228 protein-coding genes, 2 tRNA genes, 1 riboswitch and 2 other annotated features (2 of these 233 cut by a window edge) are annotated in these 230686 nt (G+C 48.4%); of the genes, 50 read left to right on the top strand and 180 right to left on the bottom strand.

Going from position 1 to position 230686, the window contains the following annotated elements:
* From KNP87_RS06955 to KNP87_RS06925, 7 genes are all read right to left on the bottom strand, one after another.
* Window positions 1–569 carry the beginning of an FUSC family protein gene (locus KNP87_RS06955; RefSeq protein ID WP_026833418.1) on the bottom strand. Its footprint begins 577 nt before the window's first position, so 569 of the gene's 1146 nt are visible here — the first part of the coding sequence; the start codon lies at window positions 567–569; its stop codon lies off the left edge, out of view.
* 117 nt (window positions 570–686) lie between these two features.
* Window positions 687–2621 (bottom strand): PTS fructose transporter subunit IIABC, encoded by a 1935-nt coding sequence (locus tag KNP87_RS06950; protein WP_026833419.1) that lies wholly within the window; start codon window positions 2619–2621, stop codon window positions 687–689.
* Window positions 2622–2638: 17 nt separating this feature from the next.
* Window positions 2639–3559: a 1-phosphofructokinase gene (gene pfkB, locus KNP87_RS06945; RefSeq protein WP_214721205.1), complete on the bottom strand. Its 921-nt coding sequence runs from the start codon at window positions 3557–3559 to the stop codon at window positions 2639–2641.
* Window positions 3556–4302 carry a DeoR/GlpR family DNA-binding transcription regulator gene (locus tag KNP87_RS06940; RefSeq protein WP_014970033.1) on the bottom strand — a complete coding sequence of 249 codons (747 nt, stop codon included), beginning with the start codon at window positions 4300–4302 and terminating at the stop codon, window positions 3556–3558. The genes pfkB and KNP87_RS06940 overlap by 4 nt, the downstream gene beginning before the upstream one ends.
* 231 nt (window positions 4303–4533) lie before the next feature.
* The gene (locus KNP87_RS06935; RefSeq protein WP_214721204.1) at window positions 4534–5361 is read right to left on the bottom strand and encodes a fumarylacetoacetate hydrolase family protein; all 828 of its coding nucleotides are present in this window, start codon (window positions 5359–5361) and stop codon (window positions 4534–4536) included.
* A 137-nt stretch (window positions 5362–5498) separates the two neighbouring features.
* Window positions 5499–6944: a SulP family inorganic anion transporter gene (locus KNP87_RS06930; RefSeq protein WP_026833422.1), complete on the bottom strand. Its 1446-nt coding sequence runs from the start codon at window positions 6942–6944 to the stop codon at window positions 5499–5501.
* 74 nt (window positions 6945–7018) lie between these two features.
* Window positions 7019–7927 carry a TetR/AcrR family transcriptional regulator gene (locus tag KNP87_RS06925; protein WP_119922563.1) on the bottom strand — a complete coding sequence of 303 codons (909 nt, stop codon included), beginning with the start codon at window positions 7925–7927 and terminating at the stop codon, window positions 7019–7021.
* Between the two features lie 166 nt (window positions 7928–8093).
* Between KNP87_RS06925 and KNP87_RS06920 the strand changes: the two genes are divergently transcribed.
* Window positions 8094–9569: a DHA2 family efflux MFS transporter permease subunit gene (locus tag KNP87_RS06920; protein ID WP_026833424.1), complete on the top strand. Its 1476-nt coding sequence runs from the start codon at window positions 8094–8096 to the stop codon at window positions 9567–9569.
* A gap of 53 nt (window positions 9570–9622) precedes the next feature.
* On the opposite strand, the gene nrdG is transcribed toward KNP87_RS06920, so the two are convergent.
* From nrdG to KNP87_RS06850, 14 genes are all read right to left on the bottom strand, one after another.
* Window positions 9623–10081, bottom strand: coding sequence for an anaerobic ribonucleoside-triphosphate reductase activating protein (gene nrdG / locus KNP87_RS06915; protein WP_119922562.1), 459 nt, complete (start codon window positions 10079–10081; stop codon window positions 9623–9625).
* Window positions 10056–11897 carry an anaerobic ribonucleoside triphosphate reductase gene (locus KNP87_RS06910; protein ID WP_214721203.1) on the bottom strand — a complete coding sequence of 614 codons (1842 nt, stop codon included), beginning with the start codon at window positions 11895–11897 and terminating at the stop codon, window positions 10056–10058. The genes nrdG and KNP87_RS06910 overlap by 26 nt, the downstream gene beginning before the upstream one ends.
* Before the next feature lie 275 nt (window positions 11898–12172).
* Complete coding sequence (locus KNP87_RS06905; RefSeq protein WP_026833427.1) at window positions 12173–14212, bottom strand: ATP-binding protein; 2040 nt, start codon at window positions 14210–14212, stop codon at window positions 12173–12175.
* A gap of 118 nt (window positions 14213–14330) precedes the next feature.
* On the bottom strand, window positions 14331–14858 hold the full coding sequence (locus KNP87_RS06900; protein ID WP_214721202.1) for an AAA family ATPase: 528 nt from the start codon (window positions 14856–14858) through the stop codon (window positions 14331–14333).
* A gap of 37 nt (window positions 14859–14895) precedes the next feature.
* Window positions 14896–15576 (bottom strand): LrgB family protein, encoded by a 681-nt coding sequence (locus KNP87_RS06895; protein WP_026833429.1) that lies wholly within the window; start codon window positions 15574–15576, stop codon window positions 14896–14898.
* The gene (locus KNP87_RS06890; protein WP_035387643.1) at window positions 15569–15958 is read right to left on the bottom strand and encodes a CidA/LrgA family protein; all 390 of its coding nucleotides are present in this window, start codon (window positions 15956–15958) and stop codon (window positions 15569–15571) included. Before KNP87_RS06890 ends, KNP87_RS06895 begins: the two co-directional genes overlap by 8 nt.
* A gap of 174 nt (window positions 15959–16132) precedes the next feature.
* Entirely contained in the window at window positions 16133–17956 is a 1824-nt protein-coding gene (gene mutL, locus KNP87_RS06885; RefSeq protein ID WP_214721201.1) for a DNA mismatch repair endonuclease MutL, read from the bottom strand.
* A 13-nt stretch (window positions 17957–17969) separates the two neighbouring features.
* The gene (mutS, locus tag KNP87_RS06880) at window positions 17970–20501 is read right to left on the bottom strand and encodes a DNA mismatch repair protein MutS (protein WP_214721200.1); all 2532 of its coding nucleotides are present in this window, start codon (window positions 20499–20501) and stop codon (window positions 17970–17972) included.
* A gap of 112 nt (window positions 20502–20613) precedes the next feature.
* On the bottom strand, window positions 20614–21051 hold the full coding sequence (locus tag KNP87_RS06875) for a YlbF/YmcA family competence regulator (RefSeq protein ID WP_026828786.1): 438 nt from the start codon (window positions 21049–21051) through the stop codon (window positions 20614–20616).
* A gap of 115 nt (window positions 21052–21166) precedes the next feature.
* Window positions 21167–21988, bottom strand: a complete 822-nt coding sequence (locus KNP87_RS06870) for a DNA-3-methyladenine glycosylase family protein (protein WP_214721199.1) — start codon at window positions 21986–21988, stop codon at window positions 21167–21169.
* An 11-nt stretch (window positions 21989–21999) separates the two neighbouring features.
* Window positions 22000–23271 (bottom strand): DUF445 domain-containing protein, encoded by a 1272-nt coding sequence (locus tag KNP87_RS06865; protein WP_028106666.1) that lies wholly within the window; start codon window positions 23269–23271, stop codon window positions 22000–22002.
* A gap of 115 nt (window positions 23272–23386) precedes the next feature.
* Window positions 23387–23674 (bottom strand): hypothetical protein, encoded by a 288-nt coding sequence (locus tag KNP87_RS06860; RefSeq protein ID WP_026833435.1) that lies wholly within the window; start codon window positions 23672–23674, stop codon window positions 23387–23389.
* Window positions 23675–23801: 127 nt separating this feature from the next.
* On the bottom strand, window positions 23802–25259 hold the full coding sequence (locus KNP87_RS06855; protein ID WP_214721198.1) for a phytoene desaturase family protein: 1458 nt from the start codon (window positions 25257–25259) through the stop codon (window positions 23802–23804).
* A complete protein-coding gene (locus KNP87_RS06850; protein ID WP_214721197.1) occupies window positions 25256–26893 on the bottom strand; it encodes a DUF3153 domain-containing protein in 1638 nt (545 codons plus the stop codon). The genes KNP87_RS06855 and KNP87_RS06850 overlap by 4 nt, the downstream gene beginning before the upstream one ends.
* A gap of 428 nt (window positions 26894–27321) precedes the next feature.
* Here KNP87_RS06850 and KNP87_RS06845 point away from each other — a divergent pair, with 428 nt between their 5' ends.
* Genes KNP87_RS06845 through KNP87_RS06830 form a run of 4 tightly spaced genes read left to right on the top strand, consistent with a single transcriptional unit; the run spans window position 27322 to window position 31153 of the window.
* Window positions 27322–28320, top strand: coding sequence for a siderophore ABC transporter substrate-binding protein (locus tag KNP87_RS06845; RefSeq protein ID WP_214721196.1), 999 nt, complete (start codon window positions 27322–27324; stop codon window positions 28318–28320).
* Window positions 28321–29340, top strand: coding sequence for an ABC transporter permease (locus KNP87_RS06840; RefSeq protein ID WP_214721195.1), 1020 nt, complete (start codon window positions 28321–28323; stop codon window positions 29338–29340).
* Window positions 29341–29348: 8 nt separating this feature from the next.
* Window positions 29349–30404, top strand: a complete 1056-nt coding sequence (locus KNP87_RS06835) for an iron chelate uptake ABC transporter family permease subunit (RefSeq protein ID WP_251135493.1) — start codon at window positions 29349–29351, stop codon at window positions 30402–30404.
* Entirely contained in the window at window positions 30401–31153 is a 753-nt protein-coding gene (locus KNP87_RS06830; protein ID WP_214721193.1) for an iron ABC transporter ATP-binding protein, read from the top strand. The genes KNP87_RS06835 and KNP87_RS06830 overlap by 4 nt, the downstream gene beginning before the upstream one ends.
* Before the next feature lie 82 nt (window positions 31154–31235).
* Here the strand turns inward: KNP87_RS06830 and KNP87_RS06825 are convergent, their stop codons facing one another.
* The 24 genes from KNP87_RS06825 to KNP87_RS06710 form a co-directional block, all read right to left on the bottom strand.
* Complete coding sequence (locus tag KNP87_RS06825; protein WP_026833442.1) at window positions 31236–32408, bottom strand: glycine C-acetyltransferase; 1173 nt, start codon at window positions 32406–32408, stop codon at window positions 31236–31238.
* Window positions 32408–33496 carry an L-threonine 3-dehydrogenase gene (gene tdh / locus KNP87_RS06820; protein WP_035414191.1) on the bottom strand — a complete coding sequence of 363 codons (1089 nt, stop codon included), beginning with the start codon at window positions 33494–33496 and terminating at the stop codon, window positions 32408–32410. The genes KNP87_RS06825 and tdh overlap by 1 nt, the downstream gene beginning before the upstream one ends.
* Window positions 33497–33594: 98 nt before the next feature.
* Window positions 33595–34461: a 2-oxoacid:ferredoxin oxidoreductase subunit beta gene (locus KNP87_RS06815; RefSeq protein WP_026833444.1), complete on the bottom strand. Its 867-nt coding sequence runs from the start codon at window positions 34459–34461 to the stop codon at window positions 33595–33597.
* A complete protein-coding gene (locus tag KNP87_RS06810; RefSeq protein ID WP_214721235.1) occupies window positions 34448–36199 on the bottom strand; it encodes a 2-oxoacid:acceptor oxidoreductase subunit alpha in 1752 nt (583 codons plus the stop codon). The genes KNP87_RS06815 and KNP87_RS06810 overlap by 14 nt, the downstream gene beginning before the upstream one ends.
* Window positions 36200–36380: 181 nt before the next feature.
* Complete coding sequence (locus tag KNP87_RS06805; protein WP_026833446.1) at window positions 36381–36641, bottom strand: stage V sporulation protein S; 261 nt, start codon at window positions 36639–36641, stop codon at window positions 36381–36383.
* Between the two features lie 29 nt (window positions 36642–36670).
* Window positions 36671–37465 (bottom strand): TIGR00282 family metallophosphoesterase, encoded by a 795-nt coding sequence (locus KNP87_RS06800; protein WP_012369931.1) that lies wholly within the window; start codon window positions 37463–37465, stop codon window positions 36671–36673.
* A gap of 50 nt (window positions 37466–37515) precedes the next feature.
* Window positions 37516–39078 carry a ribonuclease Y gene (rny, locus tag KNP87_RS06795; protein WP_026833447.1) on the bottom strand — a complete coding sequence of 521 codons (1563 nt, stop codon included), beginning with the start codon at window positions 39076–39078 and terminating at the stop codon, window positions 37516–37518.
* Between the two features lie 194 nt (window positions 39079–39272).
* Window positions 39273–40316, bottom strand: a complete 1044-nt coding sequence (gene recA / locus KNP87_RS06790; protein WP_214721192.1) for a recombinase RecA — start codon at window positions 40314–40316, stop codon at window positions 39273–39275.
* Between the two features lie 101 nt (window positions 40317–40417).
* Entirely contained in the window at window positions 40418–41662 is a 1245-nt protein-coding gene (locus KNP87_RS06785; RefSeq protein WP_214721191.1) for a competence/damage-inducible protein A, read from the bottom strand.
* Between the two features lie 70 nt (window positions 41663–41732).
* Window positions 41733–42311, bottom strand: a complete 579-nt coding sequence (gene pgsA, locus KNP87_RS06780) for a CDP-diacylglycerol--glycerol-3-phosphate 3-phosphatidyltransferase (protein WP_026833450.1) — start codon at window positions 42309–42311, stop codon at window positions 41733–41735.
* A gap of 61 nt (window positions 42312–42372) precedes the next feature.
* The gene (locus KNP87_RS06775; RefSeq protein WP_214721190.1) at window positions 42373–43263 is read right to left on the bottom strand and encodes a helix-turn-helix domain-containing protein; all 891 of its coding nucleotides are present in this window, start codon (window positions 43261–43263) and stop codon (window positions 42373–42375) included.
* 27 nt (window positions 43264–43290) lie between these two features.
* On the bottom strand, window positions 43291–44073 hold the full coding sequence (locus KNP87_RS06770; protein WP_026833452.1) for a DUF3388 domain-containing protein: 783 nt from the start codon (window positions 44071–44073) through the stop codon (window positions 43291–43293).
* A 92-nt stretch (window positions 44074–44165) separates the two neighbouring features.
* Window positions 44166–44870 (bottom strand): elongation factor P 5-aminopentanone reductase, encoded by a 705-nt coding sequence (gene ymfI / locus KNP87_RS06765; protein WP_214721189.1) that lies wholly within the window; start codon window positions 44868–44870, stop codon window positions 44166–44168.
* Between the two features lie 3 nt (window positions 44871–44873).
* On the bottom strand, window positions 44874–46142 hold the full coding sequence (gene yfmH, locus KNP87_RS06760) for an EF-P 5-aminopentanol modification-associated protein YfmH (protein ID WP_214721188.1): 1269 nt from the start codon (window positions 46140–46142) through the stop codon (window positions 44874–44876).
* Window positions 46142–47395, bottom strand: a complete 1254-nt coding sequence (gene yfmF, locus KNP87_RS06755) for an EF-P 5-aminopentanol modification-associated protein YfmF (protein WP_026833455.1) — start codon at window positions 47393–47395, stop codon at window positions 46142–46144. The genes yfmH and yfmF overlap by 1 nt, the downstream gene beginning before the upstream one ends.
* Window positions 47392–47943 (bottom strand): cob(I)yrinic acid a,c-diamide adenosyltransferase, encoded by a 552-nt coding sequence (locus tag KNP87_RS06750; protein WP_214721187.1) that lies wholly within the window; start codon window positions 47941–47943, stop codon window positions 47392–47394. Before KNP87_RS06750 ends, yfmF begins: the two co-directional genes overlap by 4 nt.
* A 36-nt stretch (window positions 47944–47979) precedes the next feature.
* Complete coding sequence (locus KNP87_RS06745) at window positions 47980–49707, bottom strand: sensor histidine kinase (protein WP_214721186.1); 1728 nt, start codon at window positions 49705–49707, stop codon at window positions 47980–47982.
* Window positions 49708–49709: 2 nt separating this feature from the next.
* Window positions 49710–50426 carry a response regulator transcription factor gene (locus KNP87_RS06740; protein WP_012369919.1) on the bottom strand — a complete coding sequence of 239 codons (717 nt, stop codon included), beginning with the start codon at window positions 50424–50426 and terminating at the stop codon, window positions 49710–49712.
* 185 nt (window positions 50427–50611) lie between these two features.
* The gene (gene ccsB, locus KNP87_RS06735; RefSeq protein ID WP_285801227.1) at window positions 50612–51778 is read right to left on the bottom strand and encodes a c-type cytochrome biogenesis protein CcsB; all 1167 of its coding nucleotides are present in this window, start codon (window positions 51776–51778) and stop codon (window positions 50612–50614) included.
* Window positions 51775–53316 (bottom strand): cytochrome c biogenesis protein ResB, encoded by a 1542-nt coding sequence (gene resB, locus KNP87_RS06730; RefSeq protein ID WP_233550614.1) that lies wholly within the window; start codon window positions 53314–53316, stop codon window positions 51775–51777. Before resB ends, ccsB begins: the two co-directional genes overlap by 4 nt.
* Before the next feature lie 21 nt (window positions 53317–53337).
* Window positions 53338–53928, bottom strand: a complete 591-nt coding sequence (locus KNP87_RS06725; protein ID WP_035387646.1) for a redoxin domain-containing protein — start codon at window positions 53926–53928, stop codon at window positions 53338–53340.
* Between the two features lie 126 nt (window positions 53929–54054).
* Window positions 54055–54816 carry a pseudouridine synthase gene (locus tag KNP87_RS06720; RefSeq protein WP_026833461.1) on the bottom strand — a complete coding sequence of 254 codons (762 nt, stop codon included), beginning with the start codon at window positions 54814–54816 and terminating at the stop codon, window positions 54055–54057.
* Window positions 54816–55388: an SMC-Scp complex subunit ScpB gene (scpB, locus tag KNP87_RS06715; protein WP_026833462.1), complete on the bottom strand. Its 573-nt coding sequence runs from the start codon at window positions 55386–55388 to the stop codon at window positions 54816–54818. The genes KNP87_RS06720 and scpB overlap by 1 nt, the downstream gene beginning before the upstream one ends.
* Entirely contained in the window at window positions 55378–56133 is a 756-nt protein-coding gene (locus KNP87_RS06710) for a segregation/condensation protein A (protein ID WP_026833463.1), read from the bottom strand. The genes scpB and KNP87_RS06710 overlap by 11 nt, the downstream gene beginning before the upstream one ends.
* Before the next feature lie 93 nt (window positions 56134–56226).
* Here KNP87_RS06710 and KNP87_RS06705 point away from each other — a divergent pair, with 93 nt between their 5' ends.
* Window positions 56227–56691, top strand: coding sequence for a DUF309 domain-containing protein (locus KNP87_RS06705; protein WP_119922545.1), 465 nt, complete (start codon window positions 56227–56229; stop codon window positions 56689–56691).
* Window positions 56692–56723: 32 nt separating this feature from the next.
* Here the strand turns inward: KNP87_RS06705 and KNP87_RS06700 are convergent, their stop codons facing one another.
* The 10 genes from KNP87_RS06700 to KNP87_RS06655 form a co-directional block, all read right to left on the bottom strand.
* Complete coding sequence (locus KNP87_RS06700) at window positions 56724–57071, bottom strand: GNAT family N-acetyltransferase (RefSeq protein WP_026833465.1); 348 nt, start codon at window positions 57069–57071, stop codon at window positions 56724–56726.
* Between the two features lie 201 nt (window positions 57072–57272).
* Window positions 57273–57800 (bottom strand): type 1 glutamine amidotransferase domain-containing protein, encoded by a 528-nt coding sequence (locus tag KNP87_RS06695; protein WP_026833466.1) that lies wholly within the window; start codon window positions 57798–57800, stop codon window positions 57273–57275.
* 99 nt (window positions 57801–57899) lie between these two features.
* Window positions 57900–58337, bottom strand: a complete 438-nt coding sequence (locus KNP87_RS06690; RefSeq protein ID WP_012369909.1) for a peptidylprolyl isomerase — start codon at window positions 58335–58337, stop codon at window positions 57900–57902.
* A 103-nt stretch (window positions 58338–58440) separates the two neighbouring features.
* Window positions 58441–59445 carry a S66 family peptidase gene (locus KNP87_RS06685; protein ID WP_119922544.1) on the bottom strand — a complete coding sequence of 335 codons (1005 nt, stop codon included), beginning with the start codon at window positions 59443–59445 and terminating at the stop codon, window positions 58441–58443.
* Window positions 59446–59531: 86 nt separating this feature from the next.
* Complete coding sequence (locus tag KNP87_RS06680) at window positions 59532–60833, bottom strand: pyrimidine-nucleoside phosphorylase (protein WP_026833468.1); 1302 nt, start codon at window positions 60831–60833, stop codon at window positions 59532–59534.
* A gap of 50 nt (window positions 60834–60883) precedes the next feature.
* Complete coding sequence (locus KNP87_RS06675) at window positions 60884–61696, bottom strand: purine-nucleoside phosphorylase (RefSeq protein WP_026833469.1); 813 nt, start codon at window positions 61694–61696, stop codon at window positions 60884–60886.
* 18 nt (window positions 61697–61714) lie between these two features.
* The gene (deoB, locus tag KNP87_RS06670) at window positions 61715–62887 is read right to left on the bottom strand and encodes a phosphopentomutase (protein WP_028106686.1); all 1173 of its coding nucleotides are present in this window, start codon (window positions 62885–62887) and stop codon (window positions 61715–61717) included.
* 122 nt (window positions 62888–63009) lie between these two features.
* Window positions 63010–63894: a site-specific tyrosine recombinase XerD gene (xerD, locus tag KNP87_RS06665; protein ID WP_026833471.1), complete on the bottom strand. Its 885-nt coding sequence runs from the start codon at window positions 63892–63894 to the stop codon at window positions 63010–63012.
* 125 nt (window positions 63895–64019) lie between these two features.
* Window positions 64020–64508, bottom strand: coding sequence for a ferric iron uptake transcriptional regulator (gene fur / locus KNP87_RS06660; RefSeq protein ID WP_026833472.1), 489 nt, complete (start codon window positions 64506–64508; stop codon window positions 64020–64022).
* Window positions 64509–64604: 96 nt separating this feature from the next.
* Window positions 64605–65141 carry an NUDIX domain-containing protein gene (locus KNP87_RS06655; protein WP_214721185.1) on the bottom strand — a complete coding sequence of 179 codons (537 nt, stop codon included), beginning with the start codon at window positions 65139–65141 and terminating at the stop codon, window positions 64605–64607.
* Between the two features lie 185 nt (window positions 65142–65326).
* On the opposite strand from KNP87_RS06655, the gene KNP87_RS06650 reads away from it, so the two are divergent.
* Window positions 65327–66181, top strand: coding sequence for an aldo/keto reductase (locus KNP87_RS06650; RefSeq protein WP_214721184.1), 855 nt, complete (start codon window positions 65327–65329; stop codon window positions 66179–66181).
* A 67-nt stretch (window positions 66182–66248) separates the two neighbouring features.
* Window positions 66249–66905, top strand: a complete 657-nt coding sequence (locus tag KNP87_RS06645; RefSeq protein ID WP_026833475.1) for a type 1 glutamine amidotransferase domain-containing protein — start codon at window positions 66249–66251, stop codon at window positions 66903–66905.
* Window positions 66906–67173: 268 nt separating this feature from the next.
* On the opposite strand, the gene KNP87_RS06640 is transcribed toward KNP87_RS06645, so the two are convergent.
* The 11 genes from KNP87_RS06640 to KNP87_RS06590 all read right to left on the bottom strand — a co-directional run bounded on the left by KNP87_RS06640 (window position 67174) and on the right by KNP87_RS06590 (window position 76693).
* Entirely contained in the window at window positions 67174–67794 is a 621-nt protein-coding gene (locus KNP87_RS06640; RefSeq protein WP_214721183.1) for a hypothetical protein, read from the bottom strand.
* 144 nt (window positions 67795–67938) lie between these two features.
* Complete coding sequence (locus tag KNP87_RS06635; RefSeq protein ID WP_026833477.1) at window positions 67939–68475, bottom strand: PadR family transcriptional regulator; 537 nt, start codon at window positions 68473–68475, stop codon at window positions 67939–67941.
* Window positions 68476–68615: 140 nt separating this feature from the next.
* Window positions 68616–69203: an NUDIX hydrolase gene (locus tag KNP87_RS06630; protein ID WP_214721182.1), complete on the bottom strand. Its 588-nt coding sequence runs from the start codon at window positions 69201–69203 to the stop codon at window positions 68616–68618.
* A complete protein-coding gene (locus KNP87_RS06625) occupies window positions 69200–69781 on the bottom strand; it encodes a CDP-alcohol phosphatidyltransferase family protein (protein ID WP_028106692.1) in 582 nt (193 codons plus the stop codon). Before KNP87_RS06625 ends, KNP87_RS06630 begins: the two co-directional genes overlap by 4 nt.
* Window position 69782: 1 nt before the next feature.
* The gene (locus KNP87_RS06620) at window positions 69783–70673 is read right to left on the bottom strand and encodes an ABC transporter ATP-binding protein (RefSeq protein WP_214721181.1); all 891 of its coding nucleotides are present in this window, start codon (window positions 70671–70673) and stop codon (window positions 69783–69785) included.
* Complete coding sequence (locus KNP87_RS06615; protein ID WP_214721180.1) at window positions 70609–71391, bottom strand: ABC transporter permease subunit; 783 nt, start codon at window positions 71389–71391, stop codon at window positions 70609–70611. Before KNP87_RS06615 ends, KNP87_RS06620 begins: the two co-directional genes overlap by 65 nt.
* Complete coding sequence (locus KNP87_RS06610) at window positions 71388–72152, bottom strand: ABC transporter permease (protein ID WP_214721179.1); 765 nt, start codon at window positions 72150–72152, stop codon at window positions 71388–71390. Before KNP87_RS06610 ends, KNP87_RS06615 begins: the two co-directional genes overlap by 4 nt.
* On the bottom strand, window positions 72139–73335 hold the full coding sequence (locus KNP87_RS06605; RefSeq protein ID WP_026833482.1) for an ABC transporter substrate-binding protein: 1197 nt from the start codon (window positions 73333–73335) through the stop codon (window positions 72139–72141). Before KNP87_RS06605 ends, KNP87_RS06610 begins: the two co-directional genes overlap by 14 nt.
* A 16-nt stretch (window positions 73336–73351) precedes the next feature.
* Window positions 73352–74110, bottom strand: coding sequence for an SDR family NAD(P)-dependent oxidoreductase (locus KNP87_RS06600; RefSeq protein ID WP_214721178.1), 759 nt, complete (start codon window positions 74108–74110; stop codon window positions 73352–73354).
* Entirely contained in the window at window positions 74107–75081 is a 975-nt protein-coding gene (locus KNP87_RS06595) for an MBL fold metallo-hydrolase (RefSeq protein ID WP_214721177.1), read from the bottom strand. The genes KNP87_RS06600 and KNP87_RS06595 overlap by 4 nt, the downstream gene beginning before the upstream one ends.
* Window positions 75082–75253: 172 nt before the next feature.
* Complete coding sequence (locus KNP87_RS06590; protein ID WP_119922537.1) at window positions 75254–76693, bottom strand: NADP-dependent glyceraldehyde-3-phosphate dehydrogenase; 1440 nt, start codon at window positions 76691–76693, stop codon at window positions 75254–75256.
* A gap of 215 nt (window positions 76694–76908) precedes the next feature.
* Here KNP87_RS06590 and KNP87_RS06585 point away from each other — a divergent pair, with 215 nt between their 5' ends.
* Window positions 76909–77787 carry a chemotaxis protein CheV gene (locus tag KNP87_RS06585; protein ID WP_026833486.1) on the top strand — a complete coding sequence of 293 codons (879 nt, stop codon included), beginning with the start codon at window positions 76909–76911 and terminating at the stop codon, window positions 77785–77787.
* 81 nt (window positions 77788–77868) lie between these two features.
* On the opposite strand, the gene KNP87_RS06580 is transcribed toward KNP87_RS06585, so the two are convergent.
* Window positions 77869–78237 (bottom strand): Hpt domain-containing protein, encoded by a 369-nt coding sequence (locus tag KNP87_RS06580; protein ID WP_026833487.1) that lies wholly within the window; start codon window positions 78235–78237, stop codon window positions 77869–77871.
* Window positions 78238–78358: 121 nt separating this feature from the next.
* Here KNP87_RS06580 and KNP87_RS06575 point away from each other — a divergent pair, with 121 nt between their 5' ends.
* The gene (locus KNP87_RS06575; RefSeq protein ID WP_026828838.1) at window positions 78359–79294 is read left to right on the top strand and encodes a magnesium transporter CorA family protein; all 936 of its coding nucleotides are present in this window, start codon (window positions 78359–78361) and stop codon (window positions 79292–79294) included.
* 118 nt (window positions 79295–79412) lie between these two features.
* Here the strand turns inward: KNP87_RS06575 and KNP87_RS06570 are convergent, their stop codons facing one another.
* Window positions 79413–80516 (bottom strand): PP2C family protein-serine/threonine phosphatase, encoded by a 1104-nt coding sequence (locus KNP87_RS06570; protein ID WP_026833488.1) that lies wholly within the window; start codon window positions 80514–80516, stop codon window positions 79413–79415.
* 125 nt (window positions 80517–80641) lie between these two features.
* On the opposite strand from KNP87_RS06570, the gene ytzI reads away from it, so the two are divergent.
* Together ytzI and KNP87_RS06560 are read left to right on the top strand one after the other, a co-directional pair.
* Entirely contained in the window at window positions 80642–80812 is a 171-nt protein-coding gene (gene ytzI, locus KNP87_RS06565) for a YtzI protein (RefSeq protein ID WP_114596274.1), read from the top strand.
* Between the two features lie 131 nt (window positions 80813–80943).
* On the top strand, window positions 80944–81486 hold the full coding sequence (locus KNP87_RS06560; RefSeq protein WP_214721176.1) for a hypothetical protein: 543 nt from the start codon (window positions 80944–80946) through the stop codon (window positions 81484–81486).
* A gap of 40 nt (window positions 81487–81526) precedes the next feature.
* Here the strand turns inward: KNP87_RS06560 and KNP87_RS06555 are convergent, their stop codons facing one another.
* Together KNP87_RS06555 and KNP87_RS06550 are read right to left on the bottom strand one after the other, a co-directional pair.
* Complete coding sequence (locus KNP87_RS06555) at window positions 81527–82081, bottom strand: YdcF family protein (RefSeq protein WP_251135471.1); 555 nt, start codon at window positions 82079–82081, stop codon at window positions 81527–81529.
* Window positions 82082–82299: 218 nt separating this feature from the next.
* Window positions 82300–83121 carry an endonuclease I family protein gene (locus KNP87_RS06550; RefSeq protein ID WP_026833491.1) on the bottom strand — a complete coding sequence of 274 codons (822 nt, stop codon included), beginning with the start codon at window positions 83119–83121 and terminating at the stop codon, window positions 82300–82302.
* A 332-nt stretch (window positions 83122–83453) separates the two neighbouring features.
* On the opposite strand from KNP87_RS06550, the gene amyS reads away from it, so the two are divergent.
* Entirely contained in the window at window positions 83454–84995 is a 1542-nt protein-coding gene (gene amyS, locus KNP87_RS06545) for an alpha-amylase (protein WP_214721175.1), read from the top strand.
* A gap of 73 nt (window positions 84996–85068) precedes the next feature.
* Here the strand turns inward: amyS and KNP87_RS06540 are convergent, their stop codons facing one another.
* Window positions 85069–85683 (bottom strand): NAD(P)-dependent oxidoreductase, encoded by a 615-nt coding sequence (locus KNP87_RS06540; RefSeq protein WP_214721174.1) that lies wholly within the window; start codon window positions 85681–85683, stop codon window positions 85069–85071.
* Between the two features lie 252 nt (window positions 85684–85935).
* On the opposite strand from KNP87_RS06540, the gene KNP87_RS06535 reads away from it, so the two are divergent.
* The 9 genes from KNP87_RS06535 to KNP87_RS06495 all read left to right on the top strand — a co-directional run bounded on the left by KNP87_RS06535 (window position 85936) and on the right by KNP87_RS06495 (window position 95051).
* A complete protein-coding gene (locus KNP87_RS06535; protein WP_026833494.1) occupies window positions 85936–86859 on the top strand; it encodes an AAA family ATPase in 924 nt (307 codons plus the stop codon).
* Between the two features lie 4 nt (window positions 86860–86863).
* Window positions 86864–87931, top strand: a complete 1068-nt coding sequence (locus KNP87_RS06530; protein ID WP_214721173.1) for a DUF58 domain-containing protein — start codon at window positions 86864–86866, stop codon at window positions 87929–87931.
* A gap of 25 nt (window positions 87932–87956) precedes the next feature.
* Window positions 87957–88823 (top strand): ABC transporter permease subunit, encoded by an 867-nt coding sequence (locus KNP87_RS06525; protein WP_214721172.1) that lies wholly within the window; start codon window positions 87957–87959, stop codon window positions 88821–88823.
* On the top strand, window positions 88820–89842 hold the full coding sequence (locus KNP87_RS06520; RefSeq protein ID WP_214721171.1) for an ABC transporter permease subunit: 1023 nt from the start codon (window positions 88820–88822) through the stop codon (window positions 89840–89842). The genes KNP87_RS06525 and KNP87_RS06520 overlap by 4 nt, the downstream gene beginning before the upstream one ends.
* 8 nt (window positions 89843–89850) lie before the next feature.
* Window positions 89851–91278, top strand: coding sequence for an FAD-binding oxidoreductase (locus KNP87_RS06515; RefSeq protein WP_214721170.1), 1428 nt, complete (start codon window positions 89851–89853; stop codon window positions 91276–91278).
* A 10-nt stretch (window positions 91279–91288) separates the two neighbouring features.
* Window positions 91289–91840 (top strand): MFS transporter, encoded by a 552-nt coding sequence (locus KNP87_RS06510; RefSeq protein ID WP_214721169.1) that lies wholly within the window; start codon window positions 91289–91291, stop codon window positions 91838–91840.
* Window positions 91841–91899: 59 nt separating this feature from the next.
* Entirely contained in the window at window positions 91900–92601 is a 702-nt protein-coding gene (locus tag KNP87_RS06505) for an ABC transporter ATP-binding protein (RefSeq protein ID WP_214721168.1), read from the top strand.
* Window positions 92601–93731 carry an ABC transporter permease gene (locus KNP87_RS06500; RefSeq protein WP_028106712.1) on the top strand — a complete coding sequence of 377 codons (1131 nt, stop codon included), beginning with the start codon at window positions 92601–92603 and terminating at the stop codon, window positions 93729–93731. The genes KNP87_RS06505 and KNP87_RS06500 overlap by 1 nt, the downstream gene beginning before the upstream one ends.
* Before the next feature lie 141 nt (window positions 93732–93872).
* The gene (locus tag KNP87_RS06495; protein ID WP_214721167.1) at window positions 93873–95051 is read left to right on the top strand and encodes an MFS transporter; all 1179 of its coding nucleotides are present in this window, start codon (window positions 93873–93875) and stop codon (window positions 95049–95051) included.
* 175 nt (window positions 95052–95226) lie between these two features.
* Here KNP87_RS06495 and KNP87_RS06490 read toward each other — a convergent pair whose 3' ends face one another.
* From KNP87_RS06490 to KNP87_RS06470, 5 genes are all read right to left on the bottom strand, one after another.
* Window positions 95227–96363: an MFS transporter gene (locus KNP87_RS06490; protein ID WP_251135470.1), complete on the bottom strand. Its 1137-nt coding sequence runs from the start codon at window positions 96361–96363 to the stop codon at window positions 95227–95229.
* A gap of 175 nt (window positions 96364–96538) precedes the next feature.
* Window positions 96539–99127 (bottom strand): HAMP domain-containing sensor histidine kinase, encoded by a 2589-nt coding sequence (locus KNP87_RS06485; RefSeq protein WP_214721166.1) that lies wholly within the window; start codon window positions 99125–99127, stop codon window positions 96539–96541.
* A gap of 232 nt (window positions 99128–99359) precedes the next feature.
* Window positions 99360–99809: a hypothetical protein gene (locus KNP87_RS06480; RefSeq protein ID WP_214721165.1), complete on the bottom strand. Its 450-nt coding sequence runs from the start codon at window positions 99807–99809 to the stop codon at window positions 99360–99362.
* A 161-nt stretch (window positions 99810–99970) separates the two neighbouring features.
* Window positions 99971–100387: a hypothetical protein gene (locus KNP87_RS06475; protein ID WP_214721164.1), complete on the bottom strand. Its 417-nt coding sequence runs from the start codon at window positions 100385–100387 to the stop codon at window positions 99971–99973.
* A complete protein-coding gene (locus KNP87_RS06470) occupies window positions 100387–102504 on the bottom strand; it encodes a DNA topoisomerase III (protein ID WP_214721163.1) in 2118 nt (705 codons plus the stop codon). Before KNP87_RS06470 ends, KNP87_RS06475 begins: the two co-directional genes overlap by 1 nt.
* Window positions 102505–102547: 43 nt before the next feature.
* On the opposite strand from KNP87_RS06470, the gene KNP87_RS06465 reads away from it, so the two are divergent.
* Window positions 102548–103450 carry a DMT family transporter gene (locus KNP87_RS06465; RefSeq protein ID WP_035414200.1) on the top strand — a complete coding sequence of 301 codons (903 nt, stop codon included), beginning with the start codon at window positions 102548–102550 and terminating at the stop codon, window positions 103448–103450.
* Window positions 103451–103497: 47 nt separating this feature from the next.
* Here the strand turns inward: KNP87_RS06465 and KNP87_RS06460 are convergent, their stop codons facing one another.
* Window positions 103498–104958: an MDR family MFS transporter gene (locus KNP87_RS06460; protein ID WP_119922524.1), complete on the bottom strand. Its 1461-nt coding sequence runs from the start codon at window positions 104956–104958 to the stop codon at window positions 103498–103500.
* A gap of 157 nt (window positions 104959–105115) precedes the next feature.
* Here KNP87_RS06460 and KNP87_RS06455 point away from each other — a divergent pair, with 157 nt between their 5' ends.
* Window positions 105116–105925 (top strand): SDR family NAD(P)-dependent oxidoreductase, encoded by an 810-nt coding sequence (locus KNP87_RS06455; RefSeq protein WP_035387651.1) that lies wholly within the window; start codon window positions 105116–105118, stop codon window positions 105923–105925.
* Between the two features lie 63 nt (window positions 105926–105988).
* Here KNP87_RS06455 and KNP87_RS06450 read toward each other — a convergent pair whose 3' ends face one another.
* Genes KNP87_RS06450 through rnz form a run of 7 tightly spaced genes read right to left on the bottom strand, consistent with a single transcriptional unit; the run spans window position 105989 to window position 110771 of the window.
* Window positions 105989–106366 carry a hypothetical protein gene (locus KNP87_RS06450; RefSeq protein ID WP_026833509.1) on the bottom strand — a complete coding sequence of 126 codons (378 nt, stop codon included), beginning with the start codon at window positions 106364–106366 and terminating at the stop codon, window positions 105989–105991.
* 31 nt (window positions 106367–106397) lie between these two features.
* Window positions 106398–106964 (bottom strand): ECF transporter S component, encoded by a 567-nt coding sequence (locus KNP87_RS06445; protein ID WP_214721162.1) that lies wholly within the window; start codon window positions 106962–106964, stop codon window positions 106398–106400.
* Window positions 106955–107920 carry an ATP-binding cassette domain-containing protein gene (locus KNP87_RS06440; protein ID WP_214721161.1) on the bottom strand — a complete coding sequence of 322 codons (966 nt, stop codon included), beginning with the start codon at window positions 107918–107920 and terminating at the stop codon, window positions 106955–106957. The genes KNP87_RS06445 and KNP87_RS06440 overlap by 10 nt, the downstream gene beginning before the upstream one ends.
* Complete coding sequence (locus KNP87_RS06435; RefSeq protein ID WP_214721160.1) at window positions 107883–108575, bottom strand: hypothetical protein; 693 nt, start codon at window positions 108573–108575, stop codon at window positions 107883–107885. Before KNP87_RS06435 ends, KNP87_RS06440 begins: the two co-directional genes overlap by 38 nt.
* On the bottom strand, window positions 108553–108966 hold the full coding sequence (locus KNP87_RS06430; protein ID WP_026833513.1) for a DUF4430 domain-containing protein: 414 nt from the start codon (window positions 108964–108966) through the stop codon (window positions 108553–108555). The genes KNP87_RS06435 and KNP87_RS06430 overlap by 23 nt, the downstream gene beginning before the upstream one ends.
* Window positions 108963–109859 (bottom strand): hypothetical protein, encoded by an 897-nt coding sequence (locus KNP87_RS06425; RefSeq protein ID WP_119922519.1) that lies wholly within the window; start codon window positions 109857–109859, stop codon window positions 108963–108965. The genes KNP87_RS06430 and KNP87_RS06425 overlap by 4 nt, the downstream gene beginning before the upstream one ends.
* A 6-nt stretch (window positions 109860–109865) precedes the next feature.
* On the bottom strand, window positions 109866–110771 hold the full coding sequence (gene rnz / locus KNP87_RS06420) for a ribonuclease Z (RefSeq protein ID WP_214721159.1): 906 nt from the start codon (window positions 110769–110771) through the stop codon (window positions 109866–109868).
* A gap of 107 nt (window positions 110772–110878) precedes the next feature.
* Between rnz and KNP87_RS06415 the strand changes: the two genes are divergently transcribed.
* Complete coding sequence (locus KNP87_RS06415) at window positions 110879–111058, top strand: hypothetical protein (RefSeq protein ID WP_026828866.1); 180 nt, start codon at window positions 110879–110881, stop codon at window positions 111056–111058.
* 58 nt (window positions 111059–111116) lie between these two features.
* Here the strand turns inward: KNP87_RS06415 and KNP87_RS06410 are convergent, their stop codons facing one another.
* Window positions 111117–112241 carry a M20/M25/M40 family metallo-hydrolase gene (locus KNP87_RS06410; RefSeq protein ID WP_026833516.1) on the bottom strand — a complete coding sequence of 375 codons (1125 nt, stop codon included), beginning with the start codon at window positions 112239–112241 and terminating at the stop codon, window positions 111117–111119.
* A 229-nt stretch (window positions 112242–112470) separates the two neighbouring features.
* On the bottom strand, window positions 112471–113424 hold the full coding sequence (locus tag KNP87_RS06405; RefSeq protein WP_026833517.1) for an aromatic acid exporter family protein: 954 nt from the start codon (window positions 113422–113424) through the stop codon (window positions 112471–112473).
* 78 nt (window positions 113425–113502) lie between these two features.
* Here KNP87_RS06405 and KNP87_RS06400 point away from each other — a divergent pair, with 78 nt between their 5' ends.
* The 4 genes from KNP87_RS06400 to KNP87_RS06385 all read left to right on the top strand — a co-directional run bounded on the left by KNP87_RS06400 (window position 113503) and on the right by KNP87_RS06385 (window position 117291).
* Complete coding sequence (locus tag KNP87_RS06400) at window positions 113503–114588, top strand: N-acetylglucosaminidase (protein WP_214721158.1); 1086 nt, start codon at window positions 113503–113505, stop codon at window positions 114586–114588.
* Window positions 114589–114644: 56 nt separating this feature from the next.
* Window positions 114645–115580: a manganese-dependent inorganic pyrophosphatase gene (locus KNP87_RS06395; protein ID WP_026833519.1), complete on the top strand. Its 936-nt coding sequence runs from the start codon at window positions 114645–114647 to the stop codon at window positions 115578–115580.
* Window positions 115581–115669: 89 nt separating this feature from the next.
* Window positions 115670–116434, top strand: coding sequence for a 2,4-dienoyl-CoA reductase (gene fadH, locus KNP87_RS06390; RefSeq protein WP_214721157.1), 765 nt, complete (start codon window positions 115670–115672; stop codon window positions 116432–116434).
* 143 nt (window positions 116435–116577) lie between these two features.
* Window positions 116578–117291, top strand: coding sequence for a ZIP family metal transporter (locus KNP87_RS06385; protein WP_026833521.1), 714 nt, complete (start codon window positions 116578–116580; stop codon window positions 117289–117291).
* An 88-nt stretch (window positions 117292–117379) separates the two neighbouring features.
* Here the strand turns inward: KNP87_RS06385 and KNP87_RS06380 are convergent, their stop codons facing one another.
* The 6 genes from KNP87_RS06380 to KNP87_RS06355 all read right to left on the bottom strand — a co-directional run bounded on the left by KNP87_RS06380 (window position 117380) and on the right by KNP87_RS06355 (window position 122242).
* Complete coding sequence (locus KNP87_RS06380; RefSeq protein ID WP_214721232.1) at window positions 117380–117994, bottom strand: HD domain-containing protein; 615 nt, start codon at window positions 117992–117994, stop codon at window positions 117380–117382.
* A 67-nt stretch (window positions 117995–118061) separates the two neighbouring features.
* The gene (locus KNP87_RS06375) at window positions 118062–118784 is read right to left on the bottom strand and encodes an amino acid ABC transporter ATP-binding protein (RefSeq protein WP_026833523.1); all 723 of its coding nucleotides are present in this window, start codon (window positions 118782–118784) and stop codon (window positions 118062–118064) included.
* Between the two features lie 13 nt (window positions 118785–118797).
* Window positions 118798–119454 carry an amino acid ABC transporter permease gene (locus KNP87_RS06370; protein ID WP_026833524.1) on the bottom strand — a complete coding sequence of 219 codons (657 nt, stop codon included), beginning with the start codon at window positions 119452–119454 and terminating at the stop codon, window positions 118798–118800.
* A gap of 60 nt (window positions 119455–119514) precedes the next feature.
* Window positions 119515–120288 carry a transporter substrate-binding domain-containing protein gene (locus tag KNP87_RS06365; protein WP_026833525.1) on the bottom strand — a complete coding sequence of 258 codons (774 nt, stop codon included), beginning with the start codon at window positions 120286–120288 and terminating at the stop codon, window positions 119515–119517.
* Between the two features lie 309 nt (window positions 120289–120597).
* Window positions 120598–121023, bottom strand: a complete 426-nt coding sequence (locus KNP87_RS06360) for a BrxA/BrxB family bacilliredoxin (RefSeq protein WP_026833526.1) — start codon at window positions 121021–121023, stop codon at window positions 120598–120600.
* Window positions 121024–121057: 34 nt separating this feature from the next.
* Window positions 121058–122242: a class I SAM-dependent methyltransferase gene (locus KNP87_RS06355; protein WP_214721156.1), complete on the bottom strand. Its 1185-nt coding sequence runs from the start codon at window positions 122240–122242 to the stop codon at window positions 121058–121060.
* Window positions 122243–122361: 119 nt separating this feature from the next.
* Between KNP87_RS06355 and KNP87_RS06350 the strand changes: the two genes are divergently transcribed.
* Window positions 122362–123135, top strand: coding sequence for a sporulation protein (locus tag KNP87_RS06350; protein WP_026833528.1), 774 nt, complete (start codon window positions 122362–122364; stop codon window positions 123133–123135).
* Window positions 123136–123209: 74 nt separating this feature from the next.
* On the opposite strand, the gene tenA is transcribed toward KNP87_RS06350, so the two are convergent.
* Window positions 123210–123905 carry a thiaminase II gene (gene tenA, locus KNP87_RS06345; RefSeq protein ID WP_119922515.1) on the bottom strand — a complete coding sequence of 232 codons (696 nt, stop codon included), beginning with the start codon at window positions 123903–123905 and terminating at the stop codon, window positions 123210–123212.
* A gap of 74 nt (window positions 123906–123979) precedes the next feature.
* Window positions 123980–124085: riboswitch (TPP riboswitch) on the bottom strand.
* A 189-nt stretch (window positions 124086–124274) separates the two neighbouring features.
* Between tenA and KNP87_RS06340 the strand changes: the two genes are divergently transcribed.
* The 6 genes from KNP87_RS06340 (at window position 124275) to KNP87_RS06315 (ending at window position 133153) form a co-directional block, all read left to right on the top strand.
* Window positions 124275–125156 (top strand): DUF1002 domain-containing protein, encoded by an 882-nt coding sequence (locus tag KNP87_RS06340; protein ID WP_026833530.1) that lies wholly within the window; start codon window positions 124275–124277, stop codon window positions 125154–125156.
* A gap of 278 nt (window positions 125157–125434) precedes the next feature.
* Window positions 125435–127294, top strand: a complete 1860-nt coding sequence (gene abc-f / locus KNP87_RS06335) for a ribosomal protection-like ABC-F family protein (protein WP_214721155.1) — start codon at window positions 125435–125437, stop codon at window positions 127292–127294.
* Window positions 127295–127514: 220 nt separating this feature from the next.
* On the top strand, window positions 127515–128990 hold the full coding sequence (locus tag KNP87_RS06330; protein ID WP_119922513.1) for an alanine/glycine:cation symporter family protein: 1476 nt from the start codon (window positions 127515–127517) through the stop codon (window positions 128988–128990).
* Between the two features lie 120 nt (window positions 128991–129110).
* The gene (locus KNP87_RS06325; RefSeq protein WP_026833533.1) at window positions 129111–130001 is read left to right on the top strand and encodes a diacylglycerol/lipid kinase family protein; all 891 of its coding nucleotides are present in this window, start codon (window positions 129111–129113) and stop codon (window positions 129999–130001) included.
* Between the two features lie 322 nt (window positions 130002–130323).
* Window positions 130324–131040, top strand: a complete 717-nt coding sequence (locus tag KNP87_RS06320) for a peptidoglycan DD-metalloendopeptidase family protein (RefSeq protein ID WP_026833534.1) — start codon at window positions 130324–130326, stop codon at window positions 131038–131040.
* Between the two features lie 124 nt (window positions 131041–131164).
* Window positions 131165–133153, top strand: coding sequence for a penicillin-binding transpeptidase domain-containing protein (locus tag KNP87_RS06315; RefSeq protein ID WP_214721154.1), 1989 nt, complete (start codon window positions 131165–131167; stop codon window positions 133151–133153).
* A 92-nt stretch (window positions 133154–133245) separates the two neighbouring features.
* On the opposite strand, the gene trpA is transcribed toward KNP87_RS06315, so the two are convergent.
* From trpA to KNP87_RS06240, 15 genes are all read right to left on the bottom strand, one after another.
* Window positions 133246–134025, bottom strand: a complete 780-nt coding sequence (gene trpA / locus KNP87_RS06310; RefSeq protein WP_214721153.1) for a tryptophan synthase subunit alpha — start codon at window positions 134023–134025, stop codon at window positions 133246–133248.
* Window positions 134025–135224 (bottom strand): tryptophan synthase subunit beta, encoded by a 1200-nt coding sequence (gene trpB, locus KNP87_RS06305; RefSeq protein WP_026833537.1) that lies wholly within the window; start codon window positions 135222–135224, stop codon window positions 134025–134027. Before trpB ends, trpA begins: the two co-directional genes overlap by 1 nt.
* Window positions 135221–135799, bottom strand: coding sequence for a phosphoribosylanthranilate isomerase (locus KNP87_RS06300; RefSeq protein ID WP_214721152.1), 579 nt, complete (start codon window positions 135797–135799; stop codon window positions 135221–135223). Before KNP87_RS06300 ends, trpB begins: the two co-directional genes overlap by 4 nt.
* On the bottom strand, window positions 135786–136562 hold the full coding sequence (trpC, locus tag KNP87_RS06295; protein WP_214721151.1) for an indole-3-glycerol phosphate synthase TrpC: 777 nt from the start codon (window positions 136560–136562) through the stop codon (window positions 135786–135788). The genes KNP87_RS06300 and trpC overlap by 14 nt, the downstream gene beginning before the upstream one ends.
* Window positions 136559–137578 (bottom strand): anthranilate phosphoribosyltransferase, encoded by a 1020-nt coding sequence (gene trpD, locus KNP87_RS06290; RefSeq protein WP_214721150.1) that lies wholly within the window; start codon window positions 137576–137578, stop codon window positions 136559–136561. Before trpD ends, trpC begins: the two co-directional genes overlap by 4 nt.
* Window positions 137579–137583: 5 nt before the next feature.
* Entirely contained in the window at window positions 137584–138150 is a 567-nt protein-coding gene (locus tag KNP87_RS06285) for an anthranilate synthase component II (RefSeq protein WP_119922507.1), read from the bottom strand.
* The gene (gene trpE, locus KNP87_RS06280) at window positions 138147–139541 is read right to left on the bottom strand and encodes an anthranilate synthase component I (RefSeq protein WP_214721149.1); all 1395 of its coding nucleotides are present in this window, start codon (window positions 139539–139541) and stop codon (window positions 138147–138149) included. Before trpE ends, KNP87_RS06285 begins: the two co-directional genes overlap by 4 nt.
* A 52-nt stretch (window positions 139542–139593) precedes the next feature.
* Window positions 139594–139838: a binding site (T-box leader), on the bottom strand.
* Window positions 139839–139885: 47 nt separating this feature from the next.
* Window positions 139886–140118, bottom strand: a binding site (T-box leader).
* 62 nt (window positions 140119–140180) lie between these two features.
* Window positions 140181–141473 (bottom strand): dihydrolipoamide acetyltransferase family protein, encoded by a 1293-nt coding sequence (locus tag KNP87_RS06275; protein ID WP_214721148.1) that lies wholly within the window; start codon window positions 141471–141473, stop codon window positions 140181–140183.
* Window positions 141474–141486: 13 nt separating this feature from the next.
* Window positions 141487–142470 (bottom strand): alpha-ketoacid dehydrogenase subunit beta, encoded by a 984-nt coding sequence (locus KNP87_RS06270; protein WP_026833544.1) that lies wholly within the window; start codon window positions 142468–142470, stop codon window positions 141487–141489.
* Window positions 142467–143480, bottom strand: coding sequence for a thiamine pyrophosphate-dependent dehydrogenase E1 component subunit alpha (locus KNP87_RS06265; RefSeq protein WP_026833545.1), 1014 nt, complete (start codon window positions 143478–143480; stop codon window positions 142467–142469). Before KNP87_RS06265 ends, KNP87_RS06270 begins: the two co-directional genes overlap by 4 nt.
* Before the next feature lie 13 nt (window positions 143481–143493).
* A complete protein-coding gene (gene lpdA / locus KNP87_RS06260) occupies window positions 143494–144915 on the bottom strand; it encodes a dihydrolipoyl dehydrogenase (RefSeq protein WP_214721147.1) in 1422 nt (473 codons plus the stop codon).
* Window positions 144885–145988 (bottom strand): butyrate kinase, encoded by a 1104-nt coding sequence (gene buk, locus KNP87_RS06255; RefSeq protein WP_214721146.1) that lies wholly within the window; start codon window positions 145986–145988, stop codon window positions 144885–144887. Before buk ends, lpdA begins: the two co-directional genes overlap by 31 nt.
* 13 nt (window positions 145989–146001) lie before the next feature.
* On the bottom strand, window positions 146002–147126 hold the full coding sequence (locus tag KNP87_RS06250) for a Glu/Leu/Phe/Val family dehydrogenase (protein ID WP_026833548.1): 1125 nt from the start codon (window positions 147124–147126) through the stop codon (window positions 146002–146004).
* Window positions 147127–147139: 13 nt separating this feature from the next.
* A complete protein-coding gene (yqiS, locus tag KNP87_RS06245; protein ID WP_285801218.1) occupies window positions 147140–148060 on the bottom strand; it encodes a phosphate butyryltransferase in 921 nt (306 codons plus the stop codon).
* Window positions 148061–148203: 143 nt separating this feature from the next.
* Window positions 148204–149859, bottom strand: a complete 1656-nt coding sequence (locus tag KNP87_RS06240) for a sigma-54-dependent Fis family transcriptional regulator (protein WP_026833550.1) — start codon at window positions 149857–149859, stop codon at window positions 148204–148206.
* Window positions 149860–149980: 121 nt separating this feature from the next.
* On the opposite strand from KNP87_RS06240, the gene KNP87_RS06235 reads away from it, so the two are divergent.
* A complete protein-coding gene (locus KNP87_RS06235; protein WP_081776042.1) occupies window positions 149981–150241 on the top strand; it encodes a DUF2627 family protein in 261 nt (86 codons plus the stop codon).
* A gap of 737 nt (window positions 150242–150978) precedes the next feature.
* Here the strand turns inward: KNP87_RS06235 and spo0A are convergent.
* From spo0A to aroQ, 15 genes are all read right to left on the bottom strand, one after another.
* A complete protein-coding gene (gene spo0A, locus KNP87_RS06230; protein ID WP_081776043.1) occupies window positions 150979–151692 on the bottom strand; it encodes a sporulation transcription factor Spo0A in 714 nt (237 codons plus the stop codon).
* A gap of 3 nt (window positions 151693–151695) precedes the next feature.
* On the bottom strand, window positions 151696–153402 hold the full coding sequence (gene recN, locus KNP87_RS06225) for a DNA repair protein RecN (RefSeq protein ID WP_214721145.1): 1707 nt from the start codon (window positions 153400–153402) through the stop codon (window positions 151696–151698).
* A gap of 12 nt (window positions 153403–153414) precedes the next feature.
* Window positions 153415–153864, bottom strand: coding sequence for a transcriptional regulator AhrC/ArgR (gene ahrC, locus KNP87_RS06220; RefSeq protein ID WP_026833554.1), 450 nt, complete (start codon window positions 153862–153864; stop codon window positions 153415–153417).
* Between the two features lie 140 nt (window positions 153865–154004).
* Window positions 154005–154811 carry a TlyA family RNA methyltransferase gene (locus KNP87_RS06215; protein WP_026833555.1) on the bottom strand — a complete coding sequence of 269 codons (807 nt, stop codon included), beginning with the start codon at window positions 154809–154811 and terminating at the stop codon, window positions 154005–154007.
* Window positions 154812–154817: 6 nt separating this feature from the next.
* Window positions 154818–156704 carry a 1-deoxy-D-xylulose-5-phosphate synthase gene (dxs, locus tag KNP87_RS06210; protein ID WP_119922502.1) on the bottom strand — a complete coding sequence of 629 codons (1887 nt, stop codon included), beginning with the start codon at window positions 156702–156704 and terminating at the stop codon, window positions 154818–154820.
* A 121-nt stretch (window positions 156705–156825) separates the two neighbouring features.
* Window positions 156826–157695 (bottom strand): polyprenyl synthetase family protein, encoded by an 870-nt coding sequence (locus KNP87_RS06205; RefSeq protein WP_026833557.1) that lies wholly within the window; start codon window positions 157693–157695, stop codon window positions 156826–156828.
* Window positions 157692–157913 (bottom strand): exodeoxyribonuclease VII small subunit, encoded by a 222-nt coding sequence (xseB, locus tag KNP87_RS06200; RefSeq protein WP_035387654.1) that lies wholly within the window; start codon window positions 157911–157913, stop codon window positions 157692–157694. The genes KNP87_RS06205 and xseB overlap by 4 nt, the downstream gene beginning before the upstream one ends.
* Window positions 157891–159237, bottom strand: a complete 1347-nt coding sequence (gene xseA, locus KNP87_RS06195) for an exodeoxyribonuclease VII large subunit (RefSeq protein ID WP_026833559.1) — start codon at window positions 159235–159237, stop codon at window positions 157891–157893. The genes xseB and xseA overlap by 23 nt, the downstream gene beginning before the upstream one ends.
* On the bottom strand, window positions 159234–160067 hold the full coding sequence (folD, locus tag KNP87_RS06190; protein ID WP_081776044.1) for a bifunctional methylenetetrahydrofolate dehydrogenase/methenyltetrahydrofolate cyclohydrolase FolD: 834 nt from the start codon (window positions 160065–160067) through the stop codon (window positions 159234–159236). Before folD ends, xseA begins: the two co-directional genes overlap by 4 nt.
* A gap of 66 nt (window positions 160068–160133) precedes the next feature.
* Window positions 160134–160559, bottom strand: coding sequence for a transcription antitermination factor NusB (nusB, locus tag KNP87_RS06185; protein ID WP_081776045.1), 426 nt, complete (start codon window positions 160557–160559; stop codon window positions 160134–160136).
* Between the two features lie 119 nt (window positions 160560–160678).
* Complete coding sequence (accC, locus tag KNP87_RS06180) at window positions 160679–162031, bottom strand: acetyl-CoA carboxylase biotin carboxylase subunit (protein WP_251135468.1); 1353 nt, start codon at window positions 162029–162031, stop codon at window positions 160679–160681.
* A gap of 14 nt (window positions 162032–162045) precedes the next feature.
* On the bottom strand, window positions 162046–162501 hold the full coding sequence (accB, locus tag KNP87_RS06175) for an acetyl-CoA carboxylase biotin carboxyl carrier protein (RefSeq protein ID WP_214721143.1): 456 nt from the start codon (window positions 162499–162501) through the stop codon (window positions 162046–162048).
* A gap of 181 nt (window positions 162502–162682) precedes the next feature.
* A complete protein-coding gene (efp, locus tag KNP87_RS06170) occupies window positions 162683–163249 on the bottom strand; it encodes an elongation factor P (RefSeq protein WP_026833564.1) in 567 nt (188 codons plus the stop codon).
* 32 nt (window positions 163250–163281) lie between these two features.
* A complete protein-coding gene (locus KNP87_RS06165; RefSeq protein WP_214721142.1) occupies window positions 163282–164346 on the bottom strand; it encodes a M24 family metallopeptidase in 1065 nt (354 codons plus the stop codon).
* 17 nt (window positions 164347–164363) lie between these two features.
* Entirely contained in the window at window positions 164364–164786 is a 423-nt protein-coding gene (aroQ, locus tag KNP87_RS06160; RefSeq protein ID WP_214721141.1) for a type II 3-dehydroquinate dehydratase, read from the bottom strand.
* Between the two features lie 156 nt (window positions 164787–164942).
* Here aroQ and KNP87_RS06155 point away from each other — a divergent pair, with 156 nt between their 5' ends.
* Window positions 164943–165875 carry a DUF1385 domain-containing protein gene (locus KNP87_RS06155; protein ID WP_214721140.1) on the top strand — a complete coding sequence of 311 codons (933 nt, stop codon included), beginning with the start codon at window positions 164943–164945 and terminating at the stop codon, window positions 165873–165875.
* A 20-nt stretch (window positions 165876–165895) separates the two neighbouring features.
* The gene (locus KNP87_RS06150) at window positions 165896–166297 is read left to right on the top strand and encodes an SA1362 family protein (protein ID WP_026833568.1); all 402 of its coding nucleotides are present in this window, start codon (window positions 165896–165898) and stop codon (window positions 166295–166297) included.
* Between the two features lie 55 nt (window positions 166298–166352).
* Here KNP87_RS06150 and hpt read toward each other — a convergent pair whose 3' ends face one another.
* The 3 genes from hpt to KNP87_RS06135 all read right to left on the bottom strand — a co-directional run bounded on the left by hpt (window position 166353) and on the right by KNP87_RS06135 (window position 168302).
* Entirely contained in the window at window positions 166353–166880 is a 528-nt protein-coding gene (gene hpt / locus KNP87_RS06145) for a hypoxanthine phosphoribosyltransferase (RefSeq protein WP_026833569.1), read from the bottom strand.
* 144 nt (window positions 166881–167024) lie between these two features.
* Window positions 167025–167447 carry a transcriptional regulator MntR gene (mntR, locus tag KNP87_RS06140; protein WP_214721139.1) on the bottom strand — a complete coding sequence of 141 codons (423 nt, stop codon included), beginning with the start codon at window positions 167445–167447 and terminating at the stop codon, window positions 167025–167027.
* Window positions 167448–167471: 24 nt separating this feature from the next.
* Window positions 167472–168302 carry a lipoate--protein ligase family protein gene (locus tag KNP87_RS06135; protein ID WP_214721138.1) on the bottom strand — a complete coding sequence of 277 codons (831 nt, stop codon included), beginning with the start codon at window positions 168300–168302 and terminating at the stop codon, window positions 167472–167474.
* A 140-nt stretch (window positions 168303–168442) separates the two neighbouring features.
* Between KNP87_RS06135 and KNP87_RS06130 the strand changes: the two genes are divergently transcribed.
* Entirely contained in the window at window positions 168443–168823 is a 381-nt protein-coding gene (locus KNP87_RS06130) for a rhodanese-like domain-containing protein (protein WP_026833572.1), read from the top strand.
* Window positions 168824–168877: 54 nt separating this feature from the next.
* Here KNP87_RS06130 and gcvPB read toward each other — a convergent pair whose 3' ends face one another.
* The 13 genes from gcvPB to KNP87_RS06065 all read right to left on the bottom strand — a co-directional run bounded on the left by gcvPB (window position 168878) and on the right by KNP87_RS06065 (window position 177709).
* Window positions 168878–170356: an aminomethyl-transferring glycine dehydrogenase subunit GcvPB gene (gcvPB, locus tag KNP87_RS06125; protein ID WP_214721137.1), complete on the bottom strand. Its 1479-nt coding sequence runs from the start codon at window positions 170354–170356 to the stop codon at window positions 168878–168880.
* Window positions 170349–171695 (bottom strand): aminomethyl-transferring glycine dehydrogenase subunit GcvPA, encoded by a 1347-nt coding sequence (gene gcvPA / locus KNP87_RS06120; RefSeq protein WP_214721136.1) that lies wholly within the window; start codon window positions 171693–171695, stop codon window positions 170349–170351. The genes gcvPB and gcvPA overlap by 8 nt, the downstream gene beginning before the upstream one ends.
* A 14-nt stretch (window positions 171696–171709) precedes the next feature.
* Window positions 171710–172792: a glycine cleavage system aminomethyltransferase GcvT gene (gcvT, locus tag KNP87_RS06115; RefSeq protein WP_214721135.1), complete on the bottom strand. Its 1083-nt coding sequence runs from the start codon at window positions 172790–172792 to the stop codon at window positions 171710–171712.
* A gap of 182 nt (window positions 172793–172974) precedes the next feature.
* Window positions 172975–173289: a hypothetical protein gene (locus KNP87_RS06110; RefSeq protein WP_028106761.1), complete on the bottom strand. Its 315-nt coding sequence runs from the start codon at window positions 173287–173289 to the stop codon at window positions 172975–172977.
* Complete coding sequence (locus KNP87_RS06105; protein ID WP_251135467.1) at window positions 173286–173741, bottom strand: shikimate kinase; 456 nt, start codon at window positions 173739–173741, stop codon at window positions 173286–173288. Before KNP87_RS06105 ends, KNP87_RS06110 begins: the two co-directional genes overlap by 4 nt.
* Window positions 173742–173760: 19 nt before the next feature.
* On the bottom strand, window positions 173761–174054 hold the full coding sequence (locus tag KNP87_RS06100) for a hypothetical protein (RefSeq protein ID WP_214721133.1): 294 nt from the start codon (window positions 174052–174054) through the stop codon (window positions 173761–173763).
* The gene (locus KNP87_RS06095; protein WP_251135466.1) at window positions 174030–174386 is read right to left on the bottom strand and encodes a hypothetical protein; all 357 of its coding nucleotides are present in this window, start codon (window positions 174384–174386) and stop codon (window positions 174030–174032) included. The genes KNP87_RS06100 and KNP87_RS06095 overlap by 25 nt, the downstream gene beginning before the upstream one ends.
* The gene (locus tag KNP87_RS06090) at window positions 174373–174693 is read right to left on the bottom strand and encodes a type II secretion system protein (protein WP_251135465.1); all 321 of its coding nucleotides are present in this window, start codon (window positions 174691–174693) and stop codon (window positions 174373–174375) included. Before KNP87_RS06090 ends, KNP87_RS06095 begins: the two co-directional genes overlap by 14 nt.
* Before the next feature lie 6 nt (window positions 174694–174699).
* The gene (locus KNP87_RS06085) at window positions 174700–175167 is read right to left on the bottom strand and encodes a type II secretion system protein (protein WP_214721132.1); all 468 of its coding nucleotides are present in this window, start codon (window positions 175165–175167) and stop codon (window positions 174700–174702) included.
* The gene (locus tag KNP87_RS06080; protein WP_026833582.1) at window positions 175130–175447 is read right to left on the bottom strand and encodes a competence type IV pilus major pilin ComGC; all 318 of its coding nucleotides are present in this window, start codon (window positions 175445–175447) and stop codon (window positions 175130–175132) included. The genes KNP87_RS06085 and KNP87_RS06080 overlap by 38 nt, the downstream gene beginning before the upstream one ends.
* Window positions 175448–175464: 17 nt before the next feature.
* Window positions 175465–176424 carry a type II secretion system F family protein gene (locus KNP87_RS06075; RefSeq protein WP_214721131.1) on the bottom strand — a complete coding sequence of 320 codons (960 nt, stop codon included), beginning with the start codon at window positions 176422–176424 and terminating at the stop codon, window positions 175465–175467.
* Entirely contained in the window at window positions 176421–177263 is an 843-nt protein-coding gene (locus KNP87_RS06070; RefSeq protein ID WP_214721130.1) for an ATPase, T2SS/T4P/T4SS family, read from the bottom strand. Before KNP87_RS06070 ends, KNP87_RS06075 begins: the two co-directional genes overlap by 4 nt.
* Window positions 177264–177322: 59 nt before the next feature.
* Entirely contained in the window at window positions 177323–177709 is a 387-nt protein-coding gene (locus tag KNP87_RS06065) for a Spx/MgsR family RNA polymerase-binding regulatory protein (protein WP_026833585.1), read from the bottom strand.
* A 225-nt stretch (window positions 177710–177934) separates the two neighbouring features.
* Here KNP87_RS06065 and KNP87_RS06060 point away from each other — a divergent pair, with 225 nt between their 5' ends.
* Complete coding sequence (locus KNP87_RS06060; protein WP_012369782.1) at window positions 177935–178198, top strand: DUF2626 family protein; 264 nt, start codon at window positions 177935–177937, stop codon at window positions 178196–178198.
* 49 nt (window positions 178199–178247) lie between these two features.
* Here KNP87_RS06060 and KNP87_RS06055 read toward each other — a convergent pair whose 3' ends face one another.
* Window positions 178248–178865 carry an MBL fold metallo-hydrolase gene (locus KNP87_RS06055; RefSeq protein WP_214721129.1) on the bottom strand — a complete coding sequence of 206 codons (618 nt, stop codon included), beginning with the start codon at window positions 178863–178865 and terminating at the stop codon, window positions 178248–178250.
* Window positions 178866–179033: 168 nt separating this feature from the next.
* Here KNP87_RS06055 and KNP87_RS06050 point away from each other — a divergent pair, with 168 nt between their 5' ends.
* A complete protein-coding gene (locus KNP87_RS06050) occupies window positions 179034–179213 on the top strand; it encodes a DUF2759 domain-containing protein (protein ID WP_014969856.1) in 180 nt (59 codons plus the stop codon).
* Between the two features lie 163 nt (window positions 179214–179376).
* Here KNP87_RS06050 and KNP87_RS06045 read toward each other — a convergent pair whose 3' ends face one another.
* The 22 genes from KNP87_RS06045 to KNP87_RS05940 form a co-directional block, all read right to left on the bottom strand.
* Window positions 179377–181302 carry an LTA synthase family protein gene (locus KNP87_RS06045; protein ID WP_214721128.1) on the bottom strand — a complete coding sequence of 642 codons (1926 nt, stop codon included), beginning with the start codon at window positions 181300–181302 and terminating at the stop codon, window positions 179377–179379.
* Window positions 181303–181522: 220 nt separating this feature from the next.
* The gene (locus KNP87_RS06040) at window positions 181523–182479 is read right to left on the bottom strand and encodes an ROK family glucokinase (protein WP_214721228.1); all 957 of its coding nucleotides are present in this window, start codon (window positions 182477–182479) and stop codon (window positions 181523–181525) included.
* A gap of 78 nt (window positions 182480–182557) precedes the next feature.
* Complete coding sequence (locus KNP87_RS06035; RefSeq protein WP_026833589.1) at window positions 182558–182755, bottom strand: YqgQ family protein; 198 nt, start codon at window positions 182753–182755, stop codon at window positions 182558–182560.
* On the bottom strand, window positions 182739–183776 hold the full coding sequence (locus KNP87_RS06030; protein ID WP_214721127.1) for a M42 family metallopeptidase: 1038 nt from the start codon (window positions 183774–183776) through the stop codon (window positions 182739–182741). Before KNP87_RS06030 ends, KNP87_RS06035 begins: the two co-directional genes overlap by 17 nt.
* Before the next feature lie 191 nt (window positions 183777–183967).
* Window positions 183968–184477 (bottom strand): GNAT family N-acetyltransferase, encoded by a 510-nt coding sequence (locus KNP87_RS06025; protein ID WP_028106771.1) that lies wholly within the window; start codon window positions 184475–184477, stop codon window positions 183968–183970.
* A gap of 172 nt (window positions 184478–184649) precedes the next feature.
* Window positions 184650–185603, bottom strand: a complete 954-nt coding sequence (locus KNP87_RS06020; protein ID WP_026833592.1) for an L-lactate dehydrogenase — start codon at window positions 185601–185603, stop codon at window positions 184650–184652.
* A gap of 166 nt (window positions 185604–185769) precedes the next feature.
* Window positions 185770–186540, bottom strand: coding sequence for a DUF92 domain-containing protein (locus tag KNP87_RS06015; protein ID WP_233550657.1), 771 nt, complete (start codon window positions 186538–186540; stop codon window positions 185770–185772).
* Window positions 186540–187088 carry a 5-formyltetrahydrofolate cyclo-ligase gene (locus KNP87_RS06010; RefSeq protein WP_119922490.1) on the bottom strand — a complete coding sequence of 183 codons (549 nt, stop codon included), beginning with the start codon at window positions 187086–187088 and terminating at the stop codon, window positions 186540–186542. Before KNP87_RS06010 ends, KNP87_RS06015 begins: the two co-directional genes overlap by 1 nt.
* Before the next feature lie 62 nt (window positions 187089–187150).
* Entirely contained in the window at window positions 187151–187300 is a 150-nt protein-coding gene (rpmG, locus tag KNP87_RS06005; protein ID WP_012369771.1) for a 50S ribosomal protein L33, read from the bottom strand.
* A 104-nt stretch (window positions 187301–187404) separates the two neighbouring features.
* Entirely contained in the window at window positions 187405–189588 is a 2184-nt protein-coding gene (locus KNP87_RS06000) for a 1,4-alpha-glucan branching protein domain-containing protein (protein WP_119922489.1), read from the bottom strand.
* A 37-nt stretch (window positions 189589–189625) separates the two neighbouring features.
* Complete coding sequence (locus KNP87_RS05995; protein WP_026833596.1) at window positions 189626–190363, bottom strand: DUF4912 domain-containing protein; 738 nt, start codon at window positions 190361–190363, stop codon at window positions 189626–189628.
* A 109-nt stretch (window positions 190364–190472) separates the two neighbouring features.
* On the bottom strand, window positions 190473–191135 hold the full coding sequence (gene phoU / locus KNP87_RS05990; protein ID WP_026833597.1) for a phosphate signaling complex protein PhoU: 663 nt from the start codon (window positions 191133–191135) through the stop codon (window positions 190473–190475).
* 16 nt (window positions 191136–191151) lie between these two features.
* The gene (gene pstB / locus KNP87_RS05985; protein ID WP_051524104.1) at window positions 191152–191928 is read right to left on the bottom strand and encodes a phosphate ABC transporter ATP-binding protein PstB; all 777 of its coding nucleotides are present in this window, start codon (window positions 191926–191928) and stop codon (window positions 191152–191154) included.
* 105 nt (window positions 191929–192033) lie between these two features.
* Entirely contained in the window at window positions 192034–192942 is a 909-nt protein-coding gene (gene pstA, locus KNP87_RS05980) for a phosphate ABC transporter permease PstA (RefSeq protein WP_026833599.1), read from the bottom strand.
* A gap of 1 nt (window position 192943) precedes the next feature.
* Window positions 192944–193885: a phosphate ABC transporter permease subunit PstC gene (gene pstC, locus KNP87_RS05975; RefSeq protein ID WP_119922488.1), complete on the bottom strand. Its 942-nt coding sequence runs from the start codon at window positions 193883–193885 to the stop codon at window positions 192944–192946.
* A gap of 93 nt (window positions 193886–193978) precedes the next feature.
* Complete coding sequence (locus KNP87_RS05970) at window positions 193979–194923, bottom strand: PstS family phosphate ABC transporter substrate-binding protein (protein ID WP_119922487.1); 945 nt, start codon at window positions 194921–194923, stop codon at window positions 193979–193981.
* A 223-nt stretch (window positions 194924–195146) separates the two neighbouring features.
* Window positions 195147–197219 carry a peptidoglycan D,D-transpeptidase FtsI family protein gene (locus KNP87_RS05965; protein ID WP_214721126.1) on the bottom strand — a complete coding sequence of 691 codons (2073 nt, stop codon included), beginning with the start codon at window positions 197217–197219 and terminating at the stop codon, window positions 195147–195149.
* A gap of 140 nt (window positions 197220–197359) precedes the next feature.
* Window positions 197360–197968 carry a superoxide dismutase gene (locus KNP87_RS05960; protein ID WP_026833603.1) on the bottom strand — a complete coding sequence of 203 codons (609 nt, stop codon included), beginning with the start codon at window positions 197966–197968 and terminating at the stop codon, window positions 197360–197362.
* 93 nt (window positions 197969–198061) lie between these two features.
* Window positions 198062–199522 carry an alpha-amylase gene (locus tag KNP87_RS05955; RefSeq protein ID WP_214721125.1) on the bottom strand — a complete coding sequence of 487 codons (1461 nt, stop codon included), beginning with the start codon at window positions 199520–199522 and terminating at the stop codon, window positions 198062–198064.
* 129 nt (window positions 199523–199651) lie between these two features.
* A tRNA-Ile gene (locus tag KNP87_RS05950) sits at window positions 199652–199725 on the bottom strand.
* An 11-nt stretch (window positions 199726–199736) separates the two neighbouring features.
* A tRNA-Met gene (locus KNP87_RS05945) sits at window positions 199737–199810 on the bottom strand.
* 125 nt (window positions 199811–199935) lie between these two features.
* Complete coding sequence (locus KNP87_RS05940; RefSeq protein ID WP_026833605.1) at window positions 199936–201576, bottom strand: Na/Pi cotransporter family protein; 1641 nt, start codon at window positions 201574–201576, stop codon at window positions 199936–199938.
* A gap of 296 nt (window positions 201577–201872) precedes the next feature.
* Here KNP87_RS05940 and KNP87_RS05935 point away from each other — a divergent pair, with 296 nt between their 5' ends.
* From KNP87_RS05935 to KNP87_RS05920, 4 genes are all read left to right on the top strand, one after another.
* Window positions 201873–202271 (top strand): hypothetical protein, encoded by a 399-nt coding sequence (locus KNP87_RS05935; RefSeq protein ID WP_119923077.1) that lies wholly within the window; start codon window positions 201873–201875, stop codon window positions 202269–202271.
* A 193-nt stretch (window positions 202272–202464) separates the two neighbouring features.
* Complete coding sequence (ispG, locus tag KNP87_RS05930; RefSeq protein ID WP_026833607.1) at window positions 202465–203574, top strand: flavodoxin-dependent (E)-4-hydroxy-3-methylbut-2-enyl-diphosphate synthase; 1110 nt, start codon at window positions 202465–202467, stop codon at window positions 203572–203574.
* 99 nt (window positions 203575–203673) lie between these two features.
* On the top strand, window positions 203674–204243 hold the full coding sequence (locus KNP87_RS05925; RefSeq protein ID WP_081776048.1) for a 5' nucleotidase, NT5C type: 570 nt from the start codon (window positions 203674–203676) through the stop codon (window positions 204241–204243).
* A 190-nt stretch (window positions 204244–204433) separates the two neighbouring features.
* Window positions 204434–205435 carry a GGDEF domain-containing protein gene (locus KNP87_RS05920; RefSeq protein ID WP_214721124.1) on the top strand — a complete coding sequence of 334 codons (1002 nt, stop codon included), beginning with the start codon at window positions 204434–204436 and terminating at the stop codon, window positions 205433–205435.
* A 13-nt stretch (window positions 205436–205448) separates the two neighbouring features.
* On the opposite strand, the gene KNP87_RS05915 is transcribed toward KNP87_RS05920, so the two are convergent.
* The 5 genes from KNP87_RS05915 to KNP87_RS05895 all read right to left on the bottom strand — a co-directional run bounded on the left by KNP87_RS05915 (window position 205449) and on the right by KNP87_RS05895 (window position 211016).
* Window positions 205449–207293 carry a GGDEF domain-containing phosphodiesterase gene (locus tag KNP87_RS05915; RefSeq protein WP_214721123.1) on the bottom strand — a complete coding sequence of 615 codons (1845 nt, stop codon included), beginning with the start codon at window positions 207291–207293 and terminating at the stop codon, window positions 205449–205451.
* Window positions 207294–207442: 149 nt separating this feature from the next.
* Complete coding sequence (locus KNP87_RS05910; RefSeq protein ID WP_214721122.1) at window positions 207443–208894, bottom strand: NAD(P)H-hydrate dehydratase; 1452 nt, start codon at window positions 208892–208894, stop codon at window positions 207443–207445.
* Between the two features lie 94 nt (window positions 208895–208988).
* Window positions 208989–209411 carry a Fur family transcriptional regulator gene (locus KNP87_RS05905; protein WP_214721121.1) on the bottom strand — a complete coding sequence of 141 codons (423 nt, stop codon included), beginning with the start codon at window positions 209409–209411 and terminating at the stop codon, window positions 208989–208991.
* Window positions 209383–210252 (bottom strand): metal ABC transporter permease, encoded by an 870-nt coding sequence (locus KNP87_RS05900; protein ID WP_026833613.1) that lies wholly within the window; start codon window positions 210250–210252, stop codon window positions 209383–209385. Before KNP87_RS05900 ends, KNP87_RS05905 begins: the two co-directional genes overlap by 29 nt.
* Entirely contained in the window at window positions 210249–211016 is a 768-nt protein-coding gene (locus tag KNP87_RS05895) for a metal ABC transporter ATP-binding protein (protein WP_026833614.1), read from the bottom strand. The genes KNP87_RS05900 and KNP87_RS05895 overlap by 4 nt, the downstream gene beginning before the upstream one ends.
* Before the next feature lie 222 nt (window positions 211017–211238).
* On the opposite strand from KNP87_RS05895, the gene KNP87_RS05890 reads away from it, so the two are divergent.
* The 3 genes from KNP87_RS05890 (at window position 211239) to KNP87_RS05880 (ending at window position 215188) form a co-directional block, all read left to right on the top strand.
* The gene (locus KNP87_RS05890) at window positions 211239–212783 is read left to right on the top strand and encodes a Ppx/GppA family phosphatase (RefSeq protein ID WP_214721120.1); all 1545 of its coding nucleotides are present in this window, start codon (window positions 211239–211241) and stop codon (window positions 212781–212783) included.
* Complete coding sequence (locus KNP87_RS05885) at window positions 212780–214939, top strand: RNA degradosome polyphosphate kinase (protein ID WP_214721119.1); 2160 nt, start codon at window positions 212780–212782, stop codon at window positions 214937–214939. The genes KNP87_RS05890 and KNP87_RS05885 overlap by 4 nt, the downstream gene beginning before the upstream one ends.
* 75 nt (window positions 214940–215014) lie before the next feature.
* Window positions 215015–215188, top strand: coding sequence for a XapX domain-containing protein (locus tag KNP87_RS05880; protein WP_035387657.1), 174 nt, complete (start codon window positions 215015–215017; stop codon window positions 215186–215188).
* A 126-nt stretch (window positions 215189–215314) separates the two neighbouring features.
* Here the strand turns inward: KNP87_RS05880 and KNP87_RS05875 are convergent, their stop codons facing one another.
* From KNP87_RS05875 to KNP87_RS05855, 5 genes are all read right to left on the bottom strand, one after another.
* Window positions 215315–215926 carry a hypothetical protein gene (locus KNP87_RS05875; RefSeq protein ID WP_214721118.1) on the bottom strand — a complete coding sequence of 204 codons (612 nt, stop codon included), beginning with the start codon at window positions 215924–215926 and terminating at the stop codon, window positions 215315–215317.
* Between the two features lie 20 nt (window positions 215927–215946).
* Window positions 215947–216846 carry a deoxyribonuclease IV gene (locus KNP87_RS05870; RefSeq protein ID WP_214721117.1) on the bottom strand — a complete coding sequence of 300 codons (900 nt, stop codon included), beginning with the start codon at window positions 216844–216846 and terminating at the stop codon, window positions 215947–215949.
* Between the two features lie 144 nt (window positions 216847–216990).
* A complete protein-coding gene (locus KNP87_RS05865) occupies window positions 216991–218343 on the bottom strand; it encodes a DEAD/DEAH box helicase (RefSeq protein WP_026833619.1) in 1353 nt (450 codons plus the stop codon).
* A gap of 68 nt (window positions 218344–218411) precedes the next feature.
* Entirely contained in the window at window positions 218412–219365 is a 954-nt protein-coding gene (locus KNP87_RS05860; RefSeq protein WP_214721116.1) for a sugar ABC transporter substrate-binding protein, read from the bottom strand.
* Entirely contained in the window at window positions 219362–221125 is a 1764-nt protein-coding gene (locus KNP87_RS05855; RefSeq protein ID WP_028106791.1) for a sensor histidine kinase, read from the bottom strand. The genes KNP87_RS05860 and KNP87_RS05855 overlap by 4 nt, the downstream gene beginning before the upstream one ends.
* A gap of 145 nt (window positions 221126–221270) precedes the next feature.
* Between KNP87_RS05855 and KNP87_RS05850 the strand changes: the two genes are divergently transcribed.
* Window positions 221271–222218 (top strand): 4-hydroxy-3-methylbut-2-enyl diphosphate reductase, encoded by a 948-nt coding sequence (locus tag KNP87_RS05850; protein WP_214721115.1) that lies wholly within the window; start codon window positions 221271–221273, stop codon window positions 222216–222218.
* Window positions 222219–222267: 49 nt separating this feature from the next.
* Here the strand turns inward: KNP87_RS05850 and KNP87_RS05845 are convergent, their stop codons facing one another.
* The 8 genes from KNP87_RS05845 to glyS all read right to left on the bottom strand — a co-directional run.
* Entirely contained in the window at window positions 222268–223383 is a 1116-nt protein-coding gene (locus KNP87_RS05845; protein WP_214721114.1) for a Nif3-like dinuclear metal center hexameric protein, read from the bottom strand.
* Window positions 223383–224099 carry a tRNA (adenine(22)-N(1))-methyltransferase gene (locus KNP87_RS05840; protein ID WP_214721113.1) on the bottom strand — a complete coding sequence of 239 codons (717 nt, stop codon included), beginning with the start codon at window positions 224097–224099 and terminating at the stop codon, window positions 223383–223385. The genes KNP87_RS05845 and KNP87_RS05840 overlap by 1 nt, the downstream gene beginning before the upstream one ends.
* A 129-nt stretch (window positions 224100–224228) precedes the next feature.
* A complete protein-coding gene (gene cccA / locus KNP87_RS05835) occupies window positions 224229–224570 on the bottom strand; it encodes a cytochrome c550 (protein WP_026833625.1) in 342 nt (113 codons plus the stop codon).
* Between the two features lie 154 nt (window positions 224571–224724).
* Window positions 224725–225810, bottom strand: coding sequence for an RNA polymerase sigma factor RpoD (gene rpoD, locus KNP87_RS05830; protein ID WP_012369736.1), 1086 nt, complete (start codon window positions 225808–225810; stop codon window positions 224725–224727).
* Window positions 225811–225844: 34 nt separating this feature from the next.
* On the bottom strand, window positions 225845–227638 hold the full coding sequence (dnaG, locus tag KNP87_RS05825) for a DNA primase (RefSeq protein ID WP_028106794.1): 1794 nt from the start codon (window positions 227636–227638) through the stop codon (window positions 225845–225847).
* Window positions 227639–227773: 135 nt separating this feature from the next.
* Window positions 227774–228583 (bottom strand): pyruvate, water dikinase regulatory protein, encoded by an 810-nt coding sequence (locus KNP87_RS05820; protein ID WP_026833627.1) that lies wholly within the window; start codon window positions 228581–228583, stop codon window positions 227774–227776.
* Window positions 228584–228597: 14 nt separating this feature from the next.
* Complete coding sequence (gene ccpN, locus KNP87_RS05815; RefSeq protein WP_026833628.1) at window positions 228598–229227, bottom strand: transcriptional regulator CcpN; 630 nt, start codon at window positions 229225–229227, stop codon at window positions 228598–228600.
* Between the two features lie 19 nt (window positions 229228–229246).
* Window positions 229247–230686, bottom strand: partial view of a glycine--tRNA ligase subunit beta gene (glyS, locus tag KNP87_RS05810; RefSeq protein WP_214721112.1) — the 3' portion only. The gene runs 621 nt beyond the window's last position; the window shows 1440 of its 2061 coding nt (coding positions 622–2061); its start codon lies beyond the right edge, outside the window; it ends in the stop codon at window positions 229247–229249.

The raw sequence follows: 230686 nt of genomic DNA, 5'->3' as shown, positions 1-230686 counted from the left end.
GACCGGTATGGTGTGACTTTTCCTTCAAAGGCGATTGCCCGCGTGACGACAAGCAGCTTCTCAAAGAGTTTTGAGGCCTTTTGATAGTAGACGTTCCCGTAACGCGGCGGGAAAATCAAGGCATTGACACCGAGCGCACAACCGATCCCGAGCATGACGAGTAAGTAACGGATCAAGACGATTTGCCATAACGGATCCGTCGCCCCTTCAACACTCTCCAGAATGACGATAATCATCAAGACGACGTGAGGAATCGTCCGACCGAAGCCAAAGGCAAGCAAAATCGAGATCGCTGCCATGATGACGATTCCGATCGCCAATGGATTGGCCGGATTGTCACCTAAAATCCAGAGTGAGACGAGCGTCAGGAAGGCGCCGATCAAGTTGGCTTCCGCTTCCTCGAGAAACTGTTTCCATGTCTGATAAACGGACGGCAACAAGGTTGTCGCCGCTGAAATCGCAGGTAGGATTGGGCTTAAATTAAACAGATCACTAATGATCAAGGCCAAGATGACCGCAAGTCCTGTTTTGATGGTACGTGGTCCGATTTGTAGAGATTGACCGCCCATATACGAACCTCCTTCATATTGTAGATACGTCCCCTATTCTTGCTCTAATACCCGAAAAACGCAATTAAAAAATCACTCCAAGTCGCCTTGGAGTGATTTTGAGATCCAATCAATCGATTATGATGCTTTTGTACCTGCGCCTGAAGTCATTTCTTTTTTCGCGACTTCTTGATCGACGAGCGGTTTTTTCAAGATCGAAAGGATGGCTGCTCCGACGAGTGCTCCGATTAAGATCGCACCAGCGTAGCTGAGGACTGCCATCAATGTGCCCGATGGTCCGTCAAGTAATGGGAAGACGAACACACCGCCGTGTGGTGCCGGAAGCAACACACCGAAGACGATTGTCAAGGCACCAGCGATTGCTGAACCGATGACGCTTGACGGGATGACACGAAGTGGATCTGCTGCTGCGAATGGAATCGCACCTTCTGTGACGAATGAAGCACCCATTGCGTAAGCTGCGATACCGGCTTCCCGTTCTTGTGGTGTAAATTTCTTACGTGCGAACAACGTAGACGAGAAGGCTACGAGAAGCGGTGGAACCATACCACCCGCCATGACGGCTGCCATGACTTCCGTGTTTCCTGCTGTTAATGCGGCTGTTCCGAAAACGTAAGCTGTTTTGTTGATTGGACCACCCATATCGATCGCCATCATCGCTGCGACGAGCATACCGAGTAGGATAGCGTTTCCGCCGCTGAGACCGTTGAGTGAATCCGTCAACCATGTCATGAAGGCAGCGATTGGTTCGTTGATGACAAGAAGCATGATCATACCCGTGATGAATGAACCGAATAACGGGTAAAGCAAGACCGGCTTGATGCCTTCCAGTGCTTTCGGAAGACCTTGCAAGACTTTGATCAGTAAGAGAACGACGTAACCGGCAAGGAAACCGGCAATCAATCCACCGAGGAATCCAGCGTTCCCTTGGCTTGCAAGGAAACCGGCAATTAAACCTGGTGCGAGACCTGGTTTATCAGCAATCGACATCGCGATGAATCCGGCAAGAACAGGAATCAAGAGACCAAATGCTGCCTGACCAATCGACATCAATTGTGCGGCAAACTCATTGTATGATGCGTCATCCGGATTAGCGGAGTTGATGCCCCAGAAGAAGCTGATCGCGATCAACAGACCACCGGCGACGACGAGTGGCAACATCGCAGAAACCCCGCTCATCAGGTGTTTATAGAAACCACCACGTGCTGGTTTTGAGCTGTCGCTTGACCCGCTGCCTTTATAGACAGGCGCATCTTGTTTAACGGCACGGTCAATCAATTCTTTTGGTTTACGGATACCTTGGGCAACCGGTACTTCGACGACGTGTTTCCCGTTGAAGCGATCCATCTCGACGGCTTTGTCCGCTGCGACGATGATTGCTGTCGCATCTTGAATATCTTGACTCGTCAAACCGTTTTTGACACCGGTTGAACCGTTCGTTTCGACTTTGATCCGGACACCCATTTCTTCCGCTTTTTGACGGAGGGAATCAGCTGCCATATACGTGTGGGCAATGCCGGTTGGACATGCTGTAACGGCGAGAATGTATGGTGCGTCTTTTGCGACTTCCGGAGAAGAGACATCGACCGGACCTTCTTCTTCCCGTTCTTTTGCTTCAATCGCAGCAATCACTTCATCTTCCGAACGAGCCGAGAGAATCGTATCCCGGAACTTCATGTCCATCAGATAAACCGACAGTTTGGATAACGTTTCAAGGTGGGCGTTATCGGCATTTTCACCGGCTGCAATCATAAAGAACAAACGGCTTGGTTGTCCGTCGAGTGCTTCGTAATCGATACCTGTCGAACGTCCAAAGGCGATAGCCGGTGATTTAACGGCTGCCGTCTTTGCGTGTGGAATGGCGATGCCTTCACCAAGTCCCGTCGTACTTTGGGCTTCCCGTGCCAAAATCGCTTCACGGTAAGCAGAACGGTCATTTAATTTCCCTGCACGATCGAGGACATCGACGAGCTCGTCAATGACGGTTGCTTTCGTAGACGAACGTAAATCTAATTTGATGGTGTCGCGTGTCAAAAGATCTGTGATTTTCATGAGTTAGTCACTCCTTTTTATGATTGAATGAGTTCAACGACTTTTACGTCGGTTAATAAACGATCGATATCTTCTTTTGTGCATAATCCGAAGGAATAAGCAGAAGCACTGCCTGTCGTGACGGCGTAACGGAAGGCTTCTTCCGGAGGTCGGCCGAGGGCATGACTGGCAACGAATCCAGCGACAAGCGAATCACCGGCACCGACGGAATTGATCAGTTTACCGGCTGGCGTGTTTGCCGTGTAAGCTCCTTGTTTATTGACGAGTAACGCACCGTCCCCTGCAAAGGAGATGATGACATTCTCTGCGCCACGTTCCACCAGTTGTTGAGCGTACGGGACGGCCATTTCTTTTGACGTTATCTCGACGTCAAAGATCTCGCCCAGCTCGTGGTGGTTCGGTTTGATCATGAATGGACCAAGCGGCAATACTTCGAGCATCGCTTCTTTTGTCGTATCGACGGCAAATTTGACACCACGCTTCGTTAATACTTGTGCAATCTTCCGGTACAAATCTTGCGGCAAGCTGCTTGGGATGCTGCCGGCAAAGACGACGATATCGCCTGCTTGCATCGTCTCGAATGCTGCCAGTAACGCGTTTAATTCATCTTCTTGAATGTTCGGTCCCGCTGCATTGAGTTCCGATTCCTGATCGGCACGAATTTTAACGTTGATCCGCGTCTCATCGGCAATCGGCGTAAAGGCTGTCAAAACACCTTGTTTCTCCAATTCATTGCGAATGAATTGTCCGGTGCTTCCTCCTAAAAACCCGAGTGCCTCTGTTTCGACCTCATAGTTCTTCAGGACGAGTGAGACGTTGATCCCTTTTCCACCCGCCACTTTTTCGGCTTGTTCAACACGGTTGACCTGACCGGCTTCAAATACCGGCAACGTGACATAATAATCGATCGATGGGTTCAGTGTCAGTGTATAAATCATTTCGCGTTCACCACCTCTGTATATTGACTGTATTTCGCTTCTTGTTCGCTCGATGTCGTCGTGATGATCGTCGCCGCTCGCAATGAAGCGACCCGACTAAAACTGATTTCATCCAACTTCGTCTCATCTACTAATACGTAAGACTTTTTTGCCAACTCAATCGCTGTCTTCTTTACGAGTGCCTCTTCCGGATCCGGCGTCGTGAATCCTTGTGTCGGATGAACACCGTTCATCCCAAGAAATGCGACATCAAAATGGTAAATCAACATTCCTTCACGTGCGTTGTAACCAACCAGTGCTTGCGTCGAATGCTTGAGTTGCCCTCCGACGACGAACGTCGGGATACGGTGATAGAGTAACGTATTCGCTAGAGGAAGACTGTTCGTCACGACTGTAATCGCCTTTTGTTCGAGGTAAGGAACGATGGCAAGTGTCGTCGTTCCCGCATCGAGATAAACGTACATCCCGTCTTCGATCAAGTCGGCTGCCGCTTGGGCAATCCGGTCCTTTTCTTCGACGAAACGATCACTTTTCTCGAAATAACTCGGTTCATCAATTTGCAAGTGATTGGCGGTCGCCCCGCCATGAACCCGTCGAAGATGTCCCGCTGCTTCTAACTGCGATAAATCTCGGCGAATCGTGGATTCACTGGCTCCCGTCTGATCGACGATGGTTTGCATTTTGACGACTTCTTCTCGAGCCAGTAACTCGAGAATCAGTTGATGGCGTTTTTTCGTTAACATTGGTTTCCCTCCGCATCTTTAATATAAAGCGTTTACATTTAAAAATCAATCAAAATCGTTCAACTTTTTATGTTTTTCGTCAAAAAACCTTCAAAATGTGACTTTATTCGACAATAATGTCCTCTTATACGTCTATTATACACCAAAAACGGTCATATGATGACCGTTTACACAAAAAAACCGCTCATCCCCTGAGCGGTTTTAAAAAAGACGGTCATCGACTATTCAATTTCAAGCTTTGACTTTATTTTGCAGATGACCGATCCCTTCAATCGATACATCGACGATATCTCCATCTTGAAGATACGTTGGAGGTGTCATTCCATGTCCGACGCCGGCCGGTGTTCCCGTCGCGATGACATCGCCTGCTTCAAGCGTCATTCCACGCGACACTTCCGTCAGAATCGTCACGACATCACGGAGCATCAATTTCGTCGACCCCGACTGACGGAGCTGACCGTTCACCCGTGTCTCGACCAACACATCCGTCGGATCAAAGCTGTCTTCCGTCACGATGACCGGACCAAACGGACAAAATCCGTCGAGCGATTTACCGCGGAAAAACTGCACGTGTTCTTTTTGCAAATCCCGAGCCGTCACATCATTGACGATACTGTAACCAAAAACATGATCCAAGGCGTTCTCCGGCGTCAAATCCCGACCGGTCGTTCCGATGATGATTGCGAGTTCCCCTTCATAATCCAACTGATCCGTTAATCCAGCATGACGTTCAATTGAATCAAACGGACCGACGACCGAGGTCGGTGCTTTCGTAAACAAGACGAACTTTCCTGCCCCCGCCGTATCCATTTCCTTGATATGATCCGCATAGTTTTTCCCGACACAAATGACATTCCGGGATGGTATGTAAGGTGCCAGCAATCGGACGGAATCCTGCAGACGAGGTGCCACGTCCAAATCCAAATCCATCTCAAATCCCCGGACGATGACTTCGAGTAATGAATCGGTATACACTTGTTCGGTCACATCATACCGTTCCTGCTCCACCTCGACACCGATTCGTGCACGACCTTCTTGCTCAAAACGAAACCATTTCATGTGTACTCCCCCTTTTTTCCCAGTATACCGAAAAAATCTGCGATACAGTTTGCTTTTCCACCAAAAAAGGTTGCCGGATGTGATATCCGCCAACCTTGTCCGTCCTAAGATAAAATGTTACGTCAGTCTGTTTATCGTCAAGCAATCCGACGTGCCAACCGGTCGACCAGCGCTTGCGATTCTTCATTTAAAGAAACGAGCTCTGTCTTGATCCCGGCCGCTTGATATTTCAAGACCACGGTTTCGATCGCTTCCGTCGCCGAATCATCAAACAGATGTGCCGCGGTGAAGTCGAGTGTGACCTGCTTAAACGAAGCATCTGCCGTCAAATCAAATCGTTCAACGAACGCTGTCGTCGAAGCAAAGAAGATTGGACCGTTGATTGCGTAGACGACGGTTGTCCCCTCTTCGCGCCGTTTGATATCGATTCGCGAAATCTTCGAGGCAAACAAAATCGCGGCCAGTAATATCCCGACGAGGACACCCATCGACAAGTCATCCGTCAACACGGTCACAAGCACCGTCGCCAACATGACGGCGGAGTCGCTTTTCGGTGAATCCTTCAGCATCTTAAATGATCCCCAATCGAACGTCGCATATGAAACGAAGAACATCACCCCGACGAGAGCCCCCATCGGAATCGTCATCAGCAGGTCGTTCATCGTCACCATTAACAGCATCAAGAAGGCACCGGCCGTAAACGTCGACAGACGTCCCCGTCCACCGGATGTCACGTTGATGACCGATTGACCGATCATCGCACACCCCGGCATTCCGCCGAAGAATCCGGCGATGATATTGGCAATCCCTTGTCCGCGCGACTCGGTCGCTTTGTTCGACGTCGTATCCGTCATCTCGTCGACGATCCGTGCCGTCAACAACGATTCAATCAATCCGACAAACGCCAGTGATAAGGCATACGGGAAAATGATTTGCAGCGTCTCGAGAGAGAACGGAACGTTTGGTAAGAAGAAGCTCGGAAGAGAAGCCGAAATTTGTCCCATATCCCCGATGACCCGTGTATCGAGCGACAAGACGACCGTCAGGACCGTCATGATCGTAATCGCGACGAGTGGTGCAGGAATCACTTTCGTGAACCGTGGAAAAATCAAGATGATGGCAAGTGATGCTGCGACCATCGCGTACATGATCCAGTTCTGTCCTGCAAACTGCGGCAGCTGAGCGGAAAAAATCAAAATCGCCAAGGCATTGACGAACCCGACCATGACAGCCCGTGGAATGAAACGCAGTAATTTCGCAACGCCGAGCACCCCTAATAAAATTTGAAACACACCGGCGAGAATACCGGCTGCTAATAAATAATCGACGCCGTGATCTTTAACAAGCTGTACGACAACGAGCGCCATCGCCCCAGTCGCGGCTGAAATCATTCCCGGTCGTCCACCGGCAATCGAGATCACAATCGCGATGATAACCGAAGCGTACAAACCGACCATCGGATTGACACCGGCAATCAACGAGAAGGCGATTGCTTCCGGGACAAGCGCTAACGCGACGACAATCCCGGACAGGATGTCGGCTTTAGGTTGCAGCACCCATTCTTTCCTCCATTGTGAAAACATACCATTCCTCATTTCATTTTGTTCTGACACATTTTGTTATCTTATTCCCTTTTTTCGGTTTCGACAAGTTGTTGTTATTGAACACGTGTCCGAATATGAGCAATTTCGTCGACCATGCCTTGGTACCGTGTCATGATTTCCTGCCCTGTGAAGATCGGATCTTCCGCCAGTGTCTCGAGTGCACGACGCAACAAATGAATTTTCGGTTTCTTTCGTTCGAGCAACTCTTCATAGATGAAATCGAGCACTTCATCGTGGGCTTCCTTCGACTCTTCTGAAATCGGCGACAGTGTAATCAGCCGTTTCATGTGAGCGTTGGTTTTTTCGAACAGTTCTTTGCGGATGACGACTTCGTCTTGCGGGCGATCGAGCCAGACCGACAGAAAGCGTGGTGGAATCAGCTGTTCTTCCGTCCGGCTGACATCTTCGACGAGATGGGTCAGACGGTTGAAGACGTAACGGACAACGCGCTCCGGTTGTGTATTCGGTTCCGACTGCCGGAAGAAGTACATCGCGTACTGCAACATCCCGGTATAGATGACGGCAAGATCAAGCAAATAGGGTGTTTTCGCTTCCCCGAACAGATCACGCAGACGGTGATACGTCCATTCGATTTCAAGCAGACGGTTATTTTCCATGAAGGCTTTTAACTCTTTTTCATTGGAAGCAATCGCTTCTTCGAACAAGGTGTACAGTTTGTATTTTTGCATCAGTTCCAGATAACAATTCCCTTGTTGGATGAAGGTTTCGTAATCCGAGACATCCCGCCCGACAAGAATTTCCTTCCGCGCATTGCGCATTTTTTCAAAAACCGTGTTGAAGACATCGATGAACAATTCATTTTTCGAGGAGAAATAGTTATAGAAGGTCCCTTTTGAGACGACACTTTGATCCAAGATATCCTGGATCGAGGTCGACTGGTAGCCTTTTTCGACAAACAGTTGGTAGGCAGCATCAAGGAGCTGTTTCTTTTTTGGGTTCATAATCGTATCCTTTTCTTTAAATGTGGTCTATTTTTCAAAAATCAACCGTATACTTTAGTGTATAAAGCAAATAATTTGTAATCTGTTGCTTCAAACGGTAAGATGGCTAAGTTGTAGAATCAGTGTATAACAAATTAGACTTACTGTACAAAAGGAGCATAACGAAATGCAAGCAACCAAGCAATCATCTCGACTTTATTTAATCTTAGCGGTCTTAATGGCCGGTGCATTCGTCGCCGTCCTTAACTCGACGCTGTTAAATATCGCCCTACCTTCTATCATGACATCGTTTAACATTGAAGCCAATACAGCCCAGTGGCTGACGACCGGTTACATGCTGGTCAACGGAATCATGATTCCGACATCGGCGTTTCTTGTCCAAAAGTTCTCGACCCGTCAATTGTTCTTAACAGCCATGGGGCTGTTCTCCATCGGAACAATCGTCGCCGGTCAAGCGGAACTGTTTCCAATTCTGCTCGGCTCCCGGATGCTGCAGGCGTCCGGCTCTGCCATCATGATGCCACTCTTGATGAACGTGCTGCTGAACGGCTTCCCGATTGAAAAACGGGGACAAGCCATGGGAATCTTCGGTCTCGTCATCACGTTCGCTCCGGCCATCGGTCCGACCTTATCCGGGTGGGTTTTAGAACATTACGAATGGCGGATGTTGTTCCATATCGTCACACCGATTTCCCTGCTCGTTCTCGTCATCGGTTTCTTCTTATTAAAAAAAGAAACGGTCACGAGTTCTCTGCGACTCGACCAACTGTCACTCGTCTTATCGAGCTTCGGTTTTGGCGGACTGTTATACGGTTTCAGTTCCGCCGGTTCCGCCGGTTGGGGATCGCTGACGGTCATCGGTGCTCTCGCCATTGGTGTCATCAGTCTCACTTCGTTCATTATACGTCAATTCCGGCTGGATGAGCCGATGCTTGAATTCCGGATTTTCAAATATCCGATGTTCGCTTTGTCTCAAGGAATCTCGATGGTGCTGAACATGTCGATGTTCTCGGCGATGATTCTCATGCCGATCTATGTCCAGACGATCCGCGGCATTTCACCATTCCATTCCGGTCTGTTGATGTTGCCGGGAGCGCTCGTCATGGCCTTCATGTCTCCGATCACCGGTCGTTTGTTTGACCGGTTCGGTGCCCGCATCCTGGCGATGATCGGATTATCGTTGACCGTCCTGACGACATTCTTCTTCAGTCGTTTGACGGCAGACACCGCCTATTCGTTCCTCGTCATCATGTACACGTTACGATTCCTCGGCATTTCGATGGTCATGATGCCGGTCATGACCAACGGACTGAACCATATTCCGCAACATTTGACGCCACACGGAACAGCACTCAACAACACGCTGTCCCAAGTCTCCGGTGCCATCGGTTCAGGGTTACTCGTCACCGTCATGACATCACGGACGGCCGATTATGCGAAAGAATTAACAGCAAACGCAACACCTGGTACGAATCCGCAAACGATCATCACCCAGTCGATGGTTGAAGGGATCAATGACACCTTCTTCATTGCGACCTTACTCGCCCTGCTCGCGTTGGGATTATCCTTCTTCATCAAAAAACGCGATGTCACGCAAGAGATCGTCCAGGTCGAACCAGCCCGTGAAAAAAAATACGCGTAACGCCGCATAGACCGTTTCCTTCTGTTGTTTGACAGAGGAAACGGTCTATTTTTTTACGACAGATAGTTTTTCAACGCATCGGCTTTCAAGATGCGTTGATTCGTGCTTCCCCGGATCCGTAAGGAATGATCCGGGAGCGTCTGAACGTACCGCCCGTCAATCAGACAATCGATGCGGGCTAACACCCATCTCGCCTGCTCGTCCCGCATCAACTGTTCCAACGTATACCCCGTAAAGAGATAGATGTCGTAACCCGCCAAGGCGGCGACCAATTCCACCAAGGCAGCCGGTTGGAAAAACGGCTCTCCGCCGGAAATCGTAATCCGGCGTGAACCGATCTGCTCAATCTGTTGAATCACTTGATCAACGGTGTAGTAATGTCCGCCGTCACTCGCCCATGACTCCGGATTGTGACAGCCGGCACACTGGTGGGGACAACCGGCAAAAAAGATTACAGTCCGCAAGCCCGGACCATCAACGACCGAGTCAGCGAGAATCTGGAGCAGTCGCATGTCGCACCCGATCCTGTTCTTCCGCCCGCTTCGCATCGTTCCACCGGTCCATCGTTCCGACCAGGTAGCCGGTAATCCGGCGAATCCGTTCGATGTCCTGTCCCCCACAGACCGGACAAGCCTGCTCCATCGTTTGTTCCGTCCGACACGATAAACACCGGTCGATCGGATGATTGATGGATCCATATCCGATTCCGGCCTCCGCCATCAAACGGACGATGTCTTCAATCGCTTCAGGATTTTCAGCGAGTGCTCCGTCCGTCTCGACATATGTGATGTGACCGCCGTTACATAAAGCATGAAACGGTGCTTCCAACCGGATTTTTTCACGGATCGTGACCGGTGCCTCGACCGGGAGATGGAACGAGTTTGTATAATATCCTTTGTCGGTCACGCGATGGATGCGTCCAAATTGTTGGACGTCCGCAGCCGTAAACTTGCCCGATAAACCTTCCGCCGGTGTCGCGAGCAAGGAAAAATTCAACCCCGTCTTCTCACCGTATTGATCGACGACCGTCCGCATGGTCTGAATCAAGGCCTGACCGATTCGATGGGCCAGTTCCGACTCGCCGTGGTGTTGACCGGTCAGCACAATCAACGCTTCCGCCAACCCAATGAAACCGACCGACAACGTTCCCTGCCGTAAGACCGGTTCGACACGGTCTGACGCGGCGAGTGTCTGCCCTTCCCGCCATATGTGTTTATACAAAAAGGCGAATTCCTCCGCCGTCCGGTCCGCCTGATACTGATACCGTTCCAGTAATTGCTCACAGATCCGTCCGGTATAGGTCGCGACCGCTTCGAACATCCGGTCGAGACTTTGTGTCGTCAACGCCAAACGAACGAGATTCAGACTCGTAAAGGACAGGTTGCCGCGGCCGATGACCGTATCCGGACCCTGCCGGTTTTCAAGGACACGTGTCCGGCACCCCATATAAGCGACTTCTGCTTCCGGTCCCTCCTGCAACGAACGGTTAAACGGCGCATCGAGGAATGCAAAATTCGGAAACAACCGTTTTCCGGTTACTTCTGCTGCCAGTTGAAACAAATCATAGTTCGGGTCAGCCGGATGCAGCGTGACACCTGCTTTGATCTTAAAAATTTGAATCGGGAAAATCGGCGTTTCGCCTTTCCCGAGTCCGGCTTTGGTGGCGTTCAGCAAGGCCCGGATCAACAGCCGTCCAAACTCGGATGTATCGGTTCCGTAATTGATTGAGATGAACGGGACTTGTCCCCCGCCCCGCGAGTGCATCGAGTTCGTGTTATGAATAAATGCTTCACACGCTTGATAGGTCATTTCATACGTTTCCGACAGCGCATACGCCCGTTTTTGCCGATTCGACCATTTCGGAATCAACGCACGGATTTTCTTAAGTTGCCGTTGGTAGGTTTTCTCGACGAACGGTGCGAGATCGTAATCGAACATCGGATAGGACTGTCCTCCGTGCTGCATGTTTTGATTCGCCTGCATGATGATTGCAGCAAGTGCCAGCGCTGATCGGATGTCTTGCGCCGGACGGATCGTTCCATGTGCCATGTCGAATCCCTCTGTCAACAGGCGACCAAGCGGCAATTGGACACAGGTCGTCGTCCCCGTCACGTAGTAATCCGCATCATGGATATAGATGAGGTTGGCGGCAACGGCTTGTTTGGTCTCATCAGACAGCAACAGCTCCTGCATCATTCGTTTTGCTGCCACACCCGCAATCCGGTTCAGCTTGGCAAGCGGAGATTTTCCGTCTACATTCGCATTTTCCTGGACTTCATCCGCGGACGGATTGCGGACGACCTCCTCGTATAAGGTGCTCAGTTCCATGTTCATCTCTCCCTCGATTTCGTGATGATGGTCTCTTCGCCTACTATAGCGAGCATAATATCTGACCGGCAATCCCTGCATACCTGAAACGATTTGCAAGCAAAACCGTCACTTCGTCACGAAATGTTTCAAGAAATTCGTCCCTATCCCGTCGAGCCGGCTTTTATCCGATTCAAATCCGCTATGAGAAAACTCACTTTCTATCAGACAAGCCAAAAAAGCAGGACCTGACAGACGGTTCTTACTTCCGCCTGTCAGGTCCTGCCTGTTAGTATTCAGTCCATTTCAATCAACGTATCCGACACGCTCGGCAGGAGAACTGTAAAGATTGTCCCTTCGCCTAAAATCGATTCGACGTCAATATTTCCGTCATGTGCCCGAACGATTTCTTTACAAATCGAGAGACCGAGACCGGTTCCGCCGATTTTCCGGCTGTCCGAATTGTCGACCCGGTAAAACTTGCTGAACAAGTGTGGCATCGCACTGCTTGGAATTCCCAAACCGAAGTCCCGGACGCTCAACTCAATCTGATTGTGGTGATGCGTCAAGGAGACAACGACATCGCCGCCATCCGGTGAATATTTGATCGCATTATTTAATAAGTTTCCAATCAGTTGTTTCATGCTGTTTTTATCCGCATTAATCAAGAATTCATGGTTTTCATCCACATCAAGTTGTAAGCGATGTTGCTCCGTCGCTGCCTGATAAAAACGTGTCTGTTCCCTCAAGACATCAATCAGATCAAACACTTCTTTATCATACGACTGTTTGCCGGACTCCATTCGTTGGACATTCAAAAAGTCACTGACCAGATCCGTCAGGCGTTTTGATTCGTCATGAATCGTCTGGAGATACCGTTTATTCCGTTCCGGATCCAGCTCTCGTTTGAGCATCAGTTCGGTGAATCCGTAAATCGACGAGAGTGGTGTCCGCAGTTCATGGGAGACGGTCGACACGAGTTCCGACTTCATCCGGTCGATTTCAGTCTCCGCCGTGACATCACGGAAAACAAGAATCGTTCCTTTCGCCTGTTCACCCTGAGTGATTTCTTCCGCATAAACCTGAATGAAGTATTCTCCCTGGTCAATCGATAACGAGAACATCCCCTCCGGAATCTGGCCGGATAAGACTTCTTCAAAATACGCTTCGAATGCTTCTTTTTGATCCACCTGTTCAAACATCGTCTCGGGTCGCACTTCAAGGAAGGTCATCGAATCATTGTCTTCTTCAATTTGCAAGGATTCGAAGATATCAAATAAGGCTTTGTTTCCGAGAATCGTTTTTTCATCATGTTTGATGTATAAAATCGCTTCCCGGACAGAATTGAGGAGTTGGGCCGTTTCTTTGCGTTCATACTCCATCTGCTCGTACAACGACATCCGCATTAAAGAAATTGCAATCTGTTTCGAGAACGATTCCAGTTCGTTCAATTCTTTTTTATTAAAGGCTTGATCGAATCGTGCCAAGTAGAGACAGGCAATCAACTCTTCTTTCGCCGGATCCATGATGGGAATGACCCCTTCATAGATGTAGTACGGAAAGCCGATCAACGTATCGTTGGCCACTTTTTTTGATGAATTCGCCATCTCTTTTGAAATCATCACCCGTTTGAGCAGCAACGATTCTGTTTTCAGACTTTCCTGTTGTTCCTCCGTCATCTCTTTTGGCACGACTGAAGAAATTTCATTGTTTTTAATGAGCAACAAGGCGCCAAATTCTGTTTTCGTCAAACGTACGATTGTACTGATGACCGAGGAGTAGTCAAACAAACTTTCCTTCGAAGCCAACGTCTCAATCAATTCGTTTCGGTCTTGCAGATGCAGTTCGTTCGAACGTGTCACTTCCAGTGCCCGTTCCAGTTCGTTTTGTTTTTCTTTCAACGTTTCTTGATTTTGTTCCATCAGTTGGTTTTTACTGGACAGTTCCGTATGTTGGGAAGAAATGGACTGTGCCATCTGATAGAAGGATCGTGTTAACTGACCCACTTCGTTTTCGATTAGAATGTCGTGTTCCAGCGAAATCGATTTCCCTTCCGCCAAACGCTGACTTTTGATATTCAATTCGTGTAACTGCATCGTCAACCGGTGGACAAGCGGTCGGACGATAAACAATAAGCATAAAAGAAAAATCAATAAGTTCAAAAACCAAAACCATTGTGTTTGCTGAAGCTGGTCGAGAACCTGTTCTTTTGTCTGACCCGCTGCATTGTCGACATACAGATAACTGACAACAGACGTCACCACACTGAGTGCAAAGACGCTGTAAAAAATCGCCATTAACTGTCTCCCTAATTTTTCTGTCATCCATTGTTTCATATTCATAAAAGCCTCCTACTAAAACTAAAAAAAATAAAGATCTGATACGAAACTTGCCTGCCGCATCACACCTTTATTTCCCTCAATCGTTTGGTTTCAATCCTTCTATTCCCAGTACTTAGACAGGAGGGGACAGCGGAATGTCACACAATAGACCAATTACATCAACGATTTGTTGTTTTGACAAATCATCCGTATCGACATGATGGGAGAAGACAGGGCGTGCCAAGGCGCGCAACCGTTCAGCCGCCTGTCGCCCTCCCCACGATTGTGCGCGCTCAAAACGGCTTCTCAAACGACGCCGGATGGTTGTTGGACTGGCCATCAACGTCACGTGTTTTACCTGATGCCCCTTGTTTCTTAAGGCACTGATGATTTCGTCAAAATAATCCGGATTGGTCAGCGTCATCGGTACGATGATGACGGCTGAAGGCTGGTCCACTTGTTCCAGTAACATCAGATTCAACTGACGCCAAAGCGGTTCATCTTGAAAATCATCTGTCTGCGTCTCGCGCGGGAGTTGCTGTCGCAACAGCTGACCTGTTAATTCAGGATCAAAGAGATGTGATCCTTTGATGCGTTGTTGCAACCCAAGGGCTGCGGTTGTCTTTCCGACACCAAACGTTCCATTAATCCAAATAATCATTGTCCGGATGTACCACCTTTTTTGGAAGTATCTTCCTTCAATATACCATTTGAATAATCCACGGTGCAAGGACACTGGCTAGGATAGCCGTCAACACCATCGTCAGCAGACCAACCGCCCCTTCACGCTGATCGAGACTCATCGATTTCGTCGCCCCCATGACATGGGCAATCGAGGCCAAACCGACGCCGCGGCTGACGAAATGCCGAATCTTCAGACCGGTCATCAGTCGTGGACCGACAATCGAACCAACAAGCCCTGTCACGAGAACAAATGTCGCCGTCAAGGCGAGTGTTCCGCCGGACCGTTCCGAAATCGCCAGGGCGACAGGTAACGTGACCGACTTCGGCAACAAGGCCAGATTCGTCGTCCGTTCAAGATGCAACAGCAGTCCGAGCATTAAATCCGACGTCAACGCAATCAGCGTTCCGATGCCGACACCAAGCAAGATCTCCGGGATGAAACGACGGACGTGATGACGGACATGGTAAAGCGGAATCGCGAATGCCGTAATCGCCGGACCCAACATCTTCGATAAATACTGTCCACCTGACATGTAAACAGCATGTGATGTCCCACTCAGCGCTAAGATGACAATGACGGCAGCCGTCACCGTCAAAATCGGCAACATCCAGATAAACGGATATTTCTGATACAACCAGAAGGCTCCGGCAAACAGCAGAATCGTCAACATGAACCAAAGCAGTGCTTCACTCATGAACGGTCGCCTCCTCTTTCCGGCGTGCCAGACGGTCGACGATGTACGCCGATCCGGTCAAGGTCAGCAAACTGCTGATGACCAGAATCACAAGTACCTGCAGCCCCGATTGACGCATGAAGTCCGTATAGTCCATGATGCCGGATAACGCCGGGACAAAAAACAGCGGCATGACCAGCAATAAGAGTTTTCCCCCACGCTCCACATGTTCGATTTGCAACAGACGGCTCTTTAATGCCAGATACAATAAAATCAATCCGATGATGTTTCCCGGTAACGGCAACTGGAAGGTCAGACTGATCCAGTCGCCGATCATGGCAAAACATGAAATCAGGACGATTTGTAAGATCACGGTCACACCAAGTAAAGTTTTTGAACGCATAATGATTTCCCCTTGTTTAACGTATTCGGGATTCATTATCCGCCTCACTTTGTGAACAATCAATGAAATAAGCTAGATTTGTTGAAGTAACCGTTCTCACAGATCGAGAACCGTTTTTCTGTCACAATACAGAGAAAAACAAACCCATCTGTTCAAAAACAGATGGGTCCTTCTTTACATGACACGCTTAAACAGTTTTTCCAGCTCATAATTCGTCCATTCGATGATGACCGGTCGACCGTGTGGGCAGGTGAACGGCATCTCGGTTTTCGCAAGATCGGCAATCAATTGGCGCATCATCTCGTGATTAAGAGGATGATTCGCTTTAATCGATTTTTTACATGCCATCATGATGGCGGCGTCCTCGCGGTAACTTTCGAGATCCACCTTCCGTTTCATCAAGGCTTCATCCATCAATTCCTGAATCGTCTCCTCTTGACGGTGGGACGGAAACCATGTCGGAACTTCACGGACGATGAAACTTTGTGGACCAAACGGCTCCAGTTCGATCCCGACGTCACGCAACAACGGCAGGACTTCATCCATCCGTCGCATGTCATCGCTTGCGATCTCAAACGTATACGGCAACAACAGTTGCTGCCGTTGTTCGAGCGGGCGGCCGAACATGACTTTATACGTCTCATATTTAATCCGTTCCTGGGCGGCGTGTTGATCAATCAAATACATACCATCCGCTCCGGCACAAACGATATACGAAGAATGGAGCTGCCCGATGACATCGAGATGCGGAAACTTCGGACCGGTCGCGACCGGCTCGTCAACTTGTTCCGGTTGTGGCTGTGCTTGCGGCTCGATGGATGGCTCCAACGCCTCCATTCGGCTAGGTGCCACCGTCCGGTCATCCCCCGCCTCCGTTCGTTTCGGAATTGGATAATTCCAAACCGACCGTGATGACAGTTCCTCAACCGGTTCCGCCACGTAAGAAAAATCTAACTTTTCCTGCGCGCTCGGATCTTTTTTCGGTTTCGGCGGAATCACTTTCGGAATCAACGTCTGGCGGCTGAGTGTCAACCGAATCGTTTCTTGAATCAGTTGACCCAATTCTGCTTCTTTTGACAGGCGGACTTCCCGCTTCGCCGGATGGACGTTGACATCTATCAACAAGGGATCCATCGTCACTTCAATTACAGCAATCGGAAAACGACCGATCGGCAACAGTGTATGATATCCATTTAAGACTGCTTGCGTCAGCGCGAAGTTTTTGACCGAACGTCCGTTTAGAATCAGTGTAATGTAATTCTTCGAAGCGCGTGTCACTTCCGGTTTAACGAGATGACATGTCAGCTGGTAATCCGCTGTCGCTCCGGTCGCGACGAGTGTCCCTTGAATCGTCTGATGTCCGTAGACGCTGGCCAGTGCCTGCCGGACGTCTCCGGATCCGTTGGTCTGAATCAACACTTTTCCTTCATGGACGGCATACAATTTGACGTCCGGATGGGCAAAGGCGACCCGGTTCAGGATATCCGTGATGGCTGCCAGTTCCGTATGCGTCGTCTTGAGGTACTTCAGTCGGGCCGGTGTATTAAAGAACAATTGCTCGACCGTCAATTCCGTTCCTCGGTTCATCGCAATCACCGAACGCTCCGTTAATGTCCCGTAATCAAGTGTCAGCTGAACCCCTTCCTGGTCTTCCCGCTTCGTCTTGAGCGTCACTTTACTGACGGACGCAATCGACGCCAAGGCCTCTCCCCGGAAACCAAGTGTCTTGATCCGGAACAAATCGTGTTCGTCCTTGATTTTACTTGTCGCATGACGGACGAAGGCTAGTTCGGCATCCTCCGGATAAAAGCCGTGACCGTTGTCACGGATTGTCATTCGTTTCATGCCCGCTTCTTCCAGTTCGACATCAATTTGCGTTGCACCCGCATCGAGTGCATTTTCGACCAATTCCTTGACGACCGAAGCGGGGCGTTCGACGACCTCACCTGCTGCAATCCGGTTCGCTAATGAATCCGATAGTTCCCGAATGATTCCCATGTGTTACGCCTCCTTACTTTCTTGCTTCTGCCTGCAGACGATACAACGTATTTAATGCTTCAAGCGGTGTCATGTTAATCAGATCAAGCGTCTGAATCGTTTCCCGCATCGGATCGGGCTCGGCAAAGAGACTCAGTTGATCGACGGGTTCTGCTTGAACAACCGGTTGTTTTGGTGACTCAGGCGTTTGTTTTTCCGTCTGTTCAAATTCAGACAACAATACTTCCGCCCGGTCAATCAAGGAATCCGGTAGATCCGCTAACCGCGCGACATGAATCCCGTAAGATTGATCGGCTTTTCCGTCGCGGACTTCATGCAGGAAGACGACTCGTCCATCCTGCTCGACCGCCCGGACATGGACGTTCGCGAGCCGCGGCATCGATTCCTCAAGAACGGTCAGCTCATGATAGTGCGTCGAGAACAATGTTTTCGCTCCGACGTGGTCGGCGATATGTTCGACGATGGCTTGTGCGAGCGCCATTCCGTCATATGTCGATGTTCCGCGACCAATCTCATCGAGCAGAATCAACGATTGGTTCGTTGCCCGGGTCAAGGCTTCTTGTGTCTCGACCATCTCGACCATGAACGTCGATTGTCCGCTGACCAAGTCGTCAGCTGCTCCGATCCGCGTAAAGATTTGATCAAAGACCGGCAATTCGGCCCGGCTTGCCGGTACAAACGATCCAATCTGATGCAGCAAGGCAATCAAGGCGAATTGACGCATGTACGTCGATTTACCGGACATATTCGGTCCCGTGATCAACAGCATTTCCCGTTCCTCATGCAAGGCGATGCCGTTTGCGACATATTCTCCGCGCGGCAGGACCGTCTCGATGACCGGGTGACGTCCGTTCTCGATGGTCACGTTTCGTCCTGTAATCGTTAATGGTCGGACATAGTCATGACGTTCCGCGATTTCTGCCAAGGCGACGAGGACATCCAGTTCCGCAATCCGTCGACTGACCCGTTGCAGGCTTTCAATCTGTGTTTTGACTTGATCCCGGACTTGGCAGAACAGTTCGTATTCGAGGGTAATGCTTTTCTCTTCCGCCCCGAGAATCAGCGCTTCCTTCTCTTTCAGTTCCGGCGTGACATACCGCTCAGCGTTCGCAAGCGTTTGTTTACGTTCATACCGTCCTTCCGGCAACAGTTTGGCGTTGGCTCGCGAGACTTCGATATAATACCCGAATACCCGGTTATAACCGATCTTCAGCGTCTTGATCCCGGTCGCCTGACGTTCACTTGCTTCAAGTGTCGCAAGCCATGTCTTTCCGTCTTTCGACGCCATGAGCAGTTTATCCAGTGCCGGGTCGAAGCCCGGTTGGATCATCCCGCCTTCTTTCGTCGAGATCGGCGGGGCTTCGACAAAAGCACGGTCCAGCAAGTCGGTCAGTTCCTCATGGGGATCGAGCCCGAGTGCCAGTTGTCCCAAGCGGTCGCTCAACAGTTCTTCAAGCGCGGCTTGAATACGCGGAATCAAGCGGAGCGTCGATTTCAATTGGACGAGATCACGGGCAGAAGCTGTACCGTATCCGACTTTCGCAACCAATCGTTCCAAATCGTATACTTCCCGTAGCGTATCCTTCAGCTGTTGCCGCTCAAAATAATGCGCCAACAATTCTTCGACAGCGTCGAGCCGTTCTGTAATCGTCCGTTCCGACAGCAATGGTTTTTCGAGCCAGCGTTTCAGCATCCGTCCGCCCATCGCCGTTCCGGTCACATCCAACAGACCGAGCAATGATCCTTTTTTATCGCCGGTCCGAGCAGAACGGACCAGTTCCAAATTCTTGACGGTATTCGGCTCCAGTTGCATGAAATCGGCTGCTTCATAGACCAGTGCCGGCTGCAAATGCGCCAGCGACCGTTTTTGCGTATCATGCATATATGCGTACAACACAGCAAAAGCGTCTGCTTGTGCCGCATCGATTGCCCGGTCACCGTGCGGATGACTTTCCCGGCGTGTACTTTCCGTCAGCGGAATCTGCAGATGACTGAGTGCTGCTTCATGTTCACGCGTCGTGATAATGATTTCGCGCGGTAAGATGATACTCAATTCCTTGGCGACAGCCTCGATTGTCGCAACACTCGTCAAGGCACTTTCTCCGGTCGAGACATCACCGCGGGCGATACCGAATCGTCCGTCCTGTTCGACGACTGCAACGAGATAGCGGTTTTCTTTTTCCGTCAACGACGACATCAAGGTCCCGGGCGTGATGACTTGGACGACTTCACGTTTGACGAGTCCTTTCGTCAACTTCGGATCTTCGACCTGATCGCACAAAGCAACTTTATAACCGCGTTCAATCAATTGTTCAATGTAGCCGTTTGCCGCATGGTGCGGCACACCGCACATCGGAATCGGGTGTTCGGCATTCTTGCCGTTTTTTGCCGTCAGTGTCAATTCCAGTTCATGTGCCACTTGTTTGGCATCCTCAAAAAATAACTCATAAAAATCACCCAGACGATAAAACAAAAAGGCATCGGGATAATCCGCCTTAATGGAAAAATATTGTTTCATCATCGGTGTGTTGTGGACTGCTTCCATGATTTTCACCTCATTCGCGTAAAAAGCCGACGGGAATCCGTCGGCTTTTCCAATTCAGTTCATTGATTAATAGCCGCAACCGCCGCTTTTATTTTCTGCTTCAGTTCATTGATTAATAGCCGCAACCGCCGCTTTTATTTTCTGCTTCCATGCCACTGCCTGTTTTCCCCGCCAGCACATCACCGTCTGTTGCTTCGATGATTTGATCCGTGATCCCGTTTGAGATCGTCACGGTGACATATTGCAAGAGACCGTTCACTTCTTCCTGTGACTCTTGGAATTGTTGAACGACCGGCATCTCATCGAGTTCTGCGAATAATTTATCCAGTTTTGCTTCGACACGTGCCAATGCTTCCGTCTTGCCGTAATGTTGGCAGTTGACGGCTTCTTTTTGCAAGAACTTGATCTGTTTCATCATCTTTTGGACTTTTTCGTTTCCATTGATGTTGGCTTCAGCGGCTTTGAACCGTTCCACCTCTGACGTCTCAGAAATCATTTTCGCGATTTCGTTTGCCTTTTCGATGATTTGTTCATCTGTATACATAAACATTCGTCCCCTCTATCGGAAGCGGTGATCCCGCTACGCTTATCATGTCTACGAACGATGACTCGTTCTTATCGCATTCATTATACCGTTCTCTTCAAGGGGTGACAAGAATAGTTCCTTATTCAATCGATCGCCACAACAAATAGGCGGCGTGACTCCGGTACGGCGCAAATTCCTCCGCTAACAGGACCGCTTCTTCGACAGTCGGACGACTGCCATGCAACCGTTCAAACGCCCGTAAAATGCCGATGTCGGACGCCGGAAACAAATCTTCCCGTCCATAGCCGAACATCAAAACGTTTTGCACGGTCCATGGACCGACCCCTTTTAAGGCGATCAACGTTTCGGCAATCGCCGCATCCGGCGCCGTCATCAACTGTTCAAAATCAATTGAGGCCCGGGCGGCACCGAGCAGATAATCGACCTTTCTTCCGGACAGTTGAAGTGTTCGAAGTTGCTCCGGTTCAAGGTCTCGTAATGCTTCAGCCGTCGGTGGAAAAATGATGCCGTCCAGCTCCGTTCCAAACGTCCGGCAGACCCGTTCCATCAAGACTTGTGCAAAGGACAGATTGATTTGTTGGTGAATGATGGACCGAATCAAGGCAGTAAAGGGATTAATATCGAGCACAAGCCGTTCGGCCCCAAACGTTGTCACGATTCCGTCAAGTGACGTCCCGGCTAAACCACGACTCGGGTTTGGTGTATCCAGACGAAACCGATGGCGCAACTGGTGCACCATCGGCTGTTGTGGTCCTTCACCGGACAAGAGGATGACGCGACGCCCGTGCGCCTCAATCCGACCGACGAACTTTCCTTCCGGCAACAGAATCGGTACGAGCAGTTGATCGTTCCGTTCGACTTGGATCCGATCGCCCCGCAGTCGTCTCCGGATCCCGTCAAAGTCATAGTCATCCTGTAAAATCAGTTCCTCTTGCCACATGTTATCTCTCCTCATCCTACGAATAGTTTGATTCCACCGAGAATCAGCCCGATGAAGAAGCCGCAAATCGCGCCATTGACCCGGATCCATTGCAAGTCGTTCCCGACTTTATCCTCAATCATATGAATCAATGTTTCGGTATCAAACCGATTCAAATTTTCGCGGACCAGTCCACCAATTTTTTGGTGATTTTGATCGACAAACCGGACGAGTTGATCTTTCATCCACCGGTCGCTTTCTTCTTTGAACGTCGGATGCTGATCCCATTCGTCGAGTGCTTGGTTCATCAACGGCAAGGCTCGGTTCTCCCAGAACGAATCAGATGCCAGATACGTCTTCAATTCCTCGACGCCCGCGGTGTACGCGCGGTGCAAGACCGGTTGGAGATCAAAGCGGTCCACTTCGGTTGCTTTCCAGTGGTCGATTTTCGCGAGACGTTCCTCATCCTGAGTCAACTGGGCCAGGTTGCGGCGCAGATGGTCAAGAATCGCCAGACGGTTCGGGTGATGGACCTGCTTCATATCTTGAATCACACTGAGCAGGACCGATTGAATGACGAGACTCAACCGTTCTTCCGAATAGACTTTTTGAACGGTTTTCGCCGTGACCCGTAAAAAGGTATTTTTCTCCTGATCGATCATCGCGTGATAAGCGAGACGACCAATCTGATCGCGAATGACGGGGTCTTCCAGCAAGCGTTGACCATATCCGAGCAACTGGTCAATCGCCAACTCATCGAGACGGCGTTCGTCATTCAACTCCATCAATCGTTCAGCCAAGCGTTTGGACGGATAGGCTTTGACGGTATCGGAAATCCGCTCATCGACGACCTTTAAAATCGCCTCCCGCGGAAGTTTATGCAAAATACCGGTCAACAACTCCGTGACCGTCGAACGAAACGCCGGCAACAGGACGATCGAACGAAGCAATTTGATGAAACGATCGGCAAGCGTCATATGCCGCAACTTTTCGACGATACTTTCTTTATTCAGCAAATCCTTCTCAAGCATCTGAACAATCGACTCGATGACCCGTTCCCGGTTTTTCGGCAACAGGTTTGTATGCGGGATCTTTAATCCGAGCGGATGACGGAACAACGCCGTGATCGCGAACCAATCGGCAATTCCGCCGACAAGACCGGCTTCGAATCCGCTTTGCAGCCAAAAGACCCAATCGTTTTCTTTAAACGGCAACGAGGCAATAAAGCCGACGGCCATAAAAATCAACGACACGGTCGCCAGGCGGCGTGTCGATGACTTCGGTGTTTGTGCATGTTCTTGCAAGATGGTTCCTCCTTCTCGCTGCATTTTTCCTCATACTTGGTATACGTTCAAAGACCGGTACAAGTTTCGACATGAAAGAGTCCCAGCCTCTTCCGGACTGGGACTCGTTATGTAGTTAAAACGTAAATTCCCCAAAATTTTCGCCGTCCCATGTCGCGGTGGCTGTCGAAACGAAATAGACGAGTCCGTTTCCGAATGTATTCTCCATCAAGGAGACGATTTGATGTCCTGCCGTTTGTTCCACAAACGCCAACCGGACTTCTTCTTTCCCTTGGTAAATCCGCTCATAAACGCTTAATCCGCGGGCGTTGATAAATGTGCGAGCGTTCGTGAAAACCAGCGGACCGACTTCCGGTCGCCGTTCTTGAATAAAATGTTGGCACTTGTCCTCAAACTGATTCAATCTCGTTCACTCCTTCTCTCTTTTTCTGCTCATGATTATCTACTTCCCGTCTCGCCTCAATCATAATCCTGTTCTTAAAAAAAAGCGACCATCCGGCCGCTTCTTTCATCATTTCCCAAACTCTCTGTCAGATGCTGACTCCGAACTGACGCGCGACATGAATTGCTGATGTCGTCGCACCGATTGTTCCGGCTCCCGGAAAGACTGTATCCCCGATGATATAAAGACCGGGGATGCCTGTTCGAAACGAAGCCGCCCGGAACAGGCTCGTCGACGGCAGCTGGGGATAACCTCCGACACCGCCGTCCGGACGTGATGTATAGCGGACCCAGGCACCCGGTCCGCCCGGATGCCGTTCGATGGCATGCTCCCGAAATCCGGGAAACTCGTGCTCAAGAATCGTCTCGAACTTGTCTTGCATCGAGGCAATTTGTTGGTCATACCGCTCTTTGTCCTCGCGCGCGAACTGACCAAGCGGAATGTGACAGGACATCGTCAACGTCCGGCATCCTGCCGGGGCCCGGTTCAGATCGCCTGCTTGCGACAAGGAAATGAAGGCATGACCGGACGGAAGGATCGGATCATGAATTTGGCGAAAAGCCTGATCGTCCTGGATGATCGTCTCGGGCAAAGCCGCATAATACGTGAACGTCGCCCACTGGGACAAGGCCGCTTGTCGTTTATACGTCCGACGCAACGTCGGTTGCAAGGAAGGGCCGACCAGCTCTTGCATCGCTTCGATCGGTAAGGCGCCGATGACTTCGTCCGCAAGAAGCAGGCGTCCCCGGCGGTCTTCGAGTAAAAACCCATCCGCCGTTTGACGGACGGAGGTGATTTTCCGTCCAAGCAGGATGGTAGCGCCGTCCTGTTCAGCAGAAGTCTTCAGTCGTTCAGCGACTTGATACAATCCGCCCGGTACATAGTAGGCGCCATCATGATAAATCGACAGCGCAACGGCGCCAAGCAACGCCGAAGCTTCCGTCCCGGTTTGCATGCTGTCGAGTAAAATCCCGTCAATCAGTTGGGCGAACGTTGTCCCGTCAAGCCGATGGTGTCGCAAGAGGTCACCGATCGTCCGCGTCAAGTATCGCATCAGCGGAAGGCTCGACGGCGCTTCTTTCATAATCATCCGGGCGTCGGACAACGTTTTGACCGGCAATGCCGGTAATGCCTCCATCAATGGTCTTACGTGGTGCTGAATCTTATCGATTTCGTCAAAAAATGATTGGATCGCGTCGGCTTTTGGTTTGAACTGCTCTTTTAAATGCGCGATGAAACGGGTCCGATCACGGTAATACAGAATCGTCCGTCCTTCGAGTTTGATCGCCATGACGGTATCGAGTAACTCGACAGGTTGTTCAAGCTGCAGATGACGCAGAACCCGGTCGTGGATGCCACCGGGCTCAAATCCCATGCCAAGTGTCGCTCCGACCGGATAGGTGAAATCCTTCCGGGTGAACTTACCGGCGGAACCGCCCCATTCACGGCTCCCTTCGCACAGCGTCACATCATGCCCTTCTCGTGCCAACAAAGCTGCCGCTGTCACGCCGGCAATCCCACCACCAATGATGACAATCCGCTTCATGAAGATTCCTCCTCCGTGTCCAGATTTTCTTTTTCCGTGACTAAGTATTCTTTAAACAAAAAATTACGGACTTCACGGAAGACCTTCTCCCGACGGTGAATCGTAAAGTGATCGTATTTATAAGATTTCGTTTGGATGTTATCCGTATAGGCATCAAGCGCAAACGAACTTTTCAGCGGAATCAGATTGAAGTCGCCGCCTTTTGCCCCGAATGAATACACAAGGACGTCACGCGGCCACGTCTCGAGCCGGTCCTTCAAATTTTTCATCGCCGCCGAATTTTCCGCCAAATCCTGAATTGCCGGACTGTTTGTATTTGTTCCGAACGGAGCGAGTGTCAAGCCGAGCGTCGCATAATCCGATCCGCTGATTGGTGCGTCGAGCGTCACGAGTTTTCGGACGTTGTACGGAATATCTTCTTTTAACGTGTAGGCGACGACGTCGACTCCCCCCATGCTGTGCCCGATCAGTTGAATGTCGGTAAACGTCGCCTGTTGTTGCCGGTCATATTGTTCGATGGCGGCACTGAGCCATTTCTGCTGATTGACGAGACTCGCTTCATCGTCTTCAAAAACAATCCGCACAAGTGGATACCCGGTCGTCGAAGGGGTGACGCTGCACGCGACTTTTCCGTTGCGTGAGACATCACACCGCCCCCCGTCATCCGCCAATTTCTTGTCGGTGAAGTTTTGGATCATCGGCAAAAACGTCCGTTCCGTCCCGAACAGCCCGTGCACCATGAAGGTCGGTGTAATTTCTCCGACCTGTTTCGTCACAATCTGTTTGGTCGGTGGTGGCGCACTGGACGTCTCATCCGCAAAAATCAACCACGCTGCACCGCCGACGATGAGACAAATGACCAGTGAAAAACCAATCGTCTTGAGCTGTTTTCGTCGTAATTTCCGGACATGATGCACGATCCAGAAAATCAACAATCCGAGACCAATCAACAGAACAACTCCGGTAATGATCCAGCCGGTCGGATTCGGAACATAGGCGATCAGTTGCAGTTGATTAGCTTTTGTCCCGTACAATTTCCATGAGACATTATTATGATTGGCCCAGTCAATTTTTTCGCCATTTTGCAGACCAATCACTTCTGGACCATGTAAATTGATTTCGATATCTGCCTGACGAATATACCGGTCGGCTAACTTCTTCACTTGACCGGTCGGTTGATACCCTTTGATATTCAGCCGGTCGATACTCAAATCAATGTTTGTATCCAAACGATACGTATTAAACCAAAATCCTTTTTCCGTCTTGACCTCATATGTCGTATCCGGTGGAATCAAAATTCCACCGATCCCGGTTTTCCATTCGTCTTTGATGGTCGCTAAATCCTCGAACTTGGCAAATTTCTTTTCCATCTTGATGCCTTCGTAATCATCGTCCGTCTGGAACGTCTCGGCGGCGTAACCATTCTGTTCTGCCTGCTTGACGTACGTCTTCCAATCCGGATTTAAGTTAAGTAACCGCGCCACGGGATGTTCTTTTGCCGCATACGTCGTTTTTAAGGTCACGCTTTGATCCGTATGGACGGTCGCATCGTATTGGATTCGGATACATCCCCCAAGCACCATTGCCATTAAGACGAACGACAGTACAATTAGTTTTTTTCTCATCCTGATCAAACCGTCACACGTCCTTTCTCTCTGTCTTGTTCTTGTCATCTTTTCCCTATCTTACAATTGATTACGCCGGCTAATCAAATTGTCTAAGAAAATGTAACAGTTTGCTTATTCCCCTAAAAATGATTTTTTAATAAATCAAATCATTTTTAATTTGAAAGCAATTTTCCTTTATTAACGCCCTTATAAAGTCACTACAACTAATCACTAACCAGTCTTTTTTTATTTTTATATAGTTTATAGAAATAAAAAAAGTGGATCTTCGTAAAAATAAAATTGTCGTTGCATATTCGAATGGTGTTTGCTATTATTTCCCTTGAAGATGACAATGATAATCATTATCAGTAATACCTGCACTCGGATTCAGACTACATACAGAAACAGATGAATTGAGATGAGGGATTGTCAACAAAAAAAGGAGATGAAGGATAGTGGGAACATTAAAGACATCCGTTATGATGAGTTCGCTTGCCGTTTTACTCGCGGCATGTGGAACTGCAAACGAAGCCAACACGACAGCAGACGGAGAAACAAAAACATCTAAAATGGTAGAAATCACGGATGCGCACGGTACGATCAAAGTACCTGTCAATCCGGAGAAAGTGGTCGCCCTCGATAACCGAACGTTTGAGACGCTTGCCGCATGGGATGTCGAGCTCGCAGCTGCTCCTGTCGGCTTGTTACCGGCTGAATCCCCGTATGTAAAAGACAAAGACATCGTCGACGTCGGGATGCATTTCGAACCCAACTTGGAAGCCATCGCTGGTGTTGATCCGGATGTCGTCATTGTCGGTCAACGTTTTGCCGATTATTATGACGACATCAAGAAGCTAGTGCCGCAAGCAGCTGTCATCGACCTGGATGTCGAGTTGCCTGAGGATTCCGGTACTCCAGGTGAACTGTTAGTCAAGGGACTTGAAGATACGACACAAACGCTTGGTCAAATCTTTGCCAAAGAACAAGAAGCACAACAACTTGTCACGACATTCGAACAGTCGATTGCAGACGTCAAAAAATCATATAACGGAAACGACAGCATCATGTCGGTCATCGTCTCAGGAGGAGATATCGGTTTCTCAGCCCCGATGAGCGGCCGCGTCTTCGGACCGATGTATGACATATTCGGGTGGAAACCGGCTCTCGAGGTCAACAAAAAGTCAGGGAACGATCAAGGAGATGAAGTTTCCGTTGAAGCCATTGCGCAAAGTAATCCGGACTGGTTGTTCGTGTTAGACCGGGATGCGCCGCTTGGTGACGCGGAAGGTGCGGTTCCGGCGGAAGATGTCATTGATCAGGCACCCGCACTTCAAAAAACGACGGCAGTCAAACAAGATCATATTGTGTACACGCCAAAAGACATGTATTTAAATGAATCGATCCAGACCTATTCGGAGTTTTTCCAAAGTGTGTCGGAAGCGCTTGTGAAGTAAATGGAACAAAGACAGCCCCAACAAGTAAATGGAAGAGTTGAGCCGAACGCTCGACCTTCCTTTTCTGCCGTTTGGACCCCGTCGTTTATCATAGCGTTGCTGATCATTTTCCTCCTTGCTGTCACCTCTTTATTTACCGGCGTGTACGAACTAAGCAAACAGGCAAATGATTTTGATATGTTTTGGATTACACGTGTTCCGAGAACCTTAGCGCTCATGCTGACAGGCGCAGCCATGGCGATGGCTGGGCTCGTCATGCAACTCATTACACAAAACCGTCTCGTGGAACCGACGACAACAGGCACCATCGAATGGGCAGGACTTGGTCTTTTGACCGTTTATCTGCTGGTGCCTGCCCCTACGCTCATGATGCGTATGACCGGTGCCATCGTCTTTGCGTTCATCGGAACGATGGTGTTCTTCTGGTTCTTGCGATCGGTTAAATTACGCTCTTCACTGATTGTTCCGATCATCGGTCTTATGCTCGGTGCTGTCATTTCTGCCATCTCGACATTTCTCGGATTGTTTTTCCGGGCAAGTCAAGCACTTGAAGGATGGTTTGTGGGCTCATTTGCGTCGATTCAAGTCGGTCGTTACGAATACTTATGGATTATCATCGGTGTCACCATTTGCATCTTCTTTCTGGCCAACCGGTTGACTGTAGTCGGTCTCGGAGAAGATATCGCCACGAGCCTCGGCATCAATTACAACCGTCTCATGATGGTCGCTACCGGATTAATTGCCTTATCAGTCGGAATCGTCGCAACGGTGATCGGAAATTTGCCGTTTCTTGGTCTGATTGTCCCCAATCTCGTCTCCATGATTCGCGGCGACGATCTTCGAAGTAACTTGCCGTGGGTATGTGTCATCGGGATGGGAACGATCCTCGTCAGTGATTTGATATCGCGGACGATCATCCAACCGTTCGAATTACCCGTTTCACTTATTCTCGGCACGGTTGGTGCGGCTGTCTTCATCATCATTTTATTACGACAACGAACAAGAGGAGGCGTACGATGAGTTCCCTCATGGATCCAACATCTAAAACCTGTACACATGAACTGACGACGTCTCATACACGTGACCGGAACACTTCGGCCTTCCAATCCAAGCAACTCGAACGGCGTTATTGGATCTTGCTTTGTCTTTTTCTCCTGGGTGGACTGTTCTGTTCATTTGGTCTCCTCGTCTACAACAATCCGGTTCCGGTTCAGTCCCCTTCCTTCTGGCCGGTCGTCGAACGCCGGATCACAGCGATTGTGACGATGGCCATCGCGGCGCTTTGTCAAAGTCTCGCTACCGTCGCTTTTCACTCGGTGACGAATAACCGAATCATCACCCCGTCACTCCTTGGATTCGACGCACTGTATGCAACGATCCAAACGTCGATGATTTTCTTCTTCGGTGCCGGTGCATTGATTGGTTTCACAGGGACAGGAGCCTTCTTCACACAAGTCATCCTCATGTTAGGCATGAGTTTACTGTTGTACGGTTGGCTGTTATCCGGAAAATACGCGAATTTGCAGCTCATGCTCTTAATCGGCATCATCATGGGCACCGGACTCAATTCGCTTTCGACGTTCATGCGACGGATGCTTGCGCCATCTGAGTTCGACATCCTGCAAGCCCGACTGTTTGGTTCTGTGACGAATGCGGATGCGGCTTATTTCCCGATCGTGATTCCCATCGTCATCGTCGTCAGCATCCTGTTGTTCTTGTCGGCTAATCGCCTCAATGTCATCGCACTCGGAAAGGATGTCGCTACATCGTTCGGCGTGAATCACCGCCGCAGCGTCATCTATGTCCTCATTCTCATTTCTCTGCTCATGTCCATGTCGACGGCATTGATCGGACCGTTGACGTTTTTCGGATTTTTAGTCGCAACACTGAGTTATCAGGTCGCTTCAACATACGATCATAAGTATGTCCTGCCGATGGCGTTTTCCATTGGTTTTCTCGTTCTGACAAGCGCCTATTTCTTCATGTATCATATTTTCAATGCACCGAGCGTGGTCTCCGTCATCATCGAACTGTTTGGCGGTGTGATTTTCCTCGCGGTGTTATTAAGGAAGAGGTCCCTATGATTAAATTAGATCAAGTCAAGAAATCATACAGCGATCATGTTCAAATCGGTCCTATCCAGCTCGAGCTGCCAAAAGCCGGTCTCACTGCGCTCATCGGACCAAACGGCGCGGGTAAATCGACGACACTGATGATGATTGGTCGTCTGTTGCATCTCGACGAAGGGCACATCCAGGTCGCAGGTCTGGATGTATCGAGCACGAAGTCCAAGGATTTGGCAAAAATCATTACGATTCTGCGTCAAGAAAATCATTTTGTAACCCGGTTGACCGTCCGTCAATTGGTCGGATTCGGCCGCTTCCCTTACTCCAAAGGGCGACTGACACCGGAAGACGAAGCCATCACTTCAAAGTACATCGATTTTCTCGATTTGACACCGCTCGAGCATCGTTATCTCGATGAGCTTTCCGGCGGTCAGCGACAACGTGCCTACGTTGCGATGGTGCTTTGTCAGGAAACGGAATATGTTTTACTTGATGAACCGCTCAATAACCTCGACATCGCCCGATCCGTCCAAATGATGGGCTACCTTCGTCATGTCGCGGATGTATTCGGACGGACAATCGTCACAGTTTTACATGATATCAATTTTGCAGCTAAATACTCGGACCACATCTGTGCCATGAAAGACGGACAAATCGCTGCTTTTGGTACGGTCAAAGAAATCATGGTCGCCGAAACGCTTTCGGATATCTTCGAGACCCCGCTGGAAATCATCGACGGACCCTATGGACCGATTGCTGTATATTAATCGAACGCCATGAGTGAAAAACATTAAAAAGGGACGGCGCATCGGAAGATGTGCCGTCCCTTTTATCGTTTCGTCCCTATTGTTAAATCAATTTCAATTCTTGACCCACTTGTTTAAACGCTTCGAGCGCTTGCTCCAAGTCTTCTCGTGTATGTTCCGCTGTGACGATGGTCCGGACACGTGCTTTGCCTTTGGCAACAGTCGGGAAGGCAATCCCTTGTGCAAAGACACCGTGTTGACGCAAACGGTCTGACAGCTGATGGCATAACGCTTCGTCGCCGACGATGACGGGTGTGATCGGTGTCGTTGACGTGCCGATATCAAACCCGAGTTCCCGTAATCCGTGTTTGAAGAACTCCGTGTTTTCCCACAGGCGGTCAAACAGTTCCCCTTCTTCTTCCATGACGCGGAGTGCTTCCCGGTTCGCTTCGACGACTGCCGGCGGATGCGACGTCGAGAATAAGAATGGACGACCTTTATGGATCAGATAGTCTTTAACGTGTTGTTCACACGCGACATATCCGCCGAGGACACCAATCGCTTTTGATAACGTCCCGACTTGCAACGCAACCCGTCCATCGAGTCCAAAATGATTGACGGTTCCGCGGCCGCTTTTTCCGAGTACACCTGATGCATGGGCATCATCGACCATGACGAGGGCATCGTATTTTTCAGCCAATTCAACGATTTCCGGAAGTGGTGCAATGTTTCCGTCCATCGAGAAGACGCCGTCCGTTACGACGAGACGTGTCCGCGCGTCCTGTGTTTCTTGCAAGGCAGCTTCCAAGTCCGCGAGATCCACATGGTTGTAAATACGACGTTTGGCTTTCGTCAGACGAATCCCGTCGATGATCGAGGCGTGATTCAGCGCATCGGAAATGACGACGTCCTCCGGTCCGAGTAAAGCGGATAGTACGCCGAGGTTCGTTGCGAAGCCCGACTGGAAGACAAGTGCTGCTTCCGTATGTTTAAACGTCGCCAGTTCTCGTTCGAAGGCTTGGTGCATCTCGAGTGTTCCGGCAATTGTCCGGACCGAACCGGTTCCCGCACCAAATTCGAGTGCCGCGTCGGCTGCCCGTTTCGCGAGACGCGGGTGCGCTGCGAGTCCAAGATAGTTGTTCGACGATAATTGAATTAGTTCTTTTCCGTCAACCGTCACCCGGTTGTGCTGGGCACTTTCAAGCGCCACGAGTTCGCGGAACGTTCCCGCTTGTTTCATCTCTTCCAATTCTGTCCGTAAATGCTCAAAACCCATCAATTCGTCCCCCTTGGTTGTAGTACGACCTTTCCACATTTCCCTTGTCGCATCAATTCGAATCCTTCTTCAAACCGTTCAAGTGGCAACGTGTGCGTGATCAACGGCTTCACATCAACTTTTCCGCTCGACAAGAAGGCGGATACCTGACTCCATGTCTCATACATCTTCCGTCCGGTAATCCCCTGAACGCGGACTCCTTTAAAGACGACATGGTTCGTCAAATCGATTTCGACCGGTTTGACCGGCAGACTCAAGATATTGACATCCCCGCCTGCCGTCACCATCTCAAATGCTTGACCGATGGCGACCGGATGACCGCTCATTTCGCAGACGACATCAATGCCGTCGCCGTCAGTCATCATCCGGACGCGTTCAAGAACATCTTCATGACGAGAGTCGATGACGACATCCGCGCCCATCGTCTTCGCGAGTTCGAGCCGGTATGGATTGACATCAATCGCCACCACTTCTGCCGCCCCTGCCGCTTTCGCGACGGATACGGCCATCAATCCGATTGGACCGCAACCGACGATTGCCACCGTCTTGGCACTGACGTCACTGGCAAGGACCGTATGAACGGCATTTCCCATCGGCTCTTGAATCGACGCGATGCCGGCCGGCATATCTTCCGGATTGACCCAGAGGTTTTCTTCCGGCATGACCACATATTCGGCGAAACAGCCTTGTGTATCGACGCCGATGATTTTTGTATTTTTACAGATATGGTATTGTCCCCGCAGACATTGTTTACATTGGTGACAAACGATATGTGTTTCCGCGGAGACACGATCGCCGAGCTTCAGACGTTTTGTCCCTTCACCCAGTTCGACGACTTCACCTGAAAACTCATGACCAAAAACATACGGTGGATTGACGCGTGACGCCGCCCAGGCATCCCATTCATAGATATGGACGTCTGTCCCGCAAATCGACGTCGCCTCGACACGAATCAACACTTCGCCCCGATTTGGTGTTGGGACGGCTACTTCTTTTAAGACCGCACCAAATCCACGTTCTTCCTTGACGAGCGCCCGCATCGTCTTTACTTTTGTCGTATCCTCTACAGCTGTCACTAATTTTGTCATGTCTCCCCGACTCCTTCATGGGTCTTACCTGTTTCTCTAATCGGTAATGACCAAGTGTTGAGCATCCCCAAATCATCAAACAATCATTCTACTCTAGTTTACATGAATTCAGCAGCAAGTTTACCAAATGTTTCTTCATTCATGTCGAGATCTGCAAAAGTCAGTCCACGATCCGCATAGCCATCAATTTGTGACTGATAATCCGGACGCGAATCGTCTTGGTAAATCAATCCCATGACGAGCCCGTTATGTTCATGGACCACTCGTTTGGCAACGTCTAAATCAGTCGCGTCATAGTTTTCCAGATCGTCCAGTTTCGTCAAGTTCTGCTTGAACCAGTCGTACGTGTTGACCTTGTTAAACGTGACACAAGGACTGAAGACATTGATGAAGGCAAATCCTTTATGTTTCGTCGCCTGTTCAATCAGACTCGTCAATCCTTTTAAATCATTCGAAAAACTCTGGGCGACAAACGTCGCGCCTGCCGTCAGCGCCAGTTCAACCGGTGAGACACTTTTTTCAATTGATCCTTTGGGTGTTGATTTCGTCTTGAATCCAAGCGCCGACGTCGGTGACGTCTGTCCCTTCGTCAAACCGTAAATCTGATTGTCCATGACGATATACGTCATGTCGACATTCCGTTTGAAGGCGTGGATCGTATGTCCCATCCCGATTGCAAACCCGTCACCGTCTCCTCCGGAAGCGATGACCGTCAATTCACGGTTCGCCATCTTGACGCCTTGGGCAATCGGTAACGAGCGACCATGGACGCCGTGGAAGCCATAGGTGTTGATATAGCCGGAAATCCGTCCCGAACAGCCGATGCCGGAAATCAAAGCGAGTTCTTCCGGCTCCAGTCCGACGTTTGCGACCGCCCGTTGAATGGCCGCCTGAATCGAAAAGTCACCGCAGCCCGGACACCAGTTGGGTTTCACATCGTTTCTGAAATCTTTAAATGTTGCCATGGAAAACCCCTCCTGCAACGACTTGTTCCACCACTTCCGCCGGATAGAACGGGTCGCCGTTGAATTTTAGAATGTGTTCAATTTTTTCCGCAAAACCACAGTTCATCTGAATCAGTTTTGCCAATTGTCCCGTCGCATTGTATTCGACGACGACAACCTGTTTGGCCCGTTCGAGATGCGGACGGACCAGTTCACTCGGGAACGGATGCATCTGGCGGATGTGGAGATGATCGACATGAATCCCCTGTTCCTCAAGACGCGGCATCACTTCTTCAATCGTACCGCGCGTCGAGTTGAAGCCGACAAACAGGATGTCCGGTGTCGCATGCTGTTCTGTCACAAGGACCGCATCCTTCATCCGGAATTGGTTCAGCTTTCTTAATCGTTTCGTCATTTGATCGACCCGGTTCTTCGTCGCTTCCGACGGACGGCCTTCTTCGTTATGTTCGACACCGGTCACGTGATGAATTCCGTGTTTCGTTCCTGGGACGACACGGGGACTGACACCGTCTTCCGTGACTTCATAACGTTTAAAGTACGCTTTGCCCTCGAGTTCCGGCAAATCACCTGAGATCAGTTTCCCGCGACGGATTTCAACCCGATTGACATCGAGCGGTTCGACGGACTGTTTTCCAAGCGACAGCATCAAGTCCGTCAAGAGAATGACCGGACACTGATACTCTTCCGCAATGTTAAAAGCTTCCGCCGCATCATAAAAGGCTTCTTCGACGGTCGACGGCGCCAGGACGACTTTGGGAATCTCGCCATGGGTGCTGTAAATCATCGCCATCAAGTCCGACTGTTCCTGTTTCGTCGGTAATCCGGTTGACGGTCCTCCGCGCTGGGTATCGATGATGACGAGTGGTGTTTCCGTCATGCCGGACAGTCCAATCGCTTCTGCCATCAAAGACAGACCCGGTCCGGCTGATGCCGTCAAGGCACGGACACCAGCGTAGTTGGCACCGATTGCCATCGTTACAGCCGCGAGCTCATCTTCCGTCTGGACGACAGTCCCGCCGAACTGCGGTAATTTTTTGATTAAGTACTCCATGATTTCCGATGACGGCGTGATGGGATAAGCCGCCATCAGACGGGCGCCTCCTGCAACCGCACCAAGCGCAATCGCATCGTTCCCAATCATGAACATCCGTTGCTGACCGTCGGCAGAATCAAGTATAAACCGTTCCGCCGTTCCGGCCATCGCTTCAAAGGCAGCCGCCCCTTCACGAATCGCCGATAAGTTTTTCTCGACCATCTCCGGTCCTTTCCGTCCAAAAATCTGTTCAACGACGGCTTGGAACCGTTCCGGATGAATGCCGAGAATGGCGCTCGACGCACCGATTGCGACCATATTCTTCATCAAGGATGTGCCGAGTCCTGCCGCAATTTCCGTAAAAGGAATCGGATAGAGGACGGCCCGTGTCTGATCCGGATTCGTCGGATTAAACTTCGCATCGGCAATGATGATTGCCCCTTGACGTAACTCATGGAAGTTGACGTCGATCGTTTCCTGATCAAATGCGACCAAGATATCTAAATCATCGGCAACCGTCCGGACTTCATGTGTCGCGACCCGGATTTTATTGTTTGTATGTCCACCCTTGATCCGCGATGAAAAATGACGGTATCCATATAAGTAATAACCTAGACGGTTCAAGGCAATGGCGAAGATTTCACCAGTCGATTCAATCCCCTCACCCTGCTGACCGCCTACTTTCCATGACAATTGATTGTACATCGACGTTCGCTCCTTCTGATCCCCTGAAATGATTGAAGCTGTCTGCTTCACTATCCTCCCCCATGATACCGATTTCCGGATAGTTGTACAATCCTCCTTCAGGGAATCGAGCGAAAAAAAAGACCATCTACTCCAACGAGTAAATGGTCTACATACGTTAGGACCTATGTCCAATGATGCATCATCGTGGTTCAATGATGAGTTTGATTGCCGTCCGTTCTTCCCCATCAATCATGATGTCGGTAAATGCCGGGATACAAATCAGGTCCATCCCTGCCGGTGCGACAAATCCTCGGGCGATTGCAACCGCTTTGATGGATTGATTGAGTGCACCTGCACCGATTGCCTGAATCTCGACAGAACCCTTCTCTCGAAGTACACCCGCAAGCGCCCCTGCGACCGCATTCGGATTCGATTTAGCTGATACTTTCAGGACGTCCATGCACGTACCTCCCAATCAAAAATCAACACTCAATCAAAGAAAATCGATTGATCCGTTAGATGAATGCGTTCAATTTTCGTAGCTTTTTTCGATACATCATCAATATGAATCAAGACTCCATTTAACTGTTCCCGTCCTTCTGCAACTTCAAACCGGGTTGGGAGTTGTGTTTTGAATTTCCGCAAGACATCTTCCTTACGCATACCGAGGACACCGTCTAGCGGTCCTGTCATCCCGACATCCGTGATATAGGCGGTTCCACCTTCGAGAATCCGTTCATCTGCCGTCTGGACGTGTGTATGCGTTCCGACGACGGCCTGGACACGACCTGCCAGGTGATAGCCCATGGCAATCTTTTCACTTGTCGCTTCCGCATGAACATCGACGAAGATTGCATCGACCTCACCCTCGACTTCCGCAATCAATTCATCGACTGTCCGGAATGGATCGCCGAGTGGTGGTAAGAAAACAGTTCCTTGCACGTTGATGACGGCGATTTTTTTGTTGCCGACTTTTAAGACCATCATCCCGCGACCGGGTGTTCCTTCCGGATAGTTGGCAGGACGAACGATCCGGTCTGCATCATCAATCCAATCAAAGATGTCGCGGTTATCAAATGTATGATTCCCCATCGTGACGCCGTGGAACCCAAGCTCAAGCAACTGATGGTAAATCGATTTCGTGATCCCCCGCCCGTGTGCGGCGTTTTCTCCATTCACCAGCATGACCGTCGGGTTGTACTTCGATTTGATTCGTGCTGTGAACTGTTGCAGGATATGCCGACCCGGTGCCCCGACAACGTCACCAATAAATAAGATTTTCAAAAAAATTTCCTCCAATCATTAAAAAAAGTGGCGGTCGCCCGCCACTCTGCTTATTTTGCGTATTCGACTGCCCGTGTTTCCCGAATGACCGTGACTTTGATGTGACCCGGATAATCGAGTTCTTCTTCGATTTTTTTCCGGATATCGCTTGCCATTTTATGCGCAAGGACATCGTCGACGACATCAGGACGAACGATGATCCGAACTTCACGACCGGCTTGGATCGCAAAGGACTTCTCAACACCGTCAAATGATTCTGAGATTTCTTCCAGACGTTCAAGACGTCGGATGTAGCTTTCAAGCGTTTCTTGACGTGCACCTGGGCGTGCGGCAGATAAAGCATCCGCTGCTGCGACCAAAACAGAAATGACAGATGTCGCTTCTGTATCCCCGTGGTGGGAAGCAATCGCATTGATGACGGTTGGGTGCTCTTTGTACTTCGTACCGAGCTCAACCCCGATCTCAACGTGACTTCCTTCAACCTCATGGTCAATCGCTTTCCCGATATCGTGCAGAAGACCGGCTCGCTTCGCAAGCGTTACATCTTCTCCAAGCTCCGCTGCCATCATGCCGGCAAGATGCGCGACTTCAAGCGAGTGGAACAGGACGTTTTGACCATAACTCGTCCGGTATTTCAAGCGACCGAGAATTTTGACAAGATCCGGGTGAATTCCGTGAATTCCGACGTCATACGTCGCTTCTTCACCGATTTCACGAATCCGTTCATCCATTTCTCGGCGGGACTTGTCGACCATCTCTTCAATCCGAGCCGGGTGAATCCGACCGTCTTGAACCAATTTCTCAAGCGCCATCTTCGCCACTTCACGGCGAATTGGATCAAATCCGGACAAGATAACCGCTTCCGGTGTATCATCGATGATTAGATCAATCCCCGTCAATGTTTCAAGCGTTCGAATGTTTCGTCCTTCACGACCGATGATCCGACCCTTCATCTCGTCATTCGGCAAGTTGACGACAGAAACCGTCGTCTCCGCGATGTGTTCTGCGGCGAACCGTTGAATCGCGAGTGAAAGAATATTTCGTGCTTTTTTGTCCGCTTCTTCTTTTGCTTTTTGTTCGATTTCTTTTTGAAGAATTGCTGCGTCATGCATTGCAGCTTGTTTCGTCTCATCCATGATGATAGCTCTGGCTTCGTCTTGCGAAAGATTCGCAACACGTACGAGCTCTTGGCGTCCCTGTTCATACAGGTCCTCTACTTTTCGTTCTAACTCTTCAGCTTGATGCTTCCGTTTCGCGATCTCTGCATCCCGCGTATTGATTTGTTCTTCCTTACGGTCGATGGAATCAACACGGCGATCGAGTGTCTCTTCTTTTTGGAGCAATCGTCCTTCTTGTTTCGTTAGCTCTTGACGACGTTCACGAAGTTCTTTTTCCACTTCTGTCCGAAGTTTAAAAGCTTCATCTTTCGCTTCGAGTAATGCTTCTTTTTTCGTTGCTTCCGCTGCTACCTGTGCACGTTCCACGATTTTCGTCGCTTCTGTTTCCGCGCCCTGAATTTTCGCTTCTGCAATCGATTTCCGCAAGAAGTAGCCTACGATGAATGCGATCAGTAATGTGAGGAGAAGTATGACAATCCAAGTTGTTGTACCCATGGGTTCACCTCCCCTTTGCAAGGTGTTTCTTAGTTCATTTCGGTTATTCATCGAAGCTGTCTAAAAAACGTACATCTATATTGTAAGGATAGCACTCGTTCATTGTCAACGAACGGGCGGGAAAGAATTCCTATGTTTTCCTCTTTTCAACAAAAAAAGAGCGGAATCTGAATCGATTCCACTCCTTTTCCCACTTATTCTGCAAACATATCTTCTGCTTGACCTTCTTCGAAATCAACAGGATCCTTGCGATCGACAAGACCGTGATGCTCACGAATTAAGCGTTCGACTTCATTCGCCACTTCCGGATGCTCGATCATATATTGTTTTGCATTCTCACGTCCTTGACCAAGACGCTCTGAATTGTATGAATACCATGCACCGCTTTTTTGAACGATATCGAGATCTGTCCCGATGTCGATCAATTCACCGAATTTCGAGATACCTTGACCGTACATGATATCGACTTCCGCTTGTTTGAACGGCGGCGCAATTTTGTTTTTAACAACTTTCAGTTTCGTCCGGTTTCCGACGATATCAGTTCCGTTTTTCAATGCTTCCGCACGACGGACTTCAAGACGGACAGACGAATAGAATTTCAACGCACGTCCACCTGGAGTCGTTTCCGGGTTACCGAACATGACACCAATCTTCTCACGAATCTGGTTGATGAAGATAACGATGGTTTTGGATTTATTTGTAGCACCAGACAATTTACGTAGTGCCTGACTCATAAGACGTGCTTGCAGACCCATGTGTGAGTCACCCATTTCGCCTTCGATCTCGGCTTTAGGAACGAGCGCGGCAACGGAGTCGACGACTAGAATATCGACAGCACCTGAACGGACAAGAGCTTCTGCGATTTCAAGCGCTTGCTCTCCTGTATCCGGTTGTGACAAAAGAAGTTCGTCGATGTCAACGCCTAGTTTGTTGGCGTAAGCAGGATCAAGTGCATGCTCTGCATCGATAAAGGCTGCTTGTCCGCCTTGTTTTTGAACTTCAGCAATCGCGTGAAGCGCGACTGTCGTCTTACCCGAAGATTCCGGACCATAGACTTCGATTACCCGTCCACGTGGATATCCACCTGCACCGAGAGCTATATCTAATGTGATAGATCCAGATGAGATCACCGATACTCTCTGATCTGCACTTTCACCTAGTTTCATGATTGAACCTTTACCAAATTGTTTCTCAATCTGGCGTAACGCCATCTCAAGTGCTGCTTTACGATCACTCACGTAGCAGGCCTCCTTTTATTTATCTTACTGAGATTATTGTACTTCTTTTGAGACCAAATAACAAGCTTTTTACGAACATTTATTCGTATAGTTGAAAGAAATTAACTTTCCTCCATTTCGTCGGAATGACCGATGTTTTTCAACAACATGAAGTAGGCATCCTTGACGGAACGTAATCTAATCATACCACGGTCGAAGGAAGGATACGTCAATTCAAGCACTTGTGTACCGCTCGCTTGTGCCAATGCACAGAAGACTGTTCCAACAGCTTGACCGCTGTTGCTCGTTGGTCCCGCCTCTCCCGTCAAGGCGATGGCAAGGTCCGTCTCGTAAAGTGCACGCGCCCCTTCCGCCATGGCAATCGCCACACTCCGGCTGACCGCCGTCTGTTCATCGAGCAACGTCTGTTCGACACCTAAGACATTAACTTTCGCTGTGTCCGCATAGACGACAGCACCACCGCGAAAGACATCGCTTGCACCGGCAATGTCCGTCAGACCACTCGCGAAGGCACCGCCCGTCAACGACTCGGCTGCTGCTAACGTCAATCCGGCTTTGCGGCACCGGTCCAAGACGACGGCAGGTAAACTGGCATCCCCGTATCCGTAAAAATGTGTCCCGACTTCATCGAGTACCTGTCGTTCGAGTGTATCAAGCATCTCCAGCGCCTCGCGTTCATCAAACGCCTTCGCTGTCAGACGAAGACGGACTTCCGCCAATTCCGCGTACGGAGCGATCGACGGATTGCGTGCCGTCCGAATCAGATCAGCCAACCGGTCATTTAATGCCGACTCGCCAATCCCGAAAAAGCGCAACGTTCTGGATTTGATCGTTTCTTTTCCAAGCAGGTGTTCGAAATGATCGGCGATGATTCGTTTCATCTCGCGCGGAACACCAGGCAACAAGATGTATTGGTGCTTGTCCGCATGGAGCGACATGCCTGGAGCGAGACCTGCCTCGTTCGTCAAGACGTCCGCTCCTTCGATGACGAGCGCCTGTTTTCTCTCGTTGTCCGTCATCACACGTTCTCGTGTCTTCAAGAACGCTTCAATTCGGTCGTATGCCGGCTGATCAACATGCAATCCAAGCCCGAGAAGATCTGCCACGACTTCTTTCGTCAAGTCGTCTTCCGTCGGACCAAGTCCTCCGGTAATGACAATCAATTCAGCCCGTTCCTGAGCACGTGTAACAACTTCGACCATCCGCTCCCGGTTGTCACCGACGACCGTATGGTAATGGACATCGATTCCGCACGTCGCGAGCCACTCCGATAAATACTGGGCGTTCGTGTTGGCGATTTCACCTAACAGTAACTCACTTCCAACAGCAATGATTTCTGCTTTCATCCTGCATCCCCACTTCCTTAACTATAAGAAAAGACTGTTCGATTTGGCGAACAGCCTTGTTTGATATAACTTACATCGATTTCGTAATCAATTTGATATTTTTCGAGAAATACTCGACACCCGAGTAAATCGTCAATACTAAAGCAAGCCACATCGTGATTTCAGCAAATGGAATGTTCAGCAAGGCAAATCCGATGTCGTGTAATAAAAAGGCGATGATCGACGTCAACTGAACCCATGTTTTTGCTTTGCCTGAATTACCGGCAGCGAGCACGATTCCTTCGTCTGAAGCGACGAGACGTAGACCCGTCACGGCAAATTCACGACATAAGATGATGACGACGACCCAGGCAGCGACGAATTCAAGTTCTACCAGATAGACAAGTGCTGCAGCGACAAGCATCTTGTCAGCAAGTGGATCCATGAATTTACCGAAGTTCGTGACCAATTTGTTTTTACGTGCGAGATAACCATCGAGCCAATCGGTGATGGCAGCGACAGAAAAGATCATCGCGGCGACGAAGTGGGAAACCGGTAATTCTGCTCCTAAGACATCCCACTGTCCCCAGTCTGGATTGATAGCTAAGACGGCAACGAACACGGGAATTAATAACACGCGTAAGACCGTCAATTGATTGGGCAAGTTCATTCTCGTATCCCTCCTTTTCGGGTTATGTATGCCGGCAGAGCCGACATGAAGAAGACACGCCTTATGGCGTAGCTACTTTCTTCAAATAAATATTTTGAACGAGGAGGGAGCGGTTAAGCTTAAGCTCCTGATCATTGACGATAATACTGTCGATTCCCTTGATTGACCCGACACGAATCCGGATGACATCCGTTTTCGCATCTTTGACGACAATCGGGTTCGGGTCCGACGCATTGATATGGTCGGGCGCAAGTGCTTCGCCTTCAAGAGACGTATCCCGAACACCAACAAATGGCGATGGCGAGGCATCTTTCTTGATCCGAATCGATACACTCATCGTCTCGTCTGTCGGCACTTCATATGTGATGTCCTGACCAGCCGTCGTTTTCGCAGCTAACGGTTTTTTCTCTTCTTCTTTTACAGGTTCTTCTTCTTTAGCCGGTTCTTCTTCCTTCGGCTCTTCCGCCGGGGCATTGGTTTCCTTACTTGGTGCATCCCCTTCATCAATCGTGACCTCATTTTGTTGAGGCGTCGCCGTTCGGGTATCGTCACCGTCCTGGAACGCTTGGAAACCGTAGTACAGGGCGACCCCAATCGCAAAGATCAGCGCGATGATGATGATGTTTGGAATCCACCGTTTGGCAACACTCTTTTTTGGAGCGGTCGACTTCGAATAGGTCGCACGACGCGACAATTCGACGACCGGTTGTGTTTCCGGCTCCGGTAAATCACGTTTGTACGTCTCGAAGACCTCATCGACATCAAGTCCAAGAGCTTCGGCGTAAGTTTTAATGAATGCCCGGGCATAAAAGGCACCTGGCAGTTGCTTGTAGTCCCCTTCTTCGATGGCGACGATATAACGTTTTTGAATTTTAGTTGTACTTTGAATTTGCTCAAGGGATACACCTAGCGTCTCCCGTTGCTCCTTTAAGTAGGTTCCGAGCTCAGTCATCGGTAACACACCTTCCATTTTCAATACTTATTCGAAATTGAACCATTCGTTCCCGCCATGGGCACGCGGTGGTTCGGTGACAATGATTTCTTCTGTCGTGTTGCGGAGTTCAATGATGTAATCAAAATCATCCCACGTATATTCGCTTGATTTAACAAAAGCGTCCGGATGTTCGACAATTTTCGTCGCCGGCAAACGCATGACTTCTCGTAATATCTGCCAGTGCCGCTCATCGAAATGGCGCTGGGAGACAAGTGCGTCAATGATATAGACATAATCTCCAGTCCGTTCATCATCAAACAAGGACGTTCGAACCGTTTGTTTGATCAACGTTGATGACAGGAACAGCCATTTCTTGTTCGCACTGACACTTGCGGCAACAATCGATTCTGTTTTACCGACTCGGGGCATACCGCGGACACCAATCAAAAGATGTCCCTCCTGCTTGCACAACTCTGCCATGAAATCGACGAGAATCCCTAAATCTTCGCGGACGAATCGGAACGTCTTGATTTCACCGCTGCTGTGATCGATGTAACGGCCATGGCGGATCGCGATCCGGTCACGCAGTTTCGGTTTCCGCAATTTAATGACTTCAATCGCCGGCATCGTCTTCAGGATGGCTGCGAGTCGCGGAATTTGATCCGGCTGCTTCGTTTGCAGCAACATGCCGCGACGTTGATGGTCAACACCATTAATCGTGACAATCGAAATATGTAGCATCCCCATGAGTGACGCGATGTCCCCCAAAATTCCGGGACGGTTGACGTTCAATTCATACTCCAGATACCACTGTTCGAATTCACTCACGCGCAAAGCCTCCCTTAGAATCGGTTATCCATCCCTCATGTTAAATGATTTTTTGAAAAATGAAAAGCATTCCCCTAAGCAAATTTAACGGATTACATCCAAGCACCGTCAATCTTCAGGACGGCACCATTCATATATTCCGACTCCTCGCTCATCAAGTAGACGATCGCGGAAGCCACTTCTTCGACCCGGCCAAAGCGACCTGCCGGAATTTCTGCAAGCGCAAGCTCACGGTCTTCCTCAGAAAAAACGGCATTCATCGGTGTATCGATCCATCCCGGCGTCACGGCGTTCACCCGACCGTGCATGGCACCGAGTTCTTTACTGTATGCCTTGACGAAACCGAGTTGTGCCGCCTTACAGGTCGAGTAGACGACCTCTCCGGCAACACCGGTTTCTCCAAGCACACTGCTGACGACGACGATCGAAAGCGGAGCGGAGAATGCTTTTTTTCGTGTCAAGACCTGTGCAATCTGAATCAATGACTCGACATGTAAGGTCAACATCGCTTCTGCCGAACGGACCGTTTGATCAACCAGCAGTCCGCTGAAGCTCGTACCGGCAATATGGATGAACCCTTCGACGGAAGGGAGCGTCTCACAAAAGGCCGCCAAAGCGTTCCGGTCAGACAGATCGCCTGTGACGATTTCTGTCGTCACAGGCAACTGCTTCACGAGTTGTTCTAGTTCTGTCTTTCGTTGATGTGTATGCAAGACGAGCTCATGCCCGTCTTCCGCCAAGCGTTTGACGGTCGCCCATCCGATGGCGCCACTCGCTCCGGTAATTAAAATCCGCATCGGTTACGCGTACGGTTTGACGATTGAAATCGCACGGTTGTCGAGTGCAAACAATTCATCAAAACGGGCTTCGATTTCTTCTTTTGTGATCGAAGCAATCAAGGTCGGTAACGTAAACAAGTTCGTTCCCGCCAAGGCATGGCGTGAAAACTGGTTGGCGATGAATTCCGGTGAGTTGAGCGAACGCAAGAATTTACCTTGCATCATGTTTCGTTTGCGGACGACTTCCGTCTCCTCGAACTCCGGACGGACAGCGAGTAAGTTCTCGTACGCCGCAATGAAGCGTTCCGGATCTTCCGTTTCCATTCCGAACGTCGCAAAAGCGAACTCTTCCTCACTCGAATAATCAAAGCTGAACGTATCATCGATCAACCCGTCTTCATACAGTTCAAGATACGTCGAAGATGTTTGATCAAACAACAGGTGCAACAACAGTTCACTCGTCAATTCCCGGCGTAACTGTTCCTCGCCGCCGAGTGACGTGTCTTTATAACCGATCAAGACTTTTGGTGTCTTGACGTCGAGTTCAAGTTCAAATCGTTTCTTGGCGACGGTGTTCGGCTCCACTCCGTAATCGCGTTCGATCGCCGGTCGGTCGGAATAGTTCTTTTTCGCCTGATTCGCTTTGATTAAAGCAAGCGTCTCCGCCGGATCAATGTTTCCGACGACGAACAAGACCATGTTCGACGGATGATAAAACGTCCGGTAAGACGTATACAAATCGTCAGCCGTGATTTGATCAATCGATTCCGGTGTTCCGGCGATATCAATCCGGACCGGATGCTTCGCATACATCGATTCGATCAGACCAAAGAACAGACGCCAGCCGGGGTTATCTTGATACATCTGAATTTCCTGTGTGATGATGCCTTTTTCCTTCTCGACACTTTCCGGTGTGAAGTACGGATCCTGGACGAAGTCGATCAGCGTCTCCAGATTTTGTTCAATCAATGATGTCGCCGAGAAGAGATACGCGGTCCGCGAAAATGACGTGAACGCGTTGGCGGACGCACCGAGTCGGCCAAACTCTTGGAAAACATCTCCTTTTTCCGACTCGAACATCTTGTGCTCGAGGAAATGAGCGATCCCGTCCGGTACCTGGACCCAGTCATCCCCTGTTTTAAAACGGTTGTCAATCGAGCCGTAGCGTGTCGTGAATGTTGCATACGTTTTTTCGTAGCCTTTCTTCTGCAGAAGATAAACGGCTAGTCCGTTGTCAAGCTGCTCAAAAAAGACGGTTTCGTCGGTATCATGATACGTGAACTGTTCCATTATTCTTCACCTCGCAATAAGTAAACTGCTTCTAGTTCGATTGCCGCCGCCAAACGGACGACATCGTCGCGTGTTGCCGTCTCGATGATATGAATCTCATCTTCCAGCGTCAGTCCGCGCATCTTCGAGCCGTTCAACCAACCAATCAGTTGTCCCGGCTGATCGAGAATCTGGCGACGTGCATTGATCAGCATCGCTTTCGTCTGTGTCAATTCTTCATCTGTAAACAGTCCAGCCTTCAAATCTACCAACTGTTCGCCGATGATGGTCTCCGCCCGCTCTGCCTGCTTCGTCTCGACACCGGCATAGACATACAACGCACCGTTTAACGCGGCGTACCGTGAGGCGGCGTAATAGGCCAAACTCTCTTTTTCACGGACGTTCATGAATAATTTCGAATGCGGGAAGCCACCGAACAAGCCATTGACGATTTGCATCCGGATGGAATCAACCGACGTCGGATCAACGCCCACCCGGTATCCTAAATGCAGTTTCCCTTGTTTGATTGGTTGTGTCTCGGATGACCGTTTGACACCCATGACTTGTTTTTGGGCCGGGATGTAATGACTGGCTTTTTCACCGTGCGACGGCAGGAAGGACAAGGCATCTTCCATCTCGTCTTGTGTGACATGACCAACGACGAAAACATCGATCCGGTCCTCTTCCACCATCGACCGGTATGTATCACGCAAAGAAGATGGTGTAATCTGTTCAAGGGCCTCGAGTGTACCGAGTGACGACAGGGAAACCGCTTCTCCCGGCGCCATTAATTCAAGCAGGCGTTGCTGGGCAAAACGCATCTTGTCGTCATACAACGAACTGATTCGCAAAGCGTGCAGACGCTTCTCCTGTTTGACGAACTGTTCCCGGAATCCGCCTTCTGTCAAATCCGGATAAAAAATCATCTGTTCGAGTAGATCCAGTGCTTCCTCGAGCAGGGTCTCATGACGAACGAGATCACCGCGGACGATATCGAGTTGGAACGAGATGACATGTTCCTCCCCGAATTTCGAGGCATCCGCATACAGACCGGCGTCGTATAACGTTTCGAGCGGCTCGCGTAAAGCCTTCATCGACGGATAAGCCGCTGTCGATTTTTCCATGATATACGGTAACAATGCCCGGCTCGTCAGTGTCGTTTCCTCAAGTGGTGCTGAAAACGTCACGAGGACGGTAGTCGTCTTGAATTTTTCGGTCGGAACGAGATGAAAGGTCGTTCCTTGTTTTTTCCACGTCTGAAATGACTGACTCATGCTTCTCCACCCTTTCGTTTAAATACGTGCGCACTCCGCACATATTCGATATCCGCTTTTTGATTAACTGCATTTTCGTACCGTGCTGCCGTAAAGAAGAAGTCACTTAAGCGATTGATGAACGGCAACAAGTGAGGGGCCTGTTCGACATCAATCATCGTCCGTTCGACGCGACGGCAGACCGTCCGTGCGACATGCAGACAAGCCGCTGCTTCCGTTCCGCCCGGTAAGATGAATTTATCAAGCGGCGGCGATAATTCCGTCAAACTGTCAATCCAACTTTCGAGATCTTCTGTCGCCGTCGGACTCAAGCGTGATGCTTTTTGTTCGACGTACATCAAATCACTGCCGCAATCAAACAGAACGTGCTGGATGACCGTCAACTGCTCCTTGACCTCGATCGACGTCGCTTTCGTTCGGGCAAGCCCGACAAAACTGTTCAGTTCGTCGAGTTCCCCCATTAAGGTGATTCGGACGTCATTTTTCTTGACGCGTCCGCCAACGAGGGATGTATCTCCCTCATCCCCTGATTTCGTATAGATTTTCAAACCACTCACTCCTGTCTTATAGCGAAAGGAAGCGAATCATAAAGTTCGCTTCCTTTGTTTTTTTGGTAATTGAATTCGGAAAACAGATCCTTTCCCCAGTTCACTTTCGACTTCGACTTCTCCGTCATGTGAACGAACGACATTAGCAACAATCGCGAGACCGATGCCGGTTCCGGTTTTGCCGCGTGTCCGTGCTTTATCCGCTTTATAAAAACGATCGAATACAAACGGCACATCTTCTTCCGGAATTCCGTCTCCCGAATCAATTACAGATAAAGATATTGTTTCCCTATCTTCAGCAATTTCAATCTTGATTTGCCCATCTTCCGTGTAGCGTAAGGCATTTCCGAGCAGATTCGTCATCACTTGATCCATCTGGTCCGGATCGGCTTCGAACTGGGCGTTCGGACCGACCACCTCAAAGGAAACACGTTTTTCAAGACCCATCTGCTTGAATTTCTTAATCATTCGTTTGGCAAACGGAACCGCATCGATCGTCTCGATCCGTTGTTCCTGATAGCCGGCTTCCATCCGGGCAAGATCAAGCAGATCATTGACAAGACGCGAGAGTCGCTGCGACTCATCATAAATGATCGAGGCAAACTCTTTCGTCGCTTCGTCACTTTCCGTCATCCCGTCGACGATCGCTTCGGAATACCCCTGTAACATCACGAGAGGTGTCCGTAGTTCATGACTGACGTTTGCGACAAAGTCCGCCCGCATTTTTTCGAGCTGTTGGGCTTCCGTCATATCACGCAAGACGGCAACGGCGCCGATCTGCTCTTCTTGTTCGAGCAACGGACTGACGATGATGATGTAGAAGCGTCCTTCCCGCTCGAAGGAAACCGTCATCTCTTTTTCCTTGCGCATGACCGTCTGGAACAGTTCAATCAGTTCGTCCGGTACAGGTGCACCGGCTAAGAAGGCTTCCGCCGGCGGATTGGTCGCGAGCAACTCACCCGAATCCGAGAACGTCAAAACACCGTCCGCCATACATTTTAAGATCGAAGACAAGAGATGCCGTTCCTTGTCGAGATCGGTGACGTATTGGTTCAGCTGACTGCTCATCTCGTTAAACGCGAGCGCCAGATCCCCGATCTCATCCCGAGAGCGTTGGGTCAGACTTTGATCGAACTTCCCTTCTCCCGCTTCAACGACGGCTTGGCGAATCGTTCGGAGCGGTGCCGTAATCCGTGTTGAAAGGAAAAAGGCGAAGACGGTCGTCCCGATGATGGCAAGCAGGACACAGAGCTGGATGATTTGACGCGCCCCTTCATTGGCCTGCTCGATATTCGTCAATTGTTCAATCAAATACATCGTCCCGCTTCCGCTCTCCGTAATGAACGGAGCCCGGTATGCAAGGGCCGCTTTCCCGTCAAACGTTTCGTAATTCCCGATCGCGGTTTCCCCTTCTTCGCCGTCGACGGCTTTCCAGTTCTGACGTTCCAGTTCTTTGATGATCCGACTCGCCTTCTCTTCCGAGATGTTCGTTTCGATCGTCTCATCCGTTGACGTCGCGATCAGGGTCGCACCGTATATGTCAGTAATCTCAATCGCGGTGGCCGATCCTTCTTCGAGACCACTATGGGCTTGAAACACCGTTTCGACCTGCTGGCCGAGCTTTGCCAAGTGTCCCCGTTCCTGCTCGATATGGAACGAATTGAAAAATTCGAGCAGCAAAATCGTCAAAGCAATCAAGACGACCGAGACAAGTAATAAAATCGTTCCCCACAGTTTGATGACGACACTCTGTAACCACTTCATCGTCAGGCAGGGTTATTCTCGAACTTGTATCCGACACCCCAAACCGTCGTAATCATCTGCGCCGCATTGGGTGACAAGCGGTTCAACTTTTCACGCAACCGTTTGACGTGGGTATCGACCGTTCGTAAGTCGCCGAAAAACTCATAGTTCCAGACTTCTTTTAACAGTTGTTCGCGCGAGAACACTTTATCCGTCTGTTTCGCCAGGAAATACAGCAATTCGTATTCTTTTGGCGTCAAGTTGACTTCCTGTGATTCGACCGTGACGCGGTGCGCATCATTATCAATCGTCAGATGCGGGAACACGATGACGTCTTTTGTCTTCGCATCGGTATGCAGGAACTTGGTCGCACTTGCCCGGCGCAGGATCGCTTTGACACGTAAGACGACTTCGCGTGGGCTGAACGGTTTGACGATGTAATCGTCTGCCCCCATCTCAAAGCCGTGAACCCGGTTCGTCTCTTCGCCTTTCGCCGTCAGCATGACGATTGGCGTCGCTTTCGTTTTCCGCAGTTCTTCGCAGACCTGCATGCCGTCGAGTTTTGGCATCATCAAATCCAGTAGAATCACATCATATTCCGTTTCCAGTGCCATCTCGAGAGCCGTTTCTCCGTTATCCGCTTCTTCAATCGTAAAGTTCTCACGTTCGAGGTACATTTTCAATAAACGCCGAATCCGTTCTTCATCATCGACGACCAAAATACGCGCTTCTTCTGACATCAGTTGATTCCTCCCATGAACTAATCTGTCTAACTCTATCCTACTACTCTTTTAGTATACTATGAAACTAAAAGAATAGCGTCTCCGACCGCGGAATTGCCGCTTCACGCAAAAAAAAGGATGGACAACGGAAGTTTTTCCGTCGTCCATCCTTGATTAATGATCCGGTCAATCGATTTCACCGATCAGGCGTACGAGTGAAGACCCGCAACAACCAGATTGACGAAGACGAGGTTAAACATGATGACGGCAAATCCACCGACACATAACCATGCTGATTTTTTTCCGATCCAACCGCGCTGGATGCGCATGTGGAGATAAAACACATAAAAGAGCATCGTGATCAGTGCCCATACTTCTTTTGGATCCCAGCCCCAGTAACGGCTCCATGCCATCTGTGCCCAAATCATCGCAAAGATCAGTCCGCCGAGAATGAAGATCGGTAAGCCGATTGCAACCGAGCGGTAGCTGATTTCATCCGCTGTCTCGAGATCAATTTTCCGAGCAATCGGTTTCAGACTTTCCGCCAACCGCTTCCGGAGAATGACAAACCGGAGCAGAATGTACAAAACGATTCCGCCGATTAACGACCAGAGTACCGTGTTGACTTTATTGGCATTGAGGAAGTTCGGCAATTCTGCCACCGCTCCTGAACCGGAGATGACTTTCCCATTTTCAGGACCTGTCAAGACAGGCATCGTGTAGTCATGTTGCATCGTGGCACCGTTTTTCGCGACATACTCGATGGTCGAGTTTGTCCCGATTGCATTAAACAACAGACCAACGACGATGTAACCGACGACACAGGCGAGTGAAAACATGACGACTTCAAGCCACGTCCGTGTTTTCGACTCCTTGCTGAAGTCCGTCGCATGGATCAGGTACAACAAGCCGGTCGCAAAACTGACCGCCAGAATCCCCTCGCCGAGTGCAGCTGTCGTCACGTGGATTTTCAGCCAAACACTTTGTAAGGCTGGAATCAACGGTTGGACTTCGTCCGGGAACATTGATGCATAAGCGATGACGAGCAAGGCGACAGGCATCGCGACAAGTCCGAGGACATTGTTCCGGTAAATCCCGTAGACGATCAAGAAACCAAGCACCATCATCATACCGAAGAAGGTCGTGTATTCATATAAGTTCGAGACCGGTACGTGACCGGCTCCCGCCCAGCGTGTGAAGAAGTAACCGAGTTGAGCGATAAATCCAACGATTGCGAGCGAAAAAGCAATCCTCCCTGAGCGGGTTGGTCCTTTTTTGCCACTTGTCGCAACCGCAAAGAAGCCGGTACTGATCAAATACAAAACAAAGGATGCGAGCAGTAGATTACTACTCAAACTAAGCAGATTCATTTCGATTCCCCCTCTTCCCGCAACTTCTGCCGGTCTTCCAGTTGCGGAAGTCCCACTTCGGTCAATGCGAGATTGGCTTCTTTCTGAAGCCCAAGTGCGTTTTTGTTCGTGAAGCCGGCAATTTTAATCTGCCCGTCCGCTTCTTTTAACCATAGTCTGCGGTGCGGCCAATACATGCCGATCAACAGACCCGTCATGAAGATGATTCCACCTGCGAACAGGAACGGTAACGTCAGATCTTTTTTGATTCGAACGCCAGAGATGTTCGAGAGTTCCGTACCTGCGAAGCCCATCTTGTATTGGTTCTCATCGCCGCCGACATTCAGTTTGATCCCGATCAGACTCCGTTCCCCTTCCGGATGTTCCGGAGATTTGATCGTAAAGACGAACGCCGGATTGACTGGACGTGATGAGTTCGTCGTCGGTTTTCCGTCTTTGACGACGAAGTCCGGTAAGAAGTCCTTCAGTTCAACTTCGTACCCGTCTTTTAAGGCATAGGTTTCTTTCGGATTACGTAAGTCGACCTTGATCGTATCGACGACTTTTCCCGTTTTTTGATTCTCGATGTTAAATGACATCGTCTTGAATTCAGGATCCGCCGCATACTGTTCCTGGAAGACTTGATAATTTCCGAACTCAAACGGCTGGTTGACCGCGGTTTCACCCGACTTGATTTTTTCAAGTTTCGGTTTGAAATCGTCCGTCATGCCGACCTTCTCATACAGCGTCATCTGCGTATCGTAGTTTTTCGGAACACTTCCACCCGCTCGTTTTAATGCTTCACTGAACTTCTCATCCTCTTTTGCCGGATCATAAAATTCGATGTTGAAAGCATTGTTCTCGAGATAGTATTGATTGTCCGTCGCTTCGACCGGCAACGTTTCCCCTTCACGAATCCAAAGCAACTCGTCTTCGTGCATCCCAGGAACGATTCGTAACATGGCACCACCAAAGAACAGCACCAATCCAATATGGTTGATGTATGGACCCCAGCGACCAAACCGTTGTTTTTCGGCTAACAAGGCGCCGTCTTTCCGGCGAATCTTATACCCTTTTTTCTTGAGCAAAGGCTCGATTGCATCAATCTGTTGGACCGTACCAGTCGCCTCAGCGCCAAATCGCTGACCGCCCATAAAACGGTCGGACTGGATGACCGGTTGTTTCTTCAAAGCGCGGTAAAGCGGGAAGAAACGGTCAATTGACACGATGATGATTGAAAGAAGCAATAATGTAATCAATCCAATATACCACCAGGATTCAAACAAGTTATGGAATCCTAACGCATAATACATATCGCCGGCCGTCCCGTATTCTTTGCCGTAAAACTCTTCCGGCGGGATGGCTTGCGGAATGTACATTTCTTGTGGAAAGATCGTCCCGACCCCGCTTGCGATGATGATCAAGCCGATCAACCACAGTCCTACTTTGACGGATGAGAAGAATGTCCATGTCCGGTCAATCCACGACTGGTTTTTTCGTTTTGAACGAAGCTCGGCTTCCTCATAACGCATATCCAGTTGCTTATATTCCTGCTGCATCATAAATTCCCCCTCGATGCGTTACTCGTTTGCTTTTTTAATCATTTCTTCCAGTTTCGCTTGATCGATTTCACCCTCATACTTCTCGACGACTTTACCTTCTTTGTTAATGATGAACGTCACAGGTAAGTTGTAGATGCCGTACGCTTTTTCGACCGAACTGTTCGTATCCATCAGAATCGGATAATCGGTTCCACCGATTTCCTTGATGAAACTTGACACGCGGACCGGTGTTTCGCCGACGTTGACCGCCACGAAGTTAACACCTTCTTTTTCCAACATATCGACGTTGTCATTAATCAACGGCATTTCTTTTTTACAAGGTTCACAGAATGTGCCCCAGAAATTGAGTAAAAGTCCTTTTCCTTTGTACTCATCCATCGTATGTTGTTTTTCCCCATACAGATCGACAAGCGCAAATCCTGGCGCATCGTCTCCGGCAAGGACTCGTCCGTCCTTGTCGCGTGTCGCCTGATCCACAAACTGCATGATGACGACCGCACCGGCGAATAACACCATCGTCATGATCATCAACCGCCAAAATGAACGTTTTTTCTTCTTTTGCTTTGCGGCTGCTAGCCGCTCATCCGGGTTTTGATTTGTTTTTTTCATGTCGCACCGCCTCCACCCATATTGTACTTGAAATCGCTTAAATGTTGACAGAATGTGAAATACGTTAATCGTTTTGTCACAAACAAAGAAAACTCAACCCGCAGGCTGAGCTTCTCGCTTTACAAATTAACGTTTTTTTGTGTTCTTACGTCTTTTCGTAGGGGGAGCAACCGGATCCGCCAGCTCACGCAATTGATTGACTTCTTTTTTTGAAAGTTCGCGCCAGTCGCCTGATGTCAATCCGGCGAGTGTCAGGAAGCCAAACTGTTCACGTTTCAACTTGATGACTTCCGCTCCAAGTGTTTCGACCATTTGTCGGACTTGGCGGTTGTGGCCTTCATAGATGACCATTTCTAAAATTGCCGTATTCTTTTTCTTGTCGATGTCACGCATCTCGACACGTGCTTTGCCTGTTTTGAATCCGTCCGGCAAGACGACGCCTTTTTCAAGACCTTTGACATGATAATATTCCGGTACACCTTTGATCTTGACGATGTAACGTTTCGGGACTTTATATTTCGGGTGCAGCAACAGGTTCGAGAACTCCCCGTCGTTCGTCAGGAGTAACAAGCCGCTCGTATTGTAGTCGAGACGACCGACCGGGAACACACGGTGACCGGGTGGGACCAAATCAACGACGGTTTTACGGCCTTTGTCATCCTCAACGGTCGAGACGACGCCGGTTGGTTTGTACAGCATGTAGTAGACATGTTCTTCGCGTTCGAGTTTGACGCCGTCCACTTCCACTTCCGCGCGTCCGCCGACTTTCGTGCCAAGTTCTGTGATGACTTTCCCGTTGACTTTGACACGACCTTCTGTGATCAATTCTTCTGCTTTGCGTCGCGATGCGACACCAGCTTGGGCGATAATTTTTTGTAGACGTTCCATTAATTTATTCTCTCCTCTAGTGACGACTCATTCCGGAAAAATAGATCCCCGTCCGCTTCTAACGTTTCTTCAAACTCAAGCGGCGGCAACTCTTCGATACTGTTCAGTCCGAAGTGATCCAGGAAATGATCAGTCGTCTTATACAATTTTGCACGCCCGACGCCTTTTGCACGTCCGGCTTCATCAATTAACCCTTTTGCACTCAACGTATGAATGACACGCTCCGTCTTCACGCCGCGAATGACTTCGATGTCCGCCCGGGTGACCGGTTGTTTGTAGGCAATGATGACGAGTGTCTCCATCGCAGCCCGGGACAAGCTGTCTTCTGCCAGGGAACCGGCATAGGCTTGCACATAGGGGGACATCTCTTTCCGGGTGACCATCTTGAAGACACCGCCCGACTCAACGATTTGCAAGACACGTTGTTCGGATTCAAACGTTATCTGAAGAGCATGCAACTGTTCCCGCGCTGCCGCCTCACTGATTTCAAGGACTTGACTCAAACCACGTGGATCGATGCCATCATCTCCAACCACAAACAATAAACTTTCAATGATTCGATCATACGCCAATCTGATTCTCCTCCTTCACTAAGGCACGTAACAAGATATCGTCATTCATCTGTTCACACGCAACAATCCGTTGTTTGACAAGTTCAAGCACTGCCAAGAAGCTGACCACCAATTCCTCAACGGTCGGCTGTTCCGTAAAGAATCCAAAAAATGTCGTCCCGTCATTGCCGAGGACATATTCGGAAACATGGACCATCTGTTGTTCAAGCGTCCGTTCTTCCCGTTTGACCGTTTTCGATCGGCGCACTTTCCAGGCGACACGTTGGCGCATTTTTTCATACGCCCGCAACAAGTCACTAAAGGACAGATTCCCGCTGTAATCCTGTGTCTCGGCATCGAGATACGCCATCAAGTCTTCCGGCTGCTTTGAAAAAAGTTCAAGGCGCGCCTCTTCCTTTTCCTTTAAGACCAGTGCCGCTTCCTTATATGCTTTATATTCAATCAGTTGCTGAATCAACCCTTCGCGTGTCGGCTCCTCCTCAAAATCAGGAACATCTTCGAACTCCGTCTGTTCGACAGGTAACAGTTGTTTACTTTTTAATTGCAGGAGCGTCGCTGCCATGACAAGATATTCACTCGCCACATCCAGTTCCAGATGTTGCATCGCACGAATATAGGACACATACTGATCCGTCACGACCGATACGGAAATATCGTACAGGTCAATCTCCAATTTCCCAATCAAATGTAACAACAAATCCAACGGGCCTTCAAACGCATCCATCTTTACACTGTATGATTCCATGATTCTCCCTGCCCATCAACGTTTTTTGCGCCTTAGTATACCATACATCACGCCGCTTCGACTATGTTATATTAAAGGAAAGGAGGTGCCTCCATGCATCCAATCGAACAGTTTGCTTTCGAATTCAACGTGCAACAGGATTATTTTGAATGCCACGAAGTACTCGAAGAATTGTGGCAGACGGGACAGCGTCAAGATGAGTCGCTCGTCGCGTTGATCCAGCTGGCCGTCGCCCGCTATCACCACCGCCGCGGCAACTTGGCTGGAGCGATGCGGACCTATCCGAAAGCCTTCCAAAAAATCGAACGTCATGCCGGCTCCTTGGCGGGGCACGGAATCGACGTCGTGCAGTTACTGGGCTTACGTCCCGCGTTCACGCAACCCGACTATCAACACATCCCGTTGCCGCTCGCAAAAGACATGCAACGACGGATCCAACAAGTGCCGGTCGATGTCCAACACGATCCGTCCTTCTTGCGGCATAAACACGTTTTACGTGACCGCCAGGACGTCATCTCGGCCCGACAGCTGGCACTTGCGGCGCGAAATAGAAAATAAAAAACCGGTCCGAAACTACATGGACCGGTTTTTTATTGACTTTTCCATTTCTCAACAAGTCGCGTCGTTTCTTCTGTTGCACCCGTAATCTCCATCCGCATCATCTTTTCCGCTGCATCGAGCAGCATGTAAGACATCCGTTCACCACGGAAGGATGGCGATAAGGCGATATGCTTCAATTCAGCGTGGCCATCCACCAATTGAAACCCGATGATTCCGATAAAGTCTTCATCCTGTTTATAGAGATACAACTGTTGATTCTCATCTTGTTCATAGGTTTGAACCGTTTCAAGCAAATACTTCGGATCCTTCACTTCGCACGAAAAAGCGATTAACCCCATCGCGGTCCGTTCATTCAACTTTTTATATTTTACTAGCATTTGATTCTACACCTTCCTAGTTTCAACAACTCTCAGGAATATGATCGACTGAGACTTGTTTATTCTACACCTTCTCGGCTCGAAATGCTTCATTTTTCGTCAAATCGACTAAAAAGACGGACAGAGTCGGTGCCTCTACCCGAAACGAGACCTCCCTGTCCGGTGACAGGGAGGTAAGCTCGTACAGTAAGGTTGTGACGATTATTTGGATCCTTCGAGGACCTTGATGAATTCGCGCATGTAATCCGGTAAATCGGGTGGACGTCGGCTCGAAATGATATGGCCGTCAACGACGACCGCTTCATCGTGCCACGTTGCTCCGGCGTTTGTCATATCATCTTTGATTCCCGGCGTACTCGTGACATTGACACCGTTCAAGACACCTGCTGAAATCAAGACCCATCCTGCGTGGCAGATCTGACCGATCGGTTGTTTCGTTTCATCAAAATGGCGGACCATGGCGAGAACGGAATCAAACCGCCGCAATAGATCGGGTGACCAGCCGCCCGGTACAAGAATCGCATCATACTCAGACGGTGTGATGTCGTCAAACGCTTTATCCGAGACGATTGGTACACCGTACTTTCCGATGTATTTTTCGTCAGCCTTTTCACCGACGATGTCGACAATCGCCCCTTCTTCCCGCAAGCGGTGGACCGGGTACCATAATTCTAGATCTTCAAAATCATTGCTGACAAGTTGGATAATCTTTTTCCCTGCTAAACGCATCCTATATCGCTCCTTCGTTTTTTCGATTCTTTTTCTCACTTCCCTGAATCAAGCGAAAAAAAACTCCCCTTCTTTCAGCAAAAGAAGGAGAGGAATGCATTACGCTTCGACACGAATTTCTTTAATGCCAGCGCCTTGCTTCATTTTTGTAGCGTGCTCAAGACCTGATGTCACTTGTCCGAAGACTGTGTGCACGCCGTCGAGGTGTGGTTGTGGCTCATGAACGACGAAGAATTGGCTTGATCCCGTGTTGCGGCCAGCATGCGCCATTGAAAGTGAACCGGCTTTATGCTTGTGCGGGTATGATGTTGACGTTTCACACGGAATCGTCTTACCTGATCCGCCTGTACCGTTTCCGATCGGGCAACCGCCTTGTGAGACGAAACCAGGGATGACACGGTGGAAGTTCAATCCATCGTAGAAGTTCGAGTTCGCAAGGTTCTCGAAGTTTTCTGTTGTGATCGGTGCATCATCGTTAAACAATTCAAACTCAATTTTATTTCCGTCTTCTAATAAGATATATCCAGTTTTTTGCATCGTATACCAACCTTTCGCGCTTTTCAGCTATGGTGTTCGCCACGACATTCGCGGCTCCGTTACCTAGTGTATCAAATCTTTACGCAAAACGCAGGTTTTTTACTCATTCGACAGCGGATTCGAGAATTTCAATCACAACCGTTTCACCCGCGGTCACCGATGTCTGAATGCCGTTTGGTAACGGGAAAACCGGATCGGTATGTCCGAAGTCTGCGTCGAGTACAATCGGGAAGTCATATCCACGGGTCGCCCGTAGGAGAATGTCCTTCAGCGGGAAGTCAGGATCAAACTCGACTTTTCCGTGAAAACGTCCGATGACAATCGCCGAAATCTTTTCATATGCCCCGAGGTGACGGAGTTGTGTAAAGTACCGGTCGATCGTCTCCGGCGTTTCGCTTTCGTCATCTTCAAGCATTAAAACAGCACCGTCGAACGACGGCATATACGGTGTCCCGGCAAGCAACAGCAGTGTCCCGAGATTGCCGGCGATGATCGGTCCTGTCCCTTCTCCTGCGCGGGCGACGACGTACCCCTCATTGACGACGTGTATCCGTCTCCGGTCATCATTGACATCCCAGCGCAAACCTTCATCCGTCCATTCATCCGATGCTTCAATTTGACCGATCGGCTCCGTCTGCATGAGCGTTTTTTCGAACCATTTTTTTGTATACGCATCAAGACCATGCAGTTGACCAAACTGCGGTAAAACAGCAGGTCCGACGAACGTCGTCAAGCCGGTTTTCGTATGAATGCCGGACAGAAGAGCCGTAATGTCGCTGTAGCCCATGAAGATTTTTGGATTGTTGCGGATTACATCGTAATCGAGTTCATCGAGCAACTGATGTGAATTAAACCCGCCGATTGTCGTAATGATTGCTTTGACGTCAGGATTTTGAAATGCCATATGTAAATCTTGAAGGCGTTCCCCGATTGTGCCTGCCGTATGACTGTGAATCGCTGTCGTGTTCGGCATCACAAGGACCTGAAAACCCATCCGCTCCAGTGTCTCAATCCCCCGTTGCAGACGACGCGGTACATACGCTGCGACCGCTGATGCCGGCGAGAGAATCGCAATCGTATCGCCGACAGTTAGTTTTTTTGGTTTCATCTGTATTTCCCCTCCCATTGTTCCTTTTACTATAACAAAAAAACAACTGTCTGGGAAAGAAACCCAGACAGTTGTCAGAAAACACCTTATTGAATGACAGCATGAACGAGCGGGCGTGCTTCCGGCTTCGTCTCACTGATATGGTACGCGTGGTCCATTTTTTCGATTGCTTGGTCGAGTGTTTCTTTGTTCGAACGGAGTGTCGCGATGACATCACCGACTTCGACTTTGTCGCCGACCTTTTTGAATAATGTAACGCTTGCTGCGTGATCGATGACATCTGCCTTCGTCGCACGGCCTGCACCGAGAATCATCGCTGCGACACCGACTTCATCCGCGATGATTTCTGAGACGTATCCTGCTTTAGACGCCACGAAATCTTTTTCGAACTTCGTTTCGAGTGCTTTCGACATATCGTCAACGAGTGACGCGTCGCCGCCTTGCGCTGCGATGAACTTCTTGAAGACGTCGAGTGCTGCTCCGTTTGCGAGACGTGTCTCGAGATCGGCATACGCTTCGTCAAACGTCGGGTAGAACTCACCAAGGACTGCCATGTGCGAAGCAATCGTCAACGCGATGACTTTCAGATCGCGAACGTCTTTGCCTTGGAGTACTTCGATCGCTTCCTTGACTTCGTTTGCATTCCCGATTTCGTTTCCGAGCGGCTGATCCATGTCCGTGATGACGGCGATCGTCTTCCGGTTAACACTTTTCCCAATCGATACCATTTCCGTCGCAAGCGCTTTTGCGTCTTCAAATGACTTCATGAAAGCACCTGAACCCGTTTTAACGTCAAGGACGATGCTGTCCGCACCGGCTGCGATTTTTTTCGACATGATGGAGCTTGCGATCAACGGAATCGAGTTGACCGTCGCCGTCACGTCACGTAACGCATACAATTTTTTATCGGCTGGTGTCAGGTTACCCGTTTGACCGATGATTGCCATCTTGATGTCGTTGACTTGAGAAACGAATGCTTCTTCCGTCAATTCCACGTCGAATCCCGGGAACGCTTCGAGCTTATCGATCGTTCCGCCCGTGTGGCCAAGACCACGTCCGCTCATCTTCGCGACAGGAATTCCGATTGATGCGACCAGTGGTGCGACGATCAGACTGATCTTATCGCCGACTCCGCCTGTTGAGTGTTTGTCGACTTTTTTACCGTGGATGCGTGATAAATCAATCACGTCACCTGATTCGACCATCGCCATCGTTAAATCCGCGATTTCGCGGTCCGACATGCCTTGATAGAAAATTGCCATCGACATGGCTGACATTTGGTAATCCGGAATGTCACCGTTCGTGAATCCTTCGACCATCGCTTTAATATCGGCTGTTGGTAACTCGCCACCGTCTCGTTTTGTTGCAATCAAATCTACCATACGCATAATAAGTTCCTCCTCAAGGGGTCGTTCGTATTTTTATCGGGCTTTAATTCTTACATTTTTTTGATCGAACCGCGGACAAGTGACAGGAAGTGCGCACGGACACGTTCCGTCGTTTCCATGACTTCGTCGTGGTGAAGCGGCTGATCGAGAATGCCGGCTGCCATGTTCGAGACACACGAAATACCAAGTACGCGCATATCCGAGTGGCGGGCGACGATGACTTCCGGAACCGTCGACATACCGACGACATCGCCACCGAGCAACCGGGCGAGTTTTACTTCCGCCGGTGTTTCGTACGTTGGACCTGTATTGCCGAAGTAAACGCCTTGACGCACTTGAATACCAAGTTCGTCTGCTGTTTCTTGAGCAAGACGCAACAATTCAGCGTCATACGGCTTCGACATATCCGGGAAACGTGGTCCCATCTCATCAACGTTTTTCCCGATCAACGGGTTTGTGCCGAAGAAGTTGATGTGATCCGTGATCAACATCAAATCTCCCGGTTCAAAGGCTTCGTTGCAAGCACCGGCTGCGTTCGTGACAATCAGTGTTTCAACACCGATCGCTTTCATGACACGGACAGGGAATGTGACCATCTCCATCGAGTATCCTTCATAGAAATGGAAACGTCCTTGCATCGCAACGACTTGTTTCCCTTCGAGCGTTCCGAATACGAGTTGCCCGGCATGACCTTCCACCGTCGAGACGGGGAAGTTCGGGATATCGCTGTAAGGAATCGCAATCGGATTTTCGATGTCATCCGCCAGGACACCGAGTCCTGAACCGAGAATTAAACCGATTTCCGGTTTCGCCTGCATCTTGCTTTCTAAATACGACCGTGTTTCATTCCAATTGACTGTCATCTGAATCGCTCCCTTAAATTAAAGTTCTGACAAGAAACTCTTACCGTGCGCCGGCAGCTTCACATTGAAGTTATCGGCAACCGTCGCCCCAAGATCGGCAAACGTCGAACGGATTCCCAAATCATTTGCGACACCATTTTTGTGGTAAGCAAGTAATGGCACATACTCGCGTGTGTGATCCGTTCCTGGATGAACGGGATCATTTCCGTGGTCCGCTGTAATGATCAAGAGATCATCTTCCTGAAGACGTTCAAAAACTTCCGGCAGACGGGCATCAAATTCCTCGAGCGCCTGACCGTACCCTTGCGGATCACGACGATGACCAAACAATGCGTCGAAGTCGACGAGGTTCAAGAAACAAAGTCCTGTAAAATCACGGTCAAGTTGGTTGACGAGTTGGTCCATACCATCCATGTTCGATTTCGTGCGGATGGCGTCCGTCACGCCTTCGCCGTCGAAGATATCAGCAATTTTCCCGAGAGAAATGACATCGAGCCCGGCTGTCTCGAGTTCGTTCATGACAGTCCGGTCAAACGGTTTCAACGCATAGTCATGACGGTTCGACGTCCGGACCCAGGCACCTTGTTCTCCGAGGAATGGACGGGCGATGATCCGGCCGAGCATGTACGGATCATCACGCGTGATGTCACGAGCGTACTCACAAATCCGGTACAATTCTTCGAGCGGAACCACTTCTTCGTGCGCTGCGATCTGAAGCACAGAGTCAGCCGACGTATAAACAATCAATGCACCTGTTTCAACGTGTTCTTGTCCGAGTTCATCCAAGATTTCCGTTCCTGACGCCGGCTTGTTGCCGATGATTTTTCGACCCGAAAACGTTTCGAGACGTCCAATCAAGTCTTCCGGGAATTTCTCAAACACACGGAACGGCGTATCGATGCGAAGACCCATGATTTCCCAGTGCCCTGTCATCGTATCTTTGCCGGCCGATACTTCTTCCATCTTCCCGTACGCTGCGAGCGGCGCTGCTTCTGCTGAAACTCCTTGAATCGGCGCGATGTGCGAAAGACCGAGTTTTGCCATGTGCGGCATGTTCAGACCATTACGCTGCTCCGCGATATGTCCAAGTGTATGCGCTCCAAGATCGCCAAACTGTTCGGCATCCGGTGCTTCTCCGATTCCCACTGAATCCATGACGACTAAAAATACACGTTTGAATGGTTGAGCCATGTTAAAATTCCTCCTAATACTTATTGCTTACTGTTAAAACAAATCCCGTTAGAATTTTCCCGCAAACGGACTAGACAAAACACCCTATTTGTCTGAAGTCAGACCTTTAAGAGGTAAAACCATCACGCACGGGGATGATGGTTTTTATAGACGTCGTGCAGACGTGCTTTATTGACGTGCGTATACATTTGCGTTGTCGATAAATCGGCGTGACCGAGCATTTCCTGAACAACCCGCAGATCAGCTCCATTTTCGAGGAGATGGGTGGCAAAGGAATGACGCAAAACGTGTGGCGTAATCTCTTTTTCAATCCCGGCTTCTTTTGCCCGACGCTTAATCATCTTCCAAAAACCTTGCCGTGACAGACGATCGCCCCGGCTGTTAAGGAACACATAATCGGTTTGTTGACCGCCGAGACTGTTGCGGGCAAGATCCAGATAGATCGTCACACTGTCGATCGCTGTCTGACTGATTGGGATGATGCGGGTTTTGTTCCCTTTCCCGAGACAGGACAAGTAACCGAGTTCCAACTGCAGATCATTCAATGTTAATTGTAACAACTCACTGACCCGCATGCCGGTGCCGTACAGCAGTTCGAGCATCGCCGCGTCACGCCGGACGAGCGGATCGTTGCCGACGACCGAATCAAGCAAACGAACGATATCCGTTTGACTCCAGACGACCGGTAACTTTTTGTCGGGTTTCGGTAAATCAAGATGTCGCGACGGATCGTGCCGGACGATCTGCCGTTCCACTAAAAATTGATGGAACGATCGAATCGAACTCGTTGACCGCCGGACTGTCGCACGCGACTTTTGTGCCTGAAGCAGAGATTCGATGTGAAGGACGATGTGGTGGCGCGTGACTTCTTCCGGTGAAGAAATCCCTTCCCGCTCAAGCGTCGTCAAATACTGGTTTAAATCATTTCGATAGGCAGCGGCCGTATTCGCGGACATCTGCCGTTCAATCACTAAATAGTTGATAAATGCTTCCAGTTGTTGCCTCACTGAACTCATCCTCTATCGTTAAGAAATCGCTTACTTTCCCATCATATCAAAGGTGTAAACCGTTGTGAAGAGGTCTGACCTATATTTTTAAAAAAGAAAAACCGTCCTCTTTTTGATGAGGACAGTCAGACGGTTTGGGTTTGTGATTGCGATTGTTCCAACGCTTCCCGTGCGTGCCGTTCTTGGCAGACGCGGCAAACACCGTGGAACGTCAACCGGTGATCCTTGATCTTAAACTGAAAACGCGAGACGATTTCTTTTTCGACTTCTTCTAACATATCATCTAAGATTTCTTCGACGGATCCACATTCGATACATACAAGATGGTGATGCGAGTGACTCGCTCCTTCTTGCCGTAAATCAAATCGAGATACGCCATCTCCGAAATTGACTTTATCAACGACTTCTAACTCCGTCAATAGCTCAAGCGTCCGGTAAACCGTCGCCAGTCCAATGTCTGAGTTCTTTTCTTTGACCAATAAAAAGACATTCTCCGCACTGAGGTGATCCGACTCATGTTCAAGCAGAATCCGTACGGTCGCTTCACGTTGGGGAGTCAGCTTATATCCTTTACCGCTCAGCTGTTTTTTAATGCGTTCAACACGACTTTCCATCATAGCGCCCCCTTTGGTCGAAACTGATGGTTTTATCATAGCTGATAATCACTCCTTTTTCAAATTAAAATGATTATCAACTGAAAATCATTTACTTTAGAATGATTTTAAAGTGCGGATGTGCCAATGTTGGATCGCCATGATCGTTTTCGCATCGACGATTGTCCCATTTTCCACTAATTCCAGCGCCCGTTCAAGCGTCAGCGTCTGGTTTTCGAGGAATTCATCGGCATCGAGCTGTCGCTCCCCTGCCGTCAATGCAGTCGCTTCATAAATATGTACCCGTTCACTGCAAAAACCGGGCGCTCCGTAAAAATCAAACACATGCGTCAATTCACCCGCTGCGTAACCGGTCTCTTCCTTTAGTTCTCTTCCGGCACAATCTACCGGATCCTCGTCCTTTTCCAGTTTGCCAGCCGGAATTTCAATGGATAATTGTTCAAACGCTTTGCGGTATTGTTCGACGACCAACAAATCGCCCTTTTCATCAAAGGCGATGATGGCGACCGCTCCGTTGTGGTAAACCAGCTCTCGGACGGACGTATTGCCGTTTGGTAAACTGACGACGTGCTTTTCGACGTTAAAAACTTTTCCTTCATAGATGACTTCCCGCTCAATTGTTTTTTCTTCCATCCTGTACACCTCTTCTGTTTAGATTCGAACCACTGCTTTCTTCTCTTCCTCAGTATGCCTGTTTTCCGATTCCGGACGCAAGTCTGTTTCATTCTTTTGAGCAAGAGCACCTGGAACAAAAATCAGCCGCCAAATATGCTAAACTGATTAGCAGTAGCACTAGTTGAAAGAAAAGAGGGATTGATATGGCATTAGGATTAGGCACGATGACGATTTTGAAGCGTGGTCAGGAAGAAGCAACGGAAATTTTGCGGACGGCGCTCGATGAAGGAATCGTTCATTTTGACACGGCGGATGTCTACGCGAACGGAGCAGTCGAGTCACTGATTGGGCAAACGTTTTCACCTGAAGATCGGAGCCGACTGTTTCTTGCTTCCAAAGGCGGCAACCGGATGAACGCGACTGGAACAGGCTGGACGTGGGACCCAAGCTATGACTATTTGAAACAGGCGTGTTTCGAGAGTCTGAACCGACTCGAAACATCGTACCTCGATTTGTATTATGTTCACGGCGGAACGATGGAAGACGATCTTGACGCGTCGATCCGTGCGATGAAAGATCTCCAGCAAGAGGGGCGGATCAAGGAATACGGTTTGTCTTCCTTACGTCCGAACGTCATCAACTACTGGCTGGAGAACAGTGATTTCAGTTATTTGATGACACCGTATTCGCTGCTTGACCGTCGAATCGAGGAATTGTTGCCACGACTTCAAGAACGAAATATCAAACTCGTCGCCCGTGGTCCACTGGCAAAAGGTCTGTTGACGACGGAAAGCACATCCCGCCTTCAATCCGTCGACCGGTTTGAACAATACGACAAGGAACAGCTGGAGCAGGTGTTGACGACACTCCAAGACTATCCGCTTCCGGCGATGGCTCTTCAGGCCATTGATCAACAAGCGGATATCGTCTTACCCGGTGCATCAAGTGTGTCACAACTCCAAGCGAACCTGAAAGCGATGCGGGAAACATTGTCGGCAGAAGAAATCGCTCACGTCCTGTCGTTGCTTCCTGTTCACACGTATACGGAACATCGATAAGGTTTGAGTTTTTTCAGACGAGGGAATCTCCTTCTTTGTAACGTTATTACAGAGGAGGAGTTTTATTATGTCAAAAATTTTAATCGTTTCAACCAGTGCTGACGATATGAACGGTCACAAAACAGGATTATGGTTCGAAGAATTCGCAGCCCCATTTAACTTGTTCCACGAAGCCGGTCATGACGTCACGGTCGTTTCTGTCAAAGGCGGCGATGTCCCGATCGATAAAGCTTCAATGGTCAAGGAGATTCTGCCGAAATTCCAAGATGCACGTCGTGCACTTCATGATACGACACCACTCGCGGATGTCGATCCCGCATCATTTGATGCTGTCTATTTCCCAGGTGGTCACGGAGCGGTCGTCGATTTCCCGAACAACCCGCTTGTCGCCGGCGCCATCGAAGCAATGGTCAGAAAAGACGGCATCGTCGCTTCTGTCTGCCACGGTCCAGCAGCGTTCGCGCATGTTACGATCGACGGTAAACCGTTTGTCTCAGGTCGCCAAATCAACGGCTTCACAGACGAAGAAGAAAAATCAACAGGTCTTGAAGATAAAGTACCGTTCTTGCTTGAAACAACGTTACGCAGCGAAGGCGCAACGTTCTTGACGTCAGATGCCGGCAAAGAATTTGCTGTCATCGACGGCAACGTCGTCACAGGCCAAAACCCGGCTTCAAGCGAAGCGGTCGCAAAACTTGTCTTGGCGAAACTGGCAACGGTCTAAGAACATCTAATTGAACTGAAAGAGACTGACTCAACAGTCCTTTTCTATACAGACGAGGATAGCGGATTTTACATCCGTTATCCTCGTTTTGATTCAAAAGAAATGACTTCCTTCGCGCAACGCTTGCAGGAAACAGCAAAGAAATCCGTACTGTCAGAGACAAACAAGACCCGCATCCCTGCCTCAATCAGGCAAGGATGCGGGTCTTGTTGTTTCAGCTGAAAACAACGTGCAATAAAGCGATTTCTTTTGCGGTGGTTTTGCTCCGTCACCGTAACAGCCGTTCACAATTCGTGCGTTCACGCTGTAATTCTTCCAGTCGTCGTTGGTCCTTTTGATACTGGGGTTCGAGCTCTTGACGTCGTTGTTCAAGACGGGCTTGTTCATCCGGCGTAAACGAACGGTGGATGATCCGCTCACGACGGTACCACCGCTTAGCAATGATTTCCGGGGCCGGTCCTGCCTTCAATGTCTGGACGACTTGTTCATAGGCAAGCCGCGTATCTTCAGATTGTGACAGGACATCACGTTGCTCCTCGCAGAGCTGCTCGAGGCGGCTTGCGACGAAGGGACGTGTTTTGATCGTCAACTGTTGTTTGATGTCGTGATGGAGTGTTTGTTCGACTTGTGCGCGTTGCATCGCTTCTTCTGTTTCCACCGACATGACATCAAAGTCCACCGTCGATTCGTCTAAAATCTGTTCCATCTCTTCGAACGACAACCACATCATTTGTTGCGCAACAAACCGGTCAATCAGTCCGGATTCGACATAATAATCGCCGATTTCGCCTCCCCACTTCAGTTCTTTGACGGCATAATCGGCATATTGTTCAATCATCTCGTCCGTTTCTTCATCGATCCAGTCTTCATAATCCGTAAATACACTCACGCTTTTTGTTACCTCCTCTAATGCTCTTACAATTCATCTACTCTATCACAGTCTGCATCAAAAAGAATCCACAAAAAATCAACTCACTCTGCCCTGAACAGAAGTGAGTTGATGTTAGATCACAGACCGTGAAATCCCCGTCATTCAGACATTGGCCTGATTTTTTTTAATTTCTTCAATCGCCCAGTCACACCAGTCGAGGTAGTTGAGCATCATCCGTAATCCATATTCGCTTGTCAGCGTTTCCCCAAGCGTTGCACCGTTCTCGAGATGATCTTTTCGCCACACCCGCATCAAGTCGACTGCAAACTGATGATGTCGTTTGGACTCTTCCAGATACAGGACCGCTTCATCCGGAGGCAGCAGATGCAATAAAGACACCCGCATCAGATTCTCGTCCTTCATCTTCGGTTTGAATTCACTCGGTGCCCGCAGCCAGGCAACGAGTGCTGTTTGTCCTTGTTCCGTGATTGAATAGACTTTTTTATCGGGCAGGTCTTCTTGAACGATGTAGACACTTGTCACCAGTTGATCGTCTTCCATCTTTAATAATTCACGGTAAATTTGTGTATGATGCGCCGTCCAAAAATGCGTCATCTGTTTTTTGAACGTCGTACTTAAATCATATCCGGTCGCTTCTCCCTGAGTTAGCAGTCCGAGCAATGCAAATCGTAACGCCACTGGCTGCACCTTCTTTCATCAAATGTATATATTGTTAATTATCTCAGAGAAATGTTTATTATGCTACTTTCTGCCTAGCTTTCGGTCAAAAAGAAAAAGAACTGCCGCGTTTTCTCCGCTAGTCAGTCCTTTTGTTGCGTTCACCGTTCACAATAAGCTTGTATTCCTGCACAAACCGTCTTCCAGTAGTCGGTCGGATGTGGCACGAATTGATTGCGTTGGATGGTTTCACCTTCGACCGTTGTTAAGACCGTTGTTTCTTCTTCAGCCAACCGAGCGAACTCAGCGAACGAAAAAGCGAGGAGCCGGCGGACTTCCGTCTTCTGCAACGAATAGCCGGTCAGTGGTTTTGCCGAGTCCGTCAAGAAAAGATGAATCCGTTCCCGGTCAATGAAGCCCGGTAAGCATAATTCTTCTTGATACACACCGAGTCCGTACAGTTCTTCAAAAGACTTGACGAGTCCGATTTCTTCTTCAAGTTCCCGAACTCCGTCAGCAACTGACTCACCGGCCAACAGATGACCGGCCGCCGTGATATCCAGCATCCCGGGAAAGTCTTTTTTCTGATCCGCCCGTTGCTGTAACACGACCTGCTGTTTCTTGCTGTCGATGACAAAACAATGAAACGTCTCATGCCACAGACCTTGCGTATGCACGTCTTGCCGCGTTGCCGTATACAAAGGATGTCCGGCTTCATCCACCACCATAAGTCGTTCCGATTCACTCATCGTAATACCTTCGAGGCTTGATAAAACCGTTCGCCGACTGTATACAATTCAGCAATTAAAAAGACGAGCGCAATCCAAATGATGGCACTTGGGAACAGTAACATCGCGGTCAAAAAGAGGAAGCCTTCCGTCCGTTCAACCAATCCCGGTTGATACTGGAACGACTTGAATCCATAATTCTCACTGACTGCTCCAATCGCCAGAAACATCGTCATCCCGATCACAAAGGAAGCGATTAAAAATAAAATGACGACTTGTGTCTCCGGAAAGCGAAGCGCAAGTCCAAGCAAGACGGACAATTCAACGATTCGGTCGAGCACCAAATCAAGAATCGTTCCGATCGGCGTCGTTTTCTCACGCCGTGCCATCGTGCCGTCCACGACGTCTAACATACCAGAAATCCATAATAGTAAAATGGCAATACCCATCATATCATTGTAAACAAAAAATCCTGTTGCCCCTCCGATGATTCCGGAAATGATAGTCACTTGGTTCGCTGAAAGTCCCATTTTCTTTAATAAGGTCGCTACCTGTTCAAAAAGGGGCTGGACGACTTTTCTGGCCCGTGTGTCTAACATATTACCCCTCCTTCCTGACGATATAAGCTGTCATTGCTTCAGAAAACGTCTCACTCGTCTGCACGATCAGACGCTCCCCTGCTTCGCGTTCGACTTCATAAAATCGGACGCCGTACTGGATCAGCTCTTTCGTAATCGTAACACGTTCAAAACTTTCCTTCGTCGGTCTTAAGACCAACTTCACATCGGACAAGGAATACCATTCACCGTTCAGATGAACCCCGTCCCCGAAAAACGGACTCGTCTCCGCCAGCCGGACCGGATTGCCTTGATCAATAATCCGTCCCTGTTCCATGACGTAGACATAATCCGCCATCGCCATCGCTTCTTCCCGGTCATGCGTCACGAGCAATGTCGTGACGCCTGCTGCTTCCGTCAGCCGTCGGATCAGCGTCCGCAGTTCCCGGCGCCGTGGTAAATCAAGGCTTGAGAACGGTTCGTCCAGTAACAGGAAGTTGGGTTCACTGGCCAGCGCCCGGGCAAGACTTGCCCGTTGTTGCTCTCCGCCGGACAGTTCATGGACAAACGACTCCGCCCGACCCGTTAAACCAACGCGTTCCAGCCATTCGTTCACATCCTGCCGACTCCCTTTTTTCATCGCCAACCGAACATTTTGTCCGACGGTCAGATGGGGAAACAGTAACGGACGCTGAAACAACATCGTGACGCCCCGTTCGTTCGGCGCGACACGTGTCATCTCCGTTGATCCGAAGTGAATCGTTCCGCCCGAGACACGCTCCAGTCCGGCGATCACACGGAGTAACGTGGTTTTTCCGCTGCCGCTTGGTCCGACGAGGGCAACACACTTCCCGGAGGAAATCGTCAAATCAATGTCTTGTAACACCTTTTTCTTTCCAAATGTCTTCGTTACGTGCTGAATCATTACGTCCATCTAACAGCCTCCGAACAAGTCGAACCCACGATGAGAACACCATGAGCTGAACAAAATAAATCAAAAATGGTAAAGCAATCAACCAAATCGTCGCTTCTTTCGCCGCAACCAACGAATTTCCCGTATAGAGCGGAAAGGCTTCGAGGGCGATCATCCGGACGACACCGCCACCGATCAATGCGACGAGTGCGTACTGACTTAACGCAATCACCGTCACGAGTAAGGTGACGGACTGTAAGGACGAACGCATCATCGGACCTGTCAGGAAAAAGAACCGTTTGAAGCGGTTCGGTTGGATGAGAATCATCTGTTCCATCATCTGTTCGCCAAGTGCTTGAAATCCGTTCGTATAGATACGGATCGTGTACGGCAACGTCGGCAACAGCAATACCAACAAGACGCCTAAAAATTGATCGGCGAGCCCCAGTCGAATCCAGGTCAGGTACAATCCGAACGATAACAGCAAAACGGGTAGAAACAGCGGCAAGCTGATCAACAGTTCCATCAACCGAATCCGCCTGCCGGTGCGAAACGCAATCGCTTTTCCGGCTGCATAGCCAATCAGGTGATTCAGCAGCGTCACAGCCGCAATCATCAGGACGGTCGTCGTCACCGTGTCCAGTAAACGCGGGTTCCACGTCCAGGTCGTCGGGATGACACCGATCAATGGCAGGACAATCAGACCGATCAACAGACTTTTCACAAGGGTTGGTCTCATTCCGCTCGCCCCTTACTGATCCGTTCCGTCAACGGTCTGACGAAACGCGTGAATGTCAATAACACAACCAACAAACTGACGGTCAGGACGACACTGATGGCGAAAGCTGCCGGTTGGCTCGATAAATCGCCTTGTGTGTATAAATCAAAGGCATAAACCCCAATCATCTTCGGATAGGTGACACCGAGTAACGCCGGCACCTCATAAGCGAACAACGTAAAAGCAAATACGATGAAGGCCGCTTCAAGCATCGGAAATAACAAAAAGACACCTTTCCCGTGCCAAAACCGCCGCATCCGCGACAGACCTAACATCAAGCCCAATTCTTCATAGCGGTGATCGAGACGTCGATATACCGGCAGGAGATAAAAGAAGACGAACGGTACTTCCTTATAAAGATAAGTCAAGATGATGCTGAGATGATTCGCTTCATGCGGTCCGATGACGGGCAGGTCACTTAAATACAAAATCGAGAGGTACGCTGCACCGAGGTGCGGAATGAACAACGGCAACGCCAACAGTTGTTCCGTAAAACCCGTCCGTCTCGCAAAATAATCCGCAAGTACCGCCCCGAGCAAAACGGACAGGAGTGTACTGCTCAATGCGACATAGAGGCTGATGCCGATACTTTCCAAAAAAACGGCATCAGACGCAAGACGGCTGTAGTCGTTCCAGGTCGTCATTGACAGACTGACGAACAGACCATACACCACCATACCGGCAATCAGAAGTGTCGCCGGCCAGGCATTACCTCGCCACACGTTCCGGCCAGTCCTTCCGGATCAGATCAAACAGTTCCGGATCGAGCTCCGCCCGGACTTTTCCGTTAAAGTCAGCCGGCTTCGGTGTCGAGGCTGCCGCCGGGACATCGGCGAACGCCGCTTGTTCCTGCTGATTGAGCTTCGAAAGATCAAGGCTCGTTCCGTCGCCCCAATAGGTCGCATCAAACTTCTTCAGTTGCGCTTCTGCCGACAACAGTTGATTGATTGTCACAAGAGCACCGTTTGGATTAGGGGCATTAAATGGAATCGTCAAGAAGTGTGTCGAGGCAATCGACCCCTCTTCTAAAATCAAAGGGCGTGTCTGCTTCGGAAACGTGCCTGATTTCACTTCTTGCTCCGCCCGTCGTTCGTTGAAGCCCATTGTAAACGAGACATCGCCTTTCGCATACAATTGGTCCAGTTGCGCCAATGTCTTCGGATACGTTTTTCCTTCTTTCCACAAATACGGTTTGAGTTCGTTCAGATAAGCCCATGTTTTCTTGAAATCGGCTTTCGGATCTTGTAACGTCTCTTTTGATTCAACACCGTACATGACGTGACGGACAAACGCATTTCCCGTAAAGTCCGTTACTTCCGGATAAGTGAATTTGCCCGGATTCTGTTTGACCCAACTCTTCAGCGTCTTGAGATCTTTTGGCGGATTCGCGACACTCGCCTGATCGTAGTGGAACGTATACTGGACTTTGCCCCATGCGGCTTCCAGCTCGTCGGTCGGCGTCCCGCTGTCTGAACCTTGTGCTTGTGGATCCACGTACTTCATATTCGGCAGCACCTTCGTGATTTCACCGTACAATAAACCGTCTTTTTTCGCGTTTCGGAAGTTATCTCCATTGATCCAGATGACATCGATGACGCCCGTCTCTTTGCCGGCTTTTTTCTCGGCCCGTAACTTTTGAATGATGTCTGCTGTCTCAATCGGCACACGCTCTAGTGTAATCTGATGCTCTTTTTTCAAGCGGGGTGTCAGGTACTCATCGATATAGGCATTGATCCCGTCATCGCCGCCCCACATATACATCCGGACCGTCGTGTCAGCCGCCGCTTTTTCAATCGTCGTATACGAAGAACCCAGTACTTTATCTTGTGTCGGCGCTGCCGGAGTATTGCCACAACCAGCCAGTACGAGACCCGCTGCCGCTATTCCGATTATTTGTTTTCTCATCCGTAAAAATCCCCTTTTATTTTTTATCAAAACCTGATTTCCCGAACCATTCGATCATCCTCGGAAACAGCGCATATGCTTTGGCGGAACCTTCCATCCAGAAAGGGGCGTTGACTTCCCGCTTTTTTTTGACCATCGCCCGGACGATTGTTTGCGCCAATTTCTCTTTTGATAAGAGAATGTTCGCCACGTTTTTTTCGTATTTCCGGCTGATATCTGCACGAACGAAAAATTCCGTTGCGATCGGTCCCGGATTGACGGTCATGACATGTATTCCTTTTGGCTTGAGTTCCAGACGCAAGGCGTTTGAAAACTGCAGCAAGGCGGCCTTCGTCATGCAGTAGATCGTCGACTTCGGTGTCGGCAACTTGCCTGCCTGACTGGCGACGTTGATGACCATCCCGTTTGGGCGGAACAGACGCAGACACGCTTTTGTCAGTCGAATCGGACTGAGAACGTTAATCCGCGTCATCGATTCAATCGTCTCGATTGTCGTATCTTCCAAAAAACTAAACTCCCCGAATCCTGCGTTGTTGATCAGTACATCAATCATGCCATACCGCTCTGCGATCTGTTCTGCAAGAAGCTCCGGTGAATGTTCCAAGTCATAGACAAAATACTCGGCATTCAAGTCTTTTGCCAGTTGACGTAACCGGTCTTCCCGTCTCGCCACTAAAATCAAGTTTGCCCCGTAGCGATTCAGTTCACGCGCAAGTGCCTCGCCGAGACCACTCGAGGCACCGGTCAAGACGACGACTTTATTCAGTAGATTCATGAGCTTTCACCTTGTTTGGCATAATATAAAATCCCGTCTCGTTTGACGACCGTAATCTGTCCACTGGCGACAAGGTAGTCGAGACGTGCCTTCATCTCACTCATGACAAGCGGAAATGATTTTTTTAAGCGGTTGCCGTATGTCACACGGGCCAATTCGAACAGTGTCTGTTCTCCTTCTATGTGCTTCAGCAACTGTTCCCCTCTTGCCTTGCGTTGTAACAGCCGTTCTTCAATCAAGGACGGAACATCGCGAATCGGTTCACCGTGACCGGTGTAGGCCAGCTCGATCTGTTCTCCCTGTAATTTCCGAAGCGAACGCATATAGGCCAATACAGGACGTTTCGCGTCCGACGTATCGCCGCTCTGCGGCTGCTCAAGCAACGGGTTGGGTTCGACCCGGGCCAACAGATGATCGGCCGCAAACAGAACACCGGTTTGACTCAAAATACCGATTTGATCACTCGCATGTCCCGGTAGCTCGAGGACTCGGTATGTACCGGACTCACAAATCGAATCGCCCTCCTGCAAGACATGATCCAACCGTCCTTTTCCGAGCCATTTCAAGGCCGACATGTAGCTGGGCAGAAGCGTCCGGATTTCTTCCGGTATACCAAACGAAATCGCCAGACGTTGTAAGAAATCGTCGCCTTGGCTCAAAAAAGTCTCGTCTTGTTCCAGATACGGACGTAATCGGGCATGTCCGTAAATCGGAATTCCTTGGTCCGAGAAACGGTACGCCATGCCCGCATGATCCGCATGATGGTGCGTCACGATCACTTTATCGAGCATGGAAACGGTTAAGCCGATGTGTGCCAATCCTTTTTGCATCGCCTGCCAAGCCTGTTCCGTATCCGGACCACAATCGATCAGGATTGTTTCTGTTTTCGTCCGTAAGACGTAACAGTTCACATCACCGACCGGAAACGGTGTGGGTATAGGTAATACAAAGATTTCATCTTCTTGTGACATGGGAAAACCCCTCTTTTCTCTCCATCGTTTCCTTCATTATAGAGAGAAAGGAGTGACAGCGGCAAATTTTGTCTGCTGTCATCGAATATTCAGGTAAACAGCATACGTCCCTAAGCGTCATTTGGATGCAAAAAAAACGACCTTTCCGCAGATTGAAAGGTCGTTTTGCTGCTTATTTTAAGTTGAGGACGGTTAATTTATCGCGTGTCATCGAAGCTAAGCTTCGTCCGACGCCTTGTACGCCGAGACCTGAAGATTTCACACCGATGAACGGGAAGTGATCGGGACCACGTTCCGTCCGACCATTGATTTGAACCGAACCGGTTTCGAGCGCGTCAGCCACGCTGAACGCTGCGTCGATGTTTTCTGTGAAGACACTTGCTTGAAGACCGTATTCCGATTCGTTCGCATAAGCGATCATCTCTTCGACCGAGTTGACTCGAATGATTGGTAAGACCGGTCCGAACGGTTCTTCCCATGCAATCCGCATATCGCGTGTGACATGGTCAAACAACGTTGGTTCGATCAAGTTCGCTGTCCGGTTTCCACCTGTGACGAGCGTAGCGCCTTTTTCGTTCGCATCCGTAATCAGACCTTCGACGAAATCAGCTGACTTCGCATCGATCAATGGGACGACAACACTTTCGTCTTCCGGTGAACCGACTGTCAATTTCGCGATTCGTGCAGACAATTCTGCGACGAGCGCATCTGCCTGAGGTTCAAGAACGAATACACGTTTGATTGCTGTACAACGTTGTCCGGAATATGAAAACGCACCGCTGATGATGTGATCTGCCGCGAGCGAAAGATCCGCATCTTCCAGAACGAGGGCCGGGTCTTTCCCGCCAAGTTCGAGAACGAGTGGAATCATTGACGATTGACGCGAGAGATGTTGTCCCGTCGCCGTACCACCTGTGAACGTAATCATGTTGATGCCGGGATGAGCTGTCAAATAATCACCGATGACCGATCCACGACCGGTTACGAGATTGACGAGTCCTGCCGGCAGACCTGCTGCGACAAGAGCTTCTACCATCAAGATACCGCTGATTGATCCTTGTGTCGCCGGTTTGAAGACGACAGCATTTCCTGTCATCAAGGCTGGTGCAAGTTTCGCCGCTGCGAGGTTGACCGGATAGTTAAACGGTGAAATCGCCAGTACGACGCCGAGTGGTGCTTTTTTAATGACAGCGATTTTTTTGGCGCTTCCGCCCGGGAATGAATCCCCTTGCATCATCTGTCCATCAAAACGAAGACCTTCTTCCGCTGTATAACGAATGATTTCAGCTGTCCGTTTTACTTCCTTGATCCCGTCCGCAAGACCTTTACCGACTTCACGCATGATGACTTTCCCAATCTCATCCGCCCGCTTCTCAAGTTCAGTTGCCCAAGCATGGAGTAATTCCGCTCGTTTGTTGGCCGGTACTTTTGCCCATTCCGCTTGTGCCGTTTTGGCTGAAGCGATCGCTCGATCGACTTCCGGTTTTGTCATCGCTTGAACACGACCCACTATGTCTTCTTTATAAGGTGAAGAAATTTCAATCGTTTCATTGGATTCACTTTCATGCCATTGTCCATCTAATAAAAATGTATACGTTGTTGCTGTAGTCATTCCACTCGACCTCCATATCTTTTTTCTCTCTCACTTCAGTGTGTGGCTGCATAGCTTATTGTAATCAATTGGTCAGACAAATGCCAAACTTTTTGCTTAACATAAAATGAAAGCGATTACAACAATTTTTTTATTCTTTTTCGTATGTAATTTTTTCCGCTATCTGCCGATAACTAGTCAGAAGTGCAGTGCAGGATTGAAAGGAGCTCGATAACGTGTACAATCAACACGATATTTTATTAGAAGCCGGAACAAATGAATTGGAAATCGTCATTTTCCACTGTGGTCCGTATACGTTTGGTATCAATGTCATGAAGGTCCGGGAAATCATCGTCCCGCTACCAATGACTCCACTCCCGGGAACACCGGATGCTGTCAAAGGCTTAATTGAATTGCGCGGTGAAGTCATGACCGTGATCGATTTACCGACTGTCATCGGCGTTGCCCACGAAGAAACGACGGATGATCGCTTGATCATCTGTGAATTCAACGGAGAAAAAAGTGTTCTCCGGGTAGACGCCGTGACTGAAATCCGCCGTATCTCGTGGGAACAGATTGATACGCCGAATGAGCTGGCACGTGGAATTGAAGGATTGACGAACGGTGTCGTCAAGACCGGTGATAAAATGATCATCTTGCTCGATTATGAAAAAATCGCCCTCGAGCTTTCACGTAAAGACATCTTCGCCCGCGAAGAAGGACGTCGTGTTCTGCCGCGTAATCGGTCGAACAAAACGATCTGGATTGCCGAGGACTCGGAGATGTTGCGGACCCTCATCATCGAAACGCTCGAAGAAGCGGGTTATCACGGTCTGAAATGGTTCATCAACGGAAAGGATGCGTTTGATGCCTTTGAGGCGGGAAGCGACTGCGATCTCTTGATCACGGATATCGAGATGCCGAAAATGGACGGATTACATTTGACGAAACGTCTTCGTGAAGATGACCGGTATACCGAGTTGCCGATCGTCGTGTTCTCGTCCCTGATTTCGGATGACCTCCGTCATAAAGGAGAATCGGTCGGAGTCAATGCGCAAATCACGAAACCGGAAATCGGTCGCTTGATCGAAACGGTTGATACATACGTCCTCTAATTCTTACATCACGAAAAAACCGTCTTCCTGAACACTAGGAGGACGGTTTTTCTCATTCGTCGAAAACGAATTTGTTTTATTTCATTGGACCGAATCAGGATTTTTGCCGAGAAAGACATCCAGCCATACTTTCCTGAAATCGACCATACATTGCTCGACCCGGTGCAAGATATCGGAGGCATTCGTTAACGAACCCGTCTCCGCCTCACGCTCTAGAAGTTCAAAATCATCTGCTAAGTCGTCCGCTGCAACGGAATAGGAGGCGCCTTTTAGTAAGTGAGCTAATTTTTCGGTCTGTACCGCATCATTTGCTGCGACTGCGTCTTTCAATTCCGGAAACTTACGATCGAATTGAGCGATGTACGTCTCACCGATTTTTTGTAGAAACACTTCATCGCCACCTGCAATCATACGCAGTTCTTCTAATTTTTTTGTATTGAAAAAAGGCATCGTATTCCCTCCCTTGTTTGTATTTTATCATTAATCGTTTCAAAAAAAAATCTGAGAATCATTTACACGCCCTCCATAGTGTTCCTATAATAAAAAAGTGAAGAGCAGGAGGGATAGACAAATGTTGACGATTTATCGAAGCGATGTGACGGGGGCAGTCAACGAAATCCAAGAGTTCACGAAAGGTTCTTGGATTCATCTTGTCAATCCGACAAAAGACGAAGCCGATCAAGTCATCGCTGCCACAAAAATTCCTGAGGATTTTATCTACGATCCACTGGACGTCGAGGAAAAACCTCGTTTTGAGAAAGATGATGAAGGGTTATTGATGATCGTCGATGTACCCTACATTGAAGAAGAATCATCTGGACGACGGTACAATACGATTCCACTTGGTATCATCGTAACGTCGAGACATTTCATCACTGTCTGTTCGCAACAGCTTGATGTGTTGACTTTGTTCTCGAGCGGAAAACTCCGCGCGTTCCGGACGAACTACCGCTCACGGTTCGTCTTTCAAATCTTATATAAAGTCAGTTCCTCCTATCTCCGGTTCCTCCGGCAAATCGATCGCCGGATGGATGAATTGGAGGAAGAATTACAACGATCGATGCGAAATCAGGAAATCTTCCAATTGATGAACCTGCAGAAGTCACTTGTTTATTTCATGACTTCCTTAAAATCCAATGACGGCGTCCTCGATCGCATCATCAAGACACCGAGTCTTGAAAAACACGAGGATGATGAAGACTTGCTGGAAGATGTGTTCGTCGAACACCGTCAAGCGATGGAAATGGCCCAAATCTACAAAGACATCATCAGTTCGACGATGGATACATTTGGTTCCGTCATCTCGAACAACGTCAACTTCGTCATGAAGTTTTTGGCGTCAATCACGATCGTCATTTCGATTCCGACGATGATTTCCGGAATGTTCGGAATGAACGTCCATGTCCCGTGGGAAGGCGAAGTCATCGGATTTTGGATTGTCTTCGGGATGATGATTTTCTTCTCCGGTTTAGCTGCCTTTATTTTATGGCGCCGACGATTCTTCTAGCAAACAAACCAAAAAAACCACCCGCTTTTCAAGACGTTCGCAGAATTGGAGGAACGGACAGCTGTCCGCTCTGTCCCCAATCTAAACGACTCTCGAAAGTGAGTGGTTTTTTCATTTTTTAATTGATTTCAACCGTGACGAGACACAAATCGTCCGCATCATCACTCTGATCCGGTTGAATGAGCTGGTGAATGCCCGGCCCTTGTTGCTGGATCAATTCACGAATCGCGCTGATCCCCTCATCAATCCCCTTACTGTACAATTCCATGAAACCATCTGTATACAAGTAGACACATCCAGGCGAAACGAGGTCAATCGTATGGCTCGTATACTCGGAATCCTCGAACATCCCGACCGGAAGGCCTGTGTTCTCAAGCGGAATGATTTGATTGCCCATCCGTAATAAACCGGGTGGATGTCCCGCATTAGCGTAGCTGAGTTTCATCTCGTCGAGTTCAATATACAAATAGACGGCCGTAAAGTAGATTTCCGTCTCATCTCCCGGAAACAGCCGGCTCATCTGCTTGTTTAATTCTTCAAGCACTTTTGCCGGGTCACCGATCCGGTGCACCAGTTCAAACAAAATCGAACTCATGCCCATCGTGATCAAAGCGGATGAAACACCGTGCCCCATCACGTCAAATAAGATGATGCCATATTTCTGAGGCGAAATCCGATACCAGGCGTACATATCTCCTGCCAGTTTTTTTGACGGGATGTACGTTGCCATGATCCGGATATCCTCATCTTCGATGTTTGCGCTCAAGACACTTTGTTGCAATTTTTGCGCCAAGTCGAAGTCTTCTTGTAACACCTTTTCGTACCGTTTCCGGGCGTCAATGGCTTGTTTGAGTGACATGGCATTGCGGACACGGGCCAACAATTCCGTTTTCCGGATCGGCTTCGTCGTGTAATCGGAGGCACCGGCATCCAATCCATCGGCAATATCTTCTTCATTGGATCGACCCGATACGATGACAATCGGCAATTCATCCAAGCCAAACCGTTTACGAATCAAACGTGTGGCGTCAATTCCACTGATTCCGGGCATTTCCACGTCGAGTAATACGACGTCAAGTGTTTCGATGAACAGCGGGTCTTCCATCAGTTCCATCGCTTCTTCCCCACTCATTGCCTTGACCACATCGTATCCTTCGTTTTCAAGCAATCGTTCCAAAATCATCAAATTCGTAAACTCATCATCTACGACTAGTATACTCATGTCGTCTCACCTCGTTCCATTAACATATTCATTTGAAAATAGTTTAGCACACAATTTACATTTTCGTTTAGACGAACGGCGCTTTTTCCGTCATACTAAAGGAAGAATGAAAGGGGGAATGGATCATGTGGCTGTATGTCGTCTCCATTCTAATCATCGTTTTCGTCCTGGTCGCTTCAATCCTCGTGATTTCAAAAGGGTACGGCTATAAAGGCAATAAGGATGACATCGAAATTGATTACGATGAAATCAACCGTAAGCTGACTGAAAAACACGATGACGAGCATCGACCGTAAGATTACTGGATCGTCTCAGACCATCATATCATTGGATGGTCTTTTTGTTGTATTACAAATGCATGTTTTCAGTTAGCAGATAAGGGTATATTCATATCATGGTCAAATAATATTTTAAGGGAGTGTCAATCATGCAACCAAACTTACCAAACGATCCACATGCTGTACATGCTGAAAACCCGAACCGTCAATTCGATCAGGAAGCGTCATCTGGTCGCCAAGTCAGTTTACTTACGGGAATGTTGTTAGGGGCAGTCGTCGGTGGTCTCTTGACATTACTCAGTTCATCTAGCCGTCAAAACACGAAGCAGAGCCTTCGTGGTGCCAAGGACTCCGTGTCGACACTGGCTTCTTCCATCAAAGAAGATCCGTCAGGTAAAGCGTCACAAGTCATCAACCAAGTGAAGAGCGCTTCAAGCATCATCCAAGAAGTCGCATCAGACGTTCAAAACGTCTACGACAAAGTCAACACGGAACTCGATACGGTGAAAACGGATGCTTCGTCTGTGAAAGACACAGTAAACGAAGCCAAAGGTGATCTCAATTCGATCAGCAATAAAGTGGTCGAAGCCAAAGACGTGGCGCTCGGGAAAGAAGAAGCCCCAGCTGAGTATCAACCTAAAAATACACAACAAAGCGGTTCACAGCAAAACGATTCACAGCAAAATAAATAAGTGACTGACACCTTCACAGTTCAACTGTGAAGGTGTTTTTTCACTGAAAATACTTCACGATGATCGCGACACGCTCGCGCATCCCGTAACGTAATACACCTGACAGCGGCGTCTCAGCCGGAATCGCATCGGTCGTCAAGTTCATCTGCTCGGCTTCCTTTCGTGCGCGATACAAATGAAAATCTGACGTGACGATTGAAACACGGGTTTCAGATTCCGGTAACAACCGTTTCGAAAATGTCAGGTTTTCCGTAGTTGACGTCGATTGATCTTCGAGTAACAAACGATTTTCGGAAATACCTGCTTCAATCATTCCCCGTCGCATCGCTTCGGCTTCAGAAATTGCCTCGCCCTTTCCTTGCCCGCCACTCAAAATGAAAGTCGTATCCGGAAACTGTTTGCCGTACCGGGCTGCCGCCTCAATCCGGTTGCTTAAAATCAATGACGGAGTCTCTCCTTTGACACCGGCTCCCAGCACGATGACATACGGATGTTTTCCATTTGCCAACGGCCGCTCTCCCTTAGCGACGAACAGACCCATGCTGAACCAAAACACGACCAGCATCGAGATGATGCCGAAACCAACTTTATACATACGCCTTACACGAAATTTCATACGATTCATCTTCTGCAACGTTCCCCTCAGTGCCGATCACTTTTTTGATCTTTCATCATTTTTTACACTTCTGTATATACGCCCGTTAACGAAAAAGGTTTCATCACTGATTTCTTTAAAGGAATCTTCATTTGGATGATCGACAAAAAAGACACATCCCATGAATATGGGATGTATCTTTTATTCATATCGTTGGTTCAATTTCCCCAAATTGACGTCACGTATTCCGGATGATCGATGAAGGGATTCCGGTTTTTTTGCCATTTCTCGAAGATGATATCGTTTCGTCTTTTTTCAATCGCATCGACTGGATCCAGCTTGTTCCATGCTTTTAACGTCGACAGTTTTCCATGAAGTGGATTTGTACCGTTGCTGACATTTTCTGATGCTTCCAAATCGATTTCGCCGCCGCCTTCATAACGGACCGCCATGTAGAAGATCATCCGCGCAATGTCGCCTTTGACACGTGTCGGAGGCTCCCATGAATCACCATCGCGGTAACAGTCACAACCGGCATACTTCGTTCCGCCGTTGTCAAAATCAAGATTTCCCCGTGCACTGTTGACGACAACATCTTCCGGACGAAGGTGGTGTAAGTCGGTTCCCGGTCCGTTACTTGTTCCGAAGTCCCCGTGCGATTTTGCCCAGACATGCTCCCGGTTCCATTGACCAACGTTCCCACCGTTATTACTTTTCGCAATCGATTTACCGGTATAGAGTTCAATGACGTTATTCGCATTGTTTGGATCCTGGTCTGTTTCCTTGAGGGCTGTCCAGACTGTATCATACGACACTTGTGTATGGTTATCGATGATGTCGTGCAACGATGCCTTTAATGCTGCTCCGGTTTTTCCTGACGCCGGTAAATAATAAGCATCGATCGTTGATTGTGACGTGACCATCTGTGGTCCGGCAACGATTTTGGTTGGTTCTGTTTTAGCAATGACTGGTGTAAACGAAATTGACCCAAGTGCCAGTGCCGCGACAAGCGCACCGCTGATTTTCGACTTCCAATTCATACTGTTTCCCCCTTGATCGCATATGTACGTGCTGGCGTTACATCCTCATTTTCACACCTCATTTCGGATCTGAGAAGCTGGACAAAAGACCTTTAAATTCACGGCCTTAAACTGAATCAAAATTCACTCTGATGTTCAAGAGTCAGAAGGTCCTGTTTTTTTCTCAATATCAGATCAATTTCGCAATCATTCTTCATCTGAAAAAATATTCTAGGGTCAAAAGTCACGAAAACAAGATGTTTGCAAATAAGCGCAGCGGTTGATACACCGGCGCCGTCTGGTTGATATACTAGATATGCAAACGCTTTCATAAACTCATAGGAGGTTCTTTCATGAAACAAAAACGCTTGATTGTCGCAACACTTGCGACAGCTACTTTTTTAGCGCCACTTGTGCAACCGATTGCAGTCGGCGCGACGGCGGACAATGGAACGATGATGCAGTATTTTGAATGGTACTTGCCAAACGACGGCAACCATTGGAACCGCTTGAGCAGTGATACGACGAAACTGGATCAGCTCGGGATCACCTCGGTCTGGATTCCGCCCGCTTACAAAGGAACGAGTCAAAATGATGTCGGGTACGGTGCGTATGATTTGTACGATCTCGGGGAATTTAATCAAAAAGGAACTGTCCGGACGAAATACGGAACGAAAGCACAGCTGAAATCGGCCATCAATCAACTGCATACGGCCGGGATTGATGTCTACGGTGATGTCGTCATGAACCATAAAGGCGGCGCTGATTTCACGGAATCGGTAACTGCTGTTGAAGTCAACGGCGGCAACCGCAATCAGGAAATTTCGGGAGATTATCAGATTCAAGCTTGGACCGGCTTTAATTTCGCCACACGTAACAATGCGTATTCGAACTTCAAGTGGAAATGGTATCACTTTGACGGGACAGACTGGGATCAGTCACGTTCCAAAAGCGCCATCTATAAGTTCCGAGGTACAGGAAAAGCCTGGGATACTGATGTATCCACGGAAAACGGGAATTATGATTACTTAATGTATGCTGATGTCGATTTTGATCATCCGGAAGTTCAGCAGGAAATGAAGAACTGGGGTAAATGGTACGTCAATGAGCTTGGTCTCGACGGATTCCGACTCGACGCCGTCAAACATATCAAACACGGTTATCTCGCGGACTGGCTTGCCAACGTCCGGCAAACAACCGGCAAACCGTTATTTACGGTAGCCGAATACTGGCAAAATGACCTCGGCACGCTGAAAAACTATCTCAGCCGGACGAACTATCAGCAGTCTGTCTTCGATGCCCCACTGCATTACAAGTTCGAACAGGCGAGTAAAGGTGGCGGGTATTATGACATGCGGACAATCTTTAATGGAACCGTCGTCCAAGACAATCCGACGCTTGCAGTCACACTTGTCGAAAACCATGATTCACAACCCGGCCAATCGCTCGAATCAACGGTCCAGCCTTGGTTCAAACCGCTCGCTTACGCAATGATCTTAACGCGTGAACAAGGGTATCCGTCGGTCTTTTACGGGGATTACTACGGGACAAAAGGTACTTCAACTCGGGAAATTCCAGCACTGGGCTCTAAAATCGATCCACTCTTAAAAGCCCGGAAAGACTTTGCCTATGGAAAACAAAACGATTATCTCGACAATGCCGATGTCATCGGTTGGACACGCGAAGGGGTAACGGATCGCGCAAAATCAGGTCTCGCGACCATCCTTTCCGATGGACCGGGCGGCAGCAAGTGGATGTACGTCGGAACACAAAACAAAGGTGAGGTTTGGACAGATATCACCGGCAACAACTCCACATCTGTCACGATCAACCAAGACGGTTACGGTCAGTTCTTCGTCAATGGCGGATCCGTCTCCGTTTACCGGCAACAGTAATGACCTAATTATAACAGCATGATAAAAGCCGATTTTCAGGGACCATAATGAGGTCCATGAAAATCGGCTATTCTTATTCCGCGAGTCCAATGCTCCCCCGGACATGTTCGTCCTGCTCGATTGCTTCGAGTAAAAAGTGAGCGACATCGGCACGATTGATTTGTTTCGCTTGTTCCGGTACACCGGTATCGGCTTGCCGGTACAGTCCGGTCAACGGACCGTTCATGAGACGCAGCGGTCGTGCCACCGTATAGGCGACATCCGCCTGTTTCAACAGTTCGATGGCCTGACGATGATCCTTTAACGGGTTCTTCAGGATTTGCTGGGCCAGTAAGCCTTGGGCACCCGGAAGTTCCTGATCAACTCCCGCCGAAGCGACATACCCGATTCGTTCGACGCCATTGATCTTCATCGCATTGATGATCCGCAGAAGACTGCGTTCTAAAAATCCGCTGTACGCCAGACTTTCGGTTCCGAGGGCCGTCACTACTGCGTCTTGTTCCTGCATGGCTTGATTCACCGCTTCTTGGTTAAGTACGTCCCCTTCTATAATCTGCAGTTTCTCGTCCGTCAACTCGAGTTTATCTGGATTACGGACAAAAGCCGTCACGGTATGTCCATGGGCGATTGCCTGTTTGACTAATTCTTGTCCCGTTTGACCGGTTGCTCCGAAAATAATCAGCTTCATCAAAAATTCCTCCTCTGGCGTATTCTCTAATTCATGTACCCTTCCCTTTCTATCGTTAATCGTGTTAGCTTTTTCATATTTTCAGAAAATGGTTCCTTCTCAATTTCAATTTGTGCTAAAATTCAGTTAATAACAATGGATATTTTTTCCTTATCCTGCTCTTTTTATGGAGATTCTTCACCATAATGCGCTTCAAATCTTCCAAAAATGACTGTCATTCGAATTCAAATTAACTGATACGGAGGGATTTTTATGAAACTGCAACAACTGAAAGATCAATTAAATACGATTTATCTTGGAAAAGCTGATGTCATCGATTTGTGTCTGACAGCGTTAATCGCAGAAGGCCATATCTTGCTCGAAGATGTACCCGGAACAGGGAAAACAATGCTCGCTAAAGCACTCGCCAACAGTTTTGACAGTGCCTTCTCCCGGATTCAGTTCACGGCCGATCTCCTGCCGTCAGACGTCATCGGTTCTGACTTCTTTAACCTGAAGACGCAAGAGTTTGAGAACAAACGGGGACCCCTCTTTGCCAACGTCGTCTTGATTGATGAAATCAATCGGGCTGTTCCCCGGACGCAGTCCGCGTTACTCGAAGCGATGGAAGAGCGTCAAGTTTCGATCGGCGGCACGACGTATCAGATGCCGGCCCCGTTTTTTGTCATCGCGACACAAAATCCGATTGAATCCGCCGGCACATTCCCGCTGCCCGACGCTCAGCTCGACCGGTTCATGGTAGCGATTGAAGTCGGCTATCCGGATCTTGAGCATGAACGCCAATTATTGATTGAAGTGTTGGCGAACGTCCGGAAACAAGCCGTCGGAATCGCGACGGGCGGTGACTTGATTACTTGGCAGGAAGCAGCACGACGGGTCCACGCTTCACAGGACGTCCTCGATTATCTGCTTGCAATCGTTCAGGCGACCCGTCATCATGCTTTGGTCGAAGTCGGCGTCAGTCCCCGTGGTGCGATTGCGTTACTGCGGGCTTCTCAAAGTTACGCCTTCCTCAACGGACGTGACTTCATCATTCCGGAAGACATCAAATACCTGGCTAAACATGTCTTGTCCCACCGCTTGACGCTTACACTCGAAGGCGGTATCAAAACGACGAAAGCCGATCTTTTGGTGCATTTGCTCGACGACATACCTGTTCCGGTCGAAATGGGGTGACACGATGCAGATTGAACGTTCTGTCCCATTTTGGCTCGAATCGCGGTTGTTCTCCGTTTATATCATTCTGACATTCGTCTTCTTGTTCATACCGGGATTATCGTTACTCGGTTTCGGCTTCGCATCGCTTGCGACGGTTCATTACGTCGTCGGTCGGACGGAAAAACAATTGATGACGACCATTGCCTTGGAATGGAAACATTATGAGCCGCTCATGTTCAATCATGAGTCGACGACGTTACGGTTGCAGTTGTTTGGTCTTGAGGCTCTCCAAAAACTGGGTCTCAAGACGACGCTTCGTCTGCATACCGACGAGGGGCTGGTCTTTCCGGACATGGATCCGCTTCATCCCCATACGTATCATGCCGTCATCGGGACGCATGAGCAACTGGATATTCCGATCCGGACGACACGCCGGGGACCGTCCGCATTTGACGAAATCACCTTGACGATCAAACTGCCCTGGCGGATGGGTGTCTACTTGTTTACCTTTGATGCCTTTCCCCGATTCACGGTTCTTCCCTCGTTGACGGCACAAGCGACACCGCTCTTGTTGCACCGTCTTCGGATCGGAGAACGTGCCGATCGGTACTCCCCGCTGAAAAATAAACTGGTGCAGCTCGGGGCAAAACCTTATACAGCTGAACCGTCAAAAGAAATTGATTGGTATGCGACGGCGAAAACCGGACGACTGCAGGCAAAGGTTTTTGAAACGAGCAACCAAGATACGTTCACACTTGCTTTGAATCTTTCCGGACCAAGCGGTTACGGACTGCATATGAACTTCGAGACTTTCATCGATCAGACGGCGTTTCTGGCCAGTGAACTGATCAAAGAAGGCTGCAAGATCGAACTGTTCTTAAATCGTCTGGATGCGAATAACCAGATGACCCATCTGAAACTAAAGGAAGGACAACCCCAACTTAAACAAATCCTGCTGACGCTGTCGACACTGTCGACGCGGGACGACTATATCGCGACCGGTCAATTCGAACGGTATGTCATGCGTCGGAAAAACCGCAACAGCCAGTTGATTCAAATTGGTAATGACAACATTCAAGCCATCGGGTAAACCGGTGGCGTACAGGAGGGAAAACATGCAATCATTTGTCATCCGCAAGACCATCCAACTCATTATGGCTCTACTCGTCTTGCTCGGTGTCAGTGCCTTACCCGGTCTGATCGTCCAGATGCGACCGGACTTTTCCAACTACTTCAAGACGGTCGAACAGCAACTCAAGCTGCTGACGACGTGGGACACCCTCACTTATTATAATGCGACGGCCGCGGAAAACAGATTGTTGTTTCCGGATCTCGAACCATTTATACAGGAAACGCTTCTAATCTTCAACAGTGCCTTGATCTGCTCGGCAGTCGCGGCTTTACTGTATGCCTTTTTGTTTTATCAAGCCGGCCCTAAGATTCGTTCGCTCTTGACGCAAGTGACACGGACGCTGGAAATGGTTCCAGATCTGTTTTGGGTCATCTTTTCACAGTGTATCGTCATCATTTTATTTAAGACGACCGGATTCAACCGAATTGAAATCGCCGGTGGTGCTGACGATCACGTCCGTTTTTTACCCATTTTGACGTTATCGTTGACGACGGTCTTTTTCTTCATCAAGTGGTTGACCGGACGGATTCAGGAAGAACAGGGAGCAAGTTACCTCGAACTCGCCCGTGCCAAGGGTATCCAATCGACCCGTCAGTTTTGGCAACATTTGCTGCCGAACCTGTTTTACCGGTTTTATCTGTTTTTCCGGACGAATATCATTACGATTCTATCAAGCCTTGTCGTCATCGAATATACCTTTAACGTTCAGGGGATGTTCCGGTTCATTTTGATCAATCAAGATTTTTCGATTCTGCTTGTTTTACTGCTCTTGATTTATGTTCCCTTTTTCATTTTTGATACTGTTGTGGAACTTTGTATTCCCCGCTCGTGGAAAGGAGGAATTTCATGAGACGTGTCTTGATACGCGATCCACTCTTCTGGATTGGTTTGCTCCTGTTCGCTGCGTTGATGACGCTCAGTGTCGGCAATACACTTTTTCGGGATGGTCAAGTCGATCAAATCACGAATCTTTATTCGGCCGATGGAACCCTGCTTGCGACCTCTCCACTCGAACCGTCGAGTGAGCACTGGCTTGGAACGGATCGTGCCGGGAATGATTTGTTGCAATTGCTGATTGAGGGTGCCAAGTGGACGATCGGCGTTTGTTTCACGGTCGCCTTTGTCCGGATTGCTCTCGCCTTGTTGATTGGTGTTCCGCTTGCTTTTCGCGGAAAACGCCTCTACACCGGTCTGCGACTCCTGTTGGACGGCTTTTTGATCATCCCGATCTCCTTGCTTGCGTTGTTTATTTTATTGCCTGCTTTATTGTTGACCGATCCGGCCTTGATTCCGTCCATGTCGTCCCGGGCCTTGCTCGAAGTAAGCGTCCTGACGTTACTCGGTTTACCCGCCCTGTTGCTTTACTTAATCAGTGAAACCCGACAGTTGCTCGCGCAAGAGTTCATGCTCGTTGCCCGGACGCTCGGCGGAAGTCCATTTTACCAATTCCGGACACACATCTGGCCGCATTTGTTGCCGACGTTGACGATCGTCTTCATGCAACAATTCGTCCAGACTTTGATGGTTTTGATTCACATTTCCTTGTTTGGTGTCTTCTTTGGTGGATCCCTTCTTTTATTTGGTGACAGGGTCGCGCCGACCATTTTCGAATGGGCGTCCCAGTTCGGTTATTATTTCCTGCAATTCACAGCGCTCTCCTGGATCAATCACATGTTCCTGGTCCCAGCCATCGCGTTAGCCTTGCTTGTGTTCTTCGCCAACCTATTGACGAGTCGGCTGGAACGCGCGTACCGCTTGCGCCGGCAACAATTGGTCCATGCTCCCATGCAGGAACTTGCCGAGGCCGAAGCAGCAGCGACGCAACTGTCTGATCCATTTGAACCTGTCTGCATCTCGACGAAACCTTAGGAGGCTGTATGAAACGAATCATCATTTTTCCCGTCATAGTTCTATATATGGCGGCTTTTTCTTGGTCGGTCTGGCAGTATCAACATCCAAAACTGATCAGCTCGGACCAGTCCAAACTCTTACCGACCCGAATCAAACAAGTCCGTTCCGCTCAATCGCCGGATGAACTGACGGACTGGATACGGCAGGCAAAACGGAATCACGAAACGATTTCGATTGCCGGACTTCAACACAGCCAAGGCGGACATACTTACTTGGCCGACGCGACGGTCCTTGATATGACGAACTATGACATGATTTTGGACTATGCTCCAAAACAGCGGCGAATCACCGCACAAAGCGGTGTCACCTGGGCCGAGATTCAACAACGGATTCAGCCGGACGGACTTGCAATCCAAGTCATGCAGTCGCAAAACATCTTCACAGTCGGAGGAGCGCTCAGCGTTAATGTCCACGGACGGGATATCCGCTACGGTTCGTTGCTCGACACGGTCGAATCGTTTCGTCTGCTGAACGCCGACGGTCATATCGTCAACGTCAGCCGGACGGAGCATCCGGATTTATTCCGGTTGGTCCCAGGAGGATATGGTCTGTTTGGTGTCATATTGGATGTCACCTTCAAACTGACCGAAGACGAATGGTATACGGAGCAGACCATCGCGTTGGATTACCGTGAGTATCCAACCTATTTTCAACAACGCGTGCTCGATGATGCAGATGTCAGGATGCACATCGGACGGATTTCTGTTGCACCGGACGGCTTTTTCAAAGAGATGTATGTAACGAATTACCGCAAAACTGACCGGACGATCCCGATTGAAGACGAAACGCTCAAGCAGGAAACCATCATCGCTTTACCGAAGGCCTTGCTTGGTCTCTCCCGTTACAGCGAATTCGGGAAAAATCAATTATGGTCGTTCCAGAAATCCTATTTCCTGAAACAAAGCGGTACGTTTCAATCCCGTAACAACGTCATGCGCTCCGATAGTGCCTTTATGGACTATACGAGTCCCAGTCGAACCGAACTGTTGCAGGAATACTTTATTCCGGTCGAATCTTTTGTTCCGTACATCGATCAGCTCCGGTCGATTTTGACGACGGAGGAACTGAATGTTTTAAACATCACGATCCGCTACGTTGAACGGGATGAATCGGCTGTGCTGTCCTATGCGAAACAAGATATGTTCGCCCTGGTCTGGCTGATCAACACGGAGACCGATGCCGCTTCCATCCGGCAGACGAAACGAATCGTCCAAAAATTGATTGATGCGACACTTGATCATCACGGCAGTTATTACCTGCCGTATTATCCGTTTGCGACACGCGCCCAGTTTCAACAGGCGTATCCGAAAGCTGCTTCCTTCCAAGCAGCGAAACAGCAGTATGATCCGGAAGCGATTTTCATGAACCAGTTTTATATTGACTATTTCAAGTGAGGCGACGATGATGCACTATCCTCTTTTTATCCGCATTCAAAGTATGATTTTAATGAGCAGCAGCGTCATTTTTCCTTTTTATCTGCTGCTGGTCCGTCAAATTGGCGACTCCTATGCCCAGTTCGGTCTTGCTTACGGACTCTTCACCTTAACTTCCGCCTTCGCCTATCTCGGAATCGGTCGCCTCAGTGACCGGTTTGGCGACCGCTTTCTGCTGATGATCCATACGTTTGGCATGGCATTGATTTTGTTATACGTTCCGATCGTGACGGAAATCAGTCACGTCTACCTGATTCAAATCATCATGGGGGTGCTGGGTGCTCTTCAAAAAAACACTGAAAAAACCGTTCTTGCCCGACAAGACATGGCTCCGACGACCATCGGACGTACCGTTGGTCACTATCATTTTAAGACGTCACTTTGGTCTGCTTTTGGTATCATCGCGGCAGGTTACCTGATTGATTTCCTGACAATCGGAAGTCTGTTTTACCTCATTTCCGCCTGTTATTTTTATGTCACCTTGCGTTTATGGTTCAGTCGGCCAACATCCTTAAAAAAATGACATGATAGTCACCGACCGGTCTTGAATCGGGTATAGGAAAAGAGAAGGGATGTGACGATATGATTGATGTAACGGATTATTCCCAACAGTTCGGAAAAATCAAGGTCCTGACAGATGTACAGTTTACGATCGGGCGCGGGGAAATCGTCGGCTTGATCGGACCAAGCGGGTCGGGAAAAACGACTTTGATCAAGTCCTTGATCGGGCTTCAGCAACCGACGAAAGGGACAGTGACCGTCCTCGGTGCAAAACAACCTTCATTGGAACAGGCGGAACAGATCGGCTATATGGCTCAAGCCGATGCTTTATACGAAGACTTGACGGCGCGCGGCAACCTCCGTTACTTCGGAAAGCTGTATGGTCTGAAAAAAGCCCGGCTTCGAGCACGGATCGAGACGGTGCTCCAGTTCGTTGATTTAAAGAACGATACCGACCGCCCGATCCATCAATTTTCAGGCGGCATGAAACGGCGGCTCAGCCTTGCCATCGCTTTGATTCATGAACCCAGTTTACTGTTGCTCGATGAACCGACGGTCGGAATTGACCCCGCTCTCAAAAAAACATTTTGGCACGAATTCGAACAATTACGCCGGTCGGGTGTGACCATCCTTGTCACGACACACGTCATGGACGAAGCCGAACGGTGTGACCGGTTGTTGTTGATTCAGCATGGTCGTCTGATTGATGCCGGAACCCCCGCCGAACTGGTGCAGCGCTTCGGCTCCATCGACGAAGCATTTATCCAAAAGGAGCGAGCCTGATGCAAACACTTACGGTAGCTGAACGTGTCATCTCCCAAATTTTTCGGGACAAACGAACGATTGCGATGATGTTCCTTGCTCCGTTATTTGTCCTCTTTTTGCTGTCGACGATTCTCGGCTCAAGTTCCGACGACGTGACGATCGGAACGGTTGATGTACCGTCTGCCTTCGCAGACACATTAGCTTCCAAAACCGAGACAGCGTCTTTTAAAACAGAAGCCGAGGGCATGGACGCACTCAATGATCAACGGATTGAAGCCTTGATCACTTATCAGAACGGTCAACCGGAGATCTTGATAGAAGGTGGCGATGTCTCGAAAAATGCCGCAGCACTCCAAGTCATTCAAGAAACGTTGATCACGATTCAGGGACAACAGGCGACCGCGACGAATACCAAACTTTCGGAGACCGTCAAGCAGTTGCAACAACGACTCACCGCGTTGACGAACCAGACGTTCGACGCTCCGTCCCCTGTCGTGCCTCCGAGCGCCAAACCGGACATCCAGTTTTTGTACGGTAGTCCGGATGCGGAATTGTTTGATCAAATCGCGCCTGCCTTGATGGGGTTCTTCATCTTCTTGTTTGTTTTTATCATTGCCGGTGTCAGCTTTTTGCGGGAACGGTCCAGCGGGACACTTGAACGAACGCTTGCGACTCCCCTTAAACGGTCGAGCATCGTCTTCGGTTATTTCGTCGGATTTTTCTTGTTCGTGACGATTCAGACGATCCTCATTCAATTGTTTATCGTCAACGTTCTGGACGTGACGCAGGAAGGAAACTATTTCCTGCTCTTGTTCGTGAATCTTTTGACGGCCAGCGTTGCCTTATCACTCGGTTTACTGTTGTCGAGTTTTTCCCGGACGGAATTTCAACTGATTCAGTTCATCCCGCTCGCCATCGTTCCACAGATTTTTTTCAGTGGACTTTTTGATCTGACCGATGCTCCGACTTGGGTGGAAGTCATCAATCGTTTGATGCCGTTGACCTACGCGGCAGACGCCTTGCAAAACATCATGATTCGAGGCGCCGGTTTCACGGACATTTGGATGGATTTAATCGTTTTGACCGGTTTCATGACTCTGTTCGTTTTGCTCAATATGCGGGCGTTGAAAAAACAACGACCGGTCTAAAACCCCGAGAGCATCAATGATAACGTTGACAATCCATTATTTTCCTTATACAATCAAAAAAAACGAAATGAGGGCGACCGATGTAAATCCATCTATTAATCCATCCACCAACTAAATACGAACGATGTGGAGGTTTTTTAGATGAACCGATTTACAACTTTACTGGTCAGCCAGTGGGTAGCGAATGCGGGAGATGCGCTCTACATCGTCGCGCTCATCGCTACCCTTTACCAACAAACGGGTCAAGCCAGTACAGCTGCCTTGTTTCCGATTGCCGTGACCGCAGGCATGACCATGAGCGGATTTTTCTTTGCTTCTCTTGCACGACGCTTTCGACATGCCTCCTTGCTGTTGTTCAGCCAACTGATTAAAACCATCACACTGGGACTGATCGTCTTTCTTGATCTTCCCCTTGCTTCTCTTCTCGTGTGCGTCGTTTGGATTGCGTTCCTCGATGGTTTTGCACGTCCCATCGAGAGCGCCTTCCTGCCCCGTATCACCGATGATTTACAAAAAGCCAACAGTTTGGTCCAAGGAACCAATCAAGTCGTCCAACTCGTGATGTGGCCGCTTGGAGCCATTTTCGTCAGTGTTGGTTCGCCTCATCTTGTTTTGATGATTTCCTTCGGCTTGTTTATCGGAGCGACCCTTTGGACAACGTTGTTTCATCATCAAGTGCGGCATCTGGCTGATCCGGTCGAAGATTCGGACGAATCGCCGACTTTCCAATCGAGTTTTCGGTATACCCGCACGCATCCGGCGGCCCGTCTCAATACGGCGTTACTCGGCATCGATGCGTTTGCGAGCACTGCCTGGATTTCAGCGTTGTTTCTTGTTTATATCGATACGCACCTCGCACTGTCCGGCAGTTGGTGGGGCATTCTCAATGCCTTTTACCTGCTGAGCATGATCGGCGGCAGTTACTGTATGCTCCGTCGCACGAAACGGACACCCTTGTTGATGAGCAGTGTCCTATTATCGATTGGCGCGACCGTTCTTTTCGCCTCGGCGCCGCATGTCGTGTTTGCCATCGTTGCCTGTATCGTACAAGGGGCAGCCAGTCAATTACGGGCCATTGACATGAATACCCGGTTACAGGAAGCTACACCCATCGCCCGGTTACCTTACGTGTACAGCATGCAGCAAACCGTCTATACCCTCAGTTTTTGTCTTGGCAGTTTACTGTTTGGTCTGCTGGCGGACCGCTTGAATATCGAAATCGTGTACTGGATTGCCGCTGTCATCGCGCTGTTGATGCTTCCTTCGGCACGGCGGCTTCAACAATCCGTCCCCGCCTCCGCGGAACGCCACGTTTCGTAATCGACCCATGTTTTGAAAACGATTCATGAACATGAGGCTGACTTAAACGTCAATCTCGACACAGATGAGGGTGGCAGATTATAAGTCTGCCACCCTCATCTCGTAAAAAAAGAATTACTCGCTACACGCAACTCTTACAGGAAAAATTAATCTTCCTAAAAGTTGAATGGGATTATCAACCCCTTATCCGCAAGACAAACATCATTCCGAGTCCCAGCAACAAACCGGTCAGACCGAGGTAAAAGTACGCCCCGTTTAAGCCGATCGTCTGGCTGATATGTCCGAAACCGAGTCCTGCCGCCATCGTCGCGAGACTCTCGACGAACGAGACCACCGAACTGCCGGTCGCCCGACGTCCATCCGGCAAACAGTCTTGCAACAACGTCGTCAAAACAGGTTCCGACCATCCATAGATCAAAAAAATACCGATTAGCAGCAATACCGACCAACGGCCTTCGATCACGGCGAGCAGAATGATTCCACTCATATACAACAGCAACAAATAACACAGAACCGTATACGGACGTGTTGGTTTCGGCAACAGATTACCCATTCCCTGAGCCGTCATCAAGCTGATCAGAATGATACCAAACCATGAAACGGCAATCCCCTGATCCCGGACATACAGTTGCCAAAACTCATCTAAAAAGGTGATCGTCGTACCAAACATGACGGTGAACAAGACAATCCGGACAAACGCCGGGATTTTCAAGAGACGATTCCATCCACTGTCATTCGTTCGTTCGGTCGCCGGCCGTGCACTGTGTGTGTCCGACAAAAGACAACTCGCCAGTACCGCACAGACCAAAAAACCGAAGGAAAGATAATAATGGGTAATCAAATCAAACGATTGTGCGAGCCACGCTCCCAGCAGAGCGGCCCCGCCTGCCGTCCCGAGACCAACCGCGTTCATTCGCCCGACCGTCTGCTCAAACCGATCACTTGCCCCCGTCTGTTGCATCGACTCGTACAACAACGCGTCTTCCGTCCCGCTGATGGCAGCTGTTCCGATTCCCGCCAGCACCATTGCGAATAAAAAGGACGACAGACTAAAGGCATGCAGCAGAACAAGAAACGAGAGGCACTCAAACGACGTACCGATGATCATGCCCATCTTACGACCAAACCGGTCAACTATCAGACCAAATGGAATTTCCAACACGACCAGTGTCAACGCAAAAACGATTTCCGCGTAGATGACATCTTGAATCGTCATTCCGCGTTGCTCCCAAAACAACCGCTCGATAACATAGGCTGGAATGCAAGCTGTTGCAAAACGAATCAAGTAAAGAATCCGGATATTTCGACGCAACCGGACTTAGCAAGGAGGACGGACAGGGTTCATTTAAAACAGCTCCTTTTCTGAATAGAGTGAGTGATTTCTTATCAATCATTTTCCCGTTTCCATCGCCTTACAATCCACTTTCGTTGTCCAAAACAAAAGACAGTGGGCTCCGGGGAACCCACTGTCTTTGCTGTACACCTCATTATTTACGTTTTCGAAGATGGTCGTTTGATGACAAAGGTGCCTCCACGATTTCTTCAAGCGATACCTCTGCTTGAACGAATGGCAGTTCGACTGTAAAGACCGAACCCTTTCCTTCCGTCGATTCCACATGGATCAATCCTTCGTGCGCCCGGACGATTTCTTGACAAATCGCCAGACCAAGACCGGTCCCGCCGATTTTCCGGCTGTCGGAGTTATCGACCCGATAAAACTTACCAAACAGCTCCGGTAACGCCTGACGCGGAATACCGATCCCTTCATCCGAAACCGTGACCCGTAACCGATCGTCTAATTCCTCAAGTCGTAACTCCACCTGTCCGCCGTCCGGTGAATACTTGATGGCGTTATTGATCAGGTTTCCAAACAGTTGCCGCATCTTCGCTTCGTCCGCTTCAACCTGTCGTACTGGTGCATCGCCCGTCTCGAGACTCAATTGGTGACGCTTCGCAGAACCGGCTTGGAATTCGGCTACTTCTTGGATCAAGTTCGCCAGGTCAAGCTCCTTGAAATGATACTGCTGTTGACTCGATTCCATCCGCTGAACATCGAGGAAATCATTCACGAGACTCGTCAGACGTTGTGTCTCGGTATGAATCGTCGTCAAGTAGCGTTGTTGTCGAGCCGCCGGCAAATCTTTCGCCAACATCAATTCCGTGTAGCCAAAGATGGAGGCGAGTGGTGTCCGCAGTTCATGGGAGACCGTCGATACGAATTCCGACTTCATCCGATCGATTCCCGTCTCAATCGTCACATCGCGTAAGACGAGCATCGTTCCGCGGAATCGTCCGCCGTAATCGATGCCTTCCGCATAGACATGAACAAACCGTTCTTCTTTATTCAGAGATAATGACAATCCTTCCGTCGGGATCTCGTGACTGCATACGCGGTCCATATAATCCAAGAACGCTTCATGTTGGTCGACTTGAACGGCCAACTCTTCGATCTTGACATCCAGCGTCATCAAACCGTCATCGTTGAACTGATCATGTGCCGGATGGTGGAACAACGCCAACAATGGTTTATTGGCAAAGATTTTTCCGCCTTCGATGTAGATGACGGCTTCCCGGATCGAGTGCAACAGTTTCGACGTTTTTTCACGTTCCCGTTCGATTTCATCAAATACCCGCATCCGCAGAAGCGACAATGCCAATTGACGTGAGAACGACCAAATTTCTTCCGTCTGATCGTCATTAAACTGATCACGGTAACGAACAAGATAAATGCTTGCAATCATCGTATTTGTCGCCGGATCCATGACCGGGACGACCGTTTCATACATGCTGTATGGATACGGAAGCGGATGATCGCTCGTAACCTGTTTCGTCGACCGGACAGCCCGTTTGTGCATGCGCGCCCGCTCGAGCAAGGACATCGAGGACGTCAAGAGTTTACGTTCCTGATCAACAGTCATCCCGTAAGAGACGATATCCGTATAGCGGTCTTCCTCAAGGAAGACGATTGCCCCCAATTCGGCATCCGTGATTGTAATCAACTTCTCGATGATCGCCGGATAGGCCGTCAATGTTTCGCGTGACGCGAGAGTTTCCGTCAGTTCGTTCCGGTAACGCAAATGGGTTTCATTCCGTAACGTGATATCAAGGGCTTCTTCCAGCTCTTCTTGTTGGGTTTGCAACTCTTCTTGTTGCGCGACCAATTCTTCCTGCTGAATTTGCAGTTCGTCGTTACTGGAGACAAGTTGCATTTTTTGGGTGGAAATCGCCGCCGCCATTTGATTAAACGTCGTCGTCAATTCCCCGATTTCATCTCGTTCGTTCACGACAGGAATTGGTGTAGCGTCTTCCCCTTTGGCCAATCGACTGCTTTCGCGGTTCAGTTGGCGCAACTGTCCCGTCAACTTCGACACGAACGGGCGAACAAGTAAGGCAATGATGAGTAACAGCACTGCTAAATTGATGAAGCCCAGCACCTGTGACGCATTCACTTGTTTTCCGAGTTTGTCTTGTGCCGCCAACTCTTGTTGATTTAATGAGTTCCGATAACCTGTAAAGACCGTTTCCATGTCGACGATGCTCGAGCTCATATCAGCCGCACTTTTCGTCTTGATGTTGAATTTCCGGTCCGGATCCAGTTGCGGTGCCTGTGTCACTTTTCCAAGCGTCGCCATCTGCAGGAACGGTTCGGTGACGTCACCGTCTTTTTTAGCCGCAACATAGTTCGTCAAGCTGGGCATGACGCGTTCTGTATAGGCACTATAAAGCGCCCGGGCATCCGTTGCGTATTGTTCTTCTTCTTTAAAACGCGCATTTTTTTCGAACCACGTTGTCTGGCGATTGATGGCGTCTTTTTTCCGTTCGATTTCTTCAAGCATCTCCTCATCACCTAGCAGGACGAATCCACGCATTTCGTATTGAAGACTCTGCCAGGATTCGTATAAGTTCGTCGCTCGTGTGCGATGATCATTCAACGTCAACAGTTCCTGACGCGAATCCTGCACTTGATTTTTCGTATAAAAGTAAACACCAGCTGAGGTCAGCACGAGTGTCAGAATAATCATATAGAAGGCGAACATAATTTGGCGTCCAATCGTACGATTAAGCCATGATTTCATCTATTGATCCCCTCTATCGTGTCATTGATACACAATTTTTTCGTTTCTAAACTCTATCTTAAAGGTTTTTTATTGAATTCCACTAAATATGCTCAAAAAAGACCGCTTTTCATCTAACTTTAATCTAAACGGTTGTATGTTACAAACAGATGTCGGAAAAGCGGGGTTTTACTCTTCTAATGAACGGATTTCATACAAAAAGTCCACTCCGATGAACGGAATGAACAATGAGTTAAAAATTCGAATGATTGGAATTTTGATGATCTGCCTGATGCTGATCGATATGCATCTGATGATGATCGTGTGCGCTCGAATGACGGCGAACCGGCTGTTCGTCCGCTAATGGATCGCCTTCAAGCAGACCCAACCGTGCATATTGCGTCAGAATGTCTTGTTTTGTTGTTCCTTCGATTAGATCCGTCTGTTGAATCAGCGCCAAAATTCCTTTTGCGAGACGAACCGGTTCCAAATTCGTCTTTTCAACCGGAAATACCGACAAGGAACGGATGTATGTCAAATAGTCTTGGGCACCCGATTCCGATGGTGTTACGAGTTGTGACGCATGATGCCGGAGTGATGTCGTGATTCCGTTCGTCGAAATTCCTTTTGAGGCCGATGAAATCAATGAAATCACGATAACGGAAAGCATCAGAACAAAAAAGATGACCATGAAAACCGGCATTCCGGCAAAAAAAACCATCCCCGCCTTCTTCGAATGTCATGTCGTCGATTTCCGACAGCGATGCAAGGGTACGGATTCCAAATTCTCTCATTCAAGTTCCCTCCTGTTTGATTTGATTAACTTACTTACGCAAATCAAACAGCCCAGGTTCCGGTATCAAATCAATTTTCCAGTAACACTTCCGCATTAAACCAATCTTCCACAAACAACGAACCGTTCGGCACATCAATCTGATAGGAATAAAGGACAACAAAATCACCGTCTGTCATCATCGGCAACGTCAGTTCACGCAAAACCGCTTTGACTTCCTCGGTCATCTCGGCTTCGTATCGGACAAATCCATCCTCCCGGGTTTCCTGTTCCGTCAAATACGGCATCAATAAGGTTTTACCAAACGATTGTGGATCATCAATGACTTCTGCTGTCACACCAAATAACTCTTCCGCCTCCAAAATCAACTCGTCCGCCGGTCCGACCGTCACTTCGTTTGGAAACCAGACGGTCAAGCGTGTCCCTTCCTTCAAAAAACGTTCAAACATCGGGATAAATGTTTGGTTCTCCATCAAATCGTAATGCATCAGGCTTCTCCCTTCACGAATTCAAATTTTAGCTGGTTTTGTTCGAGGTATAACATCGCCCGGAACGTCCGTCCGTTCTTTTTCATGTCCAGTGGTTTCGTTTTTTCGTGTGCCAACACCTTTTTCAGTTCTGCTTGCGTCAGGCGGGCACCGAGAATTGTTTTCGGTAACGTAAAACCACAGTTCTTTTTCTGATAGGCACTGCAGCCGTAGAATTTTCCGCGATCGAGTAATTCCGCCTGACAGACCGGACAGATCCCAACAGGACGGTTTGTCGCGCCCCGTGCCCGCTTCGCCGGCACTTGCGTCGGATCGACTTCGAGTTGTTCGACACGTGTTTTGGCATCTTCGACGAGATGTTGTGACAACTTTTTAGCCTGTTCGACGAACTGCGCTGCCGAGGCCTCACCTTTCCCGATTTGGTCGAGCCGGCTTTCCCATTTTGCGGTCATCTCCGGCGAGGCAAGGATACTTCCGCTGACGGCTTCAATTAAAATTCGTCCCTTCGCCGTCGGGTGAATTTCTTTTTTCTTGACCTGAATGTACTCACGTCGCTTCAGCCCATCAATGATGCCGGCTCGGGTCGCCTCCGTTCCCAGCCCCTCGATTTCCTTCATGATTGCTTGCAGTTCATTTTCGAGGACCTTCCCGGCCGTTTTCATGCCGAGAATCAACGTTCCTTCGGTATACCGTTTAGGTGGTTCCGTTTGTTTCTCAAGCAACTTCGCACTTTTAATCGGCACCTGTTGTCCGATTTCGACCGCCGGTAAATCCAGTTCCTTCGCTTCGATTTGCAGCACACGTTTGAATCCGAGTTCCAGCGACCGGCTGCCTTTCGTGATGAACCGGTCCTGCTCCCGCTGCGTAACGATCTCCGTTTTCTCGGAACGGGCATCCGGGGCAAAGGCGGCTAGAAAACGGCGAACGATCAAATCATAGACCTGCGCATCACGGCCCGACAATTTAGCGACTGCTCCGGCTTCTTCCGTCGGAATGATTGCATAGTGGTCACTGACTTTCGCCGAGTTGACATACCGTTTATTTGTCGCCGGATTTTTGGTCAGGACGTCGGTCAGTTCCGCATACTCCGGTTGTTTGAGAAGACGTTTTAAAATCGACGGAAACTGGCTGGCTTCGTCTTTTGAGACAAACGATGAGTCCGTCCGGGGATAACTGATCCAGCCTCGGATATAGAGTTTTTGGGCAATATCCAGCGTTTCTTTTGCCCCTAGCCCAAAGCGTCGACTCGCTTCCGTCTGTAATAAAGACAGACTGAACCAAAACGGCGGCTTTTCGACCTGTTCCGTTTTCTCGACTGTGGCAATGATGCCTGTTCCCTTCGTCCGGGCTGCAATCGCCTCTGCCAGTTCACGGTCTGTAATCTTCGTCTGTTTTTTCGCATTGATGTACTTGCCTTTATATCGCGTGAAATCCGCTTCGACTTCAAAAAATGTTTCCGGTCGGAAGTTTTCAATCTGTTTTTCACGTTCGACGATCAAGGATAACGTCGGGGTCTGGACCCGTCCTAACGAAAAGACATCGGCAATTCCTTTTTTCTTGAGCAAGGTCGTATAGGCACGCGAGGCGTTCATCCCGATCAGCCAGTCGGCACAGGCCCGGCTCATCGCTTCATGAAACAGATTTTCTGTTTCTTTTCCATCCAACAGATTGGCAAATCCATGGTCGACGGCTTGCGGAGTCAGACTCGATATCCAGAGTCGTTGGAGTGGCTTGGCATTATTCGCAAGGCGAAGAATCAGCCGGACAATTGCCTCTCCCTCTCGCTCGGCATCCGATGCTATAATGATGGAAGTTGTCGTCCGCTCATTTAACAATTTCTTGATCACTTGGAATGCCTTGCTTTTCCCACGCGACAGGCGGTAATCAAACCGTTCGGGAATGATCGGAAGATGGTCATAGTTCCACCGTTTCCACTTGGCATCATAATGCGCCGGTTCCTGCAGTTCACATAAATGTCCGACCGCGTACGCCAGTTTGGCACCCGCCGGAAAACGATCGCACGGCTTAATTTCAATGTATCCGTCCCGCTTGACCGATGGATATGGCGCTGCGAGTTTTTCAGCTTGTTTTGGTTTTTCCGCAATGATTAATTGCATCGTTTCACCCTCATTTCCTTACTTCAGACACGCGGAGGTTCACATGCCCTATTTCACTTTATTCATGGCGCTCTTTTTTATCTCGACATCTGCAATTTTTGTTAAATGGGCCGAAACCCCGATTGAAGCCGTTGCTTTTTTCCGGATGCTGTTTTCAACGTTGCTGTTGCTCCCGTTGATCCACTTAAAAGAATTGCTCAGCCTCAGTTCGACAACAATTCGCCATATGATTTTGAGCGGCATTCTGTTAGCCGGTCACTTCTGGCTGTGGTTTCTGTCTCTTGATTATACGACAGTTGCCAGCTCGACGCTCTTCGTAACGGCAAGTCCGATTTTTGTCTTGATCGGAAACGCCGTCTTCTTTAAACAACATCCGTCCAAAAAGGCGCTCTTTTTTGTTGGTGTCGCCCTCCTTGGTGGCGGGCTCGTTGCTTACGGTGACATCGCGGTAGGTCCGCGTGCCTTAATCGGCGACGGACTGGCGTTGCTGGCAACGATTCTTGTCGCCGGTTACTGGTTGCTCGGTCAACATGTCCGGACGAGCGTTTCGACGAATACCTATTCATTTGGTGTGTACGCCGTTTCCTCCGTCGTCCTGTTGCTGTTTTCACTCATCCAATCGGTCAACCTCGTCGCTGCGTTTCAAGTCGACTGGCGTATCTATGTTCTACTCGCAGTGTTCCCGACATTGCTCGGTCATAACTTGTTCAATTGGGCCTTGTCCCGTGTCAGTGCCAGCATCGTCAGCATCACGATTCTTGGTGAAGCCGTCTGGGGAATGATTTTTGGTTACTTCTTGTTCCAGGAATCGTTGACGTGGATCCAGATTGCCGGAGCCACACTGTTACTGGTCGGGATTGGTCTGTTTCTCCGACGCAATGAACGTGACATACGGGAACAATTCGCTCAACAAAATGCCGCCACGACGTCCGAATCCGAACGTTAACGCCAACTGGATGCCCTTGATTCAAAGGGCATCCAGCTTGGTGTTTTTTAGTTGGTCGGATCTTCCGGACGCACTTTCGGCAGACGAAACGTCATCAAAAAGGCGAGCACGGCACAGACTAATCCTCCGATAAAGACGAGATGTAACCCGTTTGCCAGCGCCTGTTCGGCTGCCGACTGGACTTCCGTTCCGTAACGTCCTGCTGTATCCGACTGGAAAAACGGATCGATTGTATACGCGGACAGCAACGGCGAATCACTGAAGGCTTGAATGATCGAAACGTTAAACAACGTGCCGAAAATCGCAACACCAAGCGTCTGTCCTGTTGTGCTTAAAAAAGAATTGACGGCGGTTGCGGATCCCCGGAGTGACCAGTCGACGGATGTCTGAAGCACGACCATGAAAACAGGTTGAGCGAGACCAAAGCCGATTCCGATCAAGGAGACGGCCAGGTAGATGAAGACATCACTCGACGCCCGGTCAATGAAGGTCAAGATGATCATGCCGACAACGAGCAATCCCATTCCGGTCATCGTCCGGTAACGCGGCGAAGCAATCCCGATCGTCCGGCCGCCGATGATCGCAGTAATCGTCCAGAACAACGACAACGGCATCAGCATGAATCCGGCTTCGGTCGGACTTTTCCCGAGTACGCCCTGTGCAAAAATCGGAATGTAGGCGGACATCGAAACGAGGACCCAGGCGGAAAAGAAGACGGCCAGATTAATGACGAGAATGACCGGATGACGAATCACGGCCGGCGGAAGCAAGGGATCCGCCGCTTTCTTTTCAACCCGGTAAAACCAGAACAGCAACCCGGCGCTGACACCAAAACTGATCAAGATGACCGGACGCAAAAACGTCTCGGACTCACTGCCCGACAATAAGGCATACAGCAACGCACTCATTCCGACGGCAAATAAGACGGCTCCCCGGTAATCAATTTTTCGGGTCGTGGCTTTAACGGTTTCCTTGTAATACACGACGATCATGATAAACGAAATCAAGGCAAACGGAACATTGAGTAAAAAGATGTAGCGCCACGATAACGTTTCGACTAAAAATCCGCCGACGAGTGGTCCCGCCACACCGGAAATTCCCCAGACCGCACTGAGGACACCTTGGATTTTCCCGCGCTCTTCGTATGTATAAAGATCTCCGATGATGGTCATTGCAATCGGTAAAACCGCTCCGGCACCAATGCCTTGGACGGCACGGAAGATGATCAAGGATTCCATCGTCTGAGCAAGCCCGCAGGCCAACGAGGCGAGTGTAAATACGCCGATTCCGAACAACAAGACACGTTTGCGTCCATACAGATCGGCCATCTTGCCGTAAATCGGGGTCGAAACCGCCATGAACAGCAGGAATCCTGCAAAAATCCAGCTGACGAGTTTGGCCCCATTCAATTCACTGGCCATGACCGGTGTTGCCGTCGCGACGATTGTTCCCTCAATCGCGGCTAAAAATGTGGCTAATAATAAGGCAATCGTGACGTTTTTTCTCACGCTGTTCAACTCGCTTTCTGTGGATGTTCCATCGTCTTAATCATACCGATGATCACCCGACTTCCAAAAGGAGATGCTTACGGAGCAGGAATCAGGGGAACAATAGGGAATGATAAGCAATAAAGATTGATTTACCAACCGAATGGAGGATTTTATTATGTTACGAAAAACTGCTTTGATCACAGGTGCTTCCGGAGGAATCGGTCTTGATTTAGCCGTCCTCGCAGCACGCGATGGTTTTGATTGTGTCCTGATCGCCCGCAACGAGAAGAAACTCACTGAACTGAAACACGTTCTTGAAAAACGTTATCAAATTAAAGCATACACGTTTGCTGCTGACCTGTCGCAGGCGGACAGCGTCTCCCGTGTCATCGATTATCTCGACGAACATGAACTGACAGTCGATCTGCTGTTCAACAACGCGGGCTTTGCCACGTCGGGACGTTTTGCGGAAATCGATCCGTCGGAAGACATCAACTCGATTCACGTCAACGTCGTCGCTCTGACGGATCTGACGAAACGGTTGGTTCCGGGGATGATCGACCGTGGATTTGGTCGTATCCTCAACGTCGCTTCGGTCGCCGCCTTTATGCCGGGTCCGTACATGAGCGTCTATTATGCAACAAAGGCGTACGTCTTGTCGTTCTCGGAAGCGCTGGCGTCAGAACTCGACGGATCCGGTGTCACGGTCACGTGTCTCTGTCCGGGACCAACGGATACGAATTTCTTTGACCGGGCTAAAATCACGTTACCGTTCAAAAGTATGCCGTCACATCTCGTCGCATTCGCCGGCTACCGCGGCACATTAAAAGGAAAACGGGTCGTCGTGCCGGGTGCAAGTAACCGTGCCATGGTGACCGTCGCAAAATTTCTGCCACGCCGTCTCTTGACGGAAGTGACGGGCCGCATTCAAAATCCGGATCAGCAACAAGAGACGCCGGAAGAGGAATTCAGCTTCTCCAACTGATCTGTCAGACAAGAAAAGACGTTCGTCGCGTCCCTGCTGGGAATCGACGGACGTCTTTTTGGATTAGTGCGTCTGATTCGGACGATGAATATGATCCGTCCACCATTTTTGAAGCGTTCGCGGCAATGCGGTATACCGATACACATACCGGAACGTGACCAGCGCCGTCACCATCGTCATATAGCCGGTCGAGAGAATCAATAACCAGGCAACGATTGATAAAAATAAATCGGTCTCAAAAAACAAATGTCCGATCAGTCCCCCTTCGACTGATGTGATCATCATCGCGGCTGGAAAAATGGCGGCTGCCAGTAAATAAAAGCCGGCATACCGCCCCCTGACCGTTCGCTTCAGCAATAAGATACTTCCAAATAACAGACCAAACGCTGCAATAAGTACTAACAACAACAGATACGTTATGGATAGCGCTGAACCAATCATGATACTTCACTCCAGTCTCATGGGATTACTTCTATTTACCCGATTTCCCGTCAAACGAGTGCAAAATCCGTAAAAAAATCGGATGCAACATCCAGATGAACACCACGTTCGACACCCCGTGCAACAAATCAAACACACCGCCTGTCAGCAACAAAGTAACAAACGCCTCAGGTGAAAAACCGGTAAAAATCAAAAATCCTAAATTACTGATCCACCCATACAAAAAACCTGCCATTGCGCCATAGATCGATAACATGACCCGTGATTTCATCCCCGGCAATACACAAAAGAGACTGATTGCAGCATAGGCGATGATTTGGAACAGGACAAACGGTCCGCTTCCTAAAAACAGACTGGTCAGCACAACGACGAGCATCCCGGCAATGGCCCCGATGATCGGACTGACGCACGCAGCAAGCAACAAGACAAGCGCGGTGGCCGGTTGAACATTCGGGACACCGGCAAACAGAAGCCGACCGACAATCGCTGCTGCCGTGACCAAGGCGATGAAACGCAACATCGATTCCGAAACGGGACGGTATTCAAACCGGAGCACAATCAAACTGATCAGAACGACGGCAACGAGAATCAATTCCATTCGTAGACCCTGCTTTGCTCGATAAAGGCGGCAGCCGGACCGTCATAGGCGACTTCTCCTTGGACGAGATAAATGACGCGGGTCGCGTGGACGATTACGTCCGAATCATGTGTGGCGATGACGATTAATTTTTGCGGATGCGTAAGCACCGCATCGATGAAGGCCGTGCGGTGTTGATTCGATAAACCGGCCGTCGGTTCATCAAAGTAGTACGCGTCTTTTGACCACGATATCCGGGCCAGCACCTGTTGTTTTTGTTCGGCAAAGGTCAAGTTTTCACCGGCAAGAGCCGGTGCGAGTGCCGGATGAGCCGGGATATACCGCTTGTCTCCTGTCCGTTTGACTTTGCCATACAGCGGCCGGTCGACGCCTAACAATAAACGTAGAAGAGTTGATTTCCCGCTTCCGTTCGCTCCAATCAAGGCGACCCGTTCTCCGGACCGAAATGAGATCTGACTGACTGCCAAAGCGTACTTCGCTTGTAACGGGTAACGGTGTTCGACGCGAATCATCTCGTCGATGACTGGACCAATTGATGTCTCTTGAAACGCTGTTCGTTGCACACGATGCTGAGGTGTCACCGAGTACGTGACGTGACACGTAAAACGCTGTTCGATTTCAGCTAATAAGGATTGCAGACGTGACTTGCGCGTTTGATCCAAAAATAAAAACGGTTCTGCCAAAAAAATTGACTTTGGCAGTGACGCCAACGTATAGCCGAGTGAGACAAGTTGTTGTTCACCGGACGACAATTCACTGGTTTCCCGGTCAAAAAAGGCTTCCAGTCCCAGCAAGGTCGCCAGTTCACCGGCAACAAATAAACTCGTCGTCGACAGTAAATCACGGACACGGCCATGCAACAACCGGTCGGGACGGATGACGTCCGCCCCCTCGGATTGTGCCAAACGTTCCAACGTCTCAAGCGAGCCGGTTTCGTCGGTAATGATAGTAGGCATCACGCAACCCTCCTTTTGAGAAAATCAACAGTAACGGTAAAAGAAAAGCGGCTCCCAGTGCAAATGACGTCGTCAATCCATAAAAGGCACCACCGATCAACACACCTTTGAGCACATCCCGACGCGTCATACGTTGCAGGCGACTGGGCACGGCCTCGATCGGCAGCAGATGGTACAGCGCAATCCGTTCCAGCTTGACTTCAAGCGACTGTTTCGGGTGACTCATCTTCACTTCCGGCCAAGTGCGCAGCAGCGATGGCACAATGGCCAGAACCATCCCGGTCAAACGTGTCAGCCGGGGCAGGACCCGAAAGAGCGGACCCATCTGTTCCAGACGAACGAGTGTAAAAACGAGTTGACTGGACGTGACGAAGACCGCGACGGTCAACCCTGTCATCCAAATTCCGTAAGCATCGATCGAGGCTCCCACGAGCAGCGGAGCATACATCAAACCGACATAGAGCAGTGGAAGCAAGAGGTAACGAAAGACCGTCCATTCGCGGATCCCGATAAAGAACAACAGGTGAAAGATCAGAAGAACGATCAGCTGAGTTGTCAGAAAGAACGGGACCGATAACATCGCCACTAAAAAAAGAGCGACATTCAGCGGATGAAGTCGCTCCCGTTCTGCCTTACTGAAAATAAGCCATTGCATCTTTTTCAAACCGCCACTCCAGGCGGTCGCCGTCTTTTAACTCATACGCGGCAGCCCCGACCTGTCCCGGTTTATCGTTGACACCAAATACCCAGCCACTGCTTGCACCGGCTGATTTTTCCCGGATACCGTCTACGGCAGTGACATAACTCATGTCGCCTTTACCGGTCTTAACGACAGCTAAATCCGTCTCTTCCAACGCATCCAGTGCCGTGTCCGATTTCGTCAAACACATTTCGTCTTCGAACAAGGTTTTTTTGTCGGCATGATCGACAACGGATACTTCGACCGATCGGTCACAGGCTTTAGCACTTTCATTATCCGTTGTTGTCGTTTGTTCCGCGCAACCCGCCAATACTACGAGACTGCTGATGAGCATCCATTTTTTCATCGTACGACTCCTTTTCGTCTTGAAGTTTCAAAACTGTAATTGTATAAAAGAATTTTTTTATCTTGTAACGATTGACCGTCCGATCGGAGATACGTCAATCGAATCGCATTCGCGAGCACGTCTTCTCCCGTGTTGACATAGGGAATCAGATCGCCTTGATCATCCACCAGTAAAACGGTCGCATCTTGCAGACTGAACGTTTCATACAGACCGTCGAGATCCATTTCGACGTACGGGGTTTTTGATTCATGCAAAATCTGTTTGATCGATAACGTCTTTAACATCGTAAAGGACGTCGAGGCATCAATCAGTTTTTGATAATACGACTCCAATGACCGCGTCAATACTTCTTCCCGCGGACGATAGGTCAAGGTTCCCGTCACCTCCTGGTACGAGACCTCATACCGAACGAACCGGGTAGGCGTTTTCGCAATCAATTCAAACGTCGCATTCCGCAGATTACCACCTTGGTCAAACAATAATTGGCTTTGCTCCAAGCGTAACGAATCATCGCCGATCCGCCGGTCGATATGATCCATTAAGATTTCAAACGAATCATCCGTGATCGTGACCTGTCCCATCTGTTGGGTTTCTTCGCGAAGAGTGATCGTATCAAACGGACCCAACACTAGCTGTAACAGGAAAAACAGAAAACCGAACAATGCCATATACCGTTTGTATCTCGAATTTTTCTTAGGGTGTAAGACAATCAAAAATAGAATGATACCAAGCGGTAGTTGAATGTCATAAACGGGAAAGGAGACCGCCCCTAAGCAGGCGTAAAAGACGAATTTTAAATATAAATACTGTTCTTTTTCGGTTCGCTTCTCTAAAAAGAAGCCAAGGATGATGGCAGCTAACAAAAAAAGTGACCATTGGATGAGAAAGTCCATATTGTTTTACCCCTTCATCACGACAGATTGATGATCCATCATGAGGTATGACTCTGGAAATACTTCTCGTGCCTCCGTTTCCAAGCGTTGTTCCTGATCGACGTAGCGCGCTGAAATGTGCGTCAACAACAGTTTTTTTGCTTGCGCCTGGACAGCGATCTCAGCCGCTTGCCTCGCCGTCGAATGTCCGAAACGTCCGGCATGATCCTGCTCGGAATCCGCAAATGTCGCCTCATGAATCAAAAGATCCACCTGATCGGCCAAGCGGATACTGTTGTCACAAGGCACCGTATCACCTAATACGGCGATCTTGACGCCCGGTTTGGGCGCACCCAGAAAATCGGCGGATTGATATTCGGTTCCTTCAAAAACAAACGTTGGTTCCTGCTTGATCTGTCGATACAACGGACCGGAAGGAATGCCTAACCGTTTTAATTCATCCACTAACAAGGCACCTTTCTCTTCTTCTCCCTCAATCCGGTAACCGAAGGCAGGAAAACGATGCTCCAACTCTTCGACGGTGATCCGGAATCCTTCATGTTCATAGGTCCGGCTTGCCTCAACTTCAATGATGTCGAGTGGATACCGCAGATACGTCCCGGTGACGCGTAATGTCGCGTCCAGCCACTCCTTTAATCCTTTTGGTCCATAAATCGTCAACAACGTCGTCCCTTCAAGTGCAGCCCGGGTGCTGATAAAACCTGGCAGTCCGAAGATATGGTCGCCGTGCAGGTGCGTGATGAAAATCGTACTGACCTTACGCGGTTTGATCGGACTGTGCAACATCTGATGTTGCGTTGCTTCGCCACAGTCAAATAACCAGGTCATCTTCGGATGTAACAGTGCGATGGATGAGACATTCCGTTGTTTGGACGGCATTCCCGCGCCTGTTCCTAAAAAATAAAATTCCATCTTTTTCCCCTTTTCGTAAAATTAGCAATTTTTATACACAAAATACACCTTTCTCGAGCAGAAGCATGATAAACTGTACCCATACTGATTCGAAAGGTGGTTTTTCCATGACCAAAATCGAACGGACTTATGCACGAATCGTACAAAGTGCCCGGATGTTAAACGAGAACTATCGGCAACAGTATGGGAAATCAATCCAAATTCAAGACATTGCAACAACCTTACTATGTACGGAAGAACTTGTTCTTGAGTCAATGGAATATTTCGAACGTCCACAATTAACTTAATCGTACAACGACAAAGAGTGTACCGCAACGTTGCGGTACACTCTTTTTTAGCTTGGCATCACTTATTCGTGATGTAATCCACTAACGTCACACATAATTCTGCTGTCTTAACGAGCTCTTCAATCGGCATTTTTTCGTTTGTCGTATGAATGTCTTCGTAACCAACAGCCAAGTTGACAGTCGGAATACCAAAACCGGCAATTACGTTGGCATCTGATCCCCCACCAGAATGCAACAAGCGTGGTGTTCGGCCGAGTTGTGTGATCGCTGCCTTCGCGACTTCCACCACTTGATCTCCGGCTTCGAATTTAAAGCCTGGGTACATGACCTTAACTTCCACTTCCGCACGTCCACCGAGTTCTGCTGCGACATCTTCGAAAGCTGCTTTCATTTTCGCCGTCTGCGCTTCCATTTTCGGAGCAACAAGCGACCGGGCTTCCGCAAAGATTTCAACATAATCACAAACGATGTTTGTTGACGGACCGCCGCCGCTGAAACGTCCGATGTTCGCCGTCGTCTCTTCGTCGATCCGGCCAAGCGGCATTTTAGCGATTGCTTTTGCGGCAATCGTAATGGCAGAGACGCCTTTTTCTGGAGCAACACCCGCATGGGCCGTTTTTCCATAGATTTTGGCATTAACTTTCGCTTGCGTTGGAGCTGCCGTGATGATATCACCGACTTTTCCGTCCGAATCGAGTGCAAAGCCATAATCGGCGTCGATTTTAGAACGGTCCAAGACCATTGCCCCGACCAATCCTGATTCTTCACCGACCGTAATGACGAATTGAATTTTTCCGTGAGGTTGGTTCGTTTCATTCAAAACATGAACCAATTCAATCAAAGAAGCGAGTCCCGCTTTGTCGTCCGCCCCAAGAATCGTTGATCCGTCTGTTTTGACATACCCGTCCTCGATGATTGGTTTGATCCCTTGCCCCGGGAAAACGGTATCCATATGGGAAGTGAAATAAATCTTATCGACACCTTCCTGTGTTGCCGGGAGTGTCACGATTAAGTTATTTCCTTTATGTTCCGTTTTTGATGAAGCATCGTCCTCGAACACTTCACACCCGAGTGCCGTGAACGTCTCCTTCAGATGGGCACAAATCTGTGCCTCTTCTTTTGATTCCGAATCAATCTGGACCAATTCTAAAAATGTATCGAGCACACGTTGCTCATTGACCATGTCGCATTCCTCCTCGATTTTTTAATCCATCTAGCGCTTTGTTAGTATACCATTATCGGATGGATTTGCACTTCAGAAAGGTTGTTTGTACAATGGCTATAATCACGTATCGTTTGAAAGGAGTGAACGGCCTCATGGCAAAACCATCTAAACAGCAGCGGATTATCAAGTGGACGACCATCGCAATTTTAGCGATTTTCTTGATCGGAACCTTCGCCTCGACGATGTTTTATCTTTTTTGATGCACAAACCGCTGTTTGAGTTGTAAATACTGTTCCGTCTCTTGCAACATATGCAGCAAGGCAGACCGGACTTCAAATTCGTCCCGTGTCGTCGGTAAGGGGGAAACCCGGAATTCTTCGAGCAGACGTCTCAGTTCGTTTAAGAAAACAGTCGCATCGGCATCGGGTCGGACATTGTCACCAATCGTCCGGAACAGGTCGGCGACTTTTTTGCCTTCTGCGACGACCAGAACCAAATCGTCGACATTTCGGACGATGCCGCTCAAGAGTTCAAACTGTTGTTCCCGCATCCGGAAATACAGATAGTCCTCATCGTCGTTGCGTCTCCCGATCGCATTGCCCATTCGTTTCAAGGAGGCGTCCTTCCCTTCTTTTAATAACCGTTCCGTCTCGTGTAACGTCAATGAGTGATGGTTGATCCGTCCCGTTTCGACGGCGGCGGCCACTTCAAAAAACAAGGCGGCAATCCGTTGATCGATTTGGCGGCGGCGTTCGGCAATCGTTTGGTCGAGACTGGGCATGTACATGTTGACGAGCAATCCGACACCCACTCCAATCAACAACAGATAAATCTCATTTAAAAAGATGTCGAGATTCAGTTTTTGCGCCGTATACAGATGGGTCAGAATGACGACACTCGTAATGAAACCGTCCTGCAGACGAAGGCGTTGTGTGACCGGAAGGAATATAATGAAATATAAAGCAATCGCAATCGGGCGGTAGCCGATGACTTCAAAGAGGATAAAACCGACCCCGATGGCAAGTAACGAAGCCATGATTCGTTCATACGAGGCCCGGAACGATTTCTTACGCGTAGCCTGAATACTTAATATGGCGATGATGGCCGCAAAGACGTAATAATCGAGCTGCATCTCCTCTGCGATCCACATGGCGAGTGCGGCTGCGACAGCCGTCTTTAACGTACGATATCCAATCAACATGGACTTCCCTCCATTCTTTGTTAGCGTACCTATTCTTTACCCCGGTTGTCGATTGATATTTTCAAAGGACGTGATTTTTTGAGTAAACGCACCATCCGCCCCACCCGACCGGTTCGTAAATCAGGTTCCTGGAAAGGCATCCTGTTTTTCTTTCTGTTCGGCATGTTGCTGTTCGTTTTGTTTCGAGACAAACCGAAGACGATTCTTCCCCCCGCCTCTCCTTACATCGCTGAACTCTACCGGGACGGGAAAGTGATCGAAGAAAAAGAGTTTGATTCGTTTGATCAGGCAAAAGCGTTTGTCGGTCAAAAACGTGGTGCCGTGCAACGTACAACCGACGAACGTTATCTGTACTTGACCGGTTCGGGCATCGGCATCGCCGATGCACCGGAAACGCTCAACATCTATGCCGACCGGACTTTAAAGAAGCGACTGACATATGTCGCCCCCGGCAGCCGGTTATCACTTTTGACCTACGGCGAACAAGCAAGCCGGATTGAAATCGCCGGTCTGACGGGTTATGTCGATTCTGATCGGCTGACCCCGTATCCGCTTGAGCGATCGAGTAACCGCTCTTACTACGAGACACGAGGCGACCGTTTACTGCATTATATCGTTGCGGATGCGGGACTCGGCGGATTGATCACGGCGGGACAGGCACCGTCGTCGGCACCTGAACGGACGACAACCTATGTCGAGTCGAAGACCTTAACCAAAAATTTGCGTCAGCCGACGGAGTTGACGGCAAAGCAGCTCGATGCGTACATCAAAAAAAACGCACCGGACAGTCCGTTAATCGGTACCGGCAAGACGTTTAAACAGGTCGAACGCGATCACAAGGTCAATGCCGCTTATTTGCTCGCGCACGCCATCCACGAATCCAATTACGGACGGTCGGAGATCGCCCGGGATAAGTTCAACCTGTTTGGGGTGAATGCGACCGATATCGCACCGGGTCAAAATGCGACAGCCTACACATCGTTTGAAGATTCAATCCGGAAAACCGGCAAGTTCATCGCCCGGGATTATCTGGCGGAAGACGGCAAGTATTACCGGGGTGCGTTTCTCGGAAATAAGGCCCGGGGGATGAACGTGTTTTACGCCTCCGACCCGTACTGGAGCGAAAAAATCGCCGGTATCCTCTTGAAAATGAACGCCGTCTAATTCCGAGTTATGGTACACTAATGGGCGAGACATCAATCATTTAGGAGTGAATGCACATGGAAAAAGTTTTAGTATTTGGTCATAAAAATCCGGATACGGATACGATTGCCTCAGCGATCGCTTATGCGGAATTAAAAAAAGAACTCGGCGTCCACGCGGAAGCGATTCGTCTTGGTGAAATCAACGGCGAAACTCAGTTCGCACTCGATTATTTCAAGGTGGCGGTTCCCCGTCTCGTCACACGCGTATCAAGTGAAGCACACCACGTCATTCTCGTCGACCACAACGAACGTCAGCAAAGTGCTGATGACATCGATGCGGTTACGGTGACGGAAGTCATCGACCATCACCGGATTGCCAATTTCGAGACATCTGATCCGTTGTATTACCGCGCTGAACCGGTCGGTTGTACGACAACGATTTTAAACAAGATGTACAAAGAACACGGTGTCGCGATCAAACCGGAAATCGCCGGCTTGATGTTATCGGCCATCGTCTCCGATTCGTTATTGTTTAAATCACCGACGTGTACGGAACAAGATGTCATCGCAGCACGTGAGTTGGCGGAAATCGCTGGTGTCGACGTCAATGTTTATGGACTCGACATGCTGAAAGCCGGTGCTGACTTATCAAAGAAAACAATCGATGAATTGATTGCGCTTGATGCCAAGGAATTCACGATGGGATCGCTGAAGGTCGAAATCGCGCAAGCCAATACGGTCGATACGGCAGAAGTACTGCTTCGCCAAGCGGAACTCGAAGCCCGGATTGAATCATTGATCGCTGAAAAGGATCTTGATTTGTACATGTTACTCGTAACGGACATCCTGACGAACAACTCCGTCGCGCTTGTTCTCGGACCGGAAGCCTCACTTGTCGAACGCGCTTACGGTCTCGAAGCGACGAACCACCTCGTGTACCTCGAAGGTGTCGTCTCACGGAAAAAACAAGTTGTTCCTGTCTTGACGAACACAGCACTCGCTGCCGAATAATTTATTCAAAAAAGAAGGAGTCTGCTCCTTCTTTTTTGAATACGTATAATGAATGGTTGTTCATTCATTATACAAGGGGGACTTTAGGGATGAAAAAGACAATACTCGTCACCGGTGGAACAAGCGGCATGGGGAAAGCGATGGCACTCGCCTTAAAAGAGGCCGGTTGGAATGTCGTCGTCACAGGGCGCGACGCCGAGCGTTTACAACAGACGGATCTCGATTTACAACAGATTGCTGGTGAACATGCTGTCATTCAGATGGATGTCCGTGATCCTGAAGCCTGTCTCGCAGCCGTCAATCAAACACGTGAACGTTTTGGTCGACTCGAAGCCCTGATCAACAATGCGGCGGGTAATTTTATCTGTCCGACGGATGAGTTATCACCGAATGGTTGGAAGACGGTCGTCGATATCGTCTTGAACGGGACGTTCAACTGCTCCCATGCCCTCGTCAAAGGATGGCAGGAAGATCAGGTCGTCGGAGGACAGATTCTCAATATCGTCGCCTCTTATGCGTGGCAGGCAGGTGCGGGTGTTGCACCAAGCGCTGCGGCAAAGGCCGGCGTCTTGAACCTGACACGGACTCTCGCCGTCGAATGGGGGTATAAGTATCAAGCCCGTGTCAATGCGATCAGTCCGGGACCAATCGAACGGACAGGCGGTGCTGACAAACTCGCCATGTCACCGGAGCATGCGGAACGGATTCGCCGGAACGTGCCGCTCGGTCGGTTCGGAACACCGGAAGAAATCGCCGGACTTGCCGTCTGGATGTTGTCCGATCAAGCCGGTTACTTGAACGGGGAATGTATCGCCCTTGATGGTGGGCATTGGCTGAATAAACAACCGTTTTAATGCTTGTCTTAATCCCCGTCTTGTCGACTGGGGATTTTTTGTCGCCGGCTGTCAATCCAAGACGCTGATTTCGGATTAGATATGTTTATTAATCATTTTTTTAGGAAAATAAGAATACAGGTAAGTAGAAGGAGGTGGATCGTATGGGCATAGCCTTTATGTGGGGTGCCATTGCGGGAGGGGCTGTTGTCATCGGCGCCTTAATTGGTTTATTTGTCCCGCTAAAGCAACGGTTGATCGGGTACGTGATGTCGTTCGGAACGGGTATTTTAATTGGCGCCGCGACGTTCGAGCTGCTCGATGAAGCGTTAAACAAATCGACGACGATGGTCGTCGGCATTTCCTTCATCGTCGGTTCGCTTGTCTTTACGGCATTTGATATGTTTGTCTCGTCACGTGGAGCGAGTAAACGAAAGCGGTCCTCGGGCGGCAATGAAGGAACCGGAACGGCGATTTTTTTCGGAACGATTCTTGACGCGATTCCGGAATCGATCATGATCGGAGCCAGTCTCCTGTCCGGTAACGTCAGTGCAGCCCTTGTCGCCGCGATTTTCGTCAGCAACATTCCGGAAGGACTCTCGAGTACGACCGGACTTCAAAAGGACGGGTTTTCAAAGAAAAAGATTCTGTTGATGTGGGGACTCGTCTGGTTGATTTCCGCACTCGCATCGCTGGCCGGATACTCAATCCTCGCCGAATTGCCCGACATGCAGTTTGCGATGATCGGTGCTTTTGCCAGTGGCGGTATCATCGCGATGCTTGCTTCGACGATGATGCCGGAAGCGCATGAAGAGGGCGGCGCGATCGTCGGTTTATTCGCATCCCTCGGTTTGATCACGGCAGTCATCTTAAGTTAACCCGCAAAAGCGGCTGATTTAAACATCTTTCTCTAACGACAAAGGTGGCAGATAACCTTCTGCCACCTTTGTTGCCGTTTAGGACGCACTATGCTTCTTCCTGACCTTCCCACTCCTGCTTGAACCGTTCGACGAATTCAAGCATGTAACGATGACGGTCTGCCGCGATGACTTTTGCCGTGTCCGTGTTCATCAAATCCTTCAGACGCAATAACTTTTCGTCAAAATGATGTAAGGCACTCGTTGGACTTGTCCGGTCGCCCGGCTCACGTGGAGTGAGTCCCGGTACATACATTGGTTCCTTAAATTGACCGGCGAACTGAAACGTCCGGGCAATCCCGATGGCTCCAATCGCATCCAACCGGTCCGCGTCCTGGACGATTTTCCCTTCGAGCGTCCGCATCGGTGGCCGGTCCCCCCCCTTAAAGGACAAGCTGTTGATGATTTCCAGGATATGTTGCCGCTCGCCGGGCGATACACGTGGTTGAAGATACGTGTCGACGAAACTGCTCGTCCCTCCAAGTTTTGCATCCGCGACATCATGCAACAAGGCTGCCAGTTCAATGATCCGGGCGTCGCCCCCTTCTCTTCTCGCAATCTGTAACGCCATCCGCCGGACACGTTCGATATGCGCATAATCGTGTCCCGAAAAATCATCGGCATGAAAGGTTTTGACGAACTGTTCCGTTTCCTTGATCACAATCGTTCCCTCCTTCTAAAAAACTTGTTTAAAAAACGCTAACTCATTTTAAGGGAGTTAGCGTTTGATCTCATAATACTTTTTCGAGGAATTTTTTTGCCCGATCCGTTTTCGGATGATCAAACAATTCGACCGGACTGCCTTCTTCCATCAAAATCCCTTCATCGAGGAACAACACACGATCGGCGACTTCTTTGGCAAAGCCCATTTCGTGCGTGACGATGACCATCGTCATCCCACTCTCTGCCAGTTGCTTCATGACGTCCAGCACTTCATTGACCATTTCCGGATCAAGGGCCGACGTCGGTTCATCAAACAGCATGACGTTTGGTTCCATCGCGAGGGCACGGGCAATCGCAACCCGTTGTTTTTGACCACCGGACAGCTGATTCGGGAAGTTGTCCCGCTTCTCTGCCAATCCGACACGATCGAGTAACACTTCCGCCCGTTTGACAGCGTCTTCCTTCGATAACCCAAGCACGTTGATCGGCGCATAAATCAAGTTATCGAGGACTGATTTATGAGGGAAGAGATTAAATTGTTGGAAGACCATCCCGATATTTTGACGGGCTTTGGCGATGTTCGCTTTCGGTTTCGTCAATTCAAAACCATCAACATTAATCGTCCCGCCGGTCGGTTGCTCCAATAGATTGATGCAACGCAAAAACGTTGATTTCCCGGATCCCGACGGTCCGATGACGGCCACGACTTCGCCCCGTCCGACAGTCGTCGTGATGCCTTTTAAGACTTCTAATTTTCCGAACTGCTTATACAGATCAGTCACTTGAATCATAGGTTCCATCTGATTACCCACTCTTTCTCATAGCTTTTTCGACTTGTTGACCAATCAAGGACAATCCCATCACAAGCACGAAGTAGACGAATCCGGCAAACAACAACGGTTCGAAGTATAATGCCTTTTCTCCCCCGACGACCTGCGCCCGGCGCATGACATCAAGCACACCGACCGTCGAAATCAGCGCCGACTCTTTCGTCAACGTGATCATTTCGTTCATGAGTGCCGGCAGGATGTTTTTAAAGGCTTGCGGCAAGATGATTGAACGCAGTTGTTTCATGTACGGAATTCCGAGTGCATCGGCCGCTTCCCATTGTCCGCGGTCGACGGCTTGAATTCCGGCCCGGATGATCTCCGAGATGTACGCACCCGAATTTAAGGAAAAGGCGATGATCGCCGATTGATAACCGGTTGTGACGTACCCCGTCAATTGCGGTAAACCAAAGTGAATGATCGCCAACTGTAAAATGAGCGGTGTTCCGCGGAACACGGCCGTATAGGCATGACCGATGAACCGAACGAATCCGTTTTTCGTGATTTTCAGGGCGGCGACCACGATTCCGATCAGCATCCCGGCAATTGCCGCGACGACCACAACTTGGAACAGGACCGGAATCCCTTGCAGGATGTATGGGATTGAATCTTGAATCTTTGTAAAGTCTATCATAACCAATCTCCTAACGTCGCACAAAAGGGATGAGGTTACCCCCACCCCTATGCACTACTCTTATTTTGCTTCTTTTTGGAACCATTCTTCTGCAAGTTTGTCGATGTCACCATTGTCGATCATCTTTTTCAACTCAGCGTTGAACTCGTCACGCATCTTGTCTCCTTTTTTGAAGGCGACAGCAGAACCGGTTGGTCCATCTTCCTTGATTTCATATGTTTTCAACGACTCGTCTTGATCCATATATTTGACGGCGACGGCGTCTTCAATGATCAGCGCGTCGATCCGGCCTGTGTTCAATTCTTGAATGATTTCCGGAATCTTGTTTAACGAGACCGCTTCACTGTCTTTGTAACGGTCTTTTGCCAACGCTTCTTGAATCGATCCGAGCTGGACACCTACTTTTTTGCCCTTTAACTCATCATCCGCCGTGATTGCTTTATCCTTTGTCATGACGAGGTTTTTTGATTCAAAATAAATGTCCGTGAAATCAGCGTTCTTTTTCCGTTCGTCCGTCGGTGTCATCCCCGCCATGACGAAGTCGACACGTCCCGAGCTGAGCGCTCCGAGCAGACTGCCAAATTCCATGTCCTCGATTTTGAGATCGTATCCGAGATTTTTCGTGACTTCTTTTGCGATCGCGACATCAAATCCAACGATTTCGTCACCTTTCGCCGTGTCGATGTATTCAAACGGGAAGTAATCCGCTGACGTTCCCATCGTCAATACTTTATCGCTTGTGTTCGTCTCGCCTGTCGATTCTTCCGATGCACCACATGCTGCCATCGTGACTGCGAGAATGCCTGCCATTGCCGTTGCTACTAATTTTTTCATGAATAAATTCCCCTTCCAACGCTCAATTGTCAGAACTTTAACAATAGTATGACTTATGTTTTTTTCTAATTCAATACTAAAAAGCCTGACCTGATTTATTGTTTTTAGAATATACGAATATTTATTCATTGTAAAGCATAAAAATCTTGAAATAATGCATAAAATTCTTTTTTATTCATCATTTATGATTAATCAAAACCATTGTTACCGCTTACATTTATTTGTAGACAGTCCTTTTTTCTCTATCTGATTTCAACCGAACGATAAAAAAGAGACCGACAGTGGAGTCGGTCTCTTCTTGATCACACATTAAGCGTAGATTTCAATCAGCGATTCTAATTTCTCGACGACTTCTTCCGCCGTAAAGGATTCGATGTCGAATCGTTCGACCATCGACAAGATGTTTCCGTCTTGCATCAATGCGAATGATGGTGATGACGGTGGATACCCTTCGAAGTATTCACGTGCCCGGTCTGTTGCTTCCCGGTCTTGTCCTGCGAATACCGTGACGAAATGATCCGGTTTGACGCCTTCCATCCGGTTGATGTAAGCGGCTGCCGGACGTGCGATTCCGCCAGCACATCCACACACCGAGTTGACGAGGACGAGTGTCAGTCCTTCGCGTTTCATCGCCTCATCGACACTCTCGACCGTTGTTAGTTCTTCAAAGCCGGCTGCTGCTGCTTCTTTACGTGCCGTCTGAACGACATCTTCAAAATACATTTGGAAATCCATTGTATTTGTTCCCCCTTTAAAATCGTTGTCTTCTTTATTGTACGAGTTTCGATGAAATCTGTCCAAGTCTGCCGCTCAATTCACGTTCCAAAAACGGTTTTGCCTGCAAGAGATCCCGGAATGCCACGTAACGCTCGATCTTTTCGTCAGTCGGTTGTTTTTGACTTTTATACGCTCGGATCAACACGTTTTTTGGTGTATGTTCCAAATCGATGAACTCAAGCAACTGTGTATCGTAGCCGACGAGTGACAATAATTCGGCACGAATCGAATCCGTTGCGAGTGAGGCGAACTTTTCCTTGATCAAGCCGTGCTGGAGCATCACGTCGAGCGGTGAACAATCCAGCTGACGGTTCAGTTCCTTTTGACAACACGGGACACTGAGAATGACAGAGGCGTTCCAATCCACTGCGCGAGCGAGGGCGACGTCGGTGGCGACGTCACAGGCATGCAGCGTCACCATCAAATCGACTTCTGTTTCCTGATCGTAATCGTGGACATCGCCGACTCGGAACGTCAAATCGTCATATCCAAGATCGGCGGCAATCGCCGTACACTCTTCAATGACTTCTTTTTTGAGATCAAGACCGGTGATGTTTAAATCAAATTCTTTGACGACTTTCAGATAATGATACAAAGCGAACGTCAGATACGACTTCCCGCATCCAAAATCTAAAATCCGTAGCGTCCGTCCTTTCGGTAAAACTGCGATACTGTCTTCGACAAATTCGAGGAATCGATTGATCTGTTTGAACTTGTCGTATTTTTGCCGTTTGACTTGTCCGTCTTCCGTCATGACACCGAGCCGAATCAGAAAAGGAACCGGAATGCCGTCTTCGAGCAGATGACTCTTTTTCCGGTTATGCGATAATTCCGCCTGCACCGGTTCTTTAACCGTCGTCTTCAGCGAGACTTTCATCTTCTTCGACAGTTGGAATTGAAGTTCTTCCGTCTCAAAACGGAATAAAAATTGACGAAATTCGTTAAAATAATCGTCCATTCGCAAAATAAATTCTTCTATACTTAAATTCTCATGCTTAATGATCCGTTCATGTTGAAACTCTAACTGGATTGCATACGTATCTCTAAGTAGAATCGGTTTTAACTTGATTCGACGCAGATCGTTTGATTTTTGGCGCGGACCGCTAATCGTCGCGTGTATGAGTGAAGTTGCCTGCAGCTTTTTGATAAGCAGGTCTTTTAATTGGTCTAGTTCCACGTATCGTCCCGTCCTTTTTTGTTTGGTCTTTCGAAACTGTAGCAAATTCACCCGCGTTCGACAAGCAAGCAAGCTTTATTGTTCAGTGCTCATACTTCATTTTTTAGGAGGAAAACAACATGTTCAAAAAAATTCTTTCACAAATCGGCATCGGTGCCGCCACGGTCGATACACGACTCGAACAAGATCACTGTGAACCCGGTGGAACGATCACGGGCGTCGTCCACATCAAAGGCGGAAGCGTCGATCAGGAAATCGCCCGGATTTATCTCGCCTTCAATACCCAATACAAACAAGAAGTCGGCGACAGTACGGCATTTACGACATTCACACTGGATCGGTTTGCGTTAAACGAAGCCCCGTTTACGATTGAAGCAGGTGTCGAACGCGAAATTCCGTTCACGCTCCAAGTACCGTTCAATACGCCGCTTTCTGTCAGCCAATCGAAGTCGTGGATCGAAACGGGTCTTGATATCGCGCAGGCGGTTGACCCTTCTGACCACGATGCTGTCGTCGTCAAAGCCAATGACTATCAATCGGTTATCCTTGAAGCGATGGAAGACCTCGGATTCCGTTTAAAGAAAGCCGATACAGAGAAATTACCGGGCCGCTTCCGGAAAGATCTGCCGATCGCGCAAGAACTCGAGTATTCAGCACGCGGCACCCATTATGCCCATAAACTGGACGAAATCGAAGTCATCCTGTTGCAAGACCGGTCCGGCATCGACATCGTCGTCCAAATCGACCGCCGTGCGCACAGTCTTGGTTCACTGTTCAGTGAAATGGCCGGTACGGACGAGACGATGACAAAACTGTCGTTATCCAATCAGGATTTAACCAATCCGACTGCCGTCAAACAACGTCTGGCGGATTTGATTGAACGACACAGCTGAGTTATTTTTTTAGACAACAAACACCGGATCCGATTGTCGTCGGATCCGGTGTTTGTTGATTTAAACGTTTTTCCTTACTTCGATGATGTGATTTCCATCGTCTGCATGTACTGTTTTTCAAACGTCTCTTCCGTCCACCCCATCTGCCAAAACATCAATTCATAATAACAACTTTTAACAAAATGTTGTTTCATCCGTTCCCGTTCTTCGGCACTTGCCCGCTCCGCCAAATCATTCAGACGATCAACTTGTTCAAAGACGACCCGTTCAAACCATTCGGAACTGTATGTCGCAATCCATTGCGCATAGATTGGAGAATCCGGCGTACAGCCTTGTAACTGCTGTCCGACTTCATAGTAAAGCCAGTAACACGGTAAAATAGCGGCAATCGTCTCCCCCAGTGTCCCTTCACTCGCATGATGCATGTGCGACACATACGCATAAGCCGTTGGTGCCGGTTCGAACTCAGCCAGCGTCTCGCTTGCAATCCCAAGCGGTTCAAAAAACGATTGGTGCAGACTGAGTTCTGCGGCATACGTCGATGTCGCATGCTCCGCCAGTTCAGCGATCGTCGCAAAATCTTGGGCTTTCGAAGCAGCGCGGGCCTGGATTTTCGCAAAATGTTTTAAGTAATAGGCGTCTTGCAGGACGTAATGGCGGAACTTCGCTAGCGGCAAAGTGCCGTCTCCGATCCCTGTGACGAACGGATGGCTAAAGCTGCTGTCCCAATACTGTTGTGCCGCTTGCCGGATTTCTTCACTGAATGTCATGTCGTTTCCCCCTTTGTTAATCAAAAAAACGCCACACCCGATGTCAGGCATGACGTGAAAAGACCATAAAAAGAGGATCGTCCACGCCACTTCCCTCCGTAAGTCCAAACTTAATCAGGTTCAAAGGGTCCGAACGTCTCCGTCGTCTCAGTCAGCCTACTGACTCCCCTAGTGGTCGCTATTTGATTTGTTTTGAGTTTATCATGATTTGATGTGGAATTGACCCTTTCTCGTCATTTCGCTCATTTTTTTTGTACAATGAACATGACGGAAGGTGGATGGCGGCTCGTCCTTGAGACCGATTCTCTTCTGTCGCCGGTCGATTAGACTAAATTTAGTACCTGATACTTAACTTATGGAGGAACTTTTATGAATAAAACAATCACATGGACGGCATCTGCTTTACTTGCTACTACCTTACTGCTACCGACGGCCGCATCTGCTGAACAAGTGGTCGACAAAACAATCGTCACCCTTGGCGAATCCCTTGGGGCAAAGGATAAATCGTGGGTCTTGTCCCGCTTGAATGCACCGGAAGGCATCACTCCGATTATCGCAACATCTGCCGATGAAGAAAAATATCTCGGGAAAAACATTCCCCAATCACAACGGGGCGGCGGCATGTACTCTTCCGCTAAAATTGAGTTGGCGGAAAAAGGTGATGGATTATCTGTCGCGACCGAAAACATCACCTGGGTCACAAAAGACATGTACCTCAACGCCCTTGTCACGGCGGGTGTAACGGATGCGGACATTACGATCACGTCCCCGTATAAGGTAACCGGAACTTCGGCTTTGACCGGGATCATGAAAGCGTACGATCAAACCTCTGCCGAGACCGGCATCAAACTGACCGATGAACGAAAAGACCTTGCCCAGCAAGAACTCTCTGTGACATCCGATGTCGGGAAAACGGTCGGGACGGATAAAGTCGCCGACTTGATGAATGAAATCAAAGCGGAAATCGCGAAACAACAGCCGGAAACGAAGGTCGAAATTGAAAACGTCATCGTCCAAGTCATCCAAAACAATAACATCAATTTATCCGATGCTCAGATGGACCGGTTGACCGGACTGTTTAATCAAATGGAACAAGCGGACCTGAACTGGGGTCAAATCGAGAGTGGACTGAAAGATGCCGGACAAGATATCCAGGCCTTCGCGACCTCAGAAGAGACAAAAGGATTTTTTGCGAAGTTGTTTGACGGTCTCAGTGCATTCTTCAACTCGATTGCCGGCTTATTTAAGTAAAGATTAACGTTTTCTTTTCTCTCAGGCATGGTAAAATAGATGTATTGAATCGGAAAAGGTGGTGTGGAGACATGGGTTTTGCTGCGTGTAAGCATTGGTTGATGGAACAACTGTATCTGTTGCGCGCGATTTTTCATGGAATGGCGTTCTAAGGGACTAGTCTGCCCTTTTTTAACGAACCCAATACCTGAAAAATAAAGCAAAGCGCATCTTCCACGAGTCAAGGAGAGTGCTGTTTGCGCTCTCCTTTTTTTGATGTGCCAGAGAGGACATTTCATATGATGATCTGCGACATCCAACACCTGACAAAACAATTCGGAGGCGACGATATCTTAACGGACGTCTCCCTCTTTATCGAGCACCAGGACCGCATCGGCTTGATCGGCCGAAACGGAAGCGGCAAAACGACGCTCTTACGTTTGATTGCCCGTCTTGATTCCGAAGACAGCGGAACGATTTATCAAAAAAGCGGACTCTCCATTGGTTATTTGGCACAACTTCCCGTGTTCGACAACGTAATGACGGGGCGTGATGTCCTGTGGACTGCCTTCGCCACGCTTGTCGATTTACAACGCTCCCTGCAACAAATCGAACGGGACATGGCGACAAACATCGATCAGATCGATCAGTTGCTCGAGCGCTACACGCAAGAGACGGAAGCATTTGAGCGCCAAGGCGGATATTTGCTGGATTCCAAAATCGACCGGATGATTAACGGCTTGCAGTTACATGCCCTTTTGGACCGTCCGTTTGAGCAGCTCAGCGGCGGCGAACAGACAAAAATCTGCCTCGGACGGATGTTGTTGACCGAGCCGGAGTTGTTGATCCTCGACGAACCGACGAACCATCTGGATTTAGACGCCGTCGAGTGGCTGGAATCCTTTTTAGCCGATTATACCGGGGCTGTCCTGATCGTCTCCCACGATCGTGTGTTTCTTGATGCGGTCGTGACGCGCATCGCTGAACTGGAGGAGGGTCAGATTCAGCTGTACCAGGGAAATTACACGTTTTACGTGAAGGAAAAGGAACGCCTTCTACTTGAGCAATTCCATGCTTACCAGGAACAACAGAAGAAGATCAAGCAGATGAAGGAAGCGATCCGCCGTCTGCGGCAATGGGCAAACGAAGCGTCACCACCAAGCGAAAAACTGTTCCGAAAAGCAAAATCGATGGAACGGGCACTTGCACGGATTGAACGGATCAAACGCCCGAAGCTTGACGCCGAGACCCCCGATCTTACGTTTGCAGCACATGGAAAAACGAGCCGGATGGTTTACCGCGTCGAGGATGTCAGTATTGCCTTCTCTAAGCAACCGTTGCTTCATTCATTAACCTTTGAGATTTCAGCAAAAGATCGAATCGCCATCGTCGGCGCAAACGGAAGCGGAAAATCCACACTATTGCATCTCCTGTTAGGCCATCTCGAACCGACAAGCGGTCTGATTACGCGTGGACCGTCAGTGAAAATCGGCTATCTGTCGCAACGCATTGACTTCCCGCCCGGTGAACGTTTAATCGACGTTTTTCGCGCGACCGTTGATCTCGATGAAGGAACGGCGCGGCAGCGTCTCGCCCAGTTCTTGTTTTTTGGCCCCCGGGTCTTCTTACCGGTCGAGGCGTTAAGTGGTGGTGAACGCATGCGGCTGATGCTCGCGATTCTGGTCCACTCCGATTTGAACGTACTGATTTTGGATGAGCCGACCAATCATCTCGACATCGAATCACGTGATGCGCTCGAAGAAGCACTCGAATCATTTGACGGAACGTTGATCGCCGTTTCGCACGACCGCTATTTCTTGAACCGGCTGTTCACGAAGACCCTTTGGCTTGATCAGACGATGGAGCTGTTTCCCGGTTCGTATGCCTATGCGTCAACCAAAAGGCAAACACAGCCGCCTGTCGCCAAAATACCGAAGAACGTCGTTTCTGCTAAAAAACGACCCTCTCCTTCTATTCCAGTACAGACAACACGTCAAGTAGAAGCGACGATCGAACGATTGGAACAGGAACTGACGATGCTTGATCGGCAACTTGCTGAAACGACGGATTATGAAGAGACGGTGAAACTTTTTTCTGTCCGTGAACTACTTGTCCAACAGCTCGATGCGCAATACGAACAATTTTTAGCTTCGGAATGAGTCATTCCTCCTAAATTATGTGATTTTAAGACCTGTCGATTTAGTCGACAGGTCTCTTTTATTTTTTAAAAACAGTTCAAATTCTCTACTTTCTAAATAGTTAACCGTGTTAATTTATGAAAAAAAGTTTTAAAATTTTTCTTGCATATTATCTGAAAATTCGTATAATTCAACGTATAGCTATTTTTTCTACAAAAAAACTTTAGGAGGAATTTTTCAAATGGATGCCTTTCAACAAGCAATACAATCAGGAGTCGATTTTGCGAACAACATCTTATGGTCTTATATCTTAATCGCAGCACTGATCGGGGTCGGCATCTATTTCACGATTCGGACGAAGTTCATTCAGTTCCGGTACTTAAAAGAAATGTTCCGAGTGACGCTCGATAAAAATGAAAAAACGACGGATGACGGAGGAGAAAGCATTACATCGCTTCAATCGTTCTTCATCGGTGCCGCTACACGAATCGGAACCGGTAACCTGGCCGGTGTTACCATCGCCATCACGCTTGGTGGTCCGGGTGCCGTCTTCTGGATGTGGATGGTCGCTTTGCTCGGAGGCGCTACTGCCTTAATCGAAAGTACACTGGCTCAAGTCTACAAAGTCCGCGATACAAAAAACAATGCTTACCGCGGAGGTCCAGCCTACTACATTGAAAAAGGACTAAAAAACCGTGCCCTTGGAATCGTCTTCGCGATTTTAATCGCCGTCACATTCGGTTTGATCTTCAACTCGGTTCAATCGAACACGATCGCTGCAGCCTTTGATAATGCATTCGGAATCAACAAAGCTGTCATCGGTGGTATCTTGGTCGTCTTGACAGGACTCGTCATCTTCGGTGGTGTCCACCGCGTCGCAAAATTCTCAGCCATCGTCGTCCCTGTCATGGCAGGTCTTTATTTAATCGCTGCTCTCTTCGTCGTCGTCACGAATCTCACGGAACTTCCTGGTGTCTTCGCGATGATCTTCAAGAGCGCGTTCGGAATTGAACAAGCATTTGGCGGATCCGTCGGAGCAGCCATCTCACTCGGAGTAAAACGTGGTCTGTTCTCAAACGAAGCCGGTATGGGGTCTGCACCAAATGCAGCAGCCGCTGCGGAAGTCTCTCACCCTGCAAAACAAGGTTTCTTACAGACACTCGGTGTTTTCCTTGATACGTTGATCGTCTGTACAGCAACTGCTGCCATCGTTCTTCTCAGCGACAGTTATGCAGCCGGTAACGGCGAAGGAATCGCGATGTTACAGAACGCATTAGGTGAACAATTGGGTGCCGTCGCTCCTGCCTTTATCGCAATCTGTGTCTTCTTATTCGCTTTCAGTTCAATCGTCGGCAGTTACTACTACGGTGAAACGAACATCGAATTCATCAAAAAGAGTCCAGCCGCTGTGTTCGGATTCCGAATCGCAACGATGGCTTTCGTCTTCATCGGTTCTGTCTTAAGCCTCGGTATGGTCTGGAGTTTCGCCGACCTCTTCATGGCCGGTATGACGTTAATCAACTTGACAGCGATCTCGCTCTTAGGCGGCATCGCCCTCAAAGTCATCAACGATTACCAGGAACAACGGAAAAAAGGACTTGATCCGGTCTTCTCGGCAAAAGCACTCGGCATTGAAAACACAGAGTGTTGGGATGAAGAAGAAGCCGTCCGTCCTGCAGCTGGAGAAGCGTCACCGCCTCCGATCGCGCGCCGCTAATTGTATGCCTTGCCTTGGATGTTACGCCTTCCGTAATGTCCAAGGTTTTTTTCTGTTCAGGATTACGTTTATGCAATCTTGGGAAAATAGGAACAGGTAGAATCAAAGGAGGAATCATTTGTGTCAAAAGTCATGCTCATCATCAATCCGTCATCCGGTAAAGAACTTGGCAAAAAACATGCCGAACTCGCAGAAGGAACGTTAGCGCAACGTTTTACGGAAGTCGATGTTCGCTTTACAGAAAAAGAACGCGACGCAACAGAATTCGCGAAAGAGGCCGCACTCGGACAATACGATGCCGTCGTCGCCATGGGAGGAGACGGGACGGTCAATGAAGTCATCACCGGAATTGCCGAACAAGATCATCGGCCGACGCTCGGAATCGTTCCACTCGGCACGGTAAACGATTTGGCCCGTGCTTTAAATATTCCGACAGATGCAGAAGAGGCGATCCGCGTTTTGGAAGACGCTCCTTCCCGTCCACTCGACATCGGCAAGTATGACGATCACTACTTCATGAATGTCATTGCTGTCGGCTTAATCGCCGAAGCAGTCGAGGAAGTGAGTGTCGAGCAAAAAACGTCCCTCGGTTCTGTCGCTTACTTCATTGAAGGATTAAAAGCGTTTAAAGACCACAGCCCCTACCCGATCCAATTAACAGCCGAAGAAAAATCGTTTGATGGTGAAACGCCGCTTCTGATTATCTCCTTGACCAATTCGGTTGGCGGTTTCGAATCGTTCGCCAAGGACGCCCGCGTTGATGACGGATTGTTACATGTGTTCATCGTCAAACAGCTTGGTTTCTTTGATGCGTTACAAGCCTTGCCAAAACTCTTGACTGGAAACATCTCAGATGCCGATCAAGTCGACTACTTTACGACATCTCAAGTTCACGTCGATTCGAAAGAACGACTTCCGATCAACGCGGATGGAGATACAGCCGGCCATCTTCCGGTAACGGTCCAAGTGTTACCGCAACATTTGACTGTTTTTTCACCCATCACGGAATAAACCTTTGCATCAAACATGCCGTTGAGATGAATCAACGGCTTTTTTTATGTTCTGTTTTTAAAAAATAGTGCTTTTCAATTTATTTTAAAAGGATTAATCCTGAATTCAGATTGAAAAATTACCCATTACAATATATGTTATACAACTATAACCTTGCAATGAAACTGAAATATTTTTGTGTTATTCGCGATGCTATAATCATTCTATCAAGAAAATATTTATACATATTACTTACATACGCCTTACATCTTACAACTTTGAAAGGGTCTTGTTCCCTTACATAATCGTCCGTCGCCTTTCACATTTTAGGAGGAACTTCTACATGAAACGCATGATTACAACTATGACAATGACAGCACTGGTGGTTTCTGGTTTCGCTACAACAGGCACTGAAAAAGTTGAAGCGGCAACAACGTACAAAGTAAAAGTAACAGCTGATGGTTTACGGGTTCGGACAGGTCCTTCGACTGCCTATAAAGTTGTCGGCAGCGTCAACAGCGGTCAGACATTCAACTATCTTGGTGTTTCCGGATCATGGACAAAAATTTCGTATGGTGGTACGGCACGTTACATCTCTTCTACATATGCAAAAAAATACAGCGTGACGACATCTTCAAAAGCGACAAGCGGGTTTTCACGTCCAGCCAGCGGTCGGATTGCTCAAGGGTATGGTGCAGCCAGCGGTGTTTATGGCTATACGTTCCATAACGGAATCGATATCGCCGCTCCAACGGGAACACCGGTTTACGCATCGGCTTCCGGAACGGTCATCACATCACGCTATTACGGCGCGTACGGCAACCACATCATGATGAAACACACAGTAAACGGTCTTTCGTATACGACAGTTTACGCTCACTTGAGCAGCCGTGCGGTGTCTGTCGGTCAAACAATCGCCAAAGGTTCACGCATCGGTAACATCGGCAACACCGGTAACTCATTCGGGTCACACCTGCATTTCGAAATGCACCGCGGAAACTACGTTTACAGTGCTTCATCTGCTGCGAACAGCGTCAACCCGCTGAACTACTTTAATTAAGAACGGAACTTTCCTCACGCGAAGCTTTGTCTTCGCGTGATTTTTTGTCGTTCGTTCGAGATGAAATCCTTCGTAAAGCATGATACGGTGGTAAGACATACTTATCGTAAAAGGAGGATTTCCCTTGAAGAAGACGCTCCCGCTTATCCTGTCGACCAGCTTCGCGCTGACGATCCTTGCTGGTTGCCAGGATCAACCGACCCCTGAAGAACGGTTAGATGCCTATATTAAATTATGGGAGAAACAAGATTATGACAAGATGTATGCCGATTACGCCAGTGAACAAACCAAACAAACATACGGTAAAAAAGAGTTCATTGAACGAACAAAAAAATTAACCGACTCGTTGGACATCAAAGAACTGTCCGTCAAACGCCTGAAGTCACCGGAAAGCGATGATCAAGACAAAGCCGCTCTCCCTGTCGAAATTTCCTTCGAGACGACGGCAGGACCGGTTTCTTATGAAAAACAAGTTCCGTTGACGTTTGAGAAACAAGGAGACACGGAAAACTGGTACATCAACTGGGATTCGTCGTTTGTCTTGAAGGATTTCAAGAAAGAGGACAAGGTCCAGTTAACGACGATCGAAGCAAAACGCGGTGACCTGCTCGACTCAAACGACCGCCCCTTGGCAACAACGGGTACCGGTTATCAAGTCGGTGCCACGGCAGGACAAGTAAACGATCTCTCGACACTTGCCACACTGCTTGACCGTCCCGTCTCTGCCATCGAAGATGCACTCGGCGCCAGTTGGGTCAAGGACGGACAATTTGTTCCCTTGAAGACGCTTGCGGCGGATGACAGATCACAACTGACGCGACTCAAACAAGTGGATGGTGTCACTGTCAAAGAAACGGAAGTCCGCACGTATCCGTTCGGTAAAGCGACTTCACACCTGATCGGCTACATCGGTTCAGCGACTGCTGATGACATCAAACAATCCAAGGAAACGATTCAACCCGGAGAACAAGTCGGAAAGCGTGGACTCGAGCAAGTGCTCGATGAGACGTTGCGCGGCAAGTCCGGTGCCCGAATCGAAATCATCAAACCGGATGATTCGACCGTTGCCGTAGCAGAAACCGAAGCAAAGGATGGACAGGACATCCAACTGACGATTGACGGAACGTTGCAACAGCAGACATATAACGCGATGAAAGAAGATCCGGGGACTGCTGCTGCAATCGATCCACGGACAGGCGAGACCCGGGTTCTTCTCAGTTCGCCCGGCTTCGACCCGTCCGAGTTTACGACCGGAATTTCACAGGCGCGACTCGATGCGCTGACAAATAATCCTGATCAACCACTCTTGAACCGCTTCACGAGTGCCTTCGCCCCCGGCTCGACCCAAAAGCCGTTGACGGCAGCAGTCGGCTTAAAGAGCGGAACGCTTGATCCGGAACAAGCGTATACGATTGACGGGTTAAAAACCAAGGTCGACGGTTTTAATGTCACCCGAATCCACGAGACACCCGATCCGGTTAATCTCCACAATGCGCTTGTTTACTCGGATAATGTCTATTTTGCGAAGTCGACGCTCGAGCAGCTTGGAACAGAAACGTTTACGTCAGGTCTTCAGGCTTTGGGCTATGGAGAAAAGATTCCCTTCACCTATCCGATGCGGGCATCGCAAATTTCAAACGACGGTTCCATTGCTTCTGACGGTCAGCTGATGGATACGTCTTACGGACAGGGGCAGATGTTGACGAACATTCTGCATCTCGCTTCGATGTACGAAATCTTCCTGACAGACGGGACGATCTACCGACCGACATTATTGACAGACGAAAAAACCAAGCAGGTCTGGAAACAAGACCTGCTCGATGCAAAAGACGCCGCCATGATCCGGGACGACCTCTATGACGTCGTCCATGCCGGTTTCCCGCTCCCGGCGGACATTCCAGAAGTGAAGGTCGCCGGTAAGACCGGAACGGCAGAACTGAAAAAAGCAGGCGAAGAAAACGGACAAGAAAACGGCTTTTTCGTCGGCTACGATGATGACAAAAAAGATTTGCTCGTCGCCATCATGATCGAATCGGTTGAGCAAGAAGACCGGGGCAGCCCGTATGTATCGGGTCTCGTCGCCGACGTCTTGAAAAGTCACGCCAAAAAATAAGACTGACTACAAAAAAGGGATGCCGGGATATATAATCCAGGCATCCCTTTTTATGTTCCGACGGCTGAAAGTCCGTCATTTTTCAAATCCGCTTACACTGTCACATCCGGTAACCGGGCGGCCATCAACTGTTCGATTGCCGCTTCATCCCCCTGTTGCAGCAACTCGACGATTTTACTGCCGACGATGACACCGGCGACGCTTGCGCTTAATTGTCGGACGTGCGCTGGTGTACTGATTCCGAAACCGGCCAAAACCGGAACCGGACTGAGTTGTGCCACGTTCGCCAAGTGTTGCTCGAGTGCATCATCGAAGTTGGTCTGTCCCCCTGTCGTTCCGTTGACCGTCACGGCGTAGAGGAATCCTTCACTGTGCGTCGCGATTTTTTCAATCCGTTCCATCGGGCTCGTCAGCGACACGAGTTGAACCAGCGCGATGTCCTGTTTGTTGCGTCCGGCAAAAAATTGATCGCTTTGTTCGAGCGGTAAGTCCGGAATGATCAACCCGTCGACACCCACTTCGCGGCAGGTTGCGAGAAACGAATCAATACCGAACCGGAAAATCGGGTTCAAGTACGTCATGACGACGATTGGAACGCTTGTCGACTGACGCGCAATCCGGATCGCTTCCAGCACATCCTTCAAACTGATCTGTTCCGCCAACGCCCGGAGTCCCGCTTCTTGAATGACCGGACCATCGGCGACCGGATCAGAAAACGGTACACCAACTTCGATTGCGGTCGCGCCGGAGCGTTCGAGGAACGCTAAGATGTCCGGTAAACGGTCGATACCTCCGTCGCCTCCCATGACATACGGGATAAAGGCTTTTTCACCACGTTCGTTGACTGTGCGGATCGCTTGTTCTAATCGCATCATGCTTCCCCCTTTAAGGCGTTTCTGACGGTCATGACATCTTTATCGCCACGTCCGGAGAGACAGATGACGACGACTTCTTCCGGTTGCATCCCTCTTGCAAGTTCCGTTGCCTGCGCGACCGCATGGGCCGACTCCAGTGCCGGAATGATGCCTTCTTTTTGACAGAGCAGTTGCAGGGCATCAAGTGCCTGTTGGTCCGTCACGGCCTCATACTGAACACGACCGATATCTTTTAACAGACTGTGTTCCGGTCCGACTCCCGGGTAATCCAATCCGGCCGAAATCGAATGGGCTTCCGTGACTTGACCATGATCATCTTGCAACAGATACATCATCGATCCGTGCAGGACACCCACTTCACCTTTTGACATCGTGGCGGCGTGTTTTTCCGTGTCGAGTCCGCTTCCGGCTGCTTCGATGCCGTACAATGCCACTTCCTCATCATCGATGAACGGATGGAACATGCCGATTGCGTTACTGCCGCCTCCGACACAGGCGACGATGGCTTCCGGTAACTTGCCCTCTTTTTCAAGGATTTGCGCCCGTGTCTCTTGACCGATGATGGCTTGGAAATCACGGACGATTTCCGGGAACGGGTGTGGTCCGAGGACCGATCCCATCAAGTAATGTGTATCGTCGACATGTTTGACCCAGTAACGCAACGCTTCGTTGACAGCGTCTTTTAACGTCCGGCTCCCTTGGGTTACAGAAATGACTTTGGCACCAAGTAACTCCATCCGGAAGACGTTGAGCTCTTGCCGGCGGATGTCTTCTTCACCCATGAAGATGACACATTCGAGATCAAGCAAGGCACAGACGGTCGCTGTCGCCACACCGTGTTGTCCGGCACCGGTCTCCGCGACGATTTTTCGTTTTCCCATCCGTTCAGCGAGCAAGGCTTGACCGATCGTATTGTTGATTTTATGGGCACCGGTATGGTTCAAATCTTCACGTTTCAAGTAGATTTTGGCACCGCCGATCGCCCGCGTCAAATGTTCGGCATAATAGAGAGGTGTTTTGCGACCGACATAGTTTTCGAGTAAATCATTCATCCGTTCGTGAAACGCCGGATCTTCTTTCACCTCGGCATAGGCTTGTTCCAGCTCAAGGACGGCTTGCATCAACGTTTCCGGGATATAACGGCCTCCGTAGATCCCGTATTGTCCCAGTGCATCCGGTTGTGAATAACGTGTCATTTAAAAGTCTCCTTTACGGCATCATGAAATGCCTGCATTTTTTCCGTATCTTTTTGACCATTCGTTTCAATACCACTTGAGACATCGACGGCAAACGGTTCATACCGTTCAATCACTTGTCCGACGTTAGCTGCCTGCAGACCACCTGCGACGAATATCGGTTGATCCGCTTGTAAGTCCGTCGTCCAATCAAACGGTTGCCCGCTGCCTGCTTCCGGTGCATCAAACAAAACAAAATCCGCTTTCGGGTGAATCGCATCAAGTGCATCCGCCGGGAGCGCCTGAATGATCGGCACCCGTTTCTTGCGGTACAGCTCGTCCGCGACCGGTCCATGGAGCTGGATCATGTCAAGCCCGACCTGCTCAATCGCTTCCTCAACCTCTTGGTGCGTCGGTGAGACGAACACACCTACGACTTGGACCGTTTCGGGAATCTCTGACCGGAGCATCGCTGCTTCCGCCAGCGTCACTTGACGTTTGCTTGGGGCAAAGACAAACCCGATATAGTCGGCCCGGTCAACCGCGTAGTGCACGTCCTGCATCCGTTTCAGCCCACAAAATTTAATGCGTGTCATGTTTGGCTCCACTGACAGCTTGAATGAAATCAGCCGGATCTTCCGCCCGCATCAAGGTTTCGCCGATTAAAATCCCATCCGCTCCCGCTGCGTGCAACATTTTCGCTTCCTCGACCGTCTTGATCCCGCTTTCGCTGATATACCGGACATCCGGCGACTTCGTCTTCAGCAACGCAAGCGACGTGTCGAGACTCACTTCGAATTTCTTCAAGTTCCGGTTGTTGATGCCGATGATTTTTGCCTGTAACCGTTCTGCTCGCTCGAGCTCCGTCGCATCATGCACTTCGACCAGGACTTCAAGCCCGCTTGCATAAGCATAGTCATACAGATCGTGTAGTGTGTCATCATCGAGTGCCGCGACAATCAACAGAATCAAACTTGCCCCGTGTGCTTTCGCCAGATCAATTTGAATTCGGTCAACCATAAAATCTTTGCAGAGGACAGGCACATCGACGGCTGCGGTGACGGCTGCCAGATCTTCCATACTCCCTTTAAAATACGTCCGGTCCGTCAAGACCGAGATGACGGTCGCGCCGCTGGCGGCATACCGTTTCGCCTGCTCCACCGGATCGACGTTTAATGAGATGTCGCCTTTTGATGGTGAGGCCCGTTTGATTTCCGCGATGACGGATAAATCGGTCCCGCCAAGTGATTGATGAATCGATGGATTTAACGGGCGATGCTCCGCCGAAGGAACCCCGGTCATTTTCAATTGTGCGACTTCCAGTCGTTTCGTATCGATGATACGGTCTAAGATATTCATCCGATTGCCTCCTCTTGTTTCATCCGTTGCAAGTATTGTAATTTTTCAAGTGCCCGACCGGAGTCGATGCTCTCTGCCGACCGTTCGATTCCTTCACGAATCGTTTGAACGCGTCCTTCAGCGAACAAGGCGATTCCGGCATTGAGTAACACCGTATCGCGGTATGGACCGGCTTCTCCCTGCAAGACCCGTAAGAGAATGTCCGCGTTTTCCGCTGCTGTTCCGCCGCGGATGGCTTCGATTGGTGCGACCGATAAACCCACTTCCTCCGGATGGAGACTGAAGCGGATCAATTCGCCTTGGTCGAGCAGGACCAGTTGGTTCGTCCCGGCTAGTGACGCTTCATCCATTCCACAGGCTCCGTGAAGCACGATCGCACGTTTTCGTCCGAGCCGATGTAGCGTCAAGGCCATCGTTTCAAGTAAATCTTCGCGATAAATGCCGAGTAACTGTGTTTTTAGCGGCACTGGATTCGTCAGTGGTCCAATCAGATTAAAAATCGTTGGAATCCGTAAGTCGCGGCGTACTTTCATGATTTGTTTGACACGGGGATGCATCCGTTGGGCGAATAAGAAAGCGATCCCGTTTGTCTCAAGCAATGCCGCCAGGTCTTCCGGTGTCTCATCTAACTTCACACCGAGCGCTTCGAGCACATCGGCACTGCCGGTTTTACTGGAAACACTCCGGTTGCCGTGTTTCGCAACCTTCGCTCCGGCGCCGGCCAGTACAAATGCAGCCGTCGTGCTGATGTTAAACGACTGGGAGCCGTCGCCCCCCGTACCGCAGTTGTCGATGAAATCCGTTCCCGTCACCGGAATGTCGAGTGCGACTTCACGCATGATCGAGGCCAGACCTGCTAATTCTTCTGCGGTTTCCCCTTTCGCTTTTAAGGCGACGAGAAAGGCGGCGATTTCGCTGTCCGTGACATCCGTCGCAAACAATTGGCGCGCAGCCTGTTGCATTTCTTCATAACGGAGATGGTTGGCATTCGTTAATTTCGTCAATACATCCTTCATTCCTGTCACTCCTTCGTCAGTTCGATAAATCGTTGAATCATCTGTTGCCCGAGTGGTGTGCCGATCGATTCCGGGTGAAATTGAATCCCGTAAGTCGGATGGTCGCGGTGTTCCAGCGCCATGATCGTTCCGTCTTCTGTCGTAGCGGTGATCTCCAAGACGTCCGGTAAGGTGGTCCGCTCGACGATCAAGGAATGATACCGCATCACGTCCAGTTGTTCCGGCAACCCTTCAAACAACCGTCCGGTCTGTCGGATGTTCGATGTTTTACCATGGCGGATTTCTGCTGCTTCAACGACGTTTCCACCAAATGCTTGCCCGATGGCTTGATGCCCGAGACAGACACCGAGAATCGGAATTTTCCCGGAATACGTCCGGATGACGTCAAGACATATCCCGGCGTCGTTCGGGTTTCCCGGTCCCGGTGATAAGATGATGCCTGCCGGATGTAATGCGGCAATTGCACTCACTTCAATCGCATCATTGCGGATGACTTGTATTTCATCATACGCCGCAGCGTATTGATACAGGTTATAGGTAAAAGAATCATAATTATCGATCAGTACAATCATTTCCAAACCTCCAGTAAGGATTTCGCTTTATGCAAGGTCTCCTCGAATTCAAGGATCGGATCGGAATCATAGACTATACCCGCTCCAGCCTGAACGTACGCTTTTCCGTCTTGGATGACCATCGTCCGGATCGCCAGAGCAAAGTCTAAATTCCCGCTGACATCAAAATAGCCAACCGCTCCGGCATACACTTCCCGTTTTTTCGTTTCGTATTGATTGATCAACTGCATCGCACGAATCTTCGGAGCACCCGAGACCGTCCCGGCCGGTAAGCAGGCGACGAGCGCATCGGCTCCCGTTTTTCCTTCGGCGAGTGTCCCTTCGACGACAGAAACGAGATGCATGACATTTTTGAAGCGTTCAATCTCCATTTCCCGTGACACATGAATGCTTCCGACCTGACACACTTGACCTAGATCATTTCGTCCTAAGTCGACGAGCATCCGGTGCTCGGCTTGTTCTTTTTCATCGTGTAGCAATTCGTCGGCGAGTGCTTGATCCGCCTGTTTCGTTTTCCCACGCGGTCGTGTTCCGGCAATCGGATTTGTCGTCACGTGCCGCCCTTTGACTTGAATCAAACTTTCCGGTGACGCACCCAGCACGATCACTTCTCCTAAATCGATGTAAAAGAGGTACGGACTCGGGTTGTCCTGCCGGAGTTTCCGGTAAAAGTGGAACGGATCGCCGGCGAAAGTCGCATCGAGTCGTTGCGATAACACGAGTTGGAACACATCCCCTTGCCGTATATGTTGTTTCGCCTGTTCAACCAACGAAAGAAACGCCTCTTTTTCGATTTGCGGTTGGTAGACGATATTTTCAAGCGGTCGCTCCATCCGTGTCCGTTCCCCGGTCTGTTCCAGCTGTGCTTTACGTTCATGGAGTCGCCGGGACATCTCTTCCCGGTCAGTCAGTCCTCCGAGTGACGTCTGGATCAAGTGGACCCGGTGTTCCAAATGATCATACAAGATGATTTCGTCATACACGGCAAGCAGGGCATCCGGTAAATTCCGGTCGCTGTCCGGCACGGCACCGATGTTTTCATAGGCACGAATCGCATCATACCCGACATAGCCGATGGCGCCACTCAGGAACGGGAAATCCGTTTCGGTAGCCGGACGGGTGACTGCTTGTTGCAAGAGTTGAACGGGGTTCCCCGTCATCGCATGCGTCTCTCGTGTGTGAAGATTTTGCCGTGTCACCTGATTTCCTTCCGCCCGAAGCAATTCGACCGGGTTGACCCCGATGATCGAGTAACGGCCGTTACCCGCGCTTGCCGAGCTTTCAAGCAGACATTTCCGGTCCCCTTCGAGATGTAAAAAAATCGAAATCGGTGTCAGTTCATCTCCGTTCATCTCCAGTTGTTCCATTATCAATTGTTCTGTCTCGATCATCCTGTTTCGCCTCCTGATATAAAAAAAGTCCTCCATACAGCAAATATGCCGTATGGAGGACGATAGACTCGCGGTGCCACCTCACAATTGGAACAACAAATGTTCCCTCTCACTTCCGATGCGTCTTGACGAGACATCGTAGCCTAAGATAACGGGGGCTTCCGTCATGGCCTACTTACCGTTCAGCCATGCTCTCATGAGACCATTCATCAGACATCGCTGTACGGAAGTTCCACCTCTCTTCCGCTCTCTGGAACAACGATTTGTTTGACTACTTAACTCATTCATCGATTTTTTTATGCAGTTGAATACGAAAAGGGTCTTCTCGCCCATTCATGATAAACATGAAGGACGGGAAGACCCGCGGTACCACCTTCGTTGACTATTACTAGTCCCCTCGAACGAACCGGTTGCCTTGATTCGTCGTCCTCGATAACGGGAGGTAGCCGTCAGAGCCTACTGTAAGTTCGGTCTGATGCTCAGAAGTCCATTCACCTGTTTCCCGATACTGATTCGCACCACCCATCAGCTCTCTTGAATCGTTTCATAGGCTACTTCTCTTCGTCATTGCGTCTGTTGTTGTCTAATTGTTTTTTATGTTACGTCGGAAACCGTTTTCTGTCAATAGATTTGTCTGAATCAATATAAAGACAATTGATCCGGATCGATTGACTCGAGTGCTTGCTTGACCGTCTGGAGGAACTGACCGGCTACGAGTCCGTCGAGCACCCGGTGGTCGATCGACATACACAGGTTGACCATGTCGCGCGCTGCAAACATCCCATTGACCCAGACCGGACGTTTAACGATCGATTCAACGGATAAAATCGCCGCTTGCGGGAAATTCAGAATCGGTGCCGACTGAATCGAACCGAATGATCCGGTATTGTTGACCGTAAATGTTCCGCCCTGCATCTCGCTTGAAGACAACTGGCCGGCTTGCGCCCGTTTGCCGAAATCATCGATTGCCCGGGCCAGTCCTTTAATGCTGAGATCATCGGCATTCTTGACGACCGGTACAAACAAGGCTTCTTGCGTTGCGACAGCCAGTGACAAGTTGATCGCTTTTTTCTGGATGATCTTGTCGCCTGCCCAAGTTGAATTCATGATTGGATGTTTTTTTAGACCTTCAACCGTTGCTTTCATGAAGAACGGCAGGAACGTCAATTTCACGCCTTCTTGTTTGAAGAAGGCATCTTTATGGCGGTTCCGGGCTTCGACCAGATTTGTCACGTCGACTTCAATCATCAACCAGGCATGCGGTGCTTCCTGCTTCGAACGAACCATGTTCGTTGCGATGGCCTGACGGACACCTGCCGTCGGAATTTCAATGTCTCCGGCTTCTGTCGTGCTCGTCACCGGTTTAGCTGCTTGAGGCCGCGCGATTTGCGGCTGTTTTTGTCGTTCCGGTTGTGTTGTTGGTTTTGCTGCCGGGACTGATTGAATCGTCGGCGCTTCGACGGTATCCGGCTGACGCGTTTGTCCCGTCTCAATCACTTTTAAGATATCTTTTCGGGTAATCCGTCCACCGGCTCCCGTCCCCGTCACTCGTTCAAGATCAATCGCATGCTCCGACGATAACTTCAGAACAGCGGGTGAATAGCGTTTTTTCATCGACTGGTCACTGGAAACGGGTGTGTCTTCGACAGCTGGAACGGCTTCTTCCGTCGCCGCGACTTCCGTTGAACCGCCGCTGACCTGCAAGGTCACGATCGCTTCCCCGACTTGCAGTGTCTCACCTTCTTCCGCGAGAAGTTGATCGATGACACCATCAAACGACGACGGAACTTCTGCCGTGACTTTATCAGTGATGACTTCTGCAATCGGATCATATTTTTTGACCGTATCGCCTGGTTTGACGAGCCAGAGGGAAATCGTCCCTTCCGTTACACTCTCACCAAGTTGTGGCATCGTTAATGTTTCGGTTTTCATTGACGTTTCCCCCTTAGTACGCGTGTAGCGTCCGGATTTTGTCTTCGATTTTTTCACTGGAGACGTTGAAGAATTTTTCCATCGTCGGTGCGTATGGCATCGCCGGTACATCCGGACCACACAGACGCTCGATTGGCGCGTCGAGATCAAACAGTGCTTCTTCCGCAATGATCGCCGACACTTCACTCATGACGCTGCCTTCTTTATTGTCCTCTGTCACGAGTAAGACTTTCCCCGTTTTTCGGGCTGCTGCGACGACCGCTTCCCGGTCAATCGGATAAACCGTCCGTAAGTCCAGAATATGGACGTCAATGCCGTCTTTTTCAAGGCGTGTTGCCGCGTCAAGGGCGAACTGAACGCAAAGTCCATACGTGATGACCGTCAAATCTTCGCCTTCCCGCTTCACATCGGCTTTGCCGATTTCGACGATGTAATCCTCTTCCGGGACTTCGCCTTTCAAGAGACGGTATCCGCGTTTATGTTCAAAGAACAAGACCGGATCATTGGAACGGATGGCTGCCTTCAGCAATCCTTTTGCATCGTACGGATTAGACGGAATGACGATTTTTAAGCCCGGTGTTGAATTGAACATCGCTTCGACGGATTGTGAGTGGTAAAGTGCTCCGTGAATCCCGCCGCCGAATGGTGCCCGGATGACGATTGGACACGACCAGTCATTGTTTGAACGGTACCGGATTTTTGCCGCTTCACTGACGATTTGGTTGACGGCCGGCATGATGAAATCAGCAAACTGCATCTCAGCGATTGGTCGCATCCCGTACATCGCAGCTCCGATTCCGACACCGGCAATTGCGCTTTCAGCAAGCGGTGCGTCGATGACACGTGCTTCCCCGAACTGTTCGAGTAATCCTTGTGTCGCCCGGAAAACGCCGCCGCGGACTCCGACGTCTTCTCCGAGGACGAACACCGATTCGTCGCGTTCCATTTCTTCCTTGATTGCACTGTTGATCGCTTCGATTAAACTTAACGTCGTCATTTCGTTTCCCCCTCATCGTACACGTAACGGAGTGTGTTTTCAGCTGTATCATAGGCCGCTGCTTCCGCATAAGCCGTCGCTTCATCAACTTCTTGTTCAAGTTTTGCTTCGATGTCTTGTGCCGTTTCTTCCGTCAAGACACCCATCTGAATCAATTTTTCACGGAACAGTTTGACCCCGTCACGTGTTTTCAGTTCAGCCAGTTCTTCCGCTGAACGGTACGATTTATCATCATCATCCGATGAATGGGGCACAAGCCGTTCGACTTCAACCTCAATCAATGTCGGACCTTCACCGCGAAGACCACGTTCACGGGCTTCCTTGACGGCTTTATAGACGGCAAGCGGATCAATACCGTCAATCGTCACACCCGGCATTCCGTAACCGATTGCCCGGTCGGCGACGTGTTTCGCCGACAATTGTTTCGAGAGCGGCGTCGAAATCGCATATTTGTTATTTTCACAGAACAGGATGACCGGCAGTTTATGGATTCCGGCAAAGTTTGCGCCTTCATGGAAGTCGCCTTGGTTCGACGAGCCTTCCCCAAATGAGACATAGGCTACAAGCGGCTCTTGACGCATCTTCGCAGCTAGGGCAATCCCAACGGCATGGGGGACTTGCGTCGTCACCGGGCTAGATCCCGTGACGATGTTGAGGGCACGTGACCCGTAATGGCCCGGCATTTGACGTCCGCCGGAGTTCGGATCTTCCGCTTTGGCGAAAGCGGACAACATGATGTCACGCGACGTCTGACCGAAGTGCAGGACGACACCAAGATCGCGGTAATACGGCAAGATGTAGTCCGTTCCTTTTTCAAGAGCGTACGCCGCACCGACTTGTGCCGCTTCCTGTCCTTGACAGGAGACGAGGAATGGAATTTTCCCCGCCCGGTTCAACTTCCACATCCGTTCGTCAATCTTCCGTGCCCGGACCATCGTCTCAAACATTTGAATGGCATCTTGCTCCGTCAAACCCAGTTCGACGAGTTCTTTGAATTCTATTTTTTCCATCTGTTTTTCCTCCTTAGGCATGAACCGCTAATCCATCGACTGCTAACGCTGCTTCACCAAATGCTTCTGAAAGCGCCGGATGCGGGTGAACAAGCTGACCGACCTCCCAGGCTGTTGCATTTAGGACGAGCGCCAGTCCTCCTTCACTGATCAACTCGGTCGCTTTTGGTCCTACGATATGCACCCCGACCAAATCATCCGTTTTCGCATCGGAGACGAGTTTAATGAATCCTGCTGCTTCGCCTTCAATCCGCGCTTTTCCGAGACCGTTAAACGAGAACATCCCCGTTTTGACATCGAGCCCGGCCGCTTGTGCTTCCGCTTCTGTCAAACCGACTGAAGCCGCTTCCGGTACACTGTAGATACAACGGGGCACAAACGCATAGTTGAGCGGTGTCGTCGAACCGTTGACAATCGTCTCGACCGCTTTTGTACCTTCTGCCGACGCCACGTGCGCCAGTTGCAGGCGTCCGATGACATCGCCGATGGCAAAGATGTGATTGTCCTTCGTCCGGAATTCATCGTCAACTTGAATAAATCCGTTCTCAACGACAATGTTCGTATTTTCAAGTCCGATCCCTTCGACATTCGCCATCCGACCGATTGCGACCAATAATTTATCTGCCGCAAGCGTCGTCTTGTCGCCGTTACGGTCGACATCAATCGTCACGCCGGACTCTGTCAGTTGGAAGCTGTCGCTTTGTGCAGCTGCGCTCGTCATGATCTTGACGCCGCGCTTTTTGAGCTGACGGGCAACTTCCCGGCTGACGGCTTGATCTTCCGTCGGTAAAATCCGATCACTGAACTCGACGACGGTGACAGCGACGTCAAAGTCCGTCAGCATCGAAGCCCACTCAATCCCGATGACACCGCCGCCGATGATGACGATTGATTTGGGTAAGGCGTTCATATCGAGGGCCTCATCTGAACTGAGGACGTACTCCGAGTCAAACGCCAGACCGTTCAACGGACGTGGGCGTGAACCCGTCGCAACAATCAACTGGCGCGGTAAAATCAACTCGCCGTCGCCTTCTTCCGGCTCCACGCTGATTGTTCCCGGCATCGGCGAAAAGATACTTGGTCCAAGAATCGAACCGCGACCGTGAAAGACTTCAATTTTTCCTTTTTTCATCAAATGCTGTATTCCGGATTCGAGACCATCGATGATGTCTTGTTTCCGTTGTTTGACCTGTTCGAACCGTAAAAACGATTCCGGTACGTCGACGCCATATGTAGCGGCGTGTTTGACTGTCTGATAAACCGCTGCCGACTTCAAAAATGCTTTGGAAGGAATACATCCACGATGAAGACAGGTTCCCCCGAGTTTCCCTTGTTCTACGATTGCTACCGTCTTCCCGGCTTGGGCAGCTCGAATCGCTGCGACATATCCACCGGGTCCACCACCTAGGACAACGACGTCGAATTCTCTAGCCATGTTGGTTCGCCTCCATATTCCTTAACTTGTTCCTCATTGCGCAGGACACGTAATACACCTTCCGCAAGAGCCCGTAATTCATCTTCTCCCGGGATCCGAACGACAGACCCGAGATGCGCAATCCGTTCTTCGATCGCACTGGTCAACCGGTCACTGTAGGCAAGTCCACCCGTTAAGAGGATTGCATCGACCTGACCATATAAAACAGCACTTTGGGCTGCGATTTCTTTTGCAACTCGATACGCCATCGCGTCATATAATAAAGCAGCTTTTTCGTCGCCATCGTCAATCCGGCGTTCGACTTCAATCGCGTCGTAAGTGCCTAAGTGCGCGACAAGTCCGCCTGACCCAACGACCAGACGCTTCATTTCTTCGAGTTTATACTTGGTACTATAACATAGTTCTACTAGTTGACCAACAGGCAAGGACCCGCTCCGTTCCGGTGAAAAAGCGCCTTCTCCATCCAGTCCATTGTTGACATCAATCACACGTCCGTTGAGGTGAGCCCCGACTGTAATTCCACCACCCATATGGGCAACGATCAGCCGCAATTGTTCATACGGTGTTTCGATATCCTTGGCATAGCGTTTCGCGACAGCCTTTTGGTTCAAAGCATGAAAAATACTTTTCCGTTCAAGTTCAGGCAAGCCTGTAATCCGGGCAATCGGTTCCAGTTCGTCTACGACGACCGGATCGACGATAAATGCCGGAATCGAGAGTGATTGACCGATCTCATCGGCGAGCAGACCACCGAGATTTGAAGCATGGACGCCAAACGTCCCGTTTAACAGATCGTCCCGCATCTCTTGATTGACTTGATAGGTTCCGCTGACGAGCGGACGAAGCAGACCGCCACGCCCGACGATTGCCGTAAGCGCTTTCAATTCAATCCGTTCTTGTGCCAACACATCGAGGACGACTTGGCGTCTGATGTTCAGCTGATCTGAAAGCGGTCCTCCGACCGCTTCAGCTGAATGGCGCAACGTTTTTGTAAACACTTGCTCTGTTCCATCAAAAATTCCGATTTTCGTTGAGGTTGAACCCGGATTGATGGTTAAAATACGTTCGCTCATGAAACTCCTCCTCTTATCCGCGTGATCCCAGGATGTTTTTATCACGACGTAAAAACTGGCTCCGCGCACTGCCCATCGTCGCAATCCGTTCTTCCGCCATTTTTTCTGCTGCCCGGTATGTCGGCAGATGATCACGTTTGGCGATCTCGATGACTTTGGAGACGGCATCATAGACAAGTTCCACTTTTTTCATTGCCCGCTCACGGTTGTACCCGTCGAGTTCATCGGCGACGTTAATGACACCACCCGCGTTGATGACAAAGTCAGGTGCGTAAAGAATACCGCGTTCTTGTAACATGTCACCGTGACGGTCTTCTTTGAGCTGGTTGTTTGCTGCACCGGCAATGATTTTAACTTTCAGTTGCGGAATCGTCTCATCGTTGAGTGTCGCGCCTAAGGCACATGGAGCAAAAATATCCGCATCGACGCTGTAGATTTCATCCGGTCCGACGACGAGTGCACCAAACGCTTCTTCCGCACGGCGTAGAGCATCTTGGTTGATGTCCGTGACAATCAGTTTCGCCCCTTCTTCATGCAGGTGGCGGCATAGGTTAAAGGCGACGTTGCCGACACCTTGAATCGCAATCGTTTTACCACCCAACGAATCTGTACCATACACTTCTTTCGCTGCTGCCTTCATCCCGCGGTAAACGCCGTACGCCGTGACCGGTGACGGATTGCCGCTCGAACCGAACGCCGGGCTGACTCCTGTTACGAAATCTGTCTCCATATGGATGTAATCCATGTCAGCAACCGTCGTGTTGACGTCTTCCGCTGTAATGTAACGACCGTTTAACGATTGGACGTAACGACCAAATGCGCGGAATAGCGCTTCTGATTTTTGAGTTTTCGCATCACCGATGATGACGGCTTTTCCACCGCCGAGGTTGAGTCCGGCTGCCGCGTTTTTATACGTCATTCCTTTTGCCAAACGAAGGGCGTCAATCAACGCCTCCTCATCAGAGGCATAGTTCCACATACGGAGTCCGCCGAGAGCCGGTCCGAGTGTCGTATCGTGAATGGCGATGATCGCTTTCAGACCTGAGACTTTATCATGGCAAAAGACGACCTGTTCATAATCTTCCATCGTCATCGTTTCAAAGATACTGAATCGTGCTTCTACATTTGTTTCCACCATTGTGAGTTCCCCCTTAGATTGTCTGCTTGATCTTTTTAGTTGGTTGCGCATTGAGTAAGGCAAAGGCCAAGGAATATAATTTTGCTTCTGCTGTATCGGCTCGACTCGTCAAGACAACGGGAGCCTTCGCCCCTACCAAGATGGCAGCGACCGATGCATGTGCAAAATACATCAATGATTTATAAATCACGTTTCCGACTTCAATCTGAGGGACGACAAGAAGATCCGCTGCCCCCGCAACGTCTCCTGTCAGCCCCTTTTGCTTCGCCGCTTCTAAATTGACGGCATTGTCTAATGCAAGTGGACCGTCAATAAGGCAATCCTTAATCTGTCCGCGTCGATTCATCTGCGTCAGCAAAGCGGCATCAATGGTCGCCTGCATGGTCGGATTGACGACTTCGACCGCCGCCAACACCGCCACTTTCGGTAATGTATACCCAATCGCCCGCAGTGCTGTTACACCGTTTTCGATGATATGGACTTTATCTTCCAGTGTCGGAGCAATGTGAATGGCTGCATCCGTCAGCCCAATTGCTGTTTCACGCCCTGGTACTTCAAACAAGGCGACATGGGACAAAACGTTGCCTGACCGTAAACCGGTTTCTTTGTTCAGAACGGCTTTCATGAACGTTGCCGTCGGAACAAGCCCTTTCATCAAGACATCCGCATCCCCTTTACGCACAGCATAAGCTGCCCGTTCTGCGGCTTCTTGTGCTGTTGCTGTATGTGTGATGACGAACTGGGATTCATCCAATCGCCGGTCGTGAATCATCTTTTGAATCCGTGTCGCATCCCCGAACAAATGAAAACGAGCCAACTCATTTTCGATTGCAAGCGACACTGCATCCATGACTTCCTCATCGTCCGCTGAGGCGATGGCTACAACGGAATCCTGCAGACGTGCTGCTTGCTGGACCATTACATCAAATCTCAACTTATTCCCCCCTCACCTGTCGTTCTTTTATTTAATAGCAATTTTCGTGCCAAACCATAATCCTTGTCGTGTCTGTCTTCTTCTTCTTTAATTTTGCATGGTTTTGCACTTTTTGCAATATCTTGCACGCAAAAATATGCAATTCAGCATTGAATGTTAAACCGTTCGACTTTGTAATACAATGCCCGCAAGGAGATGCCAAGTTGTTTGGCGGCTTCGGTTTTATTTCCGTTGACGGCTTCGAGCGCCTCCCGGATCAACTGTTCCTCTACATAAGACATCTCGTCAGACAAGTGTTTGATTTCTTTTTTTGGACGTTCCGACCGTTTCGGTGTCGTCGGAACAACAAGTTGTAAATGTCCTTTGCGCAAGACCCGTTCTGCTTTATCCGTAAAGATCAAGGCGCGCCCAATGACGTTTTCCAATTCGCGCACGTTGCCTTTCCACGTCTGTTTTCGAATCGCTTCAAACGCATCTTCTGAAATCCGCTCGACCGTCCGACCATAACTTTGATTGAGTTTTCGCAGTAAATGCGTCGACAGTGGAGATAAATCATCTGGACGTTCCCGTAAAGCCGGTATGTGAATCGGCAAGCGGTTGATCCGGTAATACAAATCTTCCCGAAATTCACCGGTGATGATTTTTTGTTCTAAATTGGCATTGGTGGCAGCAATGATGCGGACGTCGACCGGAATCGCTTTTGTTCCTCCGACCCGGACGACCTCATTTTCTTGCAGGACACGCAACAATTTGGCCTGGACATCGAGCGGCAATTCTCCAATCTCGTCTAAGAACAAAGACCCGCCGTGGGCTTCTTCAAAGTATCCGCGTTTCCCTCCGCGGCGTGCACCGGAAAAAGCTCCCTCTTCATAACCAAACAATTCGCTTTCAAGCAGACTCGGCGCAATCGCTGCACAATTGACCCGGACAAACTGTTCATACTTCCGGTCACTGGCCGCATGAATCGCATGGGCAAACAATTCTTTGCCCGTTCCGGATTCACCACGAATCAAGACATTGACCGGCATCGTCGCTGCTAATTTGGCTTGATCCACGACAAAACGCATCGGTTCGCTTTCAGCGATGATGTCGTCAAACGTATATTTCGCTTCGAGTGTCCGGATTTTTTGACGAGCAGCTTTCAGTTCTTTTGCCAATGCTTTCATCTCGGATATATCCCGGATGACGCCGACTGATCCCCTGACCTGTCCGTCGACGACGACCGGCGCCGCATTGACGATGATGTCGCGCCGGTCCTGGCCAATCTTCATCCGTGCATCGCGGACGTTCTCCCCCGTTTCGAGTACACGCAAATGGACTGATTCTTGCATCCCGATATCGGCACTGGCGGGTTTTCCGATGACATCCTGCTCCGTGTAGCCTGTCATGCGGGTATAGGCCGGATTGATCAACATCGTTTCACCGGCTTGGTCGGCAACTGAGATCGCCTCACTTGTACAATAAATGATCGCTTCTAACATCCGCTCTTTTTCTGCAAGACGCTCGAGCAGGACACGAACGAATTCTCCCGGCAATACAGCAGCCTGCGGGAAAAACTGGATCAATTGCTCCAGGACACCTTGTTCTCCTGTCGCATCAATAATAAAGTCAATATCCGTTCCTTGAAAAGCAGTCCATGTCGTTTCGACACGAATCTGTCCTCGTTTCGCAAGTTTTATTCCTGCGGCTTGTTCATTCGAGTCGACGACCCCGATGACCGTCAACAAAGGGGAACGCTGAAATGCATGAAGCACTTCGGTTCCTCCCTGCCCCGCACCAACAATCAATAGATGATGCATTTTGATTCCCCCTTTGAAACTGCTTACATCTTTATCCTACCTGTATTAAAACAGGAGGGCAAATCCAATTCGCAGTCCTGTTGATTTTCTGATACAATACGCTTGGAAAGGGGTCACAATCATGCGAATCATCGGTTTATTATCTTTATTCATTCCGGGCATCATCGGTGCAATCGGCATCAAGCTGATGCGGGACAGTGTATTCTTAAAAGCTCAGTTCCCCTTCCGGTATCTCGGGGATTCTGCCTATGTATATGTGTTACAAGGTTTCACCGGATTAGTCTTGGCCATTGGCGGGATTGGTTTTGTGGCCGGTTACGTTTTTTATCGCGACCGTAAGCGAGGAAAAGTATCGGAGCGTTATCAAAATCCTAAAAAATAAGCACACAAAAAGGTCCCCATCTCTTGAACTCATTTCAAGCGCGGGACCTTTTATTCATATAAAGTTGGTTTCACTTACGGATGAACTCCTCTCATAGTAGAACTATTCGTGTACTTCAAAACCATAGGTGGTCCTCTTAATGAAGAGGTTGAAAGAAATCAGATCTGGCTATCGAGCGATCGATAGAAAGATGAAGCTACTCCATCATCTGACTTTACTTGGACCTAGGTGAAGCATAATGTCATCCGCTTAACGCAGTCGATCATTCGGTTGCTAACATTCACTGCTAGACAACACTCCTTTTCACGAACTGTACTTGTTGCTGGTCGTGCTTGGTGTTCGTATTGCTGTGGACGTTTAATTTACGTTACCTTCCACTTTTCCCTTGCTTCGAAATCGTGGAGTCTCACATCGATTCGAGATGTCTCATCTGGAAAAGACATGAAGTGCCTTGGTATGACGTACTACCAAGAGAATGTCGTCCTTCATTCTTGAGCCGTTTACAGGTGGCGTCCTGAGATGATAAGTGTTGAACGGTTTTCCGGGAACCAGTTCGACTCGACGTTCATCTGACGTCTTTCCAAATCATTTGGTACCTTTATTATAACAAACATTTTAGTTTATGCAACATATATTTAATGAATATTCAGTCTTTTTTTACAAATGAAAAACAAGCGGTTGCCTCGAACCTGTTTTGTCCGAAGCAACCGCTTATTTAAATACGTCCTTCATCGTGTTCACGATCCATTCATATGGTTCGAGACATACGAGATGAACTCTGAGTTTTTGGGACTTTTTTGTTGTTCGATCCGCCCGGCGAATAAACTGTTTTCACTCATGCCTTCTTTCCACGCGGACTTGATGGCATGGCGCATCGCCCGTTCGACACGCGACGATGTCGTCTGATGTTTTTTAGCGATTGTCGGATACAGTTCTTTTGTGATCAATCCAAGTAAGTCTTCCCGCTCGAGGACCATCAAGACCGCATCCTTCAGGTACGTGAACCCTTTAATGTGCGGTGCAATCCCGATTTCCCGTAAAGTCGTCCCGACTTTTGATTCGACGGGTTCCGGCTGCGTCGACTGCACACCGTTGATGACCAGACGGATTTTATTGACCAACTGGTCCAGACTGAACGGCTTCAATAAAAAGTAAGCGGCCCCCAGGGAAACAGCTTGTTGCGACACTTCGTCCTTGCCAAATGCACTCAACATGATGACAGCAGGACTGCTTTTATGCTTCATCAAGGCTTCGAGAACTCCGAGCCCGTCCAGATGCGGCATGATGATGTCTAGTAACAGCACATCGGTTTCCACCTGTTCTAATTTTTCAAGGCAGCTTTCGCCGTTATATGCGACGCATACAACTTCCATGTCTTCTTGCGCAGAGAGATGTTGGCGAATCAATTCGACCATTTCTCGGTTGTCGTCCGCTATGCCGACTCTAATCAATCGTTACACCCCATTTTTAAGCGATTCCTTCATGTTCATTGCCTGTTCCATCAATTCCTCGGCATGCCGCAACGTCAAATCCGTCATATGTGTCCCGGAAATCATGCGTCCAAGCTCATTGCCGCGTTCCGAATCTGTCAGGACGTTCACTTGCGTCGTCGTCCGGTCTGTCTCTTCGATTTTACGGATATACAGATGTTGGTCCGCAATCGAAGCCACTTGTGGCAAATGCGTGATACACAGTACCTGACTGTCGATCGACAGACGATAGATTTTTTCTGCCATCGCTTGGGCGACCCGTCCGGATACCCCTGTGTCGACTTCATCAAAGATGATGGACGCCACACCGACCGAACGCGAGAAAATTGATTTCAAACCAAGCATGATCCGTGATAATTCTCCGCCGGATGCAACTTTCCCAAGTGACTTGAACGGCTCTCCCGCATTGGTCATGATATAGAACTCAACGAAATCAATTCCGTTTCTCCGTAAGACCGGTGTTTTTCCGTCTTGCAGGAATCGAATCTCAAATCGTGCCTTCTCCATGTACAATTGACGTAATTCGAGATGGATCGCCTCTCCCAAAAGGAGCGCTGCCTGGCGACGGGCTTGCGACAGTTCGCCGCCGATCTCAAACAGCTCAGACTCCAATTGTTCGACTTCCGTCTTCAGTTTCTCAATCCGTTCGTCCCGGTTCGTCATCGTGTCCAATTCGACACTGATTTTTTTGCCATAGGCGATGACTTCTTCAATCGTCGCCCCGTATTTTCGTTTCAACTGCTGGAAAACGGATAACCGCAGTTCAATCTCGTCCAGCCGGTTCGAATCGAACTCCAGTGTCTCGAGTTGGTCACGAATCGCATAGCCGACTTCCTCCAACGCGTAAAAGGCATTGGCCAGCGTATCACTTTGTCCCGAGAACTCTTCATCGATGCTTGATGCTTGCTGGAGCTCACGCATTGCATCCCCGACTGAGTCAATCCCCCGCCGTTCGTCATGCAACGCGTCATAGGCAGCACTCAAGGACGCATGCAGCTTCTCGAAGTTCGCCAACCGATTCCGTTCGCTCAACAGATCTTCTTCTTCCCCTTTTCGAAGTTTCGCACTGTCGATTTCTTCCGTCTGAAAGGATAAGAGATCAATCCGTTGAGCGAGTTCCTGCTCACTTTGCGCCAATGCCTGCAACGCGTCCCGCTTTTCTTCGTACTGTTCAAACCGTGCTTGATAACGCTCGAGAATCGGTGCGATCGTCTCTTGACCAAAATCATCGAGAATCGTCTGATGATACGTACTCTCCATCAAATGCTGATGCTCATGCTGACCGTGTAGATCGACCAGAACCCGCCCGAATTCACGTAAGATTGTTAACGTCACGAGTTTATGATTCACCCGGCAGACACTTTTACCGGAAGCAAACAAGTCCCGTCGCAAGATGATCATGCCGTCTTCCATGTCAATGCCGTATTCCTCTGCCAACGTATACGCCATATGACCGTCTTCAATCATGAACAGACCTTCGAGTTCCGCTTTGTCTTCACCGTACCGGACGAACTCGGCAGAACCGCGTCCACCAATCAATAACCCGATTGCGTCAAGGACAATTGATTTCCCGGCTCCGGTTTCTCCGGTCAAGACCGTCATCCCTTTTTTAAAGTCGATTTGCAGTTGGTCAATGATTGCAAATTGTTTAATCGATAATTCGGCTAACATCGTGTCAACTCCTTAAAGCATCCCTAAGATACGTTCCGTCACTTCTTCTGCCGCTTCTTCACTCCGTGCAATCATCAGGATCGTGTCATCTCCGCACACTGTCCCGAGAAGCTCTGTCCAATTCAGATGATCAAGCAGCACACCCAGTGCATTTGCATTGCCCGGCAATACATGCATGACGATCAAATTTTGAGCAGAGTCAATCGAGATAAAGCTGTCCCCGAGCAAGCGACGTAACTTTCCTAATGGATTAAAACGCTGATCAGCCGGCAGACTGTATTTATATCGACCGTCGTTGAGCGGTACTTTGACAAGGTGTAATTCCTTGATGTCCCGTGAAACAGTCGCCTGCGTTACTTTATATCCTGCATTTCGAAGCTCTTCCACCAATTCATCCTGTGTCTCGATTTCCGACTGCGTAATGATTTCCCGAATCTTGATTAACCGTTGCCCCTTTGTCATCCTTGCACCTCACAGTTTTTCTTCACTGATACTATTGTAATCCAATAATTCGACAAAAGTCCATGCTTGCCCTTTTATTGAACTGAAATCAAAAGCAGACTTCATCATCATGACGAAGTCTGCTTTCGATTAATTCAATCTTACAAGGCAGCGTGCGCCAGACGAACGGTTTCAAGCGGATCCACTTCAGGATCCATTCCCGCTGTCTTGAGCTGTGCATGTAAGAGAAATTCGATGTTGCCTTCTCCACCGGTAATCGGTGAAAAATCAAGTTGTTTGACGTAAAAGCCTTCTCGGACAAAAAAGTCGACCATCTCTTTCAGCACCCGCTCGTGGATACGTTCATCACGAACGATACCCTTTTTCCCGACATCGTCTCGTCCCGCCTCAAACTGCGGTTTGACGAGAGCAATGACATCACCGCCGTCTGCTAAAATCGTTTTTAACGGAGGTAAAATCAGACGCAAGGAAATGAAGGAGACATCGATCGTTGCGAAGCTCGGTTTGACCGGGAACATGTCAGGTGTCGCATGACGGAAATTCGTTTTTTCCATTGCCGTCACACGATCGTCTGAGCGCAGCTTCCAATCCAATTGGTTCGAACCGACATCCAAAGCGTACATGTGGGCAGCTCCGTTTTGGAGCGCACAGTCGGTGAATCCACCGGTCGAAGAGCCGATGTCAAGACCCGTCCGGGCAGTGACGTCGATCTCAAAGACGTTGAGCGCCTTTTCCATCTTGAAGCCGCCACGTCCGACGTATGGCATGACTTGACCTTTGACCATCAAATCGATATCGGATTTCACTTTTTCACCGGCCTTTTCCAACCGTTCTGTGCCACTAAATACCAGTCCTGCCATGATGGTTCGTTTTGCCTTTTCACGTGTTTCACATAAACCGCGCTCGACGAGCAAGACGTCGAGGCGGATTTTTTTTACAGTTTCCATCAATCGTTACACACTCTGTTTCTTTCCTTGATTGACAAACGAACGGACTTCTTCCGCGATTTGTCCAGGTAATAAGCCGATCTCTTCTAGCAATTCGTTGACGCCGCCATGCTCGATATACCAGTCTGGAATACCAAAGCGTTTAACACGCGGGAAAGCTTCCTGTTCGTTCGCATGCTCAAGAACTGCGGAACCAAATCCACCTTTCAGGACAGCCTCTTCAAGTGTCACGAGCGGAATCCCTTCTGCGTATAACGAATCCAACATTTTTTCATCCAGCGGTTTGATCGTCCGGGCGTTAATGACACGGACTGATAGGTCGCCTTCAAGAAGTTCTGCGATTTTCAGCGCATCTTGCACTTGAGGACCAAATGCCATGATGGCGACATCGGTTCCCTCGCGTTCCACTTCCCATGTATCAAGCGAGATCTCATGGAGTGTTTCGTCCATCGTGACACCGATTCCCTCACCGCGTGGGAAACGGACGGCAATCGGACCTTCGTATTTAACAGCGGAATACAGTAAATGCTGTAACTCATTTTCATCCTTCGCCATGACGATGCGGATGTTTGGCACATGACGCATAAAGGCGATGTCAAAGACCCCTTGGTGTGTCTCGCCGTCAGCACCGACAAGTCCTGAACGGTCGATCGTGAAGGTCACGTCAAGATTTTGACGGGCCACATCGTGGACCAATTGATCATAGGCGCGTTGGAAGAACGTCGAATAAATCGAAACGACCGGCTTCATTCCTTGCGTCGCTTGCCCGGCGGCAAACGTGACCGCATGTTGTTCGGCAATCCCGACATCAAACATCCGGTTCGGGAATTCTTTTTCAAAACAATCGAGCTTTGATCCGACGCTCATCGCCGGTGTAATCAATGTCAGCTTGTCTTCGTCACGTGCCATTTTCGTCAGCGTGTCGGCAACAGTAAACGAGTAGCTCGGTGCTTTTGACTTCCCTTTGATGACTTCTCCGGACTCGATTTTATAAGGTCCGAGACCATGCCACGTGCCGACTCCGTCGTACTCGGCAGGACGGTATCCTTTTCCTTTTTTCGTGATGACGTGAAGCAGGACAGGTCCTTCTTCTTTTTTGACGTAGTTCAGCTGTTCAATCAAATCATCTAAATCATGACCGTCGACCGGTCCATAATAGTTGAAACCAAGCTCTTCAAAGAACATCCCCGGAACAAGTGCCCCTTTGACGGCTTCTTTGATTTTTTCTCCGCCCTTTTCAAGTTTCCCGCCAATCAACGGAATTTTTTTGATCAAGGTTTCCAGCTCATCCTGCGCGTAACGTACTTTACGCGACGACCGGATCCGACCTAACATCTGATGCATCGCGCCAACGTTCGGAGCGATCGACATTTCGTTGTCGTTTAAGATGACGATGACATTTTGTTGTTCCGCCCCGATATGGTTGAGTGCTTCAAGCGCCATACCGCCTGTCAATGCGCCATCACCGATGATCGCAATCGCCCGATCATCGTTCCCTTTTAATTCATTGGATACGGCGATCCCCATCGCAGCTGAGAGCGATGTCGAACTGTGACCTGTTTCCCAGACATCATGGATGCTTTCGTTACGTTTCGGGAAACCGCATAGTCCTTTATGTTGACGCAACGTATCAAACTGTCCTGCACGTCCGGTCAAGATTTTATGCACATACGCTTGATGCCCGACATCCCAAACGAATTTATCGTTCGGACTGTCAAATTCCCGATGCAGGGCTAACGTCAGTTCAACGACACCCAGGTTAGGTGCCAAATGTCCACCCGTCGTTGCTAACTCTTCAATCAAAAAGCGTCGAATATCGCCCGCAAATACTTCTAATTCCGAGACTGACATGCGCTTTAAAAATGACGGATCCTGTATTTCTGTCAACTTCATACCTTACCGCCTCTTTCCCTTACATTCTTATATGGTTTGTACCCTACATTGTACTAGAACAATCTTTCGAACGCCACATTACGGGCACATAAAAAAAAGACGGCGCATGGCGCCGTCCATCTTAATGGTCGCGCTTGACGACAAAGTCGAGTAGTTCCTTGAGGGGTGTTGCTTCAACGGAAAGAGCTTCAATCGCTTCGTTCGCCGCCGTCACTTGTGCTGCAAGCGCCCGCTTCGCGCCATCGAGACCAAGTAACTTCGGATAAGTCGCTTTATCGTTTCCTTCATCGCTTCCGACAGGCTTCCCGATTTTTTCTGCATCTCCGGTCACATCGAGGATGTCGTCTTGAATTTGGAACGCAATCCCGAGATGACGTCCGTATCGTTTCAAATGGGTAATATCCGCGTCTGTGACTTGAGCCAAAATCCCGCCCGCCTCGACTGCGAAGATCAACAATGCGCCTGTTTTCCGGCGGTGGATCGACTCTAATTCCTGTGCGTCGTTAATGCCACCGCGTTCGCCGAGCATATCGTCCAGTTGTCCGCCCACCATTCCAGCAGCACCCGCTGCTGTTGCCAGGCGTTCAACAAGCTTCACTTTGACTTCTGCCGATGCCTGCGTTTCCAGCAAACATGTAAAAGCGTTCGTCAGCAAGGCATCGCCTGCAAGAATCGCCGTTGCTTCGTCATACTGGATATGATTGGTCGGTCGTCCACGACGCATATCATCATCATCCATCGCCGGTAGATCGTCGTGAATCAGCGAATATGTATGGATCATTTCAAGTGCTGCCGCCGTTGCATCACCTGTCTTCCGGTCGACACCGTATGCATCAAGAACAGCATAAATCAATGCCGGACGCACACGTTTTCCTCCCGCATCAAGCGAATAACGCATCGCTGACCGCAGACGGTCCGGTGCATCCAAACGGTTCATGAACGTTTCGAGTGCCTGTTCGACTTGCGTTTTCCACTCTGTCAAAACAATCATTGTGATCCCCCTTTTTCTCGTAACGTGCCATCTTGCTCCAAGATTTGATCAAGTCGTTTTTCAGCTGTCGACAGTTTCCCTTGGCAAAGGGCAGTCAGTTTGACCCCTTCTTCATACAAGACCATCGCTTGCTCGAGCGGTGCATCGCCTTCTTCCAGCAATTCAACGATTTCTTCCAAACGCTCTAACGCCGCTTCAAAGGTTTGTTCCGTTTCCATCTTCATCTTCATCCTCTCGTTTCGCTAGGATACTTCCGTCATGAAACTGAACCCGGAAGGTCTGATCTGACAATTGGTGGACTGAACGGACGAGTTGTCCGTCCTGTTCGACATACGTATACCCGCGCAGGAGCACTTGGGTCGGACTGACCGAATCGAGACGGGCAATCATTTGGTGCAGTCGTTCCTGTTTCGACCGCATGACATGATGAATCCGCTCCAATTGTTTCCGGGTCCGAATCAGTTCACGCCCTTGATCCGACAAACGTTCCCGAAGCGGAATTCGTTGCAACCGTTTCGATACATCACCTAACGCCTGCTGCTTTACCTGCATCATCTGTTTGCTGATCCGACTAAGTCCCATCTCCGCCCGGTCCAGGCGTTCTTGTTTTAATCCTAACAGGACACGCGGAGATTTCAAACCGTAGCTTCCGGCAAGGCGGGTGACGCGGTCTTTCCGTTCTTTGATGTATTGGTCGTAATTACGGGTCAGACGACGCTTCAGGTCAGCGACACGCTTCTCGAGCTCCGCAGCTTCCGGTGTGACAAGCTCTGCCGCTGCAGTCGGTGTCGCAGCCCGCACGTCCGCCACGAAATCCGCAATTGTAAAGTCCGTTTCATGACCAACGGCCGAGACAATCGGGATGTTCGATTCATGAATCGCCGTCACGACATCGATTTCATTGAATGCCCAGAGTTCTTCAATCGAGCCGCCGCCTCGACCGATAATCATGACATCACATGCTTGATGTTCATTCATCAGCTGAATCGCACGCGCGATTTGCGGGACGGCTTCCTTGCCTTGAACGAGGACGGGGGCAAAGATGATTGCCGCTTGCGGATAACGCCGGCGTAATGTCGTCGCAATATCGTGCAAAGCAGCACCTTTAGGCGATGTGATGATGCCGATTCTACCCGGCAATGTCGGCAAAGGTTGCTTCAGTGATTCTTCAAACCAACCACGTGTCTCAAGATCATCTTTTAGACGGACATAGGCTTCATACAGCGCCCCAACACCATCTTCCATCATCCGCTCGACGTATAACTGCATCTCGCCTGACGCCAGGTAAACGGACAGGCGTGCCGTCAGGACGACACGCGCCCCGTCACGCACGTCGGTTTTGACGCGACTGGCATCACGGGCAAACATGACCGCCTTCATTTTTGACTGTTCATCCTTCAACGTAAAATAAAGGTGACCGGAAGAGTGTCGTTTAAAGTTCGACACTTCTCCCACCACCTGGACTTGTTGCAGCAACGAATCGCTTTCTAATTCTCGTTTCACGTAATTCACGAGTTCCGAAACCTGAAGCGGATCCGTCATTTTGCCGCCTCAATCGTATTGTGGAGCAACATCGTAATCGTCATCGGTCCAACACCACCCGGCACAGGTGTAATCATCGATGCGACCTCTTGGACCGTTTCAAATTCGACGTCACCGACTAACTTGCCGTCCACCCGGTTGACACCGACATCGATGACGACCGCGTCCGGCTTGACCATGTCGGCCGTAATCAATTTTGGAACACCGACAGCGACAATCAGAATGTCCGCCTGACGAGTCATGGCAGCAAGATCCGCCGTTTTCGAATGGCAATAGGTCACCGTGGCTGACTCATTTAAAAACAGCATCCCGACCGGTTTGCCGACGATTTGACTTCGACCGACCACAACGACATGACGTCCGGCAATCGGCACATTCATTTCTTTGACGAGGTGAAGAATCCCGTTTGGTGTACACGGCAGGAATGTCGGCTCACCAATCATCATCTTGCCGACTGATACCGGGTGAAAACCGTCGACATCTTTTTCCGGAGCAATTGCAAAGATGACCTTACTCTCATCAATGTGTTGCGGCAATGGCAGTTGAACAAGGATTCCGTGAACGCTGGCATCCACGTTTAATCGTTCAATCAAGTGAAGTAGTTCCGACTCGGTCGTCTCTGCCGGTAAACGGATCAAGTCGGAATCCATACCGATTTCCTGTGCGGCTTTTTCTTTCCCCCGGACGTAGGATTGACTTGCCGGATCTTCGCCGATCAAGATGACGGTTAGCTTCGGTTGAATACGTTGTTCTTTTAGACGTGCGACCTCTTCTTTCAGTTTCAAACGATACGATTGTGCCACTTGTTTCCCATCGATTACGACTGCCATGATTTTGTCCACTCCCCCAAAAATATTCACTTCACTCTTTGCCTGATCCAATTTCTCTGTTTACGTTCAGTTGCTTTGCGGATTTTCTTTCAAACCGTTTTGTTCAACCTCTTGTGCCACTTTTCCTAATACTCCGTTGACGATTTTTGTTGCTTCTTCGTCGGCAAAAGCTTTCGTCAATTCAATCGCTTCATTGATCGTTACCCGGACTGGAATTTTAGTTTCAAATAACAGTTCATAGACAGCCAGACGAAGAATCGTCCGTTCGATGTTCCCGAGACGTTCAAATGACCAGTTAACGAGCGCAGCACGCAACTTTTGATCGATTTCCGGTTTGTTTGCTTCGACACCTTCCACTAATCGTGTTACAAATGCATCATATTCTTTACCTTCTACTGCGAATTCAATGGCTTCTTGTGCAGACAGATCCGAGAGTTCCATTTGGAACAAAGACTGTACTGCGAGTTCGCGTGCCATATGTCTTTTCATCATGATTTTACGTGCTCCTTTTTTTATCGTTCTCAATCAATTAGTTTAGCACATTCTTTTTTCAAAAAATATAGAGAACGCCAAAAAGACGGGAGCAAAATCAAACCTCTCCCGTCATTCCATTACTTCACGATTTCAGCCTTCAGTTCACGTTCCGTGAACTTCGTCGTAAACGTACCCCGACGGAATACCGGATGCGCCAGTACCTTTTGATGGAATGGAATCGTCGTCTTGACACCTTCAATCCAAAATTCAGATAAAGCCCGTTCCATTTTCGCACATGCTTCTTCCCGTGTTTCGGCATGCACAATCAGTTTCGCGACCATCGAATCGTAATAAGGTGGAATCATATAGCCCGGATAAACAGCGCTGTCGATCCGAACACCCATGCCGCCCGGAGCAACGTACTGTGTGACGCGACCGGCATGCGGACGGAAGTCATGTTCCGGATCTTCCGCATTGATTCGACACTCAATCGAATGACCACGGAATTCGATGTCTTGTTGTTGAACAGCCAACGGGTGATCAAGTGCCACCTGCAGTTGTGCTTGAACGAGATCGAATCCTGTAATCATCTCCGTTACCGGATGTTCGACTTGAATCCGGGTATTCATTTCCATGAAGAAAAATTCGTTCGTTTCTTCCACGAAGATGAATTCAATCGTTCCGGCTCCTGTGTAGTCGATTGCTTTCGCCGCCTTGACGGCCGCTTCGCCCATCTTCAGACGTGTTTCAGCGCTGACGGCAGGAGACGGTGCTTCCTCGATTAATTTCTGCATCCGCCGCTGGACGGTACAATCCCGTTCCCCAAGGTGAATGACATTCCCATGACGGTCCGCGAGCACTTGCACCTCAACATGACGGAACTCTTCGATGAAGCGTTCGAGGTAGACGTCACTGTTGCCAAAAGCTTGTTTTGCCTCACGGCGTGTTTCATCCAGTCCGACGATGAGTTCTTCTTTCGAACGCGCGACACGAATACCGCGTCCTCCCCCACCTGCAGTTGCCTTGATGATGACCGGATAACCGATTTCGTCTGCTAATTGCAACGCTTCGTCATCCGTGACCGTTCCGTCCGAACCCGGTACGACCGGTACGCCGCAGGCAATCATCGTTTGTTTCGCAACATCCTTGATCCCCATCTGGCGAATCGCATCAGATGTCGGTCCGACGAACTTAATTCCGCAAGCTTCGCACATCTCAGCAAAGTCAACGTTCTCCGCCAGGAATCCGTATCCCGGGTGAATCATCGTCACATTCCGATTCGTCGCAACCGCTAAGATGTTCGTGACGTTTAAGTACGAGGCAGTCGAACTCACATCCCCGATGCAGTACGCTTCATCTGCCAGACGGACATGCAGTGCTTCACGATCTGCTGTCGAGTAAACGGCAACCGTCTGAATTCCAAGTTCTTTGGCTGCCCGAATAATCCGGACCGCAATTTCGCCTCGGTTCGCTATTAAAAGTTTCTCCATTGCCATCACCCCGCTTACGGACGAATCCGGAAGAGTGGTTGTCCGAATTCAACAAGATCTCCGTCTGCGACGAGAATCTCGACGACCGTTCCGGCTACTTCCGAGTTTAGATTGTTAAATAATTTCATTGCTTCAAGAACACAGATGACTTGACCGACTTCGATTTGATCGCCGACTTTGACGAAAGACGGTTTGTCCGGATTCGGACGGGAATAAAACGTTCCGACCATCAACGCATTGATCGTTACTGTATCGGCTTCCGATACTACATTTTCTTCAGGTGCTGCTTCTGCGACCGGTGCAACAGGTTGAGCCGGAGCCGCGACTGGTGCCGGCGCTTGATGTGAAACGACGACGCTATCATTTTGTTTTTTTAATTTCAACTTATACGTATCGGTTTCAAGAGAAAGTTCATTGACGCTCGACTGATCTAACATTTCGAGTACTTGCTTTAACTGATCAATTTTCATTTATCATTCATCCCCTATCTCAACATTCACCTTTAACATTATACTTTAATATTATACCAGGTGCTAATGCCTACTCAAATACTAATATTAACTGGTCATACCAAAGGACGCAAGTCGAGGCAAAATGAAAAAAACGCCCGTTGATTCAATCCGAAGATGAACGGGCGTCGTTTGAGCTGAATTATCCGTTGTAACGCCCTGTAAAATCACCAGTACGTGTATCAACTGTTACTTTTTCTCCTGCTTCGATGAAGAGTGGTACATGAATGATGTGTCCCGTCTCAACCGTTGCATTTTTCTTAACGTTTGAAGCCGTGTCGCCTTTAACGCCCGGTTCTGCTTCGACAATCGTCATGACGATCGTGTTCGGCAACTCGATTCCGAGGATTTCACCATTGTAGACAGCGATTTGAACTTCCATGTTTTCAAGAAGGAACGGGAGCGCCGCTTCGACTTGTGCAGTCGTCAATTCCAACTGCTCATATGATTCTGTATCCATGAAGACATATGTTTCGCCCATTGGATAGAGGTATTGCATCTTGTTACGCTCGATGTGGGCACGCTCGACACGTTCACCACCACGGAACGTCATCTCTTGGATGTTTCCGTTACGGATGTTACGCATTTTTGTCCGGACGAATGCTGCCCCTTTACCTGGCTTAACGTGTTGGAATTCAAGCACCTGCCAAATCATTCCGTCTGATGTCTTAATTGTAAGTCCTGTTTTTAAATCGTTTACTGATACCATAAAAAGTTCCTCCTAAATGTTGATCTTGCCGTTTAAAGTGTGATGAGTTCTTTTGGAGAAGAAGACAAAATTTCGCGCCCTGACTCGGTGATCAAGACGTCGTCCTCAATCCGACATCCTCCGACTTGCGGAACATAAATGCCCGGTTCGACCGTAACGATCATTCCCGGCTCCAGTTTCGTCTCCGAACGGAATGAAAGTCCCGGTCCTTCATGCACTTCCAGACCGATCCCGTGTCCCGTTGAATGACCAAAGTATTCTCCGTATCCGGCATCTTTGATGATGTCGCGCGTCAAAGCATCCGCCTCGATTCCGGTAATCCCAGGACGTAATCCGTCAACACCCGCCAGTTGCGCTTGTAGAACCGTATCATAAATTTTTTGCAATTCCGGACTGATCGATCCGATGGCGACGGTACGTGTGATATCGGATACGTATCCATTGAGAAGCGCCCCAAAATCAAGTGTCACAAGTTCTCCCGTCTGAATGACTTTCGAACTCGCCACGCCATGTGGTAAAGCCGAACGGTAACCCGATGCGACGATCGTATCAAATGACGAAGAGGTCGCCCCATGTTTACGCATGAAGAATTCCAATTCATTTGATACTTCCAGTTCTGTTCTTCCCGGCTGAATGTACGTCAAGATGTGATGGAACGTTGCATCCGCTAACTCCACCGCTTCCTTAACCATCTTAATCTCTGAAGAATCCTTAATCAAGCGTAGGTTTTCGACGATTCCAGTCGTTGGCACGAGCTCGATTGCCGAAGCCTGATCAAACGCTTCGAACGAACCGAGAGTCATCGCATCTTTTTCGACACCGACGGCCCGCACGCGTGCACCCGCCATCAACTCACCCATCGTTTCCGGGATCGAACGTTCGATTTGAACGATTTCCATTCCTTTTACTTGGTCAGCAGCTTGTTCCGTATAACGGAAATCCGTTACGAAATAGGCTTGTTCTCCTGTTACGAGACAGGCACCGCTCGAACCTGTAAACCCGGAGATATACCGAATGTTTTCCGCTTTTGTCACGAGCAGACCTGGTAAATCACGTTCTTTTAGAGCCGCTTGGAGTGCTTCAATACGATGTTTCATGTCTTTTCCCCCTTATGTTAGATGGACGGATGAATCAGTGCTTCAACAGCCAACATATACCCCGTCATCCCTAATCCGCTGATCACACCTCGGCAAACCGGCGCCAGCATGGAATGATGCCGAAATGCTTCACGTGCATGAACATTCGACAAATGAACTTCAATCGTTGGTACATCAATCGCAGCAATCGCGTCACGCAGGGCGATGCTCGTATGCGTGTAGGCAGCGGCATTAAAAACGACTCCGTCGTATCCGCGTGCTTCATGCAAAAGATCAACCAATTCCCCTTCATGATTCGATTGGGCAAACCGAAAGTTCACCTGTTGAAAACGTTCCCGCATCCGATCTTCCAAATCCGATAACGTCTGTCTGCCATATGTATCCGGTTCCCGTGTTCCAAGTAAATTCAAGTTCGGTCCATTCAAGACGAAGATCCGCATCTCATCACCTCCAGATTGTCCTTGTTATTGTATCATAAGTCGTTTTCCGACTCCTAAATTTTCAATCTACTTTGACAGCTCGCCGTAGTCTTTTTTCTACAAATCAAGTAAACTGACGATACACGATACTTTACTTCAGATAGGATGCGTTTCTCTATGAAAACTGCTAAAGCCCCTGTCGGTGGACAGGCCATCGTCGAAGGGGTCATGTTTCAGAATGCGACCCATGCCGTGTCGGCGATCCGACGAAACGATGATACGATTGAAACGTTTGAACAACAGAAACCGCTGCGTCCCCGGATTGCAGCCGGTAAAAAAATTCCGTTGTTGCGCGGCTTGTTTGCTCTCGTCGAATCCTCTGCGAATGGTGCAAGTCACATGAATTTCGCCAGTGACCGCTATGGCGTCAACCCCGGTGAAGAGGAACCTGATGAACAACAACAAGGTCAATTGACAAAGTGGCTTGGCGTCGCTCTTATCGGAGTCTTGTCCTTTTTCTTCGGAAAGCTGCTCTTTACATTATTACCTGCTTTCCTGGCTTCCTTGTTCAGCTATATCCCAGAACTGTCTGGTCACTTCATTCAAAACGTCCTGGAAGCATTGATCAAGTTGACGCTGTTGTTCAGTTACTTGTATGTGATTTCCTTGACCCCGCTCGTTAAACGACTGTTTCAGTACCATGGTGCTGAACATAAAGTCATCAACTGTGTCGAAGCCGGACAACCGTTGACGGTCGAGAACGTCCGTAAAAGTAGCCGTCTTCATTACCGGTGCGGTTCCAGCTTCTTGATTTTTACTGTCATCGTCGGCTTTTTCGTCTATTTGGTTGTCCCGACCGACCCACTTTGGTTACGTCTTGTTTGCCGAATCGCCCTTTTACCTGTCGTCATCGGTCTCTCTTTTGAAGTTTTACAGTTGACGAATAAGGCACAGAACATCAAAGGATTACGCGTCATCGCCTTGCCTGGCCTTTGGTTACAATACTTGACGACAAAAGAACCGGACGATTCTCAGATCGAGGTTGCGATTTATGCGTTTGAAGCACTCGAAAAACAGGAACATAACCTACATGAGAATGCACTTGGTTAATTGATAACAGGGGTGATAATATGATTAGACAACGGATTGGCTCTACATTTGCACTTGTCGTGTTGCTGTTCGCTTTTGTCGGCTTTGGATATAAGCTTGCGAATGATCCTGGTGGTCTGTTTTCACAATTACTGTTTTTTGCAATTACAGCCGGAATTATCTTCTTGCTGTTTAAATTCCTGACACGAAATAGCGTCAGCAGCGGCGCGAACTCCCAGTACCGGAAGTCTGTCGCGCAGTCAAAAAAACTGCACGGGAAACGTGATCAGGCGCCGCGTCGGACCGATTTCAAGAAAAAACCGGTCAAATCAGCAAAACCTGCACCGTCGAACAAAGTCCGGCCACTTCGTGATCGCTCAAAAGGACCTCATTTGACGGTCATAGAAGGCAAAAAAGGAAAAAAGAAAAAACGTGCTTTTTAATATTAATAATAAACAGTAGCCGCTCTTCCTCAACGGGAGAGCGGCTACTGTTGTCTTAATCGGTTTCAACCCATCCAATGTACGGAAGGTTACGATATTCTTCTGCACAATCAATTCCATACCCGACTACAAAATAATCCGGAATCTCAAAACCAACGTAATCCGCTTCTAACGGTACTTCACGCCGGGCCGGCTTATCAAGTAACGTACAGATTTTCAAGACTCCCGGTTGATGGAGTTTCATGTGTTCACACAAAAAACTCAATGTATGACCAGTATCGATGATGTCTTCAACCACCACCACATATTTTCCTTCGACATCCAGATCCAGGTCTTTTTTCAGTTGAACCCGTCCAGACGAAACCGTTTTGGCACCATACGAGGAACACGCGACTGTATCGATTTGGACACTGCCTTTGATTTCCCGCATGAGATCCGCCGCAAAGACCATGGAACCTTTTAGGACGACGACCAACACAATCTGACGACCCGCCGCATCGTGTTCAATTGCAGCAGCCAGTTCTTTTACTTTAACAGCAAGTTCTGACTCCGTTACCAACTTCTCTTTAATGACGATTTCCATATCCGGGTGAAACTCCACCCGTCACCCCCTCTGATGATTTTCACCGTCAGTATAGCATATCTGAATCTAAATAAGCGTACTATATCATTATTTATCCGATTAATGTTCGTCTTTTTGGATTATCCAGACAAAAAACAAGTACACTCATTCTTCTGGGTGCACTTGTTGGTGTTTTTTTAATTCTTCCTGTAACGCCGGTCGCTCGGCAAAAAATTGAATCATCCCATTGATTTTATCCAACGCTTCGATGCTGATATGGTGTTCGATTCCTTCAACATCTTTGTAGATCAATGATTCCTCTACCCCGACAAGCCGTAAAAAATCTTCCAATAAGGCATGACGCTCCACGAGACGTTTTCCGATTTTACGTCCCTTGGCCGTCAACATCAGTCCCCGATACTTCTCATAGACAAGGTATTCTTCACGATCTAACTTCTGCACCATCTTCGTGACAGAAGACGGGTGGACACCTAATAGTTCCGCGATATCAGAAACGCGGGCATATCCTTTTTCCTCAATTAAAATATAGATTTGTTCCAAATAATCTTCCATGCTCGGAGTCGGCACGACATCACCTTCCAATCCTTCTCTTTAGCGCTTCCAGTTCCATTCTTCACTACGGTATTTCGCGGCCAACTGTTCAATCTCCTGCCACTGGTGTTCTGTGAACTCAAGCGGTCTGAACGTCAACTGAAGAGCATCTTCGAACCCTTTTAAAAAGGCACCGCGGACTTCTTCAAACGAAACAGTCCGTCCCGCCAATTCATTTAAGGCAACTGCCTTCCCGGCAAAACGTGCTTTCATCCGTTCACGGATTGACTCATCTTCATAGATGAAGCAGTCAAACAATTCCCCTTCATCGACTGAAAGCGGAACTGAACCGTGTTGTAAGACGACACCTTGATGGCGGACCTGCGCACTTCCCGCAACTTTACGTTTTCCGACTGCCAGTTCATAATACGACGCCGCATCAAAACAGACGGCAGATTTCGGTTTTCGTAATTCCTCTTTTTCTTGCTCTGTCATCGGAACCGAAAACTCGACCGGAATCCCCAAATGATGATACCCTTTCCGGACACCTTCTGTCAGCATCCGATAACTTTCAATGACCGTTTTCGGCAATCCTTCCAGTGTTTCCGGAATCACGATGCTATACGTCAATTCGTCGGCATGGAGAACCGCTCGACCACCCGTCATCCGACGGACAATCGGAATGCCGAGTTCTTCGATTCGTTGCCGATCGATGTCTTTGGTCGCCCGCTGAAAATGACCGACACTCAACCCTCTTGGTGCCCACGAATAGAAGCGAAGCGTCGGCGCCACCTCGCCGCGACCTACAAAACCAATTAACGCCTCGTCAATTGCCATGTTCAATGCTGGTTCCATTCCTTCAGTCGTCAATACTTGCCACTCTTTTATCAAGCGAACACCCCCAAAAAACGTTTCCGTATTAGTGTATCAGACCCTTTCTGTCCTGCGCAACGACGAGTCGATTGCCGAAATCGATTTCGTTTACTATAATGATAAGGATGTTATATGAACGAAGGGGTTGGAAGTTAGATATGGAAATCAGTACAATCATCACGATCGTCTTATGGGTAGCCTTAATCGCTTACATCGCATGGCGTTTCATGCCGGTCAAAGGAATTACAAAGCTTTCGCAAGAAGAATTTCGGGCAAACTACCGAAAAGCACAAATCGTCGACGTCCGTGAGACACAAGAATTCAAAGGCGGTCACATCATCGGAGCCCGTAACATACCGGTCAGCCAGATGAAGATGCGTGCTAAAGAGTTGCGTAAAGACATGCCGATTTATTTGTATTGCCAAGGCAACATGCGTTCGTCGCAAGCTGCCAAAGTGTTGAAAAAAGCCGGTTACACGAACTTGTACCAACTAAAAGGTGGATTTAAGCAGTGGACAGGAAAAGTCAAACGCAGCTGATCCCTTTCTTCAAAAAAACCATCCCCGTCAACTTAGACGCGGGATGGTTTTTGATTAGACACGCACTTCTTGTTTTGGTTGGTACCGTAAAACCGGTTTACGTGCAGCTAATGTTTCATCCATCCGTTTGACGACCGTCGTATGCGGTGCGTTCAAGACGATGTCCGGATTCTCTTCGACTTCTTTTGCGATTTGAAGCATGGCATCACAAAATGCATCCAATGTTTCCTTCGATTCCGTTTCCGTCGGTTCAATCATGATACATTCCTCGACATTTAACGGGAAGTAAATCGTAGGCGGATGATAGCCGAAATCAAGCAGACGTTTGGCAATATCAAGTGTCCGAACGCCCAGTGCTTTTTGACGGCGACCGGATAAGACAAATTCATGTTTGCAATACACGTCATACGGTGCGTCATATGCCCCTTTTAGACGCGCCAGCATGTAGTTCGCGTTTAAGACAGCTTCCTTCGAGACACGTGCGAGCCCTGCTCCACCCATCGTCCGAATGTAACTGTACGCACGGACATTAATGCCAAAGTTTCCGTAAAACGGTTTAACGCGTCCAATGGATTCCGGACGATCATAATCGAGGACAAAGCCGTTTTCCGTCTTCGCAACAATCGGTTTCGGCAGATACGGAATCAGATCTTTCTTGACACCGACCGGACCAGAACCCGGACCACCTCCACCGTGAGGACCTGTAAACGTCTTATGAAGATTCAAGTGGACGACATCAAAGCCCATGTCCCCCGGACGTGCGATACCCATGATAGCGTTTGAGTTCGCACCATCATAATACAATTTACCACCCGCTTCGTGAACGGCTTTGGCGATCTCGACGATATCCGATTCAAACAAACCAAGTGTGTTTGGATTCGTCAGCATCAACGCTGCCGTATCGTCACCGACTTTACTCTTCAAATCTTCCAAATCAACAAGTCCCCGCTCGTCGGATAAGACCGTCACCGTATCAAATCCTGCGACCGACGCTGATGCCGGGTTCGTCCCGTGTGCCGAATCCGGTACAAGGACTTTCGTTCGTTTAAAATCACCGCGTGCATGATGATACGCTTTGATCAACATCAAGCCCGTCCACTCACCATGGGCCCCTGCCGCCGGTTGTAACGTTACTTCGTCCATTCCTGTAATCACAGCGAGTTTTTCTTGTAAATCGTACATCAGCCCAAGCGCACCTTGTACACTTTCAACAGGCTGTAACGGGTGGATATGGGCAAAGCCCGGAAGACGTGCCATATCTTCATTGATTTTCGGATTGTACTTCATCGTACACGAACCAAGCGGATAGAAACCTGAGTCGACCCCATGATTTCGATTCGACAGGGCTGTATAATGACGGACAAGATCGAGTTCGGATACTTCCGGCAATTCCACTTCTTCTTGACGGAGCAGGTTCGCCGGCAACAACTCTTCCGGTGCTGTTTCTTCGACTGTCGCGAGCGGCAAGCTGTACGCGATACGACCAGCTTTTGAGATTTCAAAAATCAACGTCTGTTCACTAGTTTTATGCATGAGTCAGTCCCCCTAACGCTATCACGAAGTGATCCAGTTCTTCTTTTGTCCGTAATTCCGTCGCACATACGAGCATTTGATTGGTCCGGCTTTCGTCAAACGTACCGAGTGGTAATCCCCCGATGATTCCTTCTTTCAGCAACTGTTTGCTTGCTTCGTTTGCATCAATCGGCAACTCGACAACAAACTCATTGAAACTTGGACCATCATCGATGATGCGGAATCCCGCCTCGCTTAATGATTTTTTCAAGGCATAAGCCGTCTGCAGGTTACGGGTCGCAAGCTCGCGGATTCCCCGTTTACCGAGTGCACTCATGGCGATCGAAGCCGCTAACGCATTCAGTGCCTGGTTCGAACAGATATTTGAGGTCGCTTTGTCACGGCGAATATGTTGTTCACGCGCCTGTAATGTCAAGACGAATCCACGTTTCCCCTCTTCATCTACTGTTTGACCGACAAGACGCCCCGGGATTTTTCGCATTAACGCTTTTGTCGTCGTGAAGTATCCGCACGTTGGTCCACCAAAGCTTTGCGGAATACCAAACGGTTGACAGTCACCAATCGTAATGTCGGCGCCAAGCTTACCCGGTGCTTCCAACAAACCGAGCGCAAGCGGGTTCGCCGAGACGATGAACAGACCGCCTTTCGCATGTGTGGCGTCCGCTAATGCCTGCAAATCTTCAACCCGACCGTAGAAGTTTGGATATTGAACGATGACACACGCGACATCATCGAGTGCGTCCAGCTGTTCGATTGCCGTTTCGCCATGCGTGAGCGGTAACGTCGCCACTTCGAGACCCGGACCGTTCGCATACGTTCGCACGACATCATGTGCCTCCGGATGAACTCCATCTGATAAGACGATCGTTTTTTTCTTTTTATGCGCACAAGCAAGCATCGCCGCTTCGGCGAGAGCCGTAATCCCGTCATACATCGAAGAGTTGGCGACATCCATTCCTGTCAGTTCGCAAATCATCGTCTGATATTCAAAGATTGCCTGTAATTCTCCCTGTGAGATTTCAGGCTGGTACGGCGTGTACGCCGTATAAAACTCAGACCGGAGTAACATATGATTGACGACAGCAGGTGCATAATGATCGTAAATACCAGCTCCAAGGAAAGACGGGTATTGTTTCATATTCATGTTTTGATCCGCGAGTTTCGAGAGCGTCCGGATTAAATCGGTTTCCGGCAATGGGATGCCCACTTCTTCTAGCGTTCCCTGATCGCGAACGCTTGCTGGAATGTCAGCTAACAAGTCTTCAATCGAATCGGCACCAATCGTCTGCAACATCTGTTGTTCATCTTCTTGCGTCATCGGTAAATAACGAAAATCCATCGTATATGTCCCCCTTATTTGTTCCGGCGATAGAATGGTGTATCAATCCGTCTGGCTGCTAATTTTTTCCCGCGCACTTCGATTTCAAACGACTCTTTCGTCGCATGTTCCGCCGGTACGAGTGCCAAAGCGATCGCTTTGCCGATCGTTGGTGGCAACGTGCCTGTCGTAACGAATCCGATCTGCGTCCCGTCCACGAGGACAGGTGCATCTTGACGGGCGATTCCTTTGTCCAAGAGTTCAAGACCAATCAACTGACGTTGTGGTCCTTCTTCTTTTTGTTTTAATAAGACTGCTGACCCGACAAATGATTTCGCCTCCGGTTTGACGGCAAATTTCATGCCGGCCTCGATCGGTGAAATCGTTGATGACAGCTCGTGTCCGTATAAAGGTAAACACGCTTCGAATCGTAAAGTATCGCGGGCACCAAGCCCACACGGTACGACTCCTGCTTCGAGCAGCGTGTTCCATACGGCGACAGCATCTGGTGCCGCCATGTATAATTCAAAACCGTCTTCCCCCGTATAACCACTTCGTGATACCAGCATCTCGACTCCAGCAAGTTCACCTTGCGCGAATCGGAAAAACTTGATTGCATCCAACTCAAGCGTCGTCATTTCTTGCAACAGTCTGACGGCTTCCGGACCTTGGACAGCGATCTGTCCATACGCATCCGACTGGTTCTCAAGCGTCACATCTCCTGTCAGGTAATTGCGTAGGTGTGCTTCATCTTTTTCAATGTTCGATGCGTTAACGACAAGCAGGTACTCCTGTTCCGCCAAACGGTAAACGAGTAAATCGTCGACAGTTCCCCCGTCTTCTTGGCAAAGAACGTTGTATTGTGCTTGTCCAATCGCAATCTTCGCGATATCGTTCGATAAGGTGTGTTGTAAAAACGGTAACGCATCCGGACCGGAAACGAACAACTCTCCCATATGAGACACATCAAACATTCCGACCCGTTCCCGGACGGCTACATGTTCTTCCTTGATTGATGAAAACAGAACCGGCATTTCAAACCCTGCAAAATCGACCATTTTCCCCATTGGTGCAATCGCGTCGAACAATGGTGTTCTCTTCAATGTCGTCTGACTCATAATTTTCCCCCTAATTACGAACATTTTTACTTCCTTTTCTCTTTATTGTTCAACTTTCAATTACATTCTACCAATTTAAAATCCTTTTTTCTAGGTTTATTCGGAAATTGAACAAAATGAAAGAGAGAAAGGACTAAGTCCCTTCTCCCCTATTGTTTCATATTCAGCCGATGAAAGCCATTTCAAAATGGTTTAAGCCCGGCGGTATGTTCGACTTCTTTTTTCAAGCGTTGTCCTTCGACCAGAAGTTGGCGTCCCCCTTGCTCGACCCGCTTTCCTTCCGCAATCAAATGATCGACATTCCCTTTGATTTGATCAATCCGACTCGTTGTATGATCAATCCCTGTTTGCAACGTCTGTTGACGGATTGAAAAACGTTCCAGCAACTGCTTCATCAGTGTGACATCTTTAGAAATCTTCTTCTTGTACAAGCTGAAGCCGTAAATCCCCAATCCGACGATTGCTAAGACGATAATTCCTACATTGATCCAGATCATCTGTTTTCCTCCAATATCATTTCGATTTCTTTCACTAACTCCCGAACGGATTTGGTTCCGTCCAGCCGGACATCCGATAGTTTCGCATAGACCGGACGGCGACGGCGGAACAACTTTTCAACCGTTGAGCGTGACTTCACCAAGGGACGGGATGGATCTGTTTTAATCCGATTCCAGACGATATGAAACGGTGTGTCAATCCAAACGACCGTCCCTGTCTCTTTCATGAAGGTGTGGTTCTCGTCACGTTCGATGACCCCACCACCTGTCACGATGATCTGTCCCTCGCTGTTTCGAACCAATTCGACTTCTTGGTCCCGAAACCTTTGTTCACCGTGCCGTTCAAAAAAATCCGTAATCGGACCATGTTGTTGCACAAACCGTTCATCCAGTTCATCGACACGATAACGTGTCTGCAAACTGCGACCAATCGCTGTTTTACCAGTTCCCATAAAACCAATCAAATAAACCTTACCCATTCGAAACGACCGCCTCGATTCTCTGTCCGTTGTCTAGTATCGCTTCCATTTTAAAGCCTTTATCCGTTTGTGTACAGATAACACGACCAATTGGATAACGAACCGTTTCGCCGGGTCGGCAATCTGTCGCACCGGCCCGGACCAATGATTCCAGTTGTAAGGCCTCTTGCTCGAGCTGAAGTTGTTTGACCTCTTCATCGAGTTGATGGCAGCTCAGGATAATCGCGACACCGATTCCGATCAACAGCAACAACGTTTGGATCAGGATGAACCCCCCTTCTTGCACTGGACGGTTCTCTGACGTTGATTGAGTTCGAAGATCAGTGTCTGTCCGTCCTGCCTGACTTGGTAATGCTCTACATCGTGGGCATATGTCAGTTCGCCTCCAAATTCTTTTTTTAATCGGATTTGATTCTGGACACGAACGAGACGCCATTTGACGGGTTCTTCCTCCGGATCGACATCGACACCGTGAACTTCTTCACCGACTTTTCCACAAGAAATACTGCGCCACATCAATCGTTCGATCGTATGAAAAAACAACTCTTCCTCCATCAGTTGTTCCTCTTGCGGTTGACTGACGATTTGCGTCATCGTGATCAAACTAATCAATAACAACGGGCTCAGCCAAAGGACCAATGAGATTTCGAGGAGGGTCGTCCCGGATTGCGCTCGCCAAACAGAGCCCTTCAATACACCACGTCCCTTCACCGATTTGATACCCGTCTCTTTTTTCCGCCGCTTGATCGGATGCCATCTGATCGAGTAAACGTGTTTCAATCATGACTTGATTTTTTTGTTGATGAAATGTCAAAAGTGGATCTATCGCAAGGATCAGAAAACCTGCAATCGCCACCATTGAGAAAACGACCTCAAGCAGTGTGAAACCCTTTTCCCGATGCTTTCTGAAATGATGTTCCTCCAAGTACCGTCACCTCACTTTTTGGACAATCATCTGATAGTTACCGAGCAAAAATTTGACTTCATACGCCTGGCTCTTCGATTGGCAATACCAAGTCGAAGAGTAGGTGGAGTGATAACTTTTAAAATAAATAATCCGTCCCGTCGTCGGTACGAGACAAGAATGTCCCGTTTGAAATTCACGTTGCCATAACAACCGTTCATTTGCCATGACAAGATACCCCTTCCCGTCATTTCTCCACCGCAGTTGAATCAGCGTTTGCTCGTTCGTTTTAGAGTACTGCAATAAACGCAACGTCTGAAAATCCTGTGTCAGAATGTTCATCTCCCGATCCAGCGTGTATAAAGCGGGTTGCCGGCTGATTACTGTCGGTAAAAGAAATAAAATCAAACATCCCATCACGACAAGGACCACGGTCATTTCCATCAATGTAAATCCGTTACTTGGCTTTTGTAAGTTCACCCGTTTTTGAATCATACGTATACGTCTCCTGATCACAAGCGAGTTCATTTGGTTTTTCCGCCGTTCCACGATCAATCGTTTGCAGTGACTCCGGATACTTTTTTTCCTTGGCGTAATACAAATTGACTTCCGAACGGATGACACGGATATTCGCTTCACAGCTGACCCCTTTCGCCTGATCCTTACCGCTCGTCATCGTCGGAATCAGGACAAGCAACAGCAACGAGATAATCAGCAGGACCGCAGCCATCTCAAGTAACGTGAACCCTCGTTGATCGTGAATAAATCGTTTCATCTCATCGACTCCTTTGTTCAAAATGGAAGTTGCTGAATCGCCAGTTGAATCGGATAATACAAAATCAAAAATAACGTACCGGTCATTACCGTCAATCCACCGTATAAGACCGGCTCAATCAACAACAGTTTCTTTTCAATCTCTTCTTCAATCGACTCATGCAACAAGGTTGCCTGCTCGAGCAGTAACGGACCTAAGTCTCCGCTTTCCCGTGCGATATGGACTAACCCGACCGTTTCCACATCGATGATATTTTCTTCCTGCATCGCTTCTGATAACGGTTGACCATTTTTTTGACGGTCGTGCAACAAGCCGTACATCCGCTTCTTTTTACTGTCTTGGCCTCGTTCGAGGGAGCGAAAGGCCTCTTCCAATGAAAAACCGGCATCGATAAAGGAACCGACCTCGATTGTGAACAAATAACTGTAGTACAACCGGACAATCTTTTGAATCATCTTCAATTGCATCAACCGGTTAAGCGGAAGGCGACGGAAGGTCAACAGGGAAACGATGAACAACAGTAAGGGCGAGAACGCTAAGAGGTATTTGGCAGAGGGATGGAGGAGAGGCAAAATAAACGGCGGAAGTGTCTCTGGATTCGACATGTCCAACAGAGAGGGAAACACATACAGAGCATAAAACATGAAAAGTAACAACAGACTGACTGCCAGGACGATCGGGTAGCGGGCCATTTTCCAAAATTTCTTTTTCATCTGGCTTTCTAGCTCCAGTAAACGAATCACCTGCTTCAAAATCATCAGCGGGCGTTCCGTTTGATCGCCTACATGCAGTAACTGTTGTAATGTTGTCGGCAGGGCCAATGGCTCGAGCGCCACCGACAACCGATTGCCTTGCTCTAGACGGACTTTTATATCCTCAATGACCGGAAGGAGCAACGGTTCCTCGAATCGCGTTAAAATATCGAGTGCCTCTTTTGTTGATATTCCTTTTGATAACAGTCGGTGAAATCGATTCAAGAACCGACACTTACTTCCGACCGTAAGTTTTCGACGGTACAGCGAACGACTCCCTCCTCCCGGTACAGATGGATGATTTTTTTACAGACGGATAACTCTTCCGTCGTAATGCCGAGCGTCTTTAATCGAAGCCACGCTTCTTCGATTGAACCGGCATGCAACGTAAACAAGACGACATGTCCACTTAAGGCAGCATTGATCGTCAGTCGGGCAGCTTCCGCCGTCCTGACTTCGCCAAACGCAATCCAGTCCGGGTCCGCCCGGAGTATTTCTTCAAAGCAACGTGTTGCATCAAAACCCGCTTTCTCATTTAACTCGAGTTGCAATACACCAGGAACGGTACATTCGACAGGATCCTCTACAGAGATGATTCGTTTTCCTGCCATCGATGCCATCAAAGAATAGAGCATCGTTGTTTTTCCGGCTCCGGTCGTTCCGGAAATGATGATACATCCATGCGTCTGTTGCTCCATCCACTCTAGGTCACGAATGGGATTGAGCAGACCCGCCGCCACTTCACTTGAGACAACAGCCCGGTAAAACCGCCAAGACATCGCATCGCCGTATCGACTCGGTAAAAGCGACACCCGCATTCCGCTGTCCTGAAGAGGATAGAGACCACTTTGAGGAATCCGTTCATTTTGTTCCTTTAAATTGGCCTCATACCGGATATGGCTGACAATCGACTGGTAGTGCGTCAATGACATCGGGGATTGTTCTTTTAAGCCTTCCGTCGTTCGGCAGACAATCCGTGTTGCCTGGTTATCCGGAATAAAGTGAACATCTGTTGCCCCGACATCTTCAAATTGATGAATCAATTGACTGATCTGCGCTCTCAATCCAACACCTCCTTGGACAAAAAGTACACAAAAAAAGAAGCCGGAACAAATCGGCTTCTTTAAGATACTTGGGCAACAATTCGGTTTTTACGCTTTGCAAGTGTTTCAAGTCCTGGTTTATCGTATCCGATTACAAGTTGTTTGCCGTCAGTAATGATTGGGCGTCGTAAAAGTTTTGGATTGTCACTCATCAGTCGAAGCAATTCACTCAGTTTCATGTCATCGACATCGATTCCTAAATCTTTAAATGCTTGGCTGCGTGTTGCCAGTAAACTTTCGATTCCATCCGTCGATAGTTTAAGCAATTCCATTAATTCATCTACTGTTGGAGCATTTCTGAACAGATGACGTTCCTCTACATCAACATGTTCCTCTTTTAACCATGATTTCGTTTTACGACAAGATGTACAGCTTGGATATGTGAAAAATATCAACTCATTCGCCATTATTGCTCCTCCTCTCAAAATCTGTGCTTCTCATTACAGAAACTATAACATGCTTTTTTACCTTTGTACACCTTTTGTACAACTATTGTACAAGTTTTTTTCAAACTTCATCTTTTGTTCACAGTTATTCCTTAACAAACACTAGAACATGATGGACGGATGATTGTTTGCTTGGTAAAATAAGTACGTATATTGACTATCTGTCGGATTTAGGGGGTTATATGAATGGGGAGAATGTACCGCGTACTCGGATTTTGGACTGGCATCATTGCAGTCATGGCATTTATCGGCGCTCTAGGTGGAGACGCTAGCTCAAGTGAGCATACGGATTCATTTTTAGTTATGGGCTTTGTCTTCTTGGCACAAACAGTATTCTTTGCAGCATTAGGCTATCTTCGCCTGACTGAAAAAACGTATGTCTACATTTTTGCAGCGTACTTAACAGTATTCTTCATCGTCTTCACATATTGGTCCAACTTCCAAATGTGAACGAAAAAATCCCTCGCCTTCGAATGAAGACGAGGGATTTTTATGTTTCTTAAAAAAATGGATTCTGTTTGATTTCTTGACGTAAGGTCGTCTCTGGTCCGTGACCCGGATAAAACGTTGTATCATGTGGAATTTCTGCGATGACACGATCAATGGAGTGCATCAGGACGTCTTGATCGCCCCCCTCTAAGTCTGTCCGTCCGACACTTCGTTTAAAGATCAGATCGCCGGCAAATGCCATTCGTTCTTGTTTAAAGTAAAATGTTACACTGCCTGGCGAATGACCAGGTGTTTCAAGAACATGCAGTTGAAACGGTCCAATCGTCAGTGGACCGGGTTCTAACGTCTGTTCCGCCGGTTTCACTTTCAAAGGTGGCATATTGAATTTAATCGACCCGTTCAAGTTCGGGTTCGAGAGCCATTTCATTTCATTAGCGTGAATATAGGCCGGGGCCGAAGTAAAACGTCTTAGCATATCGACGCCGCCGATATGGTCGAAATGCGCATGAGTCAGGAGAATCGCCTCGACTTTTGCGTTGCGTCGCTCGATTTCATCAAAAAAACGCATATCTTCTGTTCCCGGATCAATTACTACACATTTTCCCTCTTTAAAAAGAAGGTAGCCGTTCTCTGAAGCCATACCTGAAGTGATACTTACAATTTCCATCTCATCAAACTCCTTTTTCAGTTCATTCTTCCTTACTATACACGAAATTGTCGAAAGTTCCCCTTCCCCCCTCTCGACTTTATCCGCTCAGTCAGCTAAACTAAAAAGTGAGATTTAAGTGAAATCTTCGTGAACTTCATAACGTGATTTTTTAAGGGGGAGTACGTCATGCATTTGGATCAACCAATCGGTTGGCTTTTCTTTATCGTTGCACTCGTCGGTGTTTGGGCCGTCTTGCGTTCACTTAAGAAACGTCAAATGTTTCCACTCGTATTTGCTGCGCTGACTGTAATCTTATTTGGTTGGTTTGGTATTGCGACATTGATTTTCGGTGGAATTCCGGCATAATCATTTTTTACAAAGAAAAAGGTCAGTCTTTCCGTATGGGAGAGCTGACCTTTTTCCGTTTGAACGTATGTGGAAGTACCCACAAAAAGTACAAATCAAAAGGCGGGACGATTTTAAATCGTCTCCGCCTTTCATTTTCCGCCTGACGTGACCGTCATTTGGATTATTTAGATGTCTGAAGGAAGCGTAACAGGTCACCGTAGATGACTTTATCTGATAGTCCCAACTCTTTTTCCGATTGTTTCGTGGACTCTTTACAAATCGCACCAACCTGTTCATCGGTCACTTCTTCTCCGGTTTTACGGTCATAACACGTTTCTTGTGTGTAGACTGTTTTGTCGGTAATGACTGAACCATCCCGGAACAAGGCATAATCTTTGTGTTCTTTCGAGAACATGTCGGTACCAAACAAGACCTCATCCTCGAAGTTATGACCAAGCAGGTTCAACAGCGTTGGTTTGATGTCGATCTGGCTTGCCACGTTTTCATGCATGACTCCTTTGTCTTGTCCAGGTAAATGGATGACGAAAGGTACACGTTGAAGTTGTGCGACGTCGTATGGTGTCAACTCATCTTTTTCCAGCAATTCAGCCATCGCCGCATTGTGGTTTGTTGAGATACCATAGTGATCGCCGTAAAGCATGAAGATCGTATCATCCCACGTGCCGTCTTTCTTTAATCCTTCAATGAATTTTCCGAGTGCCATATCTTGATACGCCAGTGCTTGGACATAATGGTTTAATGTCGTGGAACTGGTTTCAAGCGGCGGAACGAGTTCATGTTCCGGTTTCGGCATTTCAAACGGATAATGGTTCGTTAACGTGATGAACTTCGAATAGAAAGGTCGTGGAAGATCTTTCAGCATCGGTAATGACTGTTCAAAGAACTTGTCGTCCAGCAATCCCCATTCCGTCAAATCTTCCGGATTACCAAGATCATAATCCGTTTCAGAGAAGAAACGATCAACGCCGAAGCTATTGTAGACGATGTCTCGATTCCAGAACGATTTGTTGTTTGCATGGAAGACTGCTGAATAATAACCGTCTTCTTTTAACATCTCAGGTGTTGCACGGAATTCATTTTCTCCATTCGTAAAGAATGCTGCACCCCGACCTAATGGGTAAATCGAGTTTTCAAGAATAAATTCCGCATCGGCGGTTTTCCCCTGCCCTGTGTTGTGGTAGAAGTTATCCCAGTAATGCGACTCTTTGATCAATTTGTTGAGGTTTGGTGTGATTTCTTGACCGTTTGGTGCTTTTAAGCCAACCGCAAATGATTGAGCAGATTCAAACGATACTACGATGACGTTTTTCCCTTCGTACTTGCCGAACATCGTCGGATTCGGTTTAGCATACTTCGAATCCACAAAACCTTGGACTTCGGACAGTTCTGAACTATCTGCCATCGCTTTTTGTGCCGATGTTTTTGATTGAATCAAGGCATCGTACATATGGAAGTTAAATGTCCCGATGTTTTTGACGAGCAACTCGCGGTCAAACGCACGTGTCAGTAATTCAGGGCGCTCTGTTTCAGCAAGCGCCAAGTTGCCTAAGAAGACAGCCGTCGCCGCCACAAACGCTAAAATCGCCCGTCCACGTGACGCAATGTTTTTTGACATGTCCATTTTTCGTAAGAAGAACGGAAGGATCAACAGATCACCAACGATCAGAAGGTCTGCCCACGTCAACAACGAACCGAGCGAGGCCGAAACCGTCTCTGCATTGGCTGTTTGGAACAGAACTGGTAACGTCAGATAATCATTGAAGAAGCGGAAGAAAATAATATCCGCGTACAGGACAAGTGTCGCAACGACAAGCGTCCCGTAGATAAACCATTTTTGGACGTTTCCACGGAAGAAGAAACTAAATCCAAACATAAACAATGCCGAACTGATTGGATTAATCAGTAAGATAAACGCTTGTGCCGAGTTTGTAACCGGCACATTGAAAAAGAGCGTATACGCGAGATACGTCTTTAACCAAATCAACAGTGTCGCAATCCAAAAGACTTTGTGCTCTTTATAGGTGCTGCGAACACTTTGTCCCATCTTGAGTCGCATACGCGACCAGATGCCAGAGTCTTGCTGCATAAAAACCTGCCTCCTAATATACGTGTGTCCTTTACATCGAACTTTTACACGGCTTGCATATCATAGTCTATTTATACCCGTATCACGTGAAAATTTTACGCTTACTTTTACAAAAATGCAACCGGAATCCGGTCGATACTTAACAATCACATACTTTTATTACGTTTGTAAATAAAAAAAAGATTCGAATTTTCGAATCTTTTCTTAAAACTTCGTGTAATTATTTTTTGAGAAACATTTGTTTCGCGAGCCATGCACAACCGATGACCCCTGCATCATTACCGAGTTCCGCGATTTTAAACGTCGTCGATTGGAAGACCCGTGGCAAGGCAAAACGTTCAAATGTCTCTTTCAACGGAGTTAATAACGCATCGCCCGCTTTTGAGACCCCACCACCGATGACGATGATTTCCGGATTAAAACTGTTTGCCAAGTTTGAGATGGCGAGCCCGAGATGGAACGTCACTTCATTTACTACTTCCGTCGCCACGGCATCTCCTTTTGAATAAGCATCAAAAACGTCCTTTGCCGTCACGGCATTCACATCATTCAGTAATGTAGCCTGCCCTTTTCTTTTCTCAAGACCTAACCGGGCAACACCTGTTGCCGAAGCAATCGTCTCGAGACATCCTTTACGGCCGCATCCACACATGACGCCGCCTTCCGGCAACATCGTGATATGCCCGATTTCGCCTGCCATCCCGACTGTCCCGTGAACGATTTGACCGTTGGTGATCAATCCGCCGCCAACACCCGTCCCGAGCGTCACGGCCAGCAGTTCCGTCGCTCCGCTTCCGGCACCCTTCCACATTTCACCGATTGCTGCCGCATTCGCATCATTTTCAATGACGGCCGGTAATCCGGTCAACCGTTCAAACTCTCCGACCAATTCAAAGTTGTTCCAACCGATGTTCACCGCCTTTTCGACGACTCCCGTATTGAAATCAATGAATCCCGGAGCTCCGATTCCGGCTCCGACAAAGTCTTCGACCCGTTTATTACTTTTTTGACACTGTTCAAAAAATGAGCGTGCGATGTCTCCTGGAATTTGTTTGCCGTCATTTAAGATGACAGTTTCAATTTCCCACTTTTCAACGATGATGCCTTGTAAATCCAAAATTGCCATCTTGACTGTCGTACCGCCGATATCCACACCAAGTAACCATTTCATCCCCATTACTCCCTTATGATCCAAAATTGTACTCCCTTTATTTTAGCCGACTCGATTCATCATGCAAAGGGTTGCACAACCTTTTTACGATTTTCTTGATTGTTGCAGTTCATGCGCTAAAATAATTTTAGCCGAGTCATATTGTTTTTTCTCTAACACACCCGCTTGTTCCAATTCATCCAGTTCTAACATCATCATCGCGATATCTGACTCGCGATCGCCCAAATAGACGATTGTTCCGTACAGCTTAAGCAACTGTTGGACATCATAAAGTGTTTTCATCGTTCATGTTCTCCTTTACAAATGCATCTAAAAGATCATACGTGGCTTGGAGGGATGTTTCATGCGTCCGTTCATAGGAATGACTGGATTCAATACCCGGTCCAAGCAAACCGTGCCTTACATCATGTCCTGCATGGACAGCAGCAGACGCATCTGAGCTGTAATAGGGATAAATATCGACCTTATATGGAATCGCATGTTGCTGGGCAAGACGCGTGAACTGATGACGCAGTGCCAAATCATACGGACCTGAACCGTCTTTCGCACAAATCGAAACCGTGTACTCATCCGAATGTTGTCCTTCACCTAGCGCTCCCATATCAACCGCGATGTATTCTGCGACATCCGCTGAAAAACCGGCATTCCCTCCAAAACCAACTTCTTCATAGTTCGAGATTAAAATGTGAACGGGATGAGGTAACGATATCGTTTTCCATTTCTTGATCAGTTCCAGTAACAGCGCGACCGACGCTTTATCATCGAGGTGACGTGATTTTACGAATCCTGTCTCTGTATGGACAAATCGCGGATCAAACGTCACGACGTCCCCGACTTCGATTCCGGCTACGCGTGTTTCTTCTGCAGTTGTCGACCGGATATCGAGACGAACTTCAATGTTCGTTGCACTCCGTTCTTCGGTGTTCGTGACTCGTGACGTATGGACGCTTGAATGATGGAACACGATTGTCCCGGAAATCGTCTGTCCGTCCATTTTATGTACAAGACAATTTTCGCCTTCAATTGCCGTCCATGCGTACCCTCCGAGTTGAGACAGGCTGAGGCGTCCGGATGGCAGAATTTCCTTCACCATCGCTCCCAGCGTATCGACATGTGCGGTCAGCAGACGGATTCTTGGTGACTGCCCCGGTAACATGGCGAGTAATGCACCCTTTTCCAGCTTTTTATAAGAAATTCCCTCTTCTTTGAATCGATTTTCTACATATGTAAGTGCTTGAACCGTAAATCCAGTCGGACTTGGAATCTCGACTAAATCACGAATCGTCTGAACTACTGCCTGCATACCATTCACTCCTCTTGATTTCGAATGTTTTCCCTTATATATGATAACAAAAGATGGGAACATGCGGGTACACATTCATCCGTGCAACGGAACGACACACGGCTGTCCCATAATAAAAAGTCGTAGATTCAATTCACATTGACCCTACGACTTTTCACGCGTCTAACGACCGTATCTTGATTCAGTTTGGATTAGACGTATTTTTTCATCCAAATGTCGTCCCGGTACGTCCCGTCTTCTAACTTGACCGAATCCGGATCCTCTGCATACACTTCAAACCCTAACGATTCGTACAGACTTTGTGCCGCCTCGTTACCGGACAACACTGCCAAGATGACCTGTTCAACATCCGGAATTTGTTTCGCTTCTTCAATCAAAGCTTCCATTAATGCCCGACCTGTTCCACCGCGGTAATCCGGTGAGACATAAACGGCAGAAATCATCGCCTTATGCGATTCGCGCGATAACTCATACGGTTTGACTTGACCAAAACCAAACAATTTTTCGCCGTCGAACATTCCGAGCCAGACTTCGTCCGAGTCCGGATCACCTTCAAGTCCTTCTTGTACGTCCTTGATCGGTGTTTGTTGTTCATCATCAAACGAATGACCAAACGCATCCGGATGATTTTTTAAACCTTCCAGTCGAAGACTCCAATACTGTTCTGCATCTTCTTTCGTTAACTTCCGAAATGTATACATGACTGTCTTTCTCCCCTTTATGCGTTTTTACTACTGGATCTGATGACGTGAAAACTCCTCTATCCTTTACATAACCTTTTTCTAGTAAAATAAAACCTAGTTTAATCGAGAATCTTTCAGACAAAAAAACCGTACCCTTTTGATAAATCAAAAGGGTACGGTTTTAAAAAAATCAGTGAAGCACCGGTTCCATCGTTTGACGCAACACTTCTGCTGAATGATGGAATTTTTTCAATTCTTCTTCCGTCAATGAAAATTCAATGATTTCCCGGACACCTTGTCGATTGATGATAGCCGGAACACCAATATGGATTCCTGAAATTCCGTATTGTCCATCGACATGTGCACCAACGGTCAATATACAGTTTTCGTTACCGAGGATGGCCCGTACAATCCGCACGAGACCAAGACCAATCGCATAATAGGTCGCCCCTTTACGTTCGATGATATGATAGGCAGCGTCGCGGACGTTGATATAAATCTGGTCAAGGTCTTTTTGGGAGTAGAGATCATCTTCTGCCAATAATTCATCAATCGTCTTTCCGTAAATGCGGGAGTTGCTCCAGGCCGCAAATTCTGTATCACCATGTTCCCCTAAGATATAGGCATGGGCGTTTCGAGAATCGATATGGAAATACTCACCTAACATTTGACGTAACCGCGCCGTGTCAAGGACTGTCCCGGAACCGAACACACGTGATTTCGGCAGGCCGGAATACTTCCAGGCCAAATGAGCCATGATATCGACCGGATTGGAAGCAACGACGATGATGCCGTCAAAACCGGACTCCATGATTTGGCGCATCATCTCTTTCATGATCAAGGCATTTTTTGCTACCAAGTCAAGTCGTGTTTCGCCCGGTTTTTGTGGCGCACCGGCCGTGATGACAATCACTTCCGAATCTTTACAATCGGAATAATCTCCGGCCCAAATGCGAATTGGCGAAGAACTGAACGGTGTTCCGTGGTTTAAATCCATCGCTTCCCCTTCGGCTTTTGCTTTATTGACATCGATGATCACTAATTCTTCACATAAACCGGCTGTCGTCATCTGATACGCAAAACTTGATCCGACGGCTCCGGCGCCAACCAACGCAACGCGTGTTACTTTCGCATGTAATTCCATCCTCTATGTCCACCCTTCCAAACTAATTTAAAAGTTTGTTAACTATCTCACAAATAGATTGTAACATCTTTCACAAAGTCATGAATGCTGTGAAAACGTTCACATCTTGTCTAAATTGTGTCAATGATATCCTAACATAAGGTAAAATTACATCTACAGTTTCCACTTACCACATTCGATACACAATAAAACCAATCAGACCTGCCAGTGCACTCGATAAAAAGTTGACTCCGTCATTCCCGAGCCATTTCCAGCCTTTGACGTAAACTGTCGGTGTATCATGATGCATCCGTTTTTCTGTTTCTTTCGAGCAGACCGTACAACGAAACTTCCGTTGAATCGTTCCGCCAAATAATGTATCAAACAAACTTCCGGCCACTCCCAAGGCGGTCACGAGTACCCATGTATCGGCAGGTAATGTAAACAACAGATCACCGGCAGTTGCGATAAACAAGGCTCCGACCACTGTCGCTGACGTCCCGAGGACAGAAACCGCTCCGCTCGTTCCGGCCGGAACACGCCGCCCTGTAAAAAGAAACGGATTTTTTTGCGAAAGCGGACCGATTTCAGAAGCCCACGTATCCGCATTCGAAGCAGCGAGCACAATCAAAAACAATACAAGAAACGCGGTGTGTTCCGTCCATGCATAGCCGACCGAAGCAAGAGTTGCGACACCGCCGTTTGCAAGGACTTGCCAGCCGTCACGCGCTCCGTCTTTTTCAACGATTTGATTCACCGTCTGTTTTCTCCGTTTGCCGAGTTTTGATAATAGACTCGAACTGCCAAAAAAGAGCATCAATAAGATCAGTCCGCTGTATCCAAACCCATAAATGACGACCGTTCCGACGACAATCGTCCAGACAGCACCGCTGATCGTCAACAGCTGCAATCGATAACCGATGTATCCGAGTAAAAAACAAAATAGGATTCCGTACATCACCGACATAAAATGACCTCGGACTCTGTCACGATTTGGTCGACCGGTCGATCAAACGATTCGACGGCAAATGTCGGGACGAGTTGGCACTCGAACGCAACCGCTAACGTATTTCCCTGATAATCGACTAATGCGCGGTCGTAAAAGCCGCCTCCCCATCCAACACGAAATCCGTTTCGCATGAAGGCCCGACCGGGAACCAAACAAAGATCGATCGTATTCAATGACCGTTCCACCGCTGTATCGTCGGGTTCCCGGATCCCCATCGTTGTCTCCACCAACCGGCTGTTCGGCAGATACTCAAAAAACTTCATCTCGCGGTGTACCACTTTCGGAATCACTACCTGTTTACCGAGCTCCCATGCTTTTTCGATGATCGGATCGGTCGAACACTCATTTCGAAACGATAAGGTGACAGCAATCGAACGGGCATTTTCCCATGCTGAAACGGTGAAGAGCCGATCATAAATCTGTTGCTCACGTTGTTGCCGATGACCCAATGTATTTAATTGGTGCGTAATGAACTGTCGGATTTCCTGCTTTTCCATCCTGTAAAGTCCCCCTTATTCAACAAAAAAGCCATCACACAAGGTGACGGCTTCCATCTCAATTATTTTACTTCACGGTGAAGTGTGTGCTTACGGAGACGTGGGTTGTATTTCTTCAACTCAAGACGCTCTGGGTTGTTACGCTTGTTCTTCTTAGTGATATAAGTACGGTCACCAGTTTCAGTGCAAGCCAAAGTAATTTTAACGCGCATGGGATTCCCTCCTATCTAGCTCTCGATGTATCAAGTGTTTTTGCTTTACATAAGGTTAAGCATACTCAAGTATCGTACCAAGAAAGGAAGTGAATTGCAACTGTTCATCCGTTCTTTTTCGGAATCGTTACATGCTGGTACGGATTTTCAAGGTTCACTTGGAAGGAACGCAGTTCTTTTTCGACATGATAGTCATGTTCAATCCCGTTTCGCGCTTCTTCCCGCTCAAGATAAATCACATTTGAATGGCGAAGTGCTTCTCCTTCAAGTCGTTTAATCGCAACGACCAATCCGCCTGTTCCGCCTTGTGAACGTTCACTTTCCAAATCGTAGACGTTACTGACAAGAGGCAGACCGTTCATTTCAGCAAACGATTGTGCAGCGGATGCCGTCTCCATATTAAAGTTATGGACAAGACGGAACTCGACGATCTTATTGAGTGCTTGTGCTTGTCGTAAAACAGCCAGGTTTAACCCCGCGAGCTGGTTATACGTCTGAACGAGCGGTAAACCGTTCACTTCGACATGGTAGACATGTACTCCGTCCTGATGTTGATAATCGGTCGCTCCTGCTGTAATGACATAGACATTCTCACCTGAAGCCGCCAGACGTTTCGCAAACTCGGCAACCGGACGATTCGTATCATCATACTGCGTCGTCACAATCAAGATGGCCTCATCATTCCAAGACGATTCACGTTGAACGGCTACATAATAATCGTGCGGTGTCAAGAAGACGTCCGGCTCGATGTCCGTATCGGCTAAAAACGGATATTCCGCATAACGGGCATCCAGCCACTCCAATGTCAGTTCATTGGCATCAAGTCGGCGTTCCGTTTCTTCAAATCGTTTGATGTGTTCACGGAACCGATTTGCCGCATACTGTGCTGTCGTTTGTCCATCGAGAATAAACGGCCAGTCACTCGAGACGGCAAGCAGATACTCCCGAATCAGTTGACGCTTGGCTTTGACGGTCAGTTCATCTTGATGTCGATTACGGGCAACGACTCCTGCCAATCGTTTTTCAAGCTGATGCAGGTGACGAATCATCCAGTCATTCCGTTCGTTGATCCAAACGTCGGCATAACCTTTTCGTCCCCATGTTCCCATCGCGACGTGTACCGTCTCAATGTCCTGGAAATGACGCTCAAGGAAAGTCGTCGGAGAAATCGATTCAATTCCGAACTCTTCAAAACGTTCCATTGTTTTTCCGAGGAAATCAGGACCTTCAAACCACCAATGTCCAAACAGTTCAGCATCGAACGGTGCCGTCACGAGAAACGGCGGGAAGTCTTGACCGCTTTGTTCGTCCAAATGATTGGCAAGTGCTTCTGCAAAATCCGTCGCGTGAACATCTGTCCGTTTCCAAGCCCAATCACGCACATAATAGTCTTTTTGATCCGATTCACCCGTCACGCGGTGTAACTTCAGTCCGGTATCGTATCGTAATCCCTCAGGATGCATGAATTCTGCAATCTGGTCCCATTCGCGGTCGTAGGCAAGATCGCGGTAAAATTCGCGGTAGTCCGGATGACCCGGGTAACCGATGACGGAACTCCAGATCCGACCCGAAATGATTTGATCGCGCGGGAATAACGCAACACCGTGTGGTGAATAGACCGGCGCGCCGATGCCGTGTTTCGGTGACGGATCCGCATTGACGATCGAATGTTCATCAACAAATGTATAGCGGATTCCTTCTTCATACATGATTTTATCAAGTCCCGGCGTATAGGCACACTCCGGCATCCATAGACCGGTCGGACGATAACCGTAATGGCGTTCAAAGCAGTTTAATCCGGTTTGGATTTCAGACCGCGCTGCCTGTTCGGACAACATGTGCGGACTGAATCCGTGCGTCGCCGTACACGTCATCAACTCGAGATACCCTTGTTCTTTGTAATGACGGAAGGCGCCGTTGAGATCACGGTTCCAGTAGTCAAACGTCACTTTTAAATCATGGTACCGCTCTTGATAGAATAATAAGGCATCTCGTTCTTCCTTCATCAAGTCACGTTTTAATTCCTGATCAATCAACCGTAACGTATCATCCAAATGTTCCACGTAACGGGTTTGGATCAAAGAATCGGCCAACATCTCGATGACGGGCGGTGAAATACTGATCGTCCACCCGAGCGGACGTTCCAAACGGTCAATTTCCCACAGTAATGGAATATAGGTTTCTGAAATCGCCTCGTACATCCAACGCTCTTCCAGACGATGAGCTTCTTGATGGCGGATATACGGTAAATGGGCGTGTAAGACTAATGAAAAATATCCTTTGCGCATGTTTTTCTTCCTCTCCTTGTGCTTTCTTTCTATTGTCTTAACGAACTCGGTCGAAGTAGGAATACGGGCGTAAGACTTCTACCCATTCCGGCTGTTCCAACTCACCATACTGCCAACGTGCGACGACTTCCGCAAAACGTCCGTCCATCACCGGTTCATCCCGTGGTGTTTCGACTGGTTTTGAACGCAGGACAGGTAAAAAGTCACCGTCAATCGTCTGGATGCCCCATTCGATGATGTATGTAGTATTTGGCATCAACGGACGGACGAACCATGTATTGGTCATTTCCGGCAATTCAAACTGATACGTTCGATTCGCTTCGCCTTTTTCATAGTCACGGAGTGTGACATCGATGATCCGAAGTTCTTTTCGGAATGAATCAAACGAGGCATGATAATGTGTCTCGAGCATCTTCCGTGATAACTCGGACAATTCCCAGTAGACGTAGACCGATGTCGGAGACTGAACGATGGCATGCATGATATCGTCTTCGTAATGCGTCGCCATTCCAAAGGCATCTCGTTCTAATGAAGGAATTGCCGTCAATGCAGGCACAATCTCGTTTTCTTTTGAAGCGCTCACGGTTACCCCTGCCTTCTTCTTTTTCGGTTTAGGCGTCGTAGCCGTTTCGGTTGGTGCTGTATTCGATTCCGTTAATGATTTTCGGTACTTGCTCCAGGCGTATTTGACTTTCCCTTCAGTCGATTCTACTTTTTCTGCGATCTGTTTGATCGTCAGTCCTTGTTCTTTTAATTTTATGATTTTTTCAAGCATTACCTATCACCTCTTTCTCTTTATTCACTTCTTTCTTATTCTACAAACTTGTTTCAAAATCCTTTTCAAAAAAAAAGTAGGCAGAGGATCTCCCTCTAGCCTACTGCAATCAGTTGTTTAAATCATAGTGTTTTCCTTTTTCCAGATAAATCAGATGCTCCCCGACATTCGTCAAATGGTCGCCCATCCGTTCGATGTATCGGCAAATATTCGTGAATTGCATGATTTCGTCAACAACGACCGGCTGCAATGACATATGGCGCATGTATTGACGTAATGCTTTATACGTCGTCTCATCGATGATGTTATCGAGATCCGACAACGCTTTTGCTTTCTCAATGTCTCCGTCACGATAGGCGACAATCGCTGTCTCCGTCATGTCGAGCAACGTTTCGAACGCTTGTTTTAATAATGAGATGTCAATTACGTACGGGAACGTTTCGACACGTAACACCGCTTTCGAGATATTTCCGGCGTAATCGGCAATCCGTTCGAGGTCGGTTGCAATCTTGATGGCTGTGATCAAACGACGTAAGTCCGTCGCGACCGGCTGTTGTTTCGCAATCAGTAAGATCGCATCATCATTAATTTCAAGTTCAAGTGCATCGAGTTCGCTGTCGTTTTCGATGACTTTGAGCGCAATCTCGCGGTCGTATTTTTCTAAAGCTTCCGCCGTTGTCGCAATCTGTTGCATCGTCTTACGGGCTAACAAAAATACTTTTTGATCAAGTACTGCTAGGTTTTCTCCAAAAATCGTCCGGTTCGCTGCCATTGAAAGTTCCTCCTCGTTATCCGAATCGTCCTGAGATATAGTCTTCGGTCCGTTTGTCACTCGGATTCGAGAAGATTCGGTCCGTTTGATCGAATTCAACGACTTCACCGTTCAAGAAAAAGGCTGTTTTATCCGAGACACGTGCCGCTTGTTGCATGTTGTGCGTGACGATGATGATCGAGTAGTCTTTTTTCAATTCTTGAACAAGTTCTTCGACTTTCAACGTCGAGATCGGGTCAAGTGCCGAGGTCGGTTCATCCATCAAGATGACATCCGGCTCAATCGCAAGGCAACGGGCGATGCAGAGACGTTGCTGCTGTCCACCGGATAAACCGTACGCATTCTCGTTTAACCGATCCTTTACCTCGTCCCAAATCGCTGCACCACGTAAACTCCGTTCAACGATTTCATCTAAGATTTTCTTGTTTTTGACACCGTGAACACGTGGTCCGTAAGCGATGTTGTCGTAAATCGATTTCGGGAACGGGTTCGGTTGCTGGAAGACCATCCCGACGGATGTCCGTAATTCTTCGACTTCGTAATCCTTATCAAAGATATTTCGGCCATGGTACTCGATGACACCGTTCGTACGAACGATCGGGACAAGTTCAACCATCCGGTTCAAAGTCTTGATGAACGTTGATTTACCGCATCCTGACGGTCCGATGATTGCCGTGACTTCATTTTGTTTGATGTCGAGATTAACATCTTTTAAGGCGTGATCATCGCCGTACCATAAGTTCAAATCATTTACACGGTATACGCTTTGTCGTGCAGCTACTGGTTGATTCATCGTTTTTGCCCCTTCTTTGGCTGGTTTCGTCGTCAGCTTCGTATCCATCATCTGTGTTCCTCCTTCGTGGTTCAGAACGTGATTCATTTCATTATAAGTCTTTGATTAGTATCGTTTTGAGAAACGGTTCCGGATCCAAATCGCAAGTGAGTTCATCGTCAAGAGGATGACCATCAAGACAATGATTCCTGCTGCCGCAAGTCCTTGGAAATCGGCTTGTGGACGGCTTGTCCAGTTGTAGATTTGAATCGGTAACGCTGTAAATTCTGAGAAAATACCTTCCGGTGCCCGGGCGATGAAGATGGCTGCACCGACCATGATCAGTGGTGCCGTCTCCCCGATGGCACGGGATACCGCCAGGATGATTCCTGTGATGACACCCGGCAAGGAAGCCGGTAAGACGACTTTAAACGTCGTCTGCCATTTTGAGGCACCAAGCGCGAGTGACGCGTGACGCATTGCTTGCGGGACTGCTCGAATCGCTTCTTGGGACGAGACGATGACGACCGGCAAACTCATCAGTGCAAGCGTGAGTGCTCCGGCAATCAAGGTCGAACCGAAGCCCATGTTCCGAACGAAGAACGTCAGTCCGAGTAATCCGAAGACGATTGACGGGACACCGGCTAAATTTGAGATGTTGACTTCGATGAATGACGTCATCCGTCCTTTTTTCGCATACTCTTCCAAATAGATCGCAGCTCCGACACCGAGGATGAAGATCATTGGAATGATCAGCAACATCAGGAAGATTGAGCCCATGAGCGCAGGATAGATTCCGGCACGATCCGGTCGGCGTGAAGGAGCGTTTTGAAGGAAGTCGAGTGACAACCAGGCTGCTCCGTCACGAACGACACCAGACAGAAGAATACCAAGTACGACTAAACCAAATAACAGTCCAATCAAGAAAATGATTTTAGTGATATTGTTGACGACCAAGCGTTGACTGATCGATTTTTTAACAGCAACAGGATCGATAAACTTTTTTTGTACGGGTTGTTTTTCTGGTAAGGCCATCTTAGTACTCCTCTCTGAAACGACGCGTGATCCAGTTCGCGAGTAAGTTCATCAAAAGAGTAAAGACGAACAACAACGTACCGACAGCGTAGATACTATAGTATTCAATCGTACCGAATCCAGCATCGCCAAGTGCGACCTGAACGATATAAGCAGTCATCGTTTGAACCGGTTCTAACGGGTTGACGAGAGCTGTTGGATTCGATCCACCAGCAATCGTTACGATCATCGTCTCACCGATCGCACGCGACATTCCGAGAACGATCGAAGCGATGATCCCTGAAAGGGCTGCCGGAACAACAACTTTTAAAGCGACTTCAAGACGTGTTGAACCAAGCGCGAGCGCACCGTCTCGGATTTTTTTCGGAACCGAACTCATCGCATCTTCCGAAATCGAGGCGATCATCGGGATGATCATGATTCCGACGACGATCCCCGGGCTTAAGGCATTGTAGATGGCAAGACCCGGAATGAGTTTTACGAGTAATGGTGTAACGAACGTCAAGGCGAAAAATCCGAAGACGATTGTCGGAACACCGGCTAATACTTCAAGAATGGGTTTGAGAACACGACGTGCGCGTTCTGATGCATACTCACTCAAATAAATCGCAGAAGTGAGTCCAATCGGCACGGCAACTAGCATCGCAATCACGGTAATTTCAAGTGTTCCCACGACGAGTGGCCAAATCCCGTACTCCGGTTGAGAGTTCAACGGGTACCAGTTCGTGCTGCCGAAAAATTCTTTGATCGATACGACTTCAAAGAAGTGGCGTGTCTCAAGAACTAACGTGAGAATGATGCCGATGGTCGTAACAACTGAAACGAACGCACAAAGGAAAAGTACGATCGGCATGATCCGTTCCATAACGTTTTTCATACTGAATTTTTGTTGTCGGTTCTGTTGAATCAGCTCGCGAACCGATTTGTTTGATGATGGATTCATCCTTCTTCGCTCCCTACTTCATCATGCCTACATAAGAACGGGACCCGAAAAAGGGGAATTTCCCCTTTTTGGGCCGTCCTCGTTTGGTGATGTTTATTTCATTGCGTCTTCGATAGCTTTTGCGTTTTCATCATAACGGTCTTGTTTCATCTTGATGTAACCTACTTCTTCAGCTAAGTCACCAGCGTTCTCATTCGTGAATTGAACGAAGTCAGCTACTTGTTTTTTATCTTTTAATGACTTGTTGTTGACGTACGTGTAGATTTCACGTGACAGCGGATAAGACAGGTCGTTGATTGTTTCTGGTGTTGGATCAACCGCATCTTTTCCTTCAGCTGAAAGTGGAACTTCTTTTAACTTATCTTTGTTTTCCGCGTAGTAGGCATAACCGAAGTAGCCGATTGCACCTTTTGTTCCTTCAACACCTTTGACGAGAACGTTATCGTCTTCCGAGAGTTGAACATCTTTACGCATATCTTTTTCGTCAAGGACTTCTTCGTCGAAGTAATCAAATGTTCCTGAGTCTTTACCAGGGCTGAAGAATTTGATTGGCTCAGCCGGGTAAGATGGATCAACATCTTTCCATGTCTTGACGTTTGGATCGAGCCACATTTTGTTGAGTTGATCGAGTGTCAATTCTTTAACCCATGTATTTTGTTTGCTGACGGCGACTGTCAATCCGTCGAGTGCCAGCGAGAGACGTGTAAATTCAATATTATTTTTTTCAGCTTCTGCTGCTTCTTCATCTTTAATTTCACGTGATGCGTTCGAGAGGTCTGTTTCACCAACGACGAAACGTTTGAAACCGCCGCCTGTTCCGGATACTCCGACTGTTACATCGACGTCTGGTTGTTCGATTGAATACTCTTCACCGACTGCTTCCATGATTGGGAAGACTGTTGAAGATCCGTCTACAGCGATCTTTCCTGAAAGATCAGAAGAACTTGAAGAGCCATCTGTTTCATTTCCGCATGCCGCACCGACTACTGCGATTGACGCTACCGTTGTAATAAGAGCTGTTTTTTTCATCCAAGACATGATTAATTTTCCTCCTCGAAGTATGTCGCTGGTAACGCTACGACTTTATATCCGTTTTCCTTACAAGACTTATACTACGGATGAACTATTAAACCAAAATGAATCCAACGTAAAAGAATTGTAAAGGCGTGTATTTCTGCGTTTACAATTTGAAGTTCATTAGAAAAACAGGTCAATCCAAACAAAAAAACGAAGATGAGTTTCCTCACCTTCGCTGAACTAGTTAATTAGGCTTAGTTTGCCATGGGACGTCCTTGACATTAAAGTAGGCTTTGACTAAATCATGACCAATCTTCGAGTTGACCGTTTCTTGTTCCATATATGGAAGGAACACGGCCCATGCCATTTCCGGATTGTCGTACGGGGCCCAACCGACGAGGTTCGAGTTTAACGAACGAACCGGCTGTCCGCTTCCGTCACGAAGTGCAATCCCGTCTTCACCGTAAACACTGACCTGTGCCGTTCCGGTTTTGGCAGCCGCATCGATTCCGGTCTGGGCGATGACTTTAGAAGTTCCCCGCTCACCTTTGACAACACGGTGCAACCCTTCACGGACATGATCGATGTTCGCTTGGCTGATTTCAATCCGGTTCAAATAGTTGGTCTTAAAGCTGTAATCGACTTGTTTTGTTCCTTCTTCAATCGAGTTCGACGCCAAGACTTCTTTTAAGAAGTGGGGTTGTACCCGATATCCGCCGTTGGCAAGTGTCGAAATATATTGCGCCACCTGTAACGGTGTAAAGGCATCATACTGACCGATTACACGGTCCATCAAGAGTGTGACACGGTCCGGTGTACCTTGTACCCCTTTGGCTTCATACGGAAGATCGATTCCCGTTGTCACACCGAGACCAAACTGACTGTAATAGTTTTGCATGATCGCCGCTGCCGCGTCGACACTCGCACCCGCTACACCATTACTTGGATACTTCGCCATCCGCATCGCAATGTTAAACATGTACACGTTTGATGAACGTTCAAGTGCCGTCAGATCCGTGATCGGTCCCATATTGACGTAGGATCCTTTTTTGGTCCCGCCAATTGTAATCGGTGCATCGTTGATGACTTCATTTTGACGGATGACACCTTCCTCAAGTCCCATCGCGACTGTTGCACCTTTGATCGTAGATCCGATTTGCAAGGAAGTTAAGACGTTATTGATCGCGACATCACTGAATTCGTTCGTTGCCGTATCGAGTTTTTGTCCCGACATCGCCAAAATTTCGCCGGTTTGTGGATTCATGACGACGGCATAACCTTCTTTCAGGTAGCCACTGCCCATACCGCGCCCCATCTTAATTGCTTGTTGGAGAATTTGGTCGACTTGTTTGTTATATTCCGCATCAACCGTCAGGACAAGGTCTTTTCCTGATTCGCCTTCTTCGCGATTTGGTTCGCCGACAGGCTCGCCGTTAAACGTTTCATAAACATCATATGCCGGTTTACCGCGCAACAGATCTTCATATTGCTGTTCGAGGAAAGACGTCCCGACACGGTCATTTAAGCTGTATCCTTTTGCCTTGAATTCCGCTTGTTGTTCAGCGGGAATTTTTGAGTACTTCCCGAAGATATTACGGAGCGTCCCTTCATACGGATAGGAGCGTTCATAAAACGGTTCGACCGACACCCCTTTTAAATCTTCGAGGTTTTCGTCGATGATGGCCATTTCTTTTGCATCCGCCCCCAATTTGACGAGCTGGGGATCAAGCGCATAGCCGACTTCCATGTTGTGTTTGATGGCGACGACTTCCATCGTCTTGTCATCAAAATCGATGTCTTTTTCTGTGATTGTATCAAGACGAATCTGATCTTGCTGTGAAATCGATAACTTACTTTGTGCTTCTGAACTTGGATATTTTTCTTTGACGGCCTCTTTATACCGGCGGTCGGATTCCTTTTCGTTGACAGCAATCCAGTAATCCTTCAGATCACGCTCCGTCACTTTCCAATCCTTTTTAGGCAGGTTGATGATCGCTGCAAGACGAGAGGCGATTTCAATCCGTTCATCGACTTTCGTATTTTGAGACCGGCGGTAAACAATCGAGTACTTGGAAATCGTATCGACCAATAGTCGTCCGTCCCGATCATAAATCTTTCCACGCGGTACTTCGTATTTCGAAGCAATCATCTCCGTTTTTTGAACTTCCCGTGAAATTTTTTCACCGTTCACAATCTGAACGACACCTAATCTAAAAATTAAAATCGCAAACAATAAAAATACTACAAAAAACATTAAATTCAAGCGCAGCGGCAGATGGTTACGCCGTCTGCCTCTTACTGTGATTCGTTTCGCCATGGCGTACTCCCCTATCGTTCAAAAGTCATCTTGTTTCATTATATAGAAGGAAACTTTCCATAACAACCTATCCCATCATTTTCCGCATTAAAAAAGAGCACCGGTTTCCCTTTCGGAAAACTAGTGCTCTCATCTACCTATTATTTTGCGTCAGCGTAAAGTTTTGCCACGTGATCCCAATCAATGACGTTAAAGAACGCATTGATGTAATCCGGACGACGGTTTTGATAGTTCAAGTAATAAGCATGCTCCCAAACATCAAGTCCAAGAATCGGCGTTTTGCCTTCCATGACTGGTGTATCTTGGTTTGGTGTTGAAACGACAGCTAATTTGCCACCGTCCACGATGAGCCACGCCCAACCTGAACCAAAACGTGTTGTTGCCGCTTTTGCGAACGCATCTTTGAATGCTTCGAATGAACCAAATGATTCGTCGATTGCTGAAGCAAGCTCACCCGTTGGTGCTGCTCCATCGTTCTTTTTCAAGAGTTTCCAGAAGAACGAGTGGTTCCAATGACCGCCACCGTTGTTACGGACAGCTGTTTGAATGTTAGCAGGAAGTGAATCGAGGTTTTGAAGTAATTCTTCAAGTGATTTCCCTTCATGCTCTGACCCTTCAAGTGCCGCGTTTACGTTCGTGACATACGTGTTGTGGTGTTTCGAGTGGTGAATCTCCATCGTACGAGCGTCGATATGTGGCTCCAGCGCATCATAAGCGTAGCCGAGTTCTGGTAATTCAAATTTTGACATTTTCATGTCCCCCTTTATCCTATTTTCGGAATTTCAATACTCTTTAAGACTAGCAAAAATAGTTGGTCAGGTGCAAGCAATGACCCTTAGAAATTACTGTTCGTCGCGTGGGGCGAATACAGAGACGCCGCCGCCCGGAACCGGGAAAACGCCGAATCCTTCTTCATCGATGACGACAGGCTCTTCTTGGTGATTCGTATAATCGAACCATTGTTCTCCGGCACGTGATTCGCCGACGAACATCCGTTTCTCACACATATCCGCGTTCGACAGCAAGACGGCACAACCCGAGTTCGGGAATTCTTCGACTCCACGACGGACCCAACCGACACAATGCGGATCATCCAGGTAGTCTTCTTGCTCACCGTAGGCTTTATGGTAACGGGCGTACAACAAGGCATCAATCATTTCCTTTTTGCCTTCAACCGGATGCGGTCCTTGTACTCCGTAGTAATCACCATAGAAGACACACGGGTAACCGTCTTTACGAAGGAGTACCGAAGCATAGGCATGTTGTTTAAACCAATCATCAATCCATGACTCAAGCGACTCGCCCGGTTGGGAATCGTGGTTATCGACGAATGTCACGGCATTCGTCGGATGGGATTCCACCAACGTATCCGCGAACAGTGTCGTTAAATCAAAGTCCTGCCCTTGTTGCGATGCTTCATGGAATTTATAGTGCAACGGGACGTCAAACAAATCGATCGTATAGTCGACACTGTCTAAAAACTGACGGCAGTCGTCTAGATCCGACTTCCAGAACTCACCGACCATATAAAATCCTTCCGGGTTATCCCCGATCATTGATTTGGCAAATTCATTGACGAATTCATAGTTGATGTGTTTGATCGCATCAAGCCGGAAACCTTGGCAGTTGATCGTTTCTTTGAACCAGTTTCCCCAGTTGATCATCTCTTCGCGGACTTCCGGATGATTGTAATCGATGTTTGCGAACATCAGATAATCATAGTTGCCGAATTCGTCATCGACTTGATCGTTCCAATCTTTATTTTTACCGGAAATTTTGAAAACACCTGTTTTTTCTTCACGTGCATCAAAATCGGTTCCATTGAAAAATTCGTGTGTCCAGATGAAATCAGAATATTTTCCGTTTCGACCCGGGAACGTAAATTTCGTCCACGCATCGATTTCAAATTCTTCTGAAATTTCTTGCGAACGGTCTTCCGGGTGGACTTCCACAACTTTAATCGTTTCAAGTTCATCGGCAGCCGCTTTATGGTTCATGACGACATCGGCATAAACCGCGATGTCATTTTCATGCGCGACCTGAATCGCTTCGATCAATTCATCTTTTGTCCCGTATTTCGTCCGGACCGTTCCTTTTTGATCAAATTCCCCTAAATCATAGACATCGTAAATGCCATACCCTGTATCTTCATCTGATTGTCCCTTTGATGCCGGCGGAATCCAAACAGATGTGATGCCTGCAGCACGCAGTTCCGGCGCTCTCTCTTTTAAGCGTTGCCAATGCTTCCCATCATTTTCTACATGCCACTCAAAAAACTGCATCATTGTATGGTTACGTTCCATCTCTCTTCGCTCTCCCTTAAATTGCCATAGTATGAATATTATTGTATGAACATTATTACAATATCTTTAATATTCCCCAAGCAACCAAAAATAAACGCACACTCAAAAAAAGAGTGTGCGCTTATAAAATGGACCCTGCAGGACTCGAACCTGCGACCGGACGGTTATGAGCCGTCAGCTCTAACCAGCTGAGCTAAGGGTCCTTAAGTAATAGTAGCGGCGGAGGGAGTCGAACCCACGACCTCACGGGTATGAACCGTACGCTCTAGCCAGCTGAGCTACACCGCCATGATGAATTAAAACAACTAATATCAGATTACTGGAATGAAACTTAAATGTCAATAAATTATCTCACAAAAACAAAGAGGAATTTCTTTTCAGAAATTCCTCTTGTTTTATGATGAATATTCACTTCATGCTGTTCCTGACCGTTGCTCCAGTACCAAATCCGTAATATTGACGGCGTGGTCACCGATTCGTTCCAAGTTCGACAACAGATCAACGAAGATCATTCCGGCCTGACCGGTACAATCTCCTGCATTAACGCGCAAGACATGATGTTTGCGGAATGAACGTTCGAGCGAATCCAGTTTCCCTTCAAGCTCAAGTACTTGGCGTGCCAATGAAACATCATCAAGTTCAACTGCCTTGATGGCCGTTTCGACGATTTTTTGCGTCAAGACATACATCTCATCCAACTCTTTTTTCGCTTGTGCCGTAAATTCGATACGATTCACGATTTGGAAATCAACGAGTTCGATGACGTTTTCAACATGATCACCGATCCGTTCAAAGTCATTGACGGCATGCATCAAGAGTGAATGGTCATTTGATTCCCGTTCCGATAAGTCATGTGCCGCGACTTTGACGAGATAACTTGTCACTTCTGTATTCAGATGATTGATGGCATATTCGATCTGACCTGCATCTGATACATCCTTTTTATCGTGCGATTGCGTATAACGATGCGCTTTTCCAAGCGCTTCCTTCGAGAACTCACCCATCCGTAACACTTCGAGCTTCGCTTGATTTAAAGCGAGTGACGAAGATTGGTTCAAGATGTTTTGATCCAAGTGGCGTGGTTTCGAGTCGACGGTCGTATCCGTGCCCGGCACGACTTTTTGGACGAGCCATGCAATTTGTGCGATGAACCAACATTGAATCAAGGTGTTGACGACGTTAAACGTTCCGTGTGCAAAAGCAATCTGCATTTTTGGTTCCAAATCAAGTGCTCCGGTAATCCACGTAATGAACGCCGAAAACAGTGGTAAGGCGATTAAGAAGAGGATTGTCCCGACGATATTGAAGATGACGTGCGCTGCCGCCGTCCGTTTTGCTGCGATTGACGCACCAAGTGCTGCGAGAACCGCAGTGATCGTCGTCCCGATATTATCACCAAACAAGACGGGTAAGGCTGCTTTGATGTCAATCATTCCGCCATCATACAATTCTTGCAAAATTCCGATCGTCGCAGAAGACGATTGAACGAGAATCGTAAAGATCGTTCCGACGAATACACCGAGTAACGGGTTATCCGACATGGAAACCGTTAAGTCACGGAACCATTCGCTTGATTCAAGCGGTGCCATTCCGTCGCCCATGAGCGTCAACCCATAGAAAAGTGCTCCGAAACCAAAGAAGATTTGTCCGATGTATTGAATCCGTTCTTTATTGAAGAAGAAAATCAGGAACGCTCCAAGCGCGATCGCCGGGAGTGCTGCTTCCTTGACGTTAAATCCAATGATGAAGGCCGTAATCGTCGTTCCGATGTTCGCCCCCATGACGACACCGATTGCTTGACGTAAATTCATCAATCCGGCGCTGACTAGACCAACGACGATGACGGTCGTACCGGATGACGACTGGATCAAGACCGTGACGACAATCCCTGCCAAAATCCCAAGAAACGGGTTTGATGTATATTTATCTAAAATATAACGCAGACGGTCTCCCGCTGTTTTTTGAAGTCCATCTCCCATATACTTAATACCGAATAGGAAAATACCAAGTCCACCAATAAAAGTGAAAATCATTTCCTGTAAATCATAGTTCATCCTGTCATCTCCTCGTATAAAAAGTGGAATTGATTTTTTGTGAAGAATCTATTGTTTCAACCTCTCCTATTATGTAAAGGTCTATTGAACTTGTAAACAGTTTTTTAGGTATTTGATTGTTAAGGTTTTATTAAACTGTACTAAAACAAGATTTACATTGATATAAAGCCATTTGAATCTAAAAATACCTTTGTTATAAAACAGAAGAAAGAGTGATTACCATGCATTTTTTAAGTCAACTACTTAATTACTTACAAACCACCCTAATTCCAAATCGCCTTTTTTTAAAGACTCGCTTGGCAGATGTTCCCCTTTATTTTTGTGGATTAGCTTGGATTTCGCTTTGGACGACGGTGATCGACAGCCTGTTTCTCGAACAATCGATTCCGTTTATCATCTGGTTCATTCTCCATTTCATCTTTATTGCAATTGCCGTTTTGTTGTATCTGTTGTTCGTGTCTTACTTAAATCGCTGGTTCATTCAGTGGATCTTGCCAAAACCTTGGGCGTTTCGACAAGTGTTTCCTTATACCGTCGCAGCAAATATTTGGACGTTCCCGATCGGCGTCTTTGTTTATCAACTCGGATACTCTTCGGTCGGCATCGCGATTCTATTAGCCGGACACCTGTTGTATTCACTGCTGCCACTTTTCCTGGCCCGTCGGAAAAAGAAGCCCGCTCGACGTTTCTCCTAAGGACCTTCGCATTCGAGCACTTTTTGAGCTTCAATGCCCGTCCAGCGACGGATTGACTTTCATCTTTTCGTGTTAAACAATTGTAAATGTTCAATTTTCGTTCTTGTTTCTCGATTTTTAGGGAATAGTTCGATATGATAGAACAAGTAGTCATAAACAATCTGGCGTTATGCCACAAAAGGAGATTTTCGATATGCCGAAAATGGTCCATCGCTCTAAGACTCGTCCCGTTCGTGTTGGGGACCTTGTCATTGGTGGAAGTAATGAAGTCATCATTCAAAGTATGACGACAACAAAAACACACGACGTCGAAGCGACTGTCGCTGAAATTTTACGTCTAGAAGAAGCAGGATGCCAAATCGTCCGGGTTGCTTGTCCGGAAGAGCGTGATGCGCTTGCACTTGCTGAAATCAAAAGCCGGATCAACATTCCGCTTGTCGTTGATATTCACTTCAACTACAAACTTGCTCTGATGGCTATCGAAGCTGGTGTCGATAAAATCCGAATCAACCCGGGTAACATCGGACGCCGCGAAAAAGTCGAAGCGGTCGTAACGGCAGCCAAAGCAAAAAACATCCCAATCCGAATTGGTGTCAACGCCGGTTCGCTTGAGAAACACATCCTTGAAAAATACGGTTATCCGACAGCTCGCGGTATGGTCGAGAGTGCCCTTCACCATATCAAGATTCTTGAGGATCTCGATTTCCACGATATCATCGTTTCCTTAAAAGCCTCTGACGTTCAATTGGCGCTCGAAGCATATCAGTTAGCCTCTGAGTCATTCGACTATCCGCTTCACGTCGGAATCACGGAGTCTGGTCCTTTACGTACCGGTTCATTGAAGTCAGCCGCCGGTCTTGGAGCCATTCTTTCGCGTGGTATCGGAAACACGGTCCGTGTCTCCCTTTCTGCCGATCCGGTCGAAGAAGTCAAAGTCGCAAAAGAAGTCTTGAAATCATTTGGTCTCGCAGCAAATGCCGCGACATTGATTTCTTGCCCGACATGCGGACGTATTGAAATCGACTTAATGGCGATTGCCGCGGAAATCGAAGATTACATCGATAAAATTCAAGTCAACATCAAAGTTGCCGTTCTCGGTTGTGCCGTCAACGGTCCTGGTGAAGCGCGCGAAGCAGATATCGGAATTGCCGGCGCACGTAACGAAGGATTGTTGTTCCGTCACGGAGAAATCATCCGAAAAGTTCCAGAAGCAACGATGGTCGAAGAATTGAAAAAAGAAATCGATGCGATCGTTCTCGAAAAAGAAGCAGAAAAAGAAGCCGCAAAAGCCAGTCAAGCCTAATAAAAAAGAGTCCTCCTCGGGAGCGACTCTTTTTTTCGTTTCCGCTTTTCGACTATGTTATACTAGTGGCAGAAAATTTATAGAATGTTGGTGATGTAAGTGAAAATCGGAATTGATATTGATGGAACAATCACTCATCCTTCTTCGTGCTTTAATTATATGAACAAATATCTCGGGACATCGATTGATTTTGAGATGGCCTCTGAATACGAGCTTCATACCTATACGGACATGGAGCAAATCGAGTTTTGGGAATTCATGGTCAAGTCAGGTCATGAACTCGGTATCTATCGTGAATCAATCCCACAAGAACTCGTCAAACAGCATCTGTGGGCGTTACGTAAACAGTATGACCTTCACTATGTGACGGCGCGATCGGAAATCGTCCGCCCCGTGACGGAAGAATGGATCAAACAACATGAGTTGCCACTTGATTCGTTAATCATGACAGGCTCTCACGATAAAGTACAAGTCGTTCGTGATTTGTCGCTCGACCTCTTCATGGAAGACCGGCTTGAAAATGCGATTCAAATTGCGGAAGACACGTCGATTCCGGTCATCTTGTTTGATGCACCGTACAACCGGCGTCCGCTCCCTGAAAACATCGTTCGCGTCTCGTCTTGGGATGAAGCCGTTCAGACCATTCATAAGTTTGCACCAATCCGCTAAAACAGCCTCTATTGGCTGTTTTTTCTGTATGTTGTAGTTCGATTGTCGTACAATGGTGACAAGATTCCATATTATCTCATTTTCTACATAGTGTTAAACGTGAAAGGATTTTTTTATGCTATCGACCCTTAACATCTTTTTTCTGAATATCTGTATCATTTTTTTAGTTCTGTCCGTAACATTTTACCTGATGCGGAACCGGCTCCCCATCCAACGTGATTCCAAATTCTCGACCCGTTTTTACTTTGGTTTAGCCAACGGCATGACAGGCATCTTACTGATTCATAACTCGATTTCCCTCAATGGCGCTTTTATTGACTTACGGTTATTGCCACTCGCCCTATCCGCTTTATACGGCGGACCAATCAGTATCGTCACGACGGGTCTTCTACTGATCGTCTACCGGATTATCCTCGACACAGGCGACTCGATGATTGCTTTGCAGAATTCCATCATTACGTTAGTCAGTTTCATCGTCCTTGTTTTGCTCTGTACACGGTTCATTAAACAAAAGGCGGCTTTATTTTCAGTCATCGTCACGATTGGCTCTCTGCTCGTTTTAGTTCGGATGTTGTTAAGTGAAGCAGAAAACAATGCGTGGCAATCGATTTATGTCCCGTACTTTTTAATCACGATTTTTGCTTCTCTTCTGTTTTACCGGTTGTCTGGTATGTTGCAGGAGCATTTTGTCCTGTACTCGTATCAATCCTACTTGGCTTCAACCGATCAATTGACGCGACTTGCCAATCGCCATGTCATCATGGATAAAGTAGCGGTTCTTGAGCAGGAGCAAGCGCCTTGGGGCGTCATCCTGTTTGATTTAGACCATTTCAAAGCCGTGAACGACCAATACGGGCATGCCGTCGGAGACGCCGTTTTACGCCACTTTTCTGTTTTGCTGACCCAAGAATGTCCGGACGACGTGACAGTCGGTCGATATGGCGGCGAGGAATTCATCGCCATTCTTCCGAACACATTTAAGGTTTCTCCTGTTCAATTGGCACAACAGATTGTTTCGACTGTGACGAAGACCCCTTTCGTTATGCAAGATCATGCCCTGTCCATCACCGTCTCAGCCGGTGTTGCCTTTGCTCGACGCCAATCGGCAAGTATCGTTTTTAAACAGGCTGATGCTGCCTTATATGAAGCAAAGAAGAAGGGACGAAATCAATTCCATCTGTATTCAAACTAAAGCGGAAGTGACGTTAATCCGTCACTTCCGCTTGTTTCATTTGCAGCAGGCAAATAATTTCTTCGAGGACAACAGGTTTTGCGAAAAAATAACCTTGGAATAAATGAATGCCGATATTTTTGGCAATCCGAACCTCTTCGTCCGTCTCGACACCTTCGACGATGCATTCAACATGCATCGATTGACTGAGTTGGAAAATCGATTCTAAGATCGATTGCCGTTTTTCCGATTCTTCAACTTGTTCGATAAATTGTTTTGGTACTTTTAACTGACGAAGCGGCAAGAGCCGTTCGAGGACGTGATACGAAGCATGCCCTGTCCCGAAATCATCCAGCGATACCGGAAAATCAAGGGTCTTGATGCGCCGTAATGCCCGCAGAATCGGCTGGCTCTCAAAATCGAGCGCTTGGCTTTCCGTAATTTCAATCTTAATTTGTTTTGGCTGCAAGGAATACTTCAGTAACATTCGTTCGATGAACGGCATGAATGAATCATGTGTCAGTTGGCGTGGCGAAACATTCACGGACAAACTGAAGTCATCCGGAACCAATCCGATCAGCCGTTTCCTCGTTTTACAGCCCTCTTCAAAAATCCATTCCCCGAGACGAATAATCAAATCGCTTTTTTCAGCAATCGGAATGAAAACAGTCGGACGTCCTGCACCCGGGATGGGACTGTTCCAACGCACAAGTGCTTCAAGACCAATAAATCGGTCCTGATCGGAATCGTACTGCAATTGATAAACGAGATAAAAATCATGATTGATGTCCGCTTGCGATAACGCTTGCGCCGCTTCCACCCGAAGCGCCTGTTCGGCTCTCCACTGTTCATTCAGACACATGACTTTTTCTGAATTCCGGACGCTTTCCGGAAGAGCGGATGTAATCTGTTGAATCCGTTTCGTCATACCGGACGGATGGACTGCCCCATCATCGATGACGATATATAAATTGACGTAAATCTGATGCCGGTCGACTTGGTAAGGAGCCGACATCTGTTGACTGAGTCGCTCCATCTCGTCTTGACAAGACACACCGGGTGGCTTTTCCATCACGACAACAAGCGTCCCGCCCTCGACACGAACCATCCCCAAATGCGGTGGCAACAAGGTTTTCAGGCGTTCGATACAATCAAATAACACCCGTTCTTGAATCTCATCGCCGAAATAACGCGCCAACTCATAATAATTTTCAAGGTGAACGCCAACTAACAACAGTTGTGGATGATACGGCTGGGCAAAACGTTCTTCCAGTCCACGCATATTCAGCAGTTGTGTTTGCAGATCATGACGGGCTGCGTCATGTAATTGATTGGCCAGTATTTGAAGACGATGGAGATGGCGAAGGTGAAGATGATTAATGATAAAGGCAATACAAATCGCAATCCCAATCATTCCAAGTCGGGCATAGTGATCGGTTGGATCAATTTCGACCGAAACCGTTTCCGATCGGAGCATGACATATCCATTTGTCGCAACGATGATGACGACGGCATACCACATCATGATCCTGTCATACGCAATCAAGGCAATCATTAAAAATAGAAAGCAACTTGCCCATACCGTAACCGCTGCGTACGGCAACAAACTAATGGACGTAACCGGAATGATCAGAAACATGACGGATAACAAATGCGATTGGTAACGGTTCGATAATCGACTGCGGCTGATTAAAAAGGTCATCAGACCAATGAGCACTAGTACGCTGACAATCGTTGATCGATTTAAATACGCATTTTGAATCGTTTCATCCGTCGTGATCCAAAAAATAAGTGCTCCTGCACTCATCAAAAAAAAGGCAAAGTTGCCAATCCACCGTTGCTGATTCTGAACGATTTTATCTACGGTCTTGATGGGCATCGGTCTCCTCCTTTCTGAATTGGATAATTGTCTTAACTTTTCGACATCACTTCATGATACTCCTGCCCTCCCATTCCTAGCAATTATTTCCTAAAAAAAGACATGACCCTTCATTTGTTCAAAGGAGACATGTCTGTTTATCTGTTACGTTATTTGATAAGATCATCATTTTCGACTTGACCCAGTTGTTCAATGACGTCCGTCGCGGTGATACTGCTCGGATGAATGCGTTGTTCCACGTGTTTGGACGCTTGCGCATACCAAGATACCCCCATGGCAATCAATTGCTCGAGCGGTACCTGTTTATAGTGTTTGCGTTGCCCGAGCAAACTCGTAATCAGACCGAACAACGTATCGCCACTGCCGCCTTTTGCCAATCCGCTTGACGCCCCGGCAATCACATAACCGCCGCCGTCTGGTTTGGCGATTAGGATTACATGCGCTTTTAAAACGACCGTCACTTGATGCAGCATCGCATAATCACTTGCCTGTTCAAATAAATCGTCTTGGACGGTCTGAATGGATTGATTCGTCATCCGTGCAAATTCACCGATGTGCGGCGTGACGACAATTGCCGCTTTCCGTTCCGGATAACGATTTAGGATCAAGGCGCCCGCATCCAGAACGACCGGGATGTCTTGGTCAAACAAAAGATCCAACCAGTCCGAGACAGAGTCCGAAGCTAAACCGGGTCCGATCCCAGCGACATCCACTTCTGTGATCATCTCTTGAATTGCCTCTGTCGTCTGATTGAGGACCATCGCTTCCGGAGCATTGACAATTAATCCGACTTGAGCCGTCGGAACCGTTGCGACCTGAAGTTTCCCGACGCCGGTTCGAAGAGCAGCACGTGCCGCCAGTTGAATCGAACCCGGCATGTGTTCGCTACCGCCAATCAACAACGCCGTGCCGTATGTTCCTTTATGACCGTATGCGTCACGGGTCAACAACGGGGCAATCGACTCGGAAAACAACTGCCATCCGCCAAAGGCCGGTAAGCCTAAATCAATCTTCTCCAATCGCCCAAAAAACGGAGCGGTCTTCAACAAAAAAGCAGACCGTTTAAAGGCATGGAGCGAAAACGTCACATCCGCTTTTATTCCCTGACCGGAAAACCCGATGGCATGATCGGTCGGAATGCCGCTCGGAATATCAACGGCATACAGCATTGCCCGTTGTTGTTGCTCACGCACCCAGTCAAACAAATCGGTCAGCGGTTTCGTCAGGCGGGATTGATCAAACCCTGTCCCAAACACAGCATCGACCATCACATCGTATTGGCCGCACACTGCCTCTGTCACCAGACCAAATTTTTCGGCATACCGTTGATGCAGCAAAGCAACCGGTGTTTTCGCCGCTCCAAACGGCGCATGTATCGTGACATCATAACCGTCGCGTATCAGTTCACGACCAATCACATAGCCGTCTCCCCCATTGTTGCCCGTCCCACAAAGGATTAAGATTCGTTCTTTCCTGTCGTGGTTGTTCATGATACGTTTAGCGATTTCACTCCCTGCCCGTTCCATCAACACTTCAAGCGGCAAGCCGGATGTTTTTGCCCACTCATCGATTTGCCTTGCTTCCTGTGCCTCATAAATCATCTTCATCACCTCTGTTCGTCTTATTCCCCTTTTAACTGGTTTCAAGCAAAAAAAGCCCTTTGAACGACCAAAGGACTTTCCAACATCACCTTAATTATTTTTGACAGGCTGCACAACGGCCGTAGATTTCAAATTTATGATCTTCGACTTCGAAGCCCGAATCTTTAATCGGAGCCACCCATTGCATCGGACAGGCGTCCAATGTTTCTGTTTTTCCACATGTCCGGCAAATCAGATGGTGGTGATGATGTCCCGATTGACACGCTGCCCGGTACTTCATTTCTCCATCCAATTCCGTTGTCTCTAAAATCTCGATTTCCGCAAAATCGTTTAAGTTCCGATAAATCGTATCGTAGCTGAGTGACGGGTGTGACAATCGCAATTCCTCTGCCACTTCCCGTGCGCTGACATACCGGTTGGCTTCAAAGAGATATGCCAGCAAATCCAGACGTTTTGGCGTCATTTTAAACCCGAATGCCTTCATCCGGTCACGCGCTTGTTCGATGTTTTTTTTCATGCGTTTTTCCTCCCATCCAAAACCGCTCGATGATCATAACGACAATCAGTTCCATCACCGCCAACATGACAATCATGCCGCCTGGTGCCAAATCAAACTGATATGCAAGAATCAAACCGGCAATCGTCGCCACTTCTCCAAAAACGATTGCATAAAAGATCGTCGCTTTAAAGCTTTTGGCGAACCGAAGGGCTGCCGCTACAGGCAACGTAATCAGACTTGAAACGAGTAAGATACCGACGACACGCATGCTGATCGCAATGACCAGAGCAACGACAATCATGAATAAAATATGGACCAGACGCAGGCGAATCCCGGAAACCCGGGCTTGTTCCTCGTCAAACGATAAAAAGAGCAACTCTTTATAAAACGCGATGACAAATAAAATGACGACGCCTGTCACGATGAAGATCGTATAGACATCCGTCAGCGTCACCGCTGAGACTGTCCCAAACAAAAACGAGACAAGATCCATCGAAAAACCGTTTGCGAGACTGATGAAAATTGCTCCAAGCCCCATTCCGGTCGCCATGATGATCGGAATCGCCAGTTCTTGAAAGTGTTTATATTTTGCCCGAAGCCAGTCAATTGTTAATGCCGCGATGACCGACGTCACGATTCCGAGATACAGGGGATTCAAGTCCGCGAGACTCGCGACCATCCCTGAAATCAACAGGCTGAGTGCAATTCCAGCCAGTGTGACGTGTGACAAAGCATCCGCAATCAGACTCATTCGGCGGACGACGACAAATGAACCGATCAACGGCGCCGTAAATCCAATTAATACTGCGGCCACAAGCGCGTACTGCAAAAACTTCAATGTCATGAATGCTTCAATCACTGGACAACCTCCCCTTGGTGGACAAGGACACGTCCCGGGACAGGATACAACGAACGAATCGTCTGTTCATCGAGTTCCCAATATTCCTTGATGCCGCAGTTACAACCGAGTCGTCCGTCAACCAAATGAATCACATCCGTCACGAGCTTACTGACGAAGTGAATATCATGTGTCACAAGAACGAAGGTCCGTTTTTTGTCACGCCGTAACTCTTCGAGAATTTCATAAAATTCCTTCACATACCGCTGATCCACCCCGACCGTCGGCTCATCCAGGATCATCAAATCCGGATCATTGACGAGCGCCCGTGCGATGAAGACACGTTGTTGCTGTCCACCGGATAAATCACCGACCTTTGAATCCCGGCGATCCCACATGCCGACGGTTTCAAGAGCGGTCTTGACCTTTTGCCGATCCTGCTTCGTCACACGGCGAAACAGTCCTTTTTTCGCATACAGTCCCATCTCGACGACTTCTGCGACCGTCACCGGAAATCCGGAGTTAAACGATGCTGCTTTTTGGGAAACATAGCTGATCCGCCACCAGTCACTGAATGCAGCTTGATCCTGCCCGAACAGTCGAATCGTCCCCTTCGGTTTGAGTAAACCAAGCATACATTTGATCAACGTCGATTTTCCGGATCCATTTTCTCCGACAATCGCCAGGAACTGACCTTGCTGGACCTCAAAGCTCACTTCATTTAAAACACGCCGATCCGGATAGTCATATGTCAGTTGTTTAATTTCGATAATTGGTTCAGTCATATCTAATCTCTCCTTCCGTCTCGTTTTAAAACGGAATAATTACGCCTTATCAACTGTCTTATTATAGCGCCCGCTCTATTCCGGTGCAACTGATGTAACTTTTTTGTGAAGGTACGGTTTTTGTGGAATGCACAAGGTACAATAAAAGGATACAAGCTGTCGTTTCCAGAACAGTCAATTCGGGAAAAGATGGACTGAGAAGTGAAAGGAGTCGGATTTCTTTTGAAAAACGAATTAGCAGTCATCGATATCGGATCCAACTCGATCCGGTACGTCATTTTCCACCCCATCGACTCCGGTCGCTATATTGAAAAAATTAATGTAAAAGTCGTCGCACGGCTATCTGCTCATATCGACGGAAATGGAGCACTCGATACAGTCGGTATTCGGCTGTTATGTGAGACGTTACGACGGTTTTATGAAATCGGTGTAACCCACCATGTCGAAGAAACGATTTGTGTCGCGACCGCTGCGATTCGGAATGCGAGTAACCGTCAGGAAATCATCCATGCCGTGGAACAAGAAACACCCTTTACGATGCGTGTCCTCTCTGATGAACAGGAAGCCTATTACGGCTATTTCGCCATCATCAATTCCACCTTCTTGACGGACGGGTATTCCGTCGATATCGGCGGTGGTTCGATGGAAGTGACTTTAATCGAAAATCGGGAGATGGTCGCTTACCACAGCTTCCCGTTTGGTGCTGTCACGCTGACGCGACAATTTCAGTCCGGCGAAACGATGACTTCCGGTGAACAAAAAAAGTTGACCAAATTTTTGCGGGAGCAGTTCGACGAAATTCCATGGCTTAAAAATAAAAAACTGCCGTTGATCGGTGTCGGTGGTTCAGCACGGAACTTCGTCCGGATTCATCAGTCGACGCTGGATTATCCGCTTCATGGGATTCATCAATATCAAGTCCGCTCAAAAGAATTAGGAAAATTGATTGACGAATTGGCCGATAAAGCGCCCAAACATCTGTTAAAAGTCGAAGGACTCTCAAAAGATCGGGTCGATATCTTTTTACCTGCTTTGATTGCGATTCATGAACTGGCAGTACATATTGAGGCGGATCAGTTCGTGATGAGTAATTATGGATTACGTGAAGGACTTGTCTATGAATACGATTTGCATGATCAGAACCAACGCCGCATCGAAAATGTCCGGGAGGAAAGTCTGTATCAACTCGAGAGTGACTATAAAGTCAATCGTGACCGGACGAATTACCTCGGTACAATCGCCAAATCGATTTACCGTCAGCTGATTACGCTCGATATCATCCCGGAACGGGCCGCAGACCTTCGTCTTCTTGATTCGGCCAGCCGCCTGCTCTACTGTGGTCAATATATCAATCCGGATACACGGTCGAATCAGACGTTTTATCTGTTAACGAATACGGACTTGAAAGGCATGACGCATAAAGATCGTCTGGCGTTGGCACTCGTCAGTTCCTACTCTTCTTCAAAACGGATGCAACAACTTTTGAAACCTTTCAAGGATTGGTTTACGGACAAGTCAATCGAACGGTTTGATTTACTCGGTTCCATTCTCAAGCTGACTGATGCACTTGATGTGACGGAACGACGTGCGGTTGACAGCGTTGAACTCGAATTGACAAAAGATCAAAAGGGCATTCGGATCATTCTCGACACCGGTGACCATGATTACGGATTTGAAGTCGAAAAAGCGGAAAAACAAAAAAAACATCTCGAACGCGTCATTGATCGTGCAATTCTTTTAGAAAATAAAGGAGGTACCCTTACATGAAGATTGATTCCCCTGAACATTTTAATAATCGAGAAATCAGCTGGTTACAATTTAACGAACGTGTACTGGGCGAAGTACTAGATAAACGAAATCCACTAATGGAACGCTTTAAGTTTTTAGGCATCTTCAGCTCGAACCTGGACGAGTTTTATATGGTCCGCGTCGGCGGACTCAAGGATGAGGTGTTAGCCGGATTCAATAAACCGGAAAATAAGCAAAACCTGACGCCGAAACAGCAGCTTCGTGCCATCGCCACCAAAACAAAAGAGTTGGTCGAACAACAGTACGAAGCTTTTAAAGAAGTGACCCAGGCCTTAAAGGCGGAAGGTGTCTCCTTTTTGAAACACGAAGAATTAAATGAGATGCAGGCCGAATACGTCAAAGCATTTTTCAGGGATCAGGTTTTCCCGGTTTTGACACCGGTTGCCGTCGATGCATACCGCCCCTTCCCAATGCTCTCGTCCAAGTCACTGAATATCGCCACTGCTCTTGAAGCGGATGATGGGTCCAAGCGAAATCTTGCACTTGTCCAAGTTCCGGCCGTTCTTCCGCGCTTCGTGGATTTACCGGTCGAGGACGAGGAAACGACGGCTGTCATCTTACTCGAAGATGTGATCATTTCTTTTATTGATTCGTTGTTTAAAGGATACCGTGTCTTGTCCGCCATGCCGTTTCGGATTACAAGAAATGCAGACTTGCCGTTCCACGAGGAAGGGACACATGATTTATTAAAACTGATTGAAAAAGAATTAAAGAAACGCCGTTGGGGTGTCGGCATTCGTCTTGAAATTCAGAAAAATGCCATCAACACGAATCTGCTCAACATGCTGCGGGACGTCCTCGATTTACAGGACCGGGATATTTACGCCGTTGATGGTCCAATCGATTTGACGTTTGCCTTTGCGTTTTACAGTCAGATTGGTGTCGAGTACGATCATTTGATTTATCAGACGATCATGCCGGTCGAACCGCCGGCACTGGAAAAATCGAAAAACCTGTTTGATCAGATTCTGCAACAGGATTATTTGTTACATCATCCGTACCATACGTTTGATCCGGTCGTCCGGTTAATCGTTCAAGCCGCCAATGATCCAAATGTCCTCGCCATCAAACAGACACTGTACCGTGTCTCGGGTGATTCTCCGATCATCAAAGCGTTGAAAACGGCTGCTGAGAATGGAAAGCAGGTCACTGTCCTTGTCGAATTGAAGGCGCGTTTTGATGAAGCGAAAAATATCGAGTGGGCCAAACAATTAGAAAAAGTCGGCGCCCACGTCATTTACGGTTACAGTGATTTAAAAACGCACTCGAAGATCACATTGATTGTCCGCCTACAGGAAGGTCGGATTCAACGCTTCGTCCATCTTGGGACCGGTAACTACAACGACTCCACCGCGAAACTGTATACGGATATCGGATTGTTGACGGCACGTGAACAGATTGCCGAAGACGCCACGAATTTCTTTAACTGGTTATCCGGCTACGGTGAACAACCGCAATGGAATGCGCTTCATACGTCCCCAAACTCGATGCTCGAGAAATTTTTGTCTTTGATTGACGACGAAATCAAGTACCATAAAAAACACGGTAATGGTCGAATCGTGGCGAAGATGAACAGCTTGACGGAAAAAGACATCATCTTAAAACTGTATCAGGCTTCACGTGCCGGTGTTCGGATTGAATTGATTGTGCGCGGCGTCTGTTGTCTTCGCCCACAAGTGAAAGGTGTTTCTGAAAATATCCGTGTCACCTCTGTCGTCGACCGTTACCTCGAGCATTCACGCATCTTCTATTTCCATCATAATGGGGATGAGCTGATTTACTGTTCGAGCGCGGACTGGATGACCCGTAATATGCGCAAACGAATCGAGATTCTCTTCCCGATCATCGATGAAGATCAGAAAAACTACATCAAGGATTGTTTGGCTCTGACGCTGGCCGACAACGTCAAAGCTCGGGAACAAGATGAAAACGGAGACTACCATTACGTCTCCAAAGGAAAACAGGCTTGTGAATCACAAATATTAATCCAACATTACACAAACGGAAAATTAAAGGCAAAACCTTCATTTGATCTTCCACTTGATCAAAAATGGATCCCGATGGAACGACCGGAAGAAAAGATTACATTTGATTCGACCGCTTCCAAAAAATAATCGTTGTTTAACGTCAGACATCTTCATATAATCAATGTGTAAGCGTTTTTTTATATGAAGAAAGGACTGGGCCTCATGTTACAACAAATCTTATTATCACTGTTAGCCGGTGTCATCTGTGGTGTCGTCTTTACTGCTCTTAAGTTACCGATCCCTGCCCCGCCTGTTTTTCCGGCCATCGTCGGGATTTTCGGTGTTTTCCTCGGGATGAAAGTATTTTTATTCGTCGCGGACCGTTGGCCGTTTTAATCATTAAACATCGACTTGTCCCACATAAAAAGCGTTTTTCTTCTCTCATCGGAGAAGAAAAACGCTTTTTAACTGTTCCTTTAATTTTTCAAAAAACTCGATCTTCCCTCTCATCTGATCCGTCTTTCAATCATCCGAGACCGCCGCAATATCTTGGATTTCCTGATACGCTTGATGTGCCAAACGGTGACAGGTAGGACAAAGCGTCTTAAAGTGTCCGTTATCCTCGTGCCATTCCAAGACAGATCGTTGTGTACTTCCGCATGCTTCGCATGACGCCATGAGTGGCGCCAAATGATTCCGTTCCCGAAACCGTTCAATCCGCCGTTTTTTAGCTTCCTCGGCGGTCGACACGTCTGTTTCGAAATGACCTGCTTGCCAGGCTTCCAGCAACCATTGCCTTGTTTTCGGATCCGTCTGGCCCGGCTTGATGTTCAAAGTAGGAAATCCGGATCCGAGTAACGGATGGCGTAAATCAACACTAATCAAATCCAAACAAGCATATGTGCGTTCTTGTTCGTCTGCCTCCACCAGCCAATGTGGATCAGCAGGACGCGTCGTGTATTCACTAAACAACACTTCCGCATATGCAACGATACCGTCTGCAGTCGCCAAAAAAACATCTTCTCCCTCTGCCAATTCCGCCGGTAAATAAAAGGGTTCTTTTGTTTCGTAGTACGCAACGACTGCTTGACGTAAAGCAAACTCAGATTCCTCGACGATTAGTAGATGACACACGCGACAGACACCTCTTCCGTTTAGATGGATGTACCAATCAGTGGTAGACGCCACTCGGCATCAAATTTCCCCGAGCGCAGCATCATGATCTCTTCTTTGTACGGTGCGACTTTCTTTTTTGGATCCAGACCGATATACGGCGTTTCAAGGATTTTAGGCAGGTGTGCCAAATCCTGGTGATGGACGATACGATGTAATGGATCAAATCCAATCTCACCAAAACCAATGTTTTCGTGACGGTCTTTTTTGGCACCTCGCACGTTTTTGGAATCATTGACATGAATGACACCTAACCGATCGATCCCGACGATTCGATCAAATCGTTCAAGAACACCATCTAGGTCATGAATCAAGTCGTATCCGGCGTCATGGACGTGACATGTATCCAGACAGACGGACAGACGATCATTGTGCGTGACGCCTGCAATGATTTCCGCAATCTCTTCAAATGTTTTTCCGATTTCTGATCCTTTCCCGGCCATCGTCTCGAGAGCAATCTTCACCTGTTCGTCTCCAGTCAAGACTTCATTGAGACCCTCGATGATTCGCTTGATTCCGACCTCTTCGCCGGCACCAACGTGGGCTCCCGGGTGAAGAACGATATGTTTCGCTTTTTCAAGTGCCTCTGCCCGACGGATTTCTTCTGCCAAAAACGACACTGCCAGCTCAAACGTTTCCGGTTTTGTCGTATTCCCTAAATTGATGATGTAAGGGGCATGCACCACGATTTCTTCAATTCCGTTTGCTTCCATGTGTAACAAAGCTTCCGGAATCCGTAAATCAGAAATTGGTTTTCGTCTTGTATTTTGAGGAGCACCTGTGTAGACCATCATGGTCGTTGCTCCATAGGACGCTGCTTCTTCACTTGCACCAAGCAACATCTTTTTCCCTGAAAGTGACACATGTGAACCGATTTTCATTGTAAATTCCACCCTTCTTCTGTTCTTAGTGTACCAAATGCCGAAAAAAACAAGAACCTTTAGCCATCTAAAAAAAAACAAAGCCCACGATGTTCTCGTGAACTTTGCTGAAACGAATCATCCTCAACACACGTTGCGGATGAATTATTTTGATTTACTTGCGTTGGCTTTACGTTCGGCGCGACCGATTCCGCGTTGTTCTTTAATGCGTTCACGTTTCGCCGTTTCTTTTAATTTGTATTGGTGTTTCTTTTTGTAACCTGGTTTAACACGTTTTTTAGCTTTTGCTGCTTCCCCAGATAAACGGCTGTGTGCTGTTTTTGAAACAGCGGTCTTCATGTGTGGTTTCGCACGGCGACGTTCTTTCACTTCGCTGACTTGACCACTCTTGACATCAACGTTCGTAAATTCGATACCACGGTCTTCAAGACGGTTGATCGAACCATTCTCATGATCTTCGAACAATGTGTACGCCAAGCCATCTTGGTCAACACGACCGGTCCGACCGACACGGTGGACATAGAAGTCAAGATCTTTTGGAATACCATGGTTGATGACGTGTGAGACGCCTGAGATATCAATTCCGCGTGCCGCAAGATCCGTTACGATGACATACTGGTATTTCGCTTCATTGATTTCTTTAATGGCTTGTTTCCGACGACGGGCCGGCAGGTCACCGTGAAGTGAACCGACGTTGAGTCCCGCTTCCAAGAAGAGAGCTTCAAGTTCGATTGCTTCTGTTTTCGTATTCGTGAAAACGAGACAGATATACGGGTTAAGAGCTTTCGCCAGTTTTAACGCCAAATCCGAACGATCCCGGTGTTTGACAGGAACTGTGTGATGGACGATTTTCTTAGCGGTCTGCTGTTTCGGATCCACATGGGCATAACGTGGATTGTTCATATACTTTTTCAAGAACGGTTGCAGTTTTTCTGGAATCGTCGCAGAGAAGACCATCATCTGTAACTTCTCCGGTAATGCTTGGGCAATCCGGTCGACTTCCGGTAAGAATCCCATATCAAGCATCTGATCCGCTTCATCGATGACGTAATGTTTGACGAAGTGTGGTTTCAACGCTTGTTCTTTAAACAGATCCAAGATCCGTCCCGGTGTTCCGATGACGATTTGCGGCGAAACTTTGACACGTCCGATTTGACGCTCGCGGTCCATACCACCTGTAATCAGACTCGTCTTGATATAGTCCGGTTGTTTGACGAGGATCGACTTTAACTCCTCGTGAATCTGCCAAGCCAGTTCACGTGTCGGAGCAACGATGATGGCTTGCATCTCTTGTGATTCCGGGTTGATGTTTTGAACGATCGGCAAAAGGAACGATAACGTTTTTCCTGTTCCGGTTTGTGATTGTCCGATGATATCCCGCCCTTTGAGCGCTGCCGGAATGATCCGGGATTGAATATCGGTTGGTTTTTTAATACGTGCGTCTTCGAGTGCTTCGACGACGAACGGGTGCAAATCGAAATGGGTAAATCCATTCATATTTGTCACCATCCTTTCTCTTTCTTTAACAATTAAAGGCGAATCGTCCGCCTTCACCATCTATTTCTTCAGTTCAACATGGGTATTGGTCTACTACCGTCATACAAATATGAATACGTATAGAAACGATCGGGAATTTTTTTGTTTTTCGTATGAAGCTTCAACGCGCTGAAGGCAACTTTCATCATCTCTTCAGCGGACTGGACGACTGTCGCGTCCATCGATTTCATGTCAACAGCTTCTAATATAGCACGATTCCCGTCAATGCCGACAACTATTTTTCCGGAAATCTCTGCTTTTTTCAATGCTTCGAGTACTCCCATCGCAATATCGTCATTGTGACAGTAGACCGCATCAAACTCGATTCCGGATTCAATCAATTGACGCATGACACGCTCGGATGTGACCGGATCGTAGTTTCCACTGGCTGAATTCACAATGGACAACCCCGGCTCACTTTTGATTCCTTCCAAGAACCCACGGTGGCGTTCATTGGTCGTATAGACATTCGCCGTCCCTGTGATTTCAATGATTTTTCCCGTAGATTGACCGGTTCGCTTAATGAATTCGTTTTTCATATAAGAGGCCAATTGTTCACCAATCACTTGATTGTTGGATGTAATCGAACTGACGACGGCATCCGACCGAATCATCCGGTCAATGGCAAACACCGGGATGCCCGCTCTTTTGGCTTCTTCGATTGCACTACCAATGTAGACATCATCTAACGTCGTAATAAAAATCGCATCCACCTGCAGTTCAATGAATTCGCGGATTTGTTCTCGTTCACTAATCCGTGAATTTTGTGACGTCGCTACGACCGCCTCATATTTATTCGCTTTTGCTTCCGCTTTGAAAGCGTTGATGAGACGCTGCGCAAACTCATGTTTATCGTTGACGATTGTAAAACCGACGACATCCCGTTTTGGACTCGCTTCTTTTTGGACGAACATGTTCGAGATCAGCAAGACGGACGAGATCCAAATGATTAACACAAGCAACCAGGATTTATTGAATCTCATTCCTGTGCCTCCCGTCTCGGGAAGAACAGTTGAACGGTCGTCCCGACGCCGACTTTACTGTCGACCTCGAGTCTTCCATTATGTTGCCAGACGATTTGACTCGACATGAACAGACCAAGACCGTTTCCGTTGATTTTCGAGGTCTTGAACGCTTGACCGATTTGACTGATTTGTTCCGCATCCATCCCTACTCCGTTATCTTGGATGATGAAGACGAATTGATCCGGATACACATGGAGATGAACGTGGCAAATTCCGTCCGGTCCTTTGGATTCAACGGCTTCGAGTGCATTCCCGATGCAGTTCGACAGGACTTGCAACAATCCGTTTTCAGAAGCATACAACGTCGGCATATGAGCCGGTGTATAGATTTTACAATCTGCTTCATACGGATGTGATTTTGACTCGAGAATGAACGTCAGTTTCTCCATCATTTTTTTGACGTCGACTTGTCCCATCACTAGTGACGCGTTGTCGTTTTTCGACAAATCAAGCATCGTCTGAATTAATTGATTGGCCCGGTCTAATTCCGATAAGGCGATATGCATCATATCCGGATTATTTTGTTTGTCCTCTGATAAAAGCTGCAACGCCATCTTGACCGGTGTCAACGGATTTCGAATTTCGTGGGCAATGCCGGCTGCCAGTTGTCCGAGCGATGCCAACTTCTCTTGGTGTAAGATGACTTGCTGTTGGCTCAACTGTTCGACCCGGGCGTTCTCCATCCGCTGTGCGTACTCATTATAGGCGGAGACAAGTGTCTTGACTTCGTTCGAACCGGAACGTTCCAGCGTAATCGGTTGTGGTGTCGTACTTTTCTCAATCTTTTGTACTAACTCAAGTAACGGTGCCGTCAATTGACGTGACATCAAATAGCCGACAATCAGACTCAAGACGAGGGTCAACGCGGCGATGACCAAATATTGCTGACGCGTCGTATAGACGGGTTCGTAAAATACGCTTCGCGGCGTCCGAACCAATACTTTCCAGTCGGTTACCTTTAAATCTTGTGCAAAGTAGTACATGTCTTTGTTTGTACTAAAAATTTCGTTTGGCTTTGTACTTCGGAAGGCACGATCGACGACACTTTGGCTCAACAGCCTTTCTTGATCGGTCACAAGGTTTCTTGAAGTGGCAAGCGGCTCGCCTTGGCTGTTAAAAAGATAGGCCATCGTATCATCATCAAACGATTCCAGAGAATTTCGGAAGACCACTGAATTCATCAAACTCAATCCGCCACCGAATACGCCGACACGTTCATTGCCGTTTCGAACGGATACGAACATATAGGTCAGGTAATCACTTTCTAACGGATAACGCTTACTCATATGAAAATCCGTACTCGTCAATGCTTGAAGGAACGAATCATCTTCCCGGATCGCGCCGTCCTTTATTCGCCGGTCCTCACTCGAGAACCAAGTGATTTTGTCGGTTTTACGATCATAGTAAAAGAAGCTTTTAAATCCGGTATCGATATCCAGTAAGTTGCTGTCCCGGATCGCTTGTTCGAGATTGTTCATATTGGTGACATTTAATTGAAGACCCATGATTTTCTCGTGCAGGTTTCCCACACTGTCACGCAGGGCATTGCTCGAGACCTCAACACTTTTTTCACTCTGCTTTTCTGTCTGTTGTTCTACCCGTGAAATCGTTACCCGATCCGCCGTGAAGGCCAGTGCCGAGATGACAAGACAAATAAGAATGAATAATACAGCCGTGATTTGGAAAAAATAGGACCGCATCATCTTTTTCGTCTCCATCTTTCCGCCCCCTTCCCCGTTCATTTTCAACCCAATTAGTATATCATGTTCTTACGTACGAACAGACTCCTCTGTTTTCATTCACCTTCAATCAATGGTACACTCTAAATAATCATTCTTTCTATACTAAAGGAGAATCTAGACTATGCTTGTAAAAAAAATCAGTCCTCGCGGATATTGTTACGGTGTCGTGGATGCCATGAAACTCGCTCAACAAGCGGCAATGAATGACAGTTTACCGCGACCTATTCATATTTTGGGTATGATTGTCCACAATGCTCACGTCACACGTGAATTCGAACGGATGGGTGTATTAACCGTTGACGGTCCGGACCGTCTTGAAGCATTGGAAACGATTAAAGAAGGTACGGTCATCTTCACCGCTCACGGTATTTCTCCTGCAGTTTATGCACGAGCTGCCGAAAAAAACTTGACGGTCGTCGATGCGACTTGTCCTGATGTTACACGGACACACGACTTGATTCGGACTGTCGTCGCCGACGATTACGAAGTCATCTATGTCGGCAAACATGGTCACCCTGAACCGGAGGGAGCCGTTGGGGTTGCGCCTGAACACGTCCACCTCATCGAAAAAGTCGAAGATATTGATGCGTTGCCTGCCCATCTGGCAACTAAAAAAATTATCGTCACCAATCAGACGACGATGAGCCAATGGGATGTCCAAGCATTGATGGGACACGTTCGTGAAAAATATCCGCACGTCGAAGTGCATAATGAAATTTGTAATGCGACACAAGTCCGTCAGGAAGCCGTCGCTGAACAGGCCGGTGATTGTGATTTGGTCATCGTCGTCGGTGATCCGCGTTCGAATAACTCAAACCGTTTGGCGCAAGTGTCGTTCGATATCGCTGAGACGCCGGCTCACCGGATTGGTGACTTGACTGAACTTGATTTATCTTGGCTCGAAGGGGTTCAGCATGTGGGTGTAACATCTGGTGCTTCAACACCAACGCCAATCACTAAAAAAGTCATTGATTTCTTACAGCAGTATGATCCAACTGATATCAGCACACATGATAAGACACCATTCCTTGAATTGCGTCGGATTTTACCGAAAGTAAAAATTCTCTAAACCAGAATGAAACGATTCCCAACCGTCCAGTCCGGTGGGAATCGTTTTTTTATAAGAATTGAAACGGATTCGTGTTGGTCGTCGACACGATCAGTTCTACGCCGCGGATATTCTGTTTCGTAAACCGTTCTGTCAGGAGATTCACGACTCCTTGTTTCATGACCGATTCGACGTGATGCCCCGGATCAATCACAGCAAGCCCCAGTGCCATTGCATCGTGGGCGACATGGAAATATAGATCTCCCGTCACCAAGACATCAGCCCCCGCAAATGCAGCCGTTGATATATATTTATTCCCATCCCCACCTAATACGGCAATCTTACGGACCAGTCGGTTTTCATCCCCGACAAAACGTAAGTTCTCAACAGCGAAGGCTGTCCGGACGTGTTCGGCAAATGCTTTCAACGGCATCGCTTCTTCAAGAGATCCAATCCGTCCGAGACCAAGTGGTGGTGCCGTAATTTCTTGGCGAATCAAATCATACGCGACCTCTTCATACGGATGCACCTTTTTCATTGCCCGAATGACTTGCTTGTGATTAAGTTCCGTGACGACGGTTTCAATCCGGACTTCATTAACCCGCTCGATTTGACCCGTTTGTCCGACATATGGTTTGGCTCCTGTCGCTGCCTTGAACTGTCCTGTCCCCGCACTGTGAAACTGACAGTCGCTGTATGCGCCGATATGCCCTGCTCCTGCTCGTCCAAGTGCATCAGACACCCGTTCAACGGCTTCTTCCGGAACGAAGACAGCGAGTTTGTAAACCGTATTCTCGAAAGAAGGAACCAATACACGGGTATCGGTCAGACCGAGGGCGTCCGCCATCAAATCGTTTACGCCCCCTTCTGCCACATCGAGATTCGTATGGGCCGCATAAACGGCAATCTCATGTTTGATACATTTCATGACGATCCGCCCTGCCGCGGATTGGTCATTGACTTGGGCTAACTTACTAAAAATCGGCGGATGGTGCGCGATGATCAAATCAACCTTTTTTTCGATTGCTTCGTCGACGACCGATTCCAAAACATCCAGGGTGACCAGAACACGTTTGACGTCCTTGTTGAGTGTCCCAATCTGCAAGCCGATCGGATCCCCCTCAAAGGCAAACTTTTTAGGGGCAAACGACTCGAACTGTTCGATGATTTGCTGTCCGTTTGCCATCAGTGTGTCACCTCTTCCATTTTCTGAATCAACTGCTCGATTTTCACGATTTTTTCCTGCAGCCGATCCGATTCCGTCCCTTGACGCATCTGTTCTAAAATATACTTGCGCTTTTGTTGTTCCGCTTGCCATTTTTCAACAAAGGCAGGGGCTTTTTCACGCATTAATTGTGGACCAAAGTACAATTCCCATTCCCGCTGCTCTGAATCATCCGCATATACGGATTCCTCACCTTTTTGGGCGACCAGGATTTCATAGATTTTTTCATTTTCTTTGACGATCGCTTCCGACAAGAGGGCGTATCCATTTGCGAGCAGCCATTTCCGGACATCCACCGCATCGACGTTTGGTTGAAGAATCAATCGTTCTTCTCCCGATAAATTGACTTTTCCTTCTTCGAGAATCGTCGCAATCAATGTGCCGCCCATTCCGGCAATCGTAATCGCCGTTGCTTCCCCCGGCGTCAAGACGGTCAGACCACTCCCGAGACGGACATCAATCTTGTCCTCGAGTTGAACTAACGCGACCTGTGCTTGGGCTGCTTCCATCGGTCCGACGTTCACTTCCCCGGCAATCGCCTTCTCGATGAGGTTTTGTTGCAGACAATAACACGGGACAAATGCATGATCGGATCCAATATCCGCCAGCACCGCTCCTTGTGGAATATAAGACACGACTTTTTTTAAGCGTTGATCAAGTATGACATTTGTTTGCATCTGATTCATCCTTCCTCTATTCACTCTCTTTTTAAAATAGCGGACTTGGCGAGAAAAAGAAACCGTCGTTCCCATTAAAACCGTCACAAAAAAACACCCATCTCGGAGAAGAGACGGATGTTGATTGACTTATTTCTTTTCAGCAAGCCATTTCGCTAACACAGTGGCTTCTTCGTCATTCGCAAGACCGCCAGGCATTTGCCCTTTACCGTTGATTGCGATTTCTTTAATTTCTTCTTCTTTCAGCTTCGCGCCGACTTTTGTTAAGTTCGGACCTGCTCCACCTTCAAGATTTCCACCGTGACATCCTGTACATCCTTTTGATGCAAATAGATCTTCCGGCTTCATTTCAGCTGTTGATGGACCTTTTTCAGCTTCTTTTACCTGATCGACCCCAAAGTATGACAATGAAATCATGGCGATGATGGCGATGATCGCAATCGCTGCGAACGGTACTAATGGATTACGCATTTGGATTCCCCCCCATATTCTATACCCAACCAAGTTGGTGACTGAATGGTATTCCCCGTTACTATTCTACTGTAAAAAAAACAGAGAAGGAAGAAAAAAACAAAACTTTTTCTCCCTTCTCACTAAAATTTCATATTTTCTTCACACTTTAAAATTAATCGAGGAAATCTTTCAGGCGTTTTGAACGACTCGGGTGACGCAATTTCCGTAATGCTTTCGCTTCAATCTGACGAATCCGCTCACGGGTGACACCAAATACTTTCCCGACTTCTTCAAGCGTCCGCGTCCGACCGTCATCCAAGCCGAAGCGGAGACGCAAGACGTTTTCTTCCCGATCGGTTAACGTATCGAGTACGTCCTCCAACTGTTCTTTTAACAACTCATAGGCTGCGGCATCTTGAGGAGCCGTCGCATCTTGGTCTTCGATGAAATCACCGAGGTGTGAATCATCCTCTTCTCCGATCGGTGTTTCAAGCGAGACCGGTTCTTGTGCAATCTTGAGGATTTCACGCACTTTTTCCGGCGTGATTTCCATCTCTTTTGAAATCTCTTCCGGTGTCGGCTCACGTCCTAAATCTTGCAACAATTGACGCTGGACCCGAATCAATTTATTGATTGTTTCGACCATATGAACCGGAATCCGGATCGTCCGCGCTTGGTCGGCAATGGCACGTGTAATCGCCTGACGAATCCACCACGTGGCGTACGTCGAGAATTTGTATCCTTTTGTATAATCAAACTTTTCAACTGCTTTGATCAGTCCCATGTTTCCTTCTTGAATCAAATCAAGGAACAACATCCCCCGACCGACATACCGTTTAGCAATCGAAACGACAAGACGCAAGTTCGCCTCAGCCAGACGTTTTTTAGCTTCTTCATCGTTTTGTTCGATCCGTTTTGCGAGCTCGACCTCATCTTCTGCATTCAACAAGTCGACGCGACCAATCTCTTTCAAGTACATCCGGACCGGATCGTTGATTTTGACACCCGGCGGTACGGATAAATCATTGAGATCGGCTTCTTCCTTGTCGTCACCGGTCCCATCGTTATTGACCTTGATGCCTTCTGTTTCAAGCAATTGAAGAAATTCTTCGAACTGTTGCGCATCCATCGATTCGAACGAACTGAGTTTGTCCTCGATTTTTTGGTGCGATAGTTCACCATTCTTGTGTCCGAGCGCGATTAGTTCATCCTTCGCGAGACGGAGTATTTCAGCTTCTGATCTTGCTTTTTCTGCCATCGAACCATACACTCCTTCCACATCATGCAGCAGGTCACCGATCTTTCAAACGCCGTTTCCGTTCGATGATCGCCTGCATTAGTTCCGCTTGAGCGCGGATATCTGTTTGTTGACTCAACTGCGACTTTTCTTCGTCCAGCGTCCGTCGTTGCCGTTCGTTTTGAACAGAACGAATATAGTGACTCAATAAATCCGGATCATATTCCGGCATTAGCATGAACTCTAGATCCGCTACGATTCGCTGAAGTGAAGCATCCTGAAGCATCGTTAGAAATCGGTCCGGATCCGCTGGGGTATCTGTTCCGTAAAATTCATATAGTTTACCTGCAATCAATTGATGCGCCGGATCATTGAACTCAACACCCAATTGATCCCGTACTTCAAGTCCCACTTCCTCCGACCGAATCATATAGGCCAGTAAAAAACGTTCTGCTTTTTTCCAGTTCGAAAATGTTCGATCTTGTGCAGAAGAAGTGACTGTTTGTGTTTCTTGCCGTCGTTCTGGTTTCGGTTGAGCATGTTGCGTCGGCAACGGTTTAACTTGTGACAATAACGATTCTTTCGACAAATGAAACTCTTCCGCCAGTTTCCCTAGATAGATATCACGTAACAACGGATTGGTCGTACGACCAATCTCCTCAAGCATAGTTTCAATATAACGAACCCGTTCTCCTTCTAATCGGAGATTTTTTCCTTGCCGAAAATAAAAAGATTTAAATTCAAGGCCTGAAATTCGTTCTTGTTCCACCAGACGAAGAAAGGTTTCTTCTGACTGGGTCCCGATGAAAGAATCGGGATCTTCGCCATCCGGCAATCGAATTACGGAACAATCGACCGCAACGTCTTCTAATAAGCGTAGTGCTTTTAATGTCGCTGCGCGTCCCGCTTTGTCTCCGTCATAACATACAATGACTTCATCGACGATCCGTGCCAGATTTTGCGCATGAACAGGAGTTAAGGCCGTTCCTAAAGAAGCTACCGTATAGGGTATACCCGCTTGAGCGACACGTACAACATCTAAATTTCCTTCCACCAACACGACCTGTTTACTTTTACGCATGGCACCTCGTGCCTGCGCAAAACCAAACAACAGCTCACTTTTATTAAAAAGCGGTGTTTCAGCCGTGTTGACGTACTTCGGGTCTCTCCCGTCAATGGAACGTCCACTGAATCCAATAATCGTGCCATCACGATCTGAAATCGGAAAAACCACTCTGCCGTTAAAACGATCGCGATAATCGCCATCCCGTCCGACAGAAATCAGCCCAGCTTCCACCATCTCGTCAAGATCAAAATTTCTTCGCGCTAAAGAATCCACCGTAAACCGTTCTTGATCAGGTGCATATCCCAACTTGAATTCTCGCATGGCCGACTCTTGAATTCCCCGCTGTTCGAGGTATTCCCGTCCGCTATCACCTGCTGCCGTCTGTAACATGACTTCATGATATAAATCTGCCACGATCCGGTGCGCTTCACGCATCCGATATTTTTTTTCTTGATCCGGCGTGGACTCGGTTTGATCCGATCGTTCAAACTCCGGCAGCTTGATATCCGTCCGATCCGCCAGTTTGACGACCGCTTCCGGAAAACTCATCCCTTCCGTTTCCATAACGAAGGTAATGGCGTTCCCCCCCGCTCCACAACCAAAACAATAATACATGCCTTTGTCCGGAGAAACAGAAAAAGAAGGGGATTTTTCAGAATGGAAAGGACATAACCCTGAATAACGATTCCCTTGTTTTTTTAATTCTACACGTTCTGATATCAATTCAACGATATCCGTTGCTTGTCGAACTTGATCCACCAATTCGTCAGGAAGCCGTTTCAATCGGTCACCTCTCCTTTCGAACGTTTATATACATATACCCGCAATGAAACGGAACGAATACTCGTTCCGTTTCATTAGAAAAGTTGCATCATCTCAAATCAGCTAGATTAGTATACTACGCGAAACAGGACTTTACTAGTCATGTGATTTGCCGGAAATTCCGGTCAAGATCAAATTGGCTGTTTCCTCAACGGCTTTGTTCGTCACATCGATGATTTGACACCCAATCCGTTCGTACAGTTTTTTCGCATAATCAAGTTCACGATTGATGCGATCGATTTGTGCATATGCGGCTTCTGGCTTCAGTCCCAGCGAACGGAGACGCTCCATCCGGATATCGATCAACTTTTCCGGGGAAATCAATAAACCAAAACACTTTTCTTTTGGGATATCAAACAGTTCTTCCGGCGGAACCGACTCAGGAACAAGCGGGACGTTGGCTACTTTGTAACGCTTTAACGCCAAGTATTGGGAAAGAGGTGTTTTCGACGTCCGTGAGACACCGATCAATACGATGTCAGCCCGCTTGATGCCGCGTGGATCACGCCCGTCATCGTATTTCACGGCAAATTCGACGGCCTCGATTTTCCGGAAGTATTCTTCATCCAATCGATAGATCAAACCGGGTTCTTCTTTTGGTTGCAGGCCAAGACGTCCTTCCATCGTATCCAAAAGTGGACCTAACAGATCAATCGCCTTGACATCATGAGCCTGCGCCGTCTCAGCAAGAAGGCGGCGATGTGTGGCATGAACGATCGTGTAGACGATGGTCGCCTGCTCTTCCTTCGCATGCAATACCAGATCATAGATGACTTGATCGTCATCGACAAACGGAATCCGGACGGTTTCGATTGCCTGCTCCGGAAACTGAATCGCCGCTGCCCGAACGACTAATTCACAGGTCTCCCCGACCGAGTCACTGACTACATAAATACGTTGTCTCATCTGCGAACCCCCTCTTAAAGTTCTTCATCTCGTGCTAGTGCGACCAATACTTTTGTCATGTTCGTCTTCGTCATCCGACCGACGACCTTCAAGACACCATCCACTTGTTCGACGACCGGCATCGAATCAATCTGCTTTTCGATCAGTTTCATCCCGGCTCCGATCAACGTTTCCGTCTTCTCACAGACTGTCAAATTCGGCATCCGGGTCATGATGATATTGACCGGCAACGAATCGAGTTCTTGGTTGCCGATTGCGGCGCGCAAAAAGTCCTTTCGTGACAGCACTCCTACGAGCGCATGATCTTTTCCGACAACAAACAATGAACCGACATCTTCAAGAAACAGATGGACGATTGCATCATACACCGTCATGCCTTCGTGAATGACTTTTGCGGAAGACATGAACTCGCCGACGGTCAACGTATCCAGTTTTTCATGGAGCATCGAGGCATTTTTTTTACCGACGTACATATAACCGACGCGTGGACGTGCCTCAAGCATTCCTGTCATCGTCAAAATCGATAAGTCCGGACGCAATGTCGCCCGCGTCAAGGAGAGTTCAGATGCAATCTGCTCTCCTGTGATCGGACCATTCTCTTTAACGATTTGGAGTATTTTTTTCTGCCGTTCATTTAACTTCATCGGCTCATCCGTCCTTTATTCACACTAAAGTGAGGGCATTGAATCGTGCGACTTTTTCAATCGCTGTCGCAAATCGTTTCATCTCGCTGAGACGATTCGTCCGAACTGCTTCCTCTTCCGCCATGATCATCGTTCCGTCAAAGTAAGCAGTGATTGCAGGAACGCTTGCTTCAAGCACTTGAATCGCCTGCTCATAATCCGCTTTTTCGACAGCTGCTTCGACTTGTGGAATCAACTGTTCGATTTGTTCGTGTAAGGCACGTTCCGCTTCATTTTCAAAGAGCGCTGGATTTACGACGACCACAGACTCGGCTTTCTTCGAGATGTTGAGCACACGACTGAGCTGTTCGACCGTCTTTTTAAACGTCGGACGTTGCGTTGCTTGCTCAAGCATTGCCGCTCGTTTTTCGTTTGCTCCAACCGTCAACTTCGGTTCAAGTGCTGCTTCGATGACATCATGACGATATCCTTTTTCTGATAATCGGAATTTCAGACGTTGATTAAAGAATTCTTCCATCGCTGTCTTTACTTGTTCTGCATCCGCTTGATAAAGCCCTGCTTTTAGTTGTGCCGCAACAACGAATTCGATCAGTTCCGACAAGGTCATGTCAATCTGACGGTCTGAAAGAATCTGAACGATTCCTTGTGCTTGACGACGCAAAGCATATGGATCAGCCGAGCCGCTCGGAATCATCCCGACGCCGAAGAATCCAGCGACACTGTCGAGTTTGTCTAACACGGCCAGCACGGTACCTGTTGGTGTGCTTGGACTCTCATCCCCGGCAAAACGCGGCAGATAATGTTCACGGATCGATGCTGCAACTTCTGCATCTTCCCCCTTCATGTTGGCGTACCGCTCTCCCATCATCCCTTGCAATTCTGTAAACTCATAGACCATCTGACTGACAAGGTCAAATTTATAGATTGTTCCGGCACGTTCCACTTTCGCCGGTTCTGCTCCAAAACGGTCGGCAAGTTGCAACGCCATCTCACGTACACGACGCACTTTTTCACCCGTCGTGCCAAGCTTTTCATGGAAGACGATTTTATCCAAACGGGCTGCTTGCGCATCGATATCAGCCTTTTTATCTTCTTCGTAGAAGAACTGGGCATCCGCCAAGCGGGCCCGAATGACTTTTTCGTTTCCACGGGCCACGTTCTCGATGTGATGCGCGTTTCCGTTGCGGACCGTTACGAAATAGTGTAACAACGTGCCGTTTTTCTTGACCGGGAAATACCGTTGATGTTCCTTCATCGTTGTGATCAGGACTTCTTCCGGAAGTTCAAGATAAGACTCGTCAAAAGCACCGAACAAAGCAGTCGGGTATTCGACGAGATTCGTGACTTCTTCGAGCAGTGACGCATCGATCGGTACTTCGAATCCTTCTTGTTCACTCAACGCGTGGATTTGCTCTTCAATCAACGTCCGGCGTTTGTCATAACTGACGATGACATGTTC

It is taken from the genome of Exiguobacterium sp. s192, assembly GCF_018618795.1.
Taxonomy (GTDB): domain Bacteria; phylum Bacillota; class Bacilli; order Exiguobacteriales; family Exiguobacteriaceae; genus Exiguobacterium_A; species Exiguobacterium_A undae.
The sequence above is the reverse complement of the archived record's forward strand: the minus strand, read 5'-3'. Positions and strand labels throughout refer to the sequence as shown.

Bases quoted from the DNA above. Each gene is read 5' to 3' on its own strand.
- KNP87_RS06950 (WP_026833419.1), bottom strand. From the start codon at position 2,621: ATGAAAATCACAGATCTTTTGACACGCGACACCATCAAATTAGATTTA.
- pfkB (WP_214721205.1), bottom strand. From the start codon at position 3,559: ATGATTTATACACTGACACTGAACCCATCGATCGATTATTATGTCACG.
- KNP87_RS06940 (WP_014970033.1), bottom strand. From the start codon at position 4,302: ATGTTAACGAAAAAACGCCATCAACTGATTCTCGAGTTACTGGCTCGA.
- KNP87_RS06935 (WP_214721204.1), bottom strand. From the start codon at position 5,361: ATGAAATGGTTTCGTTTTGAGCAAGAAGGTCGTGCACGAATCGGTGTC.
- KNP87_RS06930 (WP_026833422.1), bottom strand. From the start codon at position 6,944: ATGTTTTCACAATGGAGGAAAGAATGGGTGCTGCAACCTAAAGCCGAC.
- KNP87_RS06925 (WP_119922563.1), bottom strand. From the start codon at position 7,927: ATGAACCCAAAAAAGAAACAGCTCCTTGATGCTGCCTACCAACTGTTT.
- KNP87_RS06920 (WP_026833424.1), top strand. From the start codon at position 8,094: ATGCAAGCAACCAAGCAATCATCTCGACTTTATTTAATCTTAGCGGTC.
- nrdG (WP_119922562.1), bottom strand. From the start codon at position 10,081: ATGCGACTGCTCCAGATTCTCGCTGACTCGGTCGTTGATGGTCCGGGC.
- KNP87_RS06910 (WP_214721203.1), bottom strand. From the start codon at position 11,897: ATGGAACTGAGCACCTTATACGAGGAGGTCGTCCGCAATCCGTCCGCG.
- KNP87_RS06905 (WP_026833427.1), bottom strand. From the start codon at position 14,212: ATGAAACAATGGATGACAGAAAAATTAGGGAGACAGTTAATGGCGATT.
- KNP87_RS06900 (WP_214721202.1), bottom strand. From the start codon at position 14,858: ATGATTATTTGGATTAATGGAACGTTTGGTGTCGGAAAGACAACCGCA.
- KNP87_RS06895 (WP_026833429.1), bottom strand. From the start codon at position 15,576: ATGAGTGAAGCACTGCTTTGGTTCATGTTGACGATTCTGCTGTTTGCC.
- KNP87_RS06890 (WP_035387643.1), bottom strand. From the start codon at position 15,958: ATGCGTTCAAAAACTTTACTTGGTGTGACCGTGATCTTACAAATCGTC.
- mutL (WP_214721201.1), bottom strand. From the start codon at position 17,956: ATGGGAATCATTCGGGAACTATCGGATTCATTAGCGAACCGGATTGCA.
- mutS (WP_214721200.1), bottom strand. From the start codon at position 20,501: ATGGAAGCAGTCCACAACACACCGATGATGAAACAATATTTTTCCATT.
- KNP87_RS06875 (WP_026828786.1), bottom strand. From the start codon at position 21,051: ATGTTTATGTATACAGATGAACAAATCATCGAAAAGGCAAACGAAATC.
- KNP87_RS06870 (WP_214721199.1), bottom strand. From the start codon at position 21,988: ATGTGGCAAGAGGAACTGATTTTACAGGATGACTATGACTTTGACGGG.
- KNP87_RS06855 (WP_214721198.1), bottom strand. From the start codon at position 25,259: ATGAAGCGGATTGTCATCATTGGTGGTGGGATTGCCGGCGTGACAGCG.
- KNP87_RS06840 (WP_214721195.1), top strand. From the start codon at position 28,321: ATGGAACAAAGACAGCCCCAACAAGTAAATGGAAGAGTTGAGCCGAAC.
- KNP87_RS06835 (WP_251135493.1), top strand. From the start codon at position 29,349: ATGGATCCAACATCTAAAACCTGTACACATGAACTGACGACGTCTCAT.
- KNP87_RS06830 (WP_214721193.1), top strand. From the start codon at position 30,401: ATGATTAAATTAGATCAAGTCAAGAAATCATACAGCGATCATGTTCAA.
- KNP87_RS06825 (WP_026833442.1), bottom strand. From the start codon at position 32,408: ATGGGTTTTGAGCATTTACGGACAGAATTGGAAGAGATGAAACAAGCG.
- tdh (WP_035414191.1), bottom strand. From the start codon at position 33,496: ATGACAAAATTAGTGACAGCTGTAGAGGATACGACAAAAGTAAAGACG.
- KNP87_RS06815 (WP_026833444.1), bottom strand. From the start codon at position 34,461: ATGGCAACATTTAAAGATTTCAGAAACGATGTGAAACCCAACTGGTGT.
- KNP87_RS06810 (WP_214721235.1), bottom strand. From the start codon at position 36,199: ATGTACAATCAATTGTCATGGAAAGTAGGCGGTCAGCAGGGTGAGGGG.
- KNP87_RS06805 (WP_026833446.1), bottom strand. From the start codon at position 36,641: ATGGACGTCCTGAAAGTATCAGCTAAATCGAATCCGAATGCGGTCGCA.
- rny (WP_026833447.1), bottom strand. From the start codon at position 39,078: ATGGGTACAACAACTTGGATTGTCATACTTCTCCTCACATTACTGATC.
- KNP87_RS06785 (WP_214721191.1), bottom strand. From the start codon at position 41,662: ATGAAAGCAGAAATCATTGCTGTTGGAAGTGAGTTACTGTTAGGTGAA.
- pgsA (WP_026833450.1), bottom strand. From the start codon at position 42,311: ATGAACTTGCCCAATCAATTGACGGTCTTACGCGTGTTATTAATTCCC.
- KNP87_RS06775 (WP_214721190.1), bottom strand. From the start codon at position 43,263: ATGACTGAGCTCGGAACCTACTTAAAGGAGCAACGGGAGACGCTAGGT.
- ymfI (WP_214721189.1), bottom strand. From the start codon at position 44,870: ATGCGGATTTTAATTACCGGAGCGAGTGGCGCCATCGGATGGGCGACC.
- yfmH (WP_214721188.1), bottom strand. From the start codon at position 46,142: ATGGAACAGTTCACGTATCATGATACCGACGAAACCGTCTTTTTTGAG.
- yfmF (WP_026833455.1), bottom strand. From the start codon at position 47,395: ATGAGTCAGTCATTTCAGACGTGGAAAAAACAAGGAACGACCTTTCAT.
- KNP87_RS06745 (WP_214721186.1), bottom strand. From the start codon at position 49,707: ATGAAGTGGTTACAGAGTGTCGTCATCAAACTGTGGGGAACGATTTTA.
- KNP87_RS06740 (WP_012369919.1), bottom strand. From the start codon at position 50,426: ATGTCAGAAGAAGCGCGTATTTTGGTCGTCGATGATGAAGAACGGATT.
- ccsB (WP_285801227.1), bottom strand. From the start codon at position 51,778: ATGAATCTGCTTAGTTTGAGTAGTAATCTACTGCTCGCATCCTTTGTT.
- resB (WP_233550614.1), bottom strand. From the start codon at position 53,316: ATGCAGCAGGAATATAAGCAACTGGATATGCGTTATGAGGAAGCCGAG.
- KNP87_RS06725 (WP_035387646.1), bottom strand. From the start codon at position 53,928: ATGAAAAAAACAAATCAAAACCCGGATGAGCGGCTAGCAGCCGCAAAG.
- KNP87_RS06720 (WP_026833461.1), bottom strand. From the start codon at position 54,816: ATGGAACGTCTACAAAAAATTATCGCCCAAGCTGGTGTCGCATCGCGA.
- KNP87_RS06710 (WP_026833463.1), bottom strand. From the start codon at position 56,133: ATGGAATCATACAGTGTAAAGATGGATGCGTTTGAAGGCCCGTTGGAT.
- KNP87_RS06705 (WP_119922545.1), top strand. From the start codon at position 56,227: ATGCATCCAATCGAACAGTTTGCTTTCGAATTCAACGTGCAACAGGAT.
- KNP87_RS06700 (WP_026833465.1), bottom strand. From the start codon at position 57,071: ATGCTAGTAAAATATAAAAAGTTGAATGAACGGACCGCGATGGGGTTA.
- KNP87_RS06695 (WP_026833466.1), bottom strand. From the start codon at position 57,800: ATGCGTTTAGCAGGGAAAAAGATTATCCAACTTGTCAGCAATGATTTT.
- KNP87_RS06690 (WP_012369909.1), bottom strand. From the start codon at position 58,337: ATGCAAAAAACTGGATATATCTTATTAGAAGACGGAAATAAAATTGAG.
- KNP87_RS06685 (WP_119922544.1), bottom strand. From the start codon at position 59,445: ATGAAACCAAAAAAACTAACTGTCGGCGATACGATTGCGATTCTCTCG.
- KNP87_RS06680 (WP_026833468.1), bottom strand. From the start codon at position 60,833: ATGCGTATGGTAGATTTGATTGCAACAAAACGAGACGGTGGCGAGTTA.
- KNP87_RS06675 (WP_026833469.1), bottom strand. From the start codon at position 61,696: ATGACAGTCAATTGGAATGAAACACGGTCGTATTTAGAAAGCAAGATG.
- deoB (WP_028106686.1), bottom strand. From the start codon at position 62,887: ATGGCTCAACCATTCAAACGTGTATTTTTAGTCGTCATGGATTCAGTG.
- fur (WP_026833472.1), bottom strand. From the start codon at position 64,508: ATGGAAAGTCGTGTTGAACGCATTAAAAAACAGCTGAGCGGTAAAGGA.
- KNP87_RS06655 (WP_214721185.1), bottom strand. From the start codon at position 65,141: ATGGAAGAAAAAACAATTGAGCGGGAAGTCATCTATGAAGGAAAAGTT.
- KNP87_RS06650 (WP_214721184.1), top strand. From the start codon at position 65,327: ATGGCATTAGGATTAGGCACGATGACGATTTTGAAGCGTGGTCAGGAA.
- KNP87_RS06645 (WP_026833475.1), top strand. From the start codon at position 66,249: ATGTCAAAAATTTTAATCGTTTCAACCAGTGCTGACGATATGAACGGT.
- KNP87_RS06630 (WP_214721182.1), bottom strand. From the start codon at position 69,203: ATGAGTGAATCGGAACGACTTATGGTGGTGGATGAAGCCGGACATCCT.
- KNP87_RS06625 (WP_028106692.1), bottom strand. From the start codon at position 69,781: ATGTTAGACACACGGGCCAGAAAAGTCGTCCAGCCCCTTTTTGAACAG.
- KNP87_RS06620 (WP_214721181.1), bottom strand. From the start codon at position 70,673: ATGGACGTAATGATTCAGCACGTAACGAAGACATTTGGAAAGAAAAAG.
- KNP87_RS06615 (WP_214721180.1), bottom strand. From the start codon at position 71,391: ATGAGACCAACCCTTGTGAAAAGTCTGTTGATCGGTCTGATTGTCCTG.
- KNP87_RS06605 (WP_026833482.1), bottom strand. From the start codon at position 73,335: ATGAGAAAACAAATAATCGGAATAGCGGCAGCGGGTCTCGTACTGGCT.
- KNP87_RS06600 (WP_214721178.1), bottom strand. From the start codon at position 74,110: ATGAATCTACTGAATAAAGTCGTCGTCTTGACCGGTGCCTCGAGTGGT.
- KNP87_RS06595 (WP_214721177.1), bottom strand. From the start codon at position 75,081: ATGTCACAAGAAGATGAAATCTTTGTATTACCTATACCCACACCGTTT.
- KNP87_RS06590 (WP_119922537.1), bottom strand. From the start codon at position 76,693: ATGACTACAGCAACAACGTATACATTTTTATTAGATGGACAATGGCAT.
- KNP87_RS06580 (WP_026833487.1), bottom strand. From the start codon at position 78,237: ATGCCTTTTTTCAATACAAAAAAATTAGAAGAACTGCGTATGATTGCA.
- KNP87_RS06575 (WP_026828838.1), top strand. From the start codon at position 78,359: ATGTTGACGATTTATCGAAGCGATGTGACGGGGGCAGTCAACGAAATC.
- KNP87_RS06570 (WP_026833488.1), bottom strand. From the start codon at position 80,516: ATGAGTATACTAGTCGTAGATGATGAGTTTACGAATTTGATGATTTTG.
- ytzI (WP_114596274.1), top strand. From the start codon at position 80,642: ATGTGGCTGTATGTCGTCTCCATTCTAATCATCGTTTTCGTCCTGGTC.
- KNP87_RS06560 (WP_214721176.1), top strand. From the start codon at position 80,944: ATGCAACCAAACTTACCAAACGATCCACATGCTGTACATGCTGAAAAC.
- KNP87_RS06555 (WP_251135471.1), bottom strand. From the start codon at position 82,081: ATGTATAAAGTTGGTTTCGGCATCATCTCGATGCTGGTCGTGTTTTGG.
- KNP87_RS06550 (WP_026833491.1), bottom strand. From the start codon at position 83,121: ATGAATTGGAAGTCGAAAATCAGCGGTGCGCTTGTCGCGGCACTGGCA.
- amyS (WP_214721175.1), top strand. From the start codon at position 83,454: ATGAAACAAAAACGCTTGATTGTCGCAACACTTGCGACAGCTACTTTT.
- KNP87_RS06540 (WP_214721174.1), bottom strand. From the start codon at position 85,683: ATGAAGCTGATTATTTTCGGAGCAACCGGTCAAACGGGACAAGAATTA.
- KNP87_RS06535 (WP_026833494.1), top strand. From the start codon at position 85,936: ATGAAACTGCAACAACTGAAAGATCAATTAAATACGATTTATCTTGGA.
- KNP87_RS06530 (WP_214721173.1), top strand. From the start codon at position 86,864: ATGCAGATTGAACGTTCTGTCCCATTTTGGCTCGAATCGCGGTTGTTC.
- KNP87_RS06525 (WP_214721172.1), top strand. From the start codon at position 87,957: ATGCAATCATTTGTCATCCGCAAGACCATCCAACTCATTATGGCTCTA.
- KNP87_RS06520 (WP_214721171.1), top strand. From the start codon at position 88,820: ATGAGACGTGTCTTGATACGCGATCCACTCTTCTGGATTGGTTTGCTC.
- KNP87_RS06515 (WP_214721170.1), top strand. From the start codon at position 89,851: ATGAAACGAATCATCATTTTTCCCGTCATAGTTCTATATATGGCGGCT.
- KNP87_RS06510 (WP_214721169.1), top strand. From the start codon at position 91,289: ATGCACTATCCTCTTTTTATCCGCATTCAAAGTATGATTTTAATGAGC.
- KNP87_RS06505 (WP_214721168.1), top strand. From the start codon at position 91,900: ATGATTGATGTAACGGATTATTCCCAACAGTTCGGAAAAATCAAGGTC.
- KNP87_RS06500 (WP_028106712.1), top strand. From the start codon at position 92,601: ATGCAAACACTTACGGTAGCTGAACGTGTCATCTCCCAAATTTTTCGG.
- KNP87_RS06495 (WP_214721167.1), top strand. From the start codon at position 93,873: ATGAACCGATTTACAACTTTACTGGTCAGCCAGTGGGTAGCGAATGCG.
- KNP87_RS06485 (WP_214721166.1), bottom strand. From the start codon at position 99,127: ATGAAATCATGGCTTAATCGTACGATTGGACGCCAAATTATGTTCGCC.
- KNP87_RS06480 (WP_214721165.1), bottom strand. From the start codon at position 99,809: ATGCCGGTTTTCATGGTCATCTTTTTTGTTCTGATGCTTTCCGTTATC.
- KNP87_RS06475 (WP_214721164.1), bottom strand. From the start codon at position 100,387: ATGCATTACGATTTGATGGAGAACCAAACATTTATCCCGATGTTTGAA.
- KNP87_RS06470 (WP_214721163.1), bottom strand. From the start codon at position 102,504: ATGCAATTAATCATTGCGGAAAAACCAAAACAAGCTGAAAAACTCGCA.
- KNP87_RS06465 (WP_035414200.1), top strand. From the start codon at position 102,548: ATGCCCTATTTCACTTTATTCATGGCGCTCTTTTTTATCTCGACATCT.
- KNP87_RS06455 (WP_035387651.1), top strand. From the start codon at position 105,116: ATGTTACGAAAAACTGCTTTGATCACAGGTGCTTCCGGAGGAATCGGT.
- KNP87_RS06450 (WP_026833509.1), bottom strand. From the start codon at position 106,366: ATGATTGGTTCAGCGCTATCCATAACGTATCTGTTGTTGTTAGTACTT.
- KNP87_RS06445 (WP_214721162.1), bottom strand. From the start codon at position 106,964: ATGGAATTGATTCTCGTTGCCGTCGTTCTGATCAGTTTGATTGTGCTC.
- KNP87_RS06440 (WP_214721161.1), bottom strand. From the start codon at position 107,920: ATGCCTACTATCATTACCGACGAAACCGGCTCGCTTGAGACGTTGGAA.
- KNP87_RS06435 (WP_214721160.1), bottom strand. From the start codon at position 108,575: ATGCAATGGCTTATTTTCAGTAAGGCAGAACGGGAGCGACTTCATCCG.
- KNP87_RS06430 (WP_026833513.1), bottom strand. From the start codon at position 108,966: ATGAAAAAATGGATGCTCATCAGCAGTCTCGTAGTATTGGCGGGTTGC.
- KNP87_RS06425 (WP_119922519.1), bottom strand. From the start codon at position 109,859: ATGGACTTTCTCATCCAATGGTCACTTTTTTTGTTAGCTGCCATCATC.
- rnz (WP_214721159.1), bottom strand. From the start codon at position 110,771: ATGGAATTTTATTTTTTAGGAACAGGCGCGGGAATGCCGTCCAAACAA.
- KNP87_RS06415 (WP_026828866.1), top strand. From the start codon at position 110,879: ATGACCAAAATCGAACGGACTTATGCACGAATCGTACAAAGTGCCCGG.
- KNP87_RS06410 (WP_026833516.1), bottom strand. From the start codon at position 112,241: ATGGTCAATGAGCAACGTGTGCTCGATACATTTTTAGAATTGGTCCAG.
- KNP87_RS06405 (WP_026833517.1), bottom strand. From the start codon at position 113,424: ATGTTGATTGGATATCGTACGTTAAAGACGGCTGTCGCAGCCGCACTC.
- KNP87_RS06395 (WP_026833519.1), top strand. From the start codon at position 114,645: ATGGAAAAAGTTTTAGTATTTGGTCATAAAAATCCGGATACGGATACG.
- fadH (WP_214721157.1), top strand. From the start codon at position 115,670: ATGAAAAAGACAATACTCGTCACCGGTGGAACAAGCGGCATGGGGAAA.
- KNP87_RS06385 (WP_026833521.1), top strand. From the start codon at position 116,578: ATGGGCATAGCCTTTATGTGGGGTGCCATTGCGGGAGGGGCTGTTGTC.
- KNP87_RS06375 (WP_026833523.1), bottom strand. From the start codon at position 118,784: ATGATTCAAGTGACTGATCTGTATAAGCAGTTCGGAAAATTAGAAGTC.
- KNP87_RS06370 (WP_026833524.1), bottom strand. From the start codon at position 119,454: ATGATAGACTTTACAAAGATTCAAGATTCAATCCCATACATCCTGCAA.
- KNP87_RS06365 (WP_026833525.1), bottom strand. From the start codon at position 120,288: ATGAAAAAATTAGTAGCAACGGCAATGGCAGGCATTCTCGCAGTCACG.
- KNP87_RS06360 (WP_026833526.1), bottom strand. From the start codon at position 121,023: ATGGATTTCCAAATGTATTTTGAAGATGTCGTTCAGACGGCACGTAAA.
- KNP87_RS06350 (WP_026833528.1), top strand. From the start codon at position 122,362: ATGTTCAAAAAAATTCTTTCACAAATCGGCATCGGTGCCGCCACGGTC.
- tenA (WP_119922515.1), bottom strand. From the start codon at position 123,905: ATGACATTCAGTGAAGAAATCCGGCAAGCGGCACAACAGTATTGGGAC.
- KNP87_RS06340 (WP_026833530.1), top strand. From the start codon at position 124,275: ATGAATAAAACAATCACATGGACGGCATCTGCTTTACTTGCTACTACC.
- abc-f (WP_214721155.1), top strand. From the start codon at position 125,435: ATGATGATCTGCGACATCCAACACCTGACAAAACAATTCGGAGGCGAC.
- KNP87_RS06330 (WP_119922513.1), top strand. From the start codon at position 127,515: ATGGATGCCTTTCAACAAGCAATACAATCAGGAGTCGATTTTGCGAAC.
- KNP87_RS06320 (WP_026833534.1), top strand. From the start codon at position 130,324: ATGAAACGCATGATTACAACTATGACAATGACAGCACTGGTGGTTTCT.
- trpA (WP_214721153.1), bottom strand. From the start codon at position 134,025: ATGCGATTAGAACAAGCGATCCGCACAGTCAACGAACGTGGTGAAAAA.
- trpB (WP_026833537.1), bottom strand. From the start codon at position 135,224: ATGACACGTTATTCACAACCGGATGCACTGGGACAATACGGGATCTAC.
- KNP87_RS06300 (WP_214721152.1), bottom strand. From the start codon at position 135,799: ATGACACGCATTAAATTTTGTGGGCTGAAACGGATGCAGGACGTGCAC.
- trpC (WP_214721151.1), bottom strand. From the start codon at position 136,562: ATGAATATCTTAGACCGTATCATCGATACGAAACGACTGGAAGTCGCA.
- trpD (WP_214721150.1), bottom strand. From the start codon at position 137,578: ATGAAGGATGTATTGACGAAATTAACGAATGCCAACCATCTCCGTTAT.
- KNP87_RS06285 (WP_119922507.1), bottom strand. From the start codon at position 138,150: ATGATTGTACTGATCGATAATTATGATTCTTTTACCTATAACCTGTAT.
- trpE (WP_214721149.1), bottom strand. From the start codon at position 139,541: ATGATCGAGACAGAACAATTGATAATGGAACAACTGGAGATGAACGGA.
- KNP87_RS06275 (WP_214721148.1), bottom strand. From the start codon at position 141,473: ATGAAAACCGAAACATTAACGATGCCACAACTTGGTGAGAGTGTAACG.
- KNP87_RS06270 (WP_026833544.1), bottom strand. From the start codon at position 142,470: ATGACGACGTTAAGTTTAATCGAAGCGATCAACAGTGCAATCAAGGAA.
- KNP87_RS06265 (WP_026833545.1), bottom strand. From the start codon at position 143,480: ATGGAAAAAATAGAATTCAAAGAACTCGTCGAACTGGGTTTGACGGAG.
- lpdA (WP_214721147.1), bottom strand. From the start codon at position 144,915: ATGGCTAGAGAATTCGACGTCGTTGTCCTAGGTGGTGGACCCGGTGGA.
- buk (WP_214721146.1), bottom strand. From the start codon at position 145,988: ATGAGCGAACGTATTTTAACCATCAATCCGGGTTCAACCTCAACGAAA.
- KNP87_RS06250 (WP_026833548.1), bottom strand. From the start codon at position 147,126: ATGGTGGAAACAAATGTAGAAGCACGATTCAGTATCTTTGAAACGATG.
- KNP87_RS06240 (WP_026833550.1), bottom strand. From the start codon at position 149,859: ATGCATCATCTATTGATTGTTGGTGCGGGGCAGGGAGGAACCGAAGTG.
- KNP87_RS06235 (WP_081776042.1), top strand. From the start codon at position 149,981: ATGCGAATCATCGGTTTATTATCTTTATTCATTCCGGGCATCATCGGT.
- recN (WP_214721145.1), bottom strand. From the start codon at position 153,402: ATGTTAGCCGAATTATCGATTAAACAATTTGCAATCATTGACCAACTG.
- ahrC (WP_026833554.1), bottom strand. From the start codon at position 153,864: ATGACAAAGGGGCAACGGTTAATCAAGATTCGGGAAATCATTACGCAG.
- KNP87_RS06215 (WP_026833555.1), bottom strand. From the start codon at position 154,811: ATGGAAACTGTAAAAAAAATCCGCCTCGACGTCTTGCTCGTCGAGCGC.
- dxs (WP_119922502.1), bottom strand. From the start codon at position 156,704: ATGAAGTTGACAGAAATACAGGATCCGTCATTTTTAAAGCGCATGTCA.
- KNP87_RS06205 (WP_026833557.1), bottom strand. From the start codon at position 157,695: ATGATTGTTTTGACAGAGTGGAAAACGCAAGTCGAACAGGCACTCGAA.
- xseB (WP_035387654.1), bottom strand. From the start codon at position 157,913: ATGGAAACGGAACAAACCTTTGAAGCGGCGTTAGAGCGTTTGGAAGAA.
- xseA (WP_026833559.1), bottom strand. From the start codon at position 159,237: ATGACGGATCCGCTTCAGGTTTCGGAACTCGTGAATTACGTGAAACGA.
- folD (WP_081776044.1), bottom strand. From the start codon at position 160,067: ATGGCAGTCGTAATCGATGGGAAACAAGTGGCACAATCGTATCGTTTG.
- nusB (WP_081776045.1), bottom strand. From the start codon at position 160,559: ATGATGAAAAGACATATGGCACGCGAACTCGCAGTACAGTCTTTGTTC.
- accC (WP_251135468.1), bottom strand. From the start codon at position 162,031: ATGGAGAAACTTTTAATAGCGAACCGAGGCGAAATTGCGGTCCGGATT.
- accB (WP_214721143.1), bottom strand. From the start codon at position 162,501: ATGAAAATTGATCAGTTAAAGCAAGTACTCGAAATGTTAGATCAGTCG.
- efp (WP_026833564.1), bottom strand. From the start codon at position 163,249: ATGGTATCAGTAAACGATTTAAAAACAGGACTTACAATTAAGACATCA.
- KNP87_RS06165 (WP_214721142.1), bottom strand. From the start codon at position 164,346: ATGAAACATCGTATTGAAGCACTCCAAGCGGCTCTAAAAGAACGTGAT.
- aroQ (WP_214721141.1), bottom strand. From the start codon at position 164,786: ATGCGGATCTTCGTCTTGAATGGACCGAACTTGAATTTACTTGGAACA.
- KNP87_RS06155 (WP_214721140.1), top strand. From the start codon at position 164,943: ATGAAAACTGCTAAAGCCCCTGTCGGTGGACAGGCCATCGTCGAAGGG.
- KNP87_RS06150 (WP_026833568.1), top strand. From the start codon at position 165,896: ATGATTAGACAACGGATTGGCTCTACATTTGCACTTGTCGTGTTGCTG.
- hpt (WP_026833569.1), bottom strand. From the start codon at position 166,880: ATGGAAATCGTCATTAAAGAGAAGTTGGTAACGGAGTCAGAACTTGCT.
- KNP87_RS06130 (WP_026833572.1), top strand. From the start codon at position 168,443: ATGGAAATCAGTACAATCATCACGATCGTCTTATGGGTAGCCTTAATC.
- gcvPB (WP_214721137.1), bottom strand. From the start codon at position 170,356: ATGCATAAAACTAGTGAACAGACGTTGATTTTTGAAATCTCAAAAGCT.
- gcvPA (WP_214721136.1), bottom strand. From the start codon at position 171,695: ATGGATTTTCGTTATTTACCGATGACGCAAGAAGATGAACAACAGATG.
- gcvT (WP_214721135.1), bottom strand. From the start codon at position 172,792: ATGAGTCAGACGACATTGAAGAGAACACCATTGTTCGACGCGATTGCA.
- KNP87_RS06110 (WP_028106761.1), bottom strand. From the start codon at position 173,289: ATGATCTGGATCAATGTAGGAATTATCGTCTTAGCAATCGTCGGATTG.
- KNP87_RS06105 (WP_251135467.1), bottom strand. From the start codon at position 173,741: ATGGGAACTGGTAAAACAGCGATTGGTCGCAGTTTGCAGACACGTTAT.
- KNP87_RS06085 (WP_214721132.1), bottom strand. From the start codon at position 175,167: ATGATTCAAAAACGGGTGAACTTACAAAAGCCAAGTAACGGATTTACA.
- KNP87_RS06080 (WP_026833582.1), bottom strand. From the start codon at position 175,447: ATGAAACGATTTATTCACGATCAACGAGGGTTCACGTTACTTGAGATG.
- KNP87_RS06065 (WP_026833585.1), bottom strand. From the start codon at position 177,709: ATGGCGAATGAGTTGATATTTTTCACATATCCAAGCTGTACATCTTGT.
- KNP87_RS06060 (WP_012369782.1), top strand. From the start codon at position 177,935: ATGGGGAGAATGTACCGCGTACTCGGATTTTGGACTGGCATCATTGCA.
- KNP87_RS06055 (WP_214721129.1), bottom strand. From the start codon at position 178,865: ATGGAAATTGTAAGTATCACTTCAGGTATGGCTTCAGAGAACGGCTAC.
- KNP87_RS06050 (WP_014969856.1), top strand. From the start codon at position 179,034: ATGCATTTGGATCAACCAATCGGTTGGCTTTTCTTTATCGTTGCACTC.
- KNP87_RS06045 (WP_214721128.1), bottom strand. From the start codon at position 181,302: ATGCAGCAAGACTCTGGCATCTGGTCGCGTATGCGACTCAAGATGGGA.
- KNP87_RS06040 (WP_214721228.1), bottom strand. From the start codon at position 182,479: ATGGGGATGAAATGGTTACTTGGTGTGGATATCGGCGGTACGACAGTC.
- KNP87_RS06035 (WP_026833589.1), bottom strand. From the start codon at position 182,755: ATGAAAACACTTTATGATGTCCAACAGTTGCTTAAGCTGTACGGAACA.
- KNP87_RS06030 (WP_214721127.1), bottom strand. From the start codon at position 183,776: ATGCAGGCAGTAGTTCAGACGATTCGTGATTTAGTCGAGATTCCAAGT.
- KNP87_RS06025 (WP_028106771.1), bottom strand. From the start codon at position 184,477: ATGTATACATTTCGGAAGTTAACGAAAGAAGATGCAGAACAGTATTGG.
- KNP87_RS06020 (WP_026833592.1), bottom strand. From the start codon at position 185,603: ATGGAATTACATGCGAAAGTAACACGCGTTGCGTTGGTTGGCGCCGGA.
- KNP87_RS06015 (WP_233550657.1), bottom strand. From the start codon at position 186,540: ATGTACGGAATCCTATTTTGTTTTTTACTCGGATACATCGGTTATCGA.
- KNP87_RS06010 (WP_119922490.1), bottom strand. From the start codon at position 187,088: ATGGAAAAGCAGGAAATCCGACAGTTCATTACGCACCAATTAAATACA.
- rpmG (WP_012369771.1), bottom strand. From the start codon at position 187,300: ATGCGCGTTAAAATTACTTTGGCTTGCACTGAAACTGGTGACCGTACT.
- KNP87_RS06000 (WP_119922489.1), bottom strand. From the start codon at position 189,588: ATGCGCAAAGGATATTTTTCATTAGTCTTACACGCCCATTTACCGTAT.
- KNP87_RS05995 (WP_026833596.1), bottom strand. From the start codon at position 190,363: ATGCTTGAAAAAATCATAAAATTAAAAGAACAAGGACTGACGATCAAA.
- phoU (WP_026833597.1), bottom strand. From the start codon at position 191,135: ATGGCAGCGAACCGGACGATTTTTGGAGAAAACCTAGCAGTACTTGAT.
- pstB (WP_051524104.1), bottom strand. From the start codon at position 191,928: ATGAATCAACCAGTAGCTGCACGACAAAGCGTATACCGTGTAAATGAT.
- pstA (WP_026833599.1), bottom strand. From the start codon at position 192,942: ATGGCCTTACCAGAAAAACAACCCGTACAAAAAAAGTTTATCGATCCT.
- pstC (WP_119922488.1), bottom strand. From the start codon at position 193,885: ATGAATCCATCATCAAACAAATCGGTTCGCGAGCTGATTCAACAGAAC.
- KNP87_RS05970 (WP_119922487.1), bottom strand. From the start codon at position 194,923: ATGTCTTGGATGAAAAAAACAGCTCTTATTACAACGGTAGCGTCAATC.
- KNP87_RS05965 (WP_214721126.1), bottom strand. From the start codon at position 197,219: ATGGCGAAACGAATCACAGTAAGAGGCAGACGGCGTAACCATCTGCCG.
- KNP87_RS05960 (WP_026833603.1), bottom strand. From the start codon at position 197,968: ATGTCAAAATTTGAATTACCAGAACTCGGCTACGCTTATGATGCGCTG.
- KNP87_RS05955 (WP_214721125.1), bottom strand. From the start codon at position 199,522: ATGGAACGTAACCATACAATGATGCAGTTTTTTGAGTGGCATGTAGAA.
- KNP87_RS05940 (WP_026833605.1), bottom strand. From the start codon at position 201,576: ATGAACTATGATTTACAGGAAATGATTTTCACTTTTATTGGTGGACTT.
- ispG (WP_026833607.1), top strand. From the start codon at position 202,465: ATGCCGAAAATGGTCCATCGCTCTAAGACTCGTCCCGTTCGTGTTGGG.
- KNP87_RS05920 (WP_214721124.1), top strand. From the start codon at position 204,434: ATGCGGAACCGGCTCCCCATCCAACGTGATTCCAAATTCTCGACCCGT.
- KNP87_RS05915 (WP_214721123.1), bottom strand. From the start codon at position 207,293: ATGCCCATCAAGACCGTAGATAAAATCGTTCAGAATCAGCAACGGTGG.
- KNP87_RS05910 (WP_214721122.1), bottom strand. From the start codon at position 208,894: ATGATTTATGAGGCACAGGAAGCAAGGCAAATCGATGAGTGGGCAAAA.
- KNP87_RS05905 (WP_214721121.1), bottom strand. From the start codon at position 209,411: ATGAAAAAAAACATCGAACAAGCGCGTGACCGGATGAAGGCATTCGGG.
- KNP87_RS05895 (WP_026833614.1), bottom strand. From the start codon at position 211,016: ATGACTGAACCAATTATCGAAATTAAACAACTGACATATGACTATCCG.
- KNP87_RS05885 (WP_214721119.1), top strand. From the start codon at position 212,780: ATGAAGATTGATTCCCCTGAACATTTTAATAATCGAGAAATCAGCTGG.
- KNP87_RS05880 (WP_035387657.1), top strand. From the start codon at position 215,015: ATGTTACAACAAATCTTATTATCACTGTTAGCCGGTGTCATCTGTGGT.
- KNP87_RS05870 (WP_214721117.1), bottom strand. From the start codon at position 216,846: ATGAAAATCGGTTCACATGTGTCACTTTCAGGGAAAAAGATGTTGCTT.
- KNP87_RS05865 (WP_026833619.1), bottom strand. From the start codon at position 218,343: ATGAATGGATTTACCCATTTCGATTTGCACCCGTTCGTCGTCGAAGCA.
- KNP87_RS05860 (WP_214721116.1), bottom strand. From the start codon at position 219,365: ATGAGATTCAATAAATCCTGGTTGCTTGTGTTAATCATTTGGATCTCG.
- KNP87_RS05855 (WP_028106791.1), bottom strand. From the start codon at position 221,125: ATGGAGACGAAAAAGATGATGCGGTCCTATTTTTTCCAAATCACGGCT.
- KNP87_RS05850 (WP_214721115.1), top strand. From the start codon at position 221,271: ATGCTTGTAAAAAAAATCAGTCCTCGCGGATATTGTTACGGTGTCGTG.
- KNP87_RS05845 (WP_214721114.1), bottom strand. From the start codon at position 223,383: ATGGCAAACGGACAGCAAATCATCGAACAGTTCGAGTCGTTTGCCCCT.
- KNP87_RS05840 (WP_214721113.1), bottom strand. From the start codon at position 224,099: ATGCAAACAAATGTCATACTTGATCAACGCTTAAAAAAAGTCGTGTCT.
- cccA (WP_026833625.1), bottom strand. From the start codon at position 224,570: ATGCGTAATCCATTAGTACCGTTCGCAGCGATTGCGATCATCGCCATC.
- rpoD (WP_012369736.1), bottom strand. From the start codon at position 225,810: ATGGCAGAAAAAGCAAGATCAGAAGCTGAAATACTCCGTCTCGCGAAG.
- KNP87_RS05820 (WP_026833627.1), bottom strand. From the start codon at position 228,583: ATGAGACAACGTATTTATGTAGTCAGTGACTCGGTCGGGGAGACCTGT.
- ccpN (WP_026833628.1), bottom strand. From the start codon at position 229,227: ATGAAGTTAAATGAACGGCAGAAAAAAATACTCCAAATCGTTAAAGAG.